The organism is Methanogenium sp. S4BF (assembly GCF_029633965.1).
Lineage (GTDB): Archaea > Halobacteriota > Methanomicrobia > Methanomicrobiales > Methanomicrobiaceae > Methanogenium.
In genome coordinates this window covers 1094792-1325477 of sequence record NZ_CP091277.1, presented here as the reverse complement: position 1 = coordinate 1325477, position 230686 = coordinate 1094792, and the positions used below count along the sequence as shown (strand labels likewise).

General features: G+C 52.0%; 193 protein-coding genes, 2 tRNA genes and 2 CRISPR repeat arrays (1 of these 197 only partly in view). Of the genes, 102 read left to right on the top strand and 93 right to left on the bottom strand.

Annotation, left to right across the window (positions count from 1 at the left end; translation table 11 throughout):
* Nucleotides 1-2027 carry the 5' portion of a CARDB domain-containing protein gene (locus tag L1S32_RS06350; RefSeq protein ID WP_278154191.1) on the bottom strand. The gene continues 1651 nt to the left of window position 1, outside the view, so 2027 of the gene's 3678 nt are visible here — the first part of the coding sequence; its start codon is at nucleotides 2025-2027; its stop codon lies beyond the left edge, outside the window.
* Between the two features lie 842 nt (nucleotides 2028-2869).
* Between L1S32_RS06350 and L1S32_RS06345 the strand changes: the two genes are divergently transcribed.
* Nucleotides 2870-3844, top strand: a complete 975-nt coding sequence (locus L1S32_RS06345; protein ID WP_278154190.1) for a hypothetical protein — start codon at nucleotides 2870-2872, stop codon at nucleotides 3842-3844.
* A gap of 392 nt (nucleotides 3845-4236) precedes the next feature.
* On the opposite strand, the gene L1S32_RS06340 is transcribed toward L1S32_RS06345, so the two are convergent.
* Complete coding sequence (locus L1S32_RS06340; protein ID WP_278154189.1) at nucleotides 4237-4830, bottom strand: Yip1 family protein; 594 nt, start codon at nucleotides 4828-4830, stop codon at nucleotides 4237-4239.
* Between the two features lie 228 nt (nucleotides 4831-5058).
* On the opposite strand from L1S32_RS06340, the gene L1S32_RS06335 reads away from it, so the two are divergent.
* The 5 genes from L1S32_RS06335 (at nucleotide 5059) to L1S32_RS06315 (ending at nucleotide 13118) form a co-directional block, all read left to right on the top strand.
* Nucleotides 5059-6333, top strand: coding sequence for a hypothetical protein (locus L1S32_RS06335; RefSeq protein WP_278154188.1), 1275 nt, complete (start codon nucleotides 5059-5061; stop codon nucleotides 6331-6333).
* Nucleotides 6334-6896: 563 nt separating this feature from the next.
* On the top strand, nucleotides 6897-10052 hold the full coding sequence (locus L1S32_RS06330) for an AAA family ATPase (protein WP_278154187.1): 3156 nt from the start codon (nucleotides 6897-6899) through the stop codon (nucleotides 10050-10052).
* A gap of 7 nt (nucleotides 10053-10059) precedes the next feature.
* Complete coding sequence (locus L1S32_RS06325; protein WP_278154186.1) at nucleotides 10060-11370, top strand: hypothetical protein; 1311 nt, start codon at nucleotides 10060-10062, stop codon at nucleotides 11368-11370.
* A 309-nt stretch (nucleotides 11371-11679) separates the two neighbouring features.
* Nucleotides 11680-11898 carry a type II toxin-antitoxin system HicB family antitoxin gene (locus L1S32_RS06320; protein WP_278154185.1) on the top strand — a complete coding sequence of 73 codons (219 nt, stop codon included), beginning with the start codon at nucleotides 11680-11682 and terminating at the stop codon, nucleotides 11896-11898.
* A 605-nt stretch (nucleotides 11899-12503) separates the two neighbouring features.
* On the top strand, nucleotides 12504-13118 hold the full coding sequence (locus L1S32_RS06315; RefSeq protein ID WP_278154184.1) for a tetratricopeptide repeat protein: 615 nt from the start codon (nucleotides 12504-12506) through the stop codon (nucleotides 13116-13118).
* Between the two features lie 580 nt (nucleotides 13119-13698).
* Here the strand turns inward: L1S32_RS06315 and L1S32_RS06310 are convergent.
* The 12 genes from L1S32_RS06310 to L1S32_RS06255 all read right to left on the bottom strand — a co-directional run bounded on the left by L1S32_RS06310 (nucleotide 13699) and on the right by L1S32_RS06255 (nucleotide 31251).
* Nucleotides 13699-16764: a DEAD/DEAH box helicase family protein gene (locus L1S32_RS06310; protein WP_278154183.1), complete on the bottom strand. Its 3066-nt coding sequence runs from the start codon at nucleotides 16762-16764 to the stop codon at nucleotides 13699-13701.
* Between the two features lie 80 nt (nucleotides 16765-16844).
* Complete coding sequence (locus tag L1S32_RS06305; protein WP_278154182.1) at nucleotides 16845-17966, bottom strand: virulence RhuM family protein; 1122 nt, start codon at nucleotides 17964-17966, stop codon at nucleotides 16845-16847.
* Complete coding sequence (locus tag L1S32_RS06300) at nucleotides 17966-19897, bottom strand: site-specific DNA-methyltransferase (protein ID WP_278154181.1); 1932 nt, start codon at nucleotides 19895-19897, stop codon at nucleotides 17966-17968. The genes L1S32_RS06305 and L1S32_RS06300 overlap by 1 nt, the downstream gene beginning before the upstream one ends.
* A 95-nt stretch (nucleotides 19898-19992) precedes the next feature.
* Entirely contained in the window at nucleotides 19993-20481 is a 489-nt protein-coding gene (locus L1S32_RS06295) for a DUF4411 family protein (RefSeq protein WP_278154180.1), read from the bottom strand.
* Between the two features lie 2 nt (nucleotides 20482-20483).
* Nucleotides 20484-21647: an XRE family transcriptional regulator gene (locus L1S32_RS06290; protein ID WP_278154179.1), complete on the bottom strand. Its 1164-nt coding sequence runs from the start codon at nucleotides 21645-21647 to the stop codon at nucleotides 20484-20486.
* A 126-nt stretch (nucleotides 21648-21773) separates the two neighbouring features.
* Nucleotides 21774-22448 (bottom strand): DUF4391 domain-containing protein, encoded by a 675-nt coding sequence (locus tag L1S32_RS06285; RefSeq protein WP_278154178.1) that lies wholly within the window; start codon nucleotides 22446-22448, stop codon nucleotides 21774-21776.
* Nucleotides 22449-22470: 22 nt separating this feature from the next.
* On the bottom strand, nucleotides 22471-25296 hold the full coding sequence (locus L1S32_RS06280; protein ID WP_278154177.1) for a helicase-related protein: 2826 nt from the start codon (nucleotides 25294-25296) through the stop codon (nucleotides 22471-22473).
* Nucleotides 25297-26034: 738 nt separating this feature from the next.
* Nucleotides 26035-27942 carry a DUF2075 domain-containing protein gene (locus L1S32_RS06275; protein WP_278154176.1) on the bottom strand — a complete coding sequence of 636 codons (1908 nt, stop codon included), beginning with the start codon at nucleotides 27940-27942 and terminating at the stop codon, nucleotides 26035-26037.
* Between the two features lie 439 nt (nucleotides 27943-28381).
* A complete protein-coding gene (locus tag L1S32_RS06270) occupies nucleotides 28382-28798 on the bottom strand; it encodes a hypothetical protein (protein ID WP_274924406.1) in 417 nt (138 codons plus the stop codon).
* Nucleotides 28799-28813: 15 nt separating this feature from the next.
* Nucleotides 28814-29299, bottom strand: a complete 486-nt coding sequence (locus L1S32_RS06265) for a winged helix-turn-helix domain-containing protein (RefSeq protein WP_278154175.1) — start codon at nucleotides 29297-29299, stop codon at nucleotides 28814-28816.
* Nucleotides 29300-29488: 189 nt separating this feature from the next.
* Nucleotides 29489-29773 (bottom strand): hypothetical protein, encoded by a 285-nt coding sequence (locus L1S32_RS06260; protein WP_278154174.1) that lies wholly within the window; start codon nucleotides 29771-29773, stop codon nucleotides 29489-29491.
* 167 nt (nucleotides 29774-29940) lie between these two features.
* The gene (locus L1S32_RS06255) at nucleotides 29941-31251 is read right to left on the bottom strand and encodes a Fic family protein (protein WP_278154173.1); all 1311 of its coding nucleotides are present in this window, start codon (nucleotides 31249-31251) and stop codon (nucleotides 29941-29943) included.
* Between the two features lie 696 nt (nucleotides 31252-31947).
* Between L1S32_RS06255 and L1S32_RS06250 the strand changes: the two genes are divergently transcribed.
* Nucleotides 31948-32151, top strand: a complete 204-nt coding sequence (locus L1S32_RS06250) for a hypothetical protein (RefSeq protein ID WP_278154172.1) — start codon at nucleotides 31948-31950, stop codon at nucleotides 32149-32151.
* A 789-nt stretch (nucleotides 32152-32940) separates the two neighbouring features.
* On the opposite strand, the gene L1S32_RS06245 is transcribed toward L1S32_RS06250, so the two are convergent.
* On the bottom strand, nucleotides 32941-33093 hold the full coding sequence (locus tag L1S32_RS06245) for a hypothetical protein (protein WP_278154171.1): 153 nt from the start codon (nucleotides 33091-33093) through the stop codon (nucleotides 32941-32943).
* A 211-nt stretch (nucleotides 33094-33304) separates the two neighbouring features.
* Here L1S32_RS06245 and L1S32_RS06240 point away from each other — a divergent pair, with 211 nt between their 5' ends.
* Nucleotides 33305-34630, top strand: coding sequence for an ATP-binding protein (locus L1S32_RS06240; protein ID WP_278154170.1), 1326 nt, complete (start codon nucleotides 33305-33307; stop codon nucleotides 34628-34630).
* A 193-nt stretch (nucleotides 34631-34823) separates the two neighbouring features.
* On the opposite strand, the gene L1S32_RS06235 is transcribed toward L1S32_RS06240, so the two are convergent.
* Together L1S32_RS06235 and L1S32_RS06230 are read right to left on the bottom strand one after the other, a co-directional pair.
* Entirely contained in the window at nucleotides 34824-35321 is a 498-nt protein-coding gene (locus L1S32_RS06235; RefSeq protein ID WP_278154169.1) for a hypothetical protein, read from the bottom strand.
* Between the two features lie 308 nt (nucleotides 35322-35629).
* On the bottom strand, nucleotides 35630-36520 hold the full coding sequence (locus tag L1S32_RS06230) for a DMT family transporter (RefSeq protein ID WP_278154168.1): 891 nt from the start codon (nucleotides 36518-36520) through the stop codon (nucleotides 35630-35632).
* Nucleotides 36521-36653: 133 nt separating this feature from the next.
* Between L1S32_RS06230 and L1S32_RS06225 the strand changes: the two genes are divergently transcribed.
* Both L1S32_RS06225 and L1S32_RS06220 read left to right on the top strand, forming a co-directional pair.
* Nucleotides 36654-37532, top strand: coding sequence for a LysR family transcriptional regulator (locus L1S32_RS06225; RefSeq protein WP_278154167.1), 879 nt, complete (start codon nucleotides 36654-36656; stop codon nucleotides 37530-37532).
* Between the two features lie 229 nt (nucleotides 37533-37761).
* Nucleotides 37762-38052, top strand: coding sequence for a hypothetical protein (locus L1S32_RS06220; RefSeq protein ID WP_278154166.1), 291 nt, complete (start codon nucleotides 37762-37764; stop codon nucleotides 38050-38052).
* Nucleotides 38053-38111: 59 nt separating this feature from the next.
* Here the strand turns inward: L1S32_RS06220 and L1S32_RS06215 are convergent, their stop codons facing one another.
* From L1S32_RS06215 to L1S32_RS06200, 4 genes are all read right to left on the bottom strand, one after another.
* A complete protein-coding gene (locus L1S32_RS06215; RefSeq protein WP_278154165.1) occupies nucleotides 38112-38309 on the bottom strand; it encodes a hypothetical protein in 198 nt (65 codons plus the stop codon).
* Between the two features lie 342 nt (nucleotides 38310-38651).
* Entirely contained in the window at nucleotides 38652-39200 is a 549-nt protein-coding gene (locus tag L1S32_RS06210) for a nucleotidyltransferase domain-containing protein (RefSeq protein WP_278154164.1), read from the bottom strand.
* 45 nt (nucleotides 39201-39245) lie between these two features.
* Complete coding sequence (locus tag L1S32_RS06205; RefSeq protein ID WP_278154163.1) at nucleotides 39246-39749, bottom strand: hypothetical protein; 504 nt, start codon at nucleotides 39747-39749, stop codon at nucleotides 39246-39248.
* 309 nt (nucleotides 39750-40058) lie between these two features.
* The gene (locus L1S32_RS06200; protein WP_347403376.1) at nucleotides 40059-40226 is read right to left on the bottom strand and encodes a type II toxin-antitoxin system HicB family antitoxin; all 168 of its coding nucleotides are present in this window, start codon (nucleotides 40224-40226) and stop codon (nucleotides 40059-40061) included.
* 94 nt (nucleotides 40227-40320) lie between these two features.
* On the opposite strand from L1S32_RS06200, the gene L1S32_RS06195 reads away from it, so the two are divergent.
* The 5 genes from L1S32_RS06195 (at nucleotide 40321) to L1S32_RS06175 (ending at nucleotide 45069) form a co-directional block, all read left to right on the top strand.
* The gene (locus tag L1S32_RS06195; protein ID WP_278154162.1) at nucleotides 40321-40506 is read left to right on the top strand and encodes a type II toxin-antitoxin system HicB family antitoxin; all 186 of its coding nucleotides are present in this window, start codon (nucleotides 40321-40323) and stop codon (nucleotides 40504-40506) included.
* 390 nt (nucleotides 40507-40896) lie between these two features.
* Nucleotides 40897-41136, top strand: coding sequence for a hypothetical protein (locus tag L1S32_RS06190; RefSeq protein ID WP_278154161.1), 240 nt, complete (start codon nucleotides 40897-40899; stop codon nucleotides 41134-41136).
* Nucleotides 41137-41315: 179 nt separating this feature from the next.
* Complete coding sequence (locus L1S32_RS06185) at nucleotides 41316-42449, top strand: ORC1-type DNA replication protein (RefSeq protein WP_278154160.1); 1134 nt, start codon at nucleotides 41316-41318, stop codon at nucleotides 42447-42449.
* A gap of 485 nt (nucleotides 42450-42934) precedes the next feature.
* Entirely contained in the window at nucleotides 42935-44059 is a 1125-nt protein-coding gene (locus tag L1S32_RS06180; RefSeq protein ID WP_278154159.1) for an acyltransferase, read from the top strand.
* A 770-nt stretch (nucleotides 44060-44829) separates the two neighbouring features.
* Nucleotides 44830-45069 (top strand): DUF2769 domain-containing protein, encoded by a 240-nt coding sequence (locus L1S32_RS06175; RefSeq protein ID WP_278154158.1) that lies wholly within the window; start codon nucleotides 44830-44832, stop codon nucleotides 45067-45069.
* A 183-nt stretch (nucleotides 45070-45252) separates the two neighbouring features.
* Here L1S32_RS06175 and L1S32_RS06170 read toward each other — a convergent pair whose 3' ends face one another.
* The 14 genes from L1S32_RS06170 to L1S32_RS06105 form a co-directional block, all read right to left on the bottom strand.
* Nucleotides 45253-45384 carry a hypothetical protein gene (locus L1S32_RS06170; RefSeq protein ID WP_278154157.1) on the bottom strand — a complete coding sequence of 44 codons (132 nt, stop codon included), beginning with the start codon at nucleotides 45382-45384 and terminating at the stop codon, nucleotides 45253-45255.
* A gap of 226 nt (nucleotides 45385-45610) precedes the next feature.
* Nucleotides 45611-48508 carry a hypothetical protein gene (locus L1S32_RS06165; protein ID WP_278154156.1) on the bottom strand — a complete coding sequence of 966 codons (2898 nt, stop codon included), beginning with the start codon at nucleotides 48506-48508 and terminating at the stop codon, nucleotides 45611-45613.
* Nucleotides 48505-48858: a hypothetical protein gene (locus tag L1S32_RS06160; protein WP_278154155.1), complete on the bottom strand. Its 354-nt coding sequence runs from the start codon at nucleotides 48856-48858 to the stop codon at nucleotides 48505-48507. The genes L1S32_RS06165 and L1S32_RS06160 overlap by 4 nt, the downstream gene beginning before the upstream one ends.
* A complete protein-coding gene (locus L1S32_RS06155) occupies nucleotides 48848-49423 on the bottom strand; it encodes a hypothetical protein (RefSeq protein ID WP_278154154.1) in 576 nt (191 codons plus the stop codon). Before L1S32_RS06155 ends, L1S32_RS06160 begins: the two co-directional genes overlap by 11 nt.
* A 228-nt stretch (nucleotides 49424-49651) precedes the next feature.
* Nucleotides 49652-50778: a CRISPR direct-repeat array (repeat unit 28 nt; unit sequence GGTTCATCCCCACGCCTGTGGGGAACTC).
* Between the two features lie 423 nt (nucleotides 50779-51201).
* Nucleotides 51202-51576: a type I-E CRISPR-associated endoribonuclease Cas2e gene (cas2e, locus tag L1S32_RS06150; RefSeq protein ID WP_278154153.1), complete on the bottom strand. Its 375-nt coding sequence runs from the start codon at nucleotides 51574-51576 to the stop codon at nucleotides 51202-51204.
* Complete coding sequence (gene cas1e / locus L1S32_RS06145; protein ID WP_278154152.1) at nucleotides 51557-52471, bottom strand: type I-E CRISPR-associated endonuclease Cas1e; 915 nt, start codon at nucleotides 52469-52471, stop codon at nucleotides 51557-51559. Before cas1e ends, cas2e begins: the two co-directional genes overlap by 20 nt.
* A gap of 10 nt (nucleotides 52472-52481) precedes the next feature.
* On the bottom strand, nucleotides 52482-53174 hold the full coding sequence (gene cas6e, locus L1S32_RS06140) for a type I-E CRISPR-associated protein Cas6/Cse3/CasE (RefSeq protein WP_278154151.1): 693 nt from the start codon (nucleotides 53172-53174) through the stop codon (nucleotides 52482-52484).
* A complete protein-coding gene (gene cas5e / locus L1S32_RS06135; RefSeq protein WP_278154150.1) occupies nucleotides 53164-53913 on the bottom strand; it encodes a type I-E CRISPR-associated protein Cas5/CasD in 750 nt (249 codons plus the stop codon). The genes cas6e and cas5e overlap by 11 nt, the downstream gene beginning before the upstream one ends.
* Entirely contained in the window at nucleotides 53906-55006 is a 1101-nt protein-coding gene (gene cas7e, locus L1S32_RS06130; protein WP_278154149.1) for a type I-E CRISPR-associated protein Cas7/Cse4/CasC, read from the bottom strand. Before cas7e ends, cas5e begins: the two co-directional genes overlap by 8 nt.
* Nucleotides 55007-55030: 24 nt before the next feature.
* The gene (gene casB, locus L1S32_RS06125) at nucleotides 55031-55543 is read right to left on the bottom strand and encodes a type I-E CRISPR-associated protein Cse2/CasB (protein WP_278154148.1); all 513 of its coding nucleotides are present in this window, start codon (nucleotides 55541-55543) and stop codon (nucleotides 55031-55033) included.
* 14 nt (nucleotides 55544-55557) lie between these two features.
* Nucleotides 55558-57147, bottom strand: a complete 1590-nt coding sequence (gene casA / locus L1S32_RS06120; protein WP_278154147.1) for a type I-E CRISPR-associated protein Cse1/CasA — start codon at nucleotides 57145-57147, stop codon at nucleotides 55558-55560.
* A gap of 116 nt (nucleotides 57148-57263) precedes the next feature.
* Complete coding sequence (gene cas3, locus L1S32_RS06115; protein ID WP_278154146.1) at nucleotides 57264-59999, bottom strand: CRISPR-associated helicase Cas3'; 2736 nt, start codon at nucleotides 59997-59999, stop codon at nucleotides 57264-57266.
* Between the two features lie 46 nt (nucleotides 60000-60045).
* Nucleotides 60046-60648 carry a 3'-5' exonuclease gene (locus L1S32_RS06110; RefSeq protein WP_278154145.1) on the bottom strand — a complete coding sequence of 201 codons (603 nt, stop codon included), beginning with the start codon at nucleotides 60646-60648 and terminating at the stop codon, nucleotides 60046-60048.
* A 58-nt stretch (nucleotides 60649-60706) separates the two neighbouring features.
* Nucleotides 60707-61894: a CRISPR direct-repeat array (repeat unit 29 nt; unit sequence AGGTTCATCCCCACGCCTGTGGGGAACTC).
* Nucleotides 61895-62535: 641 nt separating this feature from the next.
* A complete protein-coding gene (locus L1S32_RS06105; protein ID WP_278154144.1) occupies nucleotides 62536-62943 on the bottom strand; it encodes a hypothetical protein in 408 nt (135 codons plus the stop codon).
* Between the two features lie 263 nt (nucleotides 62944-63206).
* Between L1S32_RS06105 and L1S32_RS06100 the strand changes: the two genes are divergently transcribed.
* Both L1S32_RS06100 and L1S32_RS06095 read left to right on the top strand, forming a co-directional pair.
* Complete coding sequence (locus tag L1S32_RS06100) at nucleotides 63207-64433, top strand: HNH endonuclease domain-containing protein (RefSeq protein ID WP_278154143.1); 1227 nt, start codon at nucleotides 63207-63209, stop codon at nucleotides 64431-64433.
* Entirely contained in the window at nucleotides 64430-64741 is a 312-nt protein-coding gene (locus L1S32_RS06095) for a nucleoside triphosphate pyrophosphohydrolase (RefSeq protein ID WP_278154142.1), read from the top strand. The genes L1S32_RS06100 and L1S32_RS06095 overlap by 4 nt, the downstream gene beginning before the upstream one ends.
* 26 nt (nucleotides 64742-64767) lie before the next feature.
* On the opposite strand, the gene L1S32_RS06090 is transcribed toward L1S32_RS06095, so the two are convergent.
* The 4 genes from L1S32_RS06090 to ablA form a co-directional block, all read right to left on the bottom strand.
* A complete protein-coding gene (locus L1S32_RS06090) occupies nucleotides 64768-68250 on the bottom strand; it encodes a PAS domain S-box protein (RefSeq protein WP_278154141.1) in 3483 nt (1160 codons plus the stop codon).
* 333 nt (nucleotides 68251-68583) lie between these two features.
* Complete coding sequence (locus L1S32_RS06085; protein WP_278157026.1) at nucleotides 68584-69912, bottom strand: deoxyribodipyrimidine photo-lyase; 1329 nt, start codon at nucleotides 69910-69912, stop codon at nucleotides 68584-68586.
* Nucleotides 69913-70073: 161 nt separating this feature from the next.
* Nucleotides 70074-70940: a putative beta-lysine N-acetyltransferase gene (gene ablB, locus L1S32_RS06080; protein WP_278157025.1), complete on the bottom strand. Its 867-nt coding sequence runs from the start codon at nucleotides 70938-70940 to the stop codon at nucleotides 70074-70076.
* Nucleotides 70930-72243 (bottom strand): lysine 2,3-aminomutase, encoded by a 1314-nt coding sequence (gene ablA / locus L1S32_RS06075; protein WP_278157024.1) that lies wholly within the window; start codon nucleotides 72241-72243, stop codon nucleotides 70930-70932. The genes ablB and ablA overlap by 11 nt, the downstream gene beginning before the upstream one ends.
* Nucleotides 72244-72866: 623 nt before the next feature.
* Here ablA and L1S32_RS06070 point away from each other — a divergent pair.
* Nucleotides 72867-74156, top strand: coding sequence for an ATP-binding protein (locus tag L1S32_RS06070; RefSeq protein ID WP_278157023.1), 1290 nt, complete (start codon nucleotides 72867-72869; stop codon nucleotides 74154-74156).
* Between the two features lie 159 nt (nucleotides 74157-74315).
* Nucleotides 74316-75152, top strand: a complete 837-nt coding sequence (locus tag L1S32_RS06065) for a M23 family metallopeptidase (RefSeq protein ID WP_278157022.1) — start codon at nucleotides 74316-74318, stop codon at nucleotides 75150-75152.
* Between the two features lie 98 nt (nucleotides 75153-75250).
* On the opposite strand, the gene L1S32_RS06060 is transcribed toward L1S32_RS06065, so the two are convergent.
* Entirely contained in the window at nucleotides 75251-75766 is a 516-nt protein-coding gene (locus tag L1S32_RS06060; RefSeq protein ID WP_278157021.1) for a putative immunity protein, read from the bottom strand.
* A 291-nt stretch (nucleotides 75767-76057) separates the two neighbouring features.
* On the opposite strand from L1S32_RS06060, the gene L1S32_RS06055 reads away from it, so the two are divergent.
* The 14 genes from L1S32_RS06055 to L1S32_RS05990 all read left to right on the top strand — a co-directional run bounded on the left by L1S32_RS06055 (nucleotide 76058) and on the right by L1S32_RS05990 (nucleotide 110170).
* On the top strand, nucleotides 76058-76828 hold the full coding sequence (locus L1S32_RS06055) for a protein phosphatase 2C domain-containing protein (protein WP_278157020.1): 771 nt from the start codon (nucleotides 76058-76060) through the stop codon (nucleotides 76826-76828).
* Between the two features lies 1 nt (nucleotide 76829).
* The gene (locus tag L1S32_RS06050; RefSeq protein WP_278157019.1) at nucleotides 76830-77690 is read left to right on the top strand and encodes an FHA domain-containing protein; all 861 of its coding nucleotides are present in this window, start codon (nucleotides 76830-76832) and stop codon (nucleotides 77688-77690) included.
* 21 nt (nucleotides 77691-77711) lie between these two features.
* Nucleotides 77712-80060: a protein kinase gene (locus L1S32_RS06045; protein WP_278157018.1), complete on the top strand. Its 2349-nt coding sequence runs from the start codon at nucleotides 77712-77714 to the stop codon at nucleotides 80058-80060.
* Nucleotides 80061-80156: 96 nt separating this feature from the next.
* On the top strand, nucleotides 80157-81419 hold the full coding sequence (locus L1S32_RS06040; protein ID WP_278157017.1) for a hypothetical protein: 1263 nt from the start codon (nucleotides 80157-80159) through the stop codon (nucleotides 81417-81419).
* An 11-nt stretch (nucleotides 81420-81430) separates the two neighbouring features.
* The gene (locus tag L1S32_RS06035) at nucleotides 81431-82105 is read left to right on the top strand and encodes an ABC transporter ATP-binding protein (protein ID WP_278157016.1); all 675 of its coding nucleotides are present in this window, start codon (nucleotides 81431-81433) and stop codon (nucleotides 82103-82105) included.
* Nucleotides 82102-83322 (top strand): ABC transporter permease, encoded by a 1221-nt coding sequence (locus tag L1S32_RS06030; RefSeq protein WP_278157015.1) that lies wholly within the window; start codon nucleotides 82102-82104, stop codon nucleotides 83320-83322. The genes L1S32_RS06035 and L1S32_RS06030 overlap by 4 nt, the downstream gene beginning before the upstream one ends.
* Before the next feature lie 171 nt (nucleotides 83323-83493).
* Nucleotides 83494-83727, top strand: coding sequence for a hypothetical protein (locus L1S32_RS06025; protein WP_278157014.1), 234 nt, complete (start codon nucleotides 83494-83496; stop codon nucleotides 83725-83727).
* 256 nt (nucleotides 83728-83983) lie between these two features.
* Nucleotides 83984-84466, top strand: a complete 483-nt coding sequence (locus L1S32_RS06020) for a hypothetical protein (RefSeq protein WP_278157013.1) — start codon at nucleotides 83984-83986, stop codon at nucleotides 84464-84466.
* Nucleotides 84467-85055: 589 nt separating this feature from the next.
* On the top strand, nucleotides 85056-85655 hold the full coding sequence (locus tag L1S32_RS06015; protein ID WP_278157010.1) for a hypothetical protein: 600 nt from the start codon (nucleotides 85056-85058) through the stop codon (nucleotides 85653-85655).
* A 586-nt stretch (nucleotides 85656-86241) separates the two neighbouring features.
* Nucleotides 86242-86538, top strand: a complete 297-nt coding sequence (locus L1S32_RS06010) for a hypothetical protein (RefSeq protein ID WP_278157008.1) — start codon at nucleotides 86242-86244, stop codon at nucleotides 86536-86538.
* Nucleotides 86531-94051, top strand: a complete 7521-nt coding sequence (locus L1S32_RS06005; RefSeq protein ID WP_278157006.1) for a GLUG motif-containing protein — start codon at nucleotides 86531-86533, stop codon at nucleotides 94049-94051. The genes L1S32_RS06010 and L1S32_RS06005 overlap by 8 nt, the downstream gene beginning before the upstream one ends.
* Before the next feature lie 5 nt (nucleotides 94052-94056).
* The gene (locus L1S32_RS06000; RefSeq protein WP_278157004.1) at nucleotides 94057-106974 is read left to right on the top strand and encodes a PEGA domain-containing protein; all 12918 of its coding nucleotides are present in this window, start codon (nucleotides 94057-94059) and stop codon (nucleotides 106972-106974) included.
* Nucleotides 106975-107158: 184 nt separating this feature from the next.
* Complete coding sequence (locus L1S32_RS05995; RefSeq protein WP_278157002.1) at nucleotides 107159-108040, top strand: cupin domain-containing protein; 882 nt, start codon at nucleotides 107159-107161, stop codon at nucleotides 108038-108040.
* A 513-nt stretch (nucleotides 108041-108553) separates the two neighbouring features.
* Nucleotides 108554-110170 carry a hypothetical protein gene (locus tag L1S32_RS05990; RefSeq protein WP_278157000.1) on the top strand — a complete coding sequence of 539 codons (1617 nt, stop codon included), beginning with the start codon at nucleotides 108554-108556 and terminating at the stop codon, nucleotides 110168-110170.
* Between the two features lie 275 nt (nucleotides 110171-110445).
* Here L1S32_RS05990 and L1S32_RS05985 read toward each other — a convergent pair whose 3' ends face one another.
* On the bottom strand, nucleotides 110446-110796 hold the full coding sequence (locus L1S32_RS05985; protein ID WP_278156997.1) for a hypothetical protein: 351 nt from the start codon (nucleotides 110794-110796) through the stop codon (nucleotides 110446-110448).
* A 177-nt stretch (nucleotides 110797-110973) separates the two neighbouring features.
* Here L1S32_RS05985 and L1S32_RS05980 point away from each other — a divergent pair, with 177 nt between their 5' ends.
* The 3 genes from L1S32_RS05980 (at nucleotide 110974) to uvsE (ending at nucleotide 113448) form a co-directional block, all read left to right on the top strand.
* On the top strand, nucleotides 110974-111732 hold the full coding sequence (locus tag L1S32_RS05980) for a dienelactone hydrolase family protein (RefSeq protein ID WP_278156995.1): 759 nt from the start codon (nucleotides 110974-110976) through the stop codon (nucleotides 111730-111732).
* Nucleotides 111733-112071: 339 nt separating this feature from the next.
* Nucleotides 112072-112473 carry an STAS/SEC14 domain-containing protein gene (locus tag L1S32_RS05975; RefSeq protein ID WP_278156993.1) on the top strand — a complete coding sequence of 134 codons (402 nt, stop codon included), beginning with the start codon at nucleotides 112072-112074 and terminating at the stop codon, nucleotides 112471-112473.
* A 72-nt stretch (nucleotides 112474-112545) separates the two neighbouring features.
* Nucleotides 112546-113448 (top strand): UV DNA damage repair endonuclease UvsE, encoded by a 903-nt coding sequence (uvsE, locus tag L1S32_RS05970; protein WP_278156991.1) that lies wholly within the window; start codon nucleotides 112546-112548, stop codon nucleotides 113446-113448.
* Nucleotides 113449-113857: 409 nt separating this feature from the next.
* Here uvsE and L1S32_RS05965 read toward each other — a convergent pair whose 3' ends face one another.
* Nucleotides 113858-114799 (bottom strand): IS5 family transposase, encoded by a 942-nt coding sequence (locus tag L1S32_RS05965; RefSeq protein ID WP_278156677.1) that lies wholly within the window; start codon nucleotides 114797-114799, stop codon nucleotides 113858-113860.
* A 162-nt stretch (nucleotides 114800-114961) separates the two neighbouring features.
* On the opposite strand from L1S32_RS05965, the gene L1S32_RS05960 reads away from it, so the two are divergent.
* Nucleotides 114962-115453 carry a hypothetical protein gene (locus tag L1S32_RS05960; RefSeq protein WP_278156989.1) on the top strand — a complete coding sequence of 164 codons (492 nt, stop codon included), beginning with the start codon at nucleotides 114962-114964 and terminating at the stop codon, nucleotides 115451-115453.
* Nucleotides 115454-115673: 220 nt separating this feature from the next.
* Here the strand turns inward: L1S32_RS05960 and polX are convergent, their stop codons facing one another.
* Complete coding sequence (gene polX / locus L1S32_RS05955; protein WP_278156987.1) at nucleotides 115674-117452, bottom strand: DNA polymerase/3'-5' exonuclease PolX; 1779 nt, start codon at nucleotides 117450-117452, stop codon at nucleotides 115674-115676.
* A 301-nt stretch (nucleotides 117453-117753) separates the two neighbouring features.
* Between polX and L1S32_RS05950 the strand changes: the two genes are divergently transcribed.
* The 5 genes from L1S32_RS05950 (at nucleotide 117754) to L1S32_RS05930 (ending at nucleotide 125398) form a co-directional block, all read left to right on the top strand.
* Nucleotides 117754-119643 (top strand): PAS domain S-box protein, encoded by a 1890-nt coding sequence (locus tag L1S32_RS05950; protein WP_278156985.1) that lies wholly within the window; start codon nucleotides 117754-117756, stop codon nucleotides 119641-119643.
* 210 nt (nucleotides 119644-119853) lie between these two features.
* On the top strand, nucleotides 119854-120339 hold the full coding sequence (locus L1S32_RS05945; protein ID WP_278156982.1) for a HEAT repeat domain-containing protein: 486 nt from the start codon (nucleotides 119854-119856) through the stop codon (nucleotides 120337-120339).
* A 426-nt stretch (nucleotides 120340-120765) separates the two neighbouring features.
* Nucleotides 120766-121638: an META domain-containing protein gene (locus L1S32_RS05940; protein ID WP_278156980.1), complete on the top strand. Its 873-nt coding sequence runs from the start codon at nucleotides 120766-120768 to the stop codon at nucleotides 121636-121638.
* A 223-nt stretch (nucleotides 121639-121861) separates the two neighbouring features.
* Nucleotides 121862-122713 carry a hypothetical protein gene (locus L1S32_RS05935; protein ID WP_278156978.1) on the top strand — a complete coding sequence of 284 codons (852 nt, stop codon included), beginning with the start codon at nucleotides 121862-121864 and terminating at the stop codon, nucleotides 122711-122713.
* 324 nt (nucleotides 122714-123037) lie between these two features.
* Nucleotides 123038-125398, top strand: a complete 2361-nt coding sequence (locus L1S32_RS05930) for a PAS domain S-box protein (protein WP_347403373.1) — start codon at nucleotides 123038-123040, stop codon at nucleotides 125396-125398.
* Between the two features lie 423 nt (nucleotides 125399-125821).
* On the opposite strand, the gene L1S32_RS05920 is transcribed toward L1S32_RS05930, so the two are convergent.
* Nucleotides 125822-126268 (bottom strand): hypothetical protein, encoded by a 447-nt coding sequence (locus tag L1S32_RS05920; protein ID WP_278157131.1) that lies wholly within the window; start codon nucleotides 126266-126268, stop codon nucleotides 125822-125824.
* Nucleotides 126269-126944: 676 nt separating this feature from the next.
* Between L1S32_RS05920 and L1S32_RS05915 the strand changes: the two genes are divergently transcribed.
* From L1S32_RS05915 to L1S32_RS05870, 10 genes are all read left to right on the top strand, one after another.
* On the top strand, nucleotides 126945-129920 hold the full coding sequence (locus L1S32_RS05915) for a PAS domain S-box protein (RefSeq protein ID WP_278156975.1): 2976 nt from the start codon (nucleotides 126945-126947) through the stop codon (nucleotides 129918-129920).
* 227 nt (nucleotides 129921-130147) lie between these two features.
* Nucleotides 130148-131473: a cobyrinate a,c-diamide synthase gene (locus L1S32_RS05910; protein WP_278156974.1), complete on the top strand. Its 1326-nt coding sequence runs from the start codon at nucleotides 130148-130150 to the stop codon at nucleotides 131471-131473.
* A gap of 291 nt (nucleotides 131474-131764) precedes the next feature.
* Complete coding sequence (gene cbiT, locus L1S32_RS05905; RefSeq protein WP_278156972.1) at nucleotides 131765-132292, top strand: precorrin-6Y C5,15-methyltransferase (decarboxylating) subunit CbiT; 528 nt, start codon at nucleotides 131765-131767, stop codon at nucleotides 132290-132292.
* Nucleotides 132293-132901, top strand: a complete 609-nt coding sequence (locus L1S32_RS05900; RefSeq protein WP_278156971.1) for a cobalt-factor II C(20)-methyltransferase — start codon at nucleotides 132293-132295, stop codon at nucleotides 132899-132901.
* Between the two features lie 5 nt (nucleotides 132902-132906).
* Nucleotides 132907-133623, top strand: coding sequence for a cobalt-precorrin-4/precorrin-4 C(11)-methyltransferase (locus tag L1S32_RS05895; protein WP_278156970.1), 717 nt, complete (start codon nucleotides 132907-132909; stop codon nucleotides 133621-133623).
* 26 nt (nucleotides 133624-133649) lie between these two features.
* Nucleotides 133650-134495, top strand: coding sequence for a cobalt-precorrin 5A hydrolase (gene cbiG, locus L1S32_RS05890; RefSeq protein WP_278156968.1), 846 nt, complete (start codon nucleotides 133650-133652; stop codon nucleotides 134493-134495).
* Nucleotides 134479-135255, top strand: a complete 777-nt coding sequence (gene cobJ / locus L1S32_RS05885) for a precorrin-3B C(17)-methyltransferase (RefSeq protein ID WP_278156966.1) — start codon at nucleotides 134479-134481, stop codon at nucleotides 135253-135255. Before cbiG ends, cobJ begins: the two co-directional genes overlap by 17 nt.
* Complete coding sequence (locus L1S32_RS05880; RefSeq protein ID WP_278156964.1) at nucleotides 135233-135865, top strand: precorrin-8X methylmutase; 633 nt, start codon at nucleotides 135233-135235, stop codon at nucleotides 135863-135865. The genes cobJ and L1S32_RS05880 overlap by 23 nt, the downstream gene beginning before the upstream one ends.
* Nucleotides 135849-136880 (top strand): cobalt-precorrin-5B (C(1))-methyltransferase, encoded by a 1032-nt coding sequence (locus L1S32_RS05875; RefSeq protein ID WP_347403372.1) that lies wholly within the window; start codon nucleotides 135849-135851, stop codon nucleotides 136878-136880. The genes L1S32_RS05880 and L1S32_RS05875 overlap by 17 nt, the downstream gene beginning before the upstream one ends.
* The gene (locus tag L1S32_RS05870; RefSeq protein WP_278157055.1) at nucleotides 136877-137458 is read left to right on the top strand and encodes a cobalt-precorrin-7 (C(5))-methyltransferase; all 582 of its coding nucleotides are present in this window, start codon (nucleotides 136877-136879) and stop codon (nucleotides 137456-137458) included. Before L1S32_RS05875 ends, L1S32_RS05870 begins: the two co-directional genes overlap by 4 nt.
* An 89-nt stretch (nucleotides 137459-137547) precedes the next feature.
* On the opposite strand, the gene L1S32_RS05865 is transcribed toward L1S32_RS05870, so the two are convergent.
* The 4 genes from L1S32_RS05865 to L1S32_RS05850 are packed head-to-tail and all read right to left on the bottom strand — an operon-like array spanning nucleotide 137548 to nucleotide 140604.
* Nucleotides 137548-138783 (bottom strand): ATP-binding cassette domain-containing protein, encoded by a 1236-nt coding sequence (locus tag L1S32_RS05865; RefSeq protein WP_278156962.1) that lies wholly within the window; start codon nucleotides 138781-138783, stop codon nucleotides 137548-137550.
* Nucleotides 138780-139583, bottom strand: a complete 804-nt coding sequence (cbiQ, locus tag L1S32_RS05860) for a cobalt ECF transporter T component CbiQ (RefSeq protein WP_278156960.1) — start codon at nucleotides 139581-139583, stop codon at nucleotides 138780-138782. The genes L1S32_RS05865 and cbiQ overlap by 4 nt, the downstream gene beginning before the upstream one ends.
* Before the next feature lie 15 nt (nucleotides 139584-139598).
* A complete protein-coding gene (locus L1S32_RS05855) occupies nucleotides 139599-139910 on the bottom strand; it encodes an energy-coupling factor ABC transporter substrate-binding protein (protein ID WP_278156958.1) in 312 nt (103 codons plus the stop codon).
* A complete protein-coding gene (locus L1S32_RS05850) occupies nucleotides 139894-140604 on the bottom strand; it encodes an energy-coupling factor ABC transporter permease (RefSeq protein ID WP_278156956.1) in 711 nt (236 codons plus the stop codon). The genes L1S32_RS05855 and L1S32_RS05850 overlap by 17 nt, the downstream gene beginning before the upstream one ends.
* A gap of 665 nt (nucleotides 140605-141269) precedes the next feature.
* Between L1S32_RS05850 and L1S32_RS05845 the strand changes: the two genes are divergently transcribed.
* The 3 genes from L1S32_RS05845 to L1S32_RS05835 all read left to right on the top strand — a co-directional run bounded on the left by L1S32_RS05845 (nucleotide 141270) and on the right by L1S32_RS05835 (nucleotide 144662).
* Nucleotides 141270-141671 carry a HEAT repeat domain-containing protein gene (locus tag L1S32_RS05845; protein ID WP_278156954.1) on the top strand — a complete coding sequence of 134 codons (402 nt, stop codon included), beginning with the start codon at nucleotides 141270-141272 and terminating at the stop codon, nucleotides 141669-141671.
* Between the two features lie 239 nt (nucleotides 141672-141910).
* Nucleotides 141911-143215, top strand: a complete 1305-nt coding sequence (locus L1S32_RS05840) for an NCS2 family permease (protein ID WP_278156951.1) — start codon at nucleotides 141911-141913, stop codon at nucleotides 143213-143215.
* Between the two features lie 190 nt (nucleotides 143216-143405).
* Nucleotides 143406-144662: an SLC13 family permease gene (locus L1S32_RS05835; protein ID WP_278156949.1), complete on the top strand. Its 1257-nt coding sequence runs from the start codon at nucleotides 143406-143408 to the stop codon at nucleotides 144660-144662.
* A gap of 45 nt (nucleotides 144663-144707) precedes the next feature.
* On the opposite strand, the gene L1S32_RS05830 is transcribed toward L1S32_RS05835, so the two are convergent.
* From L1S32_RS05830 to L1S32_RS05820, 3 genes are read right to left on the bottom strand one after another with little or no spacing between them, the layout of a single operon-like run.
* Nucleotides 144708-145037: a DUF5400 family protein gene (locus L1S32_RS05830; RefSeq protein ID WP_278156947.1), complete on the bottom strand. Its 330-nt coding sequence runs from the start codon at nucleotides 145035-145037 to the stop codon at nucleotides 144708-144710.
* Between the two features lie 9 nt (nucleotides 145038-145046).
* Nucleotides 145047-145883, bottom strand: a complete 837-nt coding sequence (locus L1S32_RS05825; protein WP_278156945.1) for a DsrE family protein — start codon at nucleotides 145881-145883, stop codon at nucleotides 145047-145049.
* A 1-nt stretch (nucleotide 145884) separates the two neighbouring features.
* Nucleotides 145885-146565: a DUF169 domain-containing protein gene (locus L1S32_RS05820; protein WP_278156943.1), complete on the bottom strand. Its 681-nt coding sequence runs from the start codon at nucleotides 146563-146565 to the stop codon at nucleotides 145885-145887.
* A 301-nt stretch (nucleotides 146566-146866) separates the two neighbouring features.
* Between L1S32_RS05820 and L1S32_RS05815 the strand changes: the two genes are divergently transcribed.
* Complete coding sequence (locus L1S32_RS05815) at nucleotides 146867-148420, top strand: GAF domain-containing protein (RefSeq protein ID WP_278156940.1); 1554 nt, start codon at nucleotides 146867-146869, stop codon at nucleotides 148418-148420.
* Between the two features lie 243 nt (nucleotides 148421-148663).
* Entirely contained in the window at nucleotides 148664-149878 is a 1215-nt protein-coding gene (locus L1S32_RS05810; protein ID WP_278156938.1) for a peptidase U32 family protein, read from the top strand.
* Between the two features lie 29 nt (nucleotides 149879-149907).
* Here L1S32_RS05810 and L1S32_RS05805 read toward each other — a convergent pair whose 3' ends face one another.
* Complete coding sequence (locus L1S32_RS05805) at nucleotides 149908-150159, bottom strand: hypothetical protein (protein ID WP_278156936.1); 252 nt, start codon at nucleotides 150157-150159, stop codon at nucleotides 149908-149910.
* A 30-nt stretch (nucleotides 150160-150189) separates the two neighbouring features.
* On the opposite strand from L1S32_RS05805, the gene L1S32_RS05800 reads away from it, so the two are divergent.
* The 7 genes from L1S32_RS05800 to L1S32_RS05770 all read left to right on the top strand — a co-directional run bounded on the left by L1S32_RS05800 (nucleotide 150190) and on the right by L1S32_RS05770 (nucleotide 157026).
* Nucleotides 150190-151083, top strand: coding sequence for a response regulator (locus tag L1S32_RS05800; protein ID WP_278156934.1), 894 nt, complete (start codon nucleotides 150190-150192; stop codon nucleotides 151081-151083).
* 568 nt (nucleotides 151084-151651) lie between these two features.
* Nucleotides 151652-152218 (top strand): hypothetical protein, encoded by a 567-nt coding sequence (locus tag L1S32_RS05795; RefSeq protein ID WP_278156932.1) that lies wholly within the window; start codon nucleotides 151652-151654, stop codon nucleotides 152216-152218.
* Nucleotides 152219-152305: 87 nt separating this feature from the next.
* The gene (locus tag L1S32_RS05790; protein WP_278156931.1) at nucleotides 152306-152527 is read left to right on the top strand and encodes a hypothetical protein; all 222 of its coding nucleotides are present in this window, start codon (nucleotides 152306-152308) and stop codon (nucleotides 152525-152527) included.
* Nucleotides 152528-152780: 253 nt separating this feature from the next.
* Complete coding sequence (locus L1S32_RS05785) at nucleotides 152781-153503, top strand: hypothetical protein (RefSeq protein WP_278156929.1); 723 nt, start codon at nucleotides 152781-152783, stop codon at nucleotides 153501-153503.
* 144 nt (nucleotides 153504-153647) lie between these two features.
* The gene (locus L1S32_RS05780; RefSeq protein ID WP_278156927.1) at nucleotides 153648-154256 is read left to right on the top strand and encodes a flavodoxin family protein; all 609 of its coding nucleotides are present in this window, start codon (nucleotides 153648-153650) and stop codon (nucleotides 154254-154256) included.
* Between the two features lie 224 nt (nucleotides 154257-154480).
* Nucleotides 154481-156175, top strand: a complete 1695-nt coding sequence (locus L1S32_RS05775) for a response regulator (protein WP_278156925.1) — start codon at nucleotides 154481-154483, stop codon at nucleotides 156173-156175.
* 506 nt (nucleotides 156176-156681) lie between these two features.
* On the top strand, nucleotides 156682-157026 hold the full coding sequence (locus L1S32_RS05770; RefSeq protein WP_278156923.1) for a tetratricopeptide repeat protein: 345 nt from the start codon (nucleotides 156682-156684) through the stop codon (nucleotides 157024-157026).
* Between the two features lie 79 nt (nucleotides 157027-157105).
* Here L1S32_RS05770 and L1S32_RS05765 read toward each other — a convergent pair whose 3' ends face one another.
* The 7 genes from L1S32_RS05765 to L1S32_RS05735 all read right to left on the bottom strand — a co-directional run bounded on the left by L1S32_RS05765 (nucleotide 157106) and on the right by L1S32_RS05735 (nucleotide 159798).
* Nucleotides 157106-157339 (bottom strand): hypothetical protein, encoded by a 234-nt coding sequence (locus L1S32_RS05765; RefSeq protein ID WP_278156921.1) that lies wholly within the window; start codon nucleotides 157337-157339, stop codon nucleotides 157106-157108.
* Nucleotides 157340-157394: 55 nt separating this feature from the next.
* Nucleotides 157395-157736 (bottom strand): hypothetical protein, encoded by a 342-nt coding sequence (locus tag L1S32_RS05760; RefSeq protein ID WP_278156920.1) that lies wholly within the window; start codon nucleotides 157734-157736, stop codon nucleotides 157395-157397.
* On the bottom strand, nucleotides 157733-157960 hold the full coding sequence (locus L1S32_RS05755; protein WP_278156918.1) for a hypothetical protein: 228 nt from the start codon (nucleotides 157958-157960) through the stop codon (nucleotides 157733-157735). The genes L1S32_RS05760 and L1S32_RS05755 overlap by 4 nt, the downstream gene beginning before the upstream one ends.
* A complete protein-coding gene (locus L1S32_RS05750) occupies nucleotides 157957-158262 on the bottom strand; it encodes a hypothetical protein (RefSeq protein WP_278156916.1) in 306 nt (101 codons plus the stop codon). The genes L1S32_RS05755 and L1S32_RS05750 overlap by 4 nt, the downstream gene beginning before the upstream one ends.
* A gap of 6 nt (nucleotides 158263-158268) precedes the next feature.
* Entirely contained in the window at nucleotides 158269-158670 is a 402-nt protein-coding gene (locus L1S32_RS05745; RefSeq protein WP_278156914.1) for a hypothetical protein, read from the bottom strand.
* A 6-nt stretch (nucleotides 158671-158676) separates the two neighbouring features.
* On the bottom strand, nucleotides 158677-159129 hold the full coding sequence (locus L1S32_RS05740) for a hypothetical protein (RefSeq protein ID WP_278156912.1): 453 nt from the start codon (nucleotides 159127-159129) through the stop codon (nucleotides 158677-158679).
* A 477-nt stretch (nucleotides 159130-159606) separates the two neighbouring features.
* Nucleotides 159607-159798 (bottom strand): hypothetical protein, encoded by a 192-nt coding sequence (locus L1S32_RS05735; protein WP_278156910.1) that lies wholly within the window; start codon nucleotides 159796-159798, stop codon nucleotides 159607-159609.
* A gap of 589 nt (nucleotides 159799-160387) precedes the next feature.
* Here L1S32_RS05735 and L1S32_RS05730 point away from each other — a divergent pair.
* The 4 genes from L1S32_RS05730 to L1S32_RS05715 all read left to right on the top strand — a co-directional run bounded on the left by L1S32_RS05730 (nucleotide 160388) and on the right by L1S32_RS05715 (nucleotide 163510).
* Entirely contained in the window at nucleotides 160388-160648 is a 261-nt protein-coding gene (locus tag L1S32_RS05730) for an RNA-binding protein (RefSeq protein WP_278156909.1), read from the top strand.
* A 248-nt stretch (nucleotides 160649-160896) separates the two neighbouring features.
* Nucleotides 160897-161622: a glycerophosphodiester phosphodiesterase gene (locus L1S32_RS05725; protein WP_278156906.1), complete on the top strand. Its 726-nt coding sequence runs from the start codon at nucleotides 160897-160899 to the stop codon at nucleotides 161620-161622.
* A gap of 25 nt (nucleotides 161623-161647) precedes the next feature.
* A complete protein-coding gene (locus L1S32_RS05720) occupies nucleotides 161648-162673 on the top strand; it encodes a hypothetical protein (protein ID WP_278156904.1) in 1026 nt (341 codons plus the stop codon).
* Nucleotides 162674-163510 (top strand): mechanosensitive ion channel domain-containing protein, encoded by an 837-nt coding sequence (locus L1S32_RS05715; protein WP_278156902.1) that lies wholly within the window; start codon nucleotides 162674-162676, stop codon nucleotides 163508-163510.
* A gap of 181 nt (nucleotides 163511-163691) precedes the next feature.
* Here L1S32_RS05715 and budA read toward each other — a convergent pair whose 3' ends face one another.
* From budA to L1S32_RS05670, 9 genes are all read right to left on the bottom strand, one after another.
* Nucleotides 163692-164525, bottom strand: a complete 834-nt coding sequence (gene budA / locus L1S32_RS05710; protein WP_278156901.1) for an acetolactate decarboxylase — start codon at nucleotides 164523-164525, stop codon at nucleotides 163692-163694.
* Between the two features lie 268 nt (nucleotides 164526-164793).
* Nucleotides 164794-165027, bottom strand: a complete 234-nt coding sequence (locus tag L1S32_RS05705) for a hypothetical protein (protein ID WP_278156900.1) — start codon at nucleotides 165025-165027, stop codon at nucleotides 164794-164796.
* 46 nt (nucleotides 165028-165073) lie between these two features.
* The gene (locus L1S32_RS05700) at nucleotides 165074-165505 is read right to left on the bottom strand and encodes a DUF134 domain-containing protein (protein WP_278156898.1); all 432 of its coding nucleotides are present in this window, start codon (nucleotides 165503-165505) and stop codon (nucleotides 165074-165076) included.
* A complete protein-coding gene (locus L1S32_RS05695) occupies nucleotides 165466-166341 on the bottom strand; it encodes an ATP-binding protein (RefSeq protein ID WP_278156896.1) in 876 nt (291 codons plus the stop codon). Before L1S32_RS05695 ends, L1S32_RS05700 begins: the two co-directional genes overlap by 40 nt.
* Nucleotides 166338-167192, bottom strand: a complete 855-nt coding sequence (locus L1S32_RS05690; protein ID WP_278156895.1) for an ATP-binding protein — start codon at nucleotides 167190-167192, stop codon at nucleotides 166338-166340. The genes L1S32_RS05695 and L1S32_RS05690 overlap by 4 nt, the downstream gene beginning before the upstream one ends.
* Before the next feature lie 24 nt (nucleotides 167193-167216).
* Nucleotides 167217-167555 carry a NifB/NifX family molybdenum-iron cluster-binding protein gene (locus L1S32_RS05685; protein ID WP_278156894.1) on the bottom strand — a complete coding sequence of 113 codons (339 nt, stop codon included), beginning with the start codon at nucleotides 167553-167555 and terminating at the stop codon, nucleotides 167217-167219.
* 158 nt (nucleotides 167556-167713) lie between these two features.
* Nucleotides 167714-167992: a ubiquitin-like small modifier protein 1 gene (locus tag L1S32_RS05680; protein WP_278156892.1), complete on the bottom strand. Its 279-nt coding sequence runs from the start codon at nucleotides 167990-167992 to the stop codon at nucleotides 167714-167716.
* 15 nt (nucleotides 167993-168007) lie between these two features.
* Nucleotides 168008-168742, bottom strand: a complete 735-nt coding sequence (locus L1S32_RS05675) for a HesA/MoeB/ThiF family protein (protein WP_278156891.1) — start codon at nucleotides 168740-168742, stop codon at nucleotides 168008-168010.
* Nucleotides 168729-170531, bottom strand: a complete 1803-nt coding sequence (locus L1S32_RS05670; protein WP_278156890.1) for an aldehyde ferredoxin oxidoreductase family protein — start codon at nucleotides 170529-170531, stop codon at nucleotides 168729-168731. Before L1S32_RS05670 ends, L1S32_RS05675 begins: the two co-directional genes overlap by 14 nt.
* Before the next feature lie 215 nt (nucleotides 170532-170746).
* Here L1S32_RS05670 and L1S32_RS05665 point away from each other — a divergent pair, with 215 nt between their 5' ends.
* On the top strand, nucleotides 170747-171448 hold the full coding sequence (locus L1S32_RS05665; protein WP_278156888.1) for a hypothetical protein: 702 nt from the start codon (nucleotides 170747-170749) through the stop codon (nucleotides 171446-171448).
* 246 nt (nucleotides 171449-171694) lie between these two features.
* Entirely contained in the window at nucleotides 171695-172225 is a 531-nt protein-coding gene (locus L1S32_RS05660) for a GNAT family N-acetyltransferase (RefSeq protein WP_278156887.1), read from the top strand.
* Nucleotides 172226-172307: 82 nt separating this feature from the next.
* Here L1S32_RS05660 and L1S32_RS05655 read toward each other — a convergent pair whose 3' ends face one another.
* On the bottom strand, nucleotides 172308-172634 hold the full coding sequence (locus tag L1S32_RS05655) for a type II toxin-antitoxin system PemK/MazF family toxin (protein ID WP_278156886.1): 327 nt from the start codon (nucleotides 172632-172634) through the stop codon (nucleotides 172308-172310).
* A 238-nt stretch (nucleotides 172635-172872) separates the two neighbouring features.
* Here L1S32_RS05655 and L1S32_RS05650 point away from each other — a divergent pair, with 238 nt between their 5' ends.
* Both L1S32_RS05650 and L1S32_RS05645 read left to right on the top strand, forming a co-directional pair.
* Nucleotides 172873-173730, top strand: a complete 858-nt coding sequence (locus L1S32_RS05650) for a GNAT family N-acetyltransferase (RefSeq protein ID WP_278156885.1) — start codon at nucleotides 172873-172875, stop codon at nucleotides 173728-173730.
* Nucleotides 173731-174115: 385 nt separating this feature from the next.
* Complete coding sequence (locus L1S32_RS05645; RefSeq protein WP_278156884.1) at nucleotides 174116-175732, top strand: PAS domain S-box protein; 1617 nt, start codon at nucleotides 174116-174118, stop codon at nucleotides 175730-175732.
* Between the two features lie 176 nt (nucleotides 175733-175908).
* Here the strand turns inward: L1S32_RS05645 and L1S32_RS05640 are convergent, their stop codons facing one another.
* Nucleotides 175909-176385 (bottom strand): tetratricopeptide repeat protein, encoded by a 477-nt coding sequence (locus tag L1S32_RS05640; RefSeq protein WP_278156883.1) that lies wholly within the window; start codon nucleotides 176383-176385, stop codon nucleotides 175909-175911.
* Nucleotides 176386-176555: 170 nt separating this feature from the next.
* On the opposite strand from L1S32_RS05640, the gene L1S32_RS05635 reads away from it, so the two are divergent.
* The 3 genes from L1S32_RS05635 to L1S32_RS05625 are packed head-to-tail and all read left to right on the top strand — an operon-like array spanning nucleotide 176556 to nucleotide 179884.
* On the top strand, nucleotides 176556-177257 hold the full coding sequence (locus L1S32_RS05635) for a VWA domain-containing protein (protein ID WP_278156881.1): 702 nt from the start codon (nucleotides 176556-176558) through the stop codon (nucleotides 177255-177257).
* 19 nt (nucleotides 177258-177276) lie between these two features.
* Nucleotides 177277-178098: a PP2C family serine/threonine-protein phosphatase gene (locus tag L1S32_RS05630; protein ID WP_278156879.1), complete on the top strand. Its 822-nt coding sequence runs from the start codon at nucleotides 177277-177279 to the stop codon at nucleotides 178096-178098.
* On the top strand, nucleotides 178082-179884 hold the full coding sequence (locus L1S32_RS05625) for a hypothetical protein (RefSeq protein WP_278156877.1): 1803 nt from the start codon (nucleotides 178082-178084) through the stop codon (nucleotides 179882-179884). Before L1S32_RS05630 ends, L1S32_RS05625 begins: the two co-directional genes overlap by 17 nt.
* Before the next feature lie 5 nt (nucleotides 179885-179889).
* On the opposite strand, the gene L1S32_RS05620 is transcribed toward L1S32_RS05625, so the two are convergent.
* On the bottom strand, nucleotides 179890-181125 hold the full coding sequence (locus L1S32_RS05620) for a hypothetical protein (protein WP_278156875.1): 1236 nt from the start codon (nucleotides 181123-181125) through the stop codon (nucleotides 179890-179892).
* Nucleotides 181125-181961: a site-specific DNA-methyltransferase gene (locus tag L1S32_RS05615; RefSeq protein ID WP_278156873.1), complete on the bottom strand. Its 837-nt coding sequence runs from the start codon at nucleotides 181959-181961 to the stop codon at nucleotides 181125-181127. Before L1S32_RS05615 ends, L1S32_RS05620 begins: the two co-directional genes overlap by 1 nt.
* A 137-nt stretch (nucleotides 181962-182098) precedes the next feature.
* On the opposite strand from L1S32_RS05615, the gene L1S32_RS05610 reads away from it, so the two are divergent.
* Both L1S32_RS05610 and L1S32_RS05605 read left to right on the top strand, forming a co-directional pair.
* Entirely contained in the window at nucleotides 182099-182794 is a 696-nt protein-coding gene (locus L1S32_RS05610) for a YkgJ family cysteine cluster protein (protein ID WP_278156872.1), read from the top strand.
* Nucleotides 182795-182853: 59 nt separating this feature from the next.
* Complete coding sequence (locus tag L1S32_RS05605) at nucleotides 182854-184182, top strand: lamin tail domain-containing protein (RefSeq protein WP_278156869.1); 1329 nt, start codon at nucleotides 182854-182856, stop codon at nucleotides 184180-184182.
* A 377-nt stretch (nucleotides 184183-184559) separates the two neighbouring features.
* Here the strand turns inward: L1S32_RS05605 and L1S32_RS05600 are convergent, their stop codons facing one another.
* From L1S32_RS05600 to modA (L1S32_RS05575), 6 genes are all read right to left on the bottom strand, one after another.
* Nucleotides 184560-184973, bottom strand: a complete 414-nt coding sequence (locus L1S32_RS05600) for an S-adenosylmethionine decarboxylase (protein WP_278156868.1) — start codon at nucleotides 184971-184973, stop codon at nucleotides 184560-184562.
* A 402-nt stretch (nucleotides 184974-185375) separates the two neighbouring features.
* A complete protein-coding gene (locus L1S32_RS05595) occupies nucleotides 185376-186434 on the bottom strand; it encodes an ATP-binding cassette domain-containing protein (protein ID WP_278156866.1) in 1059 nt (352 codons plus the stop codon).
* A gap of 14 nt (nucleotides 186435-186448) precedes the next feature.
* Nucleotides 186449-187246: an ABC transporter permease gene (locus L1S32_RS05590; RefSeq protein WP_278156864.1), complete on the bottom strand. Its 798-nt coding sequence runs from the start codon at nucleotides 187244-187246 to the stop codon at nucleotides 186449-186451.
* Nucleotides 187236-187751: a tRNA (N6-threonylcarbamoyladenosine(37)-N6)-methyltransferase TrmO gene (gene tsaA, locus L1S32_RS05585; RefSeq protein ID WP_278156862.1), complete on the bottom strand. Its 516-nt coding sequence runs from the start codon at nucleotides 187749-187751 to the stop codon at nucleotides 187236-187238. The genes L1S32_RS05590 and tsaA overlap by 11 nt, the downstream gene beginning before the upstream one ends.
* 189 nt (nucleotides 187752-187940) lie before the next feature.
* The gene (gene modA / locus L1S32_RS05580) at nucleotides 187941-188759 is read right to left on the bottom strand and encodes a molybdate ABC transporter substrate-binding protein (protein WP_278156859.1); all 819 of its coding nucleotides are present in this window, start codon (nucleotides 188757-188759) and stop codon (nucleotides 187941-187943) included.
* Nucleotides 188760-189009: 250 nt separating this feature from the next.
* Nucleotides 189010-189834, bottom strand: coding sequence for a molybdate ABC transporter substrate-binding protein (gene modA / locus L1S32_RS05575; RefSeq protein ID WP_278156858.1), 825 nt, complete (start codon nucleotides 189832-189834; stop codon nucleotides 189010-189012).
* A gap of 288 nt (nucleotides 189835-190122) precedes the next feature.
* Here modA (L1S32_RS05575) and dacB point away from each other — a divergent pair, with 288 nt between their 5' ends.
* The 5 genes from dacB (at nucleotide 190123) to L1S32_RS05550 (ending at nucleotide 200462) form a co-directional block, all read left to right on the top strand.
* The gene (dacB, locus tag L1S32_RS05570) at nucleotides 190123-191724 is read left to right on the top strand and encodes a D-alanyl-D-alanine carboxypeptidase/D-alanyl-D-alanine-endopeptidase (RefSeq protein ID WP_278156856.1); all 1602 of its coding nucleotides are present in this window, start codon (nucleotides 190123-190125) and stop codon (nucleotides 191722-191724) included.
* 627 nt (nucleotides 191725-192351) lie between these two features.
* Nucleotides 192352-192750 (top strand): response regulator, encoded by a 399-nt coding sequence (locus tag L1S32_RS05565; RefSeq protein ID WP_278156854.1) that lies wholly within the window; start codon nucleotides 192352-192354, stop codon nucleotides 192748-192750.
* 937 nt (nucleotides 192751-193687) lie between these two features.
* On the top strand, nucleotides 193688-198265 hold the full coding sequence (locus tag L1S32_RS05560; RefSeq protein ID WP_278156852.1) for a PAS domain S-box protein: 4578 nt from the start codon (nucleotides 193688-193690) through the stop codon (nucleotides 198263-198265).
* A 16-nt stretch (nucleotides 198266-198281) separates the two neighbouring features.
* On the top strand, nucleotides 198282-199316 hold the full coding sequence (locus L1S32_RS05555) for a response regulator (RefSeq protein WP_278156850.1): 1035 nt from the start codon (nucleotides 198282-198284) through the stop codon (nucleotides 199314-199316).
* 21 nt (nucleotides 199317-199337) lie between these two features.
* Entirely contained in the window at nucleotides 199338-200462 is a 1125-nt protein-coding gene (locus L1S32_RS05550; protein ID WP_278156848.1) for a response regulator, read from the top strand.
* A gap of 158 nt (nucleotides 200463-200620) precedes the next feature.
* Here the strand turns inward: L1S32_RS05550 and L1S32_RS05545 are convergent, their stop codons facing one another.
* Nucleotides 200621-201505, bottom strand: coding sequence for a PGF-pre-PGF domain-containing protein (locus tag L1S32_RS05545; RefSeq protein WP_278156846.1), 885 nt, complete (start codon nucleotides 201503-201505; stop codon nucleotides 200621-200623).
* Between the two features lie 141 nt (nucleotides 201506-201646).
* Entirely contained in the window at nucleotides 201647-203464 is a 1818-nt protein-coding gene (locus L1S32_RS05540; protein WP_278156844.1) for a C69 family dipeptidase, read from the bottom strand.
* A gap of 313 nt (nucleotides 203465-203777) precedes the next feature.
* Here L1S32_RS05540 and L1S32_RS05535 point away from each other — a divergent pair, with 313 nt between their 5' ends.
* On the top strand, nucleotides 203778-203906 hold the full coding sequence (locus L1S32_RS05535) for a hypothetical protein (RefSeq protein ID WP_278156842.1): 129 nt from the start codon (nucleotides 203778-203780) through the stop codon (nucleotides 203904-203906).
* Here L1S32_RS05535 and L1S32_RS05530 read toward each other — a convergent pair.
* Nucleotides 203877-204431 (bottom strand): N-acetyltransferase, encoded by a 555-nt coding sequence (locus L1S32_RS05530; RefSeq protein ID WP_278156840.1) that lies wholly within the window; start codon nucleotides 204429-204431, stop codon nucleotides 203877-203879. The two genes, L1S32_RS05535 and L1S32_RS05530, sit on opposite strands and share 30 nt — an antisense overlap.
* 62 nt (nucleotides 204432-204493) lie before the next feature.
* Between L1S32_RS05530 and L1S32_RS05525 the strand changes: the two genes are divergently transcribed.
* On the top strand, nucleotides 204494-204835 hold the full coding sequence (locus tag L1S32_RS05525) for a hypothetical protein (protein WP_278156839.1): 342 nt from the start codon (nucleotides 204494-204496) through the stop codon (nucleotides 204833-204835).
* Between the two features lie 366 nt (nucleotides 204836-205201).
* Here L1S32_RS05525 and L1S32_RS05520 read toward each other — a convergent pair.
* Nucleotides 205202-205276 (bottom strand) — tRNA-Glu (locus tag L1S32_RS05520).
* A 186-nt stretch (nucleotides 205277-205462) separates the two neighbouring features.
* Between L1S32_RS05520 and L1S32_RS05515 the strand changes: the two genes are divergently transcribed.
* The 11 genes from L1S32_RS05515 (at nucleotide 205463) to L1S32_RS05465 (ending at nucleotide 216763) form a co-directional block, all read left to right on the top strand.
* Nucleotides 205463-205789, top strand: a complete 327-nt coding sequence (locus L1S32_RS05515; RefSeq protein WP_278156837.1) for a V-type ATPase subunit subunit G family protein — start codon at nucleotides 205463-205465, stop codon at nucleotides 205787-205789.
* The gene (locus L1S32_RS05510) at nucleotides 205773-207737 is read left to right on the top strand and encodes a V-type ATP synthase subunit I (protein ID WP_278156835.1); all 1965 of its coding nucleotides are present in this window, start codon (nucleotides 205773-205775) and stop codon (nucleotides 207735-207737) included. The genes L1S32_RS05515 and L1S32_RS05510 overlap by 17 nt, the downstream gene beginning before the upstream one ends.
* Nucleotides 207737-209185 (top strand): V-type ATP synthase subunit K, encoded by a 1449-nt coding sequence (locus L1S32_RS05505; RefSeq protein ID WP_278156834.1) that lies wholly within the window; start codon nucleotides 207737-207739, stop codon nucleotides 209183-209185. The genes L1S32_RS05510 and L1S32_RS05505 overlap by 1 nt, the downstream gene beginning before the upstream one ends.
* Nucleotides 209186-209782, top strand: a complete 597-nt coding sequence (locus L1S32_RS05500) for a V-type ATP synthase subunit E (RefSeq protein ID WP_278156833.1) — start codon at nucleotides 209186-209188, stop codon at nucleotides 209780-209782.
* Nucleotides 209775-210965 (top strand): V-type ATPase subunit, encoded by a 1191-nt coding sequence (locus L1S32_RS05495; RefSeq protein ID WP_278156831.1) that lies wholly within the window; start codon nucleotides 209775-209777, stop codon nucleotides 210963-210965. The genes L1S32_RS05500 and L1S32_RS05495 overlap by 8 nt, the downstream gene beginning before the upstream one ends.
* Entirely contained in the window at nucleotides 210962-211273 is a 312-nt protein-coding gene (locus L1S32_RS05490; RefSeq protein WP_278156829.1) for a V-type ATP synthase subunit F, read from the top strand. Before L1S32_RS05495 ends, L1S32_RS05490 begins: the two co-directional genes overlap by 4 nt.
* A complete protein-coding gene (locus L1S32_RS05485; protein WP_278156827.1) occupies nucleotides 211270-213033 on the top strand; it encodes a V-type ATP synthase subunit A in 1764 nt (587 codons plus the stop codon). Before L1S32_RS05490 ends, L1S32_RS05485 begins: the two co-directional genes overlap by 4 nt.
* A complete protein-coding gene (locus L1S32_RS05480) occupies nucleotides 213030-214418 on the top strand; it encodes a V-type ATP synthase subunit B (RefSeq protein ID WP_278156825.1) in 1389 nt (462 codons plus the stop codon). Before L1S32_RS05485 ends, L1S32_RS05480 begins: the two co-directional genes overlap by 4 nt.
* Nucleotides 214415-215065 carry a V-type ATP synthase subunit D gene (locus tag L1S32_RS05475; protein WP_278156823.1) on the top strand — a complete coding sequence of 217 codons (651 nt, stop codon included), beginning with the start codon at nucleotides 214415-214417 and terminating at the stop codon, nucleotides 215063-215065. The genes L1S32_RS05480 and L1S32_RS05475 overlap by 4 nt, the downstream gene beginning before the upstream one ends.
* A 162-nt stretch (nucleotides 215066-215227) precedes the next feature.
* Nucleotides 215228-215545 carry a hypothetical protein gene (locus tag L1S32_RS05470; RefSeq protein WP_278156821.1) on the top strand — a complete coding sequence of 106 codons (318 nt, stop codon included), beginning with the start codon at nucleotides 215228-215230 and terminating at the stop codon, nucleotides 215543-215545.
* Nucleotides 215546-215650: 105 nt separating this feature from the next.
* A complete protein-coding gene (locus L1S32_RS05465; RefSeq protein ID WP_278156819.1) occupies nucleotides 215651-216763 on the top strand; it encodes a GTP-binding protein in 1113 nt (370 codons plus the stop codon).
* Here L1S32_RS05465 and L1S32_RS05460 read toward each other — a convergent pair whose 3' ends face one another.
* Nucleotides 216764-217882 carry a tRNA (guanine(10)-N(2))-dimethyltransferase gene (locus L1S32_RS05460; RefSeq protein WP_278156817.1) on the bottom strand — a complete coding sequence of 373 codons (1119 nt, stop codon included), beginning with the start codon at nucleotides 217880-217882 and terminating at the stop codon, nucleotides 216764-216766.
* Nucleotides 217883-217947: 65 nt separating this feature from the next.
* On the opposite strand from L1S32_RS05460, the gene L1S32_RS05455 reads away from it, so the two are divergent.
* The 3 genes from L1S32_RS05455 (at nucleotide 217948) to L1S32_RS05445 (ending at nucleotide 219393) form a co-directional block, all read left to right on the top strand.
* Nucleotides 217948-218022, top strand: a tRNA-Arg gene (locus tag L1S32_RS05455).
* A gap of 54 nt (nucleotides 218023-218076) precedes the next feature.
* Nucleotides 218077-218919, top strand: coding sequence for a geranylgeranylglycerol-phosphate geranylgeranyltransferase (locus tag L1S32_RS05450; protein ID WP_278156815.1), 843 nt, complete (start codon nucleotides 218077-218079; stop codon nucleotides 218917-218919).
* 57 nt (nucleotides 218920-218976) lie between these two features.
* A complete protein-coding gene (locus L1S32_RS05445; protein ID WP_278156813.1) occupies nucleotides 218977-219393 on the top strand; it encodes a polymer-forming cytoskeletal protein in 417 nt (138 codons plus the stop codon).
* Here L1S32_RS05445 and L1S32_RS05440 read toward each other — a convergent pair.
* From L1S32_RS05440 to L1S32_RS05425, 4 genes are read right to left on the bottom strand one after another with little or no spacing between them, the layout of a single operon-like run.
* Complete coding sequence (locus tag L1S32_RS05440) at nucleotides 219390-220097, bottom strand: DUF116 domain-containing protein (protein ID WP_278156811.1); 708 nt, start codon at nucleotides 220095-220097, stop codon at nucleotides 219390-219392. The two genes, L1S32_RS05445 and L1S32_RS05440, sit on opposite strands and share 4 nt — an antisense overlap.
* Entirely contained in the window at nucleotides 220094-221131 is a 1038-nt protein-coding gene (gene mtnA, locus L1S32_RS05435; RefSeq protein WP_278156809.1) for an S-methyl-5-thioribose-1-phosphate isomerase, read from the bottom strand. The genes L1S32_RS05440 and mtnA overlap by 4 nt, the downstream gene beginning before the upstream one ends.
* A gap of 12 nt (nucleotides 221132-221143) precedes the next feature.
* The gene (locus L1S32_RS05430; protein ID WP_278156807.1) at nucleotides 221144-222418 is read right to left on the bottom strand and encodes a CoB--CoM heterodisulfide reductase iron-sulfur subunit A family protein; all 1275 of its coding nucleotides are present in this window, start codon (nucleotides 222416-222418) and stop codon (nucleotides 221144-221146) included.
* Nucleotides 222411-222902 (bottom strand): gamma carbonic anhydrase family protein, encoded by a 492-nt coding sequence (locus tag L1S32_RS05425; protein WP_278156806.1) that lies wholly within the window; start codon nucleotides 222900-222902, stop codon nucleotides 222411-222413. The genes L1S32_RS05430 and L1S32_RS05425 overlap by 8 nt, the downstream gene beginning before the upstream one ends.
* A 30-nt stretch (nucleotides 222903-222932) precedes the next feature.
* Between L1S32_RS05425 and L1S32_RS05420 the strand changes: the two genes are divergently transcribed.
* Complete coding sequence (locus tag L1S32_RS05420; protein WP_278156803.1) at nucleotides 222933-223391, top strand: phosphopantetheine adenylyltransferase; 459 nt, start codon at nucleotides 222933-222935, stop codon at nucleotides 223389-223391.
* Here the strand turns inward: L1S32_RS05420 and pyrI are convergent.
* The 6 genes from pyrI to L1S32_RS05390 form a co-directional block, all read right to left on the bottom strand.
* Nucleotides 223384-223854 (bottom strand): aspartate carbamoyltransferase regulatory subunit, encoded by a 471-nt coding sequence (gene pyrI / locus L1S32_RS05415; protein ID WP_278156801.1) that lies wholly within the window; start codon nucleotides 223852-223854, stop codon nucleotides 223384-223386. The genes L1S32_RS05420 and pyrI overlap by 8 nt on opposite strands.
* A gap of 2 nt (nucleotides 223855-223856) precedes the next feature.
* Nucleotides 223857-224750, bottom strand: coding sequence for an aspartate carbamoyltransferase (pyrB, locus tag L1S32_RS05410; RefSeq protein WP_278156799.1), 894 nt, complete (start codon nucleotides 224748-224750; stop codon nucleotides 223857-223859).
* 170 nt (nucleotides 224751-224920) lie between these two features.
* Nucleotides 224921-225649, bottom strand: a complete 729-nt coding sequence (locus L1S32_RS05405; protein WP_278156797.1) for a methyltransferase domain-containing protein — start codon at nucleotides 225647-225649, stop codon at nucleotides 224921-224923.
* Nucleotides 225646-225987 (bottom strand): nascent polypeptide-associated complex protein, encoded by a 342-nt coding sequence (locus L1S32_RS05400; protein WP_278156796.1) that lies wholly within the window; start codon nucleotides 225985-225987, stop codon nucleotides 225646-225648. Before L1S32_RS05400 ends, L1S32_RS05405 begins: the two co-directional genes overlap by 4 nt.
* Nucleotide 225988: 1 nt before the next feature.
* Nucleotides 225989-226468: a PUA domain-containing protein gene (locus tag L1S32_RS05395; RefSeq protein ID WP_278156794.1), complete on the bottom strand. Its 480-nt coding sequence runs from the start codon at nucleotides 226466-226468 to the stop codon at nucleotides 225989-225991.
* Nucleotides 226434-227819, bottom strand: coding sequence for a DHH family phosphoesterase (locus tag L1S32_RS05390; protein ID WP_278156793.1), 1386 nt, complete (start codon nucleotides 227817-227819; stop codon nucleotides 226434-226436). The genes L1S32_RS05395 and L1S32_RS05390 overlap by 35 nt, the downstream gene beginning before the upstream one ends.
* Before the next feature lie 125 nt (nucleotides 227820-227944).
* Between L1S32_RS05390 and L1S32_RS05385 the strand changes: the two genes are divergently transcribed.
* From L1S32_RS05385 to L1S32_RS05375, 3 genes are all read left to right on the top strand, one after another.
* Nucleotides 227945-229390, top strand: coding sequence for an NAD(P)H-hydrate dehydratase (locus tag L1S32_RS05385; protein ID WP_278156791.1), 1446 nt, complete (start codon nucleotides 227945-227947; stop codon nucleotides 229388-229390).
* A 49-nt stretch (nucleotides 229391-229439) separates the two neighbouring features.
* The gene (gene moaC / locus L1S32_RS05380; RefSeq protein WP_278156789.1) at nucleotides 229440-229904 is read left to right on the top strand and encodes a cyclic pyranopterin monophosphate synthase MoaC; all 465 of its coding nucleotides are present in this window, start codon (nucleotides 229440-229442) and stop codon (nucleotides 229902-229904) included.
* 123 nt (nucleotides 229905-230027) lie between these two features.
* On the top strand, nucleotides 230028-230618 hold the full coding sequence (locus tag L1S32_RS05375) for a 50S ribosomal protein L15e (protein ID WP_278156788.1): 591 nt from the start codon (nucleotides 230028-230030) through the stop codon (nucleotides 230616-230618).
* Nucleotides 230619-230686: the final 68 nt, after the last annotated feature.

The following is a 230686-nucleotide window of genomic DNA, read 5'->3' as shown; positions in this document are numbered from 1 at the left end:
CCATATATTAATAATGCCCGATTATATTCGTTAAATATCTTTGAGGATATTGGATTAATGAGGTTTAATAAGTCAAAGGATTGAATGTCGTAGGTTTCTTTGAAAAATTCCCAACAGACTTCATCGCCATAGTTCGGAAAATAATATCCATCAAATTTTGGATGATATTGTGGATAAGCTTGCCCTGTTAAATCGACATCAATCGAATTTAATTCTGTACCGGTAATACGAAGGATCGCATTTTTTGTGCCACTTGAAGTTGGGTCAATCATTACCAGGATTGTACCTTGTTCCCCGCTATCAAGCAACAAAGGTTCGTTATTTATAACGAAAGAGAATTCCTCAGCTGCTTCTCCACTAATTGCACACGACATCTCTATCTTTTCATTTCCATTATTTTTTATCTCCACCCAATCGACCGACTGATCTCCCACACCAATTTCACCAAAATCGATCATTGGTTCTGATGGATAAAGTAGCTCGATTTGCTGAGTTTCAGCAACTTCAATAGTTTTTGTCAGGATGTTATTCCCTTCATTGCTTTCCGCAATTACATTCTGCCAGTCAGCTTTCACCCTGACCGTATGTGTTCCGGCCGTCGCTATCCATGGAAGATCGAATGAACCCTCCCATGATGTCCCTGCCGCAAGTTGGTCTATCGATGCGAGGTCGATTTCAACATCGTCCACATACAATTTGCATCCGAATGCCGCTGCATTTGCCTCTCCCGTATTGGAGAGTATACATGAGAAGGTTACATCATCTCCATTTCCTGGATCGTCAATATTTAAAGAGATATTATTCACCTTTAAATCAGGGAGATTCTCGTCATGTATCCTATTTCCAATTGGTACACATGGATTGACAGTATATGCCCACACAGCCTCACTCTTGTCGGACCAATACTGAGCCGCAAAATACCCAACCTGAACAGGATTGTTAGCACTGATATGCCCGATATCAACAGTATCAAGATCCGCATAATGTGCAGTGCCTATTCTTCTGAAGGGATTGAAAACATCTCCGGCATTGAGTGTTTTTTCTTCATCAATTATTCCATCATTTTCATAATCGATCTGGAGAAGCGTATTATCTCGAGTAACGTAGACGGCTCCTGCTCGAATATACTCCGTATTTAGTAATGAATAAGGGAATATCTCATTCGCACAAGCATAATGTCTGTATACTGATGCCCACCAGTCACGTGAATAAATGTCGAAGAAGAAATAGGCAGCGGCAGGTTGATCTGAGATAAATTGGTACATATTCTCCTGTGTATTCAGGATTTCAATAGTCCCGTCAGCGTATGTTATGTAGACTTGTTGGTGGGCATAAGCCGGAGAATTGTACACCAGTGGTGAAATTGTTTGTGGAATCCAAAATTCTGTGTCAAACATAGAGAGTGGAAGTAATGTCACGGCCCAGCTGTTATCCAGATTAGGTCTGTTATAATTATACAGCGTCACCGCAACAGGTTTATCGCTGTGTATTCGATCTCCTGAATTTACATTCTGGGCGAAAATTTGTCCTTTTTCTAAGCTAACTGTCTGTAAATTACCAATTGTAAGGACGACATTGTCTTCGGTAGCAACAACATTCACGACACCCGTATGCGGAACAATAAACTCAGTGCCGGGAAGAGCCGCTGGATAATTAAGTCTTTGATCGTCATAACATCCGGAATTATCATTAGAATAATAAAAAAACGCTTGAATAGGTTTGTCGCTGATTAATTGAGAACCCCCAGGTTCTGAAAAACGTCCATTACTTCCCGTAACGACAATCGGTTCGCCTGCGTCCAGGGCATCATTGTAGTTTAAATCTAAATAGGCCGTTGTTTCAGGTTCTAGTGCATAAAAATAGATGCTACAACGATAATTATCGGTAGCTCCTCCGACGTTTTTAATCAGAGGGAACCAATAATCATTTCCCGTTAACTCATTTTGTTCAATTGCACAAGAAGTTTGTACAAAGCAGGTAACTAACAATCCAACAAATAAAATTTTGACTATATTTCGCCAATTCATGAAAATACCCCAATTTATGATTTTACATTTACATGAGCAACCAATACAGCTCTCATCATCGTTCCATTCACAAAACCATCTCACTACATTGCACAATCGATAATTCATTCACCCACGGTCACCTATTGACACGCCAGCGTACGAAAAACGACGAGACTATTGTAGGAAAGGACCCCCCCTTTCACCCCTGCGCTTCAAAAAGCTCTTGTAAATGTGTGGATATTGTCGTTTGGTTGAAATAATCCAACTTTTTGCTGAACACCGGTTGGAATGAATACAATCAATGCAATGGTAGTGAACTTGAGATACTATTATTTAAAAATTTTGTATGATTTGAAATACAAAAAAATATGTGATTCCACATTTTTTGGTGGGAAAACTTTGAACCTGATTATTTATCGCACGGATGAGCAATGTCCTCACTGTCTAAACCTGCAAAAGGGGCAGACAGAGAGGACAGGGAGGATACCCCACCACCGGAGCATGACTGCGCAGCAGTGACGGTGAGCGTTTGGTGCATCCGTACAACTGAGCAGGTCAGGAAGGGAGGCCGTTGCCCCGAAGGGTGAGCGGCCGTTTTCCAATAACTCCGTATTAGATTTTTTTCCATTTTTCACCCATATCTCCCTCCTATTTTAATTCCCGCGCCGTGAAAGAGAAGAATATGACCAACACCAGGCGTGAACTCCTGTCCTCTTAAAAAGTGGATTTCCCCTCAACCATCAATTGGGTGTCCAAAAAATAAATCCGGATAAACGCTGTGTCACTCCTTTGCAAAACATTTCGGCAGCATATTTATTTCACAATTTTTATTACCAAATATAAAATATTGTAACATATTCATGTCTAATGACGAATATTGGTTTGAGGTCGAGAGCGAGCGTATAGAAATAGACGGTGTGGAATACGATCTGGAAAATTCCCTTCATGTCATTGTCGACGGTGTCGAATATCTTGATATCGACGGTGAACGCTATGAACTACAAAATAATTCGAAATACGCCCCGGATTCTGTGATGGGCGAAGAACCATCAGGAGAAGGCAGTTCCATTCTTTCCTCAATTATTGCAATTGCAATCATATTGATTATTGGCGTGGTAATATTCAAGGGGGCCGCTTTTGCTTTTAACATGGCAACTTCGGATGAAGTTGCTTCTGCTGCCGGGGATATATCCGACATGATTGTTACGGGATCAAAAGTTGCTGTTGATAATATCGAGACCAAGATTGATGGAAAAACAGAATCCGCTGCTTCCAAACAGGCCGATCTAATCGTGGAGGCCATGGATTATACCAATCCGACCACCCGTGATTATGCTCTTATGCAGATCGATAGTTCACACGGCGGTGAATATAACATAGCCCAGATATGTGATGTTTGGGAGAATGTTTACAACCGTTGGACCTACGTGAATGATCCTAAAGGCTTTGAATATTTTTCACCCGCGAGTCGGACAATCAATCTCGGTCTGAAGGGAGACTGCGATGACTTCGCCATTGTGGTTGGATCGGTTATGCAGTCAATCGGCGGATATCCCCGAATCATTCTCGCCCATAATTCCAATGGAAGTGGGCATGCCTATGCCGAGTTGAAGGTAGCTTCGAGCAAACAGGGTTTACAGAATATTGCGAATTATATTTGTAAGCGATACCATTGCAGTTCAATAGCGTACCACACAGACCACACTAGTGATGGTGATCCTATCTACTGGTTGAATTTAGATTGGCAATCGCGACACCCTGGTGGTAAATTCTGGGAAAATGATGGAGAAACATTGATTGTTTATCCAAATGGATATGTAAAAAAATACAATTAGTTCTGTTTTGGATAGGAAGCAGGTAAAGACATATGTAACGCTTAAATAGGCCCCCAACAGGCCCGCCACCCGGAAAAAACGTCCACACAGACGGCCGGAGCGGGCCGTTCTCATCCAGAGACAGTGTCTGCACATCCTCCTGAAATATCCTCCAACCGCACCTGCTCATAAATTCACAAATGGTCGTTCTTTTAGAAATAAAACGCAAAAACACTGCCTTTTTTCGAGGGCAAAAGAGGGCTTAAAAAAAGGTCCATTCTGTCCCCAGTTCATCCAAAAACAGCGGTGGCAGATTATTGCATTCGGGTTTGCGATGCAGGGCTTAAAAAAGGGGGTTATTGGTTCTGTCACTGCCGACAATGGCCGGTTTTCCCGCAGACTGTGTAACCGGATTAAAAGGCAGTAAAGAGATTTTCCGAAGGCTCAGGGACAGTTCCTGTCACTGTCATGACACTTATAAAGAAGAATGCCGCCAGAAGAACGAGAACAATGAGCGGGATTACAACCGCGATTACAAAGACCATGACTGCTTTTGCTGTACTCAGCTCCTGCAGCTCGCGTATTCCAAGAATGCCCAGACCCAGTGACCAGATTGAAAATAGAAACCCGATAAAGGGTATCCATCCGAACAGAAGCTCGGGAGTGCTCCCGTAGACAACCGCTTTCACCGTCTGCATGATTCCGTTGCGCCCGCCGAAAAGATACACCCACAGGTGAAGCCATGCGGCAAAGATGAGTGTCAGGATAAAAGTGCCTATCAGGGACGCGAGAAATATACCGAAAATACCTCCTGCACCCGGTAATGCGCCGGCAAGCATGCTGTCCATTCCTATGGCTGCAATAATGGCAGAAAGGACTGAATAGATTACGAGAAGCACGACAAAGTAGGTGAATACTGCTTTTGGTTCATCTCCTTTTGTCTGCTGAAATGTGTCAACAGGATTGAAAAGGAACCCTTTTACGTTTGCCATTATGGTATCAATCATAATCTCAGATAATATACCTGAATCAGTTAAATCTATGCTTTTTTTGATTTAAATGGGAATTCCAGATAGGTGGGTGGATTTTTGAAAAGAACGAATTCCGGCTTTCAAATGTAGAACCGATTTTAAAATGACTGGTAACCGGTTGCGAACCCTGCTGACGGGTAATGATTGGTTCTTAGGATGCATCCGGACCATTTTTTCGGTGCGGGGTGGAGCCTGCCGTCCCGTATGATGAAATTCATTGCTCCCGGGGTGGTATATCTGAGCATGTACACCTGTCCTGCCTCGTCTCTTGATCTGTTCACCGATTCCATACGGCTCATGGGTGATGCCACCATGTGTGCGGTGATGGAGTTTGACCGGAATCTTGACCCGCATGCTCTTCAGGAGGCTGCTCAGGCGTGTCTTATGGCCCATCCTGTGCTTCACAGCAGGCTTATCCGGGGAAATGGCCCGGCAGTCTGGGAGATGGCCGATGATGTCAGGGTCCCTCCGGTGCGGGTGGAGGAATGCGGCGACGACTATCATTCCCATGTCACCGGCCCTGTTGATCCCTCCGGGCCGCTGCAGTTTCGCGTACGGCTGCTGCGAAGACCTTCGGGTGATGTGATCGTAATCAACCTCGCCCATGCCGCCGCTGACGGATTCGGTCTCCACACGCTCATGTCCCAGCTGTTGCAGGAGTACCAAAAGCCCGGCAGCATCTCTCCTGAAATCGGGGGGTTCCCGGAACGTGACACGCTCTGGACCAGAGGGACGGACCCGAAAGGAATGGATGCTCCTCCGGATATGAACGTGATCAATCCGTTGTGGCCCGATCCGTTCGGGACGTCATCTCAGCCTTCAGCGTATCACCGGGAATGTGTCAGCTCTCCGGTCGTTGCGGCAGTTCGCCGCTCTGCCGGAACGCTCGGGGGCAGTGTCAATGATGTGGTACTGGCGGCGTATTTTCTCTCCATGAGTGACCTCACCGGTCATAGCGGGCCGATTGATATTTTCTTCCCCGTCAACCTGCGCCAGCACAGAACCGACGGGTCACGGGTGATGAGCAACCAGGCTGCCAATGTCTGCTTTCCTCTCGATCGCCGGGGGGGAGAAGGGATGGAAGATGTGCTTCCCCGTGTCATCAGGGAGACGAAGCTTTTGAAGGAAAACGCCATCGGCATCCGTGAGCAGGTCCAAATGGACATGTCCTCTGACCCGGAAGGCAGGCAGATTCACCAGATGGTGGAAGAGATGGCGGCCCTTCAGAAGTCAGGTTTTGCGGATATCTTCGTCTCGAATCCCGGACCGATCACTCTCCCGGATGTGGAAGGGCTGACGGATGCCTATATCTGCTATCCCGGATGCTACATGCCGACCACCTGTTTTGTGACGAGCACGTTCCGGGGGCATATGACTGTCACGATGGGGTATCAGGACAGTGAAAGGGCGAGAGAGGGAACACGAAAGGCGATGGATCTTTTCATGCAGCATTTCGTGTCAGTGGCGGATGGATGGTGACGGTTTCAGACAGAAGCGGGGAGATGCTCTGTGTTGTGAACGATCTCTTTGCAGAGATTCATGCCGGTGTCAGGTGAATGTGAGATACTTTAGATCGGGTTTGGGAGGTTTTGGGGGGTTTGGATTTTTTGGTTTGGATTTTTTGGTTTGGTACTAGGTCTCTATCGATTTTGCACCTTTTCGGCTGATGTAGCAAAAGACAATATTGTTTCCCATGATTCAATTGGCAAATCGTAAGGGTCACCACGGGTATCATCCGAATATGAGGTCATATTGAAACCTTGACCTGTATTTACATCTAGAGCGGCTTTTATTGAATCATTGAAAATAATTTCAAATTCAAATGGGAAAATAAATTTAAGCACAAACCGGTGGCGATAATTGGAGAAATTACCCCTGATCCAGAATAAAGCATCTAATCAATTCTTCAATACCTTCTTTCTATTATTTCGAACAGAAAGAAATGAATGGATGCCATTTGAGCTTCAAAATATGAAAAAACTCAAATAAAAGGGTTTATCGCTTTAGAACGAATAATTTCAGCTATTATATAGGATCAAATTATGATTGGAAATAAAAACCTGGAAAAAATTATTCCAATTTACATAGAGAGATTCAAACAGCGTTACGATGAACTTGAAGAGGAAGCTGGTCGTGATGGCAAAAAAGGATCTGAAATACAAGAATGGCTGAAACGTGAAATACAATCCGTTTTTTCAAAAGAAAACATTGATTCACCCGATACAGAAAGAGCCATAAAAATCCTCAGTGAGCTATTTGCGACAGAAGATGGGGGAGATGATGCCAATCGTGATTCTCCGATAAATATCAAATTAGCTGAGAAACTATACAGTCAGAAATTCATTGATACGCTAAAGGATCTTCTTTTTGGCAATAACGATATCTCAGTACGATATCAGCGGTTCATGAGGGAAAATGATGTAACCAGGAGTATTACCTCAGAATTACTCACCTATTTTTATCCGGACAAATACGCCATCAGTAATCTATTTTCAGAGAGAGCACTTGCATTTTTAGGATTTGATTATGAAGAAGTGCCTGATAAGGGAGAACAGATTGGGGATACATATGGTGAATTCTGCAAAAAAGCTGCACAGGTTCTGAAACAGCTTCGGAAAGACTCGGATTTCAAGGACGCAGATTTTGTTACATTGGATGATTTCCTCTGTGATATTAGTTGGGTGAATATCTGGAAAGTTGCTCCCGGAGAAAATGCTTATCTATGGGATAATAAATTTTGGCAGGATAATGAAATTGTCAGTATTAACTGGGGCGGATTATATGAAAATCTCAAAAAAGAACTTTTTACCGCTGACAAAGAAACAATAAAAAAAGCTGCTGATGGTTCAGACTACACAGCAAACCAGCATATCAAATTTTTATACGAATTTAAACTCGGTGACATTATTGTCGCCAACCGTGGGAAGAATTCTTTTATCGGATATGGAGTTGTCAAATCAGATCCAAAATATCGGAAGGATGATGATGACAATTGCTATCTTTGTCGCGATGTGTTATGGCAGGAAACCGATCTGAATATTTCGATTCCAAATGATTCCGGGTTAATTGGGAAATGCAATCAGACTATTGCCAGTTTATCATTCGATCAGTTTACAAAATACATCCTGGAAAGAATTTCAGAACGTAAATACTGGGTTATGAACCCGTCATTCTGCAATCCAAAAACTAAAATTATTACCGGGTTATGTTTCTGGAATCGATGGAGAGATGAAAATTATATTCATCTTGATTCCTGGAAAGTGTTTGTGGAAAAATACGGTGCAGACGCTCTTACATTTTCAGATCCTGCTGAATTTAAAACGCATTACAATAACGCGTATAATGATAAATCACATTCAGGTTCTCTCTATAAATACCTATTTTCACTAAAAAAAGGAGATATTGTCCTAATTAATGAGGGGAAAACCAGGATTGTGGGCAAAGGTGTCCTGAGTTCCGAGACCTATTACGATGATGAACCGCAGAAATCCTATTATCACGATGTTGACTGGGAAGAAACGAATCTGAATATCCCTATCCCAAAAGATATGAAGGGGAAATTTTCACAACGGGTTACTGAACTAACAAAGGATGAGTATGAAAGAATTATGAACAGAATGACGCCGAAACCAATTATTGATACGGGAATGCTTGATCAGTTACTGGAAAGAAAAAAACAGGTGATTCTTTACGGCCCTCCTGGCACAGGAAAGACGTTTCTTGCAACCAAATATATTTCGTCCTCTGGAATTACGGGATATAATTTTCATAACCAGAATCTCTCTGATAAAAAGTTTTATTCAATTACTATTTACGAACCACATGACGGTGAGGTAAAATCTCTGAAAATGGGTGACACTTTCAGATATGAATGGTCCAAAAGATTTGGTAAATCAGATGCGAATCCAAACTGGCAGGAATATTATGATGAAATCCAGGAAGGTGATTTTGGATTTGCCTATACAGCAGAGAAAGCAAAGAGATACACAACAGTAGTAAAATGTATTCAAAAAAATGTTGATTTCCTAATATTTGAGGTTATCACGCAGTTTAATGGACCCACCTATGCACAGATAAAGAATAGCGATTTACCTAAAAATAATCCCCGAATAAATTTCGGTAAAATGAGTTTCAGTATTCTGGGTCTTTCTAATAACGATGTAAATGAGATTATATCGTTATCCGATGGTATTTCACCAGAATCTTTGGGCATAACCGTTCAACAGAATACTGAGTTTGTCAAAAATACCCGTTTTGTGACATTCCATCCGTCCTTTGCATATGAAGATTTTATCGAGGGACTGCGCCCGGAAGCAGATGATGAAGGGTGTATCCATTATCAGGTTGAAGATGGGGTTTTCAAGGAATTTGCCCGGCAGGCATTCAATGTCCTTCTTCAAACAGCAGGAATTGAAAAAAAATGGGTGAAGGGTAAGAATATTCCTGAATTAACCGAAGAAGAGTGTGACTCTGCTCTTGAATCCGTTTCAGAAGCTCCTTTCTACCTGATCATCGATGAGATTAACCGGGGTGACATCTCCCGAATATTTGGTGAACTTATCACTCTTCTTGAGGCTGACAAGAGGCTGTGTGCTGAGAACGGACTGCCAATTACGCTGCCGTATTCCAAAACCAGGTTTGGCATCCCACCAAATCTCTATATTATCGGCACCATGAACACTGCTGATAAATCCATTGCTCTTGTGGATATTGCCCTGAGGAGACGGTTTGGATTTTTTGAAATGATGCCTGATTCAGACGTTCTCAGAGAATTGCTGGTAAGCAACGATGCCAAAGTGCAGGAGATCTTTGATATTGCCATTGCGGTTCATGAACAATTAAATAATGCAATTCTTGAAAAGTATGACAGGGATCATCAAATTGGTCACAGTTATTTTGTAAAACTGAAAGACGAGAGAACACCTGACGATGCCTGTGGTTCACTCGAATTTATATGGTACTATGAGGTTCTGCCTCTTCTTCAGGAGTACTTTTACGATTCTCCCAAAAAGCTCTCTGAAATCCTTGGCAAAGATTTTGTCACGCTTCGTTCTGATGACCGGTCATTCATGTTTACAGAACCCTGCCACAATGGTGTGTTCCTTTCTGCTCTAAAAAGACTCACAAAAATGGATCATTCATCCGGCCAGGATGAAGATGAGACAGAAGACGACGATTACATCTCCCGGGATGATTAGGGAGAATATGTCTTCCACAGCAACGCTCTATGAGTTTGAACGGTACCCCTATGAGGTTTCAGAGAGTGACAGCTTTGAAGACAACACATTCAGACTTACCGGGAAGACACTGCAGCACCTTGAGAATATAAACGAAAATGAGCGGTTTTTCGAGATTAATCGAAAATACATTAAACCACTGGGATTTGTTGGAGTGGTGAAAGCAGGCAGTATTACTCTTGAGATATTTCCAAAACTGTATCGTGACGGTCACTCAAAAGAGCACAAGAAGATCGTTGCCGGAAATCTTCTGAAGATGCTTTCAATGACCAATCGCCTCTCAATAAAAGAGTCGGATTTTGCAGGTCTTGATCTGGCAGAACTTGATCTTTTTGAGGTGTTCATCCGGATATTTGCACGGAAGCTGAGTGCTCTTATCCATTCAACAAAGGTCAGAGAGTATAAGAAACAGGAACAGGAGCTTCGTTTCATTCGAGGGAGAATTGAGGTCAGGCAATATGCAAATCCTGCCCGTCTTCATATTATTCCCTGCCGGTATCATGAGCTTTCTGCTGATACGATGATTCATAAAACCCTGAAATATTCCTGTCATCTGATGGCCCGAAAATCGCAGAATTTTGGGACTATTCGTCTTCTTCGTTCGGTCGTAAACTCTCTTGACGAGGTTGGATCAGAGCCGGTACGAGTCGTTGACATCGATCGTATCGTCTTCAATCGTCTCAACCGTATGTATGAACCTTTCATCAGATTCTGCCGGATTTTTCTCTCTAATTCAACACTTACCCTGCAGGCATCCGAAGTGGAATCATTCTCACTCATGATACCGATGAATACGCTCTTTGAGGAGTTTATCGCCGTTGTGCTGCAGAGCGACCCCCGATATTTCTTTCACTGCACTCCTGAAATCGAACCACAGAAATATATTGGAAACCTTGCCACAAAGGAACATTCCCGTGGTGTTTTCCGGCTGATTCCTGATCTGGTAATCAGGCATCATTCATCCGTTTTTGTGATCGATACAAAATACAAGATTCTTGATGAAGAGGACCGTACATTTGGTGTCTCGCAGGCTGATATGTATCAGATGTATGCGTATGTGACAAAACTCCGGGCTAAGGCAGGGGTGCTTTTATATCCTGATATTGATGACAGGGAGTACGGGACGTTTTTCTTTGAATGTGTTGGTCCTGCCGGTGAGGAACTGAGGATTCCGTTGTATATTAAATCAGTAGTTTTGTCGTCGGATCTGAATACGCCGGAGGGGTGGGCAGTATTCAGAGAGAGTCTTTCAGCGTCTGTTCATGCAGCTTTCAATTGAGTTGGAACATGGTGGGAGAACGGAAGGGGGTCTCTCAACCAAAAAGAATACATTTTCAACGTTTATTTCTGGTAGTAACCTGCTGAGTTTGTGTTGATATGTTGGATTCCGTTTCATCCTCTGGCGTATAGGCGATGTGGCTGACATCCAAACGATGTCAGGTAAAACCTTGATCCAGAAGACCAATGGGAAGGTCATGGTTGGATCGGCCGGACCCTCCTGAAAGCAACCCATTTCACAAATGGCTAAATACAGTACTGGCCGTCACCGTCCGAATATTTATCAGCTCTGCAGGTACATATGCAGATTATGAAGACAGCCCGCAGATTTACGGTCATCATTGAACAGGATGAAGATGGCATATATGTGGCTGAAATACCTCAGATTCCAGGATGTCACACCCAGGCAGGAGATGTGCCAACACTAATGGAGCGGATCAGAGAGGCGGCTGAACTGTGTGCTAGTGAATTGAATGAGATCCCGCACCTGGAATTCATTGGACTGCAACAGATAGATGTTCTGGTTTGAGTGGGTGATATGCAATGGGTGATATGCAGCGAATTCTCCCACAACCACCCGAAAAAGTATGTAAAATTCTTGTAAAACCTGGGTTTGTCCAATCGCGACAAAATGGGAGTCATATTTTTTCCGTCACCCGGATGGACGAACTACTGTTGTTCCATTTCATAAAGGGGAAGATATCTCAAAAGGTCTTCTTGCAAAAATTATCCGGGACTGTGAAGTCTCAAAGGAAGAATTTTTTGAGGCAATATGATATCATACAGCTCTGGTGACCCCTGCTGAAACACGGGGGATACACACGAACCAGCCAAACAGGAAGGAGAGATAGTAGATAACCAAAGGAACAGTGCCTTCCCCTGTATTCATTTCCCTCCATTGCCTTTGCCATCCATTCACACGTGTTCATTCTCTTCTTCCTGCAAAGCAGTTCACCCCCATGTTTCAGCCATTCGACGGACGCCGTTTGAAACGTTTCAATCCACCGGTTCTGCACATTTTTTAAAGAGAGGAGAGAGGTGATGAGTGAGATGATGAGGGGGATAAATGTTTGACCATACCGCTCAGTTTATCTGCACCATCGTTGAGAAAATAGCTATCCGGAGTGATAGTGGATGGTGACGATAACAGTCAGTGAATATTTCGAAGAGGGCGGTGCGGATGAATATGCAACACTTCGGGTGGAGTCGGATGCCATCGGTCAGGACATGCCGGAATGTACGAAATCTACGGGTTTTCTGACAGATTCACGGGCCGGGACGCAATGGATAACAGTCGTCCCTGCAGGCGAAAACGCACTTTCTGTGCGCATTGCTGCCTCAGCGGTCCGTTCTCCCGGTGTGAAACAGGAGCTTGAACGTCTCATCACTTCCCTGACGAAGAGGGAGGACGCCCTGCGCCGGTCAGGTCAGTCGGTTCATGAGAACAACCGGGTGCTGGACCATCTGGTGATTTCTCTCACGGAGAATGAAAAGGACGGTGCCTCTGTCGTGTCCCGGATGATGAGCAGTGCTACCGAAGTCCCGAAGGGGCACAAGTGGTATGACACTGCCCTTGCGAGGAGCCCGGATGATGCGATGGCCTGGAACGCAAAAGGCGAGGCGATGGCTGCGGCCGGACGCACGAGTGAGGCGAAGGAATGTTTCACCTGTGCTGTGAAGATTGACCCGGCGTATTCGGACGCGAGGTATAATCTGAACCATGTGGAGGGAATGGGGAGGACTGGGTAAACAGGGACTGGTCACTGGTCGCCGGGCACTGCGCGGGACTGAACTTCCAGGCACTTTTTGTCGTATAACGCTCATAACATCCCTATTTTTAGGGTGGTCCCGATGCCACGTAAATATGCCAAGATAAGCCCGGATATGCCCAAATTTGCAATTTTTAGCATGTTTAAGAGGAAAAATGGGCCTGAAATATGGGTGCCATCACGGCCCCATGGGATGCGGGACAGGACCCCATTTCCGGGCTCGGGGAGACAGCGGGAGGCAGGAGATATAATCCTCCATCCCCCCGCCCCGTGTCCCCGCGTCCCTGTGACAATGCGGGGCATTTCTTTGGTGATGCAATCTCTTAGCGGGTGTCGTGAGTGGCCCCGCGAAGGTGCTGCGCTGTCCGGGGGAGAAACTGGGTATATGGATGCAGTGGAACATCTGGAGCATGTGGTGGAATTCAGGAGAATTTAGCGAATGTGGACGGGGTATACTGCCCACATTCATGCCTTTTTTGGGAAGGGTAAGTTGACTTCCGTCAATGCTTTGTATTTCAATCACATTCGCACAAGAATATTTTCGGCGCTCATTTCAGTAATCACGTCATAACTTCATTCAATAAACCATGATAATCGGTAACAACCTCATATTTCACCGAATCCGAACTAATGCTCCTGAAATGCTCCCTCGCGCACTGAATCTTCAACGACTCTATTTTACGCAGTTGCATTGAGGATAAATCTCCCTTTGTCTCGGCAACAAAGTAGATGTGCTTGACTGTTCCTTCCTTAAATGCAATTGCCCAGTCGGGGTTGTATTTTCCAACCGGGGTGTTAATATAAAATCCGTTGGGAAGTTTGACATACACAGCAACATTGGTATCTGTGTCAAGTTTTTCTGCAAATTTCCGTTCAGTCCCGGAATCGGTTATGATGTAATTATAGAGACTCTTGTCTGCAGGTATTGCATTCTTTCCAATGGTGCCCCGTTTCATTGAAGGCTCGGTAAAAATGCCGGTATCATAGCGGTCTTCAAGAATATGATACTCAATATGTTCAACAATTACCGTTGCTTTCTGTTCATCAATAAGCTTTGATGCCTGTATGATGAACTCTTCCGGATTACCTTTAAATTGATCAAATGTGGTCGTTTTTATGCCCTGCAGGATTGCGGCCACATCCTTGCGGGTAAGTTTTGTGGATTTGGCAATCTCGCCAATTAAATCATACTTCACAGAGGAGTTTGCCTTTGCAGCAGCAACTGTGGTTTCCTGTTCTTTTTGGATGAATGACTCACCGTATGCAACCGATTCCTTGCTCTGTATTGTATCCACCTGGGCACCGGACTCAATCCGGTAAAATATTTTTTTGACTCTGAGTTTTTCATCCAGTGCCGCTATGGATTTCTCTACCAGTTCATTTGAATCAAAATCGACAATATATGCTGATTTTGAGTTTATCCTTTCCCAGAGGGATTTAAACTCCTTCATCTCAAGCTTCTCGTCGACTATTTTCAGGTCAACATTCCTGCTGCGTGCATCATCCGGCCTAAATGCATCAGGGTTACCAATGTTGCCAAGTATTTCTATTATTGATCCTGAGTAATCATTAATCTCTTCCGGCAAACTGATATTCCCGTTTTTAGCGTCTTCATGGTATTTTACTGTCAATGCACAATCATCATCAACATAACAATTTCGGATCAAGCTATTGTTAATTTTCCGTGCAAGATCTGGATCAATGATCCGTTCTGCACCGTTTATGTTGGAAATAACTCTGCCTTCAAATAACCGGGCATCAACAATGCGTGGTCTGTCTGCAATGGCATCTGCCATCTCACTCTGCAGGGCTTTGGCAAAGCTGTCATAACTTTCGTTTGCGATAACCGTGAGAACATTGACATTGTGGACATCACCACCAAGCACATTTGTATCCATTCTTTCGCCGAGATTGTTCACGCACAGCCTAAGTCCACGGCCAACTTCCTGGCGTTTGCGGACTTCTGAACTACTTGTCTTCAGGGTGCAGATCTGGAATACATTTGGATTGTCCCATCCTTCACGAAGGGCAGAATGGGAAAATATGAAGCGAACAGGTTCCTTGTGATCAAGGAGCTGCTCTTTCTTCTTCATGATAAGGTCATATGCGTCAACGTCATCTGAGACATTCTCCTTTCCTTTGGCGCTGCTATCAACATATTTGCCCTTTTTGTCAATGGAGAAGTATCCCTGGTGCGTCTCTTCTGCTTTGATCTGCTTAAGGTAACAGAGATAGTCATCTTCACCAAAGGACAATGTGAGATTTTCAATCTCTGAACGATATTCCTCTTCAAATATCTGGGCATATTCTCCGGGTATCTGCTCCCCGGAATCATCGTACTGCCGGTATTTGGCTACTTCATCAATGAAGAAGAGTGACAGAACCTTTATTCCTTTTTTGAAGAGTGCACGTTCGCGTTCAAGGTGAGACTTGATTGTTTCGCGGATTTGAATGCGCCGGATCTGTTCTTCATCTGTTAAACCCTGCATCTCACCGGCAGTGATGGTGACTCCGTTTGTGAATGATACCGAATTGGTGAGGCCGTTTATCTCTGAAACTACATATCCCTGATATTGGTTTAATTCACCTGAATGCTCATACAGGTTGTATCCCTCCGTTACATTCCGGCTGACTTTTCTCAGGCTGTTCTTCCCTTTGCACTCAAATTCAAGACTGGCGGTGGGAGCAGATTTTGAAAAATTCAGACCTTCCAGATAGAGATACCCTTCAGTCCCTGTTGAACCGGTAACAGAAATTCCTTTTACCGCAATCTTTTTGACCAGTCGTTTATTGTATGCCTCAAGGGCATCCAGCCGGTAGACCATGTTATAGGTCTCGTTCTTCTTATGGGTGGCCGAATACCGCAGGGTCATGAGGGGATTAAATTCTTTCAGCCGTTCTTTTGTTGCCGCACCTTCAACCGACTGCGGTTCATCAATGATTACTACCGGGTTTGTCTGTGCAATGACATCGATGGGTTTGCGGCTTCTGAAAGAATCGAGCTGCATGTAAATGCGTCTCGCATCCTTTCCTCTGGCATTGAACGCCTGGGAATTGATGATCATTACATGGATGCTGCTGTCGTTTGCGAACTGCTCGAGTTTATGGAGCTGCTTTGAGTTGTAGATGAAATAGCGGATCTTCTTGCCATAGTCTTCTGCGAAGTGATCTTCCGTCAGTTCAAATGACTTGTACACTCCTTCACGGATGGCAATGGATGGAACAACAATGATGAACTTTGTGAACCCGAATCGTTTGTTCATTTCATACATCGTTTTGATGTAGGTGTAGGTCTTCCCGACACCGGTCTCCATCTCGATGGTCAGGTTATATGTCCCTTCAAGGTCTTTTGAAGGCTCTATCTGTAAATCTCTCTGGATTTTCTGCAGATTTTGAAGAATCTGAGTGTCAGCAATTTTTATTCTGCTGTTCCTGTATCCGGTGCTGTCAATGGAATCCTCATCGACCAATTCGCCGTCACCGAATCGTATCTGCCGGGAGGTCTTTTCGATAAGTCCGGTATCAATAAGATAGGTGGGTGTTGTCCGTGGCTGTCCGGCAAAGACGTCACAGACCGCCTGTGCAGCTTCAGCCTGGAATGCTTGGTGTTTGAATTGCAGTTTCATTCCATGCCTCCGGTGAATGTGAGAAATTCAGCGGTGCTGTTTTGAATACACGTTATCGGTTCCATCTTCAGATACCGCCCTTAATGATTATTTTCTCCGCATTCCTTTTTCGCGTGTGCTTTCGTGTCCGGAGATGGCTCTTCTTCAGTTCTTCCCTTGATGTGCTTTATTCCATCTTCCATCTCTATAAAATGCCTTTCAACGTCTGTCGGCTCCTGCAATTTATTCCTGCAGTAGGTTTCATACTCAGCGTGTGCTTTTTGTAGTGCAGTTTCGTGACTGATGCTTCCGGCGTTTGTCAGCAGTTCACGTCCGGTCATTGTTAAAAACTGGTGCAGGCGTTCAATCCAGTCCTGCATGGTCATTGGCATCCGGTTGAGCGCCTGCAATTCTGCGATTTCCAGATATGCGGTCACTATTCGATTGAGAACTGCTAATTCATCCTCCCTGAGATAATTCTTTGCAACTTCTATATCACGTCTGAGCAGGGTATTCCCCGGATAATTGGTAATCCCCATCTCAGGCTTGTTTGCATCTGCACGTTCATAGATCAATTCTGCTGCGGTGTGACCATGCGCCGCCCAGTGCATCTTGTTTTGTACCTGTCTAAAAAACTGCTGTGTTGTTTCAGCGTTTGGGTCATAATCAATACTGGTCGCGTATATGTCCAGAACTTTGCGCCAGAAAATCTTTTCAGATGAACGGATATCGCGGATCCGTGCTAAGAGTTCCTCAAAGTACCTACTGCTTTCCGGTTCTTTCAGGCGAACGTCATCGAGAATGAACCCCTTTTTAATGAATTCCGTCAGGTGCTGTGTCGCCCAGATACGAAACCGGGTGGCAATACTGCTTCTCACCCGATAACCGACAGAGATGATCATATCAAGGTTGTAGTAGTCAATCGTTCGTTTGACTTCACGTGCTCCTTCCGTTTGAACTGTCAAGTATTCCTTGACAGTTGCCTGTGGGAGGAGTTCGCTCTCAGAATAGATGTTTTTTATATGGAGACTGATATTTTGCTTGGTGGTCTGGAAAAGTTCGGCCATCTGCTGCTGGGTCAGCCATACTGATTCATCTTCAAAGCGGACATCAAGCCTGAAAGTCTCATCTTTTGACTGGTATATCAGGATATGTCCCTTTGGGGGTTCCTGCCATTCCAGACGTTTATTGGTGGACTCATTTTCATCTGCCATCTCTGCCATCAGATCACTCTCAGTTTCGTGTCCGGTGCAATGGTCTTGAATATGCCTTCAATATTGAGTTTGCCAGGGCTGTTCCTGAATGAACCATCCCGGAAGACGGCCCGCAGGGGTTTTTTCTCCGCAATTGTTCGCATCACATCTTCAGAGATGTTTGCTTCAAAACAGGCGACAAGTGCATTGCCATCAACGATGTGCACGGTATACCCGTCGATGGTTTCCATCTCGTGTCTGAGGTCTAAAGGAAGGCCCCAGTTGATCATGACCTGATAGAGGAGGTCTGTGTCCGTTCTGTCTCCCCTGACATTATCAACAAGTCCTTCTATGGTCTCCTGAGTATAGTCTTCTGCTGCGTAATAGACATCCTTCATATTGGTGTCATCGATTTTGAAGACCCGGAATCCGATATCGGGAATCTTCATTTGCTCTCCGTCAAGGGTTTTTTGCCGGTTCGCCTCCTCCAATTCGGCTTTGATCTTTTCACCGGCACGACGGATTCTCTCCTTGCCTATCTCTGCGATGGTATGGAATCCCGCCTTCAATGCCTCACTCCCTTCATCGCAGCAGGGCTCAGGCAGCTGCACCATGATGAATTTGCGGGTGCCGCTGCCGCCGTCCTCCGCGTTCAGCTGCATGACGGCATGGGCGGTTGTGCAAGAACCGGAGAAGAAGTCGAGGATTAGTGAATTATTTAATGAGCCAAGCTTAAGTAATTCTACAATTAACCCTGATGGCTTAGGATTATTGAAAACAGTTAAGTTTCCTAACAATTCAGCCATTTCCTTTGAGCCTACTGTGTTAAATGGAACAAAATCCCAAATGGTTGTATATGTTATTCCTTTTTTAACATCGGATAAGAAACGTTTCAATTTAGGACGGCCCTTGTTATCTTTGCCAAAGTAAATTTCATTATTTTTAATGAGTTCGTCAATTTTGTCTTTATTAAATCGCCAATTTCCGTTTGAAGAAGGATAATGTTCTTCTCCTGTATTGGGATTAATTATAGGAAAATTGAGAGATTTTACATATCTTCCACCCTTCACATTAGCCATTAAATCTCCGGGTACCCAAGGTCCTTTTGGATGATTATCAGGATTTTGATATCTCTCAATCTGTTCATTGGTCCTTTCTCTGAGATTCAAAGAAAGTTTCTGGATGTCCTTAGAATAGATTAGGATATATTCATGAGCTGCACCTATGATTTTATCATTGGGAGGCGTACTTCGTTTCTTCCATATTATTGATTCAATATAATTATCCTCACCGAAGATCTCGTTCATCATATGGCGGAGATTAGGCATCTCATGTTCATCAATTGAAAGAAATATAACTCCATCATCACGAAGCAGGGTATGTGCAAGCTTCAGTCGGGGATAGAGCATCGAGCACCAGTCTGAGTGATACCGGCCCCGTTCCTTATTGTTTTTAAACATCCGGTTGCCTGCATCGTCCACTGCGCCGGTCTCTTCATCATATTCGTCAGCGTCCATCACGAACCGGTCGTTGTAGATGAAGTCGTTTCCTGTATTATACGGGGGATCGATATAGATCATCTTGACTGAGTTGAGATAGCTCTCCTGGAGGAGTTTCATGGCATCGAGATTGTCCCCTTCGATGAAGATATTCTGGGTGTCCTCCCAGTTTTTGCTCTCTTCCATGCAGGGCCGGAGGGTCTTTTTGATGGGGCGGTTCGCCTCGACGATGGCCTTCCTCTTCCCAACCCATGTAAAGTCGTAGCGTTCTTCTCTTCCTTCGACATAGCCACCTGAGAGCTCCTGCCGGAGGAGATCGAAGTCAATTCCCTTGCGGAGAATGCCTTCATCATCCTCAATTTCGGTGATGACATTCGGGAATAGTGAAGCAATTTTTTCGATATGGTCTTCTGTGGTGTTGGTGGTTTCCATTTTCAGGTATTCTGGCCCGGATTTGCTCATAGATAATTCTCCGTTGTTTGACTGAGATTTAAAATTCAGATTACGTATTGGAATAATAATTGTGTACAATGATATCTGGCAGATGTGAATCAGCCTTACAATCGTAGATTTACATTCTTTGTCCTCATCAATTCAAAGACATTGATATATTCAACACCGAACGTCTCACATATATTTGGAATTTTGACCTTTTTTGCCCCTTTTCCCACTTTGTTTTCATGCGTGACAACAACATACCCTCGTGCCATCGCGGTGGCAATCAACCATGGGTCGGCTTTCGCAAGAAACATACTTTTATTCTCCGGGGAGAATGTCTCGTGATTGAGAACGTAATTGGTAATCTCTCTCATATTCTGTTGAATTTCCAGATCTTCCTCTATAAACTGACTCGGTTGAAATTGTATTATCCAGTCCTTCAATTCATCATTATAATCAGTCAATTCTTTCCTGACTTCCCGGATGGTCAGAAATGACTGCTCTTCCATAAAGAGTTCGAGCCAATCCCAAAACCCCCCTGCAATATTAAATGAATAATAGCCGTTTTTCGCCTCAATAAATACATTCGAATCCAGCAGATATTTCATCGTTAATAGTCCAAAGCGCCCGCAAATGTATTCAGGGCTTCAATATTTTTCACGCCAAGCAGATGGAAGGCATCCCGGTAGAGCATCCGGTTTGCCCGCACTTCAGAAATGATCGCCATCGCAAGATTCCTCCCAGTCTTAAATCTCTTGATGACATAATAATCCGGTCCGCCTTTCGTATCCTTCTGCTTCGTTTTGATTGCTGCAAAGTGTGTCATCTCTGTGGAGACGAATTCCTGCTTCTCTTCGTAGGAAATTAGGTTCAGTTGATATGCACGGAAAATAGCAACCAATCTGCTCACCCTCAGTCTCAGCCGGATCGTATCCAGATTGGAGTCAGCACTTTCTCCTTCTTTCCATAACTCCAGAAACCGGTCCTTTGGCGTTAAAAATTCAGCAGCAACCTGATTGCACCACTGTTCCTGTGGGATGGAACCATTTCCCGCAATGGTGTCATCACAGACACCGCTCTCACCAATGAAGAGATGAGCAATCTCATGCATGAGCGTAAACATCCGGGCAGCCTTTGCATCTTTCCCATTGATGAAAATCAACGGTGCATAGGAGTCAGAAAGAACGAAACCCCGGAATTCTTCAACATCCAGCGGCCGATGGGTATTGTTTTTCAGCGTACTATTGACAAGGACCGTAATTCCTTCGTCTTCTGCATGATTTATAAGATAACTAAATGCCTGTTCCCAGTCTTTACAGGCATAATACTCCGTATCATCGACCCCAAGAACTCGTTTGATCTCCTGTGCAATGAATTCAGGTTCAGCATTAGTATCATATTTTCCAATAAAACCCAGAGGAGGAAATTCCTCAGCGATCAAATATTCGCGATACCACTCCTGCTTCAGTTTAGCATCATCTATTGTCTCAAGGAGTTCGGGACTGGGTCTCCTGATACCGGCAGAACCTTGTGTCCGGTAATCAGCAATGGGAATCTTCTCTTCCGGAGGATTATCAGCAAAGAGAAGTCCATATGGTATCAGTGCTATTTTTGCAAGCTGTTTTGCCTTTGTGACCGTAATTGCACGTTCCCCGGACTCCCATTTCCGAACAGTTTCTGGATCGGTTTTACACTTTTCAGCGAGTTCTGCAGGAGATAAGCGTGCACGCTCCCGTGCCCACTGAATCATTTTACCGTTAATGATTGTCTCCATCGCTATTCCTCCCGATTTCCTTCAGATGATGATTACAAGAACCAATGATAGACAATTACTTTGATATAATATATATCGTCATTGGTATTTCTCATATGCTTATATGACTGTTTTTTCTGTTCGGATTCATTCGTTGCAATTGGATATCTGTTCAGAAAGCATGCCTTCAAGCTTTGCTTTTTGCTCTCTCAATTCCTGGTTCAGGTGGACCTGCTTGTTGAACTGTCTCTCTTTTTTCATCTTGTTCTCCAGCGCTGCACACAGAGCGGTCTGTTTCTCAATCTCCTTTTGAAGAGCAATTGTCTCTCTCAAATCCTTCAATTGCGGCTGCTCTTCAGGAAGATACTCTCTCAAAAGATTTTCATATATGCCATCCAGATTCAGCCCTTTCAGTTCCTGTGCACATTCATCAGGGGAACACCATTCAGAATAGACATACTTCTCAACTTTGTAGGTATCATCCTTCTTTTTGCTCTTCTCCTTATACCCGATGACTATCTGTGCCATTCCATCAAACGTCAGGACAAAGACAATGTGATAGGGAATTTGCCGGTCCATGATCTCAAGGAGATTTTTACTGATTCCAAACTGGCGCAATTTAATCTCAAAGACCTCAATCTCCTGCACCTCCTTTCCCGCAGCGATGCCAAGAGTATCCGGAGAAAGTTTGTTCTGCCAGAAAATTGTATCAATCTCGTCTACAAACTGCTGTTTCACTTTTGGTGAAAGAGAGAGATGCTGGTAAAATTTGGTTTTTGGAATCCGTTTCTGATATTTGGTGCCAACAGGTAGATCTAACATATAAACACACCTCCATTCATGCTCATTTGACAATCAGAAAACATATGAGTTCAAAATCATTCAGACCGGAGATGTGCGTCTGGAGTGCTGATGTCCCTCCGGGAGAAAAGAGGCTGTCAATATCACTCTCATCATTCACATCGATGATAGAGGATATCGCATCTTCAAGCAGATTGGAATATGTATCCATCCTCCTGCCGTCTCTTGTCTCTCTATTAAACAATGTGCACAATTGTTTGTCCGGCATATTCTGGTCCCTGCACAGGTACCGGATCATATCAAGCGTCTTTTTGGGAGAGAGGTGATTGTAAAACACCCTTCCGTCATCGTTGACATATACAATGTAAAACGGGTGTAGGAGATTGCAATTGTTGATATTGACATCATCATTGATGTTTTTTAAGACATATATGACGCCGGGCGGAACATCATTGCCACGGCTTTTTACCACCGCATGCATCCCAAAAGGTGACCTCCCTACATCAGGATTATCCTTAATGTAACTCAGAAGATCTATCCTGAATTCATTCAGACCGAGGTCCATAATGGATATACCGCCGGACATATCCTCAATATCCACAACCTCATTTTGCAGTCGTTCAAGCTGCTGTTTTCGGTATTCAAGATCCCCTTTTTCCTCATTGATGAGGTCGTCATCGCCGGTTGATGTCATCACCGAAATTCGCATGCGGGTCTCCACCCGTGACTTTAAATTGATATAATCATCAAGGGAGATATCCGGCCAGAAATTAACCAGCTGAATGACGTCGTTTTTACTCCCAATACGATCAATACGGCCAAACCTCTGAATAATTCGGACAGGATTCCAGTGAATGTCGTAGTTTATGAGATAATCACAATCCTGAAGATTTTGTCCCTCTGAAATGCAGTCCGTTGCAATCAGGATGTCAATATTGGCCTGCTCTTTTAACGAAAGCAGATCTCTCTCCTTAGAAACTGGTGAGAAACAGGTAAGGACCTGGTTGAAATCAGCCTTCAGTTTTGGGACTGTTGTTCTCCCGTTTACAGAACCTGTGATCATTGCAGTATCCAGTCCAAATTCTGACTTCACCATCTGACTGACATTATTAAACAGGTACTCTACGGTATCGGCATATGCAGAAAAGACCAGGATTTTTTTATTATTATCATTGATTGGATTCTGTATCTTATCCCGGATGACATTATAAAAGACATTTAACTTCTCATCATGTTCAGGGGTGATGGCAGATGTTGCTTTCAGCAGTTCTTCTAACAGACCCCGATCGTCATTCAGATCGTAAAGCCAACTCCGGTAGTCCATATCCCTGAGTTCAATTTTGACCTTTCCGGATGTGAATAAGAGATCCGAGTTTTGATCGTCGAAATCAAAATCATCAGAGATGGTCCTGTTATTAAATTCAATCGAACCGTTTTCCTGAAATTTCTCAATCTGTTCAATTGTCAGGGTGATATTTTCAAGCACCTTTCCCACGGTAAGCCGAAATGCATGAACAGAACTCTCAAGTCGTTTGAGAAGATTTGTCCGCATAAGGATACGAAGACTCCTCTCACGATCTCTCTGTTTGAACGAAGTATTCGCTAATTTGGTATCATATTTCTCTTCATATTTGGGAATCTTACTCTCATGAACGAAGGCAGAAGGAGTGTATATACTCAGATTTAACTGAGATAATGTATCATAGATATCATCATAGTCAATTGCTCCCGGAAGAGTCGTCAGGGGACAGCGAACAGAAATGGGTTTGTTTCTCTCCGGAAATTTCCCAATTTCTTCTGTATTGTAATATTTTTCAATATGCTTCCGCGAACGGGCGATGGTGACACTGTCGAGAACTTCAAAAAATTCAAAGTCAAGCATATCAAGAAGATTTTCAGTCGTTCTCTCCTCCGTCTCAAATTTACTCCATGTATTGAAGGCTTGCTGTGCAATTCTGAATATATCTTCAACATTCTGTTTTGTCTTCAGTTTTTCATTGATCTGATCGGTATTTCCCTCGTATGCCAGTGCAAGCTGATTTTTCAGATCTGAAAATCGGTTATTCACCGGCGTGGCAGACAACATAAGGACTTTTGTTCGGACACCTTTGCGGATGACCTGATTCATTAACCGCTCGTATCGGTTCTCTTTCTCATTATCTTCCGTATCGACATCGCCACCATTGCGGAAGTTATGGGATTCATCAATGACAACGAGGTCATAATTACTCCAGTTAACCCGGTCAAGTGGAATGCCATTTGAATATCCGTGATTTCGTGAGAGGTCGGTATGAAAAAGTACATCGTAGCTCAGACGATCCTTGGCAATGGGATTGTTGAGCAGGTTCATTTTAAACGTATTCCAGTTATCTGAAAGCTTTTTAGGACACAATACTAATACAGACTTGTTGCGGTTCTCATAATATTTAATCACAGAAAGAGCGGTGTACGTTTTTCCCAGACCCACGCTGTCTGCCAAAATACAGCCGTTATAGGTCTCAAGTTTATTGATAATTGAGAGTGCAGCATCCTTCTGGAAGTCATACAATTTATTCCAGATCTGACTATTCTTAAATCCGGTTGCCTCGTTTGGGAGCACATCTTCTGAAATGTCATCCAGGAATTCATTGAAGATGTTATACAGAATTACAAAATAGATGAATTGGGGAGAATTTTCCCTATAAACGGTTGATATATTCTCAATTACTTCATCAGTTACATCCTGAAGTTTTGCTTTATCATTCCATATTTCATCAAATATTCTGAAGTATTCCTGGCTGAATGGAGCACCGAGCCGGTTTACAATATTATATGCGTTATTCCCTTTTTCACACCCAATGTCAACAGTGGTAAAACCATTTACCGGCATATAGGTAATGTTGCTATCATTATTTTGAACATTAATGAAGCCCCCCATGTTCTCAGTTGTGATATTTGAGCGAAAAGTCACCTTACGCCGGATCCATTCCGCACATTCTTTAGCAATGGCTTTTTGTGTGAGTTCATTTCGCAGTTTAATCTCAAACTCTGTGCCATAGAGACTCTTTTCCCGTTCTAATCGTGGTATATAAAACTCTCTCTTCTCTTTTTTTGCTTTTTCAGTCGTAAAGGCAGGGGATGTAAAAATGAATCTTAATTCTTCTATTTCTGATAATTCTTTATGCAGTTCCTGAAAGGCATATATTGAAAAATAGGACGCTGCAATGGCAATTTTGCTATTATTATTGATAGTGACTTTTAGGTCATCTTTTAGGGTTTCATTGATATTGTCGATAATTTTCATTTCGTTCCCCGTATCAAATTTGTATTTAAATATTATTGAAAGTAGTTGTGAATGATGATACCGGTTGTTGAGAGGAATTTTATCGACATTTCATGGGAATGAAGTAATAAATTTTTTTCATTCCTTAAGAGGAGATAAAAATTACTGGTTTCTATTTGCACCATTCTTCAATTATCCTCGATTAGTCCAAACCCCTTTAATTCTGAATTTTTGAGAGATAACTATCGATTTAAAGAGTAAACCAACGTTATTTAGATACCTATGGCATCTGAAATTCTATTTAAAAAATGAAAATATATATTAGGAAAAATATAAATCCACACATCATTCAGACAAAACAGCAACCCCAACAGCATCCGCATATTCATTTCGAATCTCCCGCACACCCGCTGCCTTCAAAGCACGATACGTTGATGCCATCCTCTGTTCCGGGGGAACAAAAATAATGAATCCGTCTCTCCCTCGTGAGAGGAGTACCCGATAACTGTTCATCCTCAGCCGATGAGGGTCACGTGCCTTATTCATCCGGGTAACTTTCGGACTCTTCCATTGAGATTGGTCCTCATCCCAGCAAAAATCACTTCCCCAACAGACGATGGGGAAATCTAATTCCAGACCCTGGCACGAAAATTCGGTGGCAACATCGTGGAGTGCACAGCATGATTGTGGGGAATCCTGTGGATCATTATACCATGGCCCGACTTTCATTGTACGGGTATAATTGAATTCATTGTGAATGCCATAATCGGGGAGATTTTTGGCTTTGGATGATGCAAGAAGGCCGTAACGCTTCTCACTTTGACCCATATATCGGTCTTTCACATATTCAGTGGCCAAGGACAGCTGCGTCGTGATGTACATATCAAACCCCTGTTCGTACATGCGGTCTGCAAGCTCTCGTGCCTGCACGAAATCGCCATCTAATACGTTTTGTATCCATTCTGAGACATCTTCTGCGAGATGAGACCGCAAGGTGATGGTCAGGTCCAGCGCTTCATTTGTCTGTATCGCGGTGGCATCAGGAAATACGGAGGCGATTTTTGTTGGGCAATGGACTGTCCATGACCCTTCCATCTCTGCAATTGCTTCATTCCATTGGGGAAGGCCGGATTCTTCTCCAAGGTGTATCTCTTGCCCCTCTCCAATCAGGGCGATCATCAACACCCATGAATCCATCCGTTCACCAATGGTCAGGAAATCTTCTGGTTCTGAGGTTGAATGACCTCGTTTTTCCTCCACTTGTTTTGCATCCCACGCCCGTTGTGCTTCGTCATATATCCAGATGTGTTCATGGGGAATCTTGGTCTTCGTTCCTCCATATTGTTTGAGAAATCGGTGCACGTCCTGCACAAAGACACTGGTTTTTAATGCATGTTTGAGAACCTGAACCAGTGGGCCATTCCCGGAGAGAAAAACGGCATTTTTACTGATGACCGATTCAACGAGGACGTTTTCATAGACAAATTGAATGCCCACAAGTGTTTTTCCTGCTCCGGGAACGCCGGTGACGAAGGCCAGATGGCGTTCATTCTTCTCCTTTGCCTTTTGTGCAACCCCGTTGAGTGCTTCGATGGTCTGGGGAATGCCGGCACTGAGGGCACGGCGGATATGCGGGAGGGGTTCATTATTGAAGATAATCCTCGCTGCACTAATAAGAGAGGGCAGAGGGGAGTAGTCGGCGTTGAGCCATGCAACGGGGTCAATCCAGGAGGTATCCGTTGAGATATTTTGGGCGATAATGGCCTTCACCAGTGTATCGGGTGAGATGATTCGGACCTTTTCTGATTTTTCAAAGCGTGATGCCGATTTTGTCAGAAGGAGGAGGGGTATTACCTGATAGTCGTGCGAAAGAGCATGATAGTGCTGTAAATCACGGGCGTATGCATCTACCTGGTCCACATGTGCCTGATGCATCACGCGAAAATCCTTAAACTCAATGACATAGATGGTCCCTTGTCCAAGGATGACAACATCAGGGCGGCGTCCCCCTTCTCGCGGTAATTCGTATTCAAAGAGAATTGACCACTGGCATGCATCTGGATGGGCTTCAATCAATTTCGGTAATTCCCGCTGAAGGACCTTAAACGAATTTTTCCATGCAGTAATCTGTGATCGACTCGCAGGCTCATGCATGCACTGGATATGATGGTTCTGCAATTGTCCCAGCCAGTCAGAATAGGATACCTCCAGAAACTCAGATAGTTCACTCCGGTACCCGCAGGGAAGTGTCATGGAAAACTCCAGAATAGATGAATTATCTGATTTCTCATGGGTAACAAAGTGTTTTCTGTAATTGTTTAATATCCTTTTTTAGAGAAATGGGTGTGATTCTGGATTTCTTGGTCAATTTTAGGATTTTTGACTATCTTTATCCAGATTTGGATCCTGATTTTCATTCTTGAAGGAAAAATATTGGATTCGTGATACGGATTGCATAAATCACGTACCAAACAAGTCTGCAGCCCGGAAATTTGCATCCACACAGACGGGCGGGGGGTGTCAAAGCCGCCCGTTCCTTGATTCGGCAAGGACGCATCAATGGAGCCATGCCGATTTTGGCATGGAAACAGCCCCCTTTGAACTGGCACATTCAAAAATCGCGCATTTCACTCTCATCTCAGTTCGAAAACCACAAAAAATTGTGATTCAGTCTCTATCTTATATTAACTCATTAAAAATTCAGGAGTCCCTTTTCCCGTAAATAGTTGCCCGGGCCTGTGAGTGAGTACATTGTTGTCAGGATTTGTTCCAGTGGCACGAGGATGGACGTTTCAGATTCAAATGCATCTGCAAGCATTCGCAGACCGTCCTGAATCCGTTCGAAATGAACTGGCTCAAGTTTTACGGTAGAATCTCCCGAACGGACGCGTTTGAAACGATCCATGATCCCATTGTATGCGGTATTTAAGATGCAATCCGCCATGAGATAATCCTCAGTGAATGAGTACCTAAATGTCCGGCTGGTGATCCCATATGCAGCAGAAAAATAGTATATCTTCTTCTCAACACTCTCTTCTTTTCTCATGGCCACCTCTATGCGCCGCAGTTCTGTGACCAGCTCTTTTCTGAAGAAATCATCTTTTGACATGCAGTTAACCATCCTCTATTGGTATATTCGATTGAAATTTGGTTCAAACTCGCTTGCCGTTACACAAGGTGGGACAGAAAGCCATGAATCAGCCCCATTGGCTTCACAACAATATCCCTGTGAAAATTCAGGATTGGAAATGCCCTGATCCTGCCCGTTTGAAAAACGTGCCCATACATCTTCTGTCGATGATTCGGGGATTACCGGGACATTTCGTGCAGTGTGCTGATGGACATAGGTACGTATTTCCTGGATTTTTTCTTCACCAAGCATACGTTCAATCAATGAATTGTTCATACTGTCAATTGACTGAACTATTGGGGAGTCTGGATTTATTGAGTATTGTGGAATCCGGGCATCGTTTGCATTGAGAATGCCCCATTCAACAAACTTCCTGACCACCCTGCCGGCCGTAACACGACTGACTCCTGCCTCCTCGGATAATTCAGTAACATTAAATTCAATGCCCTCAAGAGGCAACAGGAATTCAAGGAGTCGCATTTCACAGGTATTACCAAACACCCCTTCAAAAGGTCGGGCCACTTTTCACATCTCCAAAGGTTCAATAGATTCGTTCATTTGATATCCACATGACAGGTCCATATGTCGGAAAAATATGTCGGAAAACCGACATGGTGTGAATAGTAGTATTATCATATGTGATAAAAATATTTTGCATTACATCACGAACTATTGAAATCCTTTTATGAATCCATGTTCCTGCAATGCCAGTACAGCCATTGGAATATTTGATATGTAATATTTTTCTTCCTTCTTTTTGATTGTAGTAATATAGCCCTCATTATGCAATTTCTTAATTGCATCTTTTAGTGTGAGATATTCACGCCCTGGAAACTTTTTTCCATATAATTTTTTGAGTTTTTGAGAATGATATCCCTTATCTGAGCTTAAATTTCTGTTTTTATAAAATATATTCAGGATGAACAGCATTTCTTCAGAAAGTTCGTCTGACATGAGAGTCAATAGAAAATTGGAAAAAATACTATAAATAGATGTTAGCATGTGACCTGAATCTAAGTTAAATCTATATTAAGAAAGGAAATAGCAGATAAAAATCTAATTGGCAGCTATATCATACTTATTTCGGATCTATCGAATGCTGTCAATGCCGCGTTTCTTGCCTATTTCCAGAGGTCGCACTCTTCATTAAAGATGAATATAAACTCCCTGCCGCGTTTTTCCTTTCTGATGTAGCCTTTCTCGGCGAGGTCGAGGAGGTCGGTTCTGGCCGTCTGGTAGACGACGCCGTGTGTCTCCGAAATCTCTCTGATGGTGAAATACTCGTCGCTTTGTTCCATCATCTCTCTGAGAATGTCTGCCTGTCTTTGACTGATGTCCTGAATCGTTTTTAGTATCGCTTTTGTCGCATTTTGCTCGCTCTGTTTTCTCTCGATATAGGCAAGCAGGTCTTTTCGGGCTTCCTCGATGCACCTGATCTGGTGCCGGATGAAGTAGGTGAGGTCCATCTCGTCGTATTCGGTGTGGAGGTAGGCGAGGGCATAGTCTTTTTTGGACCGCAGGATGACTCGGGAGATGGGCATGTACTCGAAGAGCCAGTAGCCCTGCGAGAGGACGTACCAGTAGAAGATGCTCCGTGCGGTCCTGCCATTCCCGTCTTCGAAGGGGTGGATGTAGCCAATGAGGAAATGGAGAATGATACCCCTGACGATGGGGTGGATGAATGTGCCTGCATCGTCATCGTCGGTGGCGTTTGCAAACCGGCAGAGGGCGTCGATGAGACCGGGAACTTCTGTGTACTCCGGAGGTGTGTGGTAGACGACGCCGGTGACAGGGTCGTTGACGACGATCTCATTGTTGTCCCTGAAATGTCCGACGGCGGCCTCGTCAAGGGTGTTCCCGGTGACGATGCGGTGGAGGGCGAGGATGAATTCCGGGGTCAGGGGTGTATCCTTCTCTGCCCTGATGAAGCGCATGGCCCGGTAATTGTTGATTACCATCTGCTCGGAGGTATTCCTCGGTTCTCTCCCTTTTCTGAGCATATCTTTGGCGACTTTGTGGGCGGTCACCGCCCCTTCGAGGATGCTGGAGGCAATGGACTCCTCCATGAAGGAGTTGATGATGTAGGACTGTTCGAGTTTGATCGTCTTGTTGTGGATCCGGATGGTGCCCGAGAGATACTGGTCAAAGATGTGAAGGCTACGAGAGATATCAGGGGTGGTCGAGTACTTGAGGTCGAGGGAGGGGTAGGGGACGGCCTCGTAGCGTACGGCCCGAAGCATCTTCATCATCGCCCAGGCAGCCATCCTCTTTTCCGGGTCGGGGATGCGGTACGTGAGGTCGTCCCAGGCAAGATAGCGGGTGTTGTATTCGGTCACCAGCTTTCCGAACGCGGGGTCAAGATGAATTTTTTCTATCGTTCGAATGGCTATTTCATCCCATCCTTCGGGTGGTTTTTCAGGGAGTTTGTTCATGGGTGCGACCTACCAAATACTAATTTCACACATTTTAGTATTTCATTAGTATTTTGATTAGGATCTATAAAATACTAATTTTACACATTTTAGTATTTCATTAGTATTTTGGTCGGGATCTATAAAATACTAATTTCACACACATTAGTAATTCATTCGTAATTCGATGTGGCGTCTTTTCCCTCATGAATCACCATGACAGGCCCGCGAATCAGGGGAATATTCTCTGATCAAGTCCTGAAAGACCTCATCTGTCGCTCAAATAACCTCAAATCCGCTCCCTAGTCCGAAAACCCCCATCACCACAGACACCCGGAGCGGGCCTCTCTCAACCGGAGGCAACCCCCACATCATCTCCCAACATATACGACAACAGATACTCAGTATCGTTCACAATTATCCGCCGATTACCTGGATTGCTTAGATACTGCCTGGAATCGCTCCGAACTCTTTTATTAAAAGCAGCCCCATTTCGTTCATTTCGGACATATCTGCCTGACAAAAGGACGTTCTGGAAACATTTTTTCGTTTCAATCCGTTCTTCATCCGTCATGTGCTCAGTTTCATATTCGATACCCTCACTTCAAATACGATTCCAGTCTGTCATGAGATCTCTTTCTCATGGATTTCCGACAGAGAGAACTTTTTAATCCCGGGTGACCCACTCATACGTACGGCAAAAGGAGACCAAAGGAGATGCTCGACATAAAACCTCAGTATATTGTCTCAGAAGATAACGAACCGGTACGTGTTATCCTTGACATCCAGACATTTCATAAGATTGAGGCTGTCATTGAAGACTATGGTCTTGACAGGTTCATGGATGAAGCAGATGATGAAGAACCGCTTTCCATTTCAGATGCTCACAATTACTACGCAACCCTGAAAAAGAAGGCCTGAGCATGGTTACCTGTCTCTATAAAAAGACATTTTAAAAGATCTGTCTCATCTTCCGGCATCATATCGGGAGACAATAGAAGAACTCGTCTTTCATGAGATTCCTGAAAGTGAATCACTCTTTAGCCAGACTGACATACGCAAAATAAAAGGAACCCAAAGCCGTTATCGTATCCGTGTCGGTCGCTACCGGATAGGCTGTGCTCTGCGTACGGATGGAAGTGTTGTCTTCTGCCGGGTTAAAAGCCGGGAAGAAATCTATTCCGTCTTTCCATAATCCCGAAACGTGCATCTCCACCATTTTTGGTTTAATTTTGAATCACACACCTGTTTTCGTACGTTCCGTATGATGAAAAATCGCCTATAAATCAGCCCACTAAAGCAACCCACAAAAAAATACAAAACAGGTGGGTGAATGTCCCTTTTTCCGGCATTTATCCGGCCGTTTTTGGATTGTTCAATCCGTCAAAGTTCAGCCCGTCTGAGTTCAACTCAACTCAGCTCAGCTCCGGCTTCCCGTCCGGCCCATGCCCCAACCGAGGTCCGGATTGCGTCATCCGCATGGGATGAGACCTTTGAGATTATAACTTTTTGCGTGCCGCATGCAGGCAGGCTGGAAATCCTATAATCACACCGATTCAGATGTTAAGTTAGAGAAATGTGTACATTTCCCACAAAATAAGTTGTAAAAATGTGTACTGGATACATATATTATACAATAAAAAAGTAAACGACCGGTCTCCCGCGGAGCATGCCCGGTGCAGCCAGTCGTCCACCGCAGCATATCCCCGCTTACTCCCCCTTCGCCGCTTTTGCATAGAGGATGCTGTTCGACGGCACCCTGCATCTCCCCGGTTCGGGAGAGATCTTGGAGACGACAATCAGTCCCTGTGACGGCACCACGCCCCGGAACACAAAGGCGCCCGACAGTACGCTGCCGCCCATGCCTCAACCGAGGTCCGGATGGCGTCATCCGCATAGGATGAGACCTTCGAGATCAGAACTTCTTACGTGCTGCATGCGGGCAAGAGATCTCACATAGGCACACACCCTTTCAATCTTAAGTTAGAGAAATGTGTACATTTTCCACAAATTAGGTTGTAAAAATGTGTAATGGGCACACATAATATATACTTAAAAGTGCAAATGCCATTTTATGAAACGGTTTATGTACGATACTTTACTCAAATGGAAAGACAGTGGGGATCGTAAACCGGTGATTATTGAAGGAATCCGCCAGTGCGGGAAAACCTGGATATTAAAGCAATTTGGCGAGGCGGAATTCAAAGATATCGCGTATTTCAACTTCGAATATGATGACCGGCTGCAAACGATATTCGAAAGCGACCTGAATGTTTCAAGAATCATCAAAGACCTTGGCATCCTAAGGAATAAATCCATCCGGCCCGGAACAACCATCCTCATATTAGACGAAATTCAGATCTGCCCTCGTGCGATAACTTCCCTCAAATATTTCTGCGAAAACCTGCCCGAACTCCACGTAGCTGCCGCCGGTTCCCTGTTGGGTGTTGCTCTTGCACAGATGGGTAAAAATGTCTCATTTCCGGTTGGGAAGGTGCAGATGCTTACGATGTATCCTCTTCATTTCCCGGAATATCTCCTGGCAAAGGGTGAAGAACTCCTTTACGAACACCTGACTAATTTATCCCCCGATGAAAAGATATCCGCTGTATTTACCGGCAAACTGGAAGAAGCATATCGTGAATACCTGATTACGGGAGGTATGCCCGAGGTTGTCACCTCATGGGTAAATAACCACGACATCGGGCTTGTAGAAACAATACAAAGCGAGATTCTCAGTAATTATGAAAAGGATTTCGTGAAATATGCGTCCGTATCAGAATTTCCAAAACTTACCCTTATCTGGAATGCAATCCCTGCACAGCTTGCAAAGGACAATCAGAAATTCATATTCTCCCATGTAAAGAAGGGAATGCGTGCCCGTGATTTGGAAGATTCCCTGCAATGGCTGATCTCGGCAGGGCTCATCTATAAGGTCGAAAAAATTGAGCGGCCCTATATTCCGGTTACAACATATGCAGACGTTACATACTTCAAGATCTATTTCTCAGATGTAGGACTTTTACGCAGGATGAGCAAATTCCCGGCAGATGTCGTTTTTGACTCCTCTTCACTTACCGCCGACATGCGGGGGATTTTAACGGAAAATTTTGTGTTGACAGAACTAATTGCAAACAATTTCCAAAGACCATTTTTCTGGAAATCCGGCGGGATTGCCGAGGTTGATTATATCATACAGGAAGGCGTTGATGTCGTTCCGGTAGAGGTTAAATCAGCAAGAAGGACTCGTTCAAGAAGTCTTGCAGAGTACAGGAAAAAATACCGGCCGCGTATTGCTGTAAGGGCCAGTATCAATACTATTGCCAGACATTCGGATGAATACGGTGATGTTCTGGAAATGCCGTTATATCTTGTCTGGAGACTGAAGGCATATCTCTGAGGTTTTTTACCTGATGGGTATGTATTGGATATCCAAAAACACAGTCCTCAGAAGAATTGAAAACCGGAAACGCCTGGCCTTGCCGGGAAGAAGGGTTTGGGCTCACACATCCATTATACAATAAAAAAGTAAACGACCGGTCTCCCGCGGAGCATGCCCGGTGCAGCCAGTCGTCCACTGCAGCATATCCCGCCTACTCCCCCTTCGCCGCTTTTGCATAGAGGATGCTGTTCGACGGCACCCTGCATCTCCCCGGTTCGGGAGAGATATTGGAGACGACAATCAGTCCCTGTGACGGCACCACGCCCCAGAACACAAAGGCGCCCGACAGTACGCTGCCGCCCATGCCCACCATATAGAGCGGTTCGGTTACGGGTTCGCTATTTTCATCATAGAAACTGGTATGGATTCCATGACCGTTGCGCCAGAGGCCAAACAGCTGCCGAAGGGTCAGCGGTGGGCTGGACTGGGTGTAGGCACTCCCGATCATGGCCGTTGACATCTGTTCATCCAGAATCCGGTCTTCCGTGTTTTCGGTAAACACGTCCCAGTGATCAAGGATACAGGAGCATTCCCTGATTTTTATGGTCGGGTCGGAAAACCTTCCATGCAGTATCACCCGATACGGTGAAGGCGGTGAAGGTGGTGAAGGTTTTTGTTCGTTTTTTTCAGACGGAGCCATTGCGCTCATACCCCCAACTAGGGGGTAGGACTATTTATAAATTACTGTGGATGATATATTTTCCAATTATTAATTACTGTCAGTAATTAGGGATATATTTAGCTGCAATCTAAAATGATCCCTGATCCTGCAAGAGACGCCACGATATAATCTGCCGTTCACCATCGTTCACCTCAAAAATGGAACAGAAAACCCGATCTACTGGTATATTTTCTGCAACGATGATGCAACAGCAGAAATCCTGTTCATCCATCCCATAATCAAACACCCGTGGTGCGCTGAGAATGGGGCCCTTAGGATTCCGGGGTGGCTGAGATTTAACCTTCAGCGTTATGTTCCCTGATTAATTTTCTGCTTCGAAATAGTTCCCCGAATGCAGCACCGCCGATAATCAGCACTGCACCAATTTCCTGAATGCCACTCAGGCACTCTCCCAATACTATCGCTGAGAGAACCACTGCCGAGAGCGGTTCGAGATATCCACATATTGCCACCGTCTGAACAGGCAGTCCGCCAATAGATGAGAAATACAGATAACAACCGACACCGGTATTTACAACCCCTAAAATGATAAGGGGTAAAATACTCTCCGCAGGTATCGAAATCGCAACTCCCTGCGTAATCAGAGTGAATACGGCAACAGCAACGAAACTCGTCGATAACTGAAAAAGAGAATTTTCAAGACCCTGTATCTTCGTCGCCTTTTTGTTGAAGATGAGCATCACTGCATACATAACGGCAGACATTATTCCGCAAAAAAGGCCGAAAGATAGTCCACCGTTCGATATGAAAGGACTGTTCACGCAGATCATGCCTAAAAGGACGCTGATGAATCCGAGTACTATTGAAATGTGTATCTTTTCACGGAAGATAATTGGAGATACCAGCATCACGATAACCGGGCCGCAATAATACGCAAGAGAGGCAATACCGACTCCTACCCGGGTATAGGCCTCAAAAAGGAACATCCAGCTGATGCCCATAGCAATTCCTGAAATAACGATATAGAGGAAGTCCTGCGGATATCTGCGGATATGCACCTCTTCATGCAGGCATAGGAAAATGAGAAGAAGAAATAAAGAACCTGTCAGCGTACGCAGCAGAACAATTTCATTGCTGCTGAGGGCAATGTAACTCGCGACAATACCATTGGAGCCGAACAACAGCAGTGCGGCGATGTATTTGATGTAATTACTGTTCAGGTACACTTTCTGCTTTTCTCCGCCCGGTTTTCACCATTCATTTTTTACTGATGTGCCTCAGTAATGTCATATTATTACAATATCAAATGTATCTCATGCGTGTCATGACATAATCAGATATTTGGTGGAGGACAGAAACGTGAATATACAAAAATATCTGGCATTCGTTAAAACAGTGGAATGCGGGAGCTTTACCGAAGCTGCAAAAGTCATGGGCTATTCTCAGTCGGGAATCAGTCGCATGATCAATGATCTGGAAACAGAATGGAATCTTTCACTTCTTGAGCGCGGACGTTCCGGCGCACATCTCACTTCCGATGGCCTAAAAATCCTTCCGTATGTCAAAAGCGTATGCACCGAATATCAGAATCTCCAGACACAGATCAATGAATTAAAGGGACTTCAGTCGGGACTGATTCGAATCGGAACATTTTCCAGTGTGGCTACCCACTGGCTGCCGCGTATCATCAAAGAATTTCAGAAAAAGTATCCTGATATTGAATATGAGCTCTTACTCGGTGACTATACAGAGATTGAAAAATGGATTCTTGAGGGACGTGTGGACTGCGGTTTTATCAGGCTTCCGACAAATCCCGGACTTGAGACGATCTTTTTAGAGCGGGACCGGTTAATGGTGGTACTGCCGGAAAACCATCCACTGGCGGACTGTGTTCATTTTCCTGTTGAAGCATTATGCAATGACCCGTTTATGCTTCTGGAAAAAGGAGCAAAAGCTGAGATTTCTGAAATTTTTGAACGGCATACTATTTCACCAAAGGTTCATTTTATAACCTGGGACGATTATGCCATTATGTCAATGGTGGAAAGCGGGCTTGGGATCAGCATTCTCCCTGAACTGATTCTGCAGAGAATCCCTTATCGCGTTGTTGTAAGGGAACTTGATGTCCCTGCCTATCGTGATATTGGTCTTGCTCTGAAGGATATGAAATCCGCATCACTTGCAGTCAGGCGGTTTCTGGAATATCTGCCATACCGAAATAATCCGGAGAGGAAATAAGAACAGAAAATCTGTGCCCCTTTCGGATCACCACAAAAATGGTACAGTCCCTTTCGGACAGAAGGTACATAAGGATGTGCTCACCTCAGCCGCGAGAGGGCATAGGGACCGATATCTCCTGTATCGCACCGAACACCGGAGACCGCAGATTTCCGGGAAGATAAAATCCGTGAGTTATTTATATACGGCAGAACCCCCTTCTTCCTGTCAATCGGGGGAGTGTCAGAGGATGGAAGTATGGAAACGTGTGGCTGCAGTCGCGATTCTGGTTGCCGTGATAGGCAACGCTGCATGTCCGTGTGCCGGAGCAGCACCTGTCCCGGCTGCATCATCAACCGTAAATAGTTCACAGTTAAACGGCCTTCCAATGCCGGATCTCATCGGGGGTCCGCTATCGCCGGTTGTCAGGGCGCAGGAGAGAATGGCATCCACGACGACTCAGTTTTTAACCAATGCCGATCTGGAAGAGTTCGCTGATGGCCCGCTGGATATGAGTATTACGATGCAGCAGCTGCTGTAGGGTTGTCGGTGAGGGTTTCGGCAGCGGGGGCCCGTATGATGGCCTCATCAGGGCGTATATCAACTCATCATATGATTCTGCCGGTGTGAACCATCCCGGCCGCAGGGAAGGGACAGAAGCATAGCAATTGCCGTGGCAAGGCCGTCGTCTGCCATCACATGGGCGGCAGCGGTACCGAACGCGGCAACAGACGCCACTTTGACGGAGACGTCGCCTACCGTGTCGGCATCAGGGTTTTCATAGATGATCATATTCATTTTTGATTATGCAGATTCAACCATAGTTCCACATTTTTTGACCTGATTTTATACAAGTTTTATACAAGTTTTATACAAGTTTTATACAAGTTTTATACATGTTCTACAATTTTTTGATTCGATGTTATGGATGTTCTTTGGGAGAATTGTTAAAATCCGGAGTTATTTTAATAATGTATATTATTGATTTTTGCGATTGTAAACTCAGTATTATGCGGGTAGACGGTCTGCTTTGAATATTCCGGGTATCACGAGTGGAAAAAAGGTCTTCGCGTGGGATGGATTGATACCGCTTCCAGTCATCCGCTGCATCCTGCAGCTCCTGCATATGATGAAGAACTCTCATTCTCTCACCGGTGCGAGAACCATTTTGTCCATCCTGTCAAAGAGGGGTTTTTGATCAAGGTATCCCGACATCACATCAGCTTCAAAGTCAATCCGGATGTTCTCGTCACGGACAAAAACCGCTATGCCTGTTTTCACCACTTCATACTGAAACAGAACAGGTGCACTATTAAGAATCCGGCAATCGACCTCGAACCTCGGTGTAATAGACTGTTCAAGGCCGGATGCGATGTCCATGGCATACCGGAAGGATTCATAGGGTTCTCTCTCTCCGGAGACAAGCAATCCGATGTCAATGTCATGAAAATCATTCCGAACGGGGAACGAACCGTAGAGATACCCAATCATCAGATCATCTACGCCGGAGAGATATGTCGTGATCTGACTGATGATTCGTTCTTTATCCGAATCGGTCAGATCCTGTTTTATTTCCCCTATCGGGGAATCTCCAAAAGACGTAGTGATTTCACCTGGTAATTCGGGACTAGGTGGAATACATATAAAAACCAGCGCCGGTTTTCTCTTTCCATCGCCGATGCCTGGCAAAAACAGGGGCAAATCCCCTGTTTCACCGGCATCCGCCGGGAGGTTTCAGGAAAGTTCTGGTATCCCGTCAGCCCATGCCTCAACCGTGGTGCGGATGGCATCATCCGCGTAGGATGAGATGCGGACCTTCGAGCGGGAGAGGGTCACGTAGTAGATTTCGCCGTTCGGGTCATGACACTTCAGCCTGCAGGAGAAGGTGTCCTTTGCCGTGTTGCGGGACGGGGTCCCGCCGATTGCCGTGGCAAGGTCGCCGTCGGCCATCACGTGGGCGGCAGCGGTGCCGAACGCGGTGACGGATGCAACCCTGACGGAGAGGTCGCCGACCGTATCGGCTTCGAGGTTTTCATAGACGATCTTCGCGTCATACGCTTCTTTGGAACGGACAACCGGGTCGATGGTCACACCCTGTTCGACATACGCAGTGCAGCCGAAGGGGTTGGTGTCGATGATGTCCTGCACGAGGGCATCGAAGGTGGTGATGTTGGCGATGGGGACGGAAAGGTCCCGCACCGCACTTCTGGTGTTTGTTGTCTGGATAAAGTCTGCCATGATTTGCACACTCCTGGGCCAGCCGGTTCCCGGGATGCGACTGACATACTAAACTATTACTTTGAGTAATATATGCGTGCCTTAACATCGGAACCAATGCAGGGCAAATGCGGCGTTGTGAAAGTAAACAACGGGTAATTCTGGCGCAGAATTGTTCCGGGCGCACCGGCGGAATCGTCATGTTCACTGCACAATTATCATCGCCGCACCGGGGAAATCATTTGGGAAAAATGAGAAGAACATCCGGTCTTTGGTTCCGGGAAATGCACATCCGGGATAAATATGAAGAGCAGAAGGAATATGTCCTGCCTAGCGGACCGCTACATAAATGGCTGAAGATCGTGACATGGGTACCGGAAACCCATCCTCTCTCAGACCTTCGATGTGGAGTTGGGTAGCCTCGTGCATTCGCTCTTCTGCCTCCTCGCGGGTCGCTCCCGTAGCCACACATCCTGGAAGATCACACGTTTGAGGCAGAAATTATATGATCTGCATGAATCATTTACGCAGTAACGGGTGATAGAATGACATAAATGCGGTTTACTGTTTCAATATGGGAAGAGGAGGATATGTGTCCGGATGCCAGGAACTGGAAGGTGCCGGTTGCGGTGATTCACCCCAGGATGCACTTGATACTATCCAGGAGGCAATAGAGCTGTATCTGGAAAATGCCCGTGCTCTTGGCATCATAAAGGATCCTGAACCTTCCATACCATCCCGCCATACATTCACCTCAATTGTTGAGGGAGAGGGATGACCAGACTCCCTCCTGGTTTCATCTGATACCATTATTCGTACATTAAAAAAAGCCGGTTTTGAGGTAGCCCCTCATCAGGGCAAGGGGAGTCATGTCGCACTGTACAAGGTGGATGCTGCTGGAAATAAGCTGTTGGTTATTATCCCTCACAGAAATCCTGTGCCACGGTGAACGCTGATTTCAATACTAAAAACAAACCCATCTTACCAGAGAAGAGTTCTTTGAACTGAATTAAATCCATTTTTCCCAGCCTCGTATTCTTATTCCCATAGTTGAATGTCACGCTGCGTGACACCCGCCCCCTGTCGACAGATATGCCAAAATATTACCATAAGTAATACTTATCCCGCCTGCCGGCAGATCCTATACAAAGAATATACGGAGTTGCTGATGAAAATGAAGGATGATCTGGCCGCGAAAATCATCGAGACGCACCGCGATGTGAAATGGATCTGCCGGACGCTTGAAGAGATGAAGGAGACGGATGCCGACTTTGAGGCCCGTATCCGGGCACTCGAAGGGTGGCGGGCCGAAAAAACCGGGGCAGAGAAGCGGCTGGGCGGTGTCTGTGCCGGCCTCAGCGGAGTTACCGGCGGGATTGTGGCGTGGCTCTTCCAGTACGTGGGGTGAGCGCATGCCGAAACCGGCTTTCAAAGCCGTAACCGTTTCCATATCACGGCAATAGTTGGTGTCTGATCTAGTAAAACGCATAAATCGTGCATATAATCAGAAATAATCGCATAAAAAGGCAAATTACACTTTTACCCTCCACGGTATTCCCCTAAACATCCCCACTCCTATCTCTGTGCATGAGGCATAATTTTTTGATGTCGAATGAAACGCTCTTCAGGGACCTGGATGTTCTTGATATTGACCATATGCCGGAGATATTCCGGTTTCGTGACACGCAGCTTCGCCAGATCGCAGAGTGCATCCGGCCCGCCATCCACGGCGGCCGCCCCCTCAATATGATCCTGCGTGGTCCGCCGGGCACCGGGAAGACCACCTCGGTGAAACGGTGCTTCACCGAGATCGAAGAGGCCATACCCGGAATCATACCGGTCTTTGTCAACTGCCAGACGGTGCAGACCGAATACCGGGTGTTCCGGAAGATCTACGCCGCCGTGTTCCGCCAGAAACCGCCCGTCTCCGGCGTCTCCGTCCCCTCCCTCATTGAGGCCCTGTGTGAAGAACTCATCAGACGGGGTGCTGTCCTTCTCATCTGCCTCGATGATGCCAACTTCCTCTTCCATGACCATATCCTCGAGAGGGTGCTCCGCTCCCTGCTCCGGCTGCACGAGGAGTATCCGGGCGTCAAAACCGGTGTCATCGCCACAATCAACAGCCCGGACATCTCCATTCTCCCGTTTCTCAGCCCGTCGGTGATCTCGGTCTTCCGGCCCAATGAGGTCATCTTCCCGCCCTACGGGGAGGAGGAGGTGCGTGCCATTCTCCATGACCGGGTCCGGGCCGGGCTGTACCCGGACGTCCTCCCATCAAAGGTGCTGGATGCCATCGTGCAGGAGACGATGCGGGACACCGACCTCCGGGTGGGCATCAGCCTGCTGCATGCAGCAGTACGGCTGGCGGAATCCGACGGGCGCAAAACGGTGACCGGGGCCGATGTACGCACCGCCGTTTTGCGGGTCGGCCATCCCCACCTGAAGCAGGTCGTCCGGGGACTCCGGGAGGACGAGCGGCGGATGCTGTGCCGGATGGCCGTCCTGCACCAGACCGGGGAGGGGGAGATGGTCTCCGGCAAACTCTACCGGGCGCTGCAGGCAGAGGTCCCGATGTGCTACACGCTCTTCTTTGAACGCCTCGAAAAGTTCCGGAACCTGGGGCTGATTGAGATGTTTCGTCCCCCGTATCACGGCAATACCCGGCAGATCGTCCTGCGGTATGATGCCGGAACGGTCCGGGAGGCGTGCGGGGTCGGGTGATCCGGGCCGTATCGGATCCCTTTCCTGCCGCACCCCGTTCTTCCGGTTCCATTTTCCCCCGTGAGCGGGGCACAGCCCCCTTCGCAAACGCTCACCGGCTCAGGGATTCGGAAATGATAGACGGCCGCGTTCTCTTCACAGAGGCTCCCACGCACCAGGGCAGACCGATGACCGGCGAACGTTCCGGTGGTCCGGTATACCGGGGAACGAAAATGTGCATGCCACCTTCTTTGTTTCCCCTTTTCGTCTCCCTGTATTGCAATCATTGTCAAAAATTCACGTTTCCACCGGTCAGCGCCTGAGGCCACCGGCATCGTGCAGATTTGCTGGTCTGAAAGAGATGTATCGTACCGGTAATTGATCGCCCCTGCATGGGAAAACACGCGGTCTGTTTTTTAAAAGACCATCAGGACAACCATGATAGACATAACTCCAAAAAAATTTCAGATAATTATAATATGCCCCGGATTGACAAATCAGGTGTAATGAAGAATAAGGCCCGTTACTTCGATGAAATCAATATTTTACGGGCCTTTGCCATTTTAGCCGTAATCAGCATTCACGTTTCGGATCATTTCAAGATAATGGGTGGCATTACGCTACTGACGTTGGTATACATGGCAATTGATGCGTTCTGTCATTTTGCCGTACCTCTGTTCATATGCATATCCGGCTTTGTCCTGTACAACAAATATTCCGGTGCAGTAGATGTCAAAACGTTCTATGAAAAACGCATGAAATCCGTTCTGCCCCAATATCTTATCTTTTCGACATTTTATCTGGGAGTGACCTATGCAGGCTCACTGGTGTTGGGCACATCCGTCAGTTTTGACATTCCCCATATCATATACCGATACCTGACAGGCGGATGCTATTATCACCTCTGGTTTTTTGTCCTGATTATCCAGTTTTATCTCCTCTATCCTGCCATCGTCCGGATCTACGATTATTGCACGTCGAGAGGCCAAACGTCAGCACTCCTCTTTGCCTCCTTCCTCATCGGAGTGATCTACAATTCCTCTCCGATACCCGATGTATACATCATGGGAACTGCCACCCCGATACTGGGGGTGGCTACCCTGTTTATCGGATATCTGTTCTATTTCATATTGGGGATGGTTGTTCTGAGCAGATATGACGAAGTGCTGAAATATGTCCCGGACAGATCCGTGTACTGGATGGCGATACCCCTGATTTGCGGCACCGTTCTTGGTATCTTTGGCTACGCTCAGAAATTCTTTGCCTATGACCTCACCCTCATCCATCCCTTTGTCGGACAGTACTGGCAGTATATTGCTGCGGCACTCACGCCCTTGTTTTATGTGCTCATATTTGCCCTCTGCCTCAGCCTCTCCCTGCATCTTGTAGCCAACAGAACCCGGAACGTGATACTCCTGGAAAAAATCGGCCATTATTCATTCGGCATCTACCTGGTTCATGCCTCCTTTGTGTCGCTTTTCGTCGTCGTATTCCCCTATGCCGGATTCGACTGGAATGACTGGCTGTTCTATCCCGTGACCTTTTGTCTGGTTCTCATTCTGAGTTACCTCTCGGTTGAGATTCTCCAAAAGCTCCCCTATAGCAAATACATTATTGGCACTACCCGATAGCGGCCATTTCCTGCAGGGTGATGCATCGGGGGAGCATCACTCCCTCCCTCAGATTCCTCACATATCCCATTCACCATCACATCATCCCCTGGCTCCGGTTCCACTCCCGGACATGCCTGCACACCACGCTTTGCAGACGCTTTTGAGCTGCACTTCCGAATGGTACACCGCCGCCCCGTCGCCGCAGATGTCACCCCTTCAGGGCGACACCGACTGCCGGTGAACCGGCGTATGGCCAAAGGATTCCGCGTAAAGGCAGAATGGCGCCGAAATCTCTCCCCTTTGTGCACCGTTAGACTGCCTTCAATGCTAGTAGAGAGCGCACCATATTCGAACGCACATTGCATTTCCCTGATTCGGGATATCTGTCGGAAATGACAATCCGTTTCTGTGACGGCACAATTCCCCGGAAAACACATGCACCCGATACAACGCTGCCGCCCATGCCACCCAGAGAGAGCGGTCCGGTTCGTATTTCGTCTTCGTCGCACCAGATCCGCCATTGTCCGTCTCAGCCCTTATCGTCTGAATCCGGTTATTTTACCCGTATGCCTGGAAGGGGGAATGTCGTTTTTAAAAGAATGTACTCCCCCTGCGGGGTGAAAAACTCCGCAGCAGGGTACCCCTGAAGACCTGCCCGAACATCAGTATCCATACGCTCTGATGGGAATGGGAAATCAGTGTTGAAAATTTCAGCCCGTGGCAATCATTATACTATACTAACGATATATCCTGCCCCTTATTGGTATGAGAGAATAGGGGGGGGAGACATGGCACTAAAGGCTGCTACATTGGATGAGGTGCTCGGCATGTGTATTTGCATGACCTGTCCGAGCTGGGTCAATTGCGGAGAGAAGGGTGGATACTGTGTTGATGCGATCGGAAAGAGTGCATGCATCCATGAGGAAAAAGGGTGCGTCTGTCGCAACTGTCAGGCATTCAAAAATGCAGGACTGAAACACATCAGTTTCTGCACAAAAGGTTCAGCAGATGAACAATCGAAGATGTGATGCCCTGCCGGATATGCAGGGGTACCAGGTTTGTCCGGGACCACATTCACGGTAATGGATACGAACGGGGACGTGCCAAAAAAAGGAGAACTGTACCGTCCTGCCCTGATGAAGGTCACCATGCAATAACAGATGCCGGGAGATGATCACGATTCCCCGAATCAATCAAAGAGAGAGGAAATCTCAGACCTGTGCGGTCCTGATCTTCCGGTAGATGTCTGAGCGCATGAGGTCCATGGTGTCGTGCATGAATGCAGAATCGTTGAATATGCGAACAAGGAATTCGTCATTCTGTTCATACCGCTGAATGGGCATATCCTTGAACACCTTTTCAAAGACCGGACGGAACACCCGCTCATCATTGTTCTGTGCGAAACTGACCCGAATTTTATGGTGTATTTCGTAACGAGATACGTGTGTGTTTTCGTATGGTTTTACCTTGCATTTAACGTGCAATTCTCAAAATCCTGTGCTGTTGGACATTGGCACCATTCAAAAATCCTAAAATTTGAATTTTTTTGAATAATTCTGTTCATTTCAATCACCCCACCCCTTCCCCCAGGTTCCACTCCCGCACGAGCCGGGCATAGCACCTTTCGCAGACACTCGCCAGCAGTTCGTCTGAGTGATAGACCGCCGCCCCGTCACCGCAGAGCGTGCAGTGGCCGAGGGAGACGGATGAATGGTGGAAGTCCCGGTGGTCGAGGATGCCGGGGAGGGGAAGCGTGGCTCCTTGTTCCGCTGTTTTTTGCATGGGTGCGTGACTTTGCATAGCTTTGCAATCCGGTTTGCAAAGATAATCCTGCGAATTGTGACCCGAATCCTCATTTGAACCACGTATTGGCGGGTTCCCGGATCTCTTTGCAATGCTGCAGGGATCACAGACACCATCATTCCCACCAGATGCCGAATCAGGATTGCTGTATGATCCCTGCAAAGTATGCAAAGTACGTGTACTCTCTGTACATCTCTCTATTACATTGTCCTTTTTTGGAATATGATGAACGAATCGTCCTTTGTTTCGCTTTGCAATATCTTTCGTTTTTGTATGCAAAGCTGCTGCAAAGGTGCAACCATCTCCGGTATCGCCCGTTTTGCCGCTGCCATCAGGGCCATTGCCGTTCCGGTCATCATTTCCATCCTCCTCAAGCCATACATCGGCTTGTGCAGACCATTTCCGGTATTGCACCAGGTCAAAGGAGAAATAGTGTTTCCGCTGCCGCCCCTCAACCCCGCAGAATTCCTCTGCAACGGTGGCATCGATGAGACTGATTGCGGGGCACTTGTCGAGAACACCCTGGTATGTCGTTCGGTTCACCGAATAGCCGTGCAAAAGCCGGTAGGTCTGGTAATACGAAAGTCCGAGAATGTCCTGGAGCTGCCGGATAGTGAAGACCTGCAGGTCCATCCGGGCAATCGACTCCAGCGCCGCTGCTTCGTTCTTCGTCAGTTTCGTCTCCTGGCCGCCTCCACCACCGTTGATGGCGGAAAAGAGTGTTCGGGCGTAGGCAAAGTCATCACCGGTGGCGATGAGTGTCCCGTCCGCATCGGTCTCCCGCTGGAGATGGTGCAGCAGGGCGTGGCACTTGATCAGGTCAAAGAGCATCGCCGGGTTGCGCCGGTTGTGCGTGACAGAGAAACAGATGCGCTTTGCAAACGGGATCTTCACCTTCCGGACCGCACCTTTGAGTATCTCCCACATCGCCCGGCAGACAGGCACATCCGGGTCATCCGATAAAGAGAGCATATCGCCTGTTTCCGACTTCTTCAGGTGCTCAAGCACGGCCCGGTCCTGGGCGGCCGAGTCGTCAATCCAGACGGTGAGCATCCGGTTCATCACCTGATCGTCGCCGATGCTCTCCACCTTCGCGAGCCACCAGACACAGCGCTCCGGGATGGTGCAGAGCTTCAGCTGGCGTTCACGGGTCAGGGTCCGGTGCTGGATGGGCTCCCGGAAGTTCGCCGTGGCCGACTTCAGGAGTTCCTGCATATCATCCGAGAGGGTGACGTCATCGAAGAGGAGCACCGTCCCCGGCCGGAGGTCATCATAATAGTACAGTGCCTTATCGGAGACCGTGCCCTTCAGCCGGTATTCTTCCGGCAGGAGCCGGACCATCGCGTTGCAGGCATGGGTCTTGCCCTTGCCGGAGGTGCCGGAGATGGCGACGTGCAGCCCGGAGGTGTTCTCGACGGACTGTGAGGCGACCGACATGATGAGGCACTCCGCGACGGTCCGGTCACCGACATGGTCCCGGTGGAAGACGTCGAGGAGGAAGCTGAGCGGATCGCCGGTGGTGAGGATTTCAAGGGCCTGTCTCCGGTATTCCTGCATATCCGGTACTGCCAAAGAGGGTGATGGGACCGGGGAGGGGTCCACCGCCGGTTCCTCCGAACCGTCTGACGACTCCGTGCCGTTTCTCTTCCCCGCGGCCCGCTCCGGCTCATACATCGCCCGGAGCTCCTGCCACCGCTGCGTCCCGCCGCCGCAGGAGTCGTGGTGGCACCCGGCAAAGACCGCCCCGTTTGCGAACTGGACGGCAAACGCCCCGTCGGTGTGGGCGGTGGAGAACGGGCATGCTGCAAGGGAATAGAGCGTCCCTCCCTGCCAGGGCCGCTCTGTCCTGACGGCGATGCCGTGTCTGCCGAGCCACCGGCCGAGGTCAAACGAGCCCCGGCGCCTGCCCTGTTCCGCTTCCGGGGCGGAGCGGGGAATGGACCTGGCGAGGTCGTTGAGCAGGCCGACCGGCACGATGGCGGGCTCATCCGGGGCAGAGAGGATGCGGGCCTGCCGGTGGGGGCGTTCCGGGGTGTGGTCGCCCTTTCTGGCCGTCGTGCCGTAGCATTTCCAGATGCGGCCTGCGTTGAAGTTTGCCGTGTCGCAGTGGACGGTACCGTCTGAGAAGAGGGCATCAAGGACGGTGAGGCATTCCTTCACCAGCCGGGCGGCCTCCCCGTCGTTCGGGAGGTCGATTGCGTAGAGGAGGTGGGCCCCGTTCCCGGAGTCGGCGAGGACCGGTGCCGGGAACCCCCGCTGTGTGAGCCAGGCGGCCACCGTTTCGGCCCGTTCGAGGGCAGCGGCATGCTCCGCATCGGTCGCCGAGACCCCGCTCGGCCGCACCGGGTCGAAGTCGATGGGGAGCCACCGGCGGCGGCAGATGTCGGCGTCAGCGGTGGTGGCGTCTGTCCGGGAGAGCCGCTGCTTCACCCGGTTCGCCCGGCGGGAAAGGAGGGCCGGGTTCACCTCGTTTAAGGTGACATACACGCCGTGCACGCCGGGGAATGTGTCCAGCGCCGCCGCCCGCTCGGCAAGGGCATCGAAGTCGCTGAAGTAGCCGCTGTGGACCCCCCCGTCGCCTAACGCACGGAGTTCGACGACACCACCTTCGGAAAAGAGGAGGGAGAGGGCCTCCCGTATCTCCTGCGTCTGCCCGGCATTCATCGGCAGCCCCCTGCATAGGCCGGCATTGCTGGGAAGAGGGGGGCCGAGGCGGCTTCACCGCGGGCGACCCGCTGGAAACTCACAAACGGGATGGAGTACAGCCCGGCCCGTGTGGTGATGAGGACGGCCCGCCCGGATACATGGACGGCGATATGCCCGTCGATGACCGCGGCGGCCACAATGGTGCCGTCCGGGTGGACCTGCCTTTCCGTCCGGGTGAGGGGCACGCTCTGCCCGTAGAAGAGCAGGGTGTGGATGTCATCTCTGGCGAGCCGGTAGGTTTCCTCCGCAAGGGCGAGGCAGAGCCCCCCGCCGTTCCCGGGGGAGAGGGTGCCGGGCTCAGTCTGCATCGGCGTCACCTCCGGCCTGCTTTGCTCCCCGCACTGCTCCCTGCCTCGTTCCCTGCCGGGGTGTCTGCTTCCGCGCCCGCTTCCGCTTCGGCACCGTGGTCAGCGTAATCGCGTAGACATGCTGGCCCGTCCGCCGGACGGTAATCTCCGAGATCTCCCCGCCGTGGGCATGAATCCCCGAGGAGATGGTCTGCGGGATGAGATAGAGCGGGACCGGCCCGGCCTGGATGGCGGTTTGTTCATGCACCGCTGATTGCATGCCCTCAGCCGCCGGATGTTCACCGGCAGTTCCGGACATTTCACTGTTGGCGCAGGGTGGTGCGGTGGGGCTGCCCTCTTCTGCCGGCACTGCGGGTCTGCATCTCTGCACCTTTCTGTTCGGTATAACCTGCCGGTTCGTTTCCTCACCATCTCTCCCGCCCCGGACGATGGTCTCTGGCTGGCCGGGGGTGCGGGTGGTATGCTGTTCGGGTTTCGGTATGGTGTTTCGTTCAGCCTTCTGTTCGGCTCCCGGTTCGGTTTTTTGTTTGGTTTTTGGTTCGGTTTTATGTTCGGTTTTTCTCATGGTGGTATCCACCTGTGCACGATCGGTTGTGCACAATACACGGTGGGTGGCGGAGGATATGAAGAAGAACCACGCGTGGTGAAAGGGGGAGGGGATTATTGGTGGGCTATCTGGGTGATTTGGGGTTGAAAATTAAAACGGGTGGTGGTGCGGGATTATTTTTTGTGTTTTTTACTTTCGTGCGGTATGAAAGTAACTCTCTTTTCAACACCTTCGTCGTGGATAAGGAGATTTATCCCCACGCCTGTGGGGAACTCCTCTCTGCTCATCTCATCTGCTGATAGTGTGTAGGTTCATCCCCACGCCTGTGGGGAACTCACTGACAGTAATAAAATATGACTGATATGCATAGGTTCATCCCCACGCCTGTGGGGAACTCTTAATGCGACACTCAAAACCAGGTGCACTGTTAGGTTCATCCCCACGCCTGTGGGGAACTCACTATCGGTTCCTGGTTGGTGATAGCCGAAAAAGGTTCATCCCCACGCCTGTGGGGAACTCATCGTTTTTGATCTGATAGTGTCGTTGTGTTTGGGTTCATCCCCACGCCTGTGGGGAACTCCCATCAACACCAGTAGTTCCTGATAATGTGGTAGGTTCATCCCCACGCCTGTGGGGAACTCTATAACCACTATTTCAATGAGTGTCAAAAGGCAGGTTCATCCCCACGCCTGTGGGGAACTCATTGCCGGCACTGCACATCTGGAGGCGGACCGCGGTTCATCCCCACGCCTGTGGGGAACTCAAACCCCTATATAAGTGCAAGTAACATAACTTAGGTTCATCCCCACGCCTGTGGGGAACTCCCTCCGGTCGAGTGCCGGCGACAGTACCATGTAGGTTCATCCCCACGCCTGTGGGGAACTCCAGAAAGAGAGGTGATCCACAATCCAAAAGAGAGGTTCATCCCCACGCCTGTGGGGAACTCATCCCGTGACAGGCGGTGTTGGTTATACGGACCGGTTCATCCCCACGCCTGTGGGGAACTCCAATAAGATCAAAGACTTCGCTAAAATCCGGGAGGTTCATCCCCACGCCTGTGGGGAACTCGACGCGATGCAGGTTCGAATCCTGCCGGGAGCAGGTTCATCCCCACGCCTGTGGGGAACTCTCTCAGTAACACCCGCCACAACAAATGCAGCAAGGTTCATCCCCACGCCTGTGGGGAACTCTGATCGATGCCATAGACCATAGCAGATAGTGCCGGTTCATCCCCACGCCTGTGGGGAACTCGCTTTTTGTACAACTCTTTGGTCTTGTAGTCCAGGTTCATCCCCACGCCTGTGGGGAACTCGAGAAAAAATGGCATAAATTGTCCATTGATGAAGGTTCATCCCCACGCCTGTGGGGAACTCTCTTCAATTTATATACAATGAATTAATTTCAGAATAATTGGTGATATATGTATCGGATTGTATTATTGGAAAATAGATTTGGTATTATTATGTAATAATTATTTACTATCCTCAATTACTACTCCACCTCATTATCTTCTATTCCCGGTTTGATGATTGCAGCGTCAGCAGATATGTACAAGGGATTTGTTGATATCAATCATTGGAAAATGATTGTACTACCCTAATAGATTTCATTTGAATCGATAATTGATATTGGTATTCATTATATCGTCATGGTACCAGTACCAGATCCCAAAAAAATCATTTGGTTCCAATTGCATCCAGCAAAAAAGAGCAGTCCATAGAGAATCAGTCCAGGAACATATTCATCACCATTCATTTACTGCTGTTCATCTCCCCATCCATTCAGCACTATTTATATCACAATTTTCCGGAATATTCTCCTCCATACTCGTCTGCAAACAGATCAATTTTCGTGCCGGAACCACTCATATCCGGGTTTTTGCCCCCCTCTTCCAGTGGAAGGAATGAGATAAACTTAACCCCGTCCCCCCTGTCCCAGGGGATGCGCCGGTCTTTTCCTATCGTTTCAAAGTTAAATCCTGAATCTGTATTGGTTGACCATGCAAGAACTGCATTCCCGTCACCAATACCATCAGTCACCTGCTCCCAGATCATTTCCCGGACACGGGTCGAGTACCTGCCGACATAGACACCGGCCTTTACCTCAAGAAGCCATACCGAAAGCCGCCCCCTGAGGCGGGGAGGGGCATTTTCAGTTACGATAACCAACATCGCCAATCCCTTTCCGGTCCTGCAATGCAGCAGGGTGGGCATCAGCAGGAATTCCGGGAGGGGCAAGCCCACCTGCCGCAAGCACATCGTCAATCGTGGGAATAATACGTTTCAATAGCCGTGTCTCCCGAAACATATCACGGCACCTGTGGCGGACCGCCATCTCGATATTATCCGGGTTTTCTGCAGCAACGGCAAATGCTGCAGGAACAACAGTTTCAAACTTAAAAAGATCTGCAACATCATAGACAAAAGAACGGGCATTCCCGGAATGCAAAAACCCAATGGCCGGTGCATACCCTGCTGCAAGTATGGCCGCCTCACTGATTCCATACAGGCAGGCATTTGCTGCACTCAGGCAGCGATTGGAATGATCTCCCTCTTCCCAGTCATCCGGGTTATACCTCCGCCCTTTCCACTCCACCCCATGGGATTGTGCAAGGCGTGTGTAAATTTCTTTTACCCGTACCCCCTCCATTCCCCGCAACTGGTCAATGGACAGATAAGAAGGATATGATCCCTCAAATCGCATTGCAAACATCTTGTGGACGACCTTTTTTCTCGCGTCCTCATTCAGTGCAAGCTGAGCCTGGTACAGGAGCCTGTCAGCACGTGCACCCCCGGGCTGCCCGGCAGAATACAGGCGCACACCAGCTTCACCCACCCATACTAACAGACAACCGACACGGGCTGCAAGCACAACTGCGGCATGTGACACCCGAGACCCCGGTTCAAGCATCAGGCAGGCGATCCCGCCCACGGGAATCTGGGTACGCACACCAAATTTATCGACAAGGACAAATGCACCGTCAATAACGTCAAGCAGCCCCTTCTCAAGAAAAGCAAGGGAGGTCCGTTCTTTTATCGGAATGGGGCGGAGGGGAGGGAGATCCATCCTGATCTCCTCACACTGGTTTCACCAGAAGCAGGCCGCATCCAAATCCTTTCGATGGCCCGATTCCTTCCATAAGGGTCTGGTGCATCTTTTCCGGATCGGTCACCTCAAGAATTCCGTCAAAATCCATAGTGGAGATGCTAATCAGGTGTTTCCCCTTCTTTTTCATAAATTTCTGCTGGATATACCCTTCTGCAACAACCTCATCAGGGGAGACTACAAAGCCATGTTCATTTGAACGGGCAAAAAGCCACTTAACACCCTCATCCTGCACAATCTGCTGGGATTCCGGCCATTCATGCCGGGGAATGCCCTCATCATTCATCCTCATTTTTCTGTCCATCACAACGTCATGGCGTTTGTGAATTTTTACTCCGTCCTTCCCCTCAACCCAGCGGGTAATGACGGGATTTGCCCGGAGACTAAACCTCAGGTGCTGCCCTTCGCGGATCACCGGGGAATACTCCTTTGTGGCAACATTCCACATACCATATCGGTCATTTGGCGGTCTTGCTGAAACACAGATAAACGTTGGAAGCCCGGTTCCGTATTCATGCCGGTACAGAAAATCCCGGTTTCTGTCCGGGCCGTCAGAGAAGAGATCCCATACTCTGTGGTGTGCCTGATATGTCGACCCCAACCCTGACCAGAATATTGGGTCTTCACTTGCCCGTGGACGAAGGGAAATTTTGCTAAAGTACATCTTCACCCTCATTTTTCAGATAACCCATCTCTTCGATTCGTTCCATAAACTGCCAGGGCTTACGGGAAAACGGTTCATCCCGCCGGTGAACCGATTGCTTTGGCTGAATCCCGGTATCATCCCCGGCACTCCAGAACACCCGGATATTTTTGTTCCGTCTCAGCCCCGGAATATAATCTTCCTCTCCTGAAAGAACCGTATTCATCGCTTCCCCGGCATCATGGGCATCAATGAGGACCGGTGCCATTGGGCGTGACAGGACACATGATTTTCTTCCGAGATAGGGAACAAAGCAGGGTGATGCAAGAGCGGACTGTATCTCAGAGAGCGAATAGGGGCACTCCTGGCCACGTGGCCAGACACAGACCAGATACTTTGAATCACACCGGTAATCCCGTGACGAGAGAATCGTTGAAAGACCGTCTTTTGGGCCTGACAATTCATCCTTGCGTGTCGCAAAATGACGCCGGTTTTTGCCTTTTCCTGAGGGAGGCACTGCTGTTGTGTGGTAATCGCGGAGTAATGTTCCTGACGATTCAACTGCAACTGCCAGTGCATACGATGCAGCAATACGCTTCAGAGTACCCTCATCCTCTCTTCTCACCCCCAGTGATGCAGCGATGAGACCCAGTACCGCTGAACGGGACGGGTGATCTAAGGATGGGCGAAATTCGCCTACGGCTGTATCACCCCATGACGCCATTGGTCCGTATAAATGAAATACCAGATAATCAGTCATTGTGATCAGCTACGAATGAAAGTACGTCATCCAGCGATCCTTCGCCGGTACAGGCGTTCATTTCAACGAATCCATCACAGCAGGAACCATACACTGCATCCATTTTCTCTCTGCTGTCTTTCAGGCTCTGGATAGAAGATACCAGGAAATCACCTCTGTTCACCGGGTTGAGAAATGCTGCAGAGAGAGAGCGGGGCTGCTGGTTCCCGGTCTCTGCCAGGATGTATGATGCATATGCCCGGGATGCAAAACTATTCTGTTTTCCTGATGGAGGAACTTTTGCCGCCGCCTCGACAAGGGCCTTTAATGCACGGGATGCAAGGGCAGCATCGCCCCCGAGATTTTCTTTCAGGAGCTCATTGTTGATACAGATGTACTGATAGAAAACCCCTGCACCAAACTCTGCCTGGCCAACATGTCCTGCACCGGAAGACTCGTCGCCGCGGTTCAAATCATCAACCGCTGTGAAGTAGTCATCCTCCACCACACAGTCATGGACGGTAATTGCATGAGCGACCTGCACTGCTGCCTCACAGTTATATTTTGGTTTTGAAGCGAGCATACGCCCAAACATCGCAATATCAACTGCAGAATTTTCCGATCGCAGAAGTTCCAGTTCATCCTCTGTCGGCCCGGTGCCATTTGCTGCACATGACTGAATCAGTTCTTCAATGGCCCGAATCTCCTCCGGGCTGATATGGGCAAGCTGTTCAATCTTCAATGATTTATCGCCGGATTGCGGTTTGCCAAAGACTTTTGCAATATTTTCACTCCATTCCTGTGCTTTTTTCTCACTAACCGGAGTGAATTGCGATGCTGCTTCTTTCCCTTCAATCAATGCAGAAAACGGGACGCCGCTGGTGAATGACTGCATTGCAAGCTCGCCCATCTCTTTCGTCCGGATGCCGATATTCCCTGCAAGCGACTCATAAAAGATATCAGATGTTCTCCAGGCCCGTTTCAGACTTTGTGATGAGATGCGCAGCCGTTCTTTTCCTCCCATACGGGCGGTCTTTGGCCTTCCCAGGTCATCGCGATTCAGATTCGACGGCGGATACGATACTAACATATGAATTTGTGTAAATCTCTTCATTTTTTGTTCACCTCTTACATCAGATTATGATTCGGTACCGGGTGCTTTTTCATAGTATGAAATCGCCCAGTTTTTCTTCGTATACTCATTCCACTGATAAGCACTCCCGGCAAGATCCCTAAGATTTGCAGTCCTTCCCATGAGATGGACCATTCGCACCAGTGCCATATACTCCTCATCCGGGGTGTTGACTTTCAACAGACGGCGGAACCGGAGACCGCTTACTTTTGAGGGCCCGCCCTTCTCTTTCGATCTGGCCATCTGTTCTGCACACGTCCCTGAGTTCTCATCGGAATCCAGATGAGATACGACACCTGCCACAACTGCCAGCTGCTGGTCATTGACATGCCAGTTGTCTTTAAGGGACAGACGAAGGCGATGATACGCAGGCACCATCACGACTTCTGCCGGAGCCCTGCATCGCCTCAGCATCGCACGATCTCCCCGGGATCGATCCAGATCAGACCACCATTTCCGGAGAATCTGTTCTTCCTCAGAACCCTTGGAAAATTTCAGATAATTCTTTTTTTCACTCATGGATAGTTCCTCATCTATGCCTCGATTAACCCCAGTGATGCACGAATGCCCTTTTTACTGTAGAGCATTCTGGCCAGATCCCGGCGTGCACGGGCAATCCGCCCCGGGTTTGATTCACCAATCTGGAGAGAGAGGGCATATTCATCAAAAAGGGAGAACACTTCCGTACTCAGCACAGTGAACCATGCATGATTTGGCCCTCCATCTTCTGATAACCCGTCAAACCCTTTTTCGGGAAGAATTTTTTCCACTGACGCAAGAGCATCGTAAAAGTCGGGTTCTGTGTCCTGCCAGAATCGTGATGAGATGACCGAAAAATCTCCCTTTGCATCTCCTGCATTTGAATACAGGGCTGCCTTTATCTGAGATATTGTTACCTTTGAAGCATAGGATGCACTTTCGACAAATGTCTGGGCCGCCTGTTCAAATTCTGGCCGAATGGTGTCCTCAACTCCAAAGACCGGCATTGTGCCTTCATAGTAGCATCTGGCTTTTGCCTTATCCATGTCATATCCTGATGACCAGACACGGAAGGATTTATCGCCATTTTTCTTTGATACAAATCTCAGTTTTTTGTCAAGGAAATGGGTGACAACAGGTGCAGGTTCTTTTTGGTAATCTTTCGTGGAAGAGGGCTGCATAACAATCGTCCAGTAGCGGTATGGGATGCCGCCCGGCTGCACATGCTGGCACGAACTCTCCTGCTTTTTTAAATCTGTGTTAATCGGAGTCAGGGTGTGGTGCCAGAACCCGTAGTTCATCCCTTTGGCTTTTGTCACAAACCCCGTCACTGATGTATCAGACTCTGAACCGCAGAGATCACAGGTCCCTCCTTCACCAAATTCCAGCCGGATTCTCCTTGGCATTCCCCAGAACATATGGCAGGGATGCATCATGGACGGGCTTACAATCTGCTTTGCCCGGCTTTCATCCCATGGCTCCAGCCAGGAAAATATTGCGTCCGGGTCCTTTTTCGAGAGATCGCCAAAACGGCCCATCTCAGATGCTGGAAGGACGTTCAGCCAGATTGTCTGCCAGAGCGTATCCCCCCGGACAATTGTCGAAAGTGGGCCTCCTCCTCTGAGTCCGACACGATGACCGGCACCTCCAAATGAGGCATGTGTCTGATAGGTATACAGAGCCGCTGCTGCGCATGCAGGGCATAATTTATCAAATTCCCCCCTTTTCAGAAAGAAGTCTGTGTTGTTCTTCTCTGCATTTTCACCGGGCATTTCCAGGAACAGGCGTGATATCGGAAGAACTGATCCGTCAAGGTTCTGCTCCTGCAGGAAGAGGGGACGACCCACATCAGGACCGAGAGCGAACGCTGACTCGTATTCCCGGAATGCGTTTCTGAGTTCTTCAGGGGAGGGTGGGTTCTGATAGAGATCTCTCCATTCTCTGTCATTATCGGGAGCAAGCGCAGTCTGTGCCAACCCGATAAGAAGCTGTACAAGTGACCCTGTGAAATCAGGACGCACTGCCTGAATGGATATAACAGGGTTGTCTTCATGGTTGTCTGTTACGGCAAACGGTGGAATCGATTCAACTGTCCCATCCGCACGCAGCACCGGAATCCATGGACTATCCAGTAATTGGTACATTCATTCACCTTTCTACAATGGAAACTCCCGTTTAATCTACGATATACCTTATCTTTCATTTAAAACTCAAAAAAATTAAAATATATTTCTTAATTTGGTATAATGGGCACAAAAAATCATTTACAGAATGTAATGCCGGTTTCATGCGAATACCATACCTCAATGCAATTTTGGCGATGATCGTAAACTTTGGCTTTCAAAACAGCATTATCTTGGATAAACGGGAGTATTTCATACCATTTTGCCTGTTGCGGGAGTGATGCGCGGAAATGTTCAATTGAAGCTGCCAGTTCTCCATCACATTCAGGAACGGTTGCAATGTTTCTGACCGATACGGAGATTGTACTTTTTTCCCAGTCACCAGAATTATTCCCTGCAAGTGGGGTAACAGAAGAGCCGTCCCAAAGAACAAGGATGTATGAACGCACAGGTTCCCCCAGCCGTGTTGGTGTTACTATTTCATCCATCCAGTTCATCTTCCATGAATAACCTGAAAATACCGGGAGGGCGTTATTCAGTGCGATGGAAATATCCCCAAAGTCCTTTCCCAGTGCTTCAACCTCTCCGTTGCGGAGGCTTTCAGGGATTGATTCCTGTGCTTCAGGACTATAGACCGATTCTATGAGCATACGTGCATCAGAAGGGAGGGAAATATTCGTTTTTTCACAGAGTGTCTTTGCCGTCAGCCAGAGCTGGCCATGGTGGGGATACACATATGCTCCGATGGAAAACATCCTCTTGTACCAGTCATCTGTCACCTGTTCGGGATCAGGCGTCAGCACAAAGAGTTCCGGGATACCGTCATTAAGGTGAAATTCTGCATGTCTGTGCATGCGTCCCGCCCTCTGTATGACCGCATCAATCGGGGCCAGATCACTGATAAGGCAATCAAAATCCAGATCAAGGGACTGTTCGATGACCTGGGTTGCTATGACAACCATTCCTTTTCTTTTCTCTTCATTGAACGGTTTTCCAAAGCGGGAAAGCACCTCATTTTCTATTCGTTCACGGTCTGCTGCGATAAAGCGTGCATGGAAGAGGATTACATGGTCACTGTCAACATATTCACGGATGTGCTGGTATGATTCCACAGCGTCTGTGACGGTGTTGCGGACCCAGCAGACACATTTGCCGGATCGTGCTTTTTCGAGAATGATTGAATGCACATCCTGTATCTCTGAGAGAGGGGTAATCTGATAATTGAGATTTCTTTCTGTTTCACGTTCCGGGGATACTTCCTGTGCTCCATTTTCTGAGCAAAGCGTAATGAGAGGGTATTTCATTGATTGGAGGGGGAGTGTCTGTTTTCGTCCAAGTCCTTCACAATATGCCCTGGCAAGATCATTTCTCATTTGTGTCGGAAGGGTTGCTGACAGAAGAATGACACTTCCGCCAAGTGCTGCCTGAAATCGAAGCAGGGATTCCAGAATTTTATTCATATAGGAGTCATACGAATGGACTTCATCGACAATGAGGACATGAGTTGCAAGGCCTAAAAGGCGCAGGGACTGATGCCGGAACGGGAGTGCTGCCATAAGTGCCTGATCCACTGTTCCCACCCCTACGGTTGCGAGAAGTGATTTTTTCCTGTTGTCTGCTATCCAGGCCGAGCATTCAGCTGGTGGATATTCGTTATTTCCAATATCATTTTGATTTCTGGTTTTTTCTCCTTCGGGGCCGATGTGAACTATCCTACGGAATCCTGGTGACAGTTTTCTTGACCCATGGGAGAGGATCAGCCATGGATGTGCATCCTCTGTATACAAGCGGCGATATGCTGACTCCATCCTTTCATACATACTGTTTGCCGTGGCTGTTGTGGGGAGGGCGAAGAAGAATCCGTCAGCATCACCTCGGGCAAGGAGGCGGTGTGTCGCAGTGATTGCTGCTTCTGTTTTACCGCTGCCTGTCTGGTCCTCAATAATCATAAGGAGGGGCCCTTCGGGGAGAGGCATGGTTTCGGTAAGATGCTGAACCGGGCTGGGGGTGTCGTATCCAAATAGGTTTTGTACGCCAAGTGGCGATGTTGGTGTCTGCGGGAGAATGCCAGCGGCACGCACTGCTTTCTCTGCCTGCGGCAACGCATATGCCTTCCAGTATTCTTCAATAGGCATTTCGGCAGCATGGTGCGCAAACATATCGCCGGATGCTATCCAGTCGCTGAGAATGGTCAGCCCTGCAAGGAGCCATGAGCCTCTTTTGACCGAAGAGAGCAGTTCATCTGAATATGTGAGAGGATTCACAGAATCATCCAGAAAGAGCCGGTAACAGTCATAGGAGAAATCAAGAGCTGCTTCTGTTTCTTCCGGTGAGAAGAGGGAAGATATGGTAATTTTTTGTCCGGACAGGGGCTTTGTTGGTGACCCGTGATGGCCGGAGATGGGCTGAAACCATGCCTCCCAGACATCCAGCCAGTCAAATTCGTCTGCTTCATTGTAATCAAACGGGAACCATTCTTCCTCCCGGACTGTTTCCCAGAGTGTTTCGGTGATAAGTGCTGTTCCCATTGCATCGTGACGGATGCCGGGAAGGTAGGGTTTCCCGGTTTTACCGGGATTCAGGAGAGAAAAGGTATCCCGTGAAAGGGACTGAAATCGTCCGGAAAATTTTCCGAGGTCGTGAAGGGCGACACTGAATTGTATGTAGTTTTGGATCTGTTCATTCCCGGACGGGAACAGGGATGTAAATCTCTCTCTCAGGTACGGATTTTTGTCGAGGATGACACCGGCAACTGCCGCTGCATCCAGGCAATGGTACACCAGCAGATGATATGGGTCAACGGATTGTTCATCTCTGGATGTTTTTCCCCAGAATGGATAGTATGTTTTCAGGGGGGCTGAGGGAGGATTCATATGTGTTTGTTAGAGAGATAGTGCATAAATTTTGGGGATTGTGTGTTTATCTGCAAAAGGCAGCGTTTTCCTGAAAGGTATCTGATTTCGCAAGAATCCAGGCACACCGGGCGCAGGATATGGCATCCGGCAGTGCACGATGCGATGTCGGGGGAGCGATGCCGAAGATAGCTTTATGGAGATTGATCAGGGAGATGGTTTTTTTCGATGGCCGGTTTGTGTTTTTCTTTCCATACGCGACGCCGGCTTTCATGGTGCAGAGAAGAGTTGCACTGCTGAGAGGGTCCTGAATTCCAAGAAGGCTGCATTCGTCAGCGATGATGGTTTTATCAAAGGACATATTGTGCGCAATGACACAGTCAGAGGACCTGACGGCGTCAGAAAATGCGGCAAGTGCATCCCGTACCGGAATTCCGGAGGTGCAGAGCATTTCATCCGTTATTCCAGTTAAATCGGTAATTTTTTCGGGAACAAGCATCCCTTTCGGCTTGATGAGATACTGCCATGTTTCTGCGTTACGGGAAGAGAAGGTGCCCTTTACCCAGGCAATCTCAATGAGTCGTGTATTCTCATTTCCGGCAAGCCCTGTGGTCTCTGTATCAAAGGCCAGGTAAGTGCAGAGATGTTCGGGTTTTTCTCCTTCCTGCATAGGTATGCCTTGGCATATATTACTAAAAACATTGTCCACCATTTTAACTGGTGGACTCTTGTTCATCCCCACGTCTGTGGGGAACTCTTGTTTTCATATCCGTTTCCGATCAAAAGTGGCGGTTCATCCCCACGCCTGTGGGGAACTCGTGGTGTCGAATGACACTTACTGGAAGGCCAAAGGTTCATCCCCACGCCTGTGGGGAACTCAGTTTGGTTGATGATTACTGCGATGATGATGCAGGTTCATCCCCACGCCTGTGGGGAACTCATGTCCGTGACCCATCAGCGACCATGGCCTTTAGGTTCATCCCCACGCCTGTGGGGAACTCTTCCTTTCTTCTCTTTTTCGCGCGTGATACGCAGGTTCATCCCCACGCCTGTGGGGAACTCACGGCGAACTACCACTGTTCTACGGGTGCAATAGGTTCATCCCCACGCCTGTGGGGAACTCAATTTATCTATGTTTCCTCTGCTGTATGGGGGAGGTTCATCCCCACGCCTGTGGGGAACTCAATGATAATAAAAAGATATGTTGGATAAATACCGGTTCATCCCCACGCCTGTGGGGAACTCACACACCACACAGACAGTATATTGCAGCACAAAGGTTCATCCCCACGCCTGTGGGGAACTCAGCCCCTTTGTTGCAAGATACGTTGCAATGTCAGGTTCATCCCCACGCCTGTGGGGAACTCCGGGTTGTTCGCTGTGAATCTGAACAACACTCCGGTTCATCCCCACGCCTGTGGGGAACTCTCTGATTCCCGGCAACACTGCTTGCACCAATGAGGTTCATCCCCACGCCTGTGGGGAACTCAAGACCACAGAAAAGAGATCAATCAAAAAGGAAGGTTCATCCCCACGCCTGTGGGGAACTCGATTTTGGTAGAATGGAGTATATCAGAAGTATAGGTTCATCCCCACGCCTGTGGGGAACTCCCTCAGCGGGCAGTCTCCACCATCAAAGATATAGGTTCATCCCCACGCCTGTGGGGAACTCTGGATTTCGCCAAAGGAATGAAGCCTGATAACAGGTTCATCCCCACGCCTGTGGGGAACTCTTTAGATCAAATTTTTGATCTGTATGTTGACCAGGTTCATCCCCACGCCTGTGGGGAACTCGGGTAAAATTCCCATCGATGTATGATGTATGAAGGTTCATCCCCACGCCTGTGGGGAACTCATGTCTAATTAGTTAATGTATAGTAATATACTAGGTTCATCCCCACGCCTGTGGGGAACTCTCTTCAATTTATATACAATGAACGAGTTTCAAAATAATTGGAGATATAGGTATCGGATTGTATTACGGAAATATCGAATATTTATTATTTTGTAATATTTATTTGGCATATTTAATTACCTCTCCAAAACAGACTCTTATCTTCCCTGACTGGATAATTGTATCATCAGCAGATATATGAGAATTATCCACACTAATGAAAGTATGTGAATCAAATTCTAGCAATTGTCTTTCGTATAAATGATTGATATTCGTATCCATTCGCTCCTAAATGAGTGTTTACAACCACAACGGGATGAAGTATGATAAACCATATTTTCTCTTTTTGAGAAGATCGATTCATCAACCTCCTCAGTGTGGCCGCAGCAGCGTAGTATGGTATCCCAGTCATCGAAAACCAGTAGACAATTGTAACAGTATAAGGAATAATTAAGGAATACTTACAGTCATGGTCCTTAACGCTGGGGAGTGATTTTCAAACGGACCAGGTCTATATGTGAGTGATTTGTTGTGGATGCAGCCAGCTCATATGTCAGAAAAATGGGATACTATGTGCTGTTCTATCTTTACTAAAGCCTTAATCCTGCAACATCCATATGTATGTGGTGATGATTTTTTCCGGACATCGTCATATTTCACACATTATGCATTCCTGTTATCGGGTGACAATTCATCATATCTCTTGGTAGCACTCGCATTCAGTACTGCATCAATGTTATCCTTCAAATCCTCATGAAAAACCGCCTCATAAATCTCTTCATTCCTTGAAAGCGCCACTGATTTCTGTTCTCCAAAACGCTCCTCAATGATGGCGGCAGGGAGCACATAGAATTTCCTGAGCGATGTATCGAGGACATCTTCATGGCGGACATTCCGGCCGGTGAAAAGGCAGAATACATAGCAGTCCGCACACCTGCAGGGATAGTCCGGGTCAAAGGCATTTGTTGCGTAGTCCAAACGGCGTTTCTTTGCAATATCGAACTGAATCTTTGAGGGTCGTTCCTGATGCCAGCTCTGGATGTAGGCAGAGGACTTCACCTCGATTCCCATTGACTGATATTGGAAATCATAGCGGTCCCACTTAATCCTTGGTGTGTCCAGAACGCCGAGAGCAGCTCAGACCAGATATTCTGCGAAGATACTCCGGTTGGTATTTGTGAGAATACTGGAATAGGCCCACGACCGGAAATCACTGAGGGTGTGATTTTCAGGCCTTGAAATAGGAAGGGCGGGGTTGAGGTGATCATTCATGGTATCACCATGGGATAGTGAGACCTTGGATGTACTTGTTTATATGGTATGGTCATGGCAGCATGAACACTGTTCTCAAATCCATATCTTCATCGCTGCCACCATTCAATATCTCATCAGGACGAACCCCCATGGACATCTCATCGCTGCGCACAATCAACTCAATTCTGGAACGCGATGCAAAAGACGCATCATATAAATTCGCTCTTCTCCGGGGGACGATTGATGTCTGCCAGAGATATTCACATTTACGGGAGGAAGCTGACGGAAGAGTTCGTTATCCCCTTGGCCTTCTTGTCGAACGGTGGGTGCTCTACTATTACCCGATCATTGAATCTCCCGAATTTATTCCCCAGAGAAGCAATGAATCGTCTGATAACAGCGGAGGGAGGCAGATTGCATTCCGTCCCGCATTTAAGAAAGTGACCGATTACTATCGGGACCGTGGAGGCTTCAATGCCTTTTGGAATGAATACCGGAATGGAGATATTTCTGAGGAGATTTCGTCCGATGTCCTGCGACTGTTCAAGAGCATTCGGGAGACAATCGTGACCCAGCCCATGAAATTTATTGGGCGTTCGCGGTCTGATGAGTATTACTCGATATATGGATATGATAAAAATGGTGTCAGGATCCGTAATGATGCGTATCCTGACCCCGAATTTGTTCTGGAGAATTTTGGCGTCTTTGATATCCCGGCAGATATGTGTCTGGCATTTGAATACTTTGGGAGTTTTATCAGCGGCGAACAATCAATTCTCGAAAACTGGGCGGATTTTTCCCATACCAAAAGTAAACAGTCCATTCCAAAAGAACACATTCTTACTCTGCTCACCACCGTTCCTGAAACGGAACGGGCAGTTGCAATGGCACAGAAGGTCTACCGGGATGCCTTCAGGGAAGGCCCTCTGGAATGCGTATGGTCCGGAAAGATGATCCGGGATGCGACTCTGATGCATGTGGATCATATGCTCCCCTTTGCCCGGTGGAAGAACAATGATCTCTGGAATCTGCTTCCTGCACTGGACAAAGTAAATGGAAAAAAAAGTGATATGATCCCATCCTGCAGTCTCCTTGAAAGAAGAGAAGGCATCATCACCGATTACTGGGGCCAGCTCAGTCAGGTCTATCCGGTACAGTTTGAAAGGGAGGTTGCCATCTCACTCTTGGGGAAAAAACCGGCAGAACAGGGAAACTGGAAGGAAGATGCGTTTGCAAACCTTGTGCAAAAAGCAGATTATCTCATTGAAGTCCGGGGCTATGAAGCGTGGGAGTGGGCAGACGCATGAAGATGTATGACAAGGCAGTCCGGGATGGAATCCCTGATATTATCCGGGCAGAGGGGAAGCGATGTGTTGTGGAGCAGGTATCTGATGATGAGTTTCTGGGATATATGGAGTCAAAACTCTTTGAAGAGCTGAATGAGTACACCGAAACAAAATCAGCTGAAGAACTTGCAGATCTTCTTGAGGTGATTTACCGTGTGGCAGAATTGCGGCAGACTGGAAGAGATGAACTTGAAATGATACGGAAAAAGAAGAGTGAGACACGGGGCGGATTCAAAGAAAATCTGATTCTTGTGTCTGCCGAAGAATAGATTCCGGTACAATTACTCTCCCCCCTTCACTCCCCAAACCGGAACAGTCCCTTCGGAATATGAATCACAAACCGGGCCCCCTTCCCCGCCTCTCCCGTCTCCTCAATGGAGAGGCCGGTGATCGAGAGGATCTCGCGGGAGAGGAACAGGCCCAGGCCCGAATGCTTATAAAATTCCCGCCGGAATATCTTTTCTTTTACGTCATCCGGGATGCCCACGCCGTCATCCTCGCAGATGAGGTCCACCTGATCATCTGACCGGGCAGACGAGAACGTGATCGTTGTTATGGTCTCGCCGTGCTTCACGGCATTATCAAACAGGTTGTAGATGACCTTGGTAAAGAGCGGATCGGCAAATATCTCCAGATCACCGACGTCATTTACCAGCGAAACCTCACGGAATCCGAGGTTACGGTAATTCTGCTCGATAATCCTGCCCACATGATACCATTCGGGAGCCTGCTCCCCCAGGTCCTGGTAATCCCGGGTAAAGAGGATCTGCCGTTCAATCGTCTCGATGGCACCCGACACAATTCTGGCATATTCCTCTTCCTGACTCCCGGGCGGGAAAAATGCATCCATCTCCAGCATCTCCATATACCCCTGCGCCACCGTCAGCTGGTTCAGGATGTCGTGGCGGGTGATACTCCCGAGGAGATTGAGCTTTTTATTCACTTCCTTTAAGGCAGTCTCTGCCTTCTTCCGGTCCGTGATATCCAGTGACACGTTGGCAAGGTACAGCGGTGCACCGGTATCGGGGTCTTTGATGGTGAATGTCATCGCATGGACATCGACCAGACTCCCTGTTTTGGCATTCCGGTACCGGAGGTCTCCTTCCCATGACCCCGTTTCCCGGAGTGCGGGGAAAATCTCAGATTGCAGCCGGTCTCTCTCCTCCCCGGAAACAATGCTTTTGACCGGGTATCCGCCAATATCAGCTGCACGAATGCCAATCATTTCGGCCCCTGCCCTGTTGATAAACGTAATCACACCGTCGATATCGGCCAAAGCGATGAATTCCTTAGAGTGCTGGACGATTAATGCCAGTTTCAGGATCTCCTGTTCTGCCTCCTTCGTCCTGCTGATATCAAGACCCATTCCCAGAATGTAGGAAGAATCCCCGATGATTTTACTGCTGGCGGAAAATAAAAACGGAATCTTTCTGCCGTCTTTCGTGACAATACCTGCTTCGATGTCAGCATACCCTTCTGAAAATGCCTTCCTGATCCCTTCAGTTACGGTATCCTGATATTTTTCATCGATGAACTCCAGGGGCTTCATCCGTGAGATCTCTTCCCCGGAATAGCCGGTCAGGGTTTCCAGATTCTTATTCCAGCGGATAAACCGGCCGGTAGAGTCAAACAGGTAGAACATGTAAAACATCCCCGGCAGACTGTCCAGAATATATTCAATGTTGGCCTTCTCCCTGGCAAGCGCCTCTTCCGCTCTCTTCCGGTCGGTGATATCCAGCAGGGATATGAGAACCCTTCCCAGACTCTGTTCATATCCGGGAGCGACGACCATCTGCAGAATCACGGAAATTTCGTCACCCGAAAGTGTCTTGTGGCCGCCCTCACCCGTATACCGGAGCCCTCCCTCTGCGAGGGTGATGAGCTCTTCCCGGAAGGTCTTTAGGGATTCATCGGTAAAGATATTCCCAAGACCGGCCGTAAGCTCGTCTTTATTTTCCGCCTTCAGCAGATGCAGTGTGGCATTGTTCACATCCAGTATTTCTGCCATCCCGGCAAACCGGACGACCTCTTCGGGATGCTCTTCAAAATAGGCCCTGAAATCGGTGACTCCGGCCTCTTTGAGCCGGTCAAGACCCTTCTTCCCTGCTGAAAAATCCTCTTCCCACAGAGAGATCGGCGATGACTCAAACAGCTGCCGGTAGCGTGACCGGCTCAGCTGCAGGGCCTCTTCAGCCAATTTCCGCTCGGTGATATCGATAATAATGCCCTGGTAATGGGTGATGCTCCCGGTTTTACTGCGGCGTATATGCGTAAAGTCTTCGATCCAGTGTATTTTCCGGTCCTTTCCATAGATCCGGTATTTCTGGACAAAATTATCTGTCTGATGAGCACTGTAGTATTTCACTTCGGCACCGACCTGCTCCAGGTCGTCCGGGTGGATAATGGAGCTGAAAATAACCCGTCCGGAAACAAAGTCATCAACGGTATAGCCGAACAGGGACACATTTTCGGTAACCCGCTCCACCGGCCAGTTCTCCTCGGCCTTCCAGAGAAACACGACTGCCGGACTCTTGTTAATGATGCCCAGCAGCTCCTTCTGCTCACGAAGCAGCCGGAAGATGCGTTCCTCTGCCAGTTTTTTCCCGGTGACATCCCTCCCGATGACCTGCATCCCGCTCACTACGCCGCTCTCCATAACCGGAGACCCTGACATCTCAAGGATGGCATACCTGCCGTCTTTTTTTCGGAAGCTGATTTCGAGTCCTTTTACCTCCGCTCCCTGTTTCAGTTTACCGATGGCGGTATGAACCACCTCCAGATCATTCGGGAGCAGAAACTCTTCCGGCCCTTTCCCGTACATGAACTCCGGTTCATATCCAAGAATCGTTTCGGCTGAAGGAGATGCATAGGTGATCATCCCATCAGTATCCGTCGACAGAATCAGATCCGAAATCCTCTCGGTAATCCCCCTGAATTTGTCTTTGCTTTCCCTGAGGGCATTCTCCACATCTTTCAGGGCGGTGATATCTGTTATTGACTCGATGGCGCCGGTAATATTTCCCGAACGGTCATAGATCAGGGATGCGTTCGCCCTGACATAGTATTTTTTTCCTTTAATCTCGATAAGGGTGGATTCGATGGAGATCGCATTTTTTGTTCGCTGCAGCACGTGATATCCGAGCGAACCGAGTTCTTCCTCAGAAATTTCCAGAAAATTGATGAGAGTGGGCACGCGGTGGCCATAAAAGGGTATGGAATATTCATAATCCCCTTTGCCGAGGATATCTGCGGCAGGCACGCCGGTCAAATCCTCGATTGCCTTATTCCAGGCAATCACTCTGCCTTCACGGTCGATGGCAAACGTGGGGTCCGGGATATGGGTGATGATCCCTGAAGACTGGATCCTATGGGTCTCGAAGGCCTCTTCCCGTCTCTTCTTATCCAGAACAGCAGCGATTTTATGCTGTATCCGTTCATTCGTATACGCCTGTTCCGAGGCAGGCAGAACCGTGCATTCAGGCCCCCGGTATAATGCAGCAGGGAGACTGCCCTCGTCTGCTTTCCCCACGATGACGATCACAGGGATGTCAATCTTTTCTTCCCGTAGTGCTTCAAGCAGTTTTGCACCGGATAAATCCCTGGTGGGGTATTGAATGATAATAAGGTCATAGATATTGTTTTCAAGGAAAATGAGGGCGGTTTTTCCGGATTCTGCAGTATCTATCGTACAGTCAGTGTTCAGTTCCCTGATTTTCTCCGTAATTGTTGCTGCCGGTGATTTTTCGCTGATAATCAGGACAGAGAGCGGGGAATCCATCGTAATTAACAGAAACATCAGGGAGATTATATACTTACCTGTCTCCCTCAGTGCTCAATGCCAATAATGCGGGGATAAAAATGGTTTCCTGAGGTCCTGTTGCAGGTTCCGGGGGGCGGGGTGGATGCATCTGCTGCAGGTGTAGGGCCTTCTGACCGTTTCAGAAGGAGGGAGGCTGTCATCTCTCCCGGGGACGGCATACGGGGTTTGTGCCTTTGCTCTCTGCGGGCGGAAAGGGCAGGAATCTGCCGCAGTGCCATTTTACTTCGGACCTTTTGGCAACCATCTGTCGGGCGGTGCCGGGGAGGAATTGTTCTGAAATACCCGGACGTCTTATTCCCCGCCGTACGCTTTTACATATGCATCCGTATCGAACTTCCGCTGCAGCCCCTTTGCGTTCATATACCGCACCTTTCCGAAGACCGGCCGCTCCTTCCATGCCCGGTCGTGCTTCCCGAAGCACCACGCAATGCCGGCATAACTGTTCGGGTCCCTCCCGTCCAGTTCGTAGCGGTTGTTCAGGATCAGGAGGGTGCGATACGCCTCCTCCGGAGAGGCCGACCACTCGATCACCTTCTTGCCCCAGTACATCCGCATATACCCGTGCATCTTCCCGGTCACCCGCATCTGCCGCTGCGCCGCATTCCAGCAGGGGTCGTGGGTCCGGGCCGCCTCGAATTCATGCAGTGAATAGGCATACTCCCGCGGGTCGCCGGCATGCTCAGCAAGGGTCGTTCTGGCCCACGCGGGGAGGCATTCGATGGAGGCGTAGCGGGGGTTGTAGTGCACAAAGTTCATCGAGAGCTCCCTGCGGACGATCAGCTCCTCGAGGTATGCGGCCGCATTCTTTCCGCCTGCCTCCCGTATGCGGAGGGCAATTTCGTGAGGGGAAATCTGCCCGAAGTGCAGGTACGGGCTCATACAGGAGAGAACGTCTTTGTTCGGGTCATTGCGCTCGTCTGCATAGCGGCTGAGCTTCTCTGCTGCAAAGAGGGTGAGAAGGCGGCGTGCCTCAGTGATGCCTCCGGTAAAGGCCGCAGGAGAGGCGTCCTTTGCCGGAGCAAGCGTTCGGATGATCTCTGCGGGGCGGCTGAGTGAGAGCGATTCATACTCCCCCGGAACCGCCCTCACCTTCACCTCCTGCTCGTTGCTTTGGGCAAGAGACGGGACGATATGGGGCGTGATCCGCCGCCGGAAGGTCGCTGCGGACCATTCCTCTTTGAGAGAGGCCGTCTCCACCGGCACGATGACATCCCCCTCCACCTCGATGAGCGGCGCCTCCAGTGTTCCGGCAAGAAGGGCCCGGTCCCGCCGCTGCCCCCGGAGATAGCCCCCGTCGGTGACCACCAGGCAGGCCTCCTCCCCCAGTGCCGCCACCACCTCCTGCGGCGGACCGTCTCTGAGAATAAACGCAATACCCCGTCCGGCCAGCTGCTCTGCGGCTTCCCGGAGCCCTTCGAGCATGAAGGTCAGATGGCGGACCTGCCGCCCCTCGCCCCGCGGGTCAAGGCAGAAGCAGACGGCGACAGGCTTATTGAGCCGGTTTGCCTCCCGGACGGCATATTCCAGTGCCGGGTTCCCTTCGGCCCGCTGGGAGGCCTGCATCCAGTAAAGGAGATAGTCGCCCCGTCGGGGGGCATGGTCGTTCAGCCGCCGCTCCATGCACTATTTTCTCATGCGGGGAGCAGATAAAAGAGACGGCGGGCGGCCATGTAAAAAAAAAAGAATCTGTATCGGTAAACGGGCATGCCCGGCAGGAATATGCTGGTGGCTTCCGACGAAAGGCGGGGGGAGGATGCACGGGCGAATGCATGCCCCCCTGCTCAGTCACGGTGCGGGGCACGCTCCCTGCCGGGGGATTTGTACCAGACGTTCATGCTCTCGAAGGCCCCGCATATCTGCGTGTTATTGACCAGTGTCCCGCCGAACCGGTATCCGGCACGGGCAAAGGTGATGTTGACCGGATAGAAGGCGGCCCGTGCGATGGTATATGTGGTTATTATCCCGGTGCGCCGCATCTCCCCCTCCATCGCCGCCAGCAGGGCCGGGCAGAGCCCCATTCCCCGGTATCCGGGATGCGTCGCAAAGTCAGACATCTCCGCGTTTTTGCCGGAGACATCCACCTCCGCTGACGAGGCCGCCACCACCCGGCCTTCTGCCCGGACGACAAAATACCGGATGCCGTCAGCCATCGTCTCCCGGAGATACGCCGGGTCGTGGATGGGGAACGGATAGGTCTCGAAGACGTCGGTATACAGCTCTGCGAGTGCATCCGCATCGACCGGACCTGCCTCCTCAATCACACACCCGGATGCCATGCCGGGGCTCCCGCAGGCATCCGGCCGCGGCCTCGCGGACCTGAGCAGATCTGCGGTAAGGGGCGCTGCATCACCGGGTTCTGCCCGTACCGGGTCGGGATAGCGTGCGAGAAACCAGCCGTCCTCTGTTCCCCGGTACATGCCGGGGATATGTGCCTCGGCCCGGTATCCGGCCGCACAGAACCGGTCTTTTGCAGAGTCAGGCACCCTGGCAAAGAGTTTTGAGTAGCCGTACCGGTCCGCCAGCGCATCCATCGCCGGGATGATGGTATCGGTATCCTCCACCGCGAGCTTCATCAGGTAGACGCGGTCGTTGCCGGGCCCGTGCTGCACGGCCGATGCGCCAGGACGGGTGACCGTATCACGCGTCATTGCGTCTGTCAACCCGCTCGGTATCCTGAGGAATAAGCATATAGGTGTCATCGTAGTCACAGAGCAGTTTCTCGATGCCGACCCCTTTCGCCTCATTCGCGTCATCCAGTTTCAGCTGCAGCGTGCACGCATCACAGTTCCGGTCGCAGGAGACCTGCTGGTAGTGGTCCGGTTCCCGGTAGGTGGAAATAACCCCTTCGTAGTTGCGCAGCACCACCTTGTTCGTCGACCATGAGAGCAGGTAATTGGGCATCACCGGAATCTTGCCGCCTCCGCCCGGAGCGTCAATCACATAGGTAGGTACTGCAAACCCGCTCGTATGGCCGATGAGGCTCTCGATGATCTCAATGCCCTTGCCGACGGGCGTGCGGAAGTGGGCGAGCCCCTCGGAGAGGTCGCACTGGTAGAGGTAATAGGGGCGCACCCGCTCCCGGACCAGCTTCTGCATGAGGCTCTTCATAATCCGGGGGCAGTCATTGACACCGGCTAAAAGCACCGTCTGGTTGCCGAGGGGAATGCCCGCATCGGCGAGTCTCCTGAGGGCCTCCCGCGATGAGGCGGTTATCTCCCGGGGGTGGTTGAAGTGCGTATTCAGGTAGAGGGGGTGGTGTTTTTTGAGCACACGGACAAGCTCGTTGGTGATGCGGTAGGGAAGGACCACCGGCACACGGCTGCCGATGCGTATCACCTCGACATGAGGAATCGCCCGCAGCTCGGTAAGAATCCAGTCCAGATAGTCGTCGGGGAGCATGAGCGGGTCGCCTCCCGAGAGCAGGACGTCCCGGATGGCGGGATTCCCCGCGATATAATTGAGCCCCTCACGGATGGCCGCCTTGTCCGGGATGGAGTCGATATCTCCGACCTTTCGTTTCCGGGTGCAGTGGCGGCAGTACATCGCACAGACGTTGCTGACCAGAAAGAGGACGCGGTCGGGATACCGGTGGGTGATGCAGGCAGCGGGGCTGTCCGTATCCTCGGCAAGGGGGTCTGCCATGTCGCTCGTTTCGATGATCAGCTCAGCTGCGGAGGGAAACGCCTGCATAAAGACAGGATCGTTTTCATAATCGTCTGCCTCGATGAGAGAGAGGTAGTACGGGGTGATGCAGAGGGGAAAGGTTGCAATCGTCTCTTCCAGCTCTGCCCGTTTTTCCGGTGGAAAGCGGATGCCCAGCAGGCGTTCGACGGTCGCGATGTCAGTTATGGCATGGCGAATCTGCCAGTGCCAGTCTTTCCATTGGGAGGCCTGTGATGTAGGATCAATTTTTGCAGCCATCTGCTGCTGATTGGATGAATAGATTGTCATGAAAGCAAAACCAGGATGAATTGTTCGGTATGAAGCAGAGTTCAGAATGCGTTCCGGTGGACTCGTACGTCTCTTGTTCACCCCATATATGTGTTGTGGGAAATATCGGTAATTTTGGGTTAAATGGATTAAATGGCTTTAATTATGGCTTATTTCATTCTGTGCTGCCGGTTGCCGTATTGAAAGGGGTGTTGTCGAAATATTCGCGATTCAGCCGATTTCAGGAAAAAGAATCCGGTTTAGGGGCTATTCTTCCGTCCCCTCTAATAACTGCGGATACTCTGTATCGTAAACGCTCATCGGGTCTGCACCTGTGCCTCAAACCCGTTTCAACGAACGCCGGTGCCGTAGAATGCTGTCAGAATCTCCTGATTCCGGGGTTTTTTCTGCTGAAATCCAATCCTTCGGAGGGTTTTTCCGGAGAGGGGCGCACAAAAGGGATGTATCGCATCATGGTACGGGCCACCGTTTTGGGTGGGCACCGGTGCTGCATCGGATTGCCCTGCAGGCGTATAAAAACCGTATTTTCTGCATGGCTGTAATCATGCAGAAATGCCCGTCTTCGCATGGCTATAATCGCACGATCCATACTATTATAGGTGGGTATCACCCATCCGGGTAGTGTGACAGAACTGCTTGACCTTCTGGTATCCCTCAACCCATGGTGGAGCGGCAAAGAGTTCGGGACCGGTATGCGGCGGGAGCGCTACTCCTCAAAGATCCGGAAGTATTACGCCACCGGAGAGATTGTGGTGCTCAGCGGCGTGCGGCGCTCGGGCAAGACCTCTCTTTTGTACCAGCTGATTCACGACCTGATTCATGAGGAGGGGGTCGATCCCCGGTCCATTCTCTTCGTCAACTGCGACGAGCCGTATCTTACCCGGCTCGACCGCCCGCTGGAGATGGTGCTCGACACCTACCGGAAGGAGGTCGGCAGCGGGGAGAATATCTGTCTGGTCTTTGACGAGATCCAGAACATTCCGGGCTGGGAGCAGTGGGTCAAGGCGGTCTATGACCGCAAGCAGTTCAGGCTGGTGATCTCGGGTTCCTCCTCCCGTCTGCTGGACTCGGAGGTGGCTACCCTTATCAGCGGGCGGTATCTCTCTGTCATTGTATATCCCCTCGATTTTTCCGAGTACCTGCTCTTTCACGGGGTAGAGGCAAAGAACGACCCGGTCACGCTTGCCAGCCGGAAATATGAGATCGTGCAGCTCCTGAGGCGCTATCTCCATGAGGGCGGATTCCCCCAGGTCGTCCAGCAGAGTGACGAGGAGGTGAAAAAAGACCAGCTCAGGGCATACTATGACAGCATTGTCTACCGGGACATCGTCCGGGTGAACGAGGTGCGCAACCAGCGGGCGATGAGCGATCTCCTCTCCTACCTCCTGACCAACTTCGCCTCCCCGTTTTCCTACCGGCTGCTGGTGCGGGTGCTGGGCATCGATGCGGTGACCGTCCGGGAATATATCCAGTATGCCGCGATGGCGCACGTGCTCTTCGAGGTCCAGTTTTTCAGCAGTTCGCCAAAGATTCAGGCACGGAACAACAAGAAAATATACTGCATCGACAACGGAATCAGAAATGCGGTGTTATCCGCGGTGTCCCTGGATGAAGAGAGGTGTGCGGAAAACCTGGTGTATCTCGAACTGCGGCGGCGGGGGCATGAACCGTATTACTGGAAGAAAGGGTATGAGGTGGATTTTGTCCTGAACCATTTGGACAATACGCTGAGTGCGGTCAGCATTACCTACACCGATACCATCCCGCGGGAAAAGCTGGACGGATTCCGGGAGTTCACCGGTGAGTTTGGCGCCCGGGTAAAAGAACAGGTGCTGATAACAAAGGATACCGCACAGCAGAAGGGGGATGTCCGCTGTGTCCCGCTCTGGAAATGGCTTCTGGGTGCGGAGTGAGGGGGCATACGGCGCATCACCCGCCTGATTCGGAGAACAGATATGGGCCCTGCAGACGTCAAATCCGGATTGTGAACCGGTCACATTGCAGCACCTGACGGATACCCTGACGAACCCGGGACCATTTCTGTACGTCAGGCAATGGACAAGGGGGTTGAAATGCGGGTTGGAGTGTGGAATGGGAAAAATCACCGGTCTGCACGTGTCAGTATCGTACTGGCACTTGCCCTTGGAGCACTCGTCATTTTTAATAATGCAGGTACAGAATGGACAGAGAGGAGTACTGAAATGACTGAAGCGCGTGAGCCGATCATTGTAGCGTTTCCTTTGAGGGGGGAATGGCTCTCTCCCAACACTCCGGGGACAAAAATTCCGAGCCACGGCACAGACCGGTTCGGAACACGATATGCGTATGACTTTATCCAGGTGGACTGGGGAAGAAAGGGCTGGCCCGCGTACCGCGTCAGCCTGCCGCAATATCTTCTTTTTGGGGTTCCCGTAAAGGAATATTATTGCTGGGGCCGGGAAGTATATGCACCATGCGACGGGATCATTGTCCGGGCAGAGGATGGGTATAAAGAACGGGAACGAACGAATCTGCTCTCGGATTTGTCGAATGCCTATAAAAATGCTCACTCTTTCGATCCGGGGAAAGACGACGTACAATCAGTTGCCGGCAACTACATCATAATGGAATGCGGCGGTAATGCGTACGCTGCGCTCGTCCACCTTCAGACAGGGTCCATTCAGGTTGCCGCTGGCCAGAGGGTAAAAAAAGGTGAAGTCCTTGGGAGAGTGGGTAATTCAGGCAATTCCTTTGGTCCGCATCTGCATTTTCAGCTTATGGACAGCTGCGACATCGCTGCTGCAAACGGATTGCCCTGTGCTTTTGAACAGTATGAAGTATTCCGGGATGGTGAGTGGCACCAGACGGTTAATGGCATTCCCACAGATAAAGACCGGATACGGTTTGGGTCCGAATCCATCCGGGCTTAATCCGGCCCATTTCAGGATGGCCCGCAGTCTTCCCCGTACGATTCTTCCCCGTACAATTTTTCACCGTGATTTGGAACAGCCGGTGTCCTCACCTGTTCTCAGGATTTATCCTCCTCCCCCGCCGTTGCCGCTCGTCCCGCCTGCACATCCCTCTCCCTCAGGTCGCGTAAATGCCGGTACTGCCAGTCCCGTTCACGGGCGACGGCGGCTTCAGCATCAGAGGGGTTTGCGGCCCGGTACATCGCCTGTAAGGCATACATCGCAGCAGCAAGCGCATGGGTGGCGACATGTGCCGTTGCCGCTGCCTGCCCGGCGGCACGGGCGGCCGAACGGGCTGCATTATCCCTTCCCACCTCGCGGGCAGCCGCATGGGCATCACGTGCCGCTTTGCGGATATCCGCCATATGAAAGACCCCCGTCCGGATCCAGTTCTGGAGTGCGTCGACAGCGTCTCCGGGCCGGTGGTCATCAGGATACTGCACCTCAAAGTAGGGCAGGACACGCTCAACGCAGTCAACGGCCCAGACACCCAGCGTTTTGTGACCCGTTTCACGCACCAGCTCCCGCATTGGCTCATCCCTGCGGGCAAGGGAAAACCCGGATTTTGTGGTCATATCCTCATCCCTGTATAGGGACCGGTCTCCTTCTTCTACATTTCTCTCTCTCTCTCACCCCTGCCGGTCATATGAATGGTGGGGATGGCCGGTGCCGCCGTGTCTGTACGGGTGTTTTTCTCCGGCTGGTATGTCCCACCGGGATGTGCCTCCTGCACCGGCCCACCCCCACATACGGGAGAACACCATGGTGAGTGACACCATACTCCCAAACCCGGCACCATGTAACCACAACCATTTCCCACATTTATTATCTGTGACGACCAACCCTTTGTCCATACGAGCCGAGAGATGAGATCAGACACAGGAACCCATGAACAATTTGAATGCAGCGCTGCTTCCGTTGCCGGAATCCGCCCGGTAAACGAGGATGCATGGTGCACTGCCCAGGTGGGTGGGGGGCTGGTCTGCGCCGTTGCCGACGGGATCGGCGGGCATGAGGCAGGGGACGTGGCATCCGCCCTTGCCATTCGCGTATTCGGTGAGACCGTGCATGCGGCACAGATCACTTCAGGCGATCATGACACGGCAGCAGCGGTGCTCATGAAAGGCCACACCCTCGCCCACGAGGCCATCCGGCATCAGGCCATCGGGACCCGTGCAGGAATGGGGACCACGCTTGTCTCCGCCTGGTTTGGGGATGGGGCCATCACCATGTGCAATACGGGGGATTCCCGGTGCACACTGATACGCAAGGGAATCGTGCTGAGGCTGACAAAGGACCACTCCTTTGTGCAGGATCTGGTGGACAAGGGCGTGCTCACCCCGGAGGAGGCCATGGACCACCCGATGAAAAACATCATCACCCACTCGCTGGGTGGGGACTTCATCGCCGACTGCACCGCCCACTTCCTCTGTCCCAATGATACGCTGGTGCTCTCCTCCGACGGCCTGCACGACTATGTCTCCCGTCAGGCGCTGGTTGCGGCAGGAGCGGTGCCGTCCGCAGACGACGCGGTGAAAATTCTTCTTGAAGAGGCTGCCCGGAAATCAACAGATAACATCACCCTTATTGTGGTCAGGGTGCACGGCGAAGCGAAATACCCGGAGGAATGTGAGTAGGATGACAGACCCTGAAGAGTATGCCAATGGAAAGACCGTGATGATGACGGAGGATATGGATTACTATGAAGACCTCTCCCGATATCTCAACGTCCTCTCCAATCCCGTCCGCCTGCATATCCTCAAGATTATCGAGCACACCCCGAAAGAGGCCAGCGAAATCGCGACCGAGATCAGCACATCCTATGTGAACACCAAAAAGCATCTCGAAAAGATGCTTGCGGCAGGCATCATCACCAAGGAGGCCGGATTTGGGCGGGCCACCTCCCGCGGGTCGCTTCCGGTCTGGAAGTACACCACCCGCCCCGGCGGCATCGAGGAGATTATCCGCAATCTGGGATTATTCTCGAACTTAGACATCCATATCAAGGGCAGCGAGCTGGCAGAACGGGTCGATGAGGCCCGGCGGATGGTCTCCCGCGAATATGCGGGGGAGACCCCGGTCATCTTCGTGCTGGGCGGGCCCGCCGACGGAAAGACCTTTCCCCTCTCCGAAGAAGTAACCCGTATCGGGCGGGAGGAGAAACGGTTCGGGCCGCTCATGACTGAACACGATGCCTCTGCCATCCGCTATGCCCCGCCGGGCACCCTCACGGGCGACGCCGCGATCGTCGTCCACCGGGACTTCGACCTTGTCACCCGCATATCACGGCCGCACGCGGAAATTCGCCGGAAGGAGAACGGCTGGTTCCTCACCGACCGGGGAAGCACCGGCGGGACCTACCTGAATGACAGTGCGTGCGGGGAGAACAGCGAGGTGCGGCTGATGGCAGGCGACATCATCGACCTTGCCCGCGGCCCCCGCGGGGTCAGATTCCTCTTCACCGTTGCAGAAGTTCAGGATGAAGCAGCAGACGAATAACGAACACCGGAGCGTGTGAATATGCGAAGGGACGATCCGCAGACAGGAATCCGAGCCTGCCGGAGCGGCGGCTTTGTGCGGATGCTCGTTGCCCTTCTTCTGCTCTGCACAGCCCTGCTCTGCTCTCCCGGCAGCGCCGCCGCCCTGACCGTCGGGGAAGACGGGTATGGCACCATTTCAGCAGCACTTGCCGCGGCCATGCCGGGGGATGAGATCCGCGTTGAGAGCGGCACCTATTCTGAACACCTGAATATCACCGTCCCGGTGACGATCACGGGTGTGAATACCGGCGGGGGGCTGCCGGTCATCATGGCAAAAGAGGGTGAGGCCGCCCTTGTCGTGGACGCACCGGGGACCACCATCGAAGGACTCTTCATTACGGGAATCGTTCCCTGCGGCATATTCGTCCATGCGGACAATACGGTGATTACCGGAAACACGATCGCCACCACCATCCCCGGAACCGGTGTCGGCATCTGCATCTATGACGCAGACCGGACCGTCGTGACGGGAAACCGTATCGAGGGGGAGCGCATCGGGATTCTGGTAAGCGAATCGGACGGGACTGCGGTATACTTCAACGAAATTGACTGCATCATCGGAGCGGTTTCGTCATCCCCGGAGACATCCTGGATCTCGCCGGAGCTCACCTACGTATATGAGGGGAGCTCATTCGCGGGGCAGGTGGGCAACAGCTGGAGCGGGTATGCCGGGGCTGATTTCGGGGGCGATGGAATCGGGGACGAGCCGTATGTCGTCCCCTCCCTCTCCCCGGCCCAGTTCAACGCATGGCGGGACGATGATGAAGCATCCCCCTTTGAACGCCGCCCCTTCGATCTGATGGGTGAACTCACCGGCGGTGTGATTGTGGAGGATACCGCCCCCCTGATCTCAGGCATTGATGCATATTCGGTCACCAGTCCCTCCCGGATGCAGCGGGATACACCCGGGCCGGGTCCGGGCCCGAACGGGACCGGCCCCTTCGAGTTCCCCCGGGAGCCTGAAGGGTTCTTCTGGCCGGCATTTGCCTTTCTGGGCTCCCTGCTTGTCGGAGGGCTGCTCACGGCTGCCGACCGCCGTGCCCGGCACCGCACTGTCCTGAACCGGGACGGGCATACCGTGCCTGTCCTGACCGCCGGATACACCATTCTTGCGGTCATGTGCAGTTCGGCGATGTTTCTGACCGGCTTCCAGTCCCTGCTGGTCCTGCAGACGGTGCCGGGTGCAAACCCGGTTCTGGTCGGGCTGGCATTTCTCTCGGTGGCGGGCATCATCCTTGCCGCAACCACCGCAACGGAGAGTTCCCCCCGGTATCTGCTTGGCGCCTACCTTATCGTGGCAGGCAGCGTGGCGGTCATCTCCGCCGCTCTGGTGCTGGATGGGCAGGGGGGGCCGGGCAGTTCCGTCCCTCTCTTCCTCTGCCTCGCCGCCGTTCTTCTCGGGTCTTATCACCGCTCCCGGTTCGTCACCCCGCAGGTTTCGGGGGACACCGACGAGCGGACCCGTATTGCACACGTTGGCGGCGACCCCTTCGATGAGACCCGGATCATGGACACCCAGCTCAGGGACGTCTATTTCCCCGCCACCCTGTCAGACCGCTACCGTGAAGTGACGTTCATCGGCAAGGGCGGGCTCGCACGCGTATTCCGGGCCGTCCGGCGCAAAGACGGGGCGGTCGTCGCCGTCAAGGTTCCCATCAGCTTTGATGAGACGACCGGCCGCATCTTCTTAAAGGAGATGAAACTCTGGGAAGGGCTTTCCCACCCGAATATCGTCCGCATCTGCTCGGTCAATATCCTGCCCGTGCCCTATGTGGAGATGGAGTATGTGCCGAAGTCCCTCGCGGGTGTCACGCTGCCCCTTCCCCCTGAAGAGGCGGTCGTAATTGTCGAAGGTATCGTCCGCGGCCTCATGTATGCCCATGAACACGGCATCATCCACCGCGATATCAAGCCGCACAACATCCTGCTTGCAGAGGAGAATACCGCCAAAATAACCGACTGGGGCCTCGGGGCGGTGATGGGCGACGGGCACGAGTCCTCTGTCGTGGGCTTTTCCATCCAGTATGCGGCCCCCGAACAGATCGCTCCCCGCCGGTTCGGTGATGCCGATCCCCGCACCGACATCTACCAGACAGGCATTGTCTTCTACGAGCTCCTTACCGGCCGCCGGCCGTTCGGTGACGGCGGGCTGGGGGAGATGACGGACGCCATCCTCAGTGAAATCCCCGCACCCCCCTCATCCCGTGTCCCGGCGGCGGCACCGTGGGATGACATTGTGATGCGCTGCATTGCCAAAGAGAAGGGCGACCGCTACCCGTCCGCTGCAGCGCTGGCAGAGGCGCTGGACACAACATCAAAAGAACCGTGAAACCTCGCGGTTGCATGGTTCCCCTCCCTCCATTTTCTTCATATATACCTGTACGTGGGAAACGCCTCTTCTGAATATTACTACAGAGGCACAGACATGAACTACAGAATAGGTATTGCACTTCTGGTCCTTGCAGCGTGCTGCGGCATCGCGGCCGCCGCAGCCGACAGTGGATCAGACGCTTCGTCCCAGATATCCGTGACCGGGGTGGCAAAGTCCCCTGAAACACTGATGCCGGGAGATCAGGGATTTATCACGGTTCAGATAACGAACTCCGGTGATGAGAGCGCTTCTATCGACCGGGTAAAACTCTACACCAATGACCTGAACGTCGTCAATGACAATGCCTACGAAGTCGTTGGCGACATCGGTGCGGGAAATTCCATGGAATTTTCCTTTATGGTGAAGGCAGGTCCGGGTGAGGGGATCTTCTACCCGACGTTCTATGTCGATTTCGGGTCGGCAGGGTCCCTGCACTCATCCATCCCGGTGATTGTTGAGGACACCACCCCGCAGGTCTCCCTCTTAGGCGTCCCGGAGATCTTCACCGAAGGGAAGACCGAGGATATCACGGTCCGTGTGGGCAATCCCCGTGAGGGCATACTGAGCGGTATCACGATTACGCCGGTAACAGACGGGATAAAATGCGACCGGACCAGCTATTTTGTGGGCGAGCTTGAACAGGACGAATCCGCAGAGGTCACCTTTGCGGTTACCCCGGAGACAGAGGGCGACCTCTCCTTTGTGGTGAGCTACCGAAACGGCGTCAACGAGCACAGCACCGCCGTCTCTATTCCCATGACCTTCGGGACCGACAAGACCAGTGCGGTTCTTGTCATAAACGAGGTCTCGGTGAGTTCGTCCGGGGGGACGGCCACCGTATCCGGTGATGTGACCAACGCCGGTCTCGAGGAGGCATACTCGGTGATGGTAACCGTGGGAGACCCGGCAACGCCCTCCAACCCAAACCCCGTTGCCGTCATCGGCGCCCTTGAACCGGACGACTTCTCCGGGTTTGAGGTGACCTATACGATGCAGGGCGCGGGATCGGTGCCGGTCCTTGTCAGCTACAAGGACGAGGACGGGAACATCTATGAGAATGAGTTCTCCGTCAGCGGCAGCAGTAGCAGCATTTCAGCAGATGGTGAAAGCGGCGCCCCTGCTGAACGGAGTAACGACGGCGGGCCGGGTGGCAGCAGAAGTCCTTTAGGCAGTATGGGAAGCGGATTTTCGCAGATACCATTCATACCCGTCATCTTCGTGATCTTCATCATCGCAGGCGGCCTCATTGTTTGGAGAACCGGCCACCTTGCACGGGCACGTGACGCTGTCAGCGCCCGTCTGCACAAAGAGAAGTGAAGGGGACTATAATGGACTCCACACCGGTTATTGCGCTCGAAGACGTGCGCAAAATATACCCCCTCCTTTCCGGGGATGTCCATGCACTCGACGGCGTCTCTCTCACGATTGAGAAAGGAGAGTTTGTCGCCATCATGGGTCCGTCGGGGTCGGGGAAATCAACGCTCATGAACCAGATCGGCTGTCTCGATGTGCCGACGTCAGGGACGGTCTGTATCGAAGGGCAGGATATCGGCCGGCTCAGTGACTTTGACCTGACGGCACTCCGGAGGGACTCCATCGGCTACATCTTCCAGAAATTCAATCTTATTCCCCTGCTGACAGCCTACGAGAATGTTGAGTATCCGCTGATACTCAGGGACCGGAAGTATGATGACACCGGGCGGGTGCAGGCCCTCCTTGATTCGGTGGGCATCGACGCCGCAATGGCCGCACATCGTCCGGCGGAACTCTCCGGCGGGCAGCAGCAGCGGGTGGCCGTTGCACGGGCACTGGTGAACGAACCGGCCATCCTGCTCTGCGACGAGCCGACCGGAAATCTGGACTCAAAAACGAGCACCCAGATAATGGAGATGCTTGCCGACCTCAACCGCGAGGGGCGAACGGTCATCATGGTGACCCATGATGAATCGACGGCAGAGTATGCCGACCGCACAATCCGAATACAGGACGGGAGGATAGCATGAGAAAACCAGACATAATCTTCCATCTCTCAATGCGCAGTGTGCGCCTGAACCTCCTGCGATCCGTGCTTGCGGCCCTTGGCATTGTGATAGGCGTCGTTGCGATCGCGTCCATCGGGATGATCTCGGCGAATATGACTCTCTCTGTCACCGAAGAGCTCTCCGCAACGGCGAATGTCCTTGTGGTAACCGCCGACAGTGGCGGGGGTGGCGGTGGCGGTTTTAGCCCGGGCAGCGGCGGAGGCAGCAGTTCAGATGAGGATGATTACCTGACCAGTGATCAGTTCGATGATATCAGAAAGGCGGCGGGCTCCGCGTATGTGTATTATCTCTACTCGGAGAGCGATCGTATCGAGACCAGTGACAGCAGCGGCCACGCAACCGTTTATGGGATGGACGATGAGGCGATGACAGAAGTCCTCACCCTTACCGAGGGCAGTTTCCCATCGACCACATCACAGGTCGTTGTCGGGCCGGACTTAGTCGAACGCTACGGTATTGAGGTCGGGAGCAAGGTTACGATAGGAGACGAGGACGATGACGAGGGTGAGACAACCGTCCGGGTGACAGGCATTCTCGAAGAACGCGGCATGTCGATGGACATCAACTCGGACAGTGCCATCATCACGACAGAGAAGTTCTTTACCGGCCGATACGACGGGGAGGATGAGTATTCCCAGGTCAATGTTGTTGTTGATGACATCAATGAGATCGATGCGGTATCTGAGAGCATCGATGAGTCCCTGAATAAGAAGGACGATGAAGTCAGGGTGCAGGATTCCAGCCGGATGCTTGACTCTATATCTTCGACACTGGGGACGCTCACCACCTTTGCCCTTGGCATCGCGGGCATCTCGCTTCTTGTGGCGGCCGTCTCCATCTTCAATGTGATGATGATGTCGGTCACGGAACGTATCCGTGAGATAGGAATTCTCCGCAGTATCGGGACGCAGAAGGGCGAAATCCTCAGGATGTTTGTCTACGAGGCGGCTATTATCGGCATTGTCGGGGCAGGTATCGGGGCGGTGCTCTCGCTTCTCATTGGCTATGTGGTCGTCTTCGGGATGGTCGGGACGACCGAGTATTTCTTTGCATGGAACAGTATCGTGAATGTCCCGGAAGGGATGATCATCGGTACGGTCATCTGCGTTATCTCGGGTGTCTACCCGGCATGGCGGGCATCGAACCTCGACCCGATTGAGGCGCTCAGGGCGGAGTGAACGAGAGGGACGGCCACCGTGCAACTGCATGGTTGCATCATGCCCTCCCTCCTATTTTATGCATTTATGGTCATCCGGAGAATCATCTGTTCAGAGGTCCGGGAAGGTATGGCACTCTTTTTGTCCTGACCCCTTCCCTGAGAAGACCGGAGATAAAAGAGAGGGAAACAGATGAAGAATATTCCACCTGACCATGCACCGGCCGGCCCTGTCGTGCCCTCTGCCTTTCGGATGCTTGCGGAAAACGGCGTCGACACCACGGAACTGGAGGCGGCGTTTGAGAATGGCGATATAACAGGCATCCATGCTTTTTTCCAAAAGATCCGGCCCACCGGTGCCGTTCCCGGACGTTACCACGGGGATGCATCCCCCGGGCCGGCGTTCCCGGATTCATTTGGGGAATGACCGGTTCGTTCCCCGGCTCCGGGGCGTTTTCTCATCGCCTGTGCCGGTGCAGGCGGCACCCTTTTTAGCAGGAAACGGAAGGTTTGCCCGTGACTCCCGGGCGGCATACGGTTATCAGGGTTTCGTCATGCAACCCTGCGGTTAATGCACGTACATTCTGCTATTCTCCCCATTTATCACATTTTATGCGGACCGTTCTATGTGAGGGCAAAGGTTCAGCGTATGTCTGGACCAGACACCTGAAAGGAGACATGAAATGGATACACGTAAAAAATTAATTGCTGCTGCGGCAGGCCTTGCTGTGCTCTGCATCTGTGCAGCAGCGGTGGTGCCGCTTATGATGAGCGATGACAATGGAACCGGGCAGGTCAGTTCCCCAACGGCAGCGGCTTCATCCCCCGTAACTACGCCTGATATGGGAGCCGGGATCCCTGTTTCCTCCCCGAATGAGGGGCTGCCCACGGATACCTCTGTGAATGCTATCGGGGCGGATGAACCCGTCCGGGAGGGGATACCTCCTGATGGTATGCCTGAAGGTATGCCTGAGATGGATGCCGGACAGATTGAGGAGATCCTTGATATAATGCAGGAGAATGGCATCGACACCACCGAAGCCAGGGAGGCTCTTGAAAACGGTGATATGGATGCTGTCTTCGCCTTCATCGAGGAGAACCGGCCCGCAGATATGCCCCCGGGCGGCGGCCCCGGAGACCGGCCGGACGGGCCGCCTCCCGCATGATACTGAAATTGCCGGAATCGTTTGTGAATGCCGGAATCTGATGGTTCTCTCTGGCCGGTGCATGCGGAAGACGCGGGGATTCACCTGTTCGGTTTTTGATCATACGAGACTGTGGAGGGAGAGCCCCGGACCTGAAACACAACCGGGACCGGTGCGTACCTCATACCATTTTTCTTTCCCGCTCACTGCACTTCTGAGATGATGCGTCTTTTTTGCGACTCCATGCCAGCACACAAGATGATGGACGTACCTGGTCCGGCTGCCTGTTCAGCCAGGATATGGATGGTTTTTGCATCGTATTCACAAGGCTGTTATTTCTCCCTTGAGATCACAGAGATTGCCATAAGACTGCTTACGGCGTTTTATGCCGATTCTTTAGGAAAAGCTCTTCTCCTCTCTGCCTGCTGTTCCGGTGGTCCCATGCTGCCGTGCCTGTCGGTATCACATATGACCATCGTGCAACCTTATGGTTGCACTATACCATTCCCCCCATTTTACGCATTTATCCCTTTCCGGGTGATTGGTATGATCAGAGGTTCGGGGAGGTGATCCACTCCCTGCCCGGACCCGAAAAAACAGGAGTTGAAGAATGACAAAAAGCAGAAAAATTGTCCTGGCACTGACCGGCCTTGCCGTGCTCTGTGTCTGCGCCGCGATGGCAGCACCACTTGCCATGGGTGACGGAACAGGACAGAGGGGCATGATGAAGGACGGCACCGGTGCCCAGGCTGCCCTTGAGAAATTGCAGGCAGACGGCATTGACACGACCGGGCTTGAGACCGCTCTTGCAAACGATGACCGTGAGGCTGTCCATGCCTTCCTGCAGGCGAACCGTCCTGCCGATGCACCGGCAATGAACGAAGACCGGCCTGCCATGAATGAAGAACGGATGCAGGAAATGATCCGGAAGATGCAGGCAAACGGTGTTGACACGACTGCTCTTGAGACCGCCCTTGAGAGCGGTGACCGTGAGGCTGTCCGTGCATTCATGGAGGCGAACCGTCCTGCCATGAATGAAGAACGCATGCAGGAAATGATCCGGAAGATGCAGGCAAACGGTGTTGACACGACTGCTCTTGAGACCGCACTTGAGAGCGGCGACAGGGAAGCCGTTCACGCCTTCCTGCAGGAGAACCGCCCTGCCGATGCAGGCACCGGCCTCCGGCATGGCGGCCCGTCCGCTGAATAAGAACCAGCAAATCATCTCATGAATGGCTGAAAGGACAAACTCTCCATTCAATCCATGTGTCAGCAAAGACCACAGAGTGCATGACACATGGCACCTTTCCCCACCCATCCCAATACTATACTCTCGGAAATACCATTCAGGAAGAGACAGCCGGCCCCCCTGACCACACACCACAGGGCCGGTGTCTTTTGGATATCATTTTTTGGCCGGGCCGGGCAGGAACATATTCCCCTCCGGAAATATCCGGTTCCTGCCTTGTCTTCCCCATACTATAAATGGCAGTGTTCGTTTCTCTGTTTATTCTGACGGGAAATTATTGGCCCCTGATGCATGGTCCGATTTAATACCGTTCGGATGTGGTCCGGGTTGCCGGCCCGGGGCGTTTTGATCCGGTTTTAAATCCGCATCATCACCGATTTTTCAGGAAACCAATCGCGGTTTCTGGTATTCGGGTTTGAAGTCAGTGGCCGGTACGGTTATTTTGTTCCCTTAACTATTGTCGGCATTGCACAGCATGATGCTTAAAAGCCTTAATGGGCTTGTGTGAGGGTGTATTTATATATGCGTAATTGTGCAATAACTATTAATGAGTGTCCCCCCCGCGTTGCATGCCTACTGTGCGTTATTTTTCTCCGGCCGTCAGAGACCTGAGGTCTTCTGTTATCTCTCCATTGTGGTGTTCCTCCTCAAAAGAGTAGTTATAATGCCGTTTTTGGCAGGCATTCGTGCTGATCCATATTCGTGCAGCAGTATCCCTGATAGTACTACGCATGCAGATTCCCGTGCCGGGGTGCCGGCAGGGGACGTCCGGGGTTTGGATTTCAGGTGCCTGAGGATCATCTGTTCTGTCTTTACCGAAAATGAGGTGTTTTACCATGTCTGAAAATTCCCCCTGGTGGAGTGCACCAGCAATTCAAGCAATTTTTTTTGTGATGCTCATCACGTTTGTCGCAATTCCCTGTCTGGCAGCACCGGTAGCCGCAGTGTATAGCGGCGGCAGCGGCACAGAGGCGAGTCCCTATCAGATAAGCAGCAGTGCTGATATCAGATATCTGTCCACGGACTCTGGCAACTGGAATAAATATTTTATAGTGACCGGTGATATCGATCTTTCCGGAGGAAATCCCACATCAACGATTGGTACTTCCGCTACTCCTTTCATCGGCACTTTTGACGGGCAGGGGTATACGATTAGCAACTTCGAATTGTCGATAAATAATGATAACATTGGTCTCTTTGGCTGTGTCGGTTCAGGTGGAGAGATTACTTGTCTGGGCGTTGAAACGAATGCCAATGGTGTACGCGGAAGCAATTATGTCGGTGTGGTTGTTGGAGATAATCGAGGCTCGGTTACGAATTGCTATGCAACGGGCGCTGCCACCGCAACTGGAGGTGATGCCGGCGGTCTTATTGGTTTGAATTATGGCTCCGTAACGAACTGTTCTGCAGCGGGCAATGCCACTGCATTTAAGTATGATGCCGGCGGCCTTGTTGGTTGGAATGACCATGGCTCTGTAACGAACTGTTATGCAACGGGCAATGCCACTTCTGAATATGATGCCGGCGGCCTTGTTGGTTGGAATGACTATGGCTCCATAACGAACTGTTATGCAACGGGCAAGGCCACTGCAACTGGAAGTGATGCCGGTGGTCTTGTTGGTTGGAATGTCGATAGCTCCATTACAAATTGTTATGCAACGGGTATTGCCACTGCTCCTTCTTATGCCGGCGGTCTTGTTGGTTACAATTGGGATAGCTCCGTAACGAACTGTTACCGTTACACTGGTGGACCTTCGGCAACCGGTATTCTGATCACTGATATTACGAAATTTAAGGACTATGTTTTTTTAACCGGAACATCACCGGATAATGGTCTTAAATGGTCAACAGGAATTATCAGCACGGATGCTGATTCATCCAAAATCTGGCGGGCGTTTTCGGATAAGAGTGAGTATCCACTCTTCCAGTGGCAGGTGCAGGTAGAACAACTCTATAGCGGTGGAAGCGGCACGTCGGATGATCCGTACCAGATCAGCACCCGGGACGATGTCATCTATCTCTCAACCGATTCTGAAAACTGGGACAAGCATTTCATCGTCACAACAGACATCTCCCTCGCTGACGGAAGCCCGACGGCGACGATCGGGAACAGCGGCACGAAATTCACCGGGAATTTTGACGGGCAGGGCCACACCATCAGCGATTTCACCCTGAGTAAAACCGGTGTTGAAAATGTCGGCCTTTTTGGGTATGTTGGTTCGGGTGCAGAAATTAAGGACCTGGGAATCACCGCCGGTGACGCCGGCGTAACCGGAAAGTGCTATGTCGGTGTCCTCGCCGGCAGTAACACTGGCAGCATCACTAACTGTTCTGCAACCGGGAATGCCAATGCCAGTGATTATGCTGCCGGTGGTTTTGTCGGGTATAGTGAAGGCACCATCACCAACTGTTATGCAACCGGGAATGCCACAACCGGTACTGCTAATCTTGCCGGTGGTCTTGTCGGGTATAACAACGGAGGAACTATCACAAACTGTTATGCAACCGGGAATGCAAATGCGGGGGTTAGATTTGCCGGCGGTCTTGTCGGGTATAACAACGGAGGAACTATCACAAACTGTTATGCAACCGGGAATGCAACTGTTGGGACTAGTTTGGCCGGTGGTCTTGTTGGTTCAAATACTGGCACCATCACAAACTGTTATCGGCACTATAACGGTGGCGATAATTCCCGGGGCACATATGTTCCCGACCTTATGACGCTCAGGGACACTGCGTTCCTCACCGGAGATGAACTCAACAACGGTCTGAAATGGTCTGCAGGTATCATCAGCACCAGCGCCGATTCGACAAAGGTCTGGCGGGCATTTACCTACAAGAGCCAGTATCCGATCTTCCAGTGGCAGTCGTTTGGCACCGGAACAATCCAGGTAAACTCAACGCCTGCCGGTGCAAACATTTCCCTGAACGGCGTCGCCACCGGGAGCGAGACCAATGCAACACTCTCTGCGATTCCTGCGGGGACATACAATATTTCCGCAGCAAAATCCGGATACGATACCGGATATCAGAGCATTACCCTTACCGGTGATGCAACGGCATCCGTCAACTTCATCCTCGTCCAACAGGTCGGGACGCTGCAGGTCAACTCCACTCCGGCGGGTGCCCTGATCTCCATTAATGGCAGCAGCACTGGCAATTACACCAACGCCACCTTCAGCAATTATCTGCCAGGCACCTACAACGTGACCGTTGAACGTGACGGCTATATTCCCTCACCCGGATTCAGGACCGTGACCCTCTCGAGCGGTGAGACCGAAACCGCTGCATTTACCCTTGTCCAGCTGTACAGCGGGGGAAACGGCACGGCGGCAAATCCCTACCAGATCAGCACCCGGGACGATGTCATCTACCTTTCAACTGATTCCGGGAACTGGGACAAGCATTTCATCGTCACAACAGACATCTCCCTCGCTGACGGAAGCCCGACGGCGACGATCGGGAACAGCGGCACGGAATTCACCGGGAATTTTGACGGGCAGGGCCACACCATCAGCGAATTTACGATTATTAATTGGTTCGGTTCGTACATCGGGTTCTTTGGGTACGTTGATTCCGGGGCGGAGATCTCGAATCTCAGAATCACCGCCAGTGACGCCGGTGTATCCGGATCAAACAATGTTGGTGTCCTTGCCGGTTACAACACGGGCATCCTTACCAACTGTTATGCAACCGGGAATGCCACAGCCTCCGGGGATTATGCCGGCGGTCTTGTTGGAGAAAGCCGTGGCACCCTCACCAACTGTTCTGCAACCGGGAGCGCCACTGCCAGTGAGTATGCCGGCGGTCTTGTTGGGCATGTTTTTTCTGGCACCTTCACCAACTGTTATGCAACCGGGGATGCCACTGCCACGGAGAGTTGGGCCGGTGGTCTTGTCGGGTATTTCAATTCTGGCACCCTCACCAACTGTTCTGCAACGGGGAATGCCACTACCACGGCTAGTTGGGCCGGCGGTCTTGTTGGCTTTTGTGGCAGTTCCAGTATAACCAATTGTTCTGCAACCGGGGATGCCACTGCCGGGGATGAATATGCCGGCGGTCTCGTCGGGCAAAGTTATGGCAGCATCACCAACTGTTATGCAACCGGGAATGCTAATGCCAGGTATGATTGTGCCGGCGGTCTTGCCGGGTCTATCAGATCTGATGGCAGCATCACCAACTGTTATGCAACCGGGAATGCCACTGCCAGGAATGATTATGCCGGCGGTCTTGTGGCGGAGAACATGGGCGCCATCACCAACAGTTATGCAACCGGGAGTGCCACTGCCGGTGGGAGTAATACCGGCGGTCTTATCGGGTATAATAAGGACGGCACCCTCACCAACTGTTACCGGCACTATAATAGCGGCGGGTGTTTCAACGGCACATATGTATCTGATCCAACGACGTTCAGGGACATTGATTTCCTCACCGGGGATACGCCTGACGACGGTCTGGGATGGTCTACGGGTAACATCAGCACCAGCGCCGATTTGACAAAGGTCTGGCGTGCATTTACCTATAAGGGTCAGTACCCGATCTTCCAGTGGCAGTCGTTTGGCACCGGTACGATCCGGGTAAACTCAACGCCTGACGGTGCGGACATTTCCCTGAACGGTGTCGCCACCGAAAGCGAGACCAATGCAACGCTCTCACAGCTCTCCGGAGGAGAGTATAATGTTACGGTTGTGCTTGCTGGTTATAAGCCCGATCCTGCATTTTCGGTTGTGACACTTGAATCGGGTGATACTGAAACTCTTGACTTTACGTTAACAAAGTACAGCGGCGGCACCGGAACCTCAGATAATCCTTACAAGATCAGTACAGAAGAGGATTTAATAGGTCTGTCAACCATTTCCGGGGACTGGGGCGCGTATTTCATCCTGACGAATGACATTGCCCTTGTCAACAGTCCAACTGAGACGATTGGTAGTTCGGGTACCAAGTTTACCGGCAGTTTTGACGGCCAGGGTTATACCATCAGCAATTTCGTGATGAATAAGAGCTCCTCTGATTATGTCGGTCTGTTTGGATATCTCGATTCTGATGGAGAAATTAAGAATCTTGGAGTTGAGGCTGGAGATAGCGGTGTTTTTGGAAAGGATTATGTCGGTATTCTTGCCGGCCGTATAGGTTCCGGTAGCGTAACCAACTGTTCATCGACCGGCAGTGTCAGTGCAAGCGGTAGTTCCGGATATGCCGGTGGTCTTGTGGGGTATATCTATTCCGGCAGTATAACCGAATGTAGTGCGACCGGCAATGCCACTGCGAGTACGAATGCCGGTGGTCTTGTTGGCTATATTTATTATTCTGCTACCATCAGCAATTGTTCTGCAACAGGCAATGTCACTGCGAGTGGAGAGTATGCCGGCGGTCTTGTTGGCCGTGTCAGCCGTACTTCCGGCGGTAGCATCAGCATCACCAATTGTTCTGCGACGGGTAGTGTCAGTGCAGGTAGCTATGCCGGTGGTCTTGCGGGCTTTGCTCAATATTCCGGCAGCACGCTACGGGACTGCTCCGCGACGGGCAGTGTCACTGCGAGTAGTAATTATGCCGGTGGTCTTGTCGGCCGTATTGATTCCGGTAGCAGCATAATCAACTGCTCCGCGAGCGGTAGAGTCGATGGATCCAAATATGCCGGTGGTCTTGTTGGGTATTTTAATTATGGTAATATAATCAACTGCTCTGCGAGTGGTAGTGCCACTGCAGGTGCTGATGGTTATGCCGGTGGTCTTGCCGGTTATATTTATTCCGGAGACACAACCATCACCGATTGTTCTGCGACCGGTAATGCTACTGCGAGTGGTGGTGATTATGCCGGTGGTCTTGTTGGCTATGCCGGCTATTCCAGTACCGGCAGTATCAGCATCACCAATTGTTCTGCAACAGGTAATGCCGGTGCAAGATCGTATGCCGGTGGTCTCGTTGGATATGTGAAAGAATCCGACAGCACGATAAGAAAATGCTACGCGACGGGTAGCGCTACTGGCAGTAGTAGTTTTGCCGGCGGTCTTGTTGGTAAGAACGATGGCAGCAGCATAATCACCTGTTATGCGACCGGCAATGCTGCGGCAGAAGGTGCCGGGTATGCCGGTGGTCTTGTCGGGTATTCCAGTGGTGGCATAACCAATTGTTATGGAACCGGTACTGCTACTGCAGGTAATTATAATGCCGGTGGTCTTGTTGGTCAGAGCTCAGGTGGTATAACCAATTGCTATGCGACCGGTAATGCGACTGTAACGAGATATGATGATGCCGGCGGTCTTGTTGGAACAAATAGCGGCACGATAACCAACTCCTATGCAATTGGCAGTGCTGCTGCAAGGTCTTATGCCAGAGGTCTCGTTGGGAGTAATTCCGGCACGATAACCAACTGTTATCGTTATACCGCCGGCGGTTCCGGCACCCCGATCGATGATTTGTCTACCTTCAGGGATTATGCGTTCCTCACCGGAACACCTGGCGTGGATCCTTCCACTGACCCTGGTCTGAACTGGTCAGCTGCTGTCATCAGCACTGATGCCGACTCATCAAAGATCTGGAGAGCATTTACCTATAAAAACAATTACCCGATATTCCAGTGGCAGTCGTATGAGGAAGGAACGATTCAGGTTAACTCAATACCGGAAGGTGCATCCGTTTCCCTCAACGGCGTTGACACCGGGAGCAAGACCAATGCAACGCTGACCGATATGGCGGCAGGAACTTACACCGTCACCGTTGCAAAATCGGGGTATCTGTCAGATTCTCAGACGGTTCTCCTTGCCGGGGGAGCTACCGAAGAAGTAGACATTACCCTGATCTCACCGGTTCTCTGGAACGTTTCATCCATTGCGGGCGGCGGAAATTACTCGGAAGTCTCCGATGTCCCCGTATTAAAAGACGGCGATACCATCCAAATCTGGGGGACGGATGGGCACACCTATGAGGGAGGGTTCACGATTGCCGTCCCGAATGTAACAGTAAAGCAGTGGGATGGCTCACCGGTCCGGCCGCTTCTGACCAATACTTCAAACACCGCCCCCGCCATCACCATTACCGCAGACAATGCGACGCTGCAGGGGCTCACCATCTCCGGAAACACCTTTGCCGGTGCCGGTGCCGGTGTTCAGGCACTGGGAACGATTGGTTCGCACCTGCAGGGGCTCACCATCACCGGGTGTGTCTTTACCGGAAATGGTGTCTCCGCCGAAGGCTCCGATGACAGCGGCGGTGCAGTGTGTATCACCTATGTTGACGACAGCTGCATCACGGATACCACGTTTACCGGCAACACGGCAGGAGAACATGGAGGTGCGGTTTTAATTACGACTTCTCCGTCTCCCGTTCTGACAGATGTGGTCTTCACGAACAATTCGGCGAAATATCGCGGTGGAGGGGTATATATCCGAAATTCCGCAGCACCCGTCCTGACCCGCACGACCTTTACAAACAACACCGCCGGGACGTTTGGCGCCGGTGCATCATACTATGATGCAGATGATGCCGTTGTGACGGGTGCGACCTTCACGAACAATACTGCAAACTATGGCGGAGGCTGTTACTTTGAACAATCCGATACTCCGGAGATATCTGGTACTGCCTACACCGACAACACCGCGAATTATAACGGTGGAGGATGCTATTTCATCAGTTCTCCCTCTGCTGACATACAGGATACGACCTTTACGCGCAATACCGGGAAGCTTGGCGGCGGTTCTCAGTTCTACAATTCTGCCCTTGCAGAAATCACCAATGTCACCTATACGGACAACACCGCTTCGTCAGAGGGCGGCAGCTGCTATCTTGCGTCTTCCAGTGATGTGGTCTTCACGAATATCAGTGCAGATACCGGGAGCGGGGATGACTTCTCTGTAAGTGAAGAGTGCACCGGTGTCATTTTCACGAACCTCACGATGGGTGACACGGACAGCACCTCTGTCTCATTCACCTTCGGCGGCGGTATGAAGATCGCCGGTGCCACCGTCATCCAACCGGCCGACCCCACAGGCTATGCGAACATCAGCCACTTTGTGAATGTCACCGCACCGGGCTGGATGCTTTTGAATGTCAGCTACACCGATGCCGATGTGGCAGGACTCAATGCATCTTCCCTCTCCATGTGGGACATCACTACCGGCAGTACCTGGGGCGAAGTCGCCGGCACGAACGGCGTGAACACGGTGGAGAAGTATGTCTATGCACGGCTTGAGTCCCTCTCCTCCTGGCATACCATTGCTCCGTTTGCGAACATCACCGGAACCCTGCAGATCAACTCCACCCCGTCCAACGGCTGGATATGGATTGACGGGGTGAACCGGTCAGTGCAGACGAACGCCACAGTGGGGGGATTGTCCCCGATATCGAACACAATGTGACGGTGGTGCTGGACGATTATGAGACGGCGATTAATGAGTCCGTCACCGTCACGACCGATGAAACAACAGTCGTAACCTTCGACCTTGTCCACCAGACCGGCGGTCTGCAGATCAACTCCTCGCCCGCGGGAGCCGCCATCTACCTGAACGGCACTGCGAGCGGTGTCACCAATGCAACCCTGAGCAATATCGATACCGGTACCTACAATGTTACTGTTGTGAAGGCGGATTACGAGACTGCCGCAAATGAGTCCGTCACCGTCACGACCGATGAAACAACAGTCGTAACCTTCAGCCTCGTGCACCGGACCGGGGATCTCCGGATCAATTCGACACCTGCAGGGGCGACCATCTACCTGAACGGCAGTGTGAGCGGCGTCACAAATACGACGCTCAGTGACATCAATACCGGCACCTACAACATTACGGTAGAACGCACCGGTCTGGCCCCCCTCTCCCGGACTGTCACGCTCTCGTCCGGTGAAACAGAAGACGTGCTCTTTGCATTCTCCAGATACAGCGGCGGGAACGGTACCGCAGCAAGCCCCTACCGAATAACCTCGAGTGCGGATATCGAGGAACTCGTGTCTGTCCCGGAGGACTGGACCGGGAAGCACTTTGCCGTGGGCAGTGACATCACTCTTGCGTCCGGTCAGCCCTCAGCACCCATCGGCAACAGCACGATTCCCTTTACCGGCAATTTCGACGGGGGTGGATACACCATCAGCAACCTCACGCTCGCACAGAGCGGGGTCGATGCCGTCGGTCTCTTTGGACAGGCCGGTTCCGGTGCCGTGATTGCCGGTGTTTCAATCGAGACAACCGAAGGCGGTGTTCGGGGGAACAACCATGTCGGTGTGCTTGTCGGCCTGAATGATGCCGGGAGTTCAGTTTCCGGCTGTTATGCGGCAGGAACAGTGGCCGGTGTGATGAATAACGGCGGTCTTGTGGGGTATAACCTCGGAGATATTACGAATTGTTCCGCTACGACCGGTGTGACCGGCACTGACAAACACGCAGGTGGTCTTGTTGGGCAGAACTGTGGCTCCATCTCCGGGAGTTATGCAACCGGTGATGTGTATGCACCGCACTATGCGAATGGCGGTCTTGTCGGCTGGAATAATGATGGCGACATTGCGAACTGTTACGCAACCGGGAATGCCAGCGGTGATATTGACGATGTCGGTGGTCTTGTCGGAACGAACGAGAACGCCGGGACCATTGTCAATTGTTATGCGACCGGGAATGCGTCAGCGGCAAATGTTCATGCCGGCGGTCTGGTCGGTCTGAACCGGCGTAGTGCCACCATCACAAACAGTTATGCGACGGGCACTGCTATTGCGGTGAACGGGAACGATGGCGGGTTCCTTGGGTTCAATGATGCTGCTTCCTTTACCAATTGTTACCGGCACACCAACGGAGACTCCGGTCTTGGGACACTCGTTACCGACACGACGCAGTTTAGAGACATTGCGTTCCTGACCGGTGCTGAAGATAACGGTCTGAACTGGTCTGCGGGTATCATCAGCACCAGTGCCGATTCGACAAAGATCTGGCGGGTGTTTACCCACAAGAGTCAGTATCCGATCTTCCAGTGGCAGCCGTATAGCACCGGCACCCTTGCGGTAACCTCGGCTCCGGCAGGTGGATCCATCATCCTCAATGGTGTTGACCCTGTACAGGTAACCAATGCCACCTTCCCGGACATGCCGGAAGGCGTATACAACGTCACGGTGGTGCTGGACGGCTACCAGACCGGAGTGAATGAGTCCGTCACCGTGACAGACAACGAAACGACATCTGTCTTCTTCGATCTCATGCGCCAGACCGGTGGTCTGCAGATCAATTCCTCGCCTGCGGGGGCGAACATCTATCTCGACGGGGTGTTGAACGCTTCGGTCACGAATGCGACCCTGAGCGGTCTTGATACCGGTACCTATAATGTGACAGTGGTGCTGGAGGACTACGAGACCGTAGTGAATGATTCGGTGACGGTCTTGTATAATGAGACAACCCTGGTCTCATTCGACCTCGTGCACCAGACGGGCGGTCTGCAGATCAATTCCTCGCCCGCGGGAGCAGGCATCTATCTCGACGGGGTACTGAACGCCTCGGTCACGAATGCGACGCTGAGCGATCTCGATACCGGTATCTACAACGTCACGCTGGTGCTGGACGATTTCGAGACCGCCGTGAACGATTCAGTGACGGTCTCGAACAACGCCACAACGCTCGTCAGCTTCGACCTCGTGCACCAGACCGGCGGTATGCAGATCAATTCGTCGCCCGCGGGAGCAGGCATCTACCTTGACGGGGTGCTGAACGCCTCGGTCACGAATGCGACCCTGAGCGATCTCGATACCGGGATCTACAATGTAACAGTTGCAATGAGTGGGTATGATTCAGAAACCCAGAACGTTACGGTCTCATCAAATCAGACAGAAACGGTGAGTTTCACCCTCGTCCGGCAGGTCGGAACGCTGCAGATCAATTCCACACCGTCGGGGGCAGCGATCTACCTGAATGGCACTGCAACCGGTGACTTCACAAACGTCAGTCTCGCAGACCAGCCGGTGGGTACCTACAACGTCACCGTTGAGCTGGATGGCTACGATCCGGCAACGGAGGTCGCCACGGTCACGAAGGACTCGACTGAGGATGTCTCCTTCACGCTGGTGCAGCAGGTTGGGACGCTGCAGGTGAACTCCACCCCAACGAACGCCAGCATCTGGCTGAACGGGGATGCCACGGGCGAACTGACGAACTTCACCTTTGCGGACAAGCCGGTCGGTGAATACAATGTGACGGTGGTGAAGGACGGGTATGATACCCAGACCGAGACTGTTACTCTGACGAAGGATGCCACCGAAGTGGTTGATTTCACGCTGGTTCAGCAGGTTGGAACATTGCAGGTGAACTCCACACCAACGAACGCCAGCATCTACCTGAACGACGTTGCGACGGGTGAACTGACGAACTTCACCTTCGATAACAAACCGGTTGGCGAGTACAATGTGACAGTCGTGAAGGACGGGTATGACACCCAGACCGAGACGGTCACACTTACAAAGGATGCCACCGAACTCGTCGACTTCACGCTGGTTCAGCAGGTCGGTACCCTGCAGGTGAATTCGACTCCGACCAATGCGAGCATCTACCTGAATGAAGTTGCAACGGGCGAATTCACGAACTTCACCTTCACGGACAAGCCTGTCGGTGAATACAATGTTACGGTCGTGAAGGACGGGTATGACACCCAGACGGAGACGGTCACTTTAGCGAAGGACGCTACCGAGTCTGTCTCCTTCACGCTGGTGCAGCAGGTTGGGACCTTACAGGTGAACTCCACTCCGACGAACGCCAGCATCTACCTGAATGATGTTGCCACGGGCGAATTCACGAACTTCACCTTCGATAACAAGCCGGTCGGTGAGTACAATGTGACGGTGGCCAGGGACGGGTATGACTCCCAGACCGAGACGGTCACTTTAACGAAGGACGCTACCGAGTATGTCTCCTTCACGCTGGTGCAGCAGGTCGGGACGCTGCAGGTGAACTCCACCCCGACGAATGCGAGCATCTACCTGAACGATGTGGCGACGGGCGAATTCACGAACTTCACCTTCACGGACAAGCCGGTTGGTGAATACAACGTCACGGTGGTCAGGGACGGGTATGATACCCAGACCGAGACCGTTACCCTGACGAAGGATTCGACAGAACTGGTGGACTTCACGCTGGTGCAGCAGGTCGGGACGCTGCAGGTGAACTCCACCCCGACGAATGCGAGCATCTACCTGAACGGGGATGCCACGGGTGAACTGACGAACTTCACCTTTGCGAACAAGCCGGTTGGCGAGTACAATGTGACGGTGGTCAGGGACGGGTATGACACCCAGACCGAGACTGTTACCCTGACGAAGGATGCGAGTGAACTGGTTGCCTTCACGCTCGTGCAGCAGGTGGGAATATTGCAGGTGAATTCCACCCCAACGAATGCGAGCATCTACCTGAATGGGGATGCCACGGGCGAATTTACGAACTTCACCTTTGCGAACAAGCCGGTTGGCGAGTACAATGTGACGGTGGTCAGGGACGGGTATGACACCCAGACCGAGACTGTCACCCTGACGAAGGATGCCACCGAAGTGGTTGATTTCACGCTGGTGCAGCAGGTCGGGACGCTGCAGGTGAACTCCACTCCGACGAACGCCAGCATCTGGCTGAACGATGTTGTGACGGGTGAACTGACGAACTTCACCTTTGCGGACAAACCGGTTGGCGAGTACAACGTAACAGTCGTGAAGGACGGGTATGACTCCCAGACCGAGACGGTCACACTTACAAAGGATGCGAGTGAACTGGTTGCCTTCACACTTGTGCAGCAGGTCGGGACGCTGCAGGTGAATTCTACACCAACAAACGCCAGCATCTGGCTGAACGATGTGGCGACGGGTGAACTGACGAACTTCACCTTTGCGAACAAGCCGGTTGGCGAGTACAATGTGACAGTCGTGAAGGACGGGTATGACAGCCAGACCGAGACTGTTACTCTGACGAAGGATGCGAGTGAGCTGGTTGCCTTCACGCTGGTGCAGCAGGTTGGAACGTTGCAGGTGAACTCGACACCAACGAATGCCAGCATCTACCTGAACGGAGATGCCACGGGCGAATTGACGAACTTCACCTTTGCGGACAAGCCGGTTGGCGAGTACAATGTGACAGTCGTGAAGGACGGGTATGACACCCAGACCAAGACGGTTACCTTGGCGAAGGATGCGAGTGAACTGGTTGCCTTCACACTTGTGCAGCAGGTCGGGACGCTGCAGGTGAACTCCACTCCGACGAATGCGAGCATCTACCTGAACGACGTTGCGACGGGCGAATTGACGAACTTCACCTTCACGGACAAACCGGTCGGCGAGTACAATGTTACGGTCGTGAAAGACGGGTATGACCCCCAGACCGAGACCGTCACTATGACGAAGGGTGCGAGTGAGCTGGTTTCCTTCACGCTGGTGCAGCAGGTTGGCACCTTACAGGTGAACTCTATGCCAACGAACGCCAGCATCTACCTGAATGAAGTTGCGACGGGCGAATTCACGAACTTCACCTTTGCGGACAAACCGGTCGGCGAGTACAATGTGACAGTCGTGAAGGACGGGTATGATACCCAGACCGAGACGGTCACCCTGACAAAGGATTCGACAGAACTGGTTTCCTTCACGCTGGTGCAGCAGGTTGGGACGCTGCAGGTGAACTCCACTCCAACGAACGCAAGCATTTGGCTGAATGAGGTCGCCACGGGTGAATTGACGAACTTCACCTTTGCGGACGAGCCGGTTGGCGAGTACAACGTAACAGTCGTGAAGGACGGGTATGACAGCCAGACCGAGACCGTTACTCTGACGAAGGATGCCACCGAAGTGGTTGATTTCACGCTGGTGCAGCAGGTCGGGACGCTGCAGGTGAACTCCACTCCGACCAACGCCAGCATCTGGCTGAACGATGTTGTGACGGGTGATCTGACGAACTTCACCTTCACGGACAAGCCTGTCGGTGAATACAATGTTACGGTCGTGAAGGACGGGTATGACCCCCAGACCGAGACTGTTACCCTGACGAAGGATGGGAGTGAACTGGTTGCCTTCACGCTGGTGCAGCAGGTTGGTACACTGCAGGTCAATTCAACTCCGACCAACGCAAGCATCTACCTGAATGATGTTGCCACGGGCGAATTCACGAACTTCACCTTCGATAACAAGCCGGTCGGTGAATACAATGTTACGGTCGTGAAAGACGGGTATGACCCCCAGACCGAGACCGTCACTATGACGAAGGGTGCGAGTGAGCTGGTTTCTTTCACGCTGGTGCAGCAGGTTGGCACCTTACAGGTGAATTCCACGCCAACGAACGCAAGCATCTGGCTGAATGAGGTCGCCACGGGCGAATTTACGAACTTCACCTTTGCGGACAAGCCGGTCGGTGAATACAATGTGACGGTGGTGAAGGACGGGTATGACACCCAGACGGAGACGGTCACTTTAGCGAAGGACGCTACCGAGTCTGTCTCCTTCACGCTGGTGCAGCAGGTTGGGACCTTACAGGTGAACTCCACTCCGACGAACGCCAGCATCTACCTGAATGATGTTGCCACGGGCGAATTCACGAACTTCACCTTCGATAACAAGCCGGTCGGCGAGTACAATGTGACGGTGGTCAGGGACGGGTATGACACCCAGACCGAGACCGTCACCCTGACGAAGGATTCGACAGAACTGGTTTCCTTCACGCTGGTGCAGCAGGTCGGCACCTTGCAGGTGAATTCTACACCAACAAACGCCAGCATCTACCTGAACGACGTTGCGACGGGCGAACTGACGAACTTCACCTTCGATAACAAGCCTGTCGGTGAATACAATGTGACGGTCGTGAAGGACGGGTATGACCCCCAGACCGAGACCGTTACCCTGACAAAGGATTCGACAGAACTGGTGGACTTCACGCTGGTGCAGCAGGTTGGGACGCTGCAGGTGAACTCCACTCCGACCAACGCCAGCATCTACCTGAACGATGTTGCCACGGGCGAATTCACGAACTTCACTTTCACGGGCAAACCGGTTGGCGAGTACAATGTGACAGTCGTGAAGAACGGGTATGACAGCCAGACCGGGACTGTTACTCTGACGAAGGGTGCGACTGAACTGGTTGCCTTCACGCTGGTGCAGCAGGTCGGCACCTTACAGGTGAACTCCACTCCGACGAATGCGAGCATCTACCTGAACGACGTTGCCACGGGCGAACTGACGAACTTCACCTTCACGAGCAAACCTGTCGGTGAATACAATGTGACGGTGGTGAAGGACGGGTATGACAGCCAGACCGGGACTGTTACTCTGACGAAGGGTGCGACTGAACTGGTTGCCTTCACACTTGTGCAGCAGGTCGGGACGCTGCAGGTCAATTCAACTCCGACCAACGCAAGCATCTGGCTGAACGATGTGGCGACGGGCGAATTCACGAACTTCACCTTTGCGGACCAACCGGTTGGCGAGTACAACGTAACAGTCGTGAAGGACGGGTATGACAGCCAGACCGAGACCGTTACTCTGACGAAGGATGGGAGTGAACTGGTTGCCTTCACGCTGGTGCAGCAGGTTGGTACACTGCAGGTCAATTCAACTCCGACCAACGCAAGCATCTGGCTGAACGATGTGGCGACGGGCGAATTCACGAACTTCACCTTTGCGGACCAACCGGTTGGCGAGTACAATGTGACAGTCGTGAAAGACGGGTATGACAGCCAGACCGAGACCGTTACTCTGACGAAGGATGCGAGTGAACTGGTTGCCTTCACACTTGTGCAGCAGGTCGGGACGCTTCAGGTGAACTCCACCCCGACGAATGCGAGCATCTACCTGAATGAAGTTGCAACGGGTGAACTGACGAACTTCACCTTCACGGACCAACCGGTTGGCGAGTACAATGTGACAGTCGTGAAAGACGGGTATGACCCCCAGACCGAAACCGTTACCCTGACAAAGGATGCCACAGAACTGGTGGACTTTACCCTTATAGGTCAGACCGGCACGCTGCAGGTCAATTCCACACCTGCAGGAGCAAGCATCTACCTGAACGATGTGGCGACGGGCGAATTCACGAACTTCAGTTTTGCGAACAAGCCGGTTGGCGAGTACAATGTGACAGTGGTCAAGGACGGGTATGACCCCCAGACCGAGACGGTCACTTTAACGAAGGACGCTACCGACTATGTCTCCTTTACGCTGGTGCAGCAGGTTGGAACGTTGCAGGTGAATTCAACACCAACAAATGCCAGCATCTACCTGAACGATGTTTCGACAGGTGAACTGACGAACTTCACCTTTGCGGACAAGCCGGTTGGCGAGTACAATGTGACAGTCGTGAAGAACGGGTATGACACCCAGACGAAGACGGTTACCCTGACGAAGGATGCGACAGAACTGGTGGACTTCACCCTTGTAGGTCAGACGGGTACGCTGCAGGTCAATTCCACACCTGCAGGAGCAAGCATCTACCTGAACGATGTGGCGACGGGCGAATTCACGAACTTCAGTTTTGCGAACAAGCCGGTTGGCGAGTACAATGTGACAGTGGTCAAGGACGGGTATGACCCCCAGACCGAGACGGTCACTTTAACGAAGGACGCTACCGACTATGTCTCCTTTACGCTGGTGCAGCAGGTTGGAACGTTGCAGGTGAATTCAACACCAACAAATGCCAGCATCTACCTGAACGATGTTTCGACAGGTGAACTGACGAACTTCACCTTTGCGGACAAGCCGGTTGGCGAGTACAATGTGACAGTCGTGAAGAACGGGTATGACACCCAGACGAAGACGGTTACCCTGACGAAGGATGCGACAGAACTGGTGGACTTCACCCTTGTAGGTCAGACGGGTACGCTGCAGGTCAATTCCACACCAACAAACGCCAGTATCTACCTGAACGGGGATGCCACGGGCGAATTGACGAACTTTACCTTCACGGACAAGCCGGTTGGCGAGTACAATGTGACAGTCGTGAAGAACGGGTATGACACCCAGACGGAGACGGTCACTTTGACGAAGGGTGCCACTGAACTGGTGGACTTCACTCTTATAGGTCAGACGGGCACGCTGCAGGTAAATTCAACGCCAACGAACGCAAGCATCTACCTGAACGGGGATGCCACGGGCAAACTCACGAACTTCACCTTCGATAACAAGCCGGTTGGCGAGTACAACGTAACGGTCGTGAAGGACGGGTATGACAGCCAGACGGAGACGGTCACACTTACAAAGGATGCCACCGAAGTGGTTGATTTCACGCTGGTGCAGCAGGTCGGGACGCTGCAGGTGAACTCCACTCCGACGAATGCGAGCATCTACCTGAACGGGGATGCCACGGGCGAATTCACGAACTTCATCTTTGCGGACAAGCCGGTCGGCGAGTACAATGTGACCGTCGTGAAGGACGGGTATGACACCCAGACCGAAACCGTTACCCTGACAAAGGATGCCACAGAACTGGTGGACTTCACCCTTATAGGTCAGACCGGCACGCTGCAGGTCAATTCCACACCTGCAGGAGCAAGCATCTACCTGAATAATGTAGCAACAGGTGAACTGACGAACTTCACCTTCGATACCAAGCCGGTTGGTGAATACAATGTGACGGTGGTCAGGGCTGGGTATGACACTGCAAGTCAGATTGTCACGGTAACACCGGACGAGACCGAGCTCGTGAGCTTCGTCCTCACCAGCCAGACGGGCACCTTACAGGTGAATTCCATGCCTTCCGGTGCACGCATCTCCCTGAACGGCACCGCGACAGGTGAACTGACGAACTTCACCTTCACGGACCAGCCGGTGGGCACGTATAATGTGACCGTTGAGAAGGACGGGTACGCACCCGCAACGGGCATTGCAACAGTGACGACCGGCACCATCGAAACGGTGGAATTCACCCTCGTATCACACCCCGGTTCAATCCGTGTCAGCTCCAGCCCGGCGAATGCCACCATCTGGCTGGACGGCGAGAACACCGGCCGGCTCACAAACACCACCCTCACCGGCATCGCCGCGGGGATCCACACCGTCACCATCGAGAAGTCTGGCTACATCCGCCCGACAAACCGGAGCGTAACGGTTGTGCCGGATGAGGAAAGCGACGTCTTCTTCGCCCTGTCGCAGGAGAGCGGTGCCATCCATGTGACTTCATCGCCGGACGATGCCTGGATCTGGCTGGACGGCTGCAACACCACCGTTCTGACAAACAGCACACTCCCCGACATCCCCGTTGGCAGCCACACGGTCGCCGTAGAGAAATCAGGGTATAATCCCACCCCTGTTCGGACCATTCAGGTCACCGCGGACGCAACCGCCGAGGCTGCGTTCACCCTTACCCCGGTGGGAACCGCTCCGGTCGGCTCCTTTACCGCAGCACCCCTGACGGGTGATGCACCGCTTCAGGTCACCTTCACCGACACCTCCACCGGCGGGCCGGAGACCTGGAACTGGTCATTCGGTGACGGCACCACTTCAGCAGAGCAGAATCCGGTTCACAGCTACACAGAAGAAGGAACATACACGGTCAGCCTCACCGTCGGCAACGAATACGGCACGAACACCCGCACCCGCGAGGACTACATCTGCGTGAGCAGCACGCCCGCCGTCACCCTCATCGCTCCGGAAGGCAGACTGCCCGCAAACGAGAGTGCCGGATTCCTGGTGAGCGCCACGGGGCTGGATAACGTAACAAACCTCACCTTCACCATCGCCTATGACCCGTCACTCATCACCGTGGAGAGTGCCGCCCCGGCACCCCTCACCGGGGGTGCGGCCTTCGGTGCCACCATCGACAACACAGGTGGCTTTGTCGCCATCGTCATCACGGATGACGCCGGCATCACATTCGAAGGCGCTGCCGCAGTTGCAAACATCACCTTCCGGTCCGCACCGGAGATTGAAGGCCTCCGGCAGACCGCACCCCTCTCCATCATGGACGCATTCGTGTATGCCATCGATCACACATGCCCGGTTGTCCGGGAAGACGGTGCCATTGCAGTCGAGGCCCGCACCGCCGTGGATGCACCCTCCGGTGCTCTCCCCGTCGAATCTTCGAAATATCTGACCATCACTGCAGCGGGGCTCAATGGGGTCACCAACCTCTCGTTCATCATGGAGTTCAACCGGACGGTCGTGACCGTGACAGACATCCGGGCGAATGCGACCATTCCGGGACTGATTATCTCCTCCGATGTCCGGAATGAAAACGGCTGGCTCCAGGTTAGTGCGGCGGCACCGGACGCAATCACGAGCGAGGAGGCAGTCTCCCTCATCGATATGCAGGTGCACTCGAACGGCCTGCCCTGTGAACGCGAACTCCGGCTCGTCAACCCGCAGTGGACGCGGACCAATACCACCTACCGGTTCGACGACATGCGTCCCGGCTACATCACCATCACACCAGTCGCGACCGCCCTCAATGACACCCTGCCTGCCACCGTCGCAAACATGACCTTTGACGATGTGACGCAGCACGTTTCCATCAATATCACCGAGAACCGGAATGCCACCATCACGAATGGCAACACGACCATCCTTGTCCGCAATCCGGGCATTGACATCACCATCCGGACCACCGGTCTGCAGAACATATCCTCGGAGTGGACGGGCAACTGCACCGGTGCGTCGATTGGCAACATTACGAACGCCGTCAACCTCAGTGGGGATGTGGGTGCGGTCACCACCGGCATCAGCGCGAACATCTCCGGGTCCCTCTCCGGCCTGACGAACCCCGACACCCGGCTCGACGTCACGATCACCCGTGGCGCCGTGAACGAGACGATGGGCCGGCTCTTCCAGCTCGGTGTCCTTGGTGATATGGGTGCCGAACTCGAAGAAGTGGCCTACACCATGGAAATTAACAAATCCGCATTCGGTGGAATTAACGTCTCCGATGCAATCATCGTGATGAGTGCATCTGCCGCATATGTGGACGCCTGGGGCGGGGCGGACAACTTCACCGTTCTGAGCCTCTCCCATGAGGGGGTGGTCTCCCACCTTGAGACAACCTACACCTACGCAGACGGCATCTACACCTTCACCGCCCTCTCGCCGGACGGGTTCTCCTTCAAGGCACTCGTCGCGTTCGCCCTGAATGAGGGCCCTGCGGCGAAGTTCTCCGCCACTCCGGTCGAAGGGCCTGCTCCTCTTATGGTGCAGTTCTATGACTATTCGGATGGCTATCCCGAAACCTGGGCCTGGAACTTCGGTGACGGGACTACTTCGACAGAGCAGAACCCGGTACATACCTACGCTGCGGCCGGCGTCTATGATGTCGCCCTCACCATCACCAATCCGGTGGGTACGGATACGGCAGAAGAGGCGGGATACATCACCGTCACCAACCCGATGACGGTTGACTTCAGTGCCAGCCAGAATACGGGGTATGCCCCGCTTACCGTCACGTTCACTGACCGGACCACCAGCAGTCCGACGGCCTGGCTCTGGGACTTCGGTGACGGAGCGACTTCGACGAAGCAGCATCCGGTGCACACCTACGAGCGTGCGGGAGCATACGCGGTCTCACTGACCGCGACGAATGCGTATGGCAGTATTACTGAGGAAAAGGTGCGGTTTGTCATCGTCACCATCCATACGGATGGCGGAGACAGTGATGATCCGACACCGTTTGTGACACCGACGCCTACCCCGACTCCCCTGTCGACACCGGTGGCGACCACGGCCCGACCAACGCCGACGGCTGCTGTGACCGTGAATCCCACACCGGCAGTGGCACCCACTGAGTTTATCGGAACTGCCCGGCTTCCGGCAGGCCCTGACGGTGCCGTTGAACGAACGGTGACCATCTGGGCGGATGATCTGGCCGGATACCTCACTATCGATGCCGGTGTGGTGGCACGGGATGGCTCCGGCATGCTGCAGGAAACCATCCGCATTGTCGCTGTGCCGGTCACTTCCGTCCCGTCACCCGGAGATATAGGGCACCTTGAGCATCCACGGGCACTCTATGCCTTCGACTGCAGTCCTGACGGCGTGTCCTTTTCACCCGCAATTACTCTGACATTTGTGCTTTCAGAGGATGAATGGGAGAGATACGGCAACCGGGCAGAAGCCGGATGGTTCAACAGCACGAGCGGAGCATGGGAGCGTGTCCCAGGAACGGCGGATGCTAACGAGAGAACCATCACCATTCAGGTCAGTCACTTCAGCACCTGGGCCCTCTTCGCAGAAGCGGCACCTGAAGTGCCTCTGCCGGACATGACCAAACCACCATCCGGTTCACCGGACGGGTCTGCAATCTGGCTCTGGGGTATTTTAATCGCTGCACTTGCTGTGGTGGGATATCTGGCAATTCGCAGGAGAAAGGAAGAATAAAAAGAGAACTCTCCAAATGAGTATTTCCGGCTATCATATCTCCTTTTTTTGTCGTCGATGAATGAACCGGCCACGGATCATCATCCGATTCCTGTCACCTTTCCCGGTGGTCTTTCGTCCCCCTCCGGCCCCTTTTCCCCCACAGATAACTGGATTTATGTCATCTCCCGCAGATTCACTATTCATGCGCAGGGCCATACTTCTCATCTTCATCTGCATGGTCATCTCAGCCGGGTGCCTGACACAGAGTCCGTCACCGGCAGAGGACGAGGGCATCCAACTCCTGACCCCGGCAGACGGTTTCTCCATCTTTGACGGGCAGGGACACTATGCCGGCATCATCGGCGAGGAGACGCCGGATATAACAATTCACTACAGCATGGGACTTGTTACCCTTCCGCCGGGCAACGGGACACTCCCCCATCGGCTTTTAGAAACGTCAGAGATGGTCTGTGTGATTGGAGGTGAAGCGGAGATCCACTGCGATGCCACAACCGTGACCGCCCGGGATGGGGAGATTGTTGTCCTGCCGATGGGTGTCCGGCAGACAATCACCGCGACCGGAGATGTACCCCTCCGCTATATTGACGTCATTCAGCCGCCGTTTTCCGCAGCAAATGAGTTGTCCGGAGATGAACTGGCCGCATATACACCCGGAACGGATGGTGGCGCAACAGACGGCATGCCGATTGTCATCCCCGATCCCCGTGCGGGCATTGAATGGGACATCGGGTCTGACATGATGATATATACCCTCGCAAATCCGGTGCTGATGCCTGAGAAGCACTTCCCGATTGACTACAGTATCGCATACGCAGAAATCCTCCCCGGAGGGTCTGCGGATTTCAACCGGCTTGCCGGTGCGTCTGAGCTGATCTACGTGACTGAAGGTGAGATTGAAGTATACACCCCTGCCGGGAGCGAGATCCGTGTCCCTGCAGGGAGTGCTGCATACATCGCGCCGGACCAGGTGAAGGGATACCGGAATGCCGGGGATACGGTGGCCGTGATTCTGAGTTTTGTCGATCCGGCATGGACGCCGGAGCGGACGGTGACGGTGGAGTGACGGAAAGGCACGGGACATAAAAAATACGTACGGCACAGCAGGAAACGGCTGATACGGCCCTGAAAAATCCTGAGAGCAATCACGGGTTCAGAAAAGAATCCGTCAGAAAAAACTGTCCCTGCCTATGCGGCAGCCGAAATAAAGAGAGTTATTTTTGAATCTGAAAAGGGGAGGGGATTATTTTCTTCCCTTTCCTGCAGACTGGGCGTTAGACTTGAAGTCCTTACCGCTCTTCTCGGCACCGGACTGGTTACGGGATGCGCCCTTCTGGTTATCGTTTTTCTTTGCCATGATTCACCTCCTTGCTGCTATACTAAGATGTGAAAACGTGAATGATAAATCCCGTGAAAGAGTCGGGTATTCCGGGATTCGGTCGACGCGTTGAGTCGTTTTCTGCCGAGTCGACGCGTTGGCGGGCAGCGGTATGTGTCGATGCGTTCCGCGTTATTATCCGGTGCATTGATGACCTCTGAACGGGTATTTTTCATGGAACACAACAGGACAGTTTCACCTATGGAACCGGAAGAGATGACGAGGCAGAAGTGGGAGGTGCTCTGGTACTTTGTGGTGAACACGGGTGTGTCCACAAAACCCGGTTTGCAGAAGGGATGCGGCGTCCGGTATCCGACAGCGTCAGGGGGGTGCCGCTTCTACTCCTATCCGTCAAGGATCCACGAAGATTTCGGGACGTCCTATCTTTCGCAGGGGAAGACGTCAATCTCAAAGGACTGGGCGGGGAAAATCTGTGAGGACCTCTGTGCACTCGGGATACTGGGATCTGTTATGATCCGGGCGCCGCGGCAGAGCGGAAAGACGCCGCATTACTACCTGCTGGAAGGGTATGAGCCGTACCTCAGGATTATGAAATACCTGTTCCGGATGGTCAAGGACCCGGGGATGCAGCGGGCGCTGATGAATGCCTATGTCATGGAGCACACCAGCGCAGGTCTGGTCAGGTACATTCTCTCCCAAAAAGGGGTCGAGATTCAGCGGAGCATCCCGCTGAGGGACTGGGATATGTATGAAGCACCGAAGGTATTCGAACAGTATTACCGCACCGAATCGGTGAATAGCGGAGCCCCTCCCTGCTCCTTTGCGGCATATATTTCGGAGCAGTCTGCCTGCTCTCCGGCGGTCGGACTCAGGCTCCCGGTGTTTCCGGACGGTTTCTCTGATGAGGAGCGGATGACGGCGATAGAATCCGGTAACCGGGAGACATTTGTGCATCACCCCTGGCTGAAACGCTATCCCACCGGCATAGGGGAGCATTATCTGCGGTTTGAGTACCAGCACTGGATTCTCCCCATTCTCGCCCTTATCCGGGCGTCACCCGCCGCCCTTGAATATTTTCTCTTCGGTGACTGGAAACCGTATTCAGGCTCTCTGGACTATCCGCTCTTTACGCTCATGTTTACGGCGGTCCGGGATCTCGCGCTGGTGCGTGATGTGGAGCATGACCCGATGGTGGAGATGGTCCGGTTCCACCCCGGACATGTGGTATCACAGGATGATGGCGGGAGCGGGTCGGCGCTCTTAGAGATCGATCTGGAGAACGGGCGGACTGTCTACTATGACGGGGCGTTCACGACCGATCAGCGGCCGCCTGCCATCAGCGAGAGCTCTGCGACACGGCCTGCGAGGGAGGCAAACTACTTTTTCCGGTCATGGGTGACGATTCCGGCGTCCGGGCAGGGCGGTGTCCTGTTTGCGCCGGAAGACCTCCCGGCAGCGCTGCGGTTTCTCCGGCACCTCCGGGACACCCGGACTCTGGCGGCCCGTGATATCCTCGGGCGGCTCTCACACCGGGTGCAGAACATCATCGCCGTCCCCGGCGACAGTGAGGTTCCTGCCGGTTCCCCGGCCGGGCAGGCGGTGATCCGGGACCTGAACGAACTCCTCCTCTGTGACGGTCTTTATACGAGCGGGCACTTTCCTGACCTGCACCTGACAGGGGAGGGTGAGAGCGTGGTTTACCCGGATTCCTCCTCCTCCTCCTCCTCCTCATCCGTGACAGCAGGGACGCAGACCGTCACATGGGCGCACTTCAACCGGGAGCTTCTGGAGCGGGCGTTTCCCGGAGTGATGCCTGTACGGGAGCGGACGGAAGGGGAGATACAGTATTTCGCATAGTCCTGTGTCCATTCTCCCTATTGGTATTCTGGATTGCCGTTCTGAAATACGATAGAAAGAGGCGCACTATGATAAACGGGAAAACAGTTCTCCAGGGGCGGCGTTCATCATATGAAATGAGAAGAGGAAGGGATGTCGCGTTTATGCTCTTCTCTTTTAGATATCCGGGATTGTTCTGAGTATTTCCATATTCGGACTGAGTCCCGGAATGTTATGTGTCGCTGTTTTTTCCAAGAGATATTGTCGGAGTGTTTGGATGGTGTACCCGTCTCTCTTTATCTCCGGACAAGGCGGACAAAGTTCTCAATCCTGATGGCATCTCCCTGCGGGCCATGGCCCTCGGGATAATCCGATGCGTCCCCTGCCTTTGGATCACTGCGCTGAGCGCCTGCGCCGTGCACGTCCTGCCAAACGCCGTCCATATACCCAAGTGCCCTGCCAAATGAGACATAGGATGCAGATCCGCCATTTCCGCTCCACGTTGCATGGGTGGTGCCTGGCCTATAAAATTGATAACATCGATTGCGGCAATCAGAAATGTAAGGACTGTATATTGTGACTGTCCGGGTATTGCAGTATGGCTGGAGGGCCACACGATACCATATGCTATTACCAATGCTCTCCATTTTTTCAATCCGTCTCCTTTTCCCGCTCAAAATTCACTCTCATTTTCCTTTAATACGTTCATGATTAGGGGAATCCGGTCACGAATGGGATTTAACAGCAGCATGACGACTCTCCGTCACAACCTATTTATCCGGAGAAGAGGAATGGAGACGCATCCCCCCGGTTGAGGGAGATATATGAGAACTATCATCTGTATCGGCATGCTCGTGATTCTTGCCTGCATCGCAGGATGCGTCGACTCCGGGGATGAGTCTGACGGGGGCATGCAGGAAGGAGCATCGGTACCGATCACCAGCGGCGGACAGATTTATCCCGCCTATATCGCGGCACCGGGCGGCACCGGGCTGTATCCGGGCATCGTGCTGATTCATTCGTTCAACGGACCTGAACCCGGCTACCGTGAGATGGTGGACCGGTTTGCAGGGGAGGGATATGTGGTCATCGCACCCGAATGGCAGACCTTTGAGAAATCGCCGTCAGACGATGTGGTGGAGCAGCTGGTCCGGGATGCCGTCTCCTATCTCGGGACCCGTGCTGATGTCGACACGAGCCGCCTTGGCCTGACCGGGTTCTGTGCCGGCGGCCGCTATACCATGCTGTTTTTGCCCCAAATCGGTGATTTCAGGTCTGGCGTCGCCTGGTACGGATTCCCGTATTCCGGCGGGTTTAATAATGAAACCACCCCCGCGAGCCTCACCGGTGAGATTGCTGATCCCATCCTGATCATTCATGGCAGCCGGGATCAACCGAGTCCGGTGGCAGACATCTACCGCTATGCGACGGCACTTGATGCCGCTGACGTGTACTTTGAACTGAAGGTCTACCAGGGCGAGCCGCATGGGTTCATGATTGAAGACGGAATGCTCTCGGAGAGTAGTGCCGCCCGTGACGCATACGGGGAGATGGTGAGGTTCTTTAACCGGACACTCGGGTGAATTGCCTCCCCGATATACACCCCCCTTTTCGTTTCCGGCATTATTTATGGCATGGTTTGGATTCTCACCTCATGTCGGCAAAATGAAGGATGCGTTCCGCATGCACCGGTAGCTCATCCATTGCGCCCCGGCATCCGGCAAAAAGATATTTACTCTTCTGATTACATTCTACCCACCCTCAGGACTGCATGGGAAGACGAAACTATTGAGGGCCGGGGGGGCCGTGATCGCGTGAGAACCATTCTTCCCAAAGGGGGTGAAGGAGAGGTGATGTTCTGGTGATATGCATCGGATTCTATTGTGTCATTCCCATGTTCGGGGGAGAAGAGGTGAGGAAAAATGATTGAATTACTATCGGAAAGCCACGGATGTCTGGTTGGGTTTCAGTTCATCGGTGAGATTACGAGTGAAGATTATTATGAAGTCTTCATGCCGCCATTGCGCCGGGCAATAGAGGAATATGGCGTGATACGTCTGTTTGTTGATATCTCCGATCTGCAGAGTGAGGGTATCGGGGCAATGGACGATGACGTGAGGGAGGACTCACGGGTGCTGTATATCGAGCGTCAGGCCATCGTTGGTGACGAGGAATGGGAGAGAAAACTAAACTATGTGGACCATTTCTTCCTCTTCCCGAACAGTGATCTCCGGTTCTTCCGGAAGAACTGTGAGCAGGATGCATGGGACTGGATACGCGAAGGCATGCCGCAGACAAGAAGGATGCATGCGTCGCTCCAGTAATATCGTTCTTCCGGTGAATCGGAGCGCCATTTGGATGAGGCACGACCATTCCCCGCCTTTTGCAGGTGAAGAATGAAAATAGGATACCCGTGCATTAACCAGTCGCTCTCCTGCCGGAGCAGCCGGACGTTTCGTCTCCGCTCCTATTCCGATGAGCGCCTGCTCTCGACACTGGCGGGGAACCTTGCGTGCCTCGGAGAAATTCTCCGGTATAATGCCGGCCACGGGATTCTCTTCTTCCGTCTCACCTCAGACCTCGTCCCCTTCGCCTCCCACCCGGTATGCACGGCCGACTGGCAGGAGACCTTCCGGGAAGAGTTCTCTGCCATCGGGGCATATATTCGGGAGCATGCGATGCGGATATCGATGCACCCGGACCAGTTCATCCTGCTCAATGCAAAAGACCCGGATATTCTCGGGCGAAGCATTGCCGAACTTGCCTATCACGCAGAGGTGCTGGACCTGCTCGGGCTTGATACGACCGCGAAGATTCAGCTCCATGTCGGCGGGGTCTACGGCGACCGCGAGGCGGGCATTGCCCGGTTTATTGACCGGTATCTCAACCTTGATGAACCGGTCCTCCGCCGCCTTGTGATAGAAAACGACGACCGGCGGTATACGGCCCGCGACTGTCTTCATGTTCATGCAGAGACAGGCGTACCGGTCATCTTTGACACCCTGCATCACCGGGTGAACGCCTCGTATGAGGAAGCGGCGGGAGAGATTTATCCGGACGTTGCCGCGACATGGGGGTCCCGTGACGGCCTCCCGATGGTCGATTACAGCACGCAGGACCCGGACGGTCGGCCGGGGCGGCATGCGGCAACGATCGATATTCCTGATTTTCTGGGGTTCACCGGGGCAATCCGGCCCTTTGACGTCGATATCATGCTTGAGATCAAGGATAAGGAGATAAGCGCCCTTCGTGCCCTTGCGGCACTGGAGGGGGATGGACGTCTCGTGAGAAATCCGTAACCGATCGTTTTCCGCCGGGACTACATCAGGAAGATATTGGCATTTTTGCCTTCGATTCCGTATTTGAAATCATATCGCGGGATATGACTTCTTCTGAACACATAAATTGCATGAATAAAAAATTGGGCGGCATCCGGTTGCATTATTGTGATAATTTAAGCTTAAAATTACAATCCTGGTTCAATTTGGTCCCATAATGTATATGGGCTATGAGGTGTATCTAGGATTGCCTCTGGAGAAAATCAGGGAAGTGAGAGCGGGACGGAAAGGAATCATTCCACAGGTATTTATTATGGAGGATTACTTTTATCCCCATTTTTCGAACAACAATATCACAATAAATGCCTAAATAGAGGGAAATTGTCTCACATAGTCATTCATAATTAGGCAATTTCAGATGGCTATCGCTCTAAAGACTCTGTTTTTCAATCGTTCTCAACTGATAGAGATTGTATGAAAATGCAGAAAACATATTCTTCACCCTTACTCTGCCCAATTCTGTCACTCTCACAGTTCCAGAAGTAAATACTGATTTTATGACAGCAAATGGTCTTTCTCCTTTTGTCCTTTTTCGACTGATTCTCTCATTTCGGAGTTTGTCCCGTATACCAATGGGATGGCCTCTGGCCCCCCTCTTCATGGTTGCATCGTATCCTTTGCATTTTGCTCCCTGATACCCTCTATCGCGATACACTACTTCACCTTCTTCAGACAAGTCTATCTGGCTGTCGTGAACGGATGCAGTTGTTGTGCATACCCTTCGGATCAAATCATATTCTCTGTCAATGATGGCATGCAATTTGAATCCAAAATGAGATGTCCCTCCTTTTTTTGTCCAGGTTCCATCTTTACTTCTCCTGGTCTTTGCCTCCTCTCCCCGAGGAGTATCAGAAGATGCATGCCCGGGATCCGAATGGATGAAGGTTGCATCCTGAATCATCCCTTTCTTTATTGTGAGACCTTTTGCATCCAGCTGACGCTGAAGTTCGTTCCAGATATCTTTGTCTTTTCCGGATAAAGAGAGCCTTTCACGAAAAGCCCAGATCGTTGAACGATCAGGGATTTTATCCGGAAATCCCAGAAACTGACGAAAGGATATTCGGTCATTCGCTTGTCGTTCAAGTTCTGGATCCGACAAACCATGCCATTGTTGCAGAATAAGCATCTTTAACATCAGAATTTCGTCAAGATTAGGGCGACCACCCTTTTCGGTGTTATTCGAATAGAGACCTGTAAGGAAGGGGCGGAACGCTTCCCAGTCGATCAATTTCTCAACTTCTCCTAGCTTATCACCCAATTCAGCAATACGCTCGTATTCATACCTAATTGCAAAATTAGTGAAATTACTCATCAATTAGTGATCGAAAGAGGTGTATAAAGTACTTCTGGTTGGGTGGGGTTTTTAGAAATTCTCTATGATTCGTTTCCGTCGGTGTGGTATTGGTATGTCCTTCTTCAGGGCGTCAATGTGTGGTGGTGCCCGGGTAACATCCCCGGTGCACGGAGGTAAAAAATGAAGAAGATTTATGCAGGGCTGATTGCATGCACCATTCTGCTTGCGATGACAGGTGTTGCGTCAGCGGTGTGCTGTGAGTGGGATAGCTGCAAGGTCAATGGAGGGGGGATGGTATATGATGATGCCGTCGGGAATATAACCGTCACTTTCCATGCGATGGAAAAGGATGGTGAGGTAAAGGGTGAAGTCCACATCGTTTATCACGAGTCGATGGAAAAACTGAAGCTGGATGTTGAATCCTTCGTTTGTGGCCTCGGCGAGAATAACGGTGCTCCCGGTTTCTATGCACAACTCTCCGGGTCTGATGCAGATGGCGACTGGTCCCTTACTGTTGCCGATTATGGCGAAGGTTCAAACGCTGAGCCGGATACCTTGTCATTCACCGGGTATGATGGTAATTTCGGCATGTATTATACCGGATTCAACTCAATCGGGGTGGGACACAGTTTTGACGGAAACGTCCAGGTGAAATGTAAACTGGTCGTCTGAGAAACATCAATTCATCTCTCTCTCTTTTTTGGCTCACCCGTTTATCATTTTTGCCACCCGTACTCCTCTGCATCGCAATTCCAGATTTCTTCTTTTCCGGATGACTGCCTCCTGCGGATGGATTGATGGCTATCGGTGGGATTTGTCGGGTGATGTGAATCCCATTTTCTGCGCCTCCGTGAACCTGAGGTCTTATTTCAGGCTCAGGCACCGTTGCCTCTCACTTCTCCAGCCATGCACTGAATTCCGCAAGCGGCCGCGTATTGATCACATCCCCCTTTTCCAGCCACCCCCTCCGGGCCACCGCAATGCCCAGTTCAAGGTACCGGAGATGGTCCATATGGTGGGCATCGGTCCCGATTCCCATCATCACGCCGGAGGCATGTGCCCTCCGGCAGTTGACATCCGAGAGGTCGAGCCGGGTGGGGAATGCGTTTATTTCCATCAGGACATGTGCTGCGGCCGCCGCTTCAAAGACCGTGTCCATATCAAACCGGTATGGGTCCCGTTTCATGATGAGGCGGCCGGTGGGGTGGCCGATCATGTCCAGATGGTCATGGTGGATGGCGGTGAGCAGCCGTTCGGTCATCTCCGCTTCCGGCTGCCGGAATGAGGAGTGGATGCTGCCGATCACGAAGTCGAGGTCGCGGAGGACCTTCTTTCTGACATCCAGACTTCCGTCGCGGTCGATGTTTGCCTCGATGCCGTGCAGCACGGTGATGCCGTCGGGCTCCCGGTTCAGGTCGGCAATCTCTTTGCCCTGTTTGAAAATGGCGTCTGCGGAAATGCCGTGGGCAACGGGCAGACCCTCCGAGTGGTCGCATATGGCGATATATTCGCATCCCCGTTCCCGTGCGGCCTCTGCCATCTCCCGGATGGTATGAGCGCCGTCGCTCCACCGGGTATGCACATGCAGGTCGCCTTTCACCTCCCCGTACCCAATGAGACGGGGAAGCCTCTCTTCCGCCGCCGCCTCGATTTCGCCGCTGTTCTCCCGGAGTTCGGGAGGGATGAAGGCAAGGCCCAGGGCGTCATAAATATCCTCCTCCCGTTCACGGGCGATGACCTCAGCTCCATCCCGTGTCGTAAGGCCGTATTCGTTCAGTTTCCATCCACGGTCGATGGCACGCTGGCGCAGGCGGATGTTATGTGCCTTTGAACCGGTGAAGTACTGGAGGGCGGCGCCGAACTGGCCCTGCCGTATCACCCGCAGGTCGACATGCAGGTTCTCTGCCAGCACAATCGTGGATCGTTTCGGCCCCTGCATCAGCACCCGCCGTCGTTCGGGGAGTGAGCAGAAGAATGCCGAGACCGTGTCCGGGTCGTCGGTGGAGACCAGAATATCCACATCCCCGATGGTCTCCTTCCGGCGGCGGATGGACCCCGCCAGACACGCCTCCATGACTGCCGGATGGCTTTGGAGTTTCTTCCCGATTGCCTCTGCATCATGCAGGATGTATCCAAGGAGAAAGCGGGTGTGCCGCTCCTTCCAGACCCGGATACTCTCCGCGATCTTTTTTTCCGACTGCTCCCCGAACCCCCGGATGGTGCGCACCTGTTTTCCGTTCACCGCAGCCTCGAGGTCTTCGATGCCGGTGATGCCCCGTTCGGTATACAGGAGGTGAGCCTTTTTCGGGCCAATCCCTTCAATTTCCATCAGATCGCGGAGACCCGGCGGCACCTCTTCACGCAGCTGGTCGAGATAGGGGAGGGTGCCCTCTTCCATGATGGTCGTGATCTTCGCTGCGATGGCAGACCCCACGCCGGGAATCGTTTCAAGTTCGCCGCGGTCATAGATGTCGGTGATCTCCTCATCAAGGGATTCGATGGCACGGGCCGCCCTGAGGTAGGCACGCGGTTTGAATGCGACTCCCCTGAGCGTGAGGATATCTGCAATCTCCGTGAGCATCGCGGCAATATCTGTATTCGTCACCTGCTGTCTCATCATTCCTGCCATCCGTGTTCCACCGGCTCTCCGGCATCCGGTTTCATCCTCCATAGTGAGAGGATACCAGCATTACTGCATATGAACATATTAAGGGCATCGCAGTAAGGGCATCTCAGGGGGGCCGGATTGTTCTTCAACATGCCGGGACATCTGCATATGCAGGGTGTATGAGGATGAAATGCCGTATTCCGAAAAAAAGGGGCATGAGGGCCCTGAAACCGAATGTTCATTGGTTTCTGCGTGGCGATGCCGGATTCAGGCAATAAGGCGGGCAGTATTCGTATTCTGCCGGTTCATCTGCATTGCATTGCAACGGTTTTAATACAGGAATGACCAAAGACGCTCCTTGATCATGGAGCAGGAGTCTGACTCCGCTGCCCGCATCCTGAAGACACTCCGGTTCCGGCCGAGAGGTATGACGATCTCAGAGATAGCCAAACAGACCCATATAACCCGAAATTCTGTCTCAAAACATCTCGAAGTGCTGCGGATGGGTGGGCAGGTCGATATGCGTAGTGTTGGAAACGCGAAGGTCTACTCGGTTGCACAGCGTGTCCCTATGTCTGCATTTCTCTGCTTCACCAAAAACCTGATCGTGGTTCTGGACAGTAATGGCACGGTAGTGCAGATCAATGACCATCTGCTCCGGCTCGCCGGGGTTAAGAAAGACGAAATTATCGGGGAGAATATCCGGGATGTTCCGATACCCATGCTTTCAACGGCGGAGATGATTGCGTTCATTGAGGGTGTGGAGCGGGAACAGTTCATCACCGACGTCTGTCATACGCACAATAATGAGGATTTCTTCTACCAGATGCAGGTGATTCCCACGGTGTTCGAGGACGGCGAAAGGGGCCGCACCATTGTTCTGGAGGACATTACCGAAAAAAAACGGTATGTGGAAAACATGGAGTTTCTCGCCAAAACGGCGATGGAGTTTGTGGACCTTCCGGATAGGACGGATATCTATCAGCGTATTGCCGAACTGCTCCTCGAATTCATCCCGGAGGGGCGGGTATTTGTCCAGTCCTATGATGAAATCAGGCGCCATTTTGCTGTTCGTGCGGTGATGGGGCAGGATTTCCGGGATGCACTCACCTCACATATCGGGCGTGATCCGGTGGGGATGGTCTTTCCCCTCGATGAGGTGTTCTTATCCCCGCTTCTTGCAAATCCTGATGAAATAAAGAGAGGAATCCGTGAGATCCGTCTCGCCGCAAAGGCCGGGGAAGACAGGTTGTCTTTCTATGATTTTACCTTCCGTCAGATTCCGGAGACTGTCTGTGAAGAGATTCTGCACAGGCAGAATATCGGGAAGGTGTACCTGGCGTTTTTCGCATGGAATGAACAGCTCCTAGGAGATGTCGGTGTGTTCATGTCGAAGGAGAATTCTCTCACGGATACCCGTGTCCTTGAATCCTTCATCCGGCAGGCATCGATTGTCATCAGCAGGCGGATGACCGAAGAACGGCTCCGGCGGAGCAACCACAGGTTCAGGGAAGTGGTTGAAATATCTCCGTTCGCGGCTGCGATTATCGACCCTGAGGGGTGCTATACCTACATCAACCATAGCTTCACGGATCTGTTTGGGTATACGTTAGCCGATATACCGACCGGAAGGGACTGGTTCGAAAAGGCCTTTCCGGATGAAGAGTTGCGTGCCCGGGCGATTGCAACCTGGAAGTCGGATTTGAATACGGCCGGGAAAAACCAGGCACGTCCCCGCACCTTTCCGGTGCGGTGCAAAAACGGTGAGACACGAGCCATCCTGTTTCGGCCGGTGACTCTCTGCGACAATACCCAGTTCATCATCTATGAGGATGTTACCGAATTACGGCAGGCGCACCGCGTCCTGCTCTCGGGCATCAGTGAGCTGATGGATGTAAAAGAAGAGCTGAAAGTCAGGGGGCAGGTACTTGACGCATTGCCATGCGCCGTTGGCATCGCGGATGTAAACGGGAATCTGAAATATGTGAATCCTGCGTTTCTGTCCCTGTGGGGCTACGATTCCGTGGAAGAAGTTGCCGGCAAACACGCATCTGAATTTCTGAAAGGGAGTGCGGTTGCGAAGAATGGAATTCCTGTTCTGGATAAGAGACAACAATGGTCCGGTCCACTTTCCGGGATACGGAAAGACCAGTCCACATTCACCGGGCAGGTCACGGTCACTGCCATCACGGATACAAATGGTCAGGTGATTGGGCTGGTCGGGTCCTTTAAGGGAAGCGATTCGCTCCAATAGGCGAGGTGTCTGTGTCAATGGGAGGAGATGATCCTGTAGGACCATGCAGGACCAGCCGCGATCAACGGTGCCTGAGTGCAGCCTGCAATATTCCGATATAAGAATGTATGCGGAGCAGAATCCGGATGCCTTTCTGCGGGCGTTACTGCTCCGTAAATTACTATCTATATGTGTTGCTGTATAGCTGCATGTAGCGGAGTGGTGGCAGAGATGGCTGAAGAGGTAGAGGAAGAAAACAGGCATACTCTCACGCAGCTGATGGATCGGTTGCAGAAAGAGGATATACACGGGAGTCTTGGGGCAATAGACGCCCTCGGAAGGATTGGGGTGCCTGCCGTTGCACCCCTGGTTGAATTGCTCACAACCGGGAACCAGAATGTACGCTGGAGGTCGGCAATGGCACTGGCACGGGTAGGGACATTCTCAGTTGAACCACTTATTGAGGTTGCATCCACCCGTGATGTCTCCGTCAGAAACCCGGCAATCTGGGCACTTGCCGAGATCGGGAGCCCCAAGGCGGTTGAACCATTAGTCAGGATCATGCAGAATGAGGAGTCGGAATGCTGCCGCATCCTGACCGCAGCGGCGCTTCTGAAGATCAATGATCCTGCCGGTGTTGAAGCGGTGAACCGGGAGTATGAACGTTCCGGAGAGGAATTCCGCGGAAGGGTGGATGAAGCCTTCAGCGGGTCCTGAATTCATTATTAGTTCTCTTTTTGACCTGTTTATCCATTCATCGGGCCTTGATTTGTCCCGTTTCAGTCGATGCTCATGTATTCCTTCCGTGATGAGGATTCCTGCCGGATGCATACTGCCGGCAGATCACGCACAGGTTTACAATTCACGCACAGGTTTACAATAGACCTATGTACTTGTACAGAGGCATACGTGCTGTTTCCTGCCGTTCGTTCCGGAAGGGGCGAAAAAGCGGCAGTCCGTGATGCGGGTGTCACCCCCCCCTCCCCTCCCGGCAAGAACGCAGACAACGGATTTGCCAGTCCATTTTGGCAAATCCAAAAAATGCATTTGGGGTGTTTTTTTAAAATCGGATGGATATTTGACTTCCAATTTATTCGTAGTCAAAGGTTTGTTTATGCTGTTGGTCTGACAATGTGATAGTATATGGCAACAAAGACCGACCGTAATACAGGCATACCAATCCTGATGGGAACGGTGCTTGTGCTGGGAATCTGTCTGTTTAGTGCAGGGTGCCTCTCCGCATCCCCTGATACGGGTGGTGACGCCCTGAACGGAACCGATACCAAACCAGACCGTGCACCGCTTCTGAACGGAACCGAATGGCAGCTGAAATCGTATGACAACGGAACCGCAGGGCTGGTCTCTGTCACCGAGGGTTCACCGGTCACGCTGATATTCGATGAAGATGGCGGTATCGCAGGCTCTGCAGGTATTAACAACTACTTCGCATCCTACGAAACCGATGGAGAAACCCTCTCGTTCGGACTCATCGGGAGCACCCTGATGGCAGGGTCAGGCCCCCTGATGATACAGGAGAGCACGTTCCTGAACCTGCTCGGTGAAACTGCATCATTCAGTATGGGTGGAGATGAACTGAAACTCTCAGATGCAGACGGAACCGTCCTGCTCGTCTTTGAGAAGGCACAGCCCCCTGCCCCTGAACCCCTGACCGGAACCACATGGATGCTGACCTCATACACTACCGGCAATGACTCGGTTTCTTCGGTCATCGCCGGAACGGAGATCAGCCTGATTGTTGATGAAGACGGGGGAGTATCCGGGTCTGCCGGGTGCAACAGCTACTTTGCATCCTATGAAACCGATGGCACTGCACTCTCGTTCGGACCGGTTGGTGCAACAAAGATGTTCTGCGATGAGCCGGAGGGAACGATGGTGCAGGAGACGACCTACCTGAACCTTCTGGAAGCAGCGGCAGGCTATGGGATTGAGGGGGATATCCTGACCGTGCAGGACGCATCAGAGAAGACCATCCTGACGTTCACCGCAGCAGAGTAGGAATACCAAAATACACACCCCTTTCACCTCACTCTTTTTGTTTAGCTTAGATGCGTGAAATCGGAAGTTTCTCCGGTCTCACAAATGAAAAAACGATTCATATCCTGCTCATCGTCCCGGCAGTCTGAACAACCGGGGCAAAAATAAACCCGTCCGGAAAACCTGCGGCACTGAAAAAGGGTATGAAAACAATTATCCCGATTCTATGCCAAATAACCGGATAATGCGGAATCTTCCGGATGATGTGGGGAGAGTCAATCTCGCGATACTTGTGCTGATTGTCGTGCTGGTCATGTTCTCTGCTATAATGATTGGATTTTTTAGTTTCACCGCATCGGAGAGTGCGCAATCGGTTTACATCTACGAACTGAAATTCTCCACATCGGAGCCTATTGAAGATGTAGTTCTCCTCATTCCTGTTCCTTCCTATTATAATCCGGCCTCCGGACAGAATGAGACCGTTATCAATATGTCCCGTGTCAGTTTCGATAATGGTGACCGTGCCGGCAGTATATCCGCTCAAATTGAGCAGGTGAACGGCATCCCAATGCTGAATCTATCGGCTGACCGGATAGACCCCATATACAAAAACCGTATCGAACCGATTGCGATTATGCCGGGGCAAAACGAGTCCGACCTTCCCCGGCCAACCATCATCTATTCCAACCACTATTCAGAAGAGACGCCGGTCCTTGTGGCAATGGAGCTTCACATGTATGATAATGATGCCGGGCACACGATTAATACCCGGATGCCGTTTGGAACGGAGCCCCTGTTCATGCCCTACCGGATTCTGGAAAATGTCAGCAGTCCCGAAGGGGTCGTCTATGAAGACTATTATCTGAGCGGCGGGACGTCCGGTGCTCTTGTTGAGGTGCCGTTTATTCTCTCATACACCTGTGATGATGAGAATGTCCTTTCCATCTCCTCTGAATTTCAGGGGATAAACCAGTGGTGGATAGGCGGCTGGCAGTCAAATTCATACCGGGAGAGAGTTGCCCATGAGTTTACGGGGGAGGCTCGCGGAACATATTGGGTGAAAGGGCTTCTGACAACCGGTGAGGGAGTATACTGATCCTTTACGGTCTATTCCGGATGAACACGGAAACGTCCTGACGGAGACGTCGACCTATGGAATGCTTTCTGACATGCAACCGTGTGCGTGCACATATCCCGGAACCGGACACGAATAGTATTTTTGCATACACTGTCGTCATTTTCATTGAATTCCTCTTGTAAAAATATATTCCGGGTCCCGATAACGGCCAGATGAGTGCCGGAAAGCGGCTCATCATCCCCGTGGGAAACCTTATGGGGTGGGTCTCTCTAAGGTGGCTGAAAACGCCTGAAATGACAGAATGCCTGTGAATATTGTCCCTATTCTCCCCGGCTAAATTGAATGCATAGTGGTGCGATGCAGAAATCCACCTGCTGTTTTTCCGCACTGGTACGTAAAAATGTACAATTATTAATATGGTTTCGCAATGATTTACTAAATAGCATAAATTGGTCACAATATCTGGTTTGTGATATTCTGAGACGTTCCGAAAATAAAATATCCCTGCTCTGTGTCGACGATGAAGCCGTATTGCGTACTGGAATGAAGCAATGTCCGGAACAAAGCGTGGATTTCATCATACACACCATCTCTTCTGCAGAAGACGCCCTTCCCGCCATTCGGGACGGGAAATACGATGCGGTTGTATCTGGTTATCAGTTGCCGGGGATGGACGGCCTTGAATTCCTGAAGATACTCCGTGGTGAAGGAAATTCCATCCCTTTTATTCTCTTCACCGGGAGAGGCGGGGAAAATGTTGTGATTGAGGCGCTGAATGCCGGTGCTGATTACTACCTTCAGAAAGGCGGGGAGCCAAATGTCCGGTTTGCTGAACTTCAGAACTGTGTCAGGCGGCTGGTCGAAAAAAACCGGGCCGAAAAGCACCGTGCCGAAATGCGCCATCCTGAGCGTGAAGAGCGGATGTCGGCTGTCATCGATTACCTGCCTGAAGCGACGTTTGCAATAGATACAGAAGGCAGGGTGATTGCATGGAACCGTGCAATAGAGCAGATGACGGGCATTTCTGCATCTGAAATGCTGGGGAAGGGAAACTATGAATATGCCCTCCCGTTTTACGGCAAACGCTGTCCGATCCTGATAGATCTTGCTCTCAACAGAGGTTTGCAGACTGACGTTTCCTATACTGGAGTGAACGGTGAAAACGGGGGCACATTCTGTGGTGAGAGATTCATTCCCCATCTGCGCAGCGGTGAGGGGGCATACCTGTGGTTTAGCGCCTCCCCCCTCTATGGTAATGATGGCAGTATTATCGGAGCCGTTGAATCCATCCGGGATGTGACTGGTTACAAACAGGCAGAAGGAATCTACCGGACGGCATTTGAATATGCCGGGGCGGGAGTGGCGATTATTGAAGAGGACGGCACCGTATCAAAGGTCAATGCCAAAACAGAAGAGATATGGGGCTATTCCAGAGCTGAGTGTGAAAGTAAGATGGTATGGCCTGAGTTGGTTCTGGAAGCAGACCGGGAAAATCTCCTGAAATATCAGAATCTCAGGCAAAGGGATAGGGATACAGCACCCGGTATTTTCACATGCAGACTGATTCATAAAAATGGTGAGATCAGGAATCTTGGCCTGACGGTTTCAGTCATTCCCGGCACAAAAAAGAGTCTCATCTCCTTCATTGACATTTCCAGACAGAAGGAAGCAGAGAATAATCTGAAGTTTACCCAGTTTACCGCTGACCATGCCCCCGATGGTATACTGTGGGCGGATACCGAGGGCAGATTCTTTTCGGTCAACCAGAGTGCTGTCGATATGTTTGGTTATCCAAAGGAAGAACTGCTCACCATGCACATTTCGGATTTTGCTCCGGATTACCCGTACGAACGCTTTAAGGAGTTCTGGGAGATTGCAAAAAAGAAGGGTTCCCTGACTTTTGAGGCCACAGTTGTAAAAAAGGATGGATCCAGCGTCACTATTGAACTGAATATCGTTTTTCTGAATTTTGGAGGTCAGGATTATGAGTGCGGTTTTGCGAGAGATGTCACCGAACGGAAAAATGCAGAAAATGCGCTGAAGACCCTGAACAAAAAACTTCACCTCCTGTCCTCCATCACCCGGCATGATATCGGCAACCAGATCTGTGTTCTCCTTGGGTACGGAGAGATGCTGGAAGAGGAAATTGACAACGAAATAGCTGAGGAGTATCTCAGAGAGATTGTGAGGGCTACAGAATTAATTGAGCGTCAGGTTGCCTTTACCCGTGAATATCAGGAGCTTGGAGTACACAGCCCGACCTGGCAGTCTGTTGAAGATTTGGTTCGTTTGGCAGCATCAAATGTGTCCGCTATCGGGGCAAAGGTCAGGATTGAGACCGGGCCACTGGAAATTATTGCCGACGATATGCTTGAAAAGGTCTTTTACAATCTTATTCAAAACGCCGTGAGGCATGGTGGTAATGTGACTGACATTCATGTTTCTTTCCATGAAACAGACGGGAACGGGGTTTTGACCGTTGAAGACAATGGCATCGGTATAGCAGATGATATGAAAGAGAAGATATTCGAACGTGGTGTTGGTTTAAACACAGGTTTCGGGCTGTTTTTAACCCGGGAAATTCTTGATATCACCGGCATTTCAATCTCTGAAACCGGTACCGAAGGCAAAGGAGCACGGTTTGAAATTGTGGTTCCAAAGTATGAATTCCGGTTCAATGACGAAAACCGGGTCCACGAATAATTACGTGCGAAGTGATGGTTAGATGCCACCATCGCAGGAATTATTTTCGGGATGAAAAAACAGCCGGTGTATCAATACAACAATTCACTGTTCCGGGGTTCTTCTGAAAAAGGTAGAAAAGGAAACGGAAAATCCTTTTTTGGTGCAATATCTGATTACGATGATTCCTGGCATAATTATCGCAGGCACCCACAGCAGATGCGGCAAGATCACGATATTCCGGGGCACTGATATCTGCTCTTGTGAAACGGGGGCTCACCGTTCAGCCGTTCAAGGTTGAACCTGACTTTATCAACCCACCCACCACACTGCCATCTGCAAACGGCGTTCACGAAACCCTGAACTGTATATGATGGGGGAGGACGGGGTATTGAAGACTGGCAGGATAAAATGTACATTCAAAATGAACCTGCAGGATTATACTCATGCATATTTTTCTGAACCATTTGCATCAGAACCGATGGAGATCATACGGGCAGTAAAAAGGCAGTCCTGGTCTGAATTATCCCTGCTATCAATTTCTGAAAATGAAATGCTGTGATGATCTCCACCACTTCCAAACGTTCTGAACGTTGAATTGGCCGATAACAGTTGAATTCTCCTTAGAACGCCTGTTTGGGCGGCGGCTCTTTTTGCGCACAATAGATTTATCCCTGTTTTCAGGGTAGTGTATAATGTAAAATTATGACTGATTTCCTCATCCGGAAATGCACACTCATGGATCTTCTGCTGTTCATTTTCGGACTTCTTGTCCTTTTTGCGGCCGGAATTGACGCTATTTGGTTTTTCTTTATTATATGCGGTTTTATCCTCACCAAGGCGTATATCAGAAGCACGGTGACTGTTGAGAAATGCGTATCTCCCGTTCAAATCGGCAGAGAGCCGGAGGATGCTGAAAGTACCTGGGATGACGACGATAATCTGGGAATAGGGTTGTATGATTAGTCTATGTTTTTTTCGATTGCTGGCAGGTTTGGCGTGATGTGATTTGCCTCTTTCTTTTAAACAAATCCCTGCCCTAAAATAAATTCATATTGTATTATATGAAATATTGAATTATTAAACTAATTGTGTGGTGTGTCTATGTGTTGGTTTGTGTTTCGAATATATTCTATGGAATATTATTTTTGGTATTTCCTCTTATTCTTCTTCATATCCGGTTCATCGGGCAGGCACACTTTTTGATATGCTCACCGGTGAAAGCGAAAATGCAATTGTTGTCTTTCGTCCTGATACTTTTTTTATTCCCGTTCACCAGGTATCCATGCTATTGAACATGAGAGAATGGGTTTTTTGTCATTATCTTTATAATAATTCTGTAAAACAAGCATCTAATACGAATAAATTGTAGAAATAAAAATTTATTTTAACTGATTTGTTATTGTTTGGGCCACATTGCAGGCAGGTTTCTCTTTTCGTCCTGACAAATCAGGGCTTGAAGAAAAATGTATTTAATACATACATTAACCTGATGTGACAGTCAGTTGGGGAAAGAGTTATCACTAGGAAAATCGATTAACGAAATAGGATAAAAGAGGTTAAATATATGATTCCTGAATTCGGGGGGAATTCTGATGATCGAATATTCCTGTTATATGTCGACGATGAAACCATACTGCTCAATGTAACGAAACAATATCTGGAATACACCGGGAATTTTTTGCTCAATACTGCCTCTTCTGTAAAAGAGGCCCTTCACATGATTCAGGAGGAAAAATATGATGCGGTTATATCTGACTACCAGATGCCTGAAATGGACGGTCTTGAATTCCTGAAAACACTCCGTACTGAAGGAAACAGCATCCCTTTTATTCTCTTCACCGGCAGGGGCAGGGAAGAAGTTGCTATTGAGGCATTCAATGCCGGTGCCGATTACTACCTCCAGAAAGGCGGAAAACCAAATGTTCAGTTTGGAGAACTTCAGAACTGTGTCAGGCAGGTGGTTTATAAAACCCGGGCGGAAAAGCGCCTCCTTGAATATGAACGAAAGATGGCAGATGTCATCAATTTCATGCCTGACGCCACCTTTGCAGTCAAAATGGATGGGAGAGTGATTGCATGGAACCGTGCAATAGAACAGATGACAGGCACTCCCGCATCTGAAATGCTTGGAAAGGGGGACTATGAATATGCCCTGCCATTTTACGGTAAACGTCGTCCGATCATGATTGATCTGGTTCTCAATGAAAGTTTGCAGACGGAAGTTTCTTATCCGGTACTGAATCGTGAAAACAGAGATAGATTATATGCAGAGACATTCATCCCTCATCTTCGCAACGGTGAGGGGGCATACCTGTGGTTTACTGCTTCCCCCCTTTATGATACCGATGGCCGTGTTACCGGTGCCATTGAATCCATACGGGACATAACTGACTACAAACAGGCAGAAGGAATTTACCGGACGGTATTTGAAAATACCGGAACTGCAATGGCAATTGTTGAAGATGAGGTCACTATCTTACATGTCAATGAAAAGATGAAACTGCTCATGGGTTATTCCGGAGATGAGCCCGGGATGTTTTTGAACTGGCAGGAAAGGGTTGCAGAAGAAGACCGGGAGAGAGTACTGGAATATCACCGGCTCAGACGGACTGAACCGGATTCAGTGCCAAATAGCTACGATTGCAGACTAATTCACAGAACCGGTGAGATCATAGATGTTAAACTGACCTCGGCAATGATTCCGGGTACAAAGAAAAATATCATTTCCTTCATTGACATTACCGGGCAGAAGGAAGCAGAAACAAAACTGAAATTTACCCAGTTTACCATGGATAATGGCCCTGATGCCATATTTTGGGTGGACTTTAATGGTGATTTTATTTCTGTCAATAAGAAGGCTACAGATATTTTTGGTTATTCTGAGGAAGAATTACGGGGAATGGGTCTTTCCATGTTTATCCCTAATTTTCAACAGGAGAATTTTCTGGATTTTTGGAATAAACACGACCGGAATAGTGCTTTCATCTTTGAAGTAAAGTCTTCCAAAAAAGATGGTGAAGATGTCAGTACTGAGATCAGTGTTGTAAACCTGAATTATGATGGCCAGAAGTACGGGTGCGCTTTTGTACGGGATATATCTGAACGAAAGAGGGTGGAGGCGGCACAACGTGAGAGCGAAATTAAATTCCGTGAGATATTCAATTCTGCAAGTGATGTCATATTTCTGAATGAGTTTATCCCGGGGACGGGTCCTGGCAGATTCATAGAAGTGAACGATGCTACGTGCAGGAATCTGGGATACACGCGTGAAGAACTGCTCCGGATGTCGATGGCGGACATTTTGTTGCCTGAAATCAGAGACCATTTTGATGATATCGTAAAACAGTATCGTGCAAAAGGAAGAGCATCCTTTGAAGGCAGGGCCATAACAAAAGATGGCAGCATAATTACATTCGATACCTGCGGAACCATTTTTCAATTAAATAACCGGATGGTTCACCTGTCTGTGGGAAGGGATGTCAGCGAGAGGAAAAAAGCAGAGCAGACACTTCGTGAGAGTGAAACAAAGTTTCGGGAGATATTCAATTCCACTGGTGACATCATATTTCTTAATGAGTTTCCACCGAGAGGGCCTCCCGGAAGATTCCTGGAGGTAAACGATGCCGCCTGCAGGAGTCTTGGCTACAGCCGTGATGAAATGCTCCAGATGTCTATGGTGGACATTGAAGGGGCTGAAACAAGGGATCATTATCTGAATATCGCGAATCAGTTCCGCACAAAAGGAAGAGCAACCTTTGAAGCCAAAGCGATACGAAAAGATGGCACCATTGCTACTATTGAGAATAATTCCTGCTGCTTTGCATTAAACAACCGGGTGGTCCACCTGTCTGTCGGACGAGATATCACTGAACGAAAAAATACAGAAAATGCACTGAAGACGCTGAATAAAAAGCTGAACCTCCTTTCGTCCATCACCCGGCATGATATCAACAACCAGATCAGTGTTCTCCTTGGGTATGAAGAGATGCTAAAAGGGGAAGATGACAAAGGAAAGGCTGATGATTATCTGGGGAAGATTATCGGAGCCACAGAAATGATTGAAAGCCAGATCGCATTTACCCGTGAATATCAGGAACTTGGTGTACACAGCCCGACCTGGCAGTCCGTTGAAAATTCAGCCAGTTTGGCTGTATCAAATATGTCTTCTACCGCGGTAAACGTCAGGATAGATACCGGCACACTGGAAATATTTACCGACCAAATGCTTGAAAAGGTCTTTTACAATATTTTTGAAAACGCCGTCAGGCATGGGAAACATGTGACTGACATTCATGTTTCTTTCCATGAAACCGGAGGGAGCGGGGTTTTAACAATTGAAGACAATGGCATCGGCATTGCAGATGATATGAAAAAGAAGATATTCGACCGCGGTGTTGGTTCAAATACTGGTTTCGGGCTGTTTTTGTCCCGGGAAATTCTTGATATCACCGATATATCAATCTCAGAAACCGGAACCGATGGCAAAGGTGCACGGTTTGAAATTGCTGTTCCAAAGTATGGATACCGGTACAATGACTAAAAAACGGGCCCACTATTAATTACGTGCGAATTGGCGGTTAAATTGCCACCATCGCAGGTGCCCTCTTCGGGATGACTACGCCTGGGGTATTTCTGGGATCGGGTGCCGGTACGGCTGCAAGAGGGCGGACCGGTATATCAATACAAAAATTCACTGTTCCGGAGGTCTTCTGAAAAAGGTCGAAAAGGAACTGGAAAATACTATTTCCGTACAATATCTGATTTAAGATGATTCCCGCCATTATTATCGCAGGCACCCACAGCGGATGCGGCAAGACCACGATCTCCGGGGCACTGATGTCTGCTCTCGTGAAACGGGGGCTTAACGTCCAGCCTTTCAAAGTGGGGCCGGACTTTATCGACCCGACCCATCACACCGCCATCTGCGGGAGGCATTCACGGAATCTTGACCCGTATATGATGGGGGAAGAGGGGGTAAGGGATACCTTTGTCCGGGCGTCCGCGGGAGCCGATATCGCCGTGATTGAGGGCGTCATGGGCCTTTTTGACGGGCTTGAGGGGGAGGACACCGGCAGCACCGGCCATGTGGCAAAGATCCTCGGGTGTCCGGTTGTGCTGGTCGTCGATGCAAAGGGCGCCTCACGCAGTGTCAATGCGCAGGTGCTGGGGTTTACCTCATTTGATCCTGATGTGAACATCGGCGGCGTGATCTTCAACCGGGTCGGCAGCAAACGGCACGGAGAGATGATTGCGGCGTCTCTTGCCGCCCCCGCATTCGGATATATCCCCTGGGAGAAGGAGAGATGCATTGAGAGCAGGCATCTGGGGCTCCGGATGGCGCATGAGACCAGTTCTATCTCTGAATTCAGGGGAATTCTGGAGGAGAACTGTGATATCGATGCCATCATAGGCATTGCAAAGAGCACTTTTTCCGTCCGAACCTCTGAAACCGAAAGGGCAGAACGGACCCATCCGGTCTGGATCGGGGTTGCATATGACGCGGCATTCAATTTCTATTATGCGGACAATTTTGACCGGCTGCGAAACTCCGGTGCTGAACTGGTCTTTTTTAGCCCCCTCACCGACTCCCTGCCGGATGTGGATGCCCTGTATTTCGGCGGCGGTTATCCTGAACTGCACTGCGCTGAACTGGCACGCTCTCCATGCAGGGATGCGGTGAAAAAAGCTGCGGACAGCGGCATGCCCATCTATGCCGAGTGCGGTGGTCTCACCTACCTGACGGAGAGTATTGAGATGGACGGGACGACGACACGGATGTGCGGCGTCATCCCGGCCGAGACCGTGAAGATGGGACGGTTCCAGGCACTCGGCTACGTCGATGCCGGGTGTACGGCTGCAGACGCTCTGTTTCCCCGGGGGACCGTATACCGGGGGCATGAATTCCATTATACCAGAGTGGACGCCGCCGCAGACGTGCGGTTTGCGCTGGAGCTGAAGCGGGGCCGGGGAATTGAAGACGGGAAAGACGGGATTTATCTCCAGAATGTGCTGGCGGGGTATACCCATGCATATTTCACGGATCCGTTTGCAGCCGGACTGGTGGATACCATCCGTTCGGTCAACCGTGGGTGAAACGAGTGGTTCAGGCTCTCTCCGGTGAGAGGTCACGATTGAATTTGCCTGCTGATTGGCTGCCGTGGCCTGAAACTGCCGTCTGACGGAAATATGCACTGCATGTGGCAGATGCATGAGACACGAATCTTTTTTCCCGCCTCATCACACCCCGCCGGCAGGGGAAGTGGTGGCATTCTTTTAAACGTCTGCTTCAGAATATTCCCGTTGGTATCTCACGTTGTCCGCAGTAACGGCCCACATTGAAACAACAACACTTTATCTGAATTAAAACAATTAATGTATGTTTTAATGGGACTCAAAGGCGGACCGACACAGGACGAAGTGATGGCAGTATCCCTGCTCAAACTCAGAATTCGGGAGGGGGATGTCATGGCCGACATCGGATGCGGCACCGGAAAAATATCCATTCAGGCGTCTGAGCGATGCAGACGTGTGTATGCAGTTGACCGGCGGGCTGAAGCGGTTGAATACGCACGGCAGGAGATTGAAACGGCAGAGATAGAGAATATCACCCTGATCCACGGCGAGGCGTCTCATGCTCTTGACGAAATGAACAGGCTGGACTGTGCCTTTGTCGGCGGTTCAGGAGAGATAGAGACGGTGCTTGAAAAGCTGACGGAGATCGTCCGGGGAAGAATTGTGGTCAACGCCGTTCTTCTGGACACGGTTTCACGGACGGTCAGGAAGATGAGAGAACTGGGCATATTTGTTGAGGCACTCCACATTCAGGTCTCCCGGTCATATGATCTGGCAGGCGATCTGATGTTTAAACCCTTAAATCCCGTGTATATCATCGTCGGTGAGGTGAAGCAGTAGATGCTTGTCGCTGTTGGCATCGGTCCCGGAGACCCTGAGCTTCTGACCGTAAAGGCAGTGAACCTGATTGAACAGGCAGATCAGGTATTTGTGCCCGGAACCGTTGCAAAGGATATCATCGCACCCTACCGGGCAGATCCGGTCGTCCTGTCCTTTCCGATGACCGCGGATGAAGGATACATTACCCGGTGCATCGGGAAGAATGCCGACCTCATTGCTCCGGTGGCCCGTGACGGCCTTGCCGTCTTCTGCATCCTCGGCGACCCGAACTTTTACGGCACATTCGGGAGGCTCTGTGCGGTGCTGGACGAGAAATACCCGGAGATTTCCTATACATCTGTCCCCGGAGTCAGCTCCATTACTGCATTCACCTCTGCTGCGGGCGTCACGCTGAACGGAGGCATTGAGATAACAGACGGGTCGGAGCAGACCGCAACCATCCGGCTGAAGGTGAGGCGGCCACGGGAGACGGCCGATGAACTGAGGAAATCCGGGTATACCCGGTTCATTCTGGCCGAAAAAATGTACATGGACGGCCAGAGGATATACCAGACAGATGAGCTCCCGGAAGAAAGTGCGTATTTCAGTATATTATATGCGGGGAAGTGAGAGAGATGCCAACAATATACATTGTCGGGGCCGGATGCGGCGATCCGGGCCTCATCACGGTAAAGGGAAAAGCATTGCTGGACCGGGCCGATCTGCTCATTTATGCCGGATCCCTCGTGAACCCCGAGCTGGTGGCGGCATGCCCTGCTGCTGAAAAATATGACAGCTGGGGGATGAAGCTTGCAGAGATGACGGATCTCATGATCGAGGCGGCACAGAGCGGCAAAACGGTCGTGCGCCTCCATTCCGGAGACCCCGCACTCTACGGCGCCATCATCGAGCAGGTGGACATTCTGCACAACGCAGGCATCGAGGTCGAACGTGTTCCGGGCGTCTCATCGTTTTTTGGAGCGGCCGCATCCCTTGGCATCCAGTATACGCTGAAAGGGGTCTCAGAATCCGTCATCATCACCCGCCCTGCCGGAAAGACCCTTGAGGAGGACTGGATTGCTGAACTCTCCGCACTCGGGCAGACGATGGTGATATTTCTGGGCACCGAGCACTTGGAGGAGATCGTTGGAAAGGTGCAATGCCCACCGGAGACGCCTGCGGCTGTTATCTATCACGCCACCTGGCCGGACGAGAAGGTCGTCCGCGGGACTGTCGCTGATATCGCAGAGAAGGCACGGGCAGCAGGAATTGTTAAGACCGCACTCATCATCATCGGTGAAGTGGTGAACCCCGTAGGGCCCTCCTACACCCATTCCCACCTCTACGGATGACAGACACCATTGTAATATCCCTGGAAATGACTGCCGGCAGGGCACAGGAGCTGGCAGACCGGATGGATGCCTCTTTTGAGGTGTACTCAAAAGAGGCATTCGGAAACGCGTTTGAACGCTATAAAACGATTGTCGCGGTCATGTCCACGGGGATTGCGGTCAGGGCCGCTGCACCTCACCTGCACGACAAATGGACCGACCCCTGTGTCGTCGTCGTCAGTCCCGACTTCCGGTATGCCATCCCTCTGCTGGGGGGGCATCACGGCGGAAATGCGGTGGCAAAGCGGCTGGAGGAGCAGGGCCTGCACCCGGTGATTACCACCGCAACCGAGACACGGGGGCTGCCTTCGGTGGAGTCGACAGCAGCAGCACGGGGTCTTGAGATAATCAACAGGGATTCGACACGGGTGGTCAATGCAGGGATTCTCGATGGCAATGTCGCTGTGCACGTGATCGCACCCCCGGCCATTGCCATCGCACCGCCGGGCGTCTCTGTGCTGCTGAAGAGCGGAGAATATATCGTCGGCATCGGGTGCCGGAGAGGGGCCGGGAAAGAGGATATTCTCCGGGCCCTTGCATCCGCATTCACCGATGCGGGCATCACGCCCGATGAGGTCCTTGCATACGCAACTTCAGCGATAAAATACGATGAAGCCGGGCTTATTCAGGCAGTCGGGGAGCTGGACGGGAACCTGATCTGTGTGGATGATGCGTTCATCCGGGCAGAATCTCCCCCGTCGCCGTCGCGGGCCAGCGATAAACTGGGTCTCCCCGGGGTGGCAGAACCCGCGGCGCTGGCCCTTTCAAAGAGAAAAGAGATCATTATGAAAAAGCAGATTTACGGAGGAGTGACTGTTGCGGTCATCAGATAACAGGGGAAAACTCTTCATCGTGGGCATCGGCCCCGGAAGAACGGATCAGCTGACGGAGAGGGCAAAAGACGCCATCCGGGAATCAGCCGTCATCATCGGGAATGACTTCTACCTCAGGCAGATTGAGGATCTGGTGGAGGGAAAAGAGGTCATCCGGAGCTCCATGGGGAAGGAGGTTGAGCGTGCACGGGCCTGTGTGGAACTGGCGCACGAAAAGACCGTCTGCATGGTCAGCGGCGGTGATCCGGGGGTGTACGGAATGGCAGGTATTGTGCTGGAAGTGCTTGAGCATGACCACTCCTGCATCGAATATGAGGTAATACCCGGTGTCACGGCCGCCACCGCTGCGGCTTCCCGTGCCGGTTCGCCTCTTTCCGGGGATTATGTCACCCTCTCGCTCTCAGACCTTCTCACGCCGTGGGAGGTAATTGAAAAGAGGATGGATCTGGCGTTCCGGATGGGGGTGCCGGTCGCCGTTTACAATCCGAAGAGCAGGGGGCGGCCCGATAATCTTGCGCAGGCGCTGTCCATCGCTCTGAAATATCAGGATGGTTCCGTTCCGGTGGTCGTGGTAAAAAACGCATTCCGGGATGAAGAGGAGGTCCGGTTCTTTACCCTGAAATCGCTCTTTGCCGATGACAGTTTTGTCGATATGCGCTCCATTGTGATCATCGGCGGAGAGGAGTCACGCATGGGAACCATCTGCGGAAAAGAGCAGATGATCACACCGAGGGGCTATGACCGAAAATACGTATATTGATCCGGGTGCGGACACACGAGAGGGCTACGCCATCTCATCGACAAGCAGGGGCCTTGCCCGGCAGGTGGTCGGAAACGAGACGCCGGAGGACAGAATCCGCCAGCGCTGCGCCATTGCGGTCGGCGATTTCGGTATGGCTGATCTTATGGCATTCACCAGCCATCCGGTGGAGGCAGGGCTCCGTGCCCTTGCGGCAGGTGCGCCTGTCATCACGGATATCAGGATGGTCCAGACGGGCATCCGGAAAAACGAGCATCAGTCGGAGGTGCTCTGTGCGCTGGATTTTGGAGCGGATATCTCCCGGGAATATGGGATTACCCGGACGTCTGCGGGGTTTATGGCATTACGGGACCGGCTTGAGAATGCGATCATCGTCATTGGCAATGCCCCGTCGGCCCTGCTGACGGTATGCAGGATGATTGACGAAGGCGTCCGCCCTTCGCTTGTTATCGGTACGCCGGTCGGTTTTGTCAATGCGAAGGAATCAAAAGAGATTCTCCGGACAAAGCATGTCCCGTCTGTTTCAAACGTGGGAACACGCGGCGGGACACCTCCCGCGGTCGCTTCCGTAAACGAGATCATCACGATGTACATTGAAAGTCAGCGATGAGATGATGAAGGTGCATGATCCGGTAACCGGCTTTGTATACCCCGATGAATGGGTCCGGGCATGCACGGACAGCCATGCACTTGAGCAGGTCAGAGGGGGTCTTGCTGTTCTCACCTCCGGAGGGACAATCCTGAAACGGGGGTTTACCACCGGAACCACGGCTGCTGCGGCATGCAAGGCGGCCGTGCTGTCCCTCCATGAGCCGGTATCGTCTGTTTGTATCGCCCTTCCCTGCGGCCTGAGATGTGAAGTCCCCGCAGAGGGAAGAAACGGGTGCGGTTCTGCGAGGAAATATCCGGGGGACTATGCGCATGATATCACCGCAGATTTGCTCTTCTGTGCAGAGGCAACGGAGACTGCATCCGGCATCGCTGTTCGGGCGGGGGAGGGTATCGGGCGGTTTGTGCGAAAGACGCCGCGATACCACATCGGCGATGCGGCGATCAGCCCTCCGTCGTGGGCGACCATCCGGGGTGCGACAGAGGAGGCGGCCCGGGACCTGCATCTGGATGGCGTGACGGTTCGCCTCACCATCCCGGACGGTGCAGCAATCGGGAAACAGACCCTCAATCCGAACGTGGGTGTTGTGGGGGGAGTCTCTGTGCTGGGCTCGACCGGGCTTGTTGAACCATGGGATGACCATCTCTCAGAGGATGTCTTCGGGAGAATCCGGTCGGCAAAGCAGCCGGTGCTGACCACGGGGAGAGTGGGCCTGCGGTATGCGAGGATGCTCTTTCCCGAACGTGAGGTGGTCCTTGTGGGCAAATTCATGGAGCGGGGCATTGAGGCGGCAGGAGGGGAAGCGGTTCTCTGCGGCCTTCCGGCGCTCATCCTGAAGTTTATCAATCCTGCAATTCTGGACGGCACCGGATACGGGACGGTCGAGGAGCTGACGCAGTCACCCCGCTGGACGGATATTATGGAGCAGAATCTTGCAGATTATAAACGGTGCATGCCGGGCATGCGGGTGGTCATCATTGACCGTGAGGGAAGAATACAGGGGGATTCGAACTGAAGGTCGTTGGTGTCGGCTGCGGGCCGGGCATGCTCACCGAAGCGGCAATTGCCGCCATCCGGGATGCAGACCTGATCTATGGCTCAGAACGGGCCATTGAGCGTGCCGCAGCGCATATACGAACAGACTGCGTGACGGAGGTCATCTCCGATTACCGGGCGCTCCGTCACCTCCCGGAGAGTGCCGTTCTCCTCTCGACGGGTGATCCCATGCTGGCAGGACTTGGCTCCCTCGGGGGTGAGGTAATCCCGGGCATATCCTCCTACCAGTATGCCTGTGCAAAACTGGGCGTGCCCATGACAAAAACAGCCATCGTAAACGCCCATGCAAAAGACTATGAAACGGCTTTTGGGGAGATCTGTTTTGAGATTGAACGGGGCAAAACGGTCTTTATTATTGCGGACCCCGGATTTGTCCCTGCTCTTTTAGCAGAGAGATTGACGGAACAATCGCTGAAATGTCGGATTGCTCTCTGTGAACGGCTGGGATATCCGGATGAAAGAATCGCCCTCGGTGATACGGGTGCTCCTCCGGCTCCCCAGTCGGATCTCTTTGTCGTCATGGCAGGCGGGTTTTAGCACCGTTCAATTGTGATGGGTGGCGGGCAAAAGAGCAGAAAAGAAGAGGATGGGGGAAGCGAAGAGGCAATTTTGACGATTTTTCCGTTTCATTCTTCAAAAACAGGGATGGTTTCGACGGATTCTGACAGGGGTTCATGACCTGCGGGTCCCTGTGACCGGATGAAATCTTCATACCTGACGATTTCAACATTCTTCCCGCTTTCTGCATTGAACTCCTCCACCCGGTTACATACCCGGTTTATCATGCCTCCGCTCGTGATGATGAGACTGTTTTTTCCGGATAGTGCCTTCAGCAGGCATTTGTCGATAACCCCGTAGGAACAGGTGAGGGATATGCCGCACTGTCCTGCCTTTTCCTTTGCTGCAGTCCCCATTGCGCCCACAGCCGCGACAGTTCCGGCATGGATGAATCGTGTAAGGCTCTCATCGTCAGAGCTGGCGGCATCTGCAAGAATGATCGAACCGCAGGCTTCACAGGCGGTGGCATGATGATATTCCGTTTCCAGTATCCGGACAACATCGAGGACCGATTTCGGTATTCTCCCGTTTCTTGGCATCCCCATTTCACACAGTGCGTCATACAGCTCAATGATCACCGGTTTTGATAATCCGGCCTCCGCGAGCAGCTGTTTATCCGAAAATGCATCCTCCGGTTTGCTGCCGACAATTATTTTCCCCTGATTCATGAGAATAACCCGGTCCGCCCATGCATAGGCGAGTTCTCCATCATGTGTCGAGATGATGATGCTCTTTCCCGCATGATGGAGTTCGTCCAGAAGCTCCATAATGCTCCGGGCACTGTCCGGGTCAAGGGCGCTGGTGGGTTCATCGAATACCAGCACATCGGGATTCATCGCGAGGACTCCTGCCATGGCGACTTTCTTCTTCTCCCCTCCCGAGAGATTGTGCGGCGGGCGCCGGTCGAAACCGCTCATGCCTACATAGATCAGTGCTTCGCGTACCGACCGTTTTACTTCCTCCTCCGTGTAGTCCAGATTCACCGGCCCGAACGCCACATCCTGGTATACAGTGGGGGCGATGATCTGGTGGTCGGGGTTCTGGAATACAAATCCGACTTGTTTTCTCAGTTCCATCAGTGCTTTCCGTGTGTAGGAGACAGGATTTCCGTTAAACCGGACGGTCCCGGAATCGGGCCTGAGCATTCCGTTCAGCATGAGGAGCAGTGTTGATTTTCCTGCCCCGTTGGGTCCCACCAGTGCAAGCTTTTCACCCCGCTGGATACGGAGACTGACGCCTTCAAGCGCCTTCGGTCCGTTTGGGTAATGGTATTCGAGATTTGTCAGTTCAAGTATGCAGTTCACGGGATTACACCACCATACAATTGGGTATTGCCAGAAAGCGTCATTATGCAGAGCATCACGGAGAGATAGAGTAGTGTTCCAAAGAGGGCCTGGCCAAAGAACACGCCCTGCTCTCCAAGGGATGCGTATCTGCCGGTATAGCATCTGCAGTCCATTGCCGCGATGACGGCTTCGCCTGACTCGAGGGAATGGATGAAAAGGGTTCCGGCCATGCATCCGAATGATTCAGCCGCACCCTTCCGTCTCATATATCCGAGGCGCATCACCTGGGCACGGTATATCATTTCCGCCTGTTCCATGAGAATGAAGATAAACCGGTAGATAAGCATCGCAAGTTCAGTCAGGAACTCAGGCAGACGGCATTTTTTTGCCAGAGTAAAGATCTCTGTCACCGGGGTTGAGAGGGATATGAAGAACAGAGCACACATCCCGCCAAATATCCGGGATAAAATGAGTGTGCCTTCATTGATGCTTCCTGTCGTGACCGTCAGGGTCAGCCATCCGAAGACAGAGCAGGAAAAAAGAATCTCTCCGCTGTTTCTGACAAAGAGTATGACGAGCACGCTCAGGAGCGCAAAACCAAGAGGGATGAAGAGCAGCCTGAGGTACATACGCGGGTGTATCCCCCCAAAAACGACCGTTATGAGGCTGATGGAAACAGCGATGACAAGCGGCGTGAGAAAACTTTCCGAGGAAACGGAGATGAGGATGCATCCCAGACCCAGTATCAGCTTTACTGCGGGGTGCACATCCCCGAGCCTGCTGTTCCGGGCACTATTTTCAAGCAGTTCGTAATTCATCGGGTATCAAAAAAGTTAGATTGAGTTCTTTTTCATCCGTCTCTCTGTTGCCCATGACCCGAATATCCATCCGATCAACAGACCGCCGAATACGGCCTGCAGGGCGAAGAGGCAGGACTCGATCTCACCTGACGGGGGAGTGAAGGTATAATCGGAGTTATCGATCCAGGGTTCATAGCCGGTTGCTTCAACCATCCCGGAACCCACACCGTCTGTTCCTCCCCAGCCTTCTTCGCCTGATGCCTGCACCATGGTATCCGTGTAAAGGAATGCACCCGTGAAGAGGATTATTGCAATGAGCGTGATGATTTCAAACAGATACTTCATTCTGCAACCCTCCTTTGACGGTCTCCATTTTGGTGTCTGTCAGCACTTTCAGTTTCAGAAGCATCTCCGGCTTCAGGATGACGATGTATTTGAAGATCACAACGAATACCAGCGCTTCAACGATCGCGAGCGGGATCTGGGTAACCGCAAAGACACCGAGGAATGCTGCGAAGGAAGGTATAAGCCCGCCTGAGGTGTCCGGAAACGCAAGGGCGAGTTCAAGTGCGGTCACACAGTAGGTGACCAGATCACAGAGGAATGCTGCGATGAATACATTGACAAAGAAATTGACATTCAGCCTGTCGAGGGCCTTGTAAATATAATAGCCAACGAATGGTCCAACGATGGCCATGGAAACCATGTTCGCACCCAGGGTGGTCAGACCGCCGTGTGCCAGAAACAGGGACTGGAACAGGAGAACGATACAGCCCAGTACTGCGGTGATCCACGGGCCAAAGGTAATTGCTGACAGTGCCGTCCCTGTTGGGTGGGAACAGCTTCCGGTTACCGAAGGGAGCTTCAGGGCGGACAGAACAAAAATAAATCCGCCTGCAATGCCAAGCAGCGGGAGCAGTTCACGGTTTGTATCCATAATTTTCTTCAGTTTGTATAAACCGTATATCAGGCACGGAAGTGCCAGAATCCACCATATCTGCCACCATGGGCTGGGCAGGAAACCTTCCATTATATGCATAGTGTCACCAATACAATTTCATATTAGTTAATACAAATTCAATTGTATGGCACATTTTTTTGATTTAACACTATTTATTTTTACTTTATTGAAAACTCAGAAGGGGCCTGCAATACTCCCTGCCACCTGGTGTGCCGGCATACTTCATGAGGCATATCAGACGGCCGGGATGCACCGTATACGGGAGTAAAAATGGTCACGACCGTGAAAAGGGGAAAGGTTCGGGGACGATATGTCGTCTGCTCTTTCCGGTGTATCGCACAGATTTGCAAAAGAGCAGTGGGTAACCCGGGATACGGATTCTCTCGTAATCACCCCTGTGCCGGAACAGTCGGGAAGGATTGTACCTTCATCGGGTTGAATAGGGTATCCTGAAAAAATATTGCGGACACTATCTGGAAAAAATCTATTCTGCGATGCTAATGGTTTGGAGATTTCCGGGAACAATCATCCTGTATTATCAGTTTGCATGGCACTGTTGAGGGGCTCTTTTGCTTTGTATATCTCTATCTATACCGGATGCTGTATAGGGGTACGAAAAGGGGGTGAATGACATACAGCTACAGAAGGTAAAACCCGGGGCAGAGGTTGTACAACCCGGGGAACCCGGAACAATTCTCAGGCAGCTGGAGAAAAAATTTCAGGAAGGGAATATTCCTGAAATCATGCGGACGGTTGATTTCCTCAGACAAAGCGATGAGCATGCTGTCGAATCACTGATCGAACTGCTAAAGAAAGGCAGTCCGAGTGTCCGCTGGATATCTGCAATGGCACTGGCCCGAATTGGTACGGATTCTGTTGACTCTCTCATCGAGACAGCAACCTCCTCTGGAGAGTCAGTCAGAGATCCCGCAATCTGGGCACTTGCAGAGATAAAAAACCAGAAATCGGTTGAACCGATGCTCAGGATCATGCATGAGGAATCCTCAGAAAGCTGTCGTGCGCTTACGGCCGCAGCACTCCTCAAAATCGGTGATCCGGCCGGTAGAAATGCGGTTTTCCAGGAGTGTGAACGACGGGGAGAAGCGTTCCGCGGTCTGGTGATGGAGGCCTACTACGGCTCCTGATAATTCAACGTTTTTCCGGTATCGTATTTAGCAGAGAAGAGCTGTCTGAACAGGTTGTCGGTTTGGGAGAACCGGTACCTGTTCACTGTTCCTGTTTCTTACGGACGTAATTTCAGTAGATGCGGCTTTTTTTGTGGATGTGCTTGTGCACAAATCAAGTTTACTTGTGTTTAAACAAATAAATGGACATCATTATCATCCCCTGATTCGGACTGATATTCAGTTCACAGGAGAATGAAATGGGAATCGCAGAATACTTCAGATTTGATGAATACGGCACCAATGCCCGGACCGAGGTTCTGGCCGGTGCTGCAACGTTTATGACGATGGCGTATATCATCGTCGTCAATCCTGCGATTCTCCAGGCCGCAGGGATGCCGTTCGGGCCGTCGATGGTTGCAACGATTCTGTCTGCGGTCTTTGGGTGTGCACTCATGGGGCTGTATGCAAATCGCCCGTTCGCGGTCGCACCCTATATGGGGACGAATGCCTTTGTCGCCTATACGGTCGTGGGGGTGCTCGGCTACTCCTGGCAGACAGCCCTTGGGGCGGTCTTTCTTTCCGGTGTCCTCCTCTTCATCCTGACGGTCACCGGCGGGCGCACCATTCTGGCGCAGGCCGTGCCGAAGAACCTGAAATACAGTTTTGTGGTGGGTGTCGGGCTGTTCATCAGTTATATCGGACTGACCACATCCGGGATTGTGGCGGGAGGGCAGGGAGGTACTCTCCTGAAGGCCGGAGCGCTCACCTCTCCGTCCATTCTTCTCGCCATCGGCGGATTTCTGTTAATCAGTATTCTCATGGTACGCGGAGTGCGGGGTGCCATCCTGATAGGTATCCTTGCGACTGCCGCAGCCGCGTTTTTCACCGGGATTGCGCCGCTGCCCGATGCCGTTGTTTCGCTGCCCCCGAATCCCGCCCCTGTTCTTTTGCAGCTTGATATCGTGGGTGTCCTGTCCTGGGGGATGGTTTCTGTTCTCCTGACCATGTTTACGATGGACCTGTTCTTTACGATGAGCGGGGCACTGGGGATTGCTACCCAGGCAGGACTGACCGATGCGAACGGTGACCTGCCGGAGATCGAGAAGACCTTTGCAGCGGATTCACTCGCCACCATTGCAGGGGCTCTTTTTGGGACGACAACGGCAGGGGTATTTTTGGAATCGGGTGCCGGCACGGCTGCCGGCGGACGAACCGGTCTGGTGGCGCTTACGGTGGCAGGCCTCTTCTCACTCGGGCTCTTCTTCTCTCCGCTCTTTGCAGCCATTCCTGCTGCCGCGACAGGTCCTGCACTCATCGCCGTCGGGATGCTGATGCTCAGCCCGCTTGCAAAGATTGATTATCACGATTACACCGAACTCATTCCCGCATTTGCGGTCATCGTGATGATGATCTTCACCGGGAACCTGGGTGTCGGGCTGTGTGCCGGATTCGTGCTCTTCCCGGTATTCAAGGTGATGAAAGGGCGGGCCGGGGATGTCCATCCCGCAGGCTGGGGGCTGTTTCTTCTCTGCCTGCTCTTTTTTGTGTTCTATCCCTACTGAACCTCTTTTTTTGAAAAATTGAATCGGTCACGGAATTCAGTAAAAAACTGGTGTCCTGGCCAGTGCCGGATTTCTGTGTTTGCTGCCTGCATCCGGATTTCCGGTTCGTTGAGTATGCCATGGTCCCTCTGCAATCACCGGTCTTTATTGCCTATATTTCAGAATATAACGTCACAGTGCAATAACCCCGATGAATCAGGCAGTCATCGTCGCAGTCATTCTGGCCCTTGTGCTCGGTTTGATTGCGCTTCGTAATATTGGCGGCATCCGGCTTGCCATCTGGCAGATCATGCTGGGGGGAGCCCTTGCCGTCCTCATCCTCGGGCAGATATCTCCTCTGGATGCGCTCTATGCCATCAACACCGATGTCATGATCTTTCTCTTCGGGATGTTTGTTGTCGGGGAGGCCATTCAGGAGAGCGGACTTCTGATAACCCTTTCCAGCCGGCTGTTCCGGCATGAGATGAGCATGGATCTGTTCATCCTGCTCTTAATCGCGGTCACCGGTTTTTTCTCCGCCGTGCTCATGAATGACACCGTGGCCATCATCGGCACCCCCTTCGTCCTGTATCTCGCGAAGAAATTCAATATATCGCCGGTGATGCTGCTCCTCGTCCTTGCCTTCTCGGTCACCACGGGAAGTGTTGTAAGCCCCATAGGGAATCCGCAGAATCTCCTTATCGCACTCGAAGGCGGCCTTGAAAATCCGTTTCTGACATTTATTCTCTACCTTGCGGTCCCGTCCGCTGCGGGGCTCCTGCTCGTCTATGGTGCGATGAAGGTGTTCTATCCCCGTGAATTCGGCAAATGCGTCCTCTCCTCACCTGCCCCGGAAGCGGCAGGTGACTCCGCCCTCACCCGCCCTGCACTGCTGTCGCTTGTTCTGATCTTCCTGCTTATAGGGCTCCGGGTGCTCCTCGTATTCCTTGAGACCGGGATCACCATCCCCCTGACTGCCATCGCCGTTTGTGCGGCACTGCCGGTTCTCGTCTTTTCACCAAAACGGGTCCATATCGTGCGGCATATCGACTGGGAGACGCTTGTCTTTTTTGCGGCGCTCTTCGTTCTGATGCAGAGCGTCTGGGACACCGGTTTCTTCCAGCAGTCGATGGCGTCTGCGGCGTATCCGGTCACCGGCGTGCCGGTCATCTTCACGCTGGGCATCATCGTCAGCCAGTTTATCTCCAACGTCCCCTTCGTGGCACTCGCCCTCCCGCTGATAACGGGAGGGGGGGCATCGGACGCCGCACTCATGGCGCTTGCCGCGGGAAGCACGCTTGCGGGAAACCTCCTTATTCTCGGTGCCGCAAGCAACGTCATCATCATACAGAATGCTGAAAAAGAAGGGATGAGCATCCGGTTTCTCGAATTTGCCCGGATTGGCATTCCTTTGACCTTTGCCCAGACCCTTGTATACTGGGCCTGGTTCCTTTTCATGCCGGTCTGAAAAAAGAATGGGTGGGTTGTGTGAGAGGCTGGTGGTCTGCACTGCTTACAGCAGTATTCCTGCCAGTGCAAGCACCGGCAGCATCGTCACCAGGGCCAGGTGAGGGGCGTATCCCGGTGATGTCTGGAAACTGTACTTCAGCGTTGTCCACATCTGTGTGTAGGCCGTGAGTGCCGCTGCGACCTGCAGGAGTGCCGCTCCATAGGCGACGGCGATATTTCCGGTCAGGATGGCGGCGATGGTGGCAAGGAGGGCGAGGATGAGCGCACCGAAGTGGGGTGCCAGTTTCATCCCCAGCATCCTGAAGGTGATAAATCCGCTGACGATGCCGCTGAACATGACCGCGAGGGCGATTACCTGATATGTTATTTCCATTTTTTCACCTCAGAAGTTTACGACGGCGTTTGCCGGGTTGCTCAGGAGCTCAAGGTATGTTGCTGCGCCGGCAAGCCGCACGCCGTCAACAAGGCTCTCCGGCCCGATGCCACGGAATTTTGCGCTCAGTTCACAGACATAGACTGTTGCACCGGCTTTGATGACCTCGTCCATAAGGAGGTCAAGCCGCTCAAAGGCAGGATGCTTCACCCCGGCGGCATTGCCTTTCTTCCCGATGCCTGCACCATCCATCAACAGGAAGATGGTGACCTTCTTGCCCATGCTCAGGGCGACCTGTGAGAAGAGGAAGGTTGCATATGCCCGCTCTGCGTTGCCGATGCCACTGCTCTGTGCAATCACCACGCGGTCTTTGCTCATCACGGCAGTGACTGACTCCTGCTTCTCTGCCTTTTCAGCGATCAGGAAGTGCTGTTCCCCGTCGGTGCCCCGTCCGGCAATCACGGAGCCGGAGGATTTGACCGCCATTGCGATGTCATCCAGCGTATCCTCACTTGCGGCTATCACCTTGACTCTCTCTCCCGCCGGGAGGGTGGCAAGGATATTGCCTACGGTAATGACCGGGCCGGGACAGAAGTCTCCCCTGACGTCAATCTCTCTCATGGTCGTTCCTGTTGGCATCATCCGTGCCTCTGTGAGACTGCCGGATGGCGTGATCTCCAGTTCGTATCCGTGTTTCCGTGCGACGGCATCCATGCCTGCTTCCGCACCGGGGCTGAGGAGGAAGCGTATCTCCTCCCCGGCGTCATCCCGGTTTTTGATGACATTATCTGCGAGGATGGCTGCATTGGGGGATTTGATTCCCTGCGCATTGATGGTCTTTACCATGTTATCCCCACTTCTCACTGAATGTCTTCAACGCCTCAATGATGGCCGGCAGGTTCTTCGGCGGGATGCCGAGAATGACTTCCTCCTCTGCAATCCCGGAAAATTTCCGCGAGCCATTGCAGCCCAGCGTCATGTTCGGGACGCCCCTCTCTCTCACAGCGACGACGGCATCGGCACAGAGTGACTGGATGCCCGAGTAGTCGCTGGAGATTCTGCCGCCTTTTTCATGGATGTATGCCTGGCTCAGTCGCAGCGCCTGCCGGGGTGTGGCAACGATGACGACGACGTCAGGCTCGAATTCGGCTGTCTCCAGCGGCGAGTAGAGTGAGGCGTAGTGGTTCTCCGTGCTCTTCGGAATCGCGCTCACCGTGTCGAGGGCTCCCTCTGCTGTTTTGAAATTGCCCAGTTTGTGATAGGTGCTTCCGGTGGCCACCTGCTCCGGGAGGGCTTCGATGCCCATGACGCCGGCACCTCCTGTGCACATGTGCTCCTCTTTTGTCGCATACCCTTTCATCCCTTTCAGCCGGGCGTCCTGCACAAACTGGCAGTGGCGGCTCTTCTCCGGCACCTTTTCGTAGCCGGCGGGGATTTCTGCCCCGGAATGGATAAGTTTCACGGCAACCGGGCTGCCCTTCAGATTCAGCAGTTCTTTCAGTTCTTTTCCGATTATTTCGTATGTCATTGTTCACTCTCCACAATTCTCAAAGTTCATCGCAGGTGTCTGCCTTTTTCACTTTGTTGTCTAACTATATGGTATAGTATAATTACTATTAATACATTTCCCTGATTCTCTTCAATTTCAGAAACAGGGGGGAATATTCTTTTCACATGTGTTTAGGGGAATGCGGCAGGATCCGGTATCCTCAAATAGTGGGCAGGCGTTAGACTATATCGTATAGATTCATATGGTGCCAATACCTGATCTCTCTGATACGGAAAAACGGATCCTGTCATACATCCGGTCACACTCCCCGGAAGAGTGCATGCTCGACAAAATTGCGATGGGAACGGGCAAGAGCAGGGCAACGGTGCTCAAGTACCTCGGCGTCCTCCATGCAAAGGAGATTCTGGACTTCAGGCACATTGGCCGCAGCAAATTATGGATGCTGAAACAGACGCCTGATGCAGGGATGGAGGTGTCTGTCCGTCCGGAAGGTGAATCCATGGACCGTGAAGTCCGGATGCTTGCGTCCATGGCATGCGAGCTCACCGGAATTTTGCTCCGGGAGGCGGAGCTGGAAGACCGGCTGAATCATCCTGATATTATTGTGCTGACGGTGGATGCGGATTTACGGATTATCTTTAGAAACAGGCTCTTCTCATCTCTTTTCCCTGAAGCCGCAACCATCCGGGAGCTTATCCGGCCGCATCAGGCGGACAGGCTGGAGCGGGCAATGAGGGCAGAAAAGACCGGCCATGCTTTCTCCATGGAACTGGATCTCAGGGAGAAGGCAGGGGTCTGCCGGCCATACAAAATTTCCCTGTTTCCTCCTGCTCCGGGAGGCCCGGCCGGGTGTTTTTCCCTCACAGGAGAAGATCTCTCCGCACACAAACGCAGCCGAAGGCAGCTGGAAGCACTGCTGTACATCATCCGTGCGGCCGGCACCGCCCATGATGAGGCGCACCTCCTGAAAGAGGCGATGACAGGCGTCAGGGATAAGCTGCTGCCATTTGTTCACTGTGCTGTCTTCATGGCTGATCTGCAGATTCCATACAGTACCTTCACCGTAACCGACGGGATGCAGGCCGTTCTCTCTCCCCTTATTACCCGGTGCATGACAACCCTTGAAAATGTTTCCGCCGGGGATGGCGACCCTGTTATTGCCTGCCTGAGTGAAGGTACCGGCAGTCCCGCCGTGAAAAGCGCCATCGCCGTTCCGATAATCGAGGAGGAGAGGGCGATGGGAGCAATACTGCTGGTCATGGATACCGATGTGAGCACAACAGAGATTGAAAATGTGGAGATAGTCGCAGATGAAATATCCGGTGCCCTGAAGATGCAGCGTCTGGACCGGGAGAGGTCTGAGTATATCAACACGCTCCTTGCGATGAACGGGATATCAGGAATCCTGAATGATGCCCGTGATGAGACCCTGATTCTGGAGAAGTCCATTGAATCGGCGATGACGTCGCTGGGATTTGAGATGGGCTGTGTCTATCTCAAGGATGAGAAGGATGAGATGACAGCGAGGGTGCACAGGAACATGCCGGAGAGCCTGAGAAATATGTGCATTTCCGGTATCTTCAACGGCCTCTTTGAACGGGCCTTCCGGGAGAGAAATATCATCTATATCACTTCCGAGATGCCTGAGTACGCCATGCTGGACCCCGGAATGAGGGCAACCGGGCTGCGCACTCTCCTCATCCTGCCCATAAAAACCGGTGACACGGTCGTGGGTCTCTTAAACATGGGCAGCAGGGACGTAAAGCCCTATATGCCAACCAGCCTCGAAAATATCTCTTCCATCGGTCTCCAGCTGGGAGTCGCCCTTGAGAGGTCCCGGCTGGCACGTGAACTCGAGTCGCGGCAGGATTAGGCACATCTCCCTTTTTTTCCGATTTTTTCGGGTTCTGTTCCCGTGACCCGGAAATGGGCAGGATTGATTATGCATGCCCGATAATCAGTTTGGGGGTGCAGTCTGAGAGTGGAATGGTGACGCCCTGTCATCCGTGCCTCCGGTCAGACCGGGAAACCTATGCCGGAACCGTGAGCGGTAATACTCCTGAATGACGATACTGACAATATTGACGATACTATTCCCTGTGTGTGAAGGAAACCCATGAAAAATATTGAACTTCTGGCCCCGGCCGGTACCTGGTCCTGTCTACAGACAGCTATCGAAAATGGAGCTGATGCCGTATACTTCGGCATTAAACATATGAATATGCGGGATAACGCCGGCAATTTTGAGATAAATGAACTGCCGGGTATCATGCGGTATCTGCATGGACACATGGCAAAGGGATACCTGACCCTCAATACGATTTATCACAATCACGAGATGCAGAAACTGGCACAGATTGTGTCTGCTGCCAAAGATGCCGGCGTGGATGCCATTATCTGCTGGGATATGGCCGTGTTTCGTCTGGCACGGGAAGCAGGTATCCCGGTTCACATCTCCACACAGGCAAGTGTCTCCAACTATCAGGCATTTGCATTCTATGCAGAACTGGGTGCCTCCCGTATCATTCTGGCGCGGGAATGTGCTCTGGAGGATATCGCTCATATATGCAGACTGGCGAAATCGGATGGGGTGGACTGTGATGTCGAAACCTTTGTCCATGGTGCGATGTGCGTGAGTGAGTCGGGGCGGTGTTTTCTGTCTGCTGAAACATTCGGAAAATCCGCCAACCGGGGGCAGTGCATACAGCCCTGCCGCCGGCTGTACCGTATAACCGATGTGGAGGATGAGGACAATGCGTATATTATAGGGCATAATTATGTCCTCAGCCCGAAGGATCTGTGCTCGATTGAGATCCTGCCCGACCTGATCGCAGCAGGCATCCGTTCGTTTAAAATTGAAGGACGCATCCGGCCTCCGGAATATGTAAAAACAGCAGTGTCCTGTTACCGGCGGGCGCTGGATGCAATTGATGCCGGAGAGTATACCCCCCTGCTTGGCGCCCGGCTCAAAGAAGAGCTGGCAAAGACCTACAACAGAGGGTTCTCCGAAGGGTTTTACCACGGTCTGGATGCCGAATGGTGCAGCCGTGGTCCTGCCGCCACCGAGGCAAAGGCCTACTGCGGCGAGGTGGTGAACTATTATACGAACATTCAGGTGGCGGAATTTGCCATCCGTGCCGATGGGCTGAGTGTCGGTGATACCATTCTGATCTACGGCAAAAAGACACCGGCGCACTACCATGTCATCGAAGAGATACAGGTCCATCACCGGTCTGTGCCGTCTGTCAGGAAAGGGGAGAACTGCGGAATAAAATTACCGTTTCCGGTCAGACCTGGCGACAAACTATTCCGTATAACGGTGGCTGAATGAATCCATGGCACATTCCGGGTGAATGTTTTTCAGACCGGTAGTATTGGTACTTGTCTGGGTATCCTCTCCATACTGCCGATGCCGGAGCAGATCAATCCGGAAACTCTATCCTGCGGGGGTAATCCATATGACTCCCCCAATTCCGTCTTTGCCTCCTGAATATTGCGGAGAATGCCTGTCTTCACGAATGTGAGCCGGACAAAAAAAACAACAACCAGGTCATTCTCTTTTAACTGAGCTGGATTTATTTTCTGTAAATCCCTGTGACATTTCCCAAACATTATCTAATATGTATTGTGAAATGTTAATTCATGGAATCTGCAGGCACTGAATCACAACGAATCTCTCTTTTATATGTTGATGATGAGCCTGCACTTCTTGAACTAACCCGACAATACCTTGAACGTTCCGGAAACTTTGATGTGACCATCGCACCGAATGCCCTGGAAGCCATTCGGAAACTTAGTGAAGAACCGTTCGATGCCATCGTATCTGACTACGAGATGCCGGAGATGACGGGCATCGAATTCCTGAAACATGTTCGGGCTGAGGGGAACGGTATCCCGTTTTTGATCTTCACGGGGCGTGGGCGTGAGGAGGTGGTTATAGAAGCGCTCAATTACGGGGCTGATTTCTACATCCAGAAAGGGGGTGTCCCCCGGGCGCAGTTTGCCGAACTCACAAATAAAATCCGGTATGCCGTCTCCCGCCGGAGAGGAGAGGAGGCATTGCGGCACAGTGAGGAGCGGTACCGGTTCATTGCAGATAATGTCGCAGATAATATCTGGATGTTTGATATGGAATTTAACCTGACGTATGTCAGCCCGTCGTGTAAAAAAATGCGTGGTTTCACGGTTGAAGAGGATCTGGCCCAGACCCTTGAAGAGAAGATGACACCGGCATCCTGTGAACTGGTCATGAAACGGTTCCAGGAAGAACTGGCACGTGAAGCAACCGGGACTGCTGATCCGGACCGCACTGTTTTCTTTGAGACAGAGGAGTATTGTAAGGATGGATCTACCATCTGGGTGGAAAACTCCGTCCGGTGCCTGCGGGATGGATATGGAAAGCCGCTTGCCATACTCGGTATATCCCGGGATATTACCTGGCGAAAACGTGCAGATGAGTCCCTGCGGTATAGTAAGGAACACTCTCGCTCGCTTGCAGAGAGATATCCGTTTGACATCATCTCCTGTGACCTCTAAGGGCAGGTTCCCTATGTTCATCCCCGGATGCGTGAGATGCCGGGTTCACCCGGGACGGATGAGATTTCTGAATCGGTATCTTCTCCCCTCTGCTCAAAATTGCGGGTTTTTCCGAGACCCTGAAGAGATCACCGGAGGCCGGTGTTCCGGAAACATTTGTGGGGATCACCGCTTATCCAAAAAAGGGGGAGCATTATTCCTTGCAGGTGCCACATCTCCCTTTTAACCGGTAGAAATGCTGTTTTTGGACCCCGGATCATTCCGGACGGGATCTTCGGGCAGAATGACGGGGAATAAGGACTCTTGCAGGTAATCTGAACTGCCTGCATTTCGTATCCTGACAGGACATCTTTCCGCAATGGAGTTGATGTACAGATGAGCCTTCTGTGTATCTCCCTGTCCTGTCTGGTTGTGAGCTATCCGTGATTCCGGCAGAACCATTGAATAGCATAAGCAGAAGAGATAGTATTCGCCTGAATCAAACCATGGTCCGGATGTGGATAGATACCGCTCAACCGTGGTTCCGGTATTCCGGCGGGGAAGGGATGGTGCGCAGAACGCGGAAAGCATGAATACTGATCCTGTTGTTACGGTTCACCCGGCTATTCTCCGGTTTGAACGCACCATCCGGTGCCTGACTGATGCTGAGATGACGGGGATTTTCTCTGCAGAAGGGGCTTTGGTACTGACATTGCGTGCCGTTGACACCGGAAGAGGGTTTTTTACCGTTATCCCTGAAGAGATGACTCAGCAGATCAGAGGGTGTATTCTGACCCATAACCACCCTTCAGACCGTTCCTTTACCCGAAGCGATCTGGAAGAGGCATCCCTCTTCGGGCTCAAAGAAATTCGTGTGGTCGGGAGGACGGGCCTCTATTCCATGAAACCGGGGGCGGGTGGCTGGCCGGCACCACAGGTGATCGCTGACTGTTTTTCAGCGATTGAAGCAGACCCGGCTCTTCAGGCAGAGACGGCAGGGGGGAACCACTGTCCCGGACGATTCAGGCATGGTGAAGAACACCGGTCATGCACTGGCAGGGTATGGTCTGAAAGCCTCTGTGAACGGCTTGCTCTGGCGCTCAACCTGATCTACCGGAAGTCTCTCTGGGAGGATGCGTGCCATGCAGGGGAATAATCATCAGCAGAGCGGTTCACCCGGGCCTGCGTTATGTATATATATAGCTTTCACATTATACCCCCTCAGGACAGCAGGTGATGTGTCATGGGATACCGATGGAAAAATAATACCGATGTGGATGAAGCAGTTGTTGTGATTATGAACTCACTGGATAAGAAAGATATTCTGCCAACCTGGCTGGTTCGCACTGTTCAGCAGTCGATTGAGGATTCAGACCCGGTGTATGTGAAATACTTTTACAAGGAAGTGGGGAAACATGCACCGGCGGGTATGAAATTCTTTGAAGACTCCGGTGGGTCGGATTAGGATTTCCTGAGTCTGTTATTTTTTCCCTTGTCGTTTCTGCGGGATTCCGGGGTGTCCGAATATAATTGTTTATCTCTCACCGGCGTTCCTCAGGGATGCATATGCACCTGATATTCATTCAGCCATCGCCATCCGCACGGCATCATTTTTTCGTATTTCTCGGAAAAATTTCCCGGTGATGTATTGGGATGTGCTGTTTCATTTCCGGGCACACATATATATTCACCGAACGTGCCTATGGAATGCCGGGGATATGATGAAACGAAAGGTTCCGGAGGATATACGGAAGGGAGACTCGGACCGTCAGATCATGGACGCCGCTATTGAGGGAGCCATTCTTCTCGGTGCGAGCGTCGCAGGATTTGTTCCGGTGCAGATGCTCACAGACTGCCCCTCTGCACAGCGTGCCGGCCCGCAGGGGCTTGCCCGTGATTCCGGCTCAGTCATCGTGCTTGGGCTGTATCATGACCCGGAGCACCCGGAGATGGACTGGTGGGAGGAGGGCAGAAGCACACCCGGAGACCGCATACTGTATGGGATCACGACTGCACTCTCCCGGTGGATTCGTGAGGCCTATGGGCGCGAGGCGCATGACATACCATATGCCGTCTCTGACGGTGGCGTTTACCTGAAAGATGCGGCAGTTCTTGCCGGTCTGGGTGTGTTCGGGATGAACAATCTGGTCATTGTGCCCAATTTCGGCCCGCGGATACGGTTTCGGGCATTATGGGCAGACCTTGATGTGGAGGCGGCACGGGTTCGTGAATGTCTGACTCCATGCAGTGAATGCGCCCGTCCGTGCCGGATGCACTGTCCGCAGCAGGCATTTTCCGGCGGACATTACAGCCGTGACCGGTGCCTCTCCCGGATGAATGCAGACAAGGCATCCGTTTCGCTCCGGACTCCCGGTGACCCCGCAAAAGATACGGTTCATCATTGCAGAAACTGTGAACTGCTCTGTACATACGCCGGGTGAAGAAATGGTCAGTGTAATGCCCGGTTTCAAAACGTGTATCCTTTCTGCAATGCACCACATCCTTTTTCATATCATGCGCCCTTTGTCTTCGCATCGGGTGATGCCCGGAACGTATTGTCTGTCAGCGAAAGGATGTGAAAAAAGATGAAGTGTGCAGCAGTATTCGGAAGTCCACGGGACGGAAACAGTGATGTTTTAGCTGAGGAATTTCTCCTTGAAGCAGAGAGGCTGGGGGCAGTGGTGGAGCGGTATTCTCTGCGGACGATGAAGTTCACGGGATGCATCGGGTGTATGGCCTGCAAGGACGGGCGGGCTGAGGCATGCATCCTTGACGATGACCTCACGCCGGTGCTTGCGTCCATCGCTGCAGCAGATATCGTGCTTCTTGCAACACCGGTCTATTTCCGAGACGTATCCTGGCTTCTGAAGGCGTGCCTTGACCGGTGGTACGGGTTCTTCGGCTACACGGAAGGTGAGTGTGATTTACGGATTCCCGCCGGAAAAAAGATGGTCTTTGTGGTGACACAGAACATGCCCCGGGAGTACCTGAACGATATGATGCGGAAATACAACACGACGTTCATGCAGCTTGGCTTTGATAAGATGTATCCGGTCCGCGGATGTGAAGTGGGGGACGAACCGGATGCCGTTCTGGGCCGTGATGACCTCCTCGTTCTGGCCCGGGAGACTGCCGCTGTTGTTATGGCAGGCCGGGTGTCACCGGCAGATCTTCCGGTCTATCACTTTGGGTGACCGAAACCAAATTTCCATCCTATTTTTACTTCTCCGGTGCGGCGGGTCTGTTTAAGCTGAATCTTTTTGAGAGGCTGTTTCTGGTCATGAATCGCTCTCTTCTGAGAAGTCCTCAAATCGGTGGGATTGTCCTGGTATTTCATCATCTCATTCAGACAGACATCCATCGGAATATTAAACATCTCCGTGATTTTTATTTTATACACGATAGACGTGGTGAGCATATGTATGTCCTGATTGTCGAAGACAGCCGTACTCAGGCCGAAGTCCTGAGAGATATGCTGAAGCGGCATGGCTATGAGGCAGTGATATCAAAAGACGGAAAAAGAGCCTTCGAACTGGTTCGGTTAAGAAAACCGTCTCTGATAATCAGTGATGTTATTATGCCGGTGATGGACGGGTATGAACTCTGTGCAACGCTGAAAAGAGACCTTGTACTCCGCGAAATTCCGATTATCCTGCTCACCGCCCTCTCCGACAGCAGGGATGTTGCTCGTGCTCTTCAGGCAGGAGCAGACAATTTCATCACGAAACCCTACCATGAGGAATACCTTATCGGGCGGGTGAAGAGTATCCTCTCTGCACCAAAACGGCGTGTGGCTGCAGACAATGGCGTGAAATCGATTGACGTTTCCCATGACGGTGAAAATTACCATCTCCCTGCAGACCGCATGAAGACGTTTGACTTTCTCCTCTCTGCATATGAGGCAGCCATTCTGCAGCACAATGAACTTCTGCGTGCACAGGAAAACCTGCGGATTTCAAATGAGAATCTCAATAATCTGAATCAGATCATCAGTATCGGGAATCGGTCAGGCAATCCGGATGCGATTCTTTCTGCGCTGCTGGAAAAGACGGTGAATCTCCTTGGATACCGGATGGGGGGAATATTCTCGCTTCGTGAAGACCATCAGTCTGCAGAGTGCAGGTATACATACGGAAAAGATCCTGACAATAGAGAGGTCATACAGAGGTTCAGGACTCTGGATCTCAAAAATCCTCTGATAGAAAATGTTGTTTCCGGCGGCAATTCCGTATTTTTGTCCCGCAGTCAGGATACTGCCGGAGCGGCTGACTTCATCTTCCGGAACCCTGAGATAATCAATGGTGCAATTCTCCCGCTGGTTCATGATATGGAGGTTGTGGGGGGCATTCTCCTTTTCAATGGGGCAAATCCCCCTGTTTCAGATGAGGCGAAGGCGTTTCTGGAAACGGTCCGCTCAGAGATATCAACTGCGGTAGAGAGGGCATTTTTACTCAGACGGCTCGAAATGGCCAATAATGAGACGAATCTCTATCTCGATATTATGGCGCATGACATCAATAATGCCAATGCCGGTGCGCTGGGATATCTTGAGATCCTCTCCGATTCGCTGGAGGGGAAAGAGAGGGAATATGCTGAGAAATCCCTTTCATCCGTGAATCAGAGTATTGATATCATCACGAATGTTTCCACCATCCGGACACTGCATGAGCGGACCGCCGCTCTGCGTGCGGTTAACCTTGATGCTGTCATCCGAACGGAGATGCTCCGATACGGGAATGTCATTTTCCACTATTCCGGGACGGATGTATGTGTCCTCGCTGATGACCTCATTGGACAGATTTTTATGAATCTCCTGGGAAACAGCGCCAAATTTGCGGCTCCGGAACCGGAGATCACCATCACGGTCGAACAGGAAGGGCCTGTTGTCGGAGTCTGTGTGGCAGATGACGGTCCGGGAATTCCTGATGATATGAAACCCCTGATCTTTGACCGGTTCCGGAAAGGAGGGAGCCGGAGCGGGAAAGGGCTGGGACTGTTCATTGCCCGGAGCCTGGTGGAAGAATACGGGGGCACCATCCGGGCGGACGACCGTGTACGGGGGAAGCCTGAAGAAGGTGCTGCAATCCGGTTCACCTTACAGGCTGCAGAATAAGACGAATTCCTGCTTCTTTTTTCGGATGGTTTTTCTGGAGTTTTTTTATCCGGATGAAGAAATCCATGGGGCCTGCAGGCTCTGTGAAAGGAGTGTCCTTTCATCTGAATAATGTCATCTCCCCTGTCGATGATCCGCGGCCGAGCAGAACTGATCTGTTTTCCTGAGAACGCGTTTCCGGGAGACTGCTGTGACAGACCGGTTTTTACCGTCCTTTTGTCCTGTTTCGTGAGAAGGGTTTTTTGTATGTGACGGTTTTCACCTGCCGGAAATGTCTGACGGCACGGCAGACCTGTTAATAGTATTGAGTGAGGAGCCCAAAACCGGACTTCCCGATGATTTTGAACGATTGCTGTGGCTCAACAGGCGATTCCTGTTGGAGTATTCTGCCGGGTTCTGGAGTGCCATGCATAGTTGAGGTGCGTAATTCTATTTTATCTCTGATGAAAATGTGGAGATTGTCCACCCGGACAGCATACTGTATGTCTGGTTGGGGAGGTGAACAGATGAGGACAAAAGAAATGATACAGATAGAGGCAGAATCAGAGTATCTCTACCGGAAGGCGTGTGAACTGTACCACGGGGAGGACTATGAACGTTCAATGGAAACGCTTGAAGAGGCGGTACGCCTTTCGCCGAACTTCTCCTCTGCGCTCTGTGTAATGGGGCACTGCAAAGAAAAGCAGGGTGCCGACGAGCAGGCACTGGACTTATACACACGGGCAATTGAAGTTGATCCCTACCATTCGAAAGCATGGTATTACAAAGGGCAGATACTGACCCGGCTTGGAAAGGCCGAAGATGGAAAAAAGCACATTGAAAAAGCTATAGCACTCTCATTTGGGAGATAACCAGCAAAAATTGTGACGGGGATTTTGCCATTTCCCGCAGGGATATTCAGCAGCATCATGAAACCCCTTTTTTCTTGTATTATTCGTCTTTGAGAGAATCTGAAGACACTGTTGGCTGAATGTGAAGTTTATATGCACCGTGGCAGGATTTGCAGACGTAGAATTCCTGTGTCCAGCAGGACGTACAGGCCCATCTTCCGCAGAGCGTGCACTGGCGCAACCTGGTAAGAGGGAAGACATCGTTGCAGAGATCACAGTAATGCTTTGAGAAGGAAGACGGGTCCTTCTGCGGAGGCTCACCCTGTTTCCGCATGGAAGGAATATCACCTTTCAGCTGTGAGTAAAACCGGCCCTGCTCACCGTTTCTGTTATTTCCCGCTGATCTCTGTCTCCAGAACATTCAGGCGCTCCTCTAGGCCGGTAAGGGTGTCTGTCATTTCATGCCTGAACTCTTTCAGGCCATCCATGCGTTTTTCTTCTTTGATGAGTGCCGGGTCATTATGTTCACGAAATGTCCGGACCTGATATTTATCCATCAGGGACCATTCTTCGACCATATGTTCAAAATGGCGGTCCAGATACTCATCCACCCGGCTTTCCATCGGGCGGCTTATTGACACCTGCCCGGATGATCCTCTGAAGTAGTAATAGAGAATGAATGCGATGAGTGCGATAACGACGATAATCAGGATGATCTCAGCAATGGTCATCGTTTCGCCTCCCTGACTTTCTCAAGCCTCTGTTCCATATCGGTAAGTTTCATGCCGGCTTCCGCGGTAAACCGGCCCATCTCCCGTATTTCTGTTTCGACCATACGCAGACGATCCTGATAATCACCAAAATCCCGCATGGTGCCCAGATTCCATTCATCAATGATATCCTTCATCCTGCGGTCAAGATAGGTATTCATGTAATCGTCAAACCCTGCCATCATTTCTCCTCCGCTTCACTCAGGGCCTGCTCAAAGGCAGACGCCCGCTCTTTCAGTGCGAGCTTCTCCTTCTCGAGTGCGGTAATGTCTGCACTGACCGCATCAAGACGGTGCTCAAGACTATCAAGGGTGAATCGTGTGACAAGTCCCCATTCTGAGATGATAGGTGACATGTGGGCATCAATATATTTCCCCAGCCGTTTATCCATCGATGGCAGACTTCTGTCAATAGACCCTGGTACTGATGCCAGTGATTCGGTAAATGAGGTCTTTTGCTGTGTCCCGGAACCTTCTGTTTCATACATAATGCATCACCGGATTTTCCTCTCCTCGTCTTTTATCTTCTCAACCAGATGATCCAGTTTTGTGCTCTTCACTGAATTCTCCAGCCGCTGAATTCTCTGGTCAACCGCATTCTGTTTTGCAAAGATTTCAGCTTCCAGTCTGGTATTCTCCTGGTCAAGGGTGTTAATCTCTTCCAGTTTCTCCGGGGTGACCCGGAAGAACGGCTGGCCCCTGTGGGCATAATCGAGTTTCATCAGCTGCAGTTTTTCCTTCTCCAGTTCAATCTCTGCAAGCCGGGGTGTCACTTTTGAATCGTGTATCTCTTTGATGATGTAATAGAGAATGATGAGGCCGATTAAGAGGAGTATGACCCATATGAAGGACTGAAACCAGGCCCACCATTCAAGAGCAAATGACTCTGCAGCCATTTTCCCTCACTCCTCTGGTTTGGGTTCAGGTTCAGTTTCAGGTTCGTCTTTTTCTTTCCCCGGCATTATTTTTGCGCCAACCCCTTTTGCACCTTTTTCGATACTTTCCCCCACATGAGTGACTCCTTCTTTGACTGCATGTCCTGTCTGGCCTGCCTTTTTACTGATAGCTTCTGTTATGGGAACCTTCCGCTGCACATAAACTACGTCCCCCTCTGCTGCAGCAAGTTTTGCAATATCTTCCGGACTTATCCGTATCACTCCTTCTTCAACCATGGCGTCAGCGTAGATGCTGAGGGTGACCTGCTTTGGTTTTTCGTCCTCAATCAGGGGCAACTTCTTTACCTCTATGGCTTCCGCTTCTTTTACCCCAAGCATGGGCAATACTGATTCATGGACACGGGCCCGTCCGTGGCTGGGGAATGCCCGTGTCTGAATGGTTAATTCTATCCCTTCCATACGATGACGGATGGTGGGGCAATTCTATTTATATCTATGCCGGATGATGATGTTGCAAATTTGGCTGAATGCTGTTAAATTTTGTAAATATTGGATTAAATGGCTTAAATGCAGTATTTCTTACGTCATCGTAGTTATGGATGGTATTACCCTGATGTATCATTCAAATTAGCATGTATTATGATTATTTTCATAAATAACTGATATTTTACGGAAATACAGGAATTTATTTGGAAAGGACCCATCTGATGAATATGATTTACACGATGTTCATATGCTGGAGACACATTTTGCCGGATTATCCTGGTTATACCGCTGTCGGGTCTGTTCTTTTTTCTTCGAAGGTATTGTGAACGCATCCCTGTCCCGGGTGTGAACGCGGGTGCACCTCTCTCCTGAAGCATTCAGGCATTCAAAATATGAGTTGAATTGTGGTAAACTGAGTAAAATTGAGTGAAATTGAGTTGATTTGTCTGATCACACTTCGTATGCAACCAGTGACAGTCCCAGATCTTTTTCAAGGTCTTTGATCTTTTTCAGGTCGTCTTCCTTCAGAGATGAGTAGGCAGGAACTTCATACGCCAGAAGTGTTACGTTCATCTCTTTTTCAATTGCCTTTACCTTCTCGATGTTTTCGGCTGAGAGATTTGCATACCCCATACAGATCATGGTTCTCACCATTCCCAGACTGTATGTCAGGAAATAAATAGGTGATGGTCATCGGGAAACCACCGGCATGTGATGTGAATTCGGCTGATCCCCGTGTATACCATGAATATAACTGCCGCACGTAAGGGACCGGAGGTCCGGAGATATGATTTCTATAAAACGGCAATGCCTGCCTTATTTGATGGTCTTCTTTATCCTGCGGTAATGTCTGGATACTCTTCCGTGGTTGGAAACAGAAGCCGCCGGATTGCTGCATATTCCACTGCAGGGATGGCTGGAAGGGTGTGGGAGAATGTCATGAGTCAAACTTCAGCACCCGGTCATTCACACAGAAGACTCTTCTAAATTCATCGGTATGGGAATATACAGGGGATTATTGGAGTATAATTGGTGTATTGCCTGCAGGGGAATGTGTTCTTTTAAAAAACTACCGTCCGATGCTCAGGACAGATCCCGTATGGAGAATGATGCACCGGTTTGTCATTTCATCGGGATATAAAATCACATGGTGCGGAACGACATAATATAACCGATGAGCGCTAAGATAATACATACTATCTGAGATACTATCCCAGATTGGAGTACTTAAATGGAAAGCAGCAAGTTATACGTTGGCAATCTTACGTATTCAGTTACAGAAGCTCAACTGAGAGAATTATTCGAAGATTTTGGCGATGTTAAGGATGTCCGTGTCATTGAACGCAAGGGATTTGGGTTCGTTGAGATGGGCACAGTTGAAGAGGCAGAGAAGGCAATGGAAGCTCTCAATGAGACTGAATTTACCGGCCGCACTCTTAGAATTGATGAAGCACGTCCCCAGAGGCCGCGTACCGAATACAGAAGATACTAATCTTCTTTTTTGCCGCTCCGGTATCCGGGAGTTCATTTCACGGATATCATTCGGTGAATCCGGCACGGACGCTGATTCGTCAGCCGGATAAATGTGTAAATCCCCCCCGGCGATGAGCCGAAGGTTTCTTTTTCTGATCATTTTAATCACTCTGTCCTGAATGGGTTTCCTGTTTTGTTCACCTCTCTCTATCTTCTTGGTTCTTTTTCTCTGTCTCTCTTTCAGACAGGGGGACAGTTACATGTGATATGGAGACAGAAGGGGGGGATTGTATGTTTATCGTCGGACACCGGGGGGCACGGGCTGTGCATCCGGAAAACACTGTATCTGCTCTGAAAGAAGGGATGAGGTGTGCGGATTTTGTGGAGATTGACATTCGCCTGACAAGAGATCATATTCCGGTGATCCTCCACGATGCTACCCTTGATCGTACCACAGACGGCAGCGGGCCGGTCGGTGGAAGGACTCTTTGGGAAGTGCAAATGCTTGATGCAGGGGACGGCCTCCCGGTGCCAACCCTGCGGGACGTATGCGATCTCTGCCTCTCCTCCTGCGGGATTGTCGCCGAGATCAAGGAACCGGGTTCAGAAGGAGTCATCTGCAGCATTCTCCGTGAATATGATCCGGATCCCTTTTGGATTGTCTCTTTTCATTCGGAGAGTATCCGTGAGGCAAAACGCCTGCTCCCCTGCGTAAAGACGGGACTCATCTGTTCCACGGACTGTGCAGACCCCTTCGCCTCGGTGCATGCTGCCGGTGCGGATGCCATTCTTCCCCGTACAGACACTGTCACACAGGAATTCACTACAGAGGCACACCGACAGGGACTGTCTGTTGTTATCTGGACAGTGAATTCGCCTGAAGCCTACCGGCGGGCAGCGGCGTGGGATGCAGACGGGTGGGTGACTGATGATCCCTGCAGTCTCCGTGCCTGGGCAAAAATGTTCACTGACCGACAATGGATAAGGATATAGTCTCCGGTACCTTTATCTCATATATATGGCCCGGGAACCTGACTTTGCCGCGGATTTGACTCATCCGATACTGTATGAGGAAGAATGGGACCGCATCACTGCAGTGCTGGATGCATTTGACAATACCCGCCCATCTCACATCGCCGTTGTGGCAGACCCGTTTGCCGGGCAGAATGTCCTGATGGAGGGGATACTGCGCCGCCATCCGGATCGGGTCATCCATATTCCCTTTTTCTCTGTTGTCAAAAGCAAAGATTTTCTGACACAGATGACCGGTCATAATGATATTGTGGTGATGGAGCACTGCCATTTCCTTGCAATGAGAAAGATAGGCGGGTTTGCGATGCTGGATGCCTTTCTGGACCATCTCTCCACATCGGAGCGGCTCTTCGTCACTGAGTGGAACAGTTTTACCTGGTCCTATCTCCGGGCCACCCGGCATATCGACACCTTTTTTCCGGTCACGATAGAGCTTCCCGGCATTGACAGCAAGACCCTGAAAAACCTTATCCTGTCACGGTATACTGATGAAATCGAATTTATTGATGACGCCGCTCCCCGGGAGGAGCCTATTCTCTCTGCTCAGCACCGCACGGTAAAACTGCCCTTTTCCCAAAAAACCGTGACAATCCCGGTGCCCCATCTTCGTGAAGGGGGAACCGGGACAAACGGGATTCATAAGGCGGACCCTGAAGAGGCCGCGTTTGACAAAATTATCCGGATTGCAGATGGCAATTATGGGGTGGCAGAACGGATATGGGACCGATCTCTGGACGGGAAGACGGTACGGGTGGCGGATATTCCTGATGTTCCCTGTGCGATCAACCTGGATATCCATGAATCATTCCTGCTGACAATCATCCTCTCCATGGAATCCGTCAGCATGGTGGATCTGGCAGAGATTGCAGGTCCGGAGATTAACCTGAAACAGGCTCTGTTCCGGCTGAAAAACCAGGGTCTGGTGGTTGAAGAGAACAGATATTTCCAGATAAGACCCGGGGCGCTCAGTTGTGTAAAAGGATACCTGACCCGGAACAGGATGGTGTGGTAGATGGCGGAAATTACTAACCTGTCCGGTGACGTTTCACAGGTCTCATCGGCCATCCCGGATCTGGACCTGATTATCACGATTGTGCTGATATTTGTTGGCGCATATCTCATTGTCAAAGTCGCCGTTTTTCTTTTGCGCAGGTTCTCAGAGAAGGCCGGCAGATACCGCATTGCGGTCACGATGGTTATCCCTCTCCTGAAAATAATCGTTTATGTCTCAGCAGTATATTTCGTCCTGAAGACGATCTTTGATCCGGGTCTTACCGAACTGGCGTTGTTTTCCGGTCTGTTTGGTGCTGCAATCGGGTTTGGGCTGAAGGATATCTTTGCTGATATCATCGGCGGAATTGTGATCGCCTTTGAACGGCCATACCAGATTGGTGACAAGATAGAGGTGAGCGGTACATATGGAGAAGTCACCGATATTGGTCTGCGGGCGACACGGGTGGTAACCCCTGACGATTCGGTTGTGTCCATTCCGAATTATGCCATCTTTCAGGAGCCCACTGCAAGCCAGAATTCCGGAAAGACCGAAATGATGGTCGTCATTGATATCTTCATTGATCCCCGGTCAGATGGCAATTTGGCGATGGATATTGTCAGGGATTCTCTTATTACCTCAAAATATGTGTACATCTCTCCCAAACGCCCATATACGGTTCTGCTGCAGGATTTCCCTTTTTACCGGAGAATTCGTGGCAAGGCATATGTCAATGATCTCCGGTCTGAGTTTGAGTTCAGCTCAGAAGTGACACGCAGGGCATGGGGTGAGCTCTCCCGGCAGGGCATTCTCCCTCCGCCTCCCGCCCGTGTGCCTGAAGAAAATGCAGCAGATTAAGCCTGCCCGTCCTCCTCTCCTTTGGTTTCGGTCATGGATTTTTCATCCGTATCCTGTATTACATACGCTGTATGGGTGCCTGCATGCACTGGCTGTGAACACCGGCGTCGTGCAGGCAGAAATGCGGTTTTCCATTTTTGGATTCCGGTATCGTTTAAACCGGCCGAAAAAAAGAAGGATTTTAGCTCTTCTCAACAGATTCCAGTGCCGAACTCAGGTCTTCGGTGAGATTGACATGGTAAAAATCACCCTCGGTGGGGAGGACTATATACAGATCCGGGGTGATGTCGACTTTTATCTCCCCGTCGTTCATCCGGAGGTCCAGCACATGCCCGCCTGCGGTGCGGTCATCGGTGATGAAGTGAATGTGGTACCCCGGCACGTTGAAGCCGCTCACAAAATCAGGGGACCAGAATCCCACGATGGTGCCTGTTGTATTGTGGAACTCAAACACCGACTGTTCTGCCACCACATCTGCAAGTTTCGGATACGGGCGGGTCTGTTTTGGCATACTCCGTGTCTTTACATAGTCAAATGTGCCGTCCATGCGGATGGCGTAGAACATGTTTGCAGAGGGGAGGCCGGACTCAAGCTGCTCCCCAAACCCGCTTATGTCTGCAGTGTCATTCACCGGGATGGTAAAATCCGGGTCAAAGAAGGTGGCAGAGATAAAGGGTGTTGTGATGGTGCCGTCCAGCGGATATGCCACCCCGTCTGAACGGATGACATAATACCCGCCGTCCACGCCGATCAACTCCCCGTCAAGTCCGTCAGTGGTGCCGATGGCGGTGTCACCGTGCATCTGCGCCTCCGATATGGGGACAATACCGTCATAGACACTCTGGAGGAGGGCGTTTATGGTTGACACCTGGTAGAGGGTGTCACGGGCGTCAGGTGCTTTCTCCGGGGGTGCATCTGCAGGGGTGATGCAGGGGAAAAGGATGAGATAGGCAATGATACCGATGAGAACAATGATTGCGGCGATCAGGAATGTCTGCGTATCGCGTGGTTTCATGGATATACGTACCTGGCATGTGTTTGGGTTTAATGATATGGAATTTGTCTGCCCGCAAAGAACGGTGTACGTGGTGCGTCCGTTTTTTCAAATGCCTGATTCAGACCGTTTTGGGCGGGGGCAACACGGTTCAATGGTACTCATGAAGGGGGCAGTCCCACTCCCTGAATGGGCTTTGAATGAAAAAGAAACTGTAAATGAAAGAGATTTTGTCTCTGGAAAAATTGCGTTTTGGGGAAAATGGCATCCCCGGTGTATCTCAGAGCGGTTATCTGCGGCCGAATCCGCGGCCACAACCCCGGCCCCGGCCTCCTCTGCCGCGACCCATACCGAATCCTCCCCCTATACCATTCTGGTAGGCGGGTCCCGGGGGTACACTCTCCTGTGACCCTGCTGCTGCTCCTTCTTCTGGTGCTACTGTTCCCACAGGGGGGCAACGCCCCATCCCGCGGCCTGTCCGTCCGCCCCGTCCAAGGGGTCCGGTTCCATCAAATCCTGGCATCTGTATCACTCCTGGTAACACACATATATTACTCATATGTGCATAATTACAGTTCCGGTTGCGGCAGTGTTTCATCCTCTGCCGTCTCTGAATCCGAGAGAATGCAGGTGTCCTGACCGGTCTTTCCACAGTCTGAGATGATGATGACCTTCCCCTCTGAGAGAGCATCAGCCACTTTTTTCCGGGCAGTATGGACATCGCGCCAGAGTGTTCTCCGGGAGATATGCATCCGTTCTGCAGCGGATTCCTGGTCAAGCCCCTCGCTGTCAACCAGCCTGAATGCCTCCAGCTCTTCGGGGAGGAGGGTGACCGTCTCACGGGGGTGCTGTTCTCCCCGGGTGCAGCAGGGTCCGTAACACCGCCATATCCCCTCCGTTTCTATCATCCTGGTGCGTCGGGGACGGCCGCGTCGCCGGTTTCCCCCTCCGGCACCGCAGTTCATGGGGAGATCCCCATTGCCAAAGAGAGCGTCTTCCATGCATTTTTCAGGCTTATGGCAGCCGGGGTGTCCGTATCTGCGACAGACTCCCCACGGCGGGCGGCCTCAATGACTGCCGGATCAAAGGGTATCGTGCCGATGATCTCGATTGCTTCCTGTGCGCAGTATCTCCTGACATCCTCTGCGCGTTCCTCGTCAAGGTCTGCTTTATTCAGCACCAGAAACATTGACACACCAAACTGACGGCATATGGTCACCAGACGCCGGAGATCATGGAGGGCCGATATGCCGGGCTCGGTCACAAGGACGACAGCGTCTACACCGCTGATCGCAGAGATCACAGGGCACCCGATCCCGGGAGGGCCGTCAATCAGAAATGCCGGGGCATCTGCTTCTTTGTTCAGTGCGTCCTTTTTCACCTCAAAGACCAGCCGGCCGCTGGTGCCGGAGCCGGGGAAGAGTTCTGCATGGAAGAGCGGACCCTGAGGTGTGTCAGAATGACAGACTTCGCCGCTCTGGCGTTCGGCAATCGTGACTGCGTCTTCCTTACATACCAGGGTGCACACGGCGCACCCCTCGCATTTCAGGGGATTGACACGGAATATTCCATCGTCCCCCTGGTCGATTGCAGAGAACCGGCAGTATACTGCACACAGTCCGCATCCGACACACCGGGTCTCGTCAATGGATGCACACTCCAGTCCCATGAACGGGCGGCATGCCGTCCCTGACGTCTCCAGGAGCAGGCTGAGATTTGCTGCATCGACATCACAGTCTGCCAGAATCAGCCGTTCATCGGAAAATACGGCAAATCCGGCGGCTACCATCGTTTTTCCGGTGCCGCCCTTGCCGCTCATCACTGCGATGGTCTTCATGTGATGCCTCCGGTGGCGATGGTGAGGGCATCTTCATATAATCGGAAAAAGAATTCTTTCCACTCTTCTTTTTCAGCGCAGAGTATAGCACCCCTGTTCTGGATTGCAGCGATTTCCCGGTCAAAGGGAATCGTCAGGAGAACCGGGATTCCTTCTTCTGCACAGAATGCGAGTGTCGGGCCATCCTCGCCATCACTCCGGTTGATGACAACTCCGGCAGGAATACCCAGTGCTTCTGCGAGGCGTGCGGCTCTCCTGAGGTCTGCGAGGCCGGAGGGTGTCGATTCGGTGACAAGAATACAGACGTCTGCGCCTTCCATTGTCTCAATTACCGGACAGGCGCTGCCGGGCGGCCCGTCAAGGATGGATACGCCGTCCCACTCTCCTGCCTCTTTGGCTGCCGTAATGACGGCCGGTGCTGCGATCTCCCCTTCGTCAAGAATGCCTGAGATGACCGTGAGTGAGGAAGACGGCTGGCTTTGGGTTACCATTCCAATCCGCCGGGGGACCTCGGTGATGGCGTCTGCCGGACAGGACAGCAGGCATCCGCCGCATGAATGGCAGAGGTGTGCCTGGAACATCACGGTTTTGGTGAGGACTGAAATTGCTCCATATCTGCAGAATTCACCGCAGGCGCCGCATAATGTGCATTTTTCGCTGCTAACCTCAGGCACCTTCACGGTTACCGGTTCTTCTGTCTTCCTGCCGGGATAGAAGAGATGGACGTTTGGCTCTTCTGCATCACAGTCTATCAGATGTGTCTCCCGTGACTGTGAGATTGACCATGCGAGATTTACGGAGACCATGGTCTTTCCGGTGCCGCCCTTGCCGCTGGCAACGACGATGTTCATGCCTGTAATGGAATCGTCACTCCTTTAGACGATACGGGTCAGTGTTCCTGCTTTGTATGCAGCGTATGCCTCTGCAACGGTCTTTGCCTCGCCGAATGCATAGGTGGGGATGCCTGCAATTTCAAGGCCCTTGTTGGCGTTCCCGCCGACCTGTCCGGTGATGACGACATTGACGCCCTTTGATACCAGCATCTGGACAACCTTGGGGCCGACGCCGCTGGCATCATTTGCGCTTGCATTGCTGATGGTCTCAATGACATCTCCCGTTTCATCATCGTAGACAATAAAGAATGGTGTCCTTCCGAAGCGGTTTTCTGCAGCAGATTCTGGTGAATCGCCTTTTGATGTAATACATACGTTCATAGCGGATACTCTCCGTCAAGTAATATTACTCATATGGGCATATATGTGTGCATCCGAACATCCCCCGATCTGCAACGGTTGCGGTGGCCATCCCGGCACCGCAGCAGGGAATGCCTAAAAATGGAGTGTATCCGGGCAGATGGTGAGATCTTCGCTCATTATCCCCCGCCGGAGGGGGGGAAGATGGCAATCAAATCATCTTCTTCCAGGACTGTCCCGAGTTTCTTCAGGAAATGGATATTTCTTCCGTTCTTCAGGATGTTTACATATTTACGGAGTTCCCCGTTCTCGTCAAAGAGTTCGCTTTTTAGGCCGGGATGTGCTGCTGAAAGCATCAGCAGGAGTTCCCCTGCCGTGGTGCCTTCCTCTACGGTCACCTCTGCCTCCTTCTCCATAAACCGGCGCAGGGTTGCGAATGTCTTTACCGTTACTATCATCTTATCTCCTTTGGTTCAGTTCCCCCTCTTGGTTCCGCAGTGTGGACATTCCTTCAGGGGAGTGTTCTCAATCGTATCCATTTCACAATGAAGGCCGTCCCACAAGAGCAGCCTGTCGGTAAGGAGGGTGCCTCTCCCGAGAATGCATTTTAGTGCTTCCGTTACCTGAATGCTTCCGATGATCCCTGTCGTGGCGGAGAGTGCCGGGACTTTTCCGGGTGGAGGCGGGTGGGGGACAATGCACCGCAGACAGGCGGACCTGCCCGGCACGATTGTTGAAACCTGTCCATAAAATCCGTCAATCGCACCATGAATGAATGGAATTCCCCGTTCTTCTGCCGCATCTGCAAGAATGTAGCGGGTGTCGTAGTTATCCATTGCATCAATGATGATATCCATGCCCGTTGTCATCCGGAGAACATTCTCTGCAGTGATGACGGTGTGTACCGCCTCTGCACAGAGATACGGGGTGACTCCCTGTATTCTCTCCACTGCCACATCTGCTTTCATTCGTCCGATATCGTGCAGACGGTACAGGGTCTGGCGGTTGAGGTTTGAGCGTTCGATTCTGTCGCAGTCTGCGATACGGATCGTGCCGAAGCCGGCAAAGGCACAATGGAGGGCAACAGATGTCCCCAGCCCCCCTGCCCCTGCCACCAGTACAGAGGCGCGTTTTAGTTTTTCCTGCCCGTCTTCTCCCAGAATTGAGATCTGGCGTACAAACTGTTCTTTTTCTTCAGGTGTGAGCATGCATGGTTCCTTTCGCAGTGATACCGAGTTCTTTGAGTTTTTGAGGCGTGGGCACACCTTCGTTGTCCCACCCGCGTTCTGCATAGTATTCGTCCAGCAGGGGCTGTCGTTCCCAGATCCGTCCTTTCGGAGCGCCGTCCTGCAGGGGTTCTGTGAGCAGGCGATCCGGGAGGGTGTCGTCGGCTTTTGTGTATCCGACCGCGAGGTTGAAGAGCTTCTGGACATTCCAGATCCGCTCCCCGATTTTCAGGAATTCGGCCGCATCGATATTTGTCCCCGTCGTCGCAGACATCAGGTCTGCATAATCATCTGCGTTCAGTGCAAAGGAGGTAAAGAGGCAGAGGCCTGATGCATCAATGGCGGCGGTCAGGTCCTGGAAGATCTTCACCCACAGTGCCTTCCCTTCGCTTGCATAGGGGTCCAGTTTCTCCGGTGAACCAAGCACTTCCGGTGATATCATGTAGCCGTAGACATGATCGCCGCCGCGGACACTGGTGGCATACGCAAGCCCGTGCCCCTGGAGGCCGCGTGGGTCGTATGCCGGCAGATCCTGCATCTTTACGCTCATCGAAAGTTCCGGGTGGCCGTATTTCATGGCAAAGCGGTACGAACTGTCTGTCAGTTCGGCGCCAAATCCCTCCCGGTGTCCCATCTGGCTGACCAGTTCCAGAAGGCCTGAGCCATCACCAAACGTGGGACCCTCGCTGATATAGCCTTTTTCTCTCATCTCCATCGCACAGGCTATGGCGCCGGCCGTGCCGATGTTGTCGAGACCGAGTTTGTTGCAGAGCCAGTTTGCCTGTGTAATGAGCGGCAGGTCATCAATTCCGAGGTCCGGGCCAAATCCCCAGACCCCTTCATACTCCGGCCCTTCATGCGTCTCTCCCTCCACTTCGCATACCCGGCTGCACTTGACAATGCATGCATAGCAGCCCTTCTCTTTTTTCAGGATGGTCTCCCTCATCCGTTCCCCTGATACTGCTTCAGGATTCGCGAAGTTGCAGCGCTGGAAGTTCCGTGTCGGAAGGATATCGTTTCCGTGAATGATGTTGACAAGGATTGATGTGCCATAGAGCTGCAGTCCATCGCATATGCCGTTCTCCTGAATTTTCGTGCGGATTCTTTCTTTCACCGCATCCAGGCGATCCGGATCAGCTGGTTTTATTGGCATGTCTCCGGTTGCGACAATGGCCTTCAGGTTTTTTGCCCCCATCACGGCACCGGCACCGCCTCTGCCTGCGGCACGATCCCGGTCGTTTATCACACAGGCGAGCAGGCTCAGATGCTCCCCGGCGGGCCCGATACAGAGCACGCGTGCCTTTGCATCTTCCAGATCCTCCTGGAGTGCGTCCGTGGTTTCGTGGGTTGTCTTTCCCCAGTAGTCTGCTGCGTTCCGTATTTCAGCAGTCCCGTTCTCCAGATAGAGATATGAAGGTGTATCTGCTTTTCCTGTAACAACAACGCCGTCAAATCCCGCTTTCTTCATCTTCCAGCCAAACACTCCTCCGCTGTTGGATGACATCAGTGTCCCGTTCAGGGGCGACTTGGTACATACCTCATACCGGTTTCCGAGAGGGATGCCGGTTCCTGTGGTGGGGCCGGTCATAAATGTGATCATATTTGCGGGGTCCAGCGGGTCCGTCCGTGGGTCCATCTGTGAGGAGATGATGTGTGCGCCAAATCCTCTCCCCCCGATGTAATGGCGTTTCATCTCAGCATCTGTTGTCCGGATGGAGATCTTCTTCTTCCCCAAATCCACCCAGGCAATTTTGTTGGCATATCCATCCATGGTTGCTCACCGCCGGGTATTCTCTGCTATAGGCAATATAGATATTCCTGTGCCGTTTGTCTTTGTGGGGACCATTTTTCTACACCTGTCTGTCCGTTTTTCCTTCATTTACGGACGGAATGCATAAATACGGTGAAGAATGACATGGAGGATGTCTGTCCTTTCCGAAGTGAATGAGGGAATGACAGGAGACAACGAGGAGGTGTCTTACTCATATGAGATCAGTCTGTTATGTATACTGCATCCTTGCAGCAGTTTTTCTTGTCATTTTCGTCTGTATGCCGGTTTCTGCAGCGCAGGGTGTCACCATTGGTGCCGGACCCGGATCCGGCCCGGGATATGGGAATGATTCGGCCGGGCCTGATAATGCCAGTCTGCAGGAACGGGTCACGGTACGGGAACAGGTAACGGTACGGACACAGGAGTGCAGTCCGGATGAGGCCTGTAATGCAACACGCCTGAGGGCGATGGTTGCCGAACGAAACCAGGTATATCAGGCGGGTGCAGAAGGCACCATTTCTCCCGTGCAGGTGGCGGGGGGGGCGGTATTTGCATTCCGTGCCGCAGCTCCGCTTACGGGAGGGAACGCACCGGACCTGATCCGTCTTTCTGAAGAGATTAATGGTTCTGTTCGAAATGCGGTGCAGAATGAAGAACGGATTCGTTCGCAGAATGGGTTCATGGTCTTTTTGTTTGGGGGCGACCATACATCCGCAGATGCAATGATGCAGGAAGTGGTTCAGAACCGTGTCCGTATCGCCGAGATGAACCGCCTGATTGAAGGGTGCGGCTGTGATCCGGAGACTGCCACTCTTCTCAGAGAGCAGGTGCAGGCGATGGAGCAGGAGCAGGCACGGTTTGAATCGCTGGCAAACGCAGAAAAGGCGAAACGGGGGCTCTTTGGGATCTTCGGGTGAAAAATCTCCTGTTTTCCGGCTGTTTCACGTTGGTAATATTCCCTTTTTTTTTATCTGTCCTCCCCGGGTGTATGATCTGAATCTGCCGGCGGGTCTTACGGGGGTGACCGTCTGCACTGCCGTCTCAGATATGACTCCGTTTTCGTATCTGGTTTCCCCTGGTTCGTGAATCCCGCAGTGATGACGGCTGTGGAGAGCTGATTCCGGAAAACTCATTGGTGCCGCAGACTACCTTTCTCCTGATTTATGACGACCGGAGATGATACGGATGCGCATGCAGGCCTGCAGATCAGGGTTGCCGTGCCTGCTGACGGAGATGTGATTGCTGCACGAAACTGTGATATGGCATATGAGACGGAGGGGAGGATGCTTGACCCGGAAACGGCAAAGCACGGGGCTCTGTCCCTTCTGAAAGACCCGGCGAAGGGGTGGTACCTGGTGGCGGAATATAACGGGAAGGTGGTCGGGCAGTGCATGATTACCCGCGAATGGAGTGACTGGAGAAACGGACATTACTGGTGGATACAGAGCGTTTATATTGTTCCGGAATGCCGACGGACAGGAGTTTTCTCGGCGTTATATGCATGGATTTCCGGTGAAGCACACCGGCGCCCGGACGTGGCGGGGCTTCGCCTGTATGTGGAAGAGGAGAATTGGGCGGCCCGCGAGGCTTACCGCAGCCTTGGGATGAAGCATGCGGCGTATGTCATGTATGAGGATATCTTTGGCGATACGGCCGAAAAGGTGATTCCCTCGCGAATTGCCGGTTCTGACTGATTCAGCACCCTGCGGTGTCCGTGTTCGTGCCGGAGTGTGCTCTCTTTATCTCTCCCGTGTCTGCCTCTTTGTTATCTGGCACTTATATGTCTGCCCGGACACGCTCGAGGACTGCCGTGAAATAATCCGGCTCAAGGGTTCCTTTTTTCGAGCGGATGGATTTTTTACGGATAGTCCCGGTTTCATGGAGCAGAATATAGCTGTCCTCGAAGAGATCAAGGCCTCCTTTTTGGAAATGATGGATGGAGCATTCCATGGCAGGCGTGTCTGACGGGCGACGGGACGTGACCGGGCAGACCTGCAGGTCTTCATCATTTGCTATTGCGAGTATCACCAGGGGTCGTGGATATGTGCTGTTTCCCAGCCGGAACGGGGCCAGAATAATATCTCCCGGTCTGCAGCCTTTCATCAGATAAATTCCGTTCTCTGAGATGAAGAAATTCACGGCCTGTGGTTGTGCGGGTGAAGATGGGGGGTGGCGGCAGCATGGTGTCGTGTGCTGCCCGTAGACATGCAGCAGGATTTCATAAGGATGAAATGGCAGGGTGCCCCTTAATCTGTTATAGGGTACGGGAAGGTCTGCAGGAACGGCAGGATATACCGGTATCTGACAGGGAGGGTCCGGAACGATATCCGGATAGTACGATATGGCCAGAATAGACGGGACAGATGTGCAGATACGCACTGCTACAGAAGATGAAGTTCCCGTGTTCATAGAATGGGCACGGGTTGAAGGGTGGAATCCCGGGATCCATGACGGGGAATGCCATTATGCGGCAGATCCGGACGGGTGGTTTGTCGCAGAGAGAGACGGGGAGATCGTAGGCACACTGGTCGTGACCAACTATGATGCGTCTTTCTCCTTTGGGGGGTTCTATATCATCCGTGAGGATATCCGGGGAGAGGGGGCCGGGTGGAAACTCTGGAATCATGGCATGGCCCATACAGGAGAGAGAAATTTCGGTGGAGACGGTGTCTTTGAGATGCAGAACAAATATGCTGAGAATGCCGGTCTCATCTACGCATACCGGAATATCCGCTGGCAGGGTACAGCAGACGGGCGTGCGCAGCCGGATCTGGTGTCTGCACAGGAACTGCCCTTTGATGCTCTTTCAGCATATGACAGGCGTCATTTCCCGGCAGAACGCAGTCGGTTTGTGGATAAATGGATATCGCGGGATGAAACCCTGGCACTGGCGTTTCTTCACCCGGATGAATCCATCGGCGGGTATGGGGTGATTCGCCGCTGCTTTGAGGGGCATAAAATCGGACCGGTCTTTGCAGATACGCCTGTAATTGCAGAACGCATCGTTGAAGGTCTCACCGAATTGATTCCCGGAGAAGTCTTCTTCTTTGATACGCCCGAACCAAACGCTGCGGCAGTAGCGATGGCCCGGAACAGGCATATGGAGGAGGTCTTCGGCACCGCGAGAATGTACTCCCGGAATATCCCGGTGCTTCCGCTGCAGGAGATCTTTGGCGTCACTTCATTTGAGCTGGGGTGATTGCAGAGTATTGTTTCCGGTCATTACAATCGTTTCCTGATTGTCTGGTTTAAAAAGTATTATCTGCCTGTATTTGGTTAAAATGGGTAATTGTATATAACCAATTTTTCGCATCAAAAAATTATATATATGGGTGGTTGTGAGATTTTATGTCAGGGGCTGATATATCTTGGAGAGGTATTCTCCGGAACTGGATCGTATAAAACAGATGCTCAGATCGAACCGTCGAGGGATGAGTATCACCGAAATCTCGCGTAAAATTCATATAAATCGTAACTCCGTTGCCAAATATCTCGATGTTCTTCTGATATCCGGTGAAGTTGAAGTAAAAAAGGTCTGCACAGCAAAACTGTATTTTATATCGGACCGTGTGCCTCTCTCCGAGATGCTGAGCCTCACGTCTGATGCAATCCTTGTTCTCAACTCGTCAGGCGACATCGACTTTGCGAATGCCCGTTTTCTCAGGATCGAGGGGTACGAGCTCGATGATATCGCCGGGAAATGCCTTTCGGAAGTTCCCTTCACACTCGTTGATGATGAGGTGATGGAGAAGGCCGCCTCCTCTCCCTCGGGCGAGATATTTGAAAAAGAGATACCGGTAGAAACGGCTGACGGGTCACAGATATTCAGGACCAAATGTATCAGAACCGTTCTGCCGGATGGTGGTGGTGCGACAACACTGATCTTTGAAGATATAACACAACGGCGTGAATGCCAGGCACAGCTCAGAATGAAAGAGGCGCTGTACCGGGCGGTAGTCGAAGACCAGACTGAATTTATCATCCGGTATCGTCCGGACAGGACAATCACGTTTGTGAATGATGCATACTGCAGGGCGTTTGGCATCGACCGTCTGGAGGTGATTGGTACGGTATTTGCCCCTTCCATCCCGGCAGCATACCAAAAAAACGTCTCATCCCGGTTATCTGGTCTCACACCTGATGATCCGGTTGTCTCCTTTGCAAATCCTGTGATCATGCCGGATGGATCCGAGGCATGGCACCAGTGGACAAACCGGGGGATATTCACTGACTCAGGGACGCTTGTTGGTTATCAGTCAGTTGGTCGTGATATTACCGAACAGATGCGGATTCAGAAAGCAAAATGTGATCTTGTGGAGGATCTGACGTTGTTATCTGATTTTTCCGGCGGACTGGTGATGCTGTCCGAAGAGGATAGTATATCCCTGTATGCTGCAGAATATCTCCGAAAAGTTGCTCCCTCATCACTCCTCCTGTTTTTCTCCCTCCATGGCGGGTTCTATCATTTTCATGAGGTGCTCTGTGGGGATGATCGGGGTAATACAAACCCGGTGGCTATTCTTGATGGCGCAAAAGGGATGCGATTTCCCTGTTCCATCGAGATTGCACGGCGTATCTCGCCCCCAAATCTAAAGCCATTTTCGCCTGATTGTGCGGCTCAGTTCTGCACATCCTTTGGCGATGCTGCAGGGAGGGCCTTTGATGAGCTGCTGCAGAAGTCCTTCTGTCTTTCTATGGGAATTATTTCCGGCAGCGTTCTTCTGGGTACCTGTATTGTTGTATCGGAAACGAACATCGAATCACGGTCTGTGTCTCTTATTGAGACAATTATTAATCAGGCTGCAATGATGATCCAGAACCGGAATATGCTGGAATCATTGCGTCTGACCGAGAAGCGCTATGAGAGTCTGCTTGACCATTCGGGCAGTATGATTGGTATTCATGCCGGTGGAAAAATTCTCTACGCAAATACGCGACTTCGGGAATTCCTGGGCATTCCATTGAATCAGGATGTGGAGATGCTGTCGTTCAGCGGGTTTATTCATCCTGATGATCTCGATTTTGTCACCGACAGGATGATTCATGTTTATTCAAAAGGCGAGGTGGCGCCTCCGATGGAAGAGCGGCTGATTGATGCGGACGGAACGGTAAAGAAGGTGGTAGTATACAGTTTTCCCACAGTGTACCACGGGGAACCGGGAAGCCAGTTTGTCATTCAGCCGCTCTCACGGAATGGATAATGAATCACTTCTGAAATGAGGGGGGTTGTATTGTCCGGCTCGGTCACGACTCCCATGACATTTTTTGCGAATCATCTGCCGCTGGCCGGTTCGCGGCACGTGTCGATGGTTTACGAAAGGACGGCCCGGTATTCAGAATGGATGGGTGCCGTCTCTTTTCGCAGAAGTCGGACATCTCATTCCCGGATGATTCCCTGAAGAACCCGCTTTTCCATCTCCTCTTTTCTCTTATGCCTGTGGTGGGAGAGAGCGAGTATGCATCCGCCGAGGGTGGCCAATGCAATCGTCACCGGATTGATGATATCAAGCGTCAGGAGAAACAGGTTTGTCTGTGCCTCCATGAGATTCGGGTCAATTTCAATGGCAGCCTCATATTCTGAGACCGCCAGTTCTCGCATTCCAAGATGCTCCAGTGCAACTGCCCTGTTGTAATGTATCTCTGCAATATCTGGATGCTGTTCAAGTGCTTTATCATAATACGCCAGTGCCGCCTGATAATCTCCTGCATTCGCCAGTGCAATGCCTGCATTTGCGTAGTCAAATGAATCGGGTGGTGTCCCTGTTTCTGCTGCCCCCCCGCCAATACAGAATGCGACAATCCCCAGTAAGGCAAGAACTCTGCAGCAGTCACCCCTACTGCTGATGTTTCTCATATTTAGTCTCTGCTCCAGAATGGGCACAGGTATATATTATATGTTGTGGTGGTGGGGGTGTTTCGGGGCGGAGGATGGGGCTGAATCGATGACAGCGTATTTTATAGGGGGCACCGTCAAATATTCAGTCACCGGATATGATTATTCCGGGACGGTGTTTGTGAGTATATATGAGCGGATTAGAGGATTTGGTTGAGATTGCGTATCCCGGGGAGCCCCATTGTCCTATCGTGCTGCTGCTTGACACTTCAGGGTCGATGTCCATTCATGGCAAAATTGATGATCTGAACGAAGGGCTCCGGGCATTCAAAGAAGAACTGAGTTCTGATGCACTTGCCCGTAAACGGGTGGATATCGCAGTTGTTACATTTGGTGAGACCGTTGAGGTGGCTCACCCGTTCTCTCTCGTTGAGGAGTTCACACCTCCCGGAATAATCGCCGCCGGACTGACTCCGATGGGAGAGGCGATACAGTGTGCCATTGCCCTGGTAAAGGAACGAAAGGAGCAATACCATACAGCAGGGATGGATTCATACCGGCCATGGATCTTTCTCGTCACTGATGGGGAGCCGACCGATATGTATGATGGTGACCCACTCTGGGAGGAGGTGACCGGTGCCATCCGGTCGGGTGAGGAGAATGGAGATTTTCTGTTCTTCGCTGTTGGTGCAGAACCGGCGGATATGAATATTCTGGCTGCCATTTCTCCCCCGGGGCGTGACCCGGTCCGGCTCAGGGAGAATCGGTTCTCCGAGATGTTTGTCTGGCTCTCCCGCAGCCAGGCGAAGGTGTCCACATCCGGCACCGGTGACCAGGTCATACTGGAAGACTTCTTCGGTCCCGCAGGATGGGGCGAGATACCATTCCTATAAGATCCGCTGAGTGTGGTGCATGATGCCCGACTCTCTCCCGGCAGAAGTCCGCTACCGGATTTCCGGTGCTGCTGTTGCCGGTCCGTCGCATGATGCGGGAGAGATGCCCTGTCAGGATGCCTGGGATGCGGCGGTCTTTGGCGGGTCAGGTGCGGCGGTCGCTGTTGCAGATGGGCTGGGAAGTGCGGTGCATGGCAGAGAGGGTGCATTGGCTGCGGTATCAGCAGCTGTTTCGGCGCTGACATCTTTTTTTCGTCCCTGGCCGGATGGAGCCGGGTGCGATGCCGATATTGAAAAGAACAGCCGGATGCTGAATGCGGCCTGCAAAGCTGCCCATGATGCGGTCATGACCCGGGCGGCTGCCTGTGGAGCGAATCCCCGTTCGTTTGCCTGCACCCTGATTATTCTTCTCTGGTATGGGAATGTCGTGGCAACAGCCCGGATCGGGGATGGGGCGGTGGTCTGCCTGCAGGGGGATGAGATTGTCCTGCTTTCTGCCCCTCATGAGCGACGCTACGTGAATGAAGTGGTGCCGCTCACCGATGAGGGATATGAGGATGCCTGTGTGCTTTCATCCGACCTGCCTGCCGTTACTGCATGTTCGGTCTTTACGGACGGATGCGAACGGCTGGTCCTTGAGAAAAAACCGGACGGGTACCACCCATACGTCCCGTTTTTTCGTCCCTTCTTTTCGGCAGTTGCCCCGCTCGCCGGAACACCGGAGGGTGACCGGGCCATTGCCGGGCTTCTGTCATCAGATAGGTTCATTACCTTTTCAGAAGATGATAAGACTCTGGTTGTAATTGTGTCAGATGAAGGGAGAGGTGAAGATACTGGATAAACGTGTTGTGTATGACGGGGCAGGCGCACCGGTCCATCTCACTGAACTTCTGAAAGCCGGAGGTGAAGGGGAGATCTTTCTCATTGAGGGCACTCCCGAATACTGTGCCAAGATATTCTATGAAAACCGGTGTACTGCAACCCTTTTTCAGAAGATTATGGCAATGGTGGCACATCCGCCGGGCGCCGGTCTGATAAACCGCAGGGAGAGGCACGGGTCTGTTGTGCTCGCGTGGCCGGGTTCTGTTCTCTTTGATTCGCCTCTCGGGAGCAGGAATTTTGTTGGATATACGATGCCTCTTGTTGATACCGATCTCTTCCGGGAAGCGCACTGTTATTATGACCCGCAGGATCGTATCCGACAGTTTGGGGGTGCCTTTTCCTGGCGGTATCTGCTCACTGCAGCCTACAACATTGCAGCCGTAACTGATGACATCCACCGTCACGGACACTGTATCGCAGATTTTTCCGGCAGAAATATTCTCATCGCCCGCACGGCCGCAGTCGCGGTTATCGATTGTGATTCATTTCAGATTCGTGACGGTATATCGGGCCGTATCTTTCCCTCCTCTGTAGGTACCGGGGAATACCTGCCGCCGGAACTTCAGGGATATAATTTCGTGGAGAAACGTGTCGACCGGTATTATGGCGATCTCTTTGGCCTTGCGGTCATGGTCTTCAAGCTTCTCATGGGTGGTGTCCATCCGTTTCAGGCGGGAGGAGAGGGTGTCTCAGCCTTGCCGGGTATCGAGCAGAAGATCCAAAACGGGGTATTTGCCTTTGCCGCACCCGATCAGCACATTTATCCTCCCTCCTTTGCACCGGATTACCGTATTATCCCCCCGTCTCTCCGGCGTCTTTTTTTCCGGTGTTTTGCAGACGGCATTGCAGAACCAAAGCGCCGCCCCTCAGCAGGGGAGTGGAAGGACTGCCTTCTCTCTGAGATCATGGCAATGAAACACTGCAGGGCGAACCTGAATCACTGGTTCGGCGGTCACCTGTCGGCATGCCCGTGGTGCAGCCGGGGGGCACAGGATATATTCCCCGCTGAAATTCCATTTCCCACCCGTGATGAACCCGTACAGGCAGACACCCTCCCTCCGGCAGAAGAGAGGGTGCCATCGTCCCTTCCCGTGCCACCGTCTTCATCTGCTTTCCCTCCTGTTCTGGAGGATGAGGTGTCTGGTATGGTAGAATCTGTTGTGGAAGAGTCGTTTGTCTCAGGGTGCGTGATGCCCATGTCTGAGATGCCTGAATCAGGGATGCCGGAATCCGGTGTTCATGAAGGTGAAGGCCCTGATTCTGACGTATCCAAATCCGGGGTTTATGAATGTGAGGGTCCTGATTCTGAAATTCCTGTTTCGGCTGTGCCGGAATTCGATGTTCATGAACATGATGAACATGATGAACATGATTCTGGTGTTTCTGAGTCCGCCGGGTCTGAATCCGGTGAGGTGATTATGGATACGCCGGACAGCACTCCCGGAATTCTCCTTCCCGAGCCGCATCTGACGATGCACAATCTGGCCCGCGGCATAACCATCCCCTGTCGTCTGCCGGTGACTGTGACCGGAAATGGTCCGCTTCTGATTCATGTGACATCAGACGCTCCCTGGATTGAGATTGCAACCACTACAGTGCCTGTTGAGGGGGAGGGGGGCGTGCATGTGACGCTCAATACCGGGAACATGAACAGCAAGGGATTCCAGAAGGGACGTGTTATGCTGAGTGCCGGTGAAATTAAAGAAGAGATATTCCTGTTCTTATCCGTTATGCCGGAATTCTGACGTTTTTACATAAATATAAACAGGGTGATCCCGGCGGTTATGATGCCTGCGCAGAACAGCGGCACCGTATACCGCATACTGACATCCCACACACTTTCACCTGTCGTCCGGCGTATCAGCCAGAAGAACGGGTCTGTTACGAAACTGAACATCATGCACCCTGCTGCTGTCATCAGGACGAGGGGCAGTGCGGGTACTGCGGCTATGATCTCTGTTCCCGCAAGCAGGGAGGCAGTGATGACCGCAGAAACAACCCTTGAGCCCTGTGCGGCCTGAAAGAGTGCTGCGATGACAAAGGGCACAAGCAGTGCCGGGAGAATGGTGGTGAGGGAGGGGAGGGCGGCCGCAATGCCTCCTTCTGCTGCAACTACCGCTCCGAGGCCGCCTGCGCCGCAGAGATCAAAGATGATGATCCCCGCATGTTTTGTACCTGATTCCAGTGCCGGAATGCGGGATTGTGCCGGCGAGAGGAGAATGGCACCGCAGAGGCCGGCAAAAAGGGCGATATTGATGTTTGCAAGAATGGAGAGGGGTGGTATCAGGTGTCCGGCGGCAAGGCAGGCGACCGGCAGTATGACCGGTATCCATGCCTGCCTGCGACTGCCGGGAGCTGATTCTTCGTTCTCCGGGCTGCCCGTGCTGCATGTATGATGCCGCCCAGAGAGGTATGCAGCAATGATGAGTGCAACGAGTGAGAGGGGCAGTGCGGCCTGCAGATAGCTGCCGGTGGCAAAATCCCCCGGATACAGGCTGTTTGTGATTGCGTAGGTGACCGGAAGCGGGTAGAGAAAGACAAACGAGATGACTGACCCGCAGGCTGCTGCGTAATAGAGTGACGTGGTGCAGTGCAGCTTTCTGCGTATGCCCGCAAGTACCGGTGTGAGGACGATAAAGGGTGTGATGCAGCACATCATCGGAACGGAGAGCAGGTAACCGGCGATGGCGGCTGCGGAAACCGGCCGATGGGCAACCTGCCCGATGTCTTCTACAATACGTTCCGCACCGCCGTCCCGTGCCAGGAATTTGGCGATCACCGATCCGCAGTAGACCGGAATTCCGAGGAGTGCGAAGAGTGCCCCGGCGCCGGCGGTAAATGCCGCAACTGCTCCCTCCCCCATCCCTGTCAGAAGGGCAAACAGGAGTGCTCCTCCGGTGAGGGTGAGGAACGGCGGGATGGCATGCCGGGCCGCCACGACAGCGATAACGGCAATGGTGAGAATGAGTGCGATAAAAGCGTCCATTATGGTTCCGGTGTTATTCGTCTTCGTATCCGTTCCTCAGCACAGTCGCAGTATTCCGGGTCTATCTCAAATCCGACGTAGCGGACGCCAAGGGTGATGCATGCAAGTGCTGTATTCCCGATGCCCATAAACGGGTCACAGACGACTGTATCCGGAGTGTGTCCGTGCAGACGGATACACATCTCCGGGAGCTTCTCCGGGAAACTGGTGGGATGCGGCCGGGATGACCGGATGGTTTTGTAGGGGATGAACCAGACATTCCCCCTGTCCCGCAGATCCTGTGTTGCCTGTTTCCAGCGGCCGATATTGGTCTTGTCCTGATATTTCACCCCGATGGCAAGCTTATCCAGTTTTGTTGTGCCTGCGGGGGTGAAATGGAAGATGTGTTCATGGCACTGGCTGAGGTACCTCTCCGAATTTACCGGCTGGTAGTGTCCGACGGAGATGTCATCTCTTATGGCATCATAATTGCCGGCATCTTCCTTTGCAATCGATATGGACTTCACCCAGTGAATAACATTCTGGAGGACGTAATCCTCCCTGAATTCCTGCATGACATCATAGGGCACCCACGGCTCACGGGGTTTTCCGCCGATATTTAAGAAAAACGACCCGTCCTCACGAAGAATGCGGCGGGATTCATGTGCGACACGGTGCATCCAGTCCAGATATTCATCATAGGGCATGGTGTCGTCATGAGTTGCAGAGGGTTTGCCGATATTGTAGGGGGGCGATGTGACTACGATATCCACACTGCCGGTTTGCATCTGTTTCATGCCCTCAAGGCAATCTGTCCGGTAAATCCGGTCAGTCTCAATGGATGACGATATCTTCATGCACGCCCCTGTCTCTGTACGGTATATTTCCCACTCATCTGATTTATCAGGCGTGATTGGTGGACGTCTGCCGGCAAAGAAAGGTGCAAGTATGTTCAGCAAGAAACAGATCATCAGGTGAGATAATCTCAAAGGCAGTGATTCTGAGACGGCTGAAGGGAATGGAAGAGGAGCGTGCGCTTCTTGAAACATACCCGGTGGCAGACTATGCTGATATCGTCAGCGAAACCGGATTCTCCTGCACCTGCTGTGGGCGCTGCTGCACAAAGGCAGCCAATGATCATGTATTTTTGCTGGATGAGGATGTGCGCCGTATCCGGCAGGAGCACCCTGATGTGCTGGTGCCCGCCCCCTATTTTGAGGCGTGCGACCAGAACGGGCGGTTCTTTGTGTCCGGGTATGCACTGAAGACAGCGGACGGAAATGTATGCACGTTTCTGAATGATTCCGGCCGGTGCCGCATCTATGGGGATCGCCCCCTGATCTGCCGGGTATATCCGTATATGCTGCATCGGGAGCCGGACGAATCGGGGAATGTGCACTGGTGCCATCTATCCGGCCTCAATACGCACGGGGAATACCATGTCTCCATGACGTCTGAAGACGCATCAGCAGTGGCGGAGGAGACTATCCGCTACGAAAAAGAGTATCTGGACCAGCAAATAGCATTCATCCGTGCCCTTCTTGCACTGTTTGAAGAAGAGGGGCTTCGGTATGTCCGCCGGACATATGACCTTGCGATGCGGGGCTTTTGCCAGGGTGAGACGGTGCCTGTCATGGTCTTCTGTGACGGCCGGTTTGAAGAGACCGTTGTCTCCCGTGATATGTATTAACCCACAATAAAGGGTGGATATGCATCCTTTTTTTGTCTGTGGCTCTGATGTATCTATGGATGGGAAAACGTTCACGCCTGGGAAAGCTTGGCATCTTTGTACTGCTTGTTGCAGGTATCTTCGGTGCACTAAATTACGGTGATGAGATCCTGCAGTTTGTACCGTCCGTGACTGCCGGCCCGGAAGAAGACGGGCTTGTGGTTGGTGCATTCAATGTTCAGGTCTTCGGCACGACAAAGGCCGCCCGTGAGGATGTGATGGATGTGCTCGGGCAGACAATCCGGTCATATGATCTCATTGCCATTCAGGAGATCCGTGACAGTTCCGGAACAGCCCTTCCCGCCCTCCTTGAGGAAGTGAACTGCGACGGTTCACGCTATGCCTATGTGGCCTCCGATCGGCTGGGGCGGACGGTGTCAAAGGAGCAGTATGCCTATTTCTATAATACCGATACCGTGAGGCTGCAGGGTGCGCCGCAGACCTACCCGGAACCGGAGGGGACAGACCCGTTCCATCGCGAGCCCTTTATCGTCTGGTTTGAAGGCACGCAGGACCCGGTCAGTGCGGTATGTGCGGTTATTCATACCGACCCTGATGAGGCGACCGAAGAGATTGCCGCCTTAACCGATGTTGTGGACTGGATCTATGCTGCGTATCCGTCGGAGCCGGATGTGATTGTGATGGGGGACTTCAATGCGGATGGCACGTATTTTGACGAGGAGTCTGATACTCCGCTCCGTGCATCCGGGTATCACTGGCTGACAGGAAATGACATGGATACTACGACCGGAGATACCGTGAGGACCTATGACCGGATGGTCATCACCGAATCCCTCACTGATGAATATACCGGCACTGCCGGTGTATTCCGGTATGACGAGCGGTTTGGGGTGGCCCCTCCGCTCCTGACCGCTGTCTCGGACCATTATCCGGTATACGCAGTCTTTACCACAGGCGATACTGGCAGTCCGGAAGCGGCAGCACCGGCAGCCACGACGGCAGGTGCCACACCATCGACCTCTCCTGCTGTGACCATTGCTCCTCCTGATGCTGTGCCGGGAGAAGGAGCTTCAGGATGGGCTGTCATGATCACCGGTGTCAGTCCGGCTGACGAATGGGTGACCATTCAGAACACCGGCACCCTGTCACAGAATCTGACCGGGTGGATACTCACTGACGATACCGGAAGCAACCGGTATACATTTCCTCTTCATCACCTGGAGCCCGGGGAGCTGGTCACGGTGTATACCGGGACCGGTGAAGCAGCCGGAGGCGTGCTCTATTGGGGAAGGGCTCAGGATGTATGGAATAATGACGGGGACACGGCATACCTGTATGGTCCCGGCGGAGTGCTGGTGTCATCGTTTCCCGTCGACGCTGCTGTCTGAAGAATACTTTCACCCTCCCCGGCGGGTATTTTTGAACAGAACCGTACAAGAGATAGATGGGGAGGAGGATACCCCCATTCAACACCTCTGCATGCGAGGGGAATTCACCGCTCAAAAATTCCTCCCGTATGATTCAGTCTGCTCCAGACTTCCAAATCATCACTCCTTTCTTTTTTTCCTGTTCTCTTCTGATTAAGGCATGGGTAATTTCTCAGAAACAGACTCTTCAGGATTCAGGATGTCAAAGGTACAGAGATGTGCATCATTCCCTGTACCGTAAGGAACAGTATATGCTGCAGGGCATGGGTCTTAATGATATGAGTGCAGGAGTGTTTTCTCCTACAAAAAAACGAGTTTACGACCCATCCGGGCCGTACTTAATTTCTGAACAGAACCTGTGTCGTACAGGATTCAGCTTCAAAGAAATCTTTACAGAATTCAGCCACAATCTCGGGAGCGTACTCCTTACAGCTGAAGATATCGAGGTATGCCGCGTTTGTGTCGTTGGCAAAGTGGCCTGATATCAGTGAGGTTTCAATCAGCTGGGTCATGGAATAGCCGGCAACCCGGTCACATGGACCGAAATGAACGACCTGTGTTTCTCCAAATCGTTTCATGTCAATGAGTTCACACAGCTGAACTACGAACTCACGAATCTTTTCCGCATCCCGGATGGTTTCCGGGTTACATTTCTTGAGATCGACTGCGGTCGCAAGACCCCATGCATCCGTCTCTTTGAACTGTCTGATGATCCCCTCATCAGATGTGGATACTACTGCTACCTGTTCCATGTCTACTCCGACATAATGTTGTAAGAATACATCATTTAATTGAAGATTTAATGGTTTTGTTGATTATAATTGGGCAGAAATCTGTTTATTCAAATATTCGGTCACTAAATTGTATTTTGAGCCATTATTATTTTTATTTTTGAAATTGGTTCAATTAAAGCCATTTTTAAATTTTAAAAATTTTTATGAATTTCATCAAATATAATCGTTTTTGCCATAAATAAACCAGTCGTGCCCCCCTGTGTTTTAAATTGTTGTTGACAGACGGGTGGCACAGGACCCCCTGCCCATATGTTTGCGCAGATCATGGTGCGTGGTGGGGGGGGGTTTTGGGTTGTTTTCAGGGAGGTGCCGCACATATGGAACATATGGGTAATAATTCGGGATTGAGTGAGATAAAAATTAGAATATATGGACGGACTGCGCCATAACTGTCAGATATACGGTATCTCCGATCTCTGCACCAAGTGCGTACCATCCCTGCCGGGTTACTGCGGCAATGAAGGGCAAACCGGTATCGACGGATAACCGAACCATCGAACCGTTATCTGCCACATCGGTGATGGTGCCTGCAAAGCAATTCCGTGCGGTGGATTCGATTCTGGAACGTGAGACCATGATGTCTTCCGGCCGGACGGTTGCCGTGACCCCGGCGCTGGCGGTGCAGAGGGACGAACAGATGAGGTGGGGACCGTCTTCCCCCTCCACACGAACCACCGATAGGCCGTCTGTTTCCGTGCAGGTGCCCCGAAAGATATTCTGGACGCCGACGAACTCTGCAACAAACGCTGAGTTGGGGTGCCGGAATACCTCGTCCGGGGTCCCGACCTGCAGGACCCTGCCCTGGTGCATCACGGCCACCCGTGATGAAAGGGAAAACACCTCCTCAAAGTTATGGGTGATATGGATGATTGTTGTCCTGAAGGCGGCATGCAGGCGTTTAAGTTCAGCCCTGAGTCGCTCACGTGTCTGCCCGTCCAGAGCACTCAGGGGCTCGTCCAGGAGCAGGATTGAGGGTTCGAGGACGATGGCCCGTGATATTGCCGCCCGCTGCTGCTCTCCGCCGGAGAGGGTGTCCGGGTAACGGTGGAGCAGGTGTCCGATGCCGAAGATCTCTGCCACAGCTGCAACCTTGTCAGTAATTTCAGCCGGAGGAAGTTTCCGGTTCTTCAGGCCAAATCCGATATTCTCTGCAACGGTCAGGTGAGGAAAGAGCATATAGTCCTGATAGACCATGGTGATGTTGCGTTCACGCGGCGGCACAAAGGTGACATCCCTGCCATCGAGGGATACGGTGCCTGAATCAGGGGGGTATACTCCTGCGATGGTCTCCAGAAGGATGGTCTTGCCGGCACCGGTGGGCCCGATGATGACGAAGTACTCTCCGTCGTTGACTTCAAGGGAGACATCGTCGAGGATGAACTCTCCCAAATCTTTTGATATGTGTTCTATTGTCAGCATGATGTTCACCGGTGTCAGAATTTCGCAGATCCTCCGAAGTATTCGAAGACGTAGAGGGATACCACCGAGATCACCATGAGGATGATTGCAGCAGATATGGCCATCTCCAGTTCTCCGCATGACATATTCAGAAAGAGTGAGATTGGCAGTGTCTCGGTCTTCATGCGGGTGGCGCCGGCGATCATCAGGGCCGCACCGAATTCACCAATGCCCTTTGCCCAGGTAATGACAGCGCCTGCGAGAAATCCGTTCACAGCCATCGGAATAGTGACTCTCCATATGGCCTGAAGGTTGGTGCATCCAAGAGTACAGGCCACATATTCATACCTGGGGGAGATATCGGTGAATGTTGAGCGCATAATCCTTAGCATGAACGGCATGTTCACAAAGAACTGGGCGACGATGATGCCAAGGGGGGTAAAGACAAAGACAATCCCGATGGACTCAAGAGCATCACCGATGGGAGTGGTGCCAAAGAAGAGCAGGAGTGCCACACCTGCAACAAGCGGAGGCAATGCCAGAGGAAGATCAAGGATGGTACTCACGAAGCTCTTGCCCCAGAAGTTGTACCGTGCCAGTGCGTAGGCGGCGGGTACTGCGATGAGTACGCACAGGAGGGTGGATATGATGGATGTGGCAAGGCTGAGGTAGATCGCAAACTGGATCTCCTTACTCATCAGGGACTCTGCCACCGCCGCAGGAGAGGGGTGTGTTATCACAAGAAAGAGCAGGGTGAGAATGAAAGCGGTGAGAACAAGACCCACCGCGATGGTGGTGACCTTGACCCAGTTTCGCCGGAGGTCACTTTTCACGATTGGTTCTCTCCTTGTCTCTTAGTCCTTTCGGGGTGGCATTCCATTTCCCGATGTCATCCATGTGCGTATTATCCACCCATCCGTTTTTGACCTCCTCACGGTGGTCGAACTGATATACATAGGGTTTGATGTCCAGAAGGGGCGTCCCGTCCAGAATGTCCACCTGCTCAATCTCCAGGATATTGTCATGCACATCCAGCAGTTTCACGATGGATATGCCGATGGGGTTCGGCCGGTTGAAGTGGCGGATGGCAAAGATGCCGCGTTCCTTCTCTCCGTCCAGGAAAGGCTTCCGGGTCAGGTTCTTCCCGGTGGCACGGTCAAAGTGATAGATGAGGATCAGGTGAGAGAATGATTCAATGTCTTTGAGTCCTTCTGCAAATTCGACGAAGACCTCAATCTGTCCCCGTGACGGGTTGAATATCCCCTGAATCGGGGTGTTCTCATGCTCGGTATGTTCAGAGTGGATAATACCAATTGGTCGGAATACAATGTCTGTCATATGTTCTGCCTCGGGTCTGGTTTTGCTGATACTCGAAATGAAGCTGGGTTATGCAGGTGCGTTGCCTGCCCTGAAACGAACTGCAGCAGCCATTGCGGGTAAAGAAATGCCGTCAGTTTCATTTCGGTTCGGACTGCGCAACCCATGCATATTATTTCCTTGTAATTTCACAGCAAAAAAGAAAAATGTTCAGGCATCTCCGTATTTTGCAGACGGGTATGTCTCAAATCCGTGCTTTACAAAGATAGCCTTTCCTTCGTCTGATGCAACGAAATCAGCAAATGCCTGTGCCTCTGCCGGCTTGTCTGAGAACGTCAGGGTGCCCACCGGGACGACCTTGACAAACCCTTCATTCAGGGGGATGTCCACCTGTTCGATGTCTGAGTTGTCAAGGAGGTCCTCCCAGATGACGGCGGCATCTGCCTGGTCCATATTCATGTATACGAGAAGTTCGTTAACGGTGCCTGACCGCACGACGATATTGTCCTGCAGGTCCTCCCAGAGGCCCGCCTTCTCATAGATCTTCTGGGTGGCGATTCCCACCGCATTTCCGGTGGGTTCACCGATAGCGACGGTCACACCATCTTCCGTGAGATCTTTCAGACAGGAGATGTTTTTCGGGTTGCCGGGTTCAACAGCGATGGCCAGGACATGATAGATGACATCCTCACTGGAGTTGATGAATCCCTTCTCTGCGGCAGAATCGATGTATGCTTTTGCACCGGGCATGTAGCAGTCTCCTTCCTGCAGGAGCTCCATCTGTGAGAGCAGCTGTGCTGAACCGCTGTATGTGTATTTAATCTCCGTGCCAGTCTTTTCCTGATAAACCTGTGCGATTTCATCCATCGGTTCGCGCAGTCCTGCGCCGGAGTATACAATCAATGATTTCTCTTCGGTTACGGACTGCAGCGAATCGGGTGTCGTTGATGCCTCAGATGTGCAGCCGCATGCCAGACAGAGGCAGAGGGCTGCTATGATGGCAAAAAAAACCACGTAATTTTTACTCATATGCTCAATATTTTAGGATATTGCTATAAAAAGACCCGGATTTCCAGTCGGGTTAATTGATGATGATTAACTCGGCGTATCTGCCTGGAATGATGGGCGTATGAGAACGATGTTATCATTGCCTATTCCCCAAATGATTCGATGTACGGGGGGGCCAATTTGCATGATACGCTGAAATCCGTGTGATGTTTCTGCCGGATTCTGTTGGATATTATGCCATGATGCCGGAGCACAAAAAAGAGAGAAAAAATTATGCATCCCCGTATTTGGCACAGGGATATGTCTCAAATCCGTGCTTCACAAAGATGGCCTTGCCTTCGTCAGATGAGACGAAGTCAGCAAATGCCTGTGCATCCTTCGGATTTTCTGAGAATGAGAGTGTGCCGATGGGGATCACTTTGATGAACCCTTCATGAATCGGAATGTCGACCTGTTCAAGGTCTGAGTTGTCAAGGAGGTCCTCCCAGATAATAGCAGCATCTGCCTGGTCCATGTTCATGTAGACCAGCAGTTCGTTGACGGTCCCTGACTGTACGACAATATTGTGCTGCATGTCTTCCCAGCAGCCGGCCGTATCCAGCATTTTCTTTGCTGCACTGCCGACAGCAGGTCCTGTGGGTTCACCGATTGCGACACGGACGCCGTCTTTTGTCAGGTCGGCAAGGGTGGTGATATTCTTTGGATTGCCGGGTGCGACAGCGATGGCAAGCACATGGTAGATGGTCTTCTCACTGGAGTTAATGAATCCCTTCTCTGCTGCGGAGTCGATGTATGACTTTGCACCGGGCATATAGCAGTCGCCTGACTGGAGGAGTTCAATCTGTGAGAGCAGCTGAGCTGAGCCGCTGTACGTGTATTTAATCTCAGTGCCGGTTTTTTCCTGATAGACCTGAGCGATTTCGTCCATTGGTTCACGCAGGCCAGCGCCGCAGTAGACAACCAGAGATTCGGCTGATGCGGACTCTCCTGCAACAGGGGTGCTGTCTGCAGGTGTGGCCTCGGATGTGCATCCACAGGCCATGCAACAGGCAAGTGCGACAATGAGAAGCACTGCCTGGAGATGATTTTTACTCATATGTTCACATTTGCAGTTTCTGAAATAAAAATGTGGTTGACTTGGCTCCATGTTAACTCAATCAAATTGACTCTGTTTTTATTCAGATAACAGCTGAGCGACACTGTTCACAAGTGCAGGCCGGCTGGTGCCGGATATATTGTCGTGAAAGGCTGTTCCAATTTTCTCTCTACATGGAGGCATTGGAGTGAATCCGATGATTTTTGGAAACATCCGGCTTTTTCATATCATTACCTGGAAAATGAATTTCGGAATCTTTATTGCTATAAACCATGCCCGTTCAACTGAATGGCAATGATGCGGTCTGGGATGAGAATGTGGAGAAAACGGATATCTCCTGCCTTTGGAATGGTGCTGATGCTTCTTGCTGTTGCATGCGTCTGTGGGTGCACTGCGCCGCCGGTGGATAATGGGGGCGATTCGGCTGGGAATTCAGATATTTCTGTGATGAAAGAAACAATTGACCGCATCATCTCGCAGGAGAGATACCGTTTCTCGACCTGGGGTGCGATGGCACGCGACACCGATTCCGGTGAGGTGCTCCTGTCACTGAACGGTGATGAACTGTTCACTCCCGGTTCAACAACAAAGGTCTTCACGGTTGCAACAGCCCTTGACGTTCTCGGGCCGGACTACCGGTTTGTGACACCGGTGTATCAGACGGGTGACAATCTGGTCCTGGTAGCTTCAGGCGACCTTGCGATGGGGGGCCGGGCCGGACCCGGAGATACTCTCACATATACAAATGAGGACCATGTGGATGCCGGGGCGTTTGGGCATTGCATGCTGGTGGAGGCAGACCCGCTTGCCGGAATGCAGACTCTTGCACAGGAGGTGGCGGCATCCGGCGTCCATACCCTCGGGGATGTGGCAATAGATGACCGTCTCTTCCGGGAGGCACGGTTGATGGACAAGGGGATTGTCACCCCGATTGTGGTGAACGACAATCTGATTGATGTGACGATTGTGCCGGGAGCCCCGGGTGAACCGGCAGCCGTTGACTGGAGGCCGAAGTCATCGGCCTATACCGTCGCAAACCATGTGGTCACCGCTTCTGCGGGTAGTGAGATGTCGGTTTCAATTCCGGATTACAGCGGTCAGCAGGTGATTGAAGTTGACGGTGTTATTCCCGTTGATGCGGGAACAGTGACCCTTACGTCCAGTGTCATGGTTCCGTCCGCGTTTGCACGCAGTCTTTTTATTGATGCGCTGGAGAATGCTGGGGTTGCAGTCGATGCACCGGCAGCAGGGCAGAATCCATCCGGCCTCCTTCCTGAAAGGGGTGGGTATGCAGCGAAAATGAAAATCGCTGAACTGACCTCCCCGCCGTTCTCCGAGTATGCGAAAGTGACCCTCAAAGTCAGCCAGAACCTCTATGCAAACTGTCTTCTGGGAATCATTGCCGCCCATGAAGGATATGATATGGTCGATGCAGGGTTGTATGTCGAAGGGGAGTATCTTGAGTCGGTCGGTGTGAATTCTGATACGCTTCTTCTGGTTGACGGGGAAGGCAGTATCCTAAACCGTATCAGCCCGCGTGCGGGAACTGCTCTCACCTCAGCTGTTGCTAAATTGGAGAATTACAATGCCCTGAAAGATGCCATGCCGGTGCTTGGGGTGGACGGCACCCTTGCAACAGGAGCTCAGCCCGGTGACCCGGGATATGGAGAGATTCATGCAAAGACCGGAACTTCGGTGGCGGGAGATCAGTCGGGCAGTCTCTTTGTTTATTCACGCGGACTTTTGGGATATATGACGACAGAACGAGGGACCAATCTCACCTTCTGCATCTATGTGAACAATGTTCCGGGACTTGAATCAATGGATGACCTGCAGGGGGTCGTCGGAGATGTGAACGGGGTTGCGGTTGCGATGTATGCATATTTCTGACTGAGCTGCCCGAAATTCTGTATCGGGGGGTGGTTCCCCCCCTTCGCTTGAGAATCCCTGAATCACTGATGGTAATGCCATTGTGTCTCTTTTCGGCTGTGGGGTGTAATTTATTCTGCATGGCATCAGCGACGGTTCTCTTATGTGGCAGGCGTGCATGGATAGGTGAGGGTGATATGCCAGTGGTACGGGATGTGGCATGCGTTCAAACCGATTGTGCGACAATTTCTGTCATACCTCCGGTATGGAGGGCTGTTGGTGGCGGCTGATTCGCAAATCCATTTGCATCTGTTTAGTATCCGTTCTCGAACATCCTCCTGAAGATGATGGCAGATGTCTGTACATTGGAAAATTGGAAAAATCCTGTTTGGGATTTTGTTCGTTCCGCTCTCCCAATCACTATCGACAGGGTCGTACCGCGTGAGCCGGAACAGTATCAGATATGTGCAGGGGTAAAATCATCAGATAAATTCCGAGGACCCTTCATTTCCCAAAGTCCCGGAGAATAGTAAACCCAAACTGTTTTCCGTTTGTACATACAGAAAAATGTTGCGGTTTCAGATAGGATGAATATCTTCTTTGTCTGAGATATGTTCTGTATTTAGCTGTTAAATATTGGGGGTTGGTGTGAACAGAAACTCAGTTTTCTCCTGTGGAAAGAAGCTTGCCATCGTTGAAGATGAGGAAATTGTCTCGATGATGCTTGAGAATGTTCTGCAGAACGTGGGGTATTCAGTTGTCACATTTTCATCCGGTGAAGAATTGCTGGGCGGGATGGCAGACTTCTCTCCTGATCTGATCCTGATGGACATCGGGCTTGATGGTGCTCTTGATGGGATACAGACCGCTGATACGATTCTCAGTGAGTATGGTGTGCCTGTTGTCTTTCTGACGGGCCACTCAGATGACGAGATTATGCAGAGCATCATTCGCCTGAGTCCTGATGGATGTCTTACAAAACCATTCCGTGAAAAGGAGCTGTTCAGTATAATTGAAGTCGCGCTTTCCCGTCACAGAACTGAGTAAATAATGAAAAAGAGTTGTCTGTGCCATATCATGACCTTCAGATATGCATCTTCTGCTGTTTCTTTCTGTGAATTATATGAATCCGTGAATCCCGGATATTTTATCGAAGTCAATTTTCTGCCATAGAAAATGCCCGGCTGGCTATCTGAAGAGCTTCTTCAGAAACTCTGTGGGAGATTTACGATGAGGTGTGTCATGATGACTTTCCCGGAGGATTCATAAAACTCCGGAAGGAAGGGTCAGTACGATGGCGGGATGATCCATTCTGCCCGGGATGGCACCCGGGTGCCTGATGATATGTGCGCCCACTCTTTCAGCAATAGCGTCAGGCAGGTTGTGCTGCCGATCTGACTGACTATCCTCATCACATGCTCTAAACCTATTTATGTATAATTTGTTTCAATGATTGAAACATAGCCTATTATTAATGAGGGGACTGCAAGTAGTATATTAAGGCATCATTCCGGGCAGATTCACCTTCAGATGTAAGCATTGCTTACCTGATCCCCCCCCCGCGATGAAGGTGGTGAACTGAAGTATTGGTAAATAATCTGTTTCATAATACTGAAGATATAGCGACAGCGGCACTTTCATCCGGGAAATGCGTGTTTTACCCATATGCGCACGCGGGTGCGATTCTGGTCGAAAATGCTGTTGGAAGTACTTTTGCATCAAAAATATCTGAACGTTTAGCATCAGGGCAGAGTTATCGAAGATGGTGCGTCAGTGTACCGGAGAGCAACCAATCCGGTGCAATGGATGTTATCCTGCACCTGTTTTTCAGAGAGAATCCGGTCGGAAAAAAACATGATGTGGGGCGATTCTGTTGAAATACCTGAATAATAGAGAATATCTCAATAACTTCATACTTGGCATTGCAATATTTAGTTTCATCATTTCGGAGCTGACTCTCTATTTCTTCTCCGGTGAAACCAACGTGATTATTGCACATCTGTTGTATTTCCCGATTCTTCTGGGAGCGTTTAAATATCCACGTCAGGCAGTGATGCTGAGTGTTCTTACCGGGGTCCTCTACCTCATCGTGTTTGCTCTTTTCATTCTGCCTGAATCCCTCCTGCAGATAGTCCCGGCGATGACGCAGTTCTATGTGTACATTAGTATTACGGTGGTCATCTCTTCACTTTCCATGAAGATGCAGATGAATGAACAGCGCTACCGGAATGTCTTCGATAATTCGGGAAATGGTATCTGTGTCCTTGATGGAGATACCGGAATGATCATTGAGCAGAACGAGCAGTGCAGAAACCTGATGGAGGCCATTCCCGGATGCAGTCATTCCGGATTTGCTTCATTCTGCAGGGATGATGCGGAGATGAAGGCCTTTCTTGACCATATGCGCCATGAAACGTACGTTCAGAACCATGAAATATCACGTACCCTGGCGGATGGTAAGGAAAAGCACCTCCTCCTCTTTGCATCACGGCTTCCGGATGGAAATGTTGCAGTGAATATTGCCGACATCACGGAAAGAAAGGGAGCAGAACGGAGGATCGCAGAGCGGGAAGAGCTCTTTCATTTCCTGGCAGACAATATGGTCGACCCCTCGGTTATCTATGATGCCGAAGGGACGATTCTTTTTGGCAACAAGGCTGCGGTTACCGTTTCGGGGCTTGGCTCAGTGGCTGAACTGAAACAAAAAAATCTCCGGAACTTTCTTTTTTCCGGGACCCCGTTTCAGATGCATCCTCCATCCGAGAGTGAGATTGTAGATGAAAATGGGACATTTCAGGGCGTCTTTGAGATTCAGACATTCAATGGAAGGACCCTGTCTGTAGAGGGACGGGGGAAACGAATCTCATTCCATGGGGAATTGGCAACGATTGTCACATTCCGTGACGTCACCCTCCAGAAACGGGCAGAATTCCGGACCTGTATTCAGCGTGACCTTGGTGTTGCGCTGGCATCGATATCATCGGTAACACGTGCATCCGAGCTTTCCGTTGGTGCTGCGATGAAGGTAGCCGGACTGGATCGTGGCGGGCTCTATCTCATCGATAAAAGAACGGGTGACTTTATTCTTGCCTCCTCTGGGGCTGGTGCTCCTGTAACCGAATCGTTACCATTGTTTTTTTCTGCTGACTCAGAAGTGGGTGAGATCATTCTTCGCGGGGAGCCATGTTATTCTGAGTGTGTGTTTCCGAAATCCGGAGATGCTTTTAGGCAAACCGGTGGCGGTCTCCGGACAGTGGGGTGCATACCCATTATGGACAGGGAATCTGTGATTGGGTGTTTTACTGTCGGATCTTATGAACCGGATGATATCCCCCTTGAGAGCCGGACAGAGCTTGAGACCATCGCAGCACAGGTAGGGAATGCGATTGCACGCATTCAGGCTGAAGTCTCCTCTGGTGAGAGCCGGAAAAATCTCCAGATGCTGTTTGATTCGCTTGAGGACTTTCTCTTTGTGTGTGATGAGCGGGGCCTGATTCTCCACACAAATCCGGTGGTTGCAAAACGGCTGGGCTACTCAGCAGATGAACTGCAGATGATGGCCATCCCTGAAGTGCACCCTGTATGGGCACGGGATGAGGTGACAGCGGTTGTCGCTGAGATGATGGCGGGAATCTCTGATTTCTGCCGTCTTCCCCTTATGACGAAGGATGGGGAAGAAATTCCCGTTGAAACGAAGGTCACACTGGGAGTGTGGGGTGGGCAGGCTGCCTTATTTGGCATTTCCCGTGATATATCCGAGCGTAAGCGTGCAGAAGAAGCTCTCCGGCGCCGTGATGCCATACTTGACGCAGTGAGTTTCTCTGCCGGCCACTTCCTTGGTGACACAGCATGGGACACCCATCTCTCAGATGTCATGCAGCGTCTGGGAGAGGCAACCGGATCAAGCAGGGCCTATGTGTTCCAGAACTATATTGATACTGAATCAGGCCTGCTCCGTACCAAAAACTATGGTTTCTGGACCGCGGATGGGATTGCCTCCCTTCCCAATGGAGATCGTCTGCGTGATGTGTGCTACGCGGACGGTTTTGCCCGCTGGGAGGCATCCCTCTCTGCCGGCGTGCCTCTCTCGGGGAATGTCAGGGACTTCCCTGAATGTGAACGTACATACTTTGAGCCGTGGGGCATCCGTTCGTTCATGGTCGTGCCGATATTCACGGATTCGCAGTGGTGGGGCTTTATTGGCTTCTATGACTGTGTGCATGATCGCGAGTGGACGCGTACCGAGATAGATGCCCTGCAGGCTGCAGCAGGTATCATCGGTGCTGCCATTCATCGCGACGAAGTAGACGAAGTATTCAGAGATCCGGTGGAGAAGTCACTGGTCTGCACGTATATTGTTCAGGATGGTATTCTTCGCTATATCAATCCCCGCGGTGCGGAGATGTTTGGATATGAACGTGAAGCACTGATTGACAGCCAATACTCTTTGCTTGTTCATGCGGAGGATCTCCCTGTAGTTGAAGGGCATATCCGGGAGAGACTTTCCGGTAAAGCTGACTCTGCACACTACGAGTTCCGGGGAATCAAAAAATCCGGTGATGAGATTGTCTGTGAGGTGTATGGGACCCCGATATCATACATGGGCGGCACTGCCATCGTCGGGACGCTCATGGATATCACCGAGCGGAAAGCGGCAGAAGAACGGGTTGAACATCTTCATCAGGTGATCCTGGCTGTGCGGAATGTCAATGAGCTCATCGTCCGTGAAAAGAACCGGGACCGGTTAGTACAGCAGGTATGCAAGACACTCACTGAGACCCGTGGCTACTATCGTGCTGCCATTCATCTTTTTGATGGAGAGGGTGGTGTCATATGCCGGACATCAGAGCAAGGATACGATGATGCCTTCATTCAGCAGGCAAAACAGATGCGACGCACCGATTTGGCAGTCTCATGCAACGAGGTGCTGTCGTCATCCGACGTATTTATTTTTGAGGATCCCTGCCCTGTCTGTGTGGACCCGGTCATCAGCAGGCACCCGGATGGCTATGGCCAGATGTGTGTCAGGCTTGAGCATGAGGGGGATGTCTATGGTCTCCTGAGTATTTCCCTTCCCCGGGATCTTGCTTCAGACGCAGAAGAGAAAGCGATCTTTGTTGAAGTGGCTGATGATATTGGTTTTGCACTCCACAGCATCGCCCTTGAAGAGGAACGGCGTGATGCTGAAAAGGAACTTAAAATCAAGGACTATGCGATATCTTCAGCTATCAGTGGTGTTGTGATCTTTGATCTCAACGGAAACGTTACCTATGCCAATGACGCAGCAGTCGAAATGTGGGGATATGAATCTCCTGCTGAAATGCCTGGCAGGGGTATGGACGAACTGCTGGTACTGAGAGAACAGGGGGCTGATCTGCTCAGCGGCCTGTATGAAACAGGTGTCTTCGTCGGTGAAATCGAGGCTAAGAAGAAGGATGGATCCTCTTTTATCGGTCAGGCGCATGCCTCGGATATCATTGATGATCAGGGCTGGCCGGTTTGTCTGATGGCCTCGGTGGTTGACGTGACTGAGACAAAACGTGCAGAAGAAGCACTTTATTATTCTGAAACTCTCTACCGGACGATCTTCGGAACCAGCGGCACTGCACTGGCGCTCGTAGAAGAGGACGGCCTCATATCTCTGGGAAATCTGACCCTGGAAAAACTATTCGGATATCCGCTGGGTGAAGTGGAAGGTAAGCTGAAATGGGATGTATTTGTCGCTGAAAATGACCGGGAGGGTGTCAGGAATTATTTCGCTGAGGCAGATCGCGATGCCGGGGGACGTTCACATCAGTATGAAGCAGAATTGTGCGATAAATGGGGAAAACTACGGCAATGCTACATCAGCATTGACCTGATCCCCGGAACGAAACGGCATGTGCTCTCTTTTACTGATATCACTGAACTGAAGGACTACGAGACACAGATCAAGGATTCGCTGGACGAAAAGTCGGTGCTCCTGATGGAGATTCATCACCGGGTGAAAAACAACCTTCAGATCATATCGGGGCTCATTAAGCTCCAGGCGCTCTCCATGGGGGATGACGATGCTGTAGTTCACCTCAAGGAGTGTGAAAACCGGATTATGACGATGGCACTGGTGCATGAAAGCCTGTACCAGTCTGAGAACCTCGCTTTCATACATGCACGGGAACACCTGCAGAGACTGGCTTCAAATATTCTTCGCTCAGAAACCGATACCTCGCACATCAGCCTGAATGTTTTGGTTGATGATATTTCACTCAATCTTGATACTGCGATTCCCTGCAGCCTCATTGTGAATGAATTACTGACTAATTCTGTAAAATATGCCTTCGATGGGGATAAAAATGGCATAATCACTGTTGAGTTGCACCGGGATGACGATGACCTTCTGACGCTCATCATTGCCGATGATGGTCGGGGCCTGCCCCCGGATTTTGATATTTATACCGCAAATTCCCTTGGCCTCAAGCTGGTGGCACGGTTGCTCCGATCCCAGTTGAAGGGGACATTGGAGGTTGACGGTGAAAATGGTGCTAAATTTACGATGAAATTCCCGGAAAAAAAGAAATCATGAGTTTAATGGTGTGTCTATGGAAAAGAAACGAATTCTGATTGTCGAAGATGAGGTGATTGTGGCAATGACCCTGGAAGATGTTCTGCAGAAGCTGGGGTACCAGGTAGCAGGTGCGGTGACAAACGGGCCGGATGCCATCCAGATGGCAGGAGAGGTGATGCCGGATCTGGTGCTGATGGATATCCGCCTTGACGGGTCGATGGATGGGATTGAAGCGGCCACACGCATCAGTTCACTCTACTCAATCCCTGTCGTTTATCTGACTGCCCACTCGGATCAGGCGACACTTTCCCGTGCCATCCAGACCCAGCCCTACGGGTATCTTCTCAAACCATTCCGGGAACGCGACCTCTATACAACCATTGAGATGGCATTTCATAAGCACAGGGTCATCCGGCAAACCAGCGAACCCGTGGCAAAAGAGGATCATCCCTTACCTCGTCCCCGTGAACCGGAGAGGGCGGAGAAGCAGGACCTGCATGAAAATACGGTGGGACTGGAACGGCTGGCTCTTGAATCTCTGAATGTTCCGGTCTGTGTGGTGGATAAAAATCTCAGGCTTGTACTCTTCAATGATGCCTTTCGGTGTCTGTGCAGTCGGTTCAGTACTGCAGAGTGTGGAAAAAAACAGATGGTGTATGAGGTTGCACCGGCTGTTCTGGTGGGTACAGTTAATGACTATCGGGAGGTATTTGCCCGGAATAAACCGCTCCGGATGAGAAATGTATTCAGGCAGGATGGAGGGGAACATGCTGTGGATATCCATTTCCGGCCGTTTGTTACCGTTGGGGGTGATTCGTTTGTGGTCACCATGGTGTCTGATGCAACGTATGCGAAGAAGCTCGAATCCCGGATTCAGTCATTGTTTGAGACCTATGATGAAGTCCTGTCTCTTCTGGGTGAGTTCAGGGGACTCAACGGACACGGGAATACCGTTATGCAGCAGATTGCCGCCCATGCAGAACAGGTGGTGATCTCACTTTCACAGATTGATGTGGGTGTACTGAAATCTGATTGCCATTCATCCCTGAAGAAGATCTGGGATGATTGAGGATAATGAAGAGGTGTAAAAATGACAAAGAAACGAATTCTGATTGTTGAGGATGAAGCTATTGTGGCGATGCAGATTGAGGCCTCGCTGAAACACATGGGATATGAAGTTGTAGGGGTGGCAAGTCGGGGGAATGATGCCATTCGTATCGCAAAAGAAACCTGGCCGGATCTGATCCTGATGGATATCCGTCTTGAAGGTACGATGGATGGCATTGAAACAGCAAATGCGATTAACATGTATTACACCATCCCGGTGATTTTTCTCACGGCATACTCGGATGATACAACAGTATCACGGGTCATCAAAACCAAATCATATGGCTTTATGACCAAACCGTTCAATGATCGGGAACTGTATTCAAATATTGAACTGGCGATTGGCAAACACACATCCTCACAGAAATCTCAGGTTGAGGAGGCAATTCTGTCGTCGATATTCTCCCTGATCCCCGATGCAGTCATCTCAACAGGGCCGGATGGTACTCTGCGGAGGTTCAATGCCTCTGCACAGGCACTTTGGGACTGGAGCACAGAAGAGATTGGAAATCACACTCTCTTCAGTATTCTGGATCCCGGCGTGACAGATATGGAGACCTTTATTGATTCCCTGGATCGCATGGAAAAGACTAAACGGGGACTGATCCGCTGGTCGGATACGGTTGTTGCCACGACAGGCACGGGGGAACAGCAGCAGTTCACTCTTACCGTTGAGCCGATTCGTGGTTCTGACGGTGAACTGCGTGAGTTTGTCCTTGTTTTGACCCATCCGATTGTAGCCGGACCGCCTGAGGTTTCTGCAGTCACACCGCGCCAGGTGATTGAGATCATCAAGGATCCGGTATATTTTATGGACAGCCAGCTTAACTTGGTTCTTTTCAATACGGCCTTTCAGGAGTTCTGCCTGACCATGTCATATGGTACACCTGAAATAGACAAACCGGTCTTCGAAATGCTTCCTCCCGCCTTTGTTGGAGATGCAGACGGGTACCGGGAACTCTTTAAACGGGGTGCAGCATGGCAGGGAGTTGTCGATATGACGAATACATCCGGTATCAAACGCTATTTCATTACTACAATACCCGTTTTTGATGATGAAACGGTATCACACATGGCAACAATCGTCCGACCTGATGCAGATTCCTGAAATAAAGTCCTGCATCTCCTTTTTTTCCGGAGTGAACCTGTCTCTGTTTGCCCTTATTTTGTCAGTTGAAATTCGGGGTGCCGGATTCTGATCGAAAAGGAAAAACCGTGAATAAAAAAAGAAAAAGGTGAGGTGTGCCCCTGTGGTCCCGGAGGTAATTATCGCATTCTCCTGAAGAGGAAGGCGATTCCTGCAGCACCGAACAGCACTCCTGCTATGGGGAGTGGAGTCTGTGTGGGGGGTACAGAGGTGGGGGTGGTGGTAGCCTGAGTCGTTGGGGAAGCAGGCGTGAAAGTTGCTGCAGGGAGCTGTTCGGCTGGTTCTGTGGGGACGCCTTCCGGAACATCACCCGTTGATGCGGCTGCATCTACGATAGCGATTGCAAACCAGGAAAACCCGGGTGTTTCAGCGGTGAAGAGCAGGTTTTTCCCATCCGTGCCTGCGGGTTCGGTCGGGAGTGATTCCCATTCCTGACCGTTCAGCCGCATCAGCACCGCTGTCTTTCCACCGAGGACGTCTTCAGGCACGCCAAAGGTGATCATGGCATCGGCTATCGCAGCCGGGTCTGCACGATAGAGTGTGAAAGAGAGATAGCGCCAGATGTTGTTTCCAGACAACGGCACTCCGTCCGGACGGTTCTGCTGGTCGGTTACGGTAACAAGCAGGGCAGGTGCATCTGTCTTCATATCTACCGCAATCAGGGTGACCGGTGAGTTGCTGACCGAAAGGCTGGCTGTTTCTCCGGCCCGCAGGGCGCCGGTTGTTGCAGCTGAAAAGGTTGTGCTGCTGTCGCTGTCGCCCCCCGGAACCGGCGCAGGTGTGGGTATAGGTGTTGGTGTTGGAGTGGGTTGCGCAGTGGTCGCGGCTATGGCAAATGAGGAGAAGCCACTGGGGGAGAATGCCTCAAAGATCATCATGCCGTCAGCGGTAGTCCCGAGGGAGGTCGTGTTCAGCACTTCTGTCACTCCGTCGTCGCCCTGACGGAATATCCGGATGGCTGTGCTGCCGCCGTTTGCATCCACCCGGTCGGGTGAGACGGTCATCTGCAGGTAGGCATTCCTGATGCCATTTGTTGTGGTCAGGCGGAAGGGAATCGGTTACGGCAGGCACCGGTTATTATCCATCTTCGGCAGGAGTCGGTGTCCGCTGAACTGAAATAAAAAAATGATATGGTTGGCTGATACTCAGATGAGGCTCAGAATCTCATCAAATGATGCATTTTTTGGCACCCATACAGACCGGCCGGTATAGTTGAGGCCCTCTGTCTCGCGAAGTGCGTCAAGCTCATACACCCGGGGGCCATACTGGTAATCTGCGGTATCATACCACCACGCCGGATAGCCGGACTCTTCAACACTCTCATTTGTGGGGTCGGTGATGAGGCCGTTTGAATATTTTACCACGAGCATGCCGGTGAGGGCTTTCCAATAATCAATTATTTCATCGCCTCTTTCCACGCTGAAATTGGTGAGGAGCTGGCGTGCCCCTGTTTCATCTCCTGCCTGAATCAGTTCAACTGCCTGTGCGTCTGTTGTCTTTACTGCTTCAATAGACTCAGATTCAAGTCCTGACTGTTTTGCCTGGATATCAACAATCATTGCATCGTAGCGGAGCATTGCCCAGTTGGTGACAAAATCGAAGATCCAGTAGGCAGATTCCGGATCATACACTTTCCTGTCGCCGGTGGCATAGGGGATTGATACATTCAGGGCACCGGCGTACATTGGTGTATACACGGTTTCGTACGTGACGGCCGGGCCAAACCAGAGCACCCCGCCCACAGGGTCGGGGAGGCCTGCCCGTGCCTGTGCTACATAGCTGTAGGCACAAAACACTGCGGAGACAGGTCGGGGGTTTGCACCGGGACGGACTTCAATGGACGTCTCATTCTGGAAATCGGTGTGGGCATCGGCGGGGCCGAGATACCGGTACGGATTGCCGAAGGGCCCAGCGGCAACGCCTGTTGTCAGATCAAATTCCGTTCCCTCGTAATGGTCCCGGAAGAGAGAGAACGCGGTTGTCAGGTTGACTTTTTCGTCGGGTGTGATGGTGAACGGATAGCTTTGTGTGTAGGAATTCTCCACATACGGGCTCAGTCCAAGTGATGGCGCCAGACGGTGCTGGATGCTCCAGACACGCATCAGGGAGTAGTAGGGGTGGGAGTATTCGCCATAGCTTGTTGCTTCCAGCCAGTCGAGTGGTCCGTCCGCAGGTGTCCACATGTTGTTCTCCTCTGCGATGCGGAAGAGGTCCGTCGCGTAGAGCATATCGGGGTCGTTTGGAACGATCTCACGAATCCGGAATTCGTTTCCGGCCACAAAGACTTCTCCGTCCGGTATCCTCTCTGCCGCCCAGAGGCCGCCGGTGCCTTCCGGACTGGAGCACATCTCAATAACCCATGCATCCTTCGGGTCAGCGAAGATGAGGGTCTCACCGGTGCCGTAGTAGCCGTATGTCTCAATCAGTTCTCCGACCAGTTCGATTGCCTGCCGTGCGGTTGTGCAGCGTTCGAGGGCCACATTGGAAAGTTCAGACGAATAGAAGATTCGCTTCCCTTCCTCTGCACCGAGCTGGATTTTGGCATAGTCCGTGCACTCGCCGCTTACCAGCTGATGTTCGTTTATCATGCCGTAGGATGCGGTATAGTAACCATAGGTGTGGGGCACCTGGTCGATATACCCGAGAACAGCCTCGGAACTGCCGTCTGCCTTATTTCCGGCCGCATCGGAGCCGCTGTTGGGATCGAATGCGACGGCCCGCTTCTCACCCGGTGCATGGTCTGCAGCCGGTATGTAGATGAGGCTGATGTCGTCGTAATTTCTCCAGTCAAAGCCGACACCATCATTCGTGTGTCCGACATACATGGAGCCGTCCTCTGAGGCGCCGGGGGTGACGGCAAAGATCGTGCATGCGGATACGGGTGCTGAGATCAGCATGAATATCAGCAGAACTGAGAATACGCATGGTGTACTGCGTATGTTGTTTTTGAATCTGGTCACCATGTCAAAAAATGAGGAAGGTTAGGGTAAAAATATATTCATTTCATATTCGGGTGATTTTGAACGGTACTGGCAGATATTGCGTCCTGTCCGGACAGACTCTATTTATTCCATTGGAATCAGCGTTGGGGATGAGTAATCTGGTATCGTATCTCTCTCTCTTCGCCATTCTGTGAGATCAGGGCTGTCCCTTTGAAGCATGGGAGGATGAGGTCTGCCGGATTCCTGAATCCGGCTTTTCTCTAAAATCTCAAAACCCACAAGTATTTCGCTCTAAATTAACAATTGGAAAAAATTTCTGTTTTGATAGAGAATAATGCGCAGATTTCTCCTTATTCTGACGGCTCTCATCAAAACTCCATCGGAGTGCCTGACCTATGCGACCACCCTCCTGTCCTCTGCGACCGTGACTCTCTCACTCTCTCCAATGCTCCGGCTTATTTAATGCATCTGCACATACAACCCGACCGGTAATCCCTTCAACATCCTTTGAACCCAAAAACTGCACCATCCATGCACCTGCCTGCTCTTCCGGAATTGGATACGGCGCAGCAAATCCCATGTTGCCGGCATCATTGATAAACCCATATTTCGGATAGTAGTTCTCATGTCCGAGAACAAAGACCATTTCAACACCCATATCCTTCAACTTTTTTAAGCCCTCATTGATGAGCATTCCGCCGATTCCCTGCTTCTGGTGTTCAGGTTTAATTGCCAAAGGTGCAAGAAGGTAGATCAAAGGCGAGGGGTCTTTTCCGTCAATTGCTGCCTTTGTGAACAGGATGTGTCCGACTGCTTCGTCTTCCTTAAAAGCCAGTAATGATATTGTCGGCTCTGCGCTTTCATCTTCCAGAAGTTGGGATACTAAGATTGCTTCTTTTTCATATCCGAAGGCCTCTTTTTCGACTTGGATAACATCGTGAAGATCGGACTCGTTTGCTTCCCTGATTATAAGAGTATTTACTGCCATTTTTCCTCTGAAATTATTCTTTTATTAATAAGAATTGTTTCAAATTTATTTAGCAGTAATTTATGCAAAGAAAATTATCTGCTGAAGCCGAGCTGAATGAATTCGACCGGGAAAATAAACCACATAATCGCCAGTTGGGGTACTTCGAAGATTGGTTCGCAGAACAGTCGGTGCGGATGGGGCGTGAGGAACAGGGTCTGCTGAGGAAGGCAGAAATGGCAGGCCTGAATCATAGCAGTGACTTCTTCTTTGGTGAGGATGTCGTTCGCCTCTTTGGTCATGGCCTCCTTGGAGGGTGGCTTGATCTGGTTGAATATTTATCACTGATGCCGGTGTATTCCCTTTCTGTCATCCGGATGGAGAATTGTTTGGGAATCACAACGAAGTCGGATCGGGTGTTTTGATTGTACAGCCGCACGTGTTTGTTGTTGGCTGATTTGATGCTGTCAATACCTGGTAGATGTTGACGATAGTGTTCTCATGAAAAGGGCTGATGAATCTTCGCGGTCCTGCCACATGGAAGATTATTTCTTGACACGGGCCGGGCAGATGGTGGGACCGGATTTGTGCCAGGTACCATACTCGTAGAGGAGCTTGAAATCATCCTCGGTAATCTGGGCATGGTTTACCGCACGATTGATTGAATTTGTGGCGTATTCACTCTTGATTTTGTGAAATTTGCTTCGCTACGGCGGGGTGCTGTCTGAGTCATTAAACAGAGGTTACCGAGGACAGTATACAAAAAGAGTGACCGTTCTTAAAGGTCAGGATGCTGATATGGGGATTCGAACCCCAGTCGCAGGAGTGAGAGTCCTGCATGATTGGCCGGACTACACTATATCAGCAATGTTGTAGTGCCTACTAAGATAGGACTGGTTCTTACTTAAATTTACGTATTTGATACTCCGTATCCGGTTGTATGGATGGTCCACTATTCCTGTTCATCTCCCTGATAACCGCCTGCTCCCTTCTCCGCAAGGGCGAAATGCTTAATGACTGGCGGGGGATATCATCACACAGGAGAGTTCTGTGTGCCATTCCAGGAAATTATCCGTATCCGGGAGGCAGAAGCGGCGTCACTGGAAGTGATAGCACAGGCACGCGCAGAGGCGGATGGCCGCATAAAGAGAGCCCATGCAGATGCCCGGGCAGCTGTTGCAGATGCACGGCGGGAGGGTGGGGCCGAGGTGGCAGCACTCATCGCTACTGTAGAGGCGGAGGTGTCAGCAGAGGTGGAAAAGATTCGTGCGGCAGCAGAAGAGGAAATTGCATCCATCCGGGAAGGGACCGACGCCAGGCTTGATGAGGCCGTCACCTTCGTCGTCGGGGAGGTGACCGGGCATGCTCAGACCCGCTGAGATGGTGCGTCTCACGGTGGGGGTGCATACTGCCCGCAGGGATGCCATGATCGCTGCCCTGCACGAGGCGGGGGTGGTTGAACTCCTGCCTGTCACGGATGAGGAACGGCTCCATGCACTCGTCACCCCGTGCCGCAGATCATCTGCCGTCCCGGATATTGCTGAGGCCCGGTCCCGTCTGGAACGGGCCGTTGAGACTCTCTCAGGTTTTGTCCCGGAGAAGAATGCGGTTCTGGCGCTCTTTTCCCGCCCACCGGACCACACCATATCATTCCCTGTCACCGATGCCGCGTCCGTCCTTGAAGAATCGACCCGTTTCTCAGAGATAACCGAAAAAATCCTCGCCCTGCATGCCCGTGATGCTGCAATAGCGGAACGCATGGCACGGCTGGATGAGGAAGAGGAGACGCTTCACCTGCTCCTTCCCTTTGGTATCGACCCCGGCCGCCTGGGGGGGACGGGCCTTTTGGAGGTGCGGGCGGGCATCATCCCGTCAGGCGAATGCGCAGATATTGAAATGCACCTGAACGAAGAGATGCCGGAGCTTGCTGCCGCATTTCTCCTGTGCGGGGTGGGAGACCATCCGGCAACCGTTGTATGCATCGCCCATCCGGATGCATCGGCAGATGCAGACCGTGTGCTCCGGGCACTTGCATTCCGGGATTTTACTCCCGAGATGACGGAGGGCACGGCATCAGACGGCATTGCAGCCGTCCGGACGGAACGAACCCGGCTTGAACAGGAGCAAACAGGGATTGAGGCCTCCCTTGAGGTTCTGGCCCGGACTCATTATGCAGCACTTGAGGCGATGGCAGAGGAGCTGGGGGTCATGCGGGAGCGTGAAGATGCCTCTCCGCAGTTTGGGGAGACCGGGTCTCTTATCGTCATGCAGGGGTGGGCCAGAACACGTGACCTGCCCCGGATACGATCGCTCTGTGACCGATCGGCAGACGGCCTCTTCTTCTGCACCACAGAATCCGCTGACGGGGATGTCCCGTCAGCCTTTGCCCATCCCCGCTGGCTGGCGCCGTACGGGTTTCTCACCGCCATGTTTGGCATGCCTGCATATGGCAAAATTGACCCAACGCTCTTTCTCGCTCCGGTTCTCGTCTTTACCTTCGGTCTTATGCTTGGGGATGCCGGGTATGGTATCCTGCTGTTCCTCATCGCTGTCCTGGTCCTCCGCGGGGCAGGGCATGCGCCTGGCACCGTGCACGACCTTGCCGTTGTCCTCTGCGCCTGTGGTGCGGCAGGGACGGTCTTCGGCCTCCTTATGGGGAGCTTCTTCGGCAATCTGCCGGCGTTTTTCGGCATCACGCTGCCGTTTACGATCATTGAACCCCTGAATGATCCTCTCGCCCTGCTCATTCTGGCGCTGGTCATTGGCGTTGTTCATCTCAACCTCGGTCTGGGCATTGCGGCATACGAACATCTCCGGTGCGGTGAACAGAGGGAGCTGTTCTTCTCGGAAGGTATCTGGTTTCTGCTCCAGCCCTCTGCTGCTGTCCTTATCCTCACGTTCTTTGGCTGGGCTGCGTTCTCACCGCTTGTCACCACCATTGCCTGGGCAGGTGCTGCTGCTGGTATCGCCGGTATTCTGTGGGCCAATGGTCCGCTCGGGTTCTTCTCTCTCACCGGTTACCTTGGAGACTGGCTCAGTTATGCACGTATCCTTGCACTGGCTCTTGCCACAGGCGGCATTGCGATGATGATCAACATCCTCTCAGGGATGATTATGGGAATCGGGCCGGTCTTTCTCATCGCAGGGATTCTGTTTGCTGTGATCGGGCATGCGGCAAACCTGATCCTCCAGTGCCTCGGAGGGTTCATTCATGCCCTCCGCCTCCAGTATGTGGAATTTTTCGGCCGGTTCTTTGATGCGGGAGGCAGGGCGTTTTCCCCCTTTGCGGCACAGAGAATACACACCAAACCACCAGAGGGGAAGTAATGGCAGTTGATGCAGGCACCATTCTTGCCGTGACAGGAGCTGGCCTTGCCGTCGGCCTCTCTGCCATCGGGTCGGGCATCGGGGTCGGGATTGCCGGTGCCACCGGTGCCGGGGTTATTGCAGTCCGGCCGGAGAAGTTCGGGAGGGCCCTGGTCTTTCAGGCAGTACCCCAGACGCAGGGCATGTACGGCCTGCTTGTTGCGGTCCTCATCCTGCTTGCAACCGGCATCATCGGCGGCGGGGGCGGGGATGTGCCGCTCCCCATGGGTCTTGCCGCGGTCGGCGCAGGCCTTGCGACCGGTATTGCGGGTTTTTCAGCGATTGGTCAGGGTATTGCGGCATCAGCAGGTATTGCGGCCACCGCCGAGCATGACTCTGCGATGGGCAGAAGCCTGATCTTTGCCGTTATTCCTGAGACTCAGGCCATCTATGGTCTGCTTGTTGCGATTCTTATCATGGCCTTCACCGGCCTTCTGACCGGAGACACTGCGGCCACAGAGGCGACCGGCCTTGCTGCCATCGGATGCGGTCTTGCGGTGGGTATTGCGGGCCTCTCTGCCATCGGACAGGGCATAGCCGCTGCTGCAGGGTCGGCCGCCTCTGCCGAGCATGAGGAGAGTTTTGGAAAGAACCTGGTATTTTCCGTAATACCCGAGACGCAGGCCATCTATGGCCTTCTGGTTGCGATTCTTATTATGGCCTTCACCGGGATGATTGCGGGAGAGCCTACCGGAAGTCTTGCCCTTGGGTTTGCCGCCATCGGGTGCGGGTTTGCCGTTGGCCTTGCAGGCATTTCTGCAATCGGCCAGGGCATTGCCGCTGCGGCGGGCACTGCGACCACCGCCGAGCACGAGGAGACGTTCGGCAAGAACCTGGTCTTTTCGGTGATACCCGAGACGCAGGCGATATACGGCCTCCTCGTTGCCATCCTGATCATGGTCTTCACCGGCATGATCACACGCGATGTCACTGCCACTCTTGCCGCCGGGTTTGCCGCCATCGCCTGCGGTTTTGCCGTCGGGTTTGCAGGAATCTCTGCTATTGGTCAGGGTATTGCGGCATCGGCGGGCATTGCAGCCACTGCAGAGAATGAGGAGATGTTCGGGAAGGCGCTGGTCTTTACCGTCATCCCGGAGACCCAGGCCATCTACGGGCTGCTTGTAGCAATTCTCATTATGGCCTTCACCGGCATGATCACCCGCGATGTCACGGCCACCGCGGCAGCAGGCCTTGCCGCCATCGGTGCCGGTTTTGCCGTCGGTCTTGCCGGTCTCTCTGCCATTGGTCAGGGGATGACGGCCGCCTCAGGCATCGGCGCCACCGCCCAGCGGAGCGATGCAATGGGGGCAAGCCTCGTGTTTGCCGTAATGGCAGAGACCTTTGCGATATTCGGGCTGCTAATTGCCGTGTTAATCATGTTCGGTATTGGGCTCTTCGGAGGTGCGTGAATGGGTGTGGAAGAGATTATTGCACGGATAAATGCAGATGCGGCAGCAGAAGCGGAACGCATTCTGCGTGCGGCGGATGATGAGGTCTCACGCATCCGGCGTGAGGGTGATGCAGCAGCACAGGCAGCATATATCGCCATCTCGGCTGACGGCAGACGTGAAGCAATGGCCCGCCGCAGGAAGCTTCTCGCACGGGCGGAGCTGGCAGCACGGGGCGGGGTGCGGGAGGTACGGGAAGAAGCTATCAGCCGGTGCTTTTCCGGGGCAAAAAAACACCTGTCTCACCTTCCCCACACACCGGCGTATCCTGATGTGCTGCGCCGGCTGATAGCAGAAGGACAGGAGGCCGTCGGTCCCGGGGAGCACCATGTGCTCTTCCGGGAGGAAGATCAGGATGCAGCTGAAAGGGCGCTTGCAGCATTTCCTGAGGTAACCGCTGCCCTGCTTCGCGAGGAAGCCATCGACCGCAGCGGGGGCGGAATTGTGGTGACCTGCCGGAATCACCGGTGCGATCAGCGGTTTTCTGCCAGATTTGAACGTATGCGGGAGCATTTGACCCGGGAAACAGCACGGATACTTTTTGACGGGCATGACTGATCTTTCACTCTCTACTGTATTCTCCGGTCTTCTCTCCGGAGATGACGCAACTGCTCTCCTCGTTGCCGCCCTTGCCATTTCCATTCTCATAGGGCTGATGCTCGCAGTATCAGCCGGATATTTTCGTATTATTCTGAATATTGCGGTATTTGCCAGGCCGGATGCACGGGTGCGGGCCATCGGTAATCCGATGGTGGACCCGGTAACGGTTGCGGCCGTGCTTGAAGCACACACCACCCATGATCTCTTTGACCGCTTCCGGAGTGCCGGCCACAGTCTTCCGTCTGCAGGAGAGATGGATGCCGACACTGCGGAACAGGCTATCCGTGGATATTATTATGATAAGGTGATGAGCCTCAGCGAGAATGTTCCGGACAGTGTGGGGCATTTTTTTGCGTCATACGGGCAGATGCTTGTGACACGGGAAGCTGCATGGATTGTTGCAGGCAGGGCGCGGGATGTTTCTCCCGCAGATCTTGAACGGCAGGTGTCGCCGGCCGGCCCGTTAACTCCGGATCTGGTGCGCAAGGCTGTACATGCCGCAGGGCCTGAGGATGCACTCAGCAGGTTTGCCCAGACTCCCTTCGGTCCGGTGCTCGCCACAGCATATCGTGAGGCAGCGGGCAGCCCTGCCCGTTTCTCCGCGCTGGTGCAGATTGCCGTGATGAAGAATCTCTCACTTGCGGCCCGGAGTGTGGATGTCTCCCTCTCGCCTCCGGTCACCGAGATTGCCGGCCGGATGATTGATATCGCAAACATCCGGGTGCTGGCCCGCGCCCTCTCATTTGGGGCCGGCCGGGAAGAGTCTGATCATCATCTCATTCCTGAAGGAGGATTCGAGATCACCGGTGACCGGTTCGAACATGTGAGGCGGGCCGGATCGCTGCCGGACCTTATGCAGGCACTTGCGGGAACACAGTATGAATCATATCTCTCCCGCCACCCTGAGGCCGTGAGGGATCGTGATATCCCTGTGCTTGAGTCGTCCCTTGACCGGTGCATGCTTGCCATGGTCCGTGCGGTATCAAACCAGTATCATCTGGAGAGCGGGCCGCTGCTCCGCTATATGGTCACCCTCGGATATGAGGCGCAGAATATGCAGGCGATTGCAGGGGGGGTCAGCGCTTCCCTGACGCCGGAGGAGATTGAACGGGTACTTGTGCTGGAGGAGACGGAAGAATGAAAATTATTGCAATCGGTGATCGAATGACCGTTTCTGCCTGCAGGGCAGGGGGAATCCCTGACGTCCATGTCTGCCGTGATGCGGAGGAAGCACGCCATGTTCTCGAAGAGGTGATTGAGCTCCCGGATACGGGCGTGGTATGTGTTCTTGACCGTTATCTCAAAGAAATGCCGCTTACTCCCTCACGGGGAGCATATCCGGTTATTATTGGCATTCCCGGGCCGGATGGTCCGGTCCGGGGTGAGGACAGGGTGAGTGCCGCGGTCCGGAAAGTTGCCGGCAGGCATATGCCGGGGGTGGAGCGGTGACGGGGCGTATCATCCGTATCACCGGTCCGGTGGTGGAAGCGGACGGGATGCGGGGGGCACTCATGTATGAGGTGGTGCATGTGGGGGGAACCGGGCTTATCGGTGAGATCATCGGCCTCTCTGAGGATGTGGCGACCATACAGGTCTATGAGGATACCACCGGCCTTGCCCCGGGCGAATCAGTGGAGCGAACCGGCGCCCCGCTCTCTGTTGAACTGGGTCCCGGCCTTCTGGGTATGGTGTATGACGGCATCCAGCGTCCGCTTGAAGTCGTCCGTGATGAGATGGGTGACTTCATCCTCCGTGGCGCCTCGTTCCCGGCCCTTGACCGGGAGCGCACTTATGTATTCACCCCGGTGGCGGCACCGGGCGCTGCAGCAACACCCGGTACGATTGTCGGGACCGTGCAGGAGGGCAGGTTTACGCATTCCGTTCTTGTCCCGCATGAAACGGAGGGGACCTTTACCCATGTGGCAGGGGCCGGGGAGTATACCGTGACAACCGAGATCGCACGCGTAACCGATGGTGACGGAACAGAGATGCCGGTGACCATGCTCCGGCGCTGGCCGGTGAGGGAGGCACGTCCGGTCGCAGAGAAACAGAAACCCGGTGATCCCTTAATAACCGGCCAGCGTGTCATCGATACCTTCTTCCCCATTGTCAAGGGAGGGACTGCAGCGGTGCCGGGGCCATTCGGGGCAGGAAAGACGGTGGTCCAGCATCAGCTGGCGAAGTGGTCGGATGCTGACCTCATCGTCTATGTGGGCTGCGGGGAGCGGGGCAATGAACTCGCAGACGTACTGCGCCAGTTTCCGGCTCTCACGGATCCGACGAGCGGGGAACCCCTGATGGGGAGGACCGTTCTCATCGGCAACACCTCGAATATGCCGGTCGCTGCACGGGAGGCCTCCGTCTATACCGGGATCACCATCGCCGAGTATTACCGTGATATGGGTTATGATGTGGCCCTCATGGCAGATTCCACCTCACGCTGGGCAGAGGCGATGCGGGAGATATCAGGGCGCCTCGAGGAGATGCCCGGAGAACACGGGTATCCGGCCTATCTCGCTTCGCGACTCGCATGCTTCTATGAACGGGCAGGAAATGTCACCGTTCTTGGTCCGTCCGGCAGGAGAGGTTCTGTATCCGTCATCGGTGCTGTCTCGCCGCCGGGCGGTGACTTCTCTGAGCCGGTGACCCAGAATACGCTCCGGGTTGTCCGGGTATTCTGGGCACTGGATGCAGACCTTGCGCATGAACGTCATTTCCCTGCTGTCAACTGGCTCACATCCTACTCCCTCTATCCGGATGATGTGGAGGGATGGTGGAATGAGCATGCAGGTGACCGGTGGGGAGAGATGCGCAGCAGCATGATGAGCATCCTTCAGAAAGAGAGTGAACTTGAGGAGATTGTCCAGCTGGTCGGGCCGGATGTACTGCCGGAAGATGATAAGCTCTCCCTGCATATTGCTGAGTTTATCCGCGAGTCATTCCTGATACAGTATGCCTTTGACCCGGCAGACACCTTCTGCGCCCCGGAAAAACAGTACCGGATGATGCAGCTGATCACCGATTACGCCCGGTACGGGAGAGAGGCGGTAGCCGGCGGGATGGCGGTCTCCGCGATTGCTGCCCTGCCCGTTGCAGCACGTCTGCTCCGACTCGGTGCTGTTCCGGATGCCGATTTCAGGGAGTATTTTGAGAAGACCGAGCGTGTGATGAAAGAAGCGTTCTTCATTCCCGAAGGAGGGGCGATATGACCTCTCCCGCACGTGAGTACACCTCGGTTGTCCGTGTGGCAGGCCCCCTGATGGCGGTCTCCGGCGTCGGTGATGCGGCATATGGTGAGGTCGTGGAAGTCCGCCTCCCCGGTGGCGGGACCCGGCTGGGGGAAGTGCTGGAGAGCCGCTCCGATGCTGCTATCATTCAGGTATTCGGCGGGACCCGTGACCTTGACACGGATATCACCTCGGTCCGGTTTACCGGCTATCCCCTGCGCATGGTCGTCAGTCCCGAGATCATCGGCCGGGTATTTGACGGGTCAGGCTCCCCGGTTGACGGCGGCAGGCCGGTGATTCCCGGGAAGGTGATGGACATCGCCGGGTCGGCGGTCAATCCGACCGCACGTGCCTATCCGGAGGACTGCATCGAGACCGGTATATCGGCAATTGATGCCATGAATACCCTTGTGCGGGGGCAGAAGCTCCCGATCTTTTCCGGCGCAGGTCTGCCGCATTCCGCCCTTGCCGCCCAGATTGCCCGTCAGGCACGCGTGCTCCGGGACCATGAGGAGTTTGCGATTGTCTTTGGTGCGATGGGAATCACGAATGAGGATGCACAGTTTTTCCTGGATGAATTCGAAGATACCGGTGCGCTGGGGCATGCGGTCCTCTTCATAAACCATGCCGATGACCCCGCAATCGAACGCATCATCACCCCGCGCCTTGCCCTGACCGCCGCAGAATATCTTGCCTTTGACCGCGGAATGCATGTCCTTGTCATCCTCCAGGATATCACGGCCTACTGTGAGGCACTGCGTGAGGTCTCTGCCGCCCGCGACGAGGTTCCTGCACGCCGGGGATATCCCGGATATATGTACACCGACCTTGCCTCCATCTTTGAACGTGCAGGACGGATTCACGGAAGAAAAGGGTCTATTACCCAGTTGCCCATCATCTCCATGCCGGACGATGACATCACCCATCCGGTTCCCGATCTGACAGGGTACATCACTGAGGGGCAGATCGTTCTCTCCCGGGATCTCTATCGCAAGGGTGTCTATCCGCCCATTGATGTGCTCCCCAGTCTGTCCCGCCTGATGGCAGGGGGTATCGGGGAGGGAAAGACCCGGGAGGATCACAGCGCGGTCTCAGATCAGATGTATGCCGCCTATGCGAAGGGGAGGCGTCTGGAGAGTCTGGTGACGGTCATCGGGGATGAGGGGCTCAGCGAGGCGGACCGGCGGTATCTCACATTTGCCGAACGGTTTGAACGCGAATTCATCGGGCAGGGGCGTGCCGGGGGACGGACTATAACAGAGAGCCTAGACGCCGCCTGGGATCTCCTGCGCATCTTCCCGGAGGAAGAGCTCAACCGGATTCCGACAGCCCTGATTGACACCTACCGTGGCGGTGAGCGGCAGTGAGCAGGCACATCATCCGCGGCATCCGGCCCACCCGGATTGAACTCCTCAGGATCAGAAAACGGATCGTGGTCGCGGAGAAGGGTCATGAGCTCCTGCAGGAGAAGCTTGATACGATGGTGCTGGAGTTCTTCCGTCTCCGGGATGACTGGGAAGGACTGCGCAAAGAGACCGAGGATGCCTTCGCTGCTGCATATCCGCCCCTTTTGCGTGCAGGGATGGTCATGGGGCAGCGCGGGCTGGAGGAGGCCATATCTTTTACAGAACCTGCGGGAGATATTGGGATGGGCACTGCCGTCGTGATGGGAACTCCCGTGCCTGCCATCACCCTCCCGGAACCCTTCCGGGATGTCCGGGAACCGGGATATGCACTTGCCGTACCCTCCGCCCATCTGGATGCGGCATACCGGCAGTGTGAGGGGGCAGTGAAGACGGCGCTCGCTCTTGCAGAGCTGGAAGGGTCCCTGGTGCGCCTTGCTGAGCAGATTGCAGTGACGCGGCGGAGGGTCAATGCCCTGGCAAACATCCTTATCCCTTCACTCTATGATACCGCGACCTACATCGACGACTATCTTGAAGAGATGGAGCGGGAAGATATCTTCCGGAGAAAACGGGCAAAGATGTCCCGGTCCGGGGGGTTAAGCCTGTGAACCCTGAAGATTATGGGCGCCTTTTCTTTCTGCTTCAGCTGGCAGGCGCCGGGGTTCTGATAATTGGCGGGATCGTGTTTGTGATGGTGCTGGTATAAATCCGGCTGCTCTGCATCCGCAGAGTGGGCCCCTGTACCCATCCGGGTCTAACCAGTATGCAGTATGGACAGTGCGGGAGCAGCACTCATCCTGGAAGCACGAATCGCAGGGCCGCGTATCGTCGTTGCATTCATGGCCGTACACCGGGCTTCTGATGTCGGATGGTTCAGCCCTGTTGCCGTTGGGAGTGCCCGGGGAAGGCTATCCTCTCTGTCCGGCAGTATCGCATTATCCTTGGCGTATGTGGGATTTTGCTCATCATTTTCTGAGCATATTATCTCTTTAAAACCGTCTCCGGATGGTAAAGCAGGTCTTTTCGGCGTGATGTGGGTTTGTTCCGGTGGCTCCGGTTCCTGCGTGTTTGCCAAACTCAGACGGTGAAATTCCAATCCTTTCTGTGAATAGCACTGATGCCGGGTCTTCTGCAGCAAACCAGCAGATACACTACCAATAAGTAGTGTCCCGCTGATATGTATAGCACCACCAATGGCCTCAATTGAAGACGAAATTAAAGAAATTGAAGACGAAATTCGCAATACCAAATATAACAAGGCGACCTCCGGGCATATCGGCAGGCTCAAGGCAAAGGTTGCCCGTCTCAAGGACGATGCCGTCTCCCGTGCCATGGCCTCTGCCGGCGGTGGTGAAGGATATTCGGTGAAGAAATCCGGTGACGGCACGGTTGTCCTCGTCGGCTTCCCTTCAGTCGGTAAATCCACACTCCTCAATAAACTGACAAATACCGAGAGTGCATCAGCGGCCTATGCGTTCACCACCCTTACGGTTGTGCCCGGTTCCATGGAGCACAAAGGTGCAAACATCCAGATCCTGGATATTCCCGGTCTGATTGCAGGTGCTGCAATGGGCAAGGGGCGTGGCAAGGAAGTGATTGCGGTGGTGAGGAGCGCCGACCTCATCCTGCTTCTGGGTGATGTGTACAATGAAAAGCACATCAATGTCCTCATTAAAGAACTCTATGACGCAGGCATCCGTCTGAACAAAGAGAAACCGGATATCACCATCCTGAAGAAGGGGTATGGAGGTCTCCGGTTCAACACCGTCGGAAATACGGGCCTTGATCTCGAAGATATCCGGCCCATGCTCGCAGAGAACAAGATTGTGAATGCAGATGTCCTTGTCCGCGGCGAGGTGACGCAGGACGATTTCATTGATGCAATGTTCGGCAACCGTGTCTATGTGCCTGCATTCTTTGCCATCAACAAGGTTGACCTGGTCGACAAAGAGACGCTGTCCCAGATCAACAAGGATGTAACCGATCGCTTTGGACGGCCGCCGATCCTTCTCTCAGCAGTCAGCGGATACAATCTTGAAACGCTCAAGGATGAAATATATGACCAGCTCGGGTTCATCCGCATCTACATGAAACCGGTGGGCGGCAAGGCGGATATGGAGGAGCCGCTGATCATCCGTGAGCCGGCGACGGTGGAATCGGTCTGTATGAAACTGCACCGTGACTTCGTCGAAAAATTCCGGTATGCAAAAGTGTGGGGGACCTCAGTGAAGCATGACGCACAGCGTGTCGGTCTGCCGCATGTACTCAATGACGGCGATATTCTGACCGTGGTTACCCGGCCGTAATTACCTTTTCGTAGCTACTGCGCCCCTGAGCACATGCAGGGGTGCATCTGTTTTTATTCCCCGTCCGTCGTAATGGGTCCGTGATGCCTGGTATCCCGCATCCTGGATGGCTGCAATAACGTCGTCTGCAGGTGACGGGGAGATGCGCCAGTGTCTGGCAAGCTGGTGGTAGTTGTAAAAGGCAGGGGTGGGGAGCTCTTCATCAAGGAGCGTGACCAGCCGTGCGAGCACACTCTCTCCCATGCCGTCTGCCTCCAGGTCTGCTGCAATCTGCGAAAGGATCTCCGGGCTGTTGATGGGGCCGGTCCAGAGGGGTCCTATCCGGCTCATCTTTGCACCGCACTCGGGGCATTCCTGCACCGTCGGGAGGAAGGCAGTCTCGGTCATCCGCCATGGACAGGCGGGACACTGGTGGATATAACCGATGTTTCTGAGTGCCTTATCAGCCCTGCCTGCACCTCCGGTCATACGCAGATGGAGGCGGACAAAGTGCTCCCGTGCAAAGCAGAAGAGTGGTTCTATCCCACGGTCGTATTTTGCCGTTTCGCGCAGGACAAATCCCAGAAGCAGGCGCAGGCCCACTTCACTGTGGTATTCGGTATTCATCGGGCGGGCACCATACCTCCGGATGCCTGCCTTCAGGTGTGCCCCGCAGAGGGGCGCGGTGTCTGTTGCCGTGACAAAGAGATAGCGGCGTGCGCTCGTTGCAGCGATATCCACAAAGGGCGCCGGAGTGCCAAACGGATCGAGGTCCACCACATCAAACCGCTGTCTCAGCATCACTGCTCTGCAGTCATCTTCGGTAACCGTGATGTCACTCTCCGGGTACAGGGCAGCATTCTTCCGAATGAGAGCCGTTGCTTCCGGGCTTAGATCATTAATGGTGACCGGGATGCCGCATTCGTGTGCCACCCTCAGTCCGCGGACACCTGAGGCGGCCATCGCGTCAAGGTATGACGATACGTCCAGATGACGGAGAAGATAGTTTGTGCTGTCACGGTTCAGCCGCATCCGGGGATTATAGAATACCGGCGCGCTTCCGGGCGGGAATGAACTGTTCTCGTCCTGTTCGGGTATAAAAAACCGTGTACTCCCTTCCACTACTTCTCTGTCACTCATCGCACCAGAAACGTGGTGGTTCGGTAATCTTATACCTTCTGATGCTGAATATTATAGGCACGTATGGGCTTGTGGCCTAGCCTGGATAAGGCGTTAGCCTCCTAAGTTAATGATCAGGGGTTCAAATCCCCTCAAGCCCGTTCTCTCTTGTTTTTGACAAATTTAATCTGAAATGAACAGCAACATCTCCATACATGAGTATTCGCGGGTATCTGCAGATTTTACGTCCCGTCAATGCACTCGTTGCAGGCATTGCCGTCCTGCTTGGAGTGCTGGTCGCAGGAGGAGAGGTGACTCCCGTCCTGTTCCTGCTTGTTGTGGCGGTATTCTGCATTACCGGTGCGGGGAATGCGGTCAATGACTATTATGACCGGGAGATTGATGCGATAAATCGTCCGGACCGGCCGATTCCCTCCGGCGCTGTCAGTATCCGGGGTGCGGCGGTGTACAGCGCCGTTCTCTTCCTCTTTGGCATCGCCTGTGCGGCATTTGTCCACCCGTTCTGCTTTGGTATTGCCTGTCTCAACTCCCTTCTGCTGGTGGCCTATGCTGCCCGGCTGAAAGGGGTGCCGCTCGCGGGAAACATTGTGGTATCGTATCTGGCAGGGAGCATCTTCCTCTTTGGAGGAGCTGCCGCGGGTACGGACGGACTCCTGCTGAATCTCCCCCTCGCGGGTATTGTTTTTCTTCCGATGACCGCTCGCGAGATCCTCAAGGATGCAGAAGATATCGAAGGCGACCGGGAAGGGGGGGCGCGTACCCTGCCGATGGTGACCGGTGTACTTACCTCATGCCGGATAGCGGCTGTTCTTGCAGCAGGGGCAGTGCTCCTCAGTCTTCTGCCCGTCGTGCCCTGGTGGGGATGGTGGTATCTTGGCATGATTGCTCTTGCTGATCTGGTCATCCTGTATGCGGTTGCATCTGCATTCCGGTGCACAACATCAGCCTGTGTCCGGGAATCCGGCGCGACATCGATGCTTAAAACCGGAATGTTTGCTGCCCTGGGGGTATTACTATTCTGGGCTTTGATCGGATGAGCCCGCGGCAGGAGCAGAGAGTATAATTAATAATCTTTGAAATGGGAGATTTATTCAATGAAAGTTTACCGGCAGGGAGACAGTTTCATTGCACCGACGGGATCCTTCTTTGACGGTAATGTGAAAATTCCCGGCAATTTTATTGTAGCACCTGATACCCACTTCTGGGGGCGCCTTGACGTGGGGGGCACCCTTGAGCTCGGCCCGCGTTCAACCGTGGGGGGGGATATCACCTGTGAGAATGCAATCATCGGAAACCAGGTGCGTATCAAGGGCTCGCTTAATGTCATTGAAAATGTAACCGTCTGCGATGAGGCGCGCATCCGCTCTCTCCACGCAGGGGGGGATATTACTCTCCGCCCGGGCGTGCAGGTGGGTGACGTCTCCTCTGATGAGACAATTTTTGTCTATGGAAAAATAAAATCCGGAAAACTGACCGGAAGAAACGTAAAAGTGGTTGGAAACGGGCCTTAACTGGCCGGTTTATTCTCTTCTGTGCCTAAGAGGGCAACATCATACACGTCAGGCCAGCTGACCAGTGTCTCTACACACCCGTCTTTTATTGTGACAACGCCCATTGCGACAACCCCTGCCTTGTCACACATCTCAATGCCCTCTTTGACTTCCATCAGACATCCGACACCGACGATTGCCTTTGGGTGATACTTCTTAAACATCCGTTTGATGAGGGTTGACCCCGGCGCGATCCAGACACGATAGCCTATCTCTTCGAGACGATCGATATTTTCCCCGACCTCACATCTGCCGCACCGCCTGCAGACAAGCCCTTCGGGGGTAAGGTGCGCCGGACAATCTGCTGCCCGCAGGCACTGGGGGATGAAGATTGCCCGTTCCTGAACCGGGATTGCCTCAAAGGAGGTTGTGGAGAGGGTGTTGTGCAGGCGGATAAAAAATGCGGTCAGCTCCTGGTCTTCAAGCCCGAAAAACCGGCATATCGCCTTGCTCATCCCCTCTGACATCACCAGTCCTGCCTTCAGAAGGCGGGGGGCATAGAAATGGCGGTTATGGATCGAGAGGAGGATGATGACTGCAACAATGAGCGGGATGATGAGCATCATAAGGAGGACGACAAGGGTTACCTCACCAATGAGGTATATCAGCTGATCCCACCACGGGGTGCCGACAACTGTCGTCGGGTCAAGGTATTCTGTGCTCATGTCATTTCTCGGGTGTCTGAGTGTGTGAGTTCGTCATATGGGTGGCGGAGGACGCCGCGGTCGGTGATGATGGCAGTCACAAGGGTGAGAGGTGTTGCGTCAAAGGCGGGGTTTACCGTCCCGACGCCATCCGGCATCAGCTGTCGGCCGCCGCAGGAGGCCAGCTCATCACGGGCACGTTCCTCAATTTCCACATCTGCTTCCCTCCTGCCGGTGTCCAGTGTGGAATAGGGTGCTGCCACATAGAAGGGGATGGAGTGGTGATGCGCACAGATGGCATGCATGTAGGTTCCGATCTTATTGAATACAGCGTCCGGGGTAATCCGGTCAGCACCGACCACGACCGCATCAATCATGCCCCTGCGCATCAGATGTGCTGCTGCCGAGTCGGGGATGGTTTTGACCGGTATGCCGTCTGCATGCAGCTCAAATGCCGTGAGACGGGATCCCTGGTTCAGGGGGCGTGTCTCACAGGAGAGGACGGAGATATTCTTTCCTGCTTCAACAGCAGAGCGGATAACACCCAGCGCAGTGCCCCATTCCACACATGCAAGGGCGCCTGCGTTGCAGTGGGTAAGGACGGTGCAGGTATCGGGCAAGAGGGATGCTCCATATGCCCCGATCCGGTGGCAGAGTGTGATGTCCTCTGCTTCAATTGCCTGCGCCTCCCGTAGTGCAGCATCATATGCAGCTGCGGGTGTATCCTCCCGCAGGGCATTCTGCAGCGCCCGGTCGATGCCCCAGCCCAGATTGACGGCGGTTGGCCGGGTTGCCCGGAGGAATGCCGCATCCGTTTCAATCGCGTTCCGAAACGCTGCCCCGGTTTCTTTATTCTGGTGAGACTGGCAGGAGAGGGCCACACCATATGCGCCGGCAACCCCGAGTGCGGGGGCTCCCCGTACTTCAAGACGTCGTATGCCGTCTGCAAGGCGGGTAACTGACTGCGTCTCCACGGTCACCAGCTCTGCAGGAAGGCGCGTCTGGTCGATATATGAGAGGCACTGCCCCTCTGTGTTCCATGTAATTGTTCGCATTGTGTATTTTTCCTATTCGGAGGCGACTGCATCCAGGAATGCACGCATGGCCGCTGCCTCTCCCTGTGTTACACTGTCAGGTATGTCCTTGGGCGCCACGGCAGCACCGGCGATGTATATTCCCGGACGCACGGTTTTGACGGGTGCGCATTTCATATCTTCCTGTGCGAAAAAGCCGTTTTCGTCCCGTTCAATTCCGAACGCCTCTGCAAGTTCTGCCGCACCGTCTGCCGGCTCGAGGCCTACAGAGAGCACCACCAGTCCCGGCTCCAGTGTCTCCAGTTCTGATGTCTCCGTGTTTTCAACCGGAATCTCCATCCCCGTTTCTGTCCGGATGATCTCGCCCGGGCGGCCTCTCAGGAAGCGGACTCCCAGTTCCTGCGCCCGTACGTAATACTCCTCATATCCCTTCCCGTAGGCACGGATGTCCATATAGCAGATGGTAACCTCTGTGTCCGGGTTCTTCTCCTTGATGAGGATCGCGTTTTTTATGGCATACATGCAGCAGACGCCCGAACAGTACGGACGTTTTGCGGGTATGTCGCGTGAGCCGAAACACTGGATGAAGACGATATGGTCAGGTGCTTTCCCGTCAGAGAGGCGCTTGATCTTGCCGCCGGTGGGGCCGCTTGCATTGATGAGCCGTTCAAACTCAAGGCTGGTAATGACATCAGGGTGGCGGAGATAGCCGAATGCCGTCTTCTTCTCTGCATCAAAAGTCCGGTATCCGGTTGCAATGACCACAGAGGCGACCTCGAGTGTGATCTCCTTCTCCTCTTCTTCCCGGAGGACGGCGTCCTTGCCGCAGATGTCATAGCAGAGGCCGCAGTCGATGCAGTGCACTGCATCACGAATGGTGATGTCAGGGACTATCTGGGGGTGCGGCTTGTATATTGCCTTACGGACGCCCACTCCTGCATCAAATACGTTATAGACCTCCACCGGGCAGATCTCGGTGCAGTCCCCGCAGCCGTTGCAGGTATTCTCATCGACATACCGGGGGTGGCGGACAGCAGTGATGGTAAACCGGCCGACATCTCCGGTGATGCTTTTAACCTCAGTGAGTGTGTGAATGACCACATTGGGATGACGGGCAACGTCCACCATCTTTGGGGAGAGGATACACATGGAACAGTCGTTTGTCGGGAACGTCTTGTCCAGCTGAGCCATATGACCGCCGATGGACGGTTCACGTTCAATCAGGTGTACCCTGATGCCATGGTCTGCAATATCGAGAGCTGCCTGAATGCCTGCAACGCCTCCTCCTATCACTGCCACTTCAGCCATTGTTTGTCTCCCTCCCGAGTTCCACGTAGGACTGGGCATTCTTCACAATATGACTGATCTGCTCCTCTGATGCCTCCCGGATGACCTTGCCCGGCACGCCCATCACCAGGGACCTGGGGGGTATCTCTTTTCCTTCGGTCACAACAGACCCTGCTGCGATGATGCTGTCTTCTCCGACAACCGCGTTGTTCATCACGATGGCGCCCATCCCGACCAGCACCCTGTCCCGTATCGTTGCACCATGGATGATGGCACCATGGCCGACAGACACGTCTCTGCCAATGGAGACCGGACACCCGGTGGTGGTGTGCACAACCGCGTTGTCCTGTATGTTTGAACCACGGTGGATAGTGATCCTGTCTTTATCAGCCCTGATGACTGCCCCATACCAGATGCTGACATCGTCTGCGATGCTGACATCTCCGGTCACGGTTGCATTTCCGGCAATAAATGCAGGTGTCCCGGCAGAAGTATCGCTATTCATAATAGGTACTACGTTTAACCTCACGCTCCAATGAAGATTATGGTAGGGGGCACATTCAGTCCGCTCCACGACGGCCATAAAAAGCTCATTTCCCGTTCTTTTGAGCTTGCCGGGAAGAATGGGCATGTTATTGTCGGTCTTTCCACCGATGCATTCGCCGGCGCGAAGAATCATCCGATTGCGCCGTATGAAGAGCGCAAAGAGCAACTTACTACATTTATCCGGGAGTCCGGGTATTCGGCAACATGGAATGTCATTCCCCTCGAAGATCGGTATGGCGCCACTCTTGACACGGATTTTGATGCCCTCGTTGTCAGTGAGGAGACATTTCCGGTGAGCCTTGAGATAAATCGCCTCAGAAAAGAACGCGGCAGAAAAAAGGTGGATATTCATCAGATCACCTGTGTCCTCGCCGATGACGGGAAATGGATCTCAAGCACCCGGATACACCGGGGCGAAATTGATGACCACGGGCGGATGATCAGATGATGTGGTTTTCGAGATCCGTGGTGATGACCGTGTCGCAGTACAGGCAGTGAAGGCCATCCTCTGTCACTTCAAATGCACTTTGTATCGGTTCATTGGCATTGGTGATGCACCCGGCATTGGTGCACCGTACAATGCCGTAGAGGAGTTTTGGGGTCTCGACACCTTTCTTCTCCACCACAATGTAATCCCGGATGATGTTGATGGTGGCATGAGGCGAGATGAGGGCTATTCTGTCCACCTCTTCTTTTGAGAGTTCCCGGTTGCTCACTTTGACGATGTCTTTTCTGCCTTCCTGTCCGCCTGTCATGGAGGTCACATTCGTCGCAATGGAGAGCTCTTCGTCTGTCTGGCCGGTGATGCCCAGCATCCGCAGGACGGTGAGTGCGGCGCCTGCGCGGATGTGGTCAATCACCGTTCCGTCTTTAATGGGGCTTATCAGAAGGCCCCGCGGTCCTGACTCCATCCTCAGATCACCTCTTCAAGCATTGCCATTCTCACCGGAATTCCGTTTCCTGCCTGTTCAAAGTAGCGTGCACAGGGCAGTGCATCGACACGGGGGTCTATCTCTCCTGCCCGTGGCAGGGGGTGAAGGACAATCATCCCCTCTTTATGCCCCTCCAGTATCTCAGGTGTGATACGGTAACTCTCTGCAACATTGTAGTATGATGCTGCGTCAGGGAATCGTTCCCGCTGAATTCGTGTGGCGTATATCACATCCAGCTCAGGCATGATGTCGGTGATATCTTCATGCTCCTCAACCCTGCACCCGCGTTTGTGCAGTTCAGCCACCAGACTCTCCGGCAGTTCAAGGGTTTGCGGTGCGATGGTGTGGAGCGTGACATCATAATTGGAGAGGGCATAGGCAAGCGAATGGGTGGTTCGGCCGTACCGGAGATCGCCCAGCAGGCCGATATGGATGCCATCGAGAGGCATTGACTGGCGGATGGTATAGAGGTCGAGGAGGGTCTGAGACGGGTGCTGCCCTGCCCCGTCTCCTGCGTTTATCACCGGCACAGATGCAAACTCACTGGCCAGACGGGCGGCCCCCTCCTTCGGATGGCGCAGGACAATCGCATCCACATAACTGCTCACCACACGCACGGTGTCAGCCAGTGTCTCGCCCTTTGATATTGAACTCCCTTCGACACTGTCCACGGTGATGCTCGTCCCTCCAAGCCGTGACACTGCAGATGTAAATGACATCCGTGTTCGCGTACTGGGCTCAAAGAAAAGGAGTGCGACCTGTTTTCCATCAAGTGTCTTTCGTATCTGCGGTGCTGCATCAATTGCACCTGCCCGGGCAAGGAGGGTGTCAATGTCCTCCCTGCTGAAGTCCTTTATTGATATGATATGTTTCATCAGAGGCCCGCCTCCCGTTGTAACGGTAAAAGAAGAATGGAAAATATACGCAGGGAAATGCACCAGGCATCTCTGTCTGCGAGTCCCTTCATAGTCAGTAATGCGTGATTCGGGGTAATAGAAGTATCCTGCAATGTGGCAGTCGGGAAGAAAAAACAGGATGGGGGGAACTATTGCTTCCGGGCAACAGTGATATATCCGCTGTGGCTGACGCGCGTGGACGGGCGGGTGCCCCGCTTTGTTCGTGTCAGTTCACGTCCTATCAGTTCGTGGCAGACGAGATCGGTAAAGATCGGTTCTGCTGTGTCCATCACAATGAACGTCTGCTCCAGAAACGGCGTGTAGGTGGCAAGATAGCCGCCCGGCCTGAGCAGTTCGTGGGCGTGGCGGATATGGGCCTCAGTGATCTGCAGGTCAAGGTGAACGACGTCATAGGCACCTTCTGCATCAAGCATGTCGCCTGCAATGACCTCCACATTATCAAGACCTGCCTCCTCGATATTTTTGCGGCAGACTTTGGCAAACTCCTCACGAATTTCATAGGTTGTGACGGTCTTTGCAATGCCGCCGAAGAAAATTGAGGCGATTCCGCTGCCGGTCCCTGCATCCAGAACATCGTCATTCCTGTTCATGCCGGTGAGTGCACAGACCATGCCGATATCCTTCGGGAGCATCGGTGCGCCGGTGCGGCGGGCATGGGCGAAGAAATCCGTCGGCCGGGGAATCCTGACATAAAACGGGATGCCCAGGTGTGTTTCGATGGTGTCGCCCGGCTCTGCCTCACAGAGGGCATTCAGGTCGATAATGCCCTTGTCGGTGGAAAGGGTTCCCTCTCCGGCACGGACATAATATTCCTTTCCTTCGTGGATGAGAAGGACCCGCTGGCCATCAGGGATCATGAAGAGGTGAGCCTGATGATCGCATCTGCGATCTCGCCGTTTGCTTCCCTGAGTGCAGCGCGTGCTTCATCGGGGGAGACCTGTGCCTGTTCTGCAACAAGCATCACGTCTTCATCCGGAATTGTTACTTCTTTGGGAACAAATACCGGTTCGCTGCCCTGCAGCTGATAGGTCTTTGTGCCCTGCATGATCGTAACGACGACCTCTGCCGGTTCAAAGACGTATTCGCCTTCGGTTGTATAGATGACTACCCGCTCAACACCTTCGATTTCCTCCATCTTCATGCCGAGCTGTTTCATCATCTGCTTCATCTTTTTCGGGTTTATTCCTGGCATCATTTCAGATCAACCTTCCTGACCGTACCTGTACTGCTCCACCATAATTAAATGCCATCATCTCATCACCGGAGAGGAGCGCATTCCCGGTACCGATGAGCTGATCCTCCCCTGTGACAACAAGTACTTCATCTCCCGCCATAATTCCCGGATCAGCCGTGATGATATGTTTTGCCATCGCATTCTTTCCTTTCATAATGAACTCTGCCACCTCTTCTGCGACCGATACCCGGTAGGTGGGCGCGGGCAGATATCGCCAGAGCCGTTCTGCCCCTTCAATGGAAAGCGTAAATCTTCCGTCATGTGCACGGACTGTCGCGATACGAACTCCGTCCAGCATCACATAGCGTATTCGTTTGGTGGTGGACAGTTTGAAAGTGCATTCCTCAGGGAAGAGGGCTTCTCCTGCCCCTTTCCCGAACTGGTAATCAGCGATTGTCCGGACGCGGTTACCTGCGCTGTTCTGCGATAATTCTGTTGACACGTTCTGCAAACCCCTCTTCGGCATTCTGTGGAATATATGCTCCTGCAGCTATCTTATGTCCTCCGCCGCCGCCACCTATTTCTTCGGATGCCGCGATGAGTGCGGCCTGCAGGTCAATGCCCCGCTCCACCATGCGGGTGTTGGTCCGCATGGAGACCTTCACCAGCTCGGGATCGTCATTGAGGTAGCAGAGAATCATAATCGGTTTCTCGTAGTCCAGTTTGGAGAGTGCCATCCCCGCTCCTATCCCGACGATGGTATCCGGGAAACGGTCGCCGACATGGATGTGCTGGATATGGCTGAGGACGGTGGTCCCGGTGTCGAGGATGTACTCCATCATCTCCCGTATGATCCGTTTGTGGTGGCGCAGCATCTGCTCCCCTTCCCGGTATGCCTGTGCACGGTCGCCGGCACAGACTGCACTCCCCACACGTGGGCGGGCCCAGCGGCCGCAGGCATTGAGCATGGTCGCATACTCAGATGCATTCCTGAGCGGCGTCCCTCTCTCCTCATCCGGAAAGATATAGTGTTCTGCAAGGAGGCGGGAGATGTCCTGACCTGTTGCAAGCATCTGCTGTGCGAGGCCGTTTATGATGCCGTTTTTCTCATCCCGGTCAAGGTCCTCCCAGACCCGCTGCCTGCCGCCTGCGGTTTTCTCTTCTATTTCCAGTTTTCTCAGAAATGCCTCAGCTTTCTGCTCATTATTGGAGATGCCCGGAATAAACGGGTCATCGCTGAATGCGAGACAGACTCTGAGCGGGCGGGTGGAAATGCCGTAGCAGTTCAGCTCTTTCTGCACAATTTCAATGGTTCCTGCCCGTTCTCCGTCCGCTGCGATTTCCCGGGCCGGACCTGTCAGGCCGCAGTGCTCCCGGGCCATCATGTCGCCGACATTTCCCACGACGGCGTTTTTGGCGAGCATGCCGAGGTTCGGATGTCCCGGATTCATCTCCTTTGCGATGAGATAGCCGATTCCTGCCGCTGATAGTTGTGTATGGCCATACGGATGGCCGTTTGCCTGAAGATACGGAGTGTCCACGTTTTGTGATATGTGATGGTCAATGATGGCTACATCTTCGGTGCCCATGCCCCGTTCCTCCAGCAGATTCTGCTGTCCTGCCCCGAGGTCGATGAAGACCTTCAGGCTGCTGTCTTCAGGCACATATTTCATGGTCATGGGCTCAAGCTGACGTACGAAGACACTCTGTGCAGGGATCTGTGCATCCGTGCAGGCCTGCATCAGAATAGCTTCGCTGGTGATGCCGTCTGCATCGATATGGGATATCACGGTGACAGCGTCTGCATTCTGTATCTGCCGGGCGACAGCCCGGACATCATCTTCAAACGTCATTTGCTGATGTAGAGGTTGTCATTGCTCTTTGAAGAAGGGTGCCATTATGGTGCCATTATGATGGAACGTTAATGGGGGAGGACGGTGAAAGAGTCTGATAGGATAAATGCAGGTACAGGTGCGGTATGATGAATACTGGGGAGCATGCGGTGGGATTCCGTGAATTTCTGGAAAGCGGCATCATCAGCCCGGAGAGGATGCGGGCTGTTGACGCCAATGCACAGGCGCTGGGTGTGTCTGCTGTTCAGCTGATGGAGAGTGCGGGAAAAGGGCTGGCAGACTATGTGAGGGGCATGTCCCCCGGGCATGTGGTGGTGCTCTGCGGGAGAGGAAACAATGGCGGTGACGGGTTTGTCGCGGCCCGGCATCTCTGCCGCGACTGCATGGTGACGGTTATCTGCCTGTCGCAGGAAATCCGGACCCCGGAGGCGGTTCGGAACTTCCGTGCCCTTTCCCACTGCAGTGTGTCGGTAATCATTGCAGAGAGCCGTGACGCTGTTTTGGGATGCAGGGATATCATCTCTTCAGCGGATCTCGTCATCGACGCCATGCTGGGCACCGGTACCACCGGGAGCCTCAGGGAGCCGTATGCCACCTGTGCCGGTGTCGTGCGGGAGTCCGCCGTCCCGGTCGTGGCTGCAGATATGCCGACTCCGGGCCTTCCTGCCACTGTGGTTTGTTCATTTCACCGTGCAAAGGGTGGGGAGCCTGTTGTTATCGACATCGGTATTCCCGATGAGGCAGAGTGTTTCACCGGCCCGGGCGATCTGCTGATTCTGCCGGCGAAGGGGCAGCGCAGCCACAAGGGTGCAGGGGGGGAGGTGCTTATCATTGGCGGGGGGCCCTATCAGGGGGCGCCCTATCTGGCCGGGATGGCAGCCATCCGTGCCGGTGCGGATATTGTCCGGGTGGCGACCCCGAATATGCTGCCCTGCCCGGATCTCATTGTCGAGCAGACGGGGGGTGCAGTGATCCGGGAAGAGGACACCGATCGTCTTGCCGGTCTCTCAGAGCGTGCAGATGTCACGGTGTGCGGGTGTGGTCTGGGGGTGGAAAGTCATGCAGTCATCACCGACATTGCCGGATACATGGGCCGGGCGGTCTTTGATGCGGATGCACTCCGGCAACCACTCCCGGTTGCAGACAGTACGATATACACGCCCCATGCAGGGGAATTTTTCCGGATGACAGGGTGCCGCCTGCCGGACGACCCTGCCGTACGGGCCCGCGTGGTGCGTGATCATGGCCCTGCCGGGGTCACACTGGTGAAAGGACCTGTTGACATCATCTCGGACACCGCCCGCGTCCGGTTTAACCGCACCGGGACGCCGCATATGACTGTGGGCGGCACAGGGGATGTTCTGGCAGGCATTGTGGGGGCACTCTTCTGCCGTCTTCCTGCGTTTGAGGCAGCAGCACTGGGTGCCTATGTCAACGGGCGCGCCGGGGAATCGCTGGCAGCCCTTGGGGATGGTCTTGCTGCAACCGATCTCCTCCCACAGATACCTCTTGTCATCTCCGGTGAGAAAGACAGGCGTAGTGATAAGTCAGATCATGACGAAGCATTCTGACAGAATATCCCGGCACTACGATGTCCGTGACCGGAGATGTGGAGATACGATGCCTGAATTTTCTCATATCAATAATGATCGTGCCTATATGGTCGATGTAACGGAGAAGGATGATGTACATCGCCTTGCCCGGGCAGAAGGCAGGATTCACCTCAGGCCGGAGACGCTTGAGGCTATCCGGTCAGGTGAGGTAATCAAGGGGAATGTGCTGGCAACAGCACGGATTGCAGCCATAATGGCGGTAAAACAGACTTCATCGCTGATTCCGATGTGCCACCCCCTTCCGGTTGGTGGTGTTGATGTGGATTTCCATGACGGGGACGGTTTCATCACGGCAGAGGTGGCGGTGAGGACCTATGGCCGGACCGGTGTGGAGATGGAGGCCCTGACTGGTGTCAGTGTGGCTCTTCTTACGATCTGGGATATGGTGAAATCCGCTGAAAAAGACGAGAACGGTCAGTATCCTGAGACATCCATTGAAGGTATCTGTGTCACCGAGAAGCGGAAGTCCTGAACTGACTACCCCAGATCTTTAATATCCAAAGGTCTAATATATAAGAACCGCCGGGTGTATACCCGCTGGAAAAAGGGATGTGGTCATCCGTTATGGGTGGCTGAACCTTCATGGTGAAAACCAATGTCAAAGTCAATGTACGCCTATGTCCGTGAGGCATGGAAAAAACCAGATGAGTCAGAAGTAAAGCAGCTTCTGTGGAACCGGATGCAGATTTGGAGACGGGAAGGCAGTGTCGTGCGTATTGAGCGCCCGACCCGCATTGACCGTGCACGCACCCTTGGATACCGTGCAAAGCAGGGTATCGTTGTGGCACGTGTCTCCGTTCGTCGTGGTGGACGGAGGAAATCCCGTTATATCCGTGGACGCCGTACAAACCGCATGGGTATGCGCAAGGCAACCATGGGTAAGAGTATCCAGCGTATTGCTGAGGAGCGCGCCTCCCGCAAGTTCCGGAACATGGAAGTGCTGAACTCATACTGGGTTGGTGAGGATGGCCGCCAGAAGTGGTATGAGGTTATTCTCGTTGACGGGCACCACCCTGCAATCGTCAATGACCCGCACCTCGGATGGATGGCAGACTCAGTCCACCGTGGCCGTGCCGAACGTGGTCAGACCAGTGCTGGTCTGAAGGGACGTGGAATGCGCAGACGTGGTAAAGGAACAGAACACACCCGTCCAAGTATCCGTTCAAACGGAAACAAAGGGAAATAACCCTTTTTCTTTTTCAGCTGATGCCGGGATACAATGCGGCAGTTTCCGGCTGACATGAATTATTCACT

Bases quoted from the DNA above. Each gene is read 5' to 3' on its own strand.
- L1S32_RS06345 (WP_278154190.1), top strand. From the start codon at position 2,870: ATGTCTAATGACGAATATTGGTTTGAGGTCGAGAGCGAGCGTATAGAA.
- L1S32_RS06340 (WP_278154189.1), bottom strand. From the start codon at position 4,830: ATGATTGATACCATAATGGCAAACGTAAAAGGGTTCCTTTTCAATCCT.
- L1S32_RS06335 (WP_278154188.1), top strand. From the start codon at position 5,059: ATGATGAAATTCATTGCTCCCGGGGTGGTATATCTGAGCATGTACACC.
- L1S32_RS06330 (WP_278154187.1), top strand. From the start codon at position 6,897: ATGATTGGAAATAAAAACCTGGAAAAAATTATTCCAATTTACATAGAG.
- L1S32_RS06325 (WP_278154186.1), top strand. From the start codon at position 10,060: ATGTCTTCCACAGCAACGCTCTATGAGTTTGAACGGTACCCCTATGAG.
- L1S32_RS06320 (WP_278154185.1), top strand. From the start codon at position 11,680: ATGAAGACAGCCCGCAGATTTACGGTCATCATTGAACAGGATGAAGAT.
- L1S32_RS06315 (WP_278154184.1), top strand. From the start codon at position 12,504: ATGGTGACGATAACAGTCAGTGAATATTTCGAAGAGGGCGGTGCGGAT.
- L1S32_RS06310 (WP_278154183.1), bottom strand. From the start codon at position 16,764: ATGAAACTGCAATTCAAACACCAAGCATTCCAGGCTGAAGCTGCACAG.
- L1S32_RS06305 (WP_278154182.1), bottom strand. From the start codon at position 17,966: ATGGCAGAGATGGCAGATGAAAATGAGTCCACCAATAAACGTCTGGAA.
- L1S32_RS06300 (WP_278154181.1), bottom strand. From the start codon at position 19,897: ATGAGCAAATCCGGGCCAGAATACCTGAAAATGGAAACCACCAACACC.
- L1S32_RS06295 (WP_278154180.1), bottom strand. From the start codon at position 20,481: ATGAAATATCTGCTGGATTCGAATGTATTTATTGAGGCGAAAAACGGC.
- L1S32_RS06290 (WP_278154179.1), bottom strand. From the start codon at position 21,647: ATGGAGACAATCATTAACGGTAAAATGATTCAGTGGGCACGGGAGCGT.
- L1S32_RS06285 (WP_278154178.1), bottom strand. From the start codon at position 22,448: ATGTTAGATCTACCTGTTGGCACCAAATATCAGAAACGGATTCCAAAA.
- L1S32_RS06280 (WP_278154177.1), bottom strand. From the start codon at position 25,296: ATGCCGGTAAATGGTTTTACCACTGTTGACATTGGGTGTGAAAAAGGG.
- L1S32_RS06275 (WP_278154176.1), bottom strand. From the start codon at position 27,942: ATGACACTTCCCTGCGGGTACCGGAGTGAACTATCTGAGTTTCTGGAG.
- L1S32_RS06270 (WP_274924406.1), bottom strand. From the start codon at position 28,798: ATGTCAAAAGATGATTTCTTCAGAAAAGAGCTGGTCACAGAACTGCGG.
- L1S32_RS06265 (WP_278154175.1), bottom strand. From the start codon at position 29,299: ATGCGACTCCTTGAATTCCTGTTGCCTCTTGAGGGCATTGAATTTAAT.
- L1S32_RS06260 (WP_278154174.1), bottom strand. From the start codon at position 29,773: ATGTCAGACGAACTTTCTGAAGAAATGCTGTTCATCCTGAATATATTT.
- L1S32_RS06255 (WP_278154173.1), bottom strand. From the start codon at position 31,251: ATGAACAAACTCCCTGAAAAACCACCCGAAGGATGGGATGAAATAGCC.
- L1S32_RS06250 (WP_278154172.1), top strand. From the start codon at position 31,948: ATGCTCGACATAAAACCTCAGTATATTGTCTCAGAAGATAACGAACCG.
- L1S32_RS06245 (WP_278154171.1), bottom strand. From the start codon at position 33,093: ATGGGCGGCAGCGTACTGTCGGGCGCCTTTGTGTTCCGGGGCGTGGTG.
- L1S32_RS06240 (WP_278154170.1), top strand. From the start codon at position 33,305: ATGAAACGGTTTATGTACGATACTTTACTCAAATGGAAAGACAGTGGG.
- L1S32_RS06235 (WP_278154169.1), bottom strand. From the start codon at position 35,321: ATGAGCGCAATGGCTCCGTCTGAAAAAAACGAACAAAAACCTTCACCA.
- L1S32_RS06220 (WP_278154166.1), top strand. From the start codon at position 37,762: ATGGAAGTATGGAAACGTGTGGCTGCAGTCGCGATTCTGGTTGCCGTG.
- L1S32_RS06215 (WP_278154165.1), bottom strand. From the start codon at position 38,309: ATGAATATGATCATCTATGAAAACCCTGATGCCGACACGGTAGGCGAC.
- L1S32_RS06205 (WP_278154163.1), bottom strand. From the start codon at position 39,749: ATGGCAGACTTTATCCAGACAACAAACACCAGAAGTGCGGTGCGGGAC.
- L1S32_RS06190 (WP_278154161.1), top strand. From the start codon at position 40,897: ATGAAAATGAAGGATGATCTGGCCGCGAAAATCATCGAGACGCACCGC.
- L1S32_RS06185 (WP_278154160.1), top strand. From the start codon at position 41,316: ATGAGGCATAATTTTTTGATGTCGAATGAAACGCTCTTCAGGGACCTG.
- L1S32_RS06180 (WP_278154159.1), top strand. From the start codon at position 42,935: ATGAAGAATAAGGCCCGTTACTTCGATGAAATCAATATTTTACGGGCC.
- L1S32_RS06175 (WP_278154158.1), top strand. From the start codon at position 44,830: ATGGCACTAAAGGCTGCTACATTGGATGAGGTGCTCGGCATGTGTATT.
- L1S32_RS06170 (WP_278154157.1), bottom strand. From the start codon at position 45,384: ATGCCCATTCAGCGGTATGAACAGAATGACGAATTCCTTGTTCGCATA.
- L1S32_RS06165 (WP_278154156.1), bottom strand. From the start codon at position 48,508: ATGAATGCCGGGCAGACGCAGGAGATACGGGAGGCCCTCTCCCTCCTC.
- L1S32_RS06160 (WP_278154155.1), bottom strand. From the start codon at position 48,858: ATGCAGACTGAGCCCGGCACCCTCTCCCCCGGGAACGGCGGGGGGCTC.
- L1S32_RS06155 (WP_278154154.1), bottom strand. From the start codon at position 49,423: ATGAGAAAAACCGAACATAAAACCGAACCAAAAACCAAACAAAAAACC.
- cas2e (WP_278154153.1), bottom strand. From the start codon at position 51,576: ATGTTGGTTATCGTAACTGAAAATGCCCCTCCCCGCCTCAGGGGGCGG.
- cas1e (WP_278154152.1), bottom strand. From the start codon at position 52,471: ATGGATCTCCCTCCCCTCCGCCCCATTCCGATAAAAGAACGGACCTCC.
- cas6e (WP_278154151.1), bottom strand. From the start codon at position 53,174: ATGTACTTTAGCAAAATTTCCCTTCGTCCACGGGCAAGTGAAGACCCA.
- cas5e (WP_278154150.1), bottom strand. From the start codon at position 53,913: ATGACTGATTATCTGGTATTTCATTTATACGGACCAATGGCGTCATGG.
- cas7e (WP_278154149.1), bottom strand. From the start codon at position 55,006: ATGAAGAGATTTACACAAATTCATATGTTAGTATCGTATCCGCCGTCG.
- casB (WP_278154148.1), bottom strand. From the start codon at position 55,543: ATGAGTGAAAAAAAGAATTATCTGAAATTTTCCAAGGGTTCTGAGGAA.
- casA (WP_278154147.1), bottom strand. From the start codon at position 57,147: ATGTACCAATTACTGGATAGTCCATGGATTCCGGTGCTGCGTGCGGAT.
- cas3 (WP_278154146.1), bottom strand. From the start codon at position 59,999: ATGAATCCTCCCTCAGCCCCCCTGAAAACATACTATCCATTCTGGGGA.
- L1S32_RS06110 (WP_278154145.1), bottom strand. From the start codon at position 60,648: ATGCAGGAAGGAGAAAAACCCGAACATCTCTGCACTTACCTGGCCTTT.
- L1S32_RS06105 (WP_278154144.1), bottom strand. From the start codon at position 62,943: ATGGGAATCGAGGTGAAGTCCTCTGCCTACATCCAGAGCTGGCATCAG.
- L1S32_RS06100 (WP_278154143.1), top strand. From the start codon at position 63,207: ATGAACACTGTTCTCAAATCCATATCTTCATCGCTGCCACCATTCAAT.
- L1S32_RS06095 (WP_278154142.1), top strand. From the start codon at position 64,430: ATGAAGATGTATGACAAGGCAGTCCGGGATGGAATCCCTGATATTATC.
- L1S32_RS06090 (WP_278154141.1), bottom strand. From the start codon at position 68,250: ATGGATTCCCCGCTCTCTGTCCTGATTATCAGCGAAAAATCACCGGCA.
- L1S32_RS06085 (WP_278157026.1), bottom strand. From the start codon at position 69,912: ATGGAGCGGCGGCTGAACGACCATGCCCCCCGACGGGGCGACTATCTC.
- ablB (WP_278157025.1), bottom strand. From the start codon at position 70,940: ATGACGCGTGATACGGTCACCCGTCCTGGCGCATCGGCCGTGCAGCAC.
- ablA (WP_278157024.1), bottom strand. From the start codon at position 72,243: ATGACAATCTATTCATCCAATCAGCAGCAGATGGCTGCAAAAATTGAT.
- L1S32_RS06065 (WP_278157022.1), top strand. From the start codon at position 74,316: ATGCGGGTTGGAGTGTGGAATGGGAAAAATCACCGGTCTGCACGTGTC.
- L1S32_RS06060 (WP_278157021.1), bottom strand. From the start codon at position 75,766: ATGACCACAAAATCCGGGTTTTCCCTTGCCCGCAGGGATGAGCCAATG.
- L1S32_RS06055 (WP_278157020.1), top strand. From the start codon at position 76,058: ATGAGATCAGACACAGGAACCCATGAACAATTTGAATGCAGCGCTGCT.
- L1S32_RS06050 (WP_278157019.1), top strand. From the start codon at position 76,830: ATGACAGACCCTGAAGAGTATGCCAATGGAAAGACCGTGATGATGACG.
- L1S32_RS06045 (WP_278157018.1), top strand. From the start codon at position 77,712: ATGCGAAGGGACGATCCGCAGACAGGAATCCGAGCCTGCCGGAGCGGC.
- L1S32_RS06040 (WP_278157017.1), top strand. From the start codon at position 80,157: ATGAACTACAGAATAGGTATTGCACTTCTGGTCCTTGCAGCGTGCTGC.
- L1S32_RS06035 (WP_278157016.1), top strand. From the start codon at position 81,431: ATGGACTCCACACCGGTTATTGCGCTCGAAGACGTGCGCAAAATATAC.
- L1S32_RS06030 (WP_278157015.1), top strand. From the start codon at position 82,102: ATGAGAAAACCAGACATAATCTTCCATCTCTCAATGCGCAGTGTGCGC.
- L1S32_RS06025 (WP_278157014.1), top strand. From the start codon at position 83,494: ATGAAGAATATTCCACCTGACCATGCACCGGCCGGCCCTGTCGTGCCC.
- L1S32_RS06020 (WP_278157013.1), top strand. From the start codon at position 83,984: ATGGATACACGTAAAAAATTAATTGCTGCTGCGGCAGGCCTTGCTGTG.
- L1S32_RS06015 (WP_278157010.1), top strand. From the start codon at position 85,056: ATGACAAAAAGCAGAAAAATTGTCCTGGCACTGACCGGCCTTGCCGTG.
- L1S32_RS06010 (WP_278157008.1), top strand. From the start codon at position 86,242: ATGAGTGTCCCCCCCGCGTTGCATGCCTACTGTGCGTTATTTTTCTCC.
- L1S32_RS06005 (WP_278157006.1), top strand. From the start codon at position 86,531: ATGTCTGAAAATTCCCCCTGGTGGAGTGCACCAGCAATTCAAGCAATT.
- L1S32_RS05995 (WP_278157002.1), top strand. From the start codon at position 107,159: ATGCGCAGGGCCATACTTCTCATCTTCATCTGCATGGTCATCTCAGCC.
- L1S32_RS05990 (WP_278157000.1), top strand. From the start codon at position 108,554: ATGGAACCGGAAGAGATGACGAGGCAGAAGTGGGAGGTGCTCTGGTAC.
- L1S32_RS05985 (WP_278156997.1), bottom strand. From the start codon at position 110,796: ATGGAGAGCATTGGTAATAGCATATGGTATCGTGTGGCCCTCCAGCCA.
- L1S32_RS05980 (WP_278156995.1), top strand. From the start codon at position 110,974: ATGAGAACTATCATCTGTATCGGCATGCTCGTGATTCTTGCCTGCATC.
- L1S32_RS05975 (WP_278156993.1), top strand. From the start codon at position 112,072: ATGATTGAATTACTATCGGAAAGCCACGGATGTCTGGTTGGGTTTCAG.
- uvsE (WP_278156991.1), top strand. From the start codon at position 112,546: ATGAAAATAGGATACCCGTGCATTAACCAGTCGCTCTCCTGCCGGAGC.
- L1S32_RS05965 (WP_278156677.1), bottom strand. From the start codon at position 114,799: ATGAGTAATTTCACTAATTTTGCAATTAGGTATGAATACGAGCGTATT.
- L1S32_RS05960 (WP_278156989.1), top strand. From the start codon at position 114,962: ATGAAGAAGATTTATGCAGGGCTGATTGCATGCACCATTCTGCTTGCG.
- polX (WP_278156987.1), bottom strand. From the start codon at position 117,452: ATGGAGGATGAAACCGGATGCCGGAGAGCCGGTGGAACACGGATGGCA.
- L1S32_RS05950 (WP_278156985.1), top strand. From the start codon at position 117,754: ATGGAGCAGGAGTCTGACTCCGCTGCCCGCATCCTGAAGACACTCCGG.
- L1S32_RS05945 (WP_278156982.1), top strand. From the start codon at position 119,854: ATGGCTGAAGAGGTAGAGGAAGAAAACAGGCATACTCTCACGCAGCTG.
- L1S32_RS05940 (WP_278156980.1), top strand. From the start codon at position 120,766: ATGGCAACAAAGACCGACCGTAATACAGGCATACCAATCCTGATGGGA.
- L1S32_RS05935 (WP_278156978.1), top strand. From the start codon at position 121,862: ATGCGGAATCTTCCGGATGATGTGGGGAGAGTCAATCTCGCGATACTT.
- L1S32_RS05930 (WP_347403373.1), top strand. From the start codon at position 123,038: ATGCATAGTGGTGCGATGCAGAAATCCACCTGCTGTTTTTCCGCACTG.
- L1S32_RS05915 (WP_278156975.1), top strand. From the start codon at position 126,945: ATGATTCCTGAATTCGGGGGGAATTCTGATGATCGAATATTCCTGTTA.
- L1S32_RS05910 (WP_278156974.1), top strand. From the start codon at position 130,148: ATGATTCCCGCCATTATTATCGCAGGCACCCACAGCGGATGCGGCAAG.
- cbiT (WP_278156972.1), top strand. From the start codon at position 131,765: ATGGGACTCAAAGGCGGACCGACACAGGACGAAGTGATGGCAGTATCC.
- L1S32_RS05900 (WP_278156971.1), top strand. From the start codon at position 132,293: ATGCTTGTCGCTGTTGGCATCGGTCCCGGAGACCCTGAGCTTCTGACC.
- L1S32_RS05895 (WP_278156970.1), top strand. From the start codon at position 132,907: ATGCCAACAATATACATTGTCGGGGCCGGATGCGGCGATCCGGGCCTC.
- cbiG (WP_278156968.1), top strand. From the start codon at position 133,650: ATGACTGCCGGCAGGGCACAGGAGCTGGCAGACCGGATGGATGCCTCT.
- L1S32_RS05880 (WP_278156964.1), top strand. From the start codon at position 135,233: ATGACCGAAAATACGTATATTGATCCGGGTGCGGACACACGAGAGGGC.
- cbiQ (WP_278156960.1), bottom strand. From the start codon at position 139,583: ATGAATTACGAACTGCTTGAAAATAGTGCCCGGAACAGCAGGCTCGGG.
- L1S32_RS05855 (WP_278156958.1), bottom strand. From the start codon at position 139,910: ATGAAGTATCTGTTTGAAATCATCACGCTCATTGCAATAATCCTCTTC.
- L1S32_RS05850 (WP_278156956.1), bottom strand. From the start codon at position 140,604: ATGCATATAATGGAAGGTTTCCTGCCCAGCCCATGGTGGCAGATATGG.
- L1S32_RS05845 (WP_278156954.1), top strand. From the start codon at position 141,270: ATGCGGACGGTTGATTTCCTCAGACAAAGCGATGAGCATGCTGTCGAA.
- L1S32_RS05840 (WP_278156951.1), top strand. From the start codon at position 141,911: ATGGGAATCGCAGAATACTTCAGATTTGATGAATACGGCACCAATGCC.
- L1S32_RS05835 (WP_278156949.1), top strand. From the start codon at position 143,406: ATGAATCAGGCAGTCATCGTCGCAGTCATTCTGGCCCTTGTGCTCGGT.
- L1S32_RS05830 (WP_278156947.1), bottom strand. From the start codon at position 145,037: ATGGAAATAACATATCAGGTAATCGCCCTCGCGGTCATGTTCAGCGGC.
- L1S32_RS05825 (WP_278156945.1), bottom strand. From the start codon at position 145,883: ATGGTAAAGACCATCAATGCGCAGGGAATCAAATCCCCCAATGCAGCC.
- L1S32_RS05820 (WP_278156943.1), bottom strand. From the start codon at position 146,565: ATGACATACGAAATAATCGGAAAAGAACTGAAAGAACTGCTGAATCTG.
- L1S32_RS05815 (WP_278156940.1), top strand. From the start codon at position 146,867: ATGCTCGACAAAATTGCGATGGGAACGGGCAAGAGCAGGGCAACGGTG.
- L1S32_RS05810 (WP_278156938.1), top strand. From the start codon at position 148,664: ATGAAAAATATTGAACTTCTGGCCCCGGCCGGTACCTGGTCCTGTCTA.
- L1S32_RS05805 (WP_278156936.1), bottom strand. From the start codon at position 150,159: ATGTTTGGGAAATGTCACAGGGATTTACAGAAAATAAATCCAGCTCAG.
- L1S32_RS05800 (WP_278156934.1), top strand. From the start codon at position 150,190: ATGGAATCTGCAGGCACTGAATCACAACGAATCTCTCTTTTATATGTT.
- L1S32_RS05795 (WP_278156932.1), top strand. From the start codon at position 151,652: ATGAATACTGATCCTGTTGTTACGGTTCACCCGGCTATTCTCCGGTTT.
- L1S32_RS05790 (WP_278156931.1), top strand. From the start codon at position 152,306: ATGGGATACCGATGGAAAAATAATACCGATGTGGATGAAGCAGTTGTT.
- L1S32_RS05785 (WP_278156929.1), top strand. From the start codon at position 152,781: ATGATGAAACGAAAGGTTCCGGAGGATATACGGAAGGGAGACTCGGAC.
- L1S32_RS05780 (WP_278156927.1), top strand. From the start codon at position 153,648: ATGAAGTGTGCAGCAGTATTCGGAAGTCCACGGGACGGAAACAGTGAT.
- L1S32_RS05775 (WP_278156925.1), top strand. From the start codon at position 154,481: ATGTATGTCCTGATTGTCGAAGACAGCCGTACTCAGGCCGAAGTCCTG.
- L1S32_RS05770 (WP_278156923.1), top strand. From the start codon at position 156,682: ATGAGGACAAAAGAAATGATACAGATAGAGGCAGAATCAGAGTATCTC.
- L1S32_RS05765 (WP_278156921.1), bottom strand. From the start codon at position 157,339: ATGCGGAAACAGGGTGAGCCTCCGCAGAAGGACCCGTCTTCCTTCTCA.
- L1S32_RS05760 (WP_278156920.1), bottom strand. From the start codon at position 157,736: ATGACCATTGCTGAGATCATCCTGATTATCGTCGTTATCGCACTCATC.
- L1S32_RS05755 (WP_278156918.1), bottom strand. From the start codon at position 157,960: ATGATGGCAGGGTTTGACGATTACATGAATACCTATCTTGACCGCAGG.
- L1S32_RS05750 (WP_278156916.1), bottom strand. From the start codon at position 158,262: ATGTATGAAACAGAAGGTTCCGGGACACAGCAAAAGACCTCATTTACC.
- L1S32_RS05745 (WP_278156914.1), bottom strand. From the start codon at position 158,670: ATGGCTGCAGAGTCATTTGCTCTTGAATGGTGGGCCTGGTTTCAGTCC.
- L1S32_RS05740 (WP_278156912.1), bottom strand. From the start codon at position 159,129: ATGGAAGGGATAGAATTAACCATTCAGACACGGGCATTCCCCAGCCAC.
- L1S32_RS05735 (WP_278156910.1), bottom strand. From the start codon at position 159,798: ATGATCTGTATGGGGTATGCAAATCTCTCAGCCGAAAACATCGAGAAG.
- L1S32_RS05730 (WP_278156909.1), top strand. From the start codon at position 160,388: ATGGAAAGCAGCAAGTTATACGTTGGCAATCTTACGTATTCAGTTACA.
- L1S32_RS05725 (WP_278156906.1), top strand. From the start codon at position 160,897: ATGGAGACAGAAGGGGGGGATTGTATGTTTATCGTCGGACACCGGGGG.
- L1S32_RS05720 (WP_278156904.1), top strand. From the start codon at position 161,648: ATGGCCCGGGAACCTGACTTTGCCGCGGATTTGACTCATCCGATACTG.
- L1S32_RS05715 (WP_278156902.1), top strand. From the start codon at position 162,674: ATGGCGGAAATTACTAACCTGTCCGGTGACGTTTCACAGGTCTCATCG.
- budA (WP_278156901.1), bottom strand. From the start codon at position 164,525: ATGAAACCACGCGATACGCAGACATTCCTGATCGCCGCAATCATTGTT.
- L1S32_RS05705 (WP_278156900.1), bottom strand. From the start codon at position 165,027: ATGCCAGGATTTGATGGAACCGGACCCCTTGGACGGGGCGGACGGACA.
- L1S32_RS05700 (WP_278156898.1), bottom strand. From the start codon at position 165,505: ATGGAAGACGCTCTCTTTGGCAATGGGGATCTCCCCATGAACTGCGGT.
- L1S32_RS05695 (WP_278156896.1), bottom strand. From the start codon at position 166,341: ATGAAGACCATCGCAGTGATGAGCGGCAAGGGCGGCACCGGAAAAACG.
- L1S32_RS05690 (WP_278156895.1), bottom strand. From the start codon at position 167,192: ATGAACATCGTCGTTGCCAGCGGCAAGGGCGGCACCGGAAAGACCATG.
- L1S32_RS05685 (WP_278156894.1), bottom strand. From the start codon at position 167,555: ATGAACGTATGTATTACATCAAAAGGCGATTCACCAGAATCTGCTGCA.
- L1S32_RS05680 (WP_278156892.1), bottom strand. From the start codon at position 167,992: ATGATAGTAACGGTAAAGACATTCGCAACCCTGCGCCGGTTTATGGAG.
- L1S32_RS05675 (WP_278156891.1), bottom strand. From the start codon at position 168,742: ATGCTCACACCTGAAGAAAAAGAACAGTTTGTACGCCAGATCTCAATT.
- L1S32_RS05670 (WP_278156890.1), bottom strand. From the start codon at position 170,531: ATGGATGGATATGCCAACAAAATTGCCTGGGTGGATTTGGGGAAGAAG.
- L1S32_RS05665 (WP_278156888.1), top strand. From the start codon at position 170,747: ATGAGATCAGTCTGTTATGTATACTGCATCCTTGCAGCAGTTTTTCTT.
- L1S32_RS05660 (WP_278156887.1), top strand. From the start codon at position 171,695: ATGACGACCGGAGATGATACGGATGCGCATGCAGGCCTGCAGATCAGG.
- L1S32_RS05655 (WP_278156886.1), bottom strand. From the start codon at position 172,634: ATGAAAGGCTGCAGACCGGGAGATATTATTCTGGCCCCGTTCCGGCTG.
- L1S32_RS05650 (WP_278156885.1), top strand. From the start codon at position 172,873: ATGGCCAGAATAGACGGGACAGATGTGCAGATACGCACTGCTACAGAA.
- L1S32_RS05645 (WP_278156884.1), top strand. From the start codon at position 174,116: ATGCTGAGCCTCACGTCTGATGCAATCCTTGTTCTCAACTCGTCAGGC.
- L1S32_RS05640 (WP_278156883.1), bottom strand. From the start codon at position 176,385: ATGAGAAACATCAGCAGTAGGGGTGACTGCTGCAGAGTTCTTGCCTTA.
- L1S32_RS05635 (WP_278156881.1), top strand. From the start codon at position 176,556: ATGAGCGGATTAGAGGATTTGGTTGAGATTGCGTATCCCGGGGAGCCC.
- L1S32_RS05630 (WP_278156879.1), top strand. From the start codon at position 177,277: ATGATGCCCGACTCTCTCCCGGCAGAAGTCCGCTACCGGATTTCCGGT.
- L1S32_RS05620 (WP_278156875.1), bottom strand. From the start codon at position 181,125: ATGGACGCTTTTATCGCACTCATTCTCACCATTGCCGTTATCGCTGTC.
- L1S32_RS05615 (WP_278156873.1), bottom strand. From the start codon at position 181,961: ATGAAGATATCGTCATCCATTGAGACTGACCGGATTTACCGGACAGAT.
- L1S32_RS05605 (WP_278156869.1), top strand. From the start codon at position 182,854: ATGGGAAAACGTTCACGCCTGGGAAAGCTTGGCATCTTTGTACTGCTT.
- L1S32_RS05600 (WP_278156868.1), bottom strand. From the start codon at position 184,973: ATGGAACAGGTAGCAGTAGTATCCACATCTGATGAGGGGATCATCAGA.
- L1S32_RS05595 (WP_278156866.1), bottom strand. From the start codon at position 186,434: ATGCTGACAATAGAACACATATCAAAAGATTTGGGAGAGTTCATCCTC.
- tsaA (WP_278156862.1), bottom strand. From the start codon at position 187,751: ATGACAGACATTGTATTCCGACCAATTGGTATTATCCACTCTGAACAT.
- modA (WP_278156859.1), bottom strand. From the start codon at position 188,759: ATGAGTAAAAATTACGTGGTTTTTTTTGCCATCATAGCAGCCCTCTGC.
- modA (WP_278156858.1), bottom strand. From the start codon at position 189,834: ATGAGTAAAAATCATCTCCAGGCAGTGCTTCTCATTGTCGCACTTGCC.
- dacB (WP_278156856.1), top strand. From the start codon at position 190,123: ATGGCAATGATGCGGTCTGGGATGAGAATGTGGAGAAAACGGATATCT.
- L1S32_RS05555 (WP_278156850.1), top strand. From the start codon at position 198,282: ATGGAAAAGAAACGAATTCTGATTGTCGAAGATGAGGTGATTGTGGCA.
- L1S32_RS05550 (WP_278156848.1), top strand. From the start codon at position 199,338: ATGACAAAGAAACGAATTCTGATTGTTGAGGATGAAGCTATTGTGGCG.
- L1S32_RS05545 (WP_278156846.1), bottom strand. From the start codon at position 201,505: ATGACCGTCTCACCCGACCGGGTGGATGCAAACGGCGGCAGCACAGCC.
- L1S32_RS05540 (WP_278156844.1), bottom strand. From the start codon at position 203,464: ATGGTGACCAGATTCAAAAACAACATACGCAGTACACCATGCGTATTC.
- L1S32_RS05535 (WP_278156842.1), top strand. From the start codon at position 203,778: ATGCGCAGATTTCTCCTTATTCTGACGGCTCTCATCAAAACTCCATCG.
- L1S32_RS05530 (WP_278156840.1), bottom strand. From the start codon at position 204,431: ATGGCAGTAAATACTCTTATAATCAGGGAAGCAAACGAGTCCGATCTT.
- L1S32_RS05525 (WP_278156839.1), top strand. From the start codon at position 204,494: ATGCAAAGAAAATTATCTGCTGAAGCCGAGCTGAATGAATTCGACCGG.
- L1S32_RS05510 (WP_278156835.1), top strand. From the start codon at position 205,773: ATGCTCAGACCCGCTGAGATGGTGCGTCTCACGGTGGGGGTGCATACT.
- L1S32_RS05505 (WP_278156834.1), top strand. From the start codon at position 207,737: ATGGCAGTTGATGCAGGCACCATTCTTGCCGTGACAGGAGCTGGCCTT.
- L1S32_RS05500 (WP_278156833.1), top strand. From the start codon at position 209,186: ATGGGTGTGGAAGAGATTATTGCACGGATAAATGCAGATGCGGCAGCA.
- L1S32_RS05495 (WP_278156831.1), top strand. From the start codon at position 209,775: ATGACTGATCTTTCACTCTCTACTGTATTCTCCGGTCTTCTCTCCGGA.
- L1S32_RS05490 (WP_278156829.1), top strand. From the start codon at position 210,962: ATGAAAATTATTGCAATCGGTGATCGAATGACCGTTTCTGCCTGCAGG.
- L1S32_RS05480 (WP_278156825.1), top strand. From the start codon at position 213,030: ATGACCTCTCCCGCACGTGAGTACACCTCGGTTGTCCGTGTGGCAGGC.
- L1S32_RS05470 (WP_278156821.1), top strand. From the start codon at position 215,228: ATGGACAGTGCGGGAGCAGCACTCATCCTGGAAGCACGAATCGCAGGG.
- L1S32_RS05465 (WP_278156819.1), top strand. From the start codon at position 215,651: ATGGCCTCAATTGAAGACGAAATTAAAGAAATTGAAGACGAAATTCGC.
- L1S32_RS05460 (WP_278156817.1), bottom strand. From the start codon at position 217,882: ATGAGTGACAGAGAAGTAGTGGAAGGGAGTACACGGTTTTTTATACCC.
- L1S32_RS05450 (WP_278156815.1), top strand. From the start codon at position 218,077: ATGAGTATTCGCGGGTATCTGCAGATTTTACGTCCCGTCAATGCACTC.
- L1S32_RS05445 (WP_278156813.1), top strand. From the start codon at position 218,977: ATGAAAGTTTACCGGCAGGGAGACAGTTTCATTGCACCGACGGGATCC.
- L1S32_RS05440 (WP_278156811.1), bottom strand. From the start codon at position 220,097: ATGAGCACAGAATACCTTGACCCGACGACAGTTGTCGGCACCCCGTGG.
- mtnA (WP_278156809.1), bottom strand. From the start codon at position 221,131: ATGCGAACAATTACATGGAACACAGAGGGGCAGTGCCTCTCATATATC.
- L1S32_RS05430 (WP_278156807.1), bottom strand. From the start codon at position 222,418: ATGGCTGAAGTGGCAGTGATAGGAGGAGGCGTTGCAGGCATTCAGGCA.
- L1S32_RS05425 (WP_278156806.1), bottom strand. From the start codon at position 222,902: ATGAATAGCGATACTTCTGCCGGGACACCTGCATTTATTGCCGGAAAT.
- L1S32_RS05420 (WP_278156803.1), top strand. From the start codon at position 222,933: ATGAAGATTATGGTAGGGGGCACATTCAGTCCGCTCCACGACGGCCAT.
- pyrI (WP_278156801.1), bottom strand. From the start codon at position 223,854: ATGGAGTCAGGACCGCGGGGCCTTCTGATAAGCCCCATTAAAGACGGA.
- pyrB (WP_278156799.1), bottom strand. From the start codon at position 224,750: ATGAAACATATCATATCAATAAAGGACTTCAGCAGGGAGGACATTGAC.
- L1S32_RS05405 (WP_278156797.1), bottom strand. From the start codon at position 225,649: ATGATCCCTGATGGCCAGCGGGTCCTTCTCATCCACGAAGGAAAGGAA.
- L1S32_RS05400 (WP_278156796.1), bottom strand. From the start codon at position 225,987: ATGATGCCAGGAATAAACCCGAAAAAGATGAAGCAGATGATGAAACAG.
- L1S32_RS05390 (WP_278156793.1), bottom strand. From the start codon at position 227,819: ATGACGTTTGAAGATGATGTCCGGGCTGTCGCCCGGCAGATACAGAAT.
- L1S32_RS05385 (WP_278156791.1), top strand. From the start codon at position 227,945: ATGATGAATACTGGGGAGCATGCGGTGGGATTCCGTGAATTTCTGGAA.
- moaC (WP_278156789.1), top strand. From the start codon at position 229,440: ATGCCTGAATTTTCTCATATCAATAATGATCGTGCCTATATGGTCGAT.
- L1S32_RS05375 (WP_278156788.1), top strand. From the start codon at position 230,028: ATGTCAAAGTCAATGTACGCCTATGTCCGTGAGGCATGGAAAAAACCA.